Genomic DNA, 230,686 nt, shown 5'->3' with positions numbered 1-230,686 from the left:
GCGAGTACATGACGGCCATCGGCCCCGTCGACATCCTCTGCCGCGACCACACGGGCGCGTCCGTCGCCGTTGAGCTCAAGCGCCGCGGGAACATCGACGCGGTGGAGCAGCTCACCCGCTATCTGGAGCTGATGAACCGCGACCCCCTGCTCGCCCCGGTCGCCGGCATCCTCGCCGCCCAGAGCATCGCGCCCCAGGCCAAGACCCTGGCCGAGGACCGCGGCATCCGCTGTGTCACCCTCGACTACGACGAGCTGCGCGGCATCGAGCGCAACGACACCCTGTTCTGAGCTTCGACGCTCGACGCGCCGACGGCCGGCCTACCGGCGGGGATGTCCGCGACGCGATCCCGCGGCCGAGAGGGCGGCTGCTCCGTCAGTCACGCTCCCCGGCCGGCTTCCCGTCGCCGGACGCCAGGTGCGGGGTGCGCGTCCTGACCGCTTCGAGCAGCTGGGCCTTCGACGGGTTCACCATCGCCTTCCCGGCCACGGTCACGGTCGGTACGGTCTCGTTCCCGTCCGCGACCGAGCGGACGAACGCCGCCGCCCGGGGATCTCGCCAGATGTTGACCTCGCTGTAGCGCAGCCGCGTGAAACGCAGGCGCGTGCGCAACTTCATGCAGTACGTGCAACCGGGTCGCCAGTAGACGACCACGCCCCCGTGGTCCGCGTTCTCGTACGACGTCGTCCGGCCTCGGCGAGGCAGGTTCGTGACGACGAGCAACGCGATACCGAGAACAAGAAGCGCGAAGGACATCGGGGACATGGGAGAAGTGTCTCAAGCCGCTCGTGGCCTGACGGCGTGGCCCTCACCGACCTCACCACCCGGCGCTCCGCGCGAATGCGGACCTCATGACCTCACCGACCTCACCGACCCCGGCGCTCCGCGCGAACCAGGCGCGGGCTGTGCCTCCCGAGGCGCCGCCCCGAACCCCGGACGGAGAGCCTTCCGGCCCTCCCCCTCGCGCTCCCCGGCCGTTGTGCGGTTCCCCCAACGGCAGAAGGTCCTCTTGTGACGGGAGAAGAGCCGATCACGCGGTGGAAACGACGACGTGGCCCGAATGCTGCCAGGGCTCAGAGAAGACGTACGGAGGCGGGAGACCGGCCCCGAGGGCGCGTGCCGAGGAATGACGAGGCCGCGTGTCCTCCGTTCGGTGGACACGGGGTTCCATCGAACGTTGGTGCCGCGCGAGTCCCGTGAACGCGACGCTTGGGACATGGACACAGCGGTAAGAGTGAGAGGCCTGACCAAGCGCTACGGCGACGTCCAGGCCGTCGGGGGGATCGATCTCGACATCCACGCGGGCGAGGTGTTCGCGATCCTGGGCCCGAACGGGGCCGGGAAGTCCACCACCGTGGAGATCATGGAGGGGCACCGCACCAGGGACGCCGGGGAGGTCAGCGTCCTGGGCGTCGACCCCGGAAAGCCCACCCGCGCGTGGCGTTCGCGGATCGGCATCGTGCTGCAGACGGCCAACGACGTGGCCGAGGCGACCGTACGGGAGACCGTGCGGCATTTCGCGGGCTACTACCCGGGGGGCAAGGACCCGGACGAGGTGATCGAGCAGGTCGGGCTCACGGCGAAGGCGGACCAGCGCATCCGGAAACTCTCGGGTGGCCAGCGGCGCCGGGTGGACGTCGCGCTGGGGGTGATCGGCGATCCGGAGCTGCTCTTCCTGGACGAGCCGACCACCGGGTTCGACCCGGAGGCCCGCAGGCAGTTCTGGGAGCTGATCGGGGGCCTGGCCCGCGGCGGCACCACGATCGTGCTGACCACCCACTACCTGGACGAGGCCGAGGCGCTGGCCGACCGGGTCGCCGTGGTCTCCGGGGGGCGGATCGTGGCCGAGGGCGAGCCGGAGACCCTGGGCGGCAGGGCCACCGCCAAGGCCCTGGTGAGCTGGTCCGAAGCGGGTGAGCGCCGCTCCCTGGAGACGGACACGCCGACCAGGACGGTCCTGGAGCTGACCGCCCACTTCGACGGCGAGGTCCCCGAACTGGCCGTGACCCGTCCCACCCTGGAGGACGTCTACCTCCGCCTCATCGAGACCCCCGCCTGACCGTCTCCCGTACGAGCGTCGACCGATCCCCCGAGGTGACCAACCAGATGAGCCAGACCCTTGCCCGACCTTTCGCCCCGGCCGTCCGCGCCGGGCAACCTTCCGTGATGCGACTGGGGCTGTCACGGATGATGATCGAGAACAGGATGTTCTTCCGCGAGCGGGACGCGGTGATCTTCACCTTCGCCTTCCCGATCATCATGCTGGTGCTCTTCGGCTCGATCTTCTCCGGCGAGATGGAGGGGACCGGCCTCACCGTCTCCCAGCTCTACGTGGCCGGGCTGATCGGGACCGCCGCGATGACGGGGTTCCAGAACCTCGGCATCAACGTCGCGATGGACCGCGACGACGGCACCCTCAAACGGCTGGCGGGCACCCCGCTGCCCCGTACCTCCTACTTCATCGGCAAGGCCCTCAACACCCTGTTCGTCTCCTTCCTGCAGGTCGTCATCCTGCTGGCCATCGGGGTCGCGCTGTTCGGCCTGGAACTGCCGTCGGAGGCGTCCCGGTGGGTGACCTTCACCTGGGTGTTCGTGCTCGGCGTGGTCGGCTCGTCCCTGCTCGGGGTCGCGATCAGCAGCCTGCCCCGGTCGGCCAAGAGCGCCAGCGCGGTGATCGCGATGCCGTTCGTGGTGCTGCAGTTCATCTCCGGGGTGTTCATCCCCATCGGGCAGCTGCCGTCCTGGCTGGTGAACATCGCCTCGGTCTTCCCGCTCAAGTGGATGTGCCAGGGGTTCCGGTCGGTCTTCCTGGGTGACGCCGGTGCCGCGCTTGAGGTCGCGAAATCATACGAACTCGACCGGGTCGCCCTGGTTCTGGGAGCCTGGGCGATCGGAGGACTGGTGCTGTGCCTGATGACGTTCCGCTGGAAGAGCCGCCGCGACGGGTGAACCCCACCGACGACACCGAGCCTCCCGCCCGGGGGGCCGGTGCCCACGCGTGGGAGTCGCTGTGGGGCTGGGAGGTGCTCCTGGCCCTCGGGCTCCTCCTGCCCACCTGGACCGCGCTCACCGTCGACGTGCCCGTACGCGAGAAGGTGATCGTGGCGGGCTGCCTGCTCGCGATCCTGCCGCTCTACGTCCTGCTGGGCCGCCCGGCGATCGTCACCGGTGACCGGCTGCGAGGGGCGATCTACATCGCCCTGCTGATCGCGCTGTTCACTCCCCCGGGGCTCATCGCGTCGTACACGACGTTCGCCCTGTTCGGACTCTGCCCGCAGTGCTTCATCGTCTTCCCCGCCAGGCGGGCGATGATCGCCGTGGTCGCGCTGAACCTCTCCCCGATGATCCGCTACCTGTTCCTGGTCGGGCAACCGGAGACGTTCAACTTCCTGATGGTCGCCACCATCGTCATCTTCTTCTCCACCATCTTCGGCATCTGGATGGAGCGGATCACCAGGCAGAGCGAGGAGCGGGCCGCGCTCATCGAGGAGCTGGAGAGCAGCCGGGCGAAGGTGTCCAGGCTCTCGGCCGAGCGCGGGGCGCAGGCCGAGCGCGAGCGGCTCGCCGGGGAGATCCACGACACCCTGGCGCAGGGCTTCACCAGCATCATCATGCTGATCCAGGCGGCCGAGGCGCAGCCGGACCCGTCCCGCCACCTGGCGCTGGCCGTCCAGACGGCACGGGAGAACCTGACCGAGGCACGCCTGCTGGTCACCACGCTCAGCCCGGCGCCGCTGGACGGCTCGACCCTGGACGAGGCGCTGCGGCGGCTGACGAACCGGCTCGGCGAGGAGACGGGCCTGTCCGGCGGGTTCGAGGTGCGCGGGGAGTCCCGGCCGCTGAGCGCGCCGGTCGAGGTGGTGCTCGTCCGCGCCGCCCAGGAGGGTCTGGCCAACGTACGCAAGCACGCGGCCGCGGAGTCCGTCACGGTCTCGATCGCCTACCGGGACGGCTCCGTGCGGCTGGAGGTGCGCGACGACGGACGCGGTTTCGAGCCGCACGGCGGCCAGGGGTGCCAGGGGTGCCAGGGGTACGGCCTGCGGGGCATGCGCGCCCGCGTGGAGCAGGTCGGCGGGACCCTCACGGTGGCGGGGCTCCCCGGCGGGGGTGCGGCACTTGAGGTGGTCGTCCCCACCGACCGGCTCCCCCTTCCCGCCACCGACCTTCCCGCCACCGACGGCCTCACGGACCCGACCAGCGTCCCCGCCGACCGGCCCGCCCTCGCCGCCGACGACCTCCCGGACCCGACCGGCGTCGCCATCGACCGGCCCGCCCTCGCCGCCGACGATCCCTCGGACCCGCCCGACGCCCCCGACGCCCCCGGCGACAGAACCGGCCGGCCCGGTAGGACCGACCAGCCCGACCAGCCCGCTCAGAAGGTGTGACACATGCTTCGCGTGATGATCGTCGACGATCACCCGGTGGTCCGGGAGGGCCTTCGAGGCATGCTGGAGGCCGATCCCGGGATCACGGTGGTGGGCGAGGCGGCGTCCGGGGACGAGGCCGTCGTGCGGGCCGGGGAGCTCGCACCGGACGTGATCCTGATGGACCTGCGCATGCCGGACGGGGACGGCGTGAGCGCCACCTCGCGCATCCTCACCGGGCGGCCGGAGAGCCGGGTGGTCGTGCTGACCACCTACGAGACCGACGCCGACATCGTACGGGCGGTCGAGGCCGGGGCGGCGGGCTACCTGCTGAAAGACACCTCCAGGGCCGACCTGCTGGCCGCGATCCGCTCGGCGGCGCGCGGGGAGACCGTGCTGTCGCCGTCGGTGGCGACCAGGCTGGTCACCCGGATGCGGGCTCCGGTGGCCGAGTCGCTGTCGCCGCGCGAGACGGAGGTGCTCTCCCTGGTGGCCAGGGGGCTGACCAACGCGGAGATCGGCAGGACCCTGTTCATCAGCGAGACCACGGTGAAGACCCATCTGCTGCGCGTCTTCGGCAAGCTCGGCGTCTCCGACCGCACCGCCGCCGTGACCACGGCCCTGGACCGGGGCCTGCTCACCCGCTAGGCCTCAGGCCGCAGCCCTCCCACCGGCCCGGAGTCCGGCCCGGAGGCCCCCCTCACCGCCGGGCGCCGGGCGCCGGGACCTGCCCACCCACCGGGCGATCGCACGGCCCCCCTGGAACGCTCCGCGTCCGGCCCGGGGCCCTCGCCCTCCGGGCCGCCACGAGCCGGAACCGGGTTTCCCGCTCCTCCGGGAATGGACCTCACCTCATGCGCGCGAGCGGAGGACCTTGACCGGCTACTCAGACTTGTCACCTTCTTGCACGAAGGATGTAAGCAATAATACAACGGCCCTTCCGCAAAAAGGATCTTGCACCCATAATGGTTGATTCCGGGGGCCAGAACCATGAGGTGGAAGTGATAAAGCGAGTATCTGTCAACCTCGCGCTGACCTGCGGGAGCTTGACATGAATGGACGGTCCTACCGGGGAATGTCAGCGGAGGAGCGGCTGGAGGAACGCCGGGAGCGCCTGATCTCCGCGGCGTACGATCTTTACGCCGACCCCGGATTCCCGGAAACGACGATCGAGAGGTTGTGCGCCGCGGCACGCATCTCCAACCGCGCCTTCTACGAGTGTTTCTCGGGTCGCGACGAGCTGATGCAGACCGTGTACGACCGGTGCGTGCGCGAGACGCTGGAGGAGATGACGAAAGCCATCGACCAGGCCCCCGACACCCTGGCCTCCCGGGTCAAGACAGGGGTCACCAGCTACATCAGCTTCGTCACCGGCGACAGGCGCCGCGCGCGCATCATGCATCTGGAGGTGCGCCGGGCGGGCGACTGCCTCACCACCTCCAGGCAGTCGGCGGTCGAGGCCTTCATCAGGACGATCGAGTCGAACGTCGCCGACCTGCCGGAGGTCACGAAGGCCAACCAGCGCCTTCTCGCGCTGGGCATGATCGGAGCGGTCCAGGAACTGCTCATCGAGTGGGTCCTGGCCGACGACCCGCCTCCGGTCGGCAGGCTGATCGACACCGCCACGCACATCTTCCACAGGGCCTTCGTGACCTGATGCGGGCGGGAGACGAGGACGGGCCCGCCAGGCCCGTCCTCCGATGTGTTCCGGCGCCGCCGTCGCCCCGAACCCCGGCGGCCGTCCGGATCAGGCCACCGCGGCCATGGGGAGTTCCACGGTGAGGACCCGGTTGAGCCGGGTCACCGCCAGCACCCGCATCACCCTCGGCGGCACCCCCCTCAGAATGAGGCGGCGTTCCGCGCCCACAGCGCGGCGATGCGTGCCCACCAGCACCCCGAGACCGGTGGCATCGATCATTTCCAGCCTGGAAAGATCTACGATCAGGTCGCCGCGCCCGGAGTCGACCGCCTCGTGCAGCCGCGGGCGCACCCGGGCCACGGTTCCCACGTCGAGACGATTCCCGACGCCGACCACCTGAGCCCGGGGGTTACCAGGGACGCGCATGCCTCCTCCTCACGCCTGGCCGCCGAAGAGCACCGACCCGGCACAATGGCGGTGCGTCACCGCAGCCGTCCGATCACGCACCGCGTTCACACGATGTCAAAGCACACAAGAAGGTGCGAACCTCCCTCGGCCCCGAGGCCAACCTTCTGGTGAACATGTGAGTCCCTTGCCCGAATCAAAAAAGAAAACGCGGTTTAAAGCCAACCTTTTTGCTGAGCCGATCGGATCGCGGTGATCCGGTTGGTCGCGCCCAGTTTGGTGATGGCGTTCGACAGGTAGTTGCGGACGGTGCCCTGGGTGAGATGGAGCGCGGCGGCGATCTCGGCGACCGAGGCCCCCTGGGCGGCCAGTGCCAGGGCGCCGCGCTCGCGCTCGGTGAGGGGGCTCTCCCCCGCCATCATCGCCGAGGCGGCCATCTCCGGGTCGAGATAGCGCCCGCCCGCGTGGACCTTGCGGATCGCCGTCGCCAGCTCGTCGGCGGAGGCGTCCTTGGGGATGAAGCCGCGCACCCCGGCCGCGAGTGCCCGCCTCAGGTGTCCCGGCCGCCCGAAGCTGGTCAGCATCAGCACCGCGTGGCCCGGCAGCGTCTCGGCGACGCTCAGCCCGTCCATCCCGGGCATCTCGATGTCCAGCACGACCACGTCGGGCCGGTGCTCCAGCACGGCCGCCGCCACCAGGTCCCCCCTGGCCACCTCGGCCACCACCTCGACGTCCGGCTCCAGGCCGAGCAGGGTGGCGATCGCCTTCCTGACCAGGTGCTCGTCGTCGGCCAGCAGTACCCGAATCACCGTACCGCCCCCGCAGGACCGCTCGCCCCGCCCGGACCGCCCGGCACCGCGGGACCGCTCGCCCCGCCCTGACCGCTCGTTCCCGCCGGGCCGCTCGTCCCGGCCGGACGGTCCGGTGCCGCGGCCACCATCTGGATCATCGTTCTCCCCCCAGCGGAACCGTCGCCCGCAGCCTGAACTCCCCGGGGCCACCGGGCCCCGTGGTGACGGTCCCGCCGATGGCGGCGACCCGCTCCGAGAGCCCGATGAGGCCGGTACCGCCCCGGCCGTCCACCTCGCCCACCCCCTCCACCCCGTTCGCCCCGCCTGTCCCCTTCACCCCGTCGTTCGTCATCACCAGCACGGCGCACCCCTCGCGGACGGTGATCGCGATACGGCACTCGGTGGCGGAGCTGTGCCGCAGCACGTTGGTGGTGCCCTCCCTGACCACCCAGGCCAGCAGGGTGGCCGCCCCCTCGGGCACCTGGTCGCGCGGTGTCTCCAGCGTGCAGCGGACACCTCCGGCCTCCAGCACCGCGGCCATCGCGCGCAGCTCCGCGGCGAGGTCGACCGTCCGGTAGCCGCGCACCGCCGCGCGGATCTCCTTGAGCGTCTGCCGCGCCAGGGTCCGTACCTCGTCCATCTCCCCGGCCGCCCGCGCGGCGTCCACCCGCGACAGCTTGGCGGCCACCTCGCTCTTGACGGCGATCGCGGAGAGGCTGTGCCCGACCAGGTCGTGCAGGTCGCGGGAGAAGCGCAGCCGCTCCTCGGTGACGGCGAGCCTGGCCTGGGCCTCCTTGCCCTCCTCCGCGGTCCTCACCACCCGCCAGAACCACAGCTGGAACCGGTTCGCGCACGGCGCCGCCCCGGCCACCCCGAGGTAGGCGCCGAATGCGGGCCAGACCTCCTCCGCGTACGACGGCACGAACATGTCACCGAACCCCGGACCTGGACCGGCGCCCGGCGGCGCGAGGAGCACGCTGACGGCGATCGCCCCGACGGTGGCGGCGAGCGTGGCGGACCTGCCCAGCAGCAGCGCCGCACCCGACGCCCACGCCGGGCCGAGCAGTCCCCAGGTCCAGGGGTCGCCGTCCTGGGTGAGCAGGAGGATCACCGCGACCACGGCCGAGGCGGCGATCTCACCGCGCGCGGCGGTCCCGGCCACGGCCGCTTCGAGGATCCTCAGGTACAGGACGCTGAAGATCACCAGACCCGGCACCCCGACGGCCAGCAGCGGGAGCCGGGACTGCTCGTCCACGTCCGCCAGCGCGCCGAGAGGGCCGATCCAGGCCAGGACGAGGCCCAGGGTCAGGGAGAGCACGGTCATCCGGCGGAGCCGCTGGACGGGTGACCGCTGTTTCCTCCGGGGAAGCACGGAGGGGACGAGACGCGCGAGGCGCCTCATCCCTTTTACCCCTTTTGTGCTGATATCGACTGACATCTCGTGATGAACGTTAGCCGTGCCGGGGTTCCCAGCGGAACAGCCACCGGGCCAGCAGCCCGGCCACCACGAGCCAGCCCAGCAGGATCGCGAAGGAGGGCAGCGCGGCCATCCACTGCCCGCCCGTGCTCAGCGCCGCCCCGCCCCCGGAGAGGTGGTCCCCGCCCAGGAAGGCGGTGCGCGCGATCTCCACGACCGGGGTCGCGGGGAGCAGGGCGGCGACGTCGCCCAGCGGGCCGGGCAGCGTACCGGCGGGGAACGCGATCGGGGCGCCGACCAGGACGACCAGGAGCACCGGCAGCACCGTGACCTGGGCGAGTTCCGCGTTGGGCGTGAGGCCGGAGAAGGCCGCGGCGAGCAGGCAGAACAGCGCGACCCCCAGGACGGCGACGGTCACGAGCATCGGCACGTTGGCCACCGTGACCCCCTCGGACCGCCGCATCCAGACGGCCAGGAGCGCCACCTGGGCGAGATAGAGCACGAGCGCCCCGAGGGCGGCGCCGCCGAGGATCGCCGGGCCCGACGGCTGGCCCGCGCGCAGCCGCTTGAGCACCAGTTCCTCGCGCCGGGCGGTGAAGGAGTTCACCAGGTTGATGAAGACCGCGAACACCAGCAGCAACCCCGGCAACCCGGCCAGCACGAACACCCTCCCGGCCACACCGTCGATCTTCTCGGCGCCGACGGCCTCGGTGTACACCCAGGCCATCAGGAGCGGCAGCAGGAGCACGTTGAACAGGACCGTGGTGTTCCTGCCCACCAGGGTCAGGTCGATCCTCGCGAGCCTCATCGCGTGCAGTACGTCGGTTCTCACGTCACTCGCCCCTTCTCGCCGGTCCCGCCGCCACCGGCCCGTCGCCGGCCCCCTGAACCGCTCCGCCCGCCCCGGTCCCCTGGACCACTCCGCCCGCTCCGGTCCCCTCCCCGGCCGCGAGTGCCTCCCCGGCCACGCGCATGAAGGCGTCCTCCAGGGTCCCCCTGCGTACGGTCAGCCGCTCCAGGGTCTCGTCCCGTGCGTCGGCCCAGGCCAGGAGCCGCCGTACCGCCGCGTGCGCGCGGGCCTCGGCCCCGGCGCCGGTCAGGGTGTAGGCGACCTCCGTGGCCCCCGTGCCGCCGCCGTAGGTCAGCACGGGGGCCACGCCGTCCAGCGAGGGAAGCTCGCCGAAGGCCCAGGAGATACCGGGGAGGCGGAAGGAGATCCGGTCGCCGGAACCGGCCACCACCTCCTCGACGGTGCCCTGGAGGTGGATCCGGCCCTCGTGCATGATGGCCAGCCGGTTGGCGAGGCGCTCGGCCTCCTCCAGGTAGTGGGTGGTGAGCAGCACCGTCGTGCCCCCCGCCCGCAGGTCCTCGATCACCTTCCAGGTGGCGCGGCGCGCCTCGGGGTCCATGCCGGTGGTCGGCTCGTCCAGGAAGAGCACCTCCGGCCGGGAGATCACCGCGAGCGCGAGGTCGAGCCTGCGCCGCTGGCCGCCGGAGAGCTGCCGCACCCGGGTCCTGGCCTTCCTGCCCAGCCCCGCCGCCTCCAGCGCGGCCATGGTCCGCGCATCCGTGCCCCTGTGCCGGCCGAGGAGGGCGAACGCCCCTGAGGTGCCGGAGGGGGCCTGCGCGCGGCTCACGTCCCGGCTCAGCCCCTCCCACAGGCCGATGGTCTCGGCGACCGTGAGGTCGCCGAGGAAGCCCCCCTCCTGCAGCATGATCCCCACGCGGGGCCGCAACTTCCCGCGCTGCCCGACCGGGTCGAGCCCGAGCACGCGGACGCTGCCGCCGGTGGGGGCCCGGAAACCCTCCAGGACCTCCACGGTGGTGGTCTTTCCGGCGCCGTTCGTGCCGAGCAGGGCGAACAGCTCGCCCCTCGGAACGGTGAAGGAGACGCCGCGCACCGCCTCGAAGTCCCCGTACGCCTGCCGGAGGCCGCCGACCTCGATCACGTCGTCGAGGCCGGCGGCGGCGCCGGGCGGGTCCGTCACCTGTGGTGTTCTCATGGGGACAATCGTCGTCGTCCCGCGTTCGGCCAGGTAGTCGCCGATATCACCGAAGAGAGACCGATCCTTGAGCTCTTTTCGATGACAAATGTCAACTACGGGCGGGGCGGCAGCGCGGGACGCCTGCGCGACGGCCGGGTGGAGCGGTCGGGCGGGGTCGCCGCCGGGCGCTCCTCCAGCGCGGCGAGCACGAGCCGTACCGCCTCCTCGATCTGCGGGTCCCTGTCCCGCGCCCAGTCCCCGGGGGCGATGTCGACCTCGACGTCCGGATCGACGCCGTAGTTCTCCACCCCCCAGCCCAGCTCCTCGAACCAGAAGGAGTACTTGGGCACCGTGATGTGCGAGCCGTCGACCAGGCGGTGGGCGTCCTCGATGCCGATGACGCCTCCCCAGGTGCGGGTGCCCACCACGGGCCCGAGCTTGTGGATCTTGAAGGCCGCGGTGACGATGTCACCGTCGGACCCGGCGTTCTGGTCGGTGATCGCGACCAGCGGGCCGCGCGGCGCGTCCTCGGGGTAGGTGATCGGCGTCATGCCCCGGGGCAGGTCCCAGGCGATGACCCGGCGGATCAGCTTCTCGATGACCAGCTCGGAGGTGTGGCCGCCCCGGTTGCCCCGTACGTCCACCACGAGCCCCTCGAAGGTCATCTCCCTGCGCAGGTCGCGGTGGAACTGCGCCCAGCCCTCGGCCACCATGTCCGGGATGTGCAGGTAGCCGAGGCGCCCGCCGCCGAGCTCCCTGACCCTGGCCCGGTTCCCGGCCACCCAGTGCTGGTAGCGCAGGCGCCGGTCGTCGCGGAGCGGCGTGACGACCACCCGCCGGCCGCCGTCCAGGGTGAGCTCGACCGGCTTGTCGGCGGCGCCGACCAGCAGCCGCGCGGGCCCCTCGGGCGGCACCGGGCGGCCGTCGACCGCGAGCAGCGCCTCTCCCGGCTGGACGCCCGCCCCCGGCCCGGCCAGCGGCGAGCGGGCGTGCACGTCGGAGGACTCGGCGGGCAGCACCCGGTCCACCCGCCAGCGGCCGTCGTCGCCCCTGGAGAGGTCGGCGCCGAGCAGCCCGATCGGCTCGGAGGCCGGATAACCCCAGGGAGCGGCGTCGACGTAGGCGTGCGAGCTGCCCAGCTCCCCCACGACCTCCCAGAGCAGGTCGGCGAAGTCGTCGGCGGTGGCGACCCGGTCCACCAGCGGCCGGTACTCCTCCAGCACGCCCTCCCACTCGACGTCGGCCATGTCCTCGACCCAGAAGTCGGCGCGCATCCGGCGGCCCAGCTGGGCGTAGGCGTGCCGCCGCAGCGCCCTCGGGTCGGCGGTGATCCGGATCCTGGACAGGTCGACGGTCGTGTCGTCGCCGTTCTTGCCGCCCGGCTTGCCCCCGGCCGGACGGACCGTGAGCGTGCCCTTGTCGCTGACGACGAGCTGCGTGCCGTCACCGCTCACCCGGTACCAGTCGAGCTTGTCGACCACTTCCTTCCACTCACGCTTGACCAGGTCGTAACGGTCCAGCGCCGGGCGGGGCGCCTCGCCCCCCACCTCGTCCCTGTCCTCGCCGAGCTCCCCGGCCAGCGGCTCGCGCAGCCAGACGAACCCGCCCTTGACCGCCCGCAGGTCCGAGTAGCGCCCCTCGGGCACCGGCACCTGCACGACCCGGGCGGCGATGCCCTCCAGGTCCACGGTGATCGCGCCGTCCTCCTTCTTGCCGTCGTCGTCGCCGGAACCCGCCCCGGAGTCGGCGGCCCGCCCCGCGGAGCTGGGCGCGAACGGGGACGGCGTGGACGCGGACAGCGGCACCAGGTAGGGCCGGTAGCCGAAGGGGAAGGACATGTCGAAGGAGTGCGCGTCGTAGACGGGGTCGAAGCCGCGCCGCGACAGGAACGCCAGATAGTCCCCCGCGAACGCGGGCGAGATGTCCACGAACCGGCCGTCGGTGACGTCGGTCACGACCCGGTCCGCCACCCTGGCCAGCCTGATCCTGCGCAATTGCGGGCCGTCCGGGTGCGACCAGGCGAGCCAGGCCGAGTCGGGCGACCAGCTGAGGCCGTGGATCTCCCCGTCGGCCCTCGCCAGCTCCACGACCTCGCCCGAGGCCACGTCGGCCAGGAGCAGCCGCCCGTCCCTGGCGGTCACCGCGATCGTGTTCCCGTCGGGCGCGACGGCGAGGTCCCCGACCTCGCCCAGCGCGCCCGCGGCGATCCTGCGGCCCTCCCCGCCCCCCGCCGGGGCGATCTCCAGCCCCTGCGTCTCACCGTCGTCGAAGACCCACACCACGCGGTCGTCGCCCAGGAGGCGCGGCCGTCCCGCCGACAGGCCGGTGCTGAGCTGCCGCGCCGGGCCGTCCCGGTGGGTCACCCAGTGCACCGTTCCCTGCACCTCCACCGCGCTGGCCCGCCCGGTCGCGTCCACCGCCAAGTCGTGCACCCGCCTGCCCGCGTTGACCTGGTACGGCTGCCGCCCGCGCAGCGGGGAGCCCAGGGTGACGTCGAGCTTGCGGGCCTCGGCGTCGAGATCGTCCAGGAGATAGAGGTCCCCGGCGTTCTGGTAGACGATCCTGGTCCCGTCGGTGGTGGCGTGCCGGACGTAGAAGACGTCGTGGTCGGTGTGGCGGCGCAGGCCGCCACCGTCCGGCTCGCAGGAGTAGAGGTTGCCGACGCCCTCGTGGTCGGAGACGAAGACGACCCGCCCCCCGACGAGCATCGGGTTGGCGAGGTGGCCGTTCAGGCCCGCCAGGATCCGGGTGAAGTCACCCTCACCGCCGCGCACCCACAGGCGGCCCGCCGTGCCGCCCCGGTACCGCTTCCAGGTCGCCGGGTCGCGGGCGAGCCCCCCGGTGAGCAGCGCCACCGCGTCCCCCGTGACCGACAGGTCGTTGACCGGGCCGTACGGCAACCGCTCGGGGCGTCCCTCCCCGAGCACGTAGGCCCAGGTCTGCGAGACGAACGGCCGGCCGGTCGCGCTGATCGCGAGGACCTCGCCGTCCGGCGTCCAGCCGCGGGTGCGCGTCCGCGCGTCCCCCCAGTAGGTCAGCCGCTCCGCCGAGCCGGATTCGAGATCCGCCAGGTGGATCTCGGGGGCGCCGTCGCGGGCGCTGGTCCAGGCGATCTTGGTGCCGTCGGGCGAGAGGCGGGGATGGCTCGCGGGGGCCCGGTCCGAGGAGAGGCGCCACGCCCGGCCGCCGTCCGCCGGGGCCGCCCAGACGTCGTCGTCGGCGACGAAGGTCAGCGTCTCGTGGGAGATGTGGGGGAATCGCAGGTAGAAACCAGAAACCATCGACAAATCATATTGTCCACTATCGGGTTAATCAGGAGAGTTTTTCGGCCGATACGCTGAGCCATATGACACGAGCTGACAGAGACAACCCGGTGGTGCTCTCGAAGATCTACACCCGCACCGGAGACGACGGCACGACCGCGCTCGGCGACATGAGCCGCACCCGCAAGACCGATCCGCGCCTGGCCGCCTACGCGGACGTCGAGGAGGCCAACGCGGCGATCGGCGTGGCCCTCGCCACGGGAACCCTGGAGGCGGACGTCACCGCGGTCCTCGGCCGGATCCAGAACGAGTTGTTCGACGTCGGGGCCGACCTGTGCGCCCCGCTCGTGGAGAACCCCGAGTTCCCGCCGCTGCGGGTCGAGCCCTCCTACGTCGACTGGCTGGAGGCCCGGTGCGACGAGTTCAACGCGCGCCTCACGCCGCTGCGCAGCTTCATCCTGCCCGGCGGCACCCCGGCCGTGGCCGCGCTCCACGTCGCCAGGACCGTGGTCCGGCGGGCCGAGCGGACCGTCTGGTCGGCGCTGGAGGCCCACGACGACGTCAACCCGCTCACCGCGCGCTACCTCAACCGGCTGAGCGACCTGATGTTCATCCTCTGCCGGGTGGCCTCGAACGGCGACGAGATCCTCTGGAAGCCCGGCGGCACCCGCTGACCCTGAGAACGCGCCGACTTCGAGAACCCGCCGACCTCGAAAACGCGCCGACCTCGAAAACGCGCCGATAACCCGCCGATAACCCGCGGAGAAGGTCAGGCGACGTCGAGGTAGGCGCTGGGCGGGGCCGACTCCAGCCAGGCGACGAACCCGGTGAGGGCGCGGTATCCCATGGCGAGCTCGAAGGCGTCCTGCCCGTTGCGGCACTCGATCGCCGTCACGCCCTCGATGAACCCGAAGAACTCCCCGGACCCGACCCTGCGACGACCGGAAACGACAAGGCCGCGCCTCACGATGACGTGGCGCGGCCTTGGAAGCAGACCTATGAGCGGGATCCAGTTGAGGTGGCCGTCGGCGTAGCGGGCCACACCGACCCGCCAGCCTCGCTCCTTCGACAGGGAACGCAGGCAACAGAGCACCGATCCCCGGGAGCGGGTCAGTATCAGGACCCGGAGTCCCAGGAGGGCGACGAGCAGCCCCAGCACGATGAGAACATCCACCACCATGTCTGCTCGCCCCCCAAAAGCGCGTACAGCCTAAGAAGCAGAATTTATCCGACTTCTTCCCCGGCCGCGCGCAACCGGGCCCTGGCACGCTTGGCCTCGGCGACCGCGTCCGCGTCCTCCTGGTCGGCCTCGACCGAGGCCTGAGCGCGCTCCAGCGCGCTCTTCGCGCGGGCGATGTCGACCTCGGAGCCCAGCTCGGCCAGCTCCGCCAGGATCGACACCTCGTCGTCGGCCACCGAGAGGAATCCTCCGTGGACGGCGGCGACGAGGTCGGACTCAGCGCCGCCTCGCTTGATCTTCAGCAAACCGCCCTCGACGAGAACGCCGAGCACGGGCGCGTGCTTAGGCATGATACCGATCTCGCCGTCGACGGTCTTGGCAATCACCATGTCGGCCTCCCCGGACCAGATCTCACGCTCCGGGGAGACGACGCCTACTCGCAGCTTCGCCACTTTCTCTCCAGTTCCTTATCGAACCAGGCGCCGGTACGGCCGCGTGACCGTACCGGCGCCGAAGGCGACTAGCGGGCGAGTTCCTTGGCCTTGGCCACGGCCTGGTCGATGCCGCCGACCATGAAGAACGCCTGCTCGGGCAGGTGGTCGTAGTCGCCGGCGCACAGGCCCTTGAACGAGGCGATGGTCTCGTCCAGCGGCACGTTCTCACCGGGCTGGCCGGTGAACGCCTCGGCGGCGTACATCGGGTGCGACAGGAAGCGCTCGATGCGACGGGCCCGGTTGACGGTGACCTTGTCCTCTTCCGAGAGCTCGTCGATACCGAGGATCGCGATGATGTCCTGCAGCTCCTTGTACTTCTGCAGGATCCGCTTGGTCTCCTGGGCCACGCGGTAGTGCTCCTCGCCGACGATCAGCGGGTCGAGGATCCGCGAGGTGGAGTCGAGCGGGTCCACCGCGGGGTAGATGCCCTTCTCCGAGATCGGCCGCGAGAGAACGGTCTGCGCGTCGAGGTGCGCGAACGCGTTGTGCGGGGCCGGGTCGGTGATGTCGTCCGCGGGGACGTAGATCGCCTGCATGGAGGTGATCGAGTGACCGCGGGTCGAGGTGATGCGCTCCTGGAGGACACCCATCTCGTCGGCGAGGGTCGGCTGGTAACCCACCGCGGACGGCATACGGCCGAGCAGGGTGGACACCTCGGAACCGGCCTGGGTGAACCGGAAGATGTTGTCGATGAACAGCAGCACGTCCTGCTTCTGGACGTCGCGGAAGTACTCGGCCATGGTGAGGGCCGAGAGCGCGACGCGCAGACGGGTGCCCGGGGGCTCGTCCATCTGGCCGAAGACGAGGGCGGTGTCCTTGAGGACGTTCGCCTCCTCCATCTCCAGCCAGAGGTCGTTGCCCTCACGGGTGCGCTCACCGACGCCGGCGAACACCGAGGTGCCACCGAAGTTGCGGGCGACCCGGCGGATCATCTCCTGGATCAGAACGGTCTTGCCCACGCCCGCGCCGCCGAACAGGCCGATCTTGCCGCCCTGCACGTACGGGGTGAGCAGGTCGATGACCTTGATGCCGGTGGTCAGCATCTCGGTGCGCGACTCGAGGGTGTCGAAGGCGGGCGACGGGCGGTGGATGCCCCAGCGCTCGCTGATCTGGAGCGAGGAGGTCTCGACGTCCAGCGACTCGCCGAGGGTGCTCCACACGTGGCCCTTGACGACGTCGCCGACGGGGACCGAGATGGCCGCGCCGGTGTCGGTCACCGGGGCGCCACGGGTGAGGCCGTCGGTGGGCTGCATGGAGATCGCGCGGACGAGGTTGTCACCCAGGTGCTGGGCGACCTCCAGGGTGAGGACCTTGGCCTCGCCCTGCAGCTCGACGTCCACCTTGAGGGCGTTGTAGATCTCGGGCATCGCCTCGACGGGGAACTCCACGTCGACGACGGGACCGGTGACCCGCGCGACGCGGCCCACGCCGGTCTCAACAGTCTGTGCAGTCATTTCACTCTTTCCCCGCTGCGGAGTCAGCCAGCGCGTTCGCGCCGCCGACGATCTCGCTGATTTCCTGGGTGATCTCGGCCTGGCGGACCTGGTTCATCTGCTGGGTGAACACGCGGATGAGCTCGTTGGCGTTGTCGGTGGCCGACTTCATGGCCCGGCGTCGCGAGGCCTCCTCCGAGGCCGCCGACTGGAGCAGCGCGGTGAAGATGCGCGACTCCACGTAACGCGGCAGCAGCGTGTCGAGGACCTCGCCCGCGGTGGGCTCGAACTCGAAGTACGGCAGCGGCGTGGACGGGTCCTCGGCGGTCTCCTCGACCTCCAGCGGAAGGATCCGCTTGACCACGACCTCCTGCGTCAGCATCGAGACGAACTCGGTGGAGACGATGTGGATCTCGTCCACCCCGTCCTCGGCCGAGAAGGCCTCGATGAGCGCGCCCGCGACCTCCTTGGCGTCGGAGTAGGCGGGCTTACGGGAGAACCCCGTCCACTGCCCGCCCATCTCACGGCTGCGGAAGGCATGCCAGGCGACGCCCTTGCGGCCCGTCACGTAGGGCACGGGCTCGACGCCCCTGTCCCGCAGCAGGTTGCCGAGCGCCTCCGCCTCACGCAGGATGTTGGCGTTGAAGCCGCCGCAGAAACCGCTGTCGCTGGTGACGATCAGGACGGCGGCCCTGGCGGGCTGCTCCTTGGCCACCGTCAGCGGGTGGTCGGTGGTGGAGGTGTTGCTGACCACGCCCGTGACGGCGCGGGTGATCTCGCGCTCGTACGGCACGGCGGCCTGCATCCGCTGCTGCGCCTTGACGATGCGGGACGAGGCGATGAGCTCCTGGGCGCGGGTGATCTTCGCCGTGGACCTGACCGACTTGATCCGCCGCCGCAGCAGTCTTAGCTGGGCACCCATCGGCTACTTCTTCTCTGCCGTGCGGACTCGCTTCGTGATCTTCTCCTGGCCGACCTCGCCCTCGCCGAGCGCGGTGACCGGCTCGTCGTTGACCAGGTACTCGCCGGAGGAGGTCTCGAAGCTCTTCTTGAACTCGGTGATGGCGTCCTTGAGGGCGGTCACCGTGTCGTCCGACAGCTCCTTGGTCTCACGGATGCTGTCGAAGATGCCCTTGTGCTCGCGGCTCAGGTAGTCGTGGAAGTCCGCCTCGAAGCGGCGGATGTCCTCGACCGGGACGTCGTCGAGCTCACCGGTGGTGCCGGCCCAGACCGACACGACCTGCTTCTCGACCGGGAACGGGTTGTACTGGGCCTGCTTGAGCAGCTCGACCAGGCGCTGGCCACGCTCCAGCTGGGCGCGGGAGGCCGCGTCCAGGTCGGAGGCGAAGGAGGCGAAGGCCTCCAGGTCACGGAACTGCGACAGCGACAGACGCAGGGTGCCGGCGACCTTCCTCATCGCCTTGACCTGCGCCGAGCCGCCGACTCGGGAGACGGAGACACCGACGTTGATGGCCGGACGCACACCCGCGTTGAACAGGTCGGTCTCGAGGAAGCACTGGCCGTCGGTGATGGAGATGACGTTGGTGGGGATGAACGCCGAGACGTCGTTGCCCTTCGTCTCGATGATCGGCAGACCGGTCATCGAGCCGGACCCCATCTCCTTGGAGAGCTTCGCGCAGCGCTCGAGGAGGCGGGAGTGCAAGTAGAAGACGTCGCCGGGGAACGCCTCGCGGCCCGGCGGGCGGCGCAGCAGCAGGGAGACGGCGCGGTAGGCGTCGGCCTGCTTGGTCAGGTCGTCGAAGACGATGAGGACGTGCTTGCCCTGGTACATCCAGTGCTGGCCGATGGCCGAGCCGGTGTAGGGCGCGAGGTACTTGTAACCGGCCGGGTCGGACGCCGGAGCGGCGACGATGGTGGTGTACTCCATCGCGCCCGCCTCCTCGAGGCGGCCCTTGACCTGGGCGATCGTGGAGCCCTTCTGGCCGACCGCGACGTAGACGCAGAGAACCTGCTTGTCGGGGTCGCCGGAGAGCCAGTTCTCCCGCTGGTTGAGGATGGTGTCCACGGCGACGGCGGTCTTGCCCGTGCCACGGTCACCGATGATCAGCTGGCGCTGGCCGCGGCCGATCGGCGTCATGGCGTCGACCGCCTTGAGACCGGTCTGCAGCGGCTCCTTCACCGGCTGGCGCTGGACCACCGAGGGGGCCTGGAGTTCGAGGGCACGCAGGCTCTCGGACTCGATCGGGCCCTTGCCGTCGAGGGGGACGCCCAGCGGGTCGACCACTCGGCCGAGGAAGCCGTCGCCGACCGGCACGGACAGGACCTCGCCCGTCCGGCGGACCGACTGGCCCTCCTCGATCTTGCTGAAGTCGCCCAGAACAACGACACCGATCTCCCGGACGTCCAGGTTCAGTGCCAGGCCACGCGTGCCGTCCTCGAACTCAAGCAGCTCGTTCGCCATCGCCGAGGGAAGGCCGGAGACATGGGCGATACCGTCGCCGCAGTCGACGACGGTCCCGATCTCCTCGCGCGCGGCACCTTCCGGCTCGTACGCCTGGACGAAGCGCTCAAGTGCGTCCCGGATCTCGTCCGGCCGGATCGTAAGCTCCGCCATCTCTCTTCAGTCTCCCTATTCGCCTAGCCGGCCAACCGGCGGCGGACTTCTTCGATTCGTCCCGCGATGGTGGTGTCGATGAGATCGTCCCCGATGTGAACCGAGAACCCTCCCAGCACCCGCGGATCCACCTCGACGTTCAGATGAACGTCGCGGCCGTACGAGGTGCGCAGCCACGTGGCGAGACGCTGCTTCTGCTCCTCTGAAAGCACGACGGCGCTGCGCACCACCGCGACGAGGCGCTGCCGCTGGGCGGCGACCAGCTTGCCGAACTCCTCGAGCCCACCGTCCAGGCTACGTCCTCGCGGATGCAGCACGAGCTGGGTGACCAGGCGCAGGGTGGTGGGGGCGACCTTCTCGGCCAGGAGGGAGCTCAGCAGCTCCCGCTTGGCCGCCTCGGGGGCCGCCGGCGCCGTGAGGGTCCGGTGCAGTTCCAGGTTCGAGGCGGCGATGCGCCCGAACCGGAACAGCTCGTCCTCGACGTCGTCGAGCCTGCCCTGCGCCTCCGCCTCGGCCGAGGCCGCGACGACGCCGAGGCGCTCCAGGGAGTCGGCCAGGTCGCCCGATCGCGCCCACCTCGCGGACACGGCCGCGACGACCGTCTCCAGGGCGGCGTCGCTGATCTTGCCCTCCAGCAGCACCCGGACGATCTGCGCCTTCTGGGCCGCGGGACGGGCGGGGTCGGAAAGGTTGCGGCGGAGCCCGTGTTCGCGGTCGAACAGGGCGGCGACCGAGAAAAGCTCGTCGGCCAGCGTGCCGAGGTCCGCGCTTCCCGCGACCGCGTTGAAGCGCTCTTCGACCTCGGCCAGCGAGGCCCTGCTCAGGCCCCTCATCAGCCGATCACCGACACTCGCGCGTCACGCCTGGTTCGCCGTGTCATCAGCGGACCGCCACGTTGCTCGACTCGAGCTCCTCGAGGAACCTGTCGACGGTACGGCGCTGGCGCGCCTCGTCCTCCAGGGACTCGCCGACGATACGGCCGGCCAGCTCGATCGACAGGCGGCCGAGCTCCGTGCGGAGCTGGGCGAACGCCTGCTGGCGGTCGGCCTCGATCTGCAGGTGCGCGGCCTCGACCAGGCGGCGGGCCTCGGCCTGAGCCTCCTCGCGGAGCTCGGCCTTGATCTGCGCACCCTGCTCACGAGCCTCCTCACGCAGCCGCGAGGCTTCGTGACGGGCTTCGGAGAGCTGGTCCTTGTACTGCTTGAGCAGCGCCTGGGCCTCGGCCTGCGCGTCCTCGGCTCGCTTGATGCCGCCTTCGATCGCATCGGTCCGCTCGACCAGGGTCTTCTGGATGCGCGGGGTGAGGATCTTACCGACGACGAAAAGGACGACGAAGAAGGCGAAGCCGCCGACGACAAGCTCGTAGGTGTGCGGGAGGAGGGGGTTAGCCCCCTCCTCCGCCGCCAGGAGCGAAGCTGCCTGAATCATTTGTGCAGCCTTCCGTCAGAGGTTTTCTGCGTCTTACTGACCGAACATGAACGGCGCGACCAGACCGATGAGGGCCAGCGCCTCGGTGAGAACGAAGCCGAGCAGCATGTTCTGGCGGATCAGGCCGTAGGCCTCGGGCTGGCGGGCGATGGCCTGCACACCCTGACCGAAGATGATGCCGACGCCGATGCCGGGGCCGATCGCGGCGAGGCCGTAACCGATGGAACCGAGGGAGCCGGTGACCTCAGCGAGGATTCCCATTGCCATGGTGTTGTGTTTCCTTTACAGGTCGGCCGGTGAAGGCTCACCGGTCTGGATATTCGAGGGAGGTCTGTGCGTCTAGTGGTCGGCGTGGAGCGAGTTGCCGATGTACATCGCGGCGAGCATCGCGAAGAGGAACGCCTGCAGGAACTGGATGAACATCTCGAAGCCCGTCATCGCGATCGTCATGATCACGCCGACCACGCCGAGCGGGGCGCCCAGCGGGCTGAGCTGCTCGAAGAGGAACCAGAAGCCGACAAGGCTGAAGAAGGCCAGGATGATGTGGCCGGCGAACATGTTGGCGAACAGTCGCACCGCGTGCGTGAAGGGCGCGATGATCATGTTGGAGAGGAGCTCGATCGGGGCCAGCAGCACGTAGATCGGCTTGGGCAGCCCCGGGGGGAACATCATGTTCTTGAAGTAGCCGATCGCGCCCTGGTGCTTGACACCCAGGTAGATCTTCAGGATGTAGACACTGAGGGCGAGCACGATCGGGAAGGCGATGTGCGAGGCGACCGGGAACTGCAGCACCGGGATGACGCCCATCAGGTTCCAGACCCAGACCAGGAAGAACATGCTGAGCAGCAGGCCCATCCACCGGTCGGCGTCCTTGCCGAGGAACGGCCGGGCGACCTGGTCGCGGACGAACATGTAGCCCATCTCACCGACGTTCTGCACGCCCCGCGGCACCAGCTTCGGGTTGCCGAAGGCCGACCAGCAGAAGCCGATGACGATGATCGAGCTCAACAGGGCCAGCAGCACCGGCTTCGTGAACCAGGCGACGCCCGAGATGATCGGGGCGGCGTCGAAGAGTTCGAGTCCCGGAGGCTTGAACTCGTCCCCGGGAGCGAGGAGCGTCAGCGTGCTCACGCGGCGTTCCCTTCAGCGTGGTAGTTGATCGAAATTGCTTCGTCAGCGAAGCGACCGCCGCCGAAGGCTAGCGACCGTACTTCCGGTAGACCAGGTAGACGGATAGAGCGACCCCGAGGATCAATCCGATCGGGGTGAAGGCGACCACGCCAGTCCACTTGGACAGCAACCAGCCCGCACCGCCGTACAGGATCATCCCGGAGAGGAGATAGCTGGGGATCGACCAGGCGGCGTTGGCGAAGTCGCGGCCGTCGTCTTCGGGCCGGATTTTCTTTTCGCTCATCGCGGGCATGACGATAGCAGTCGCGGTGAGGACTAGTCATATCGGGCAGGGTCGTGGCCGCCAGCGAGATGATACGCCTCATCGTGGATCGCCCTGACCTGGAATCGGGGCATCGGGGTCGACGTAGAGCATTTTAAGCTTCATGAAGCCGCGCATCTCACCGATCGTCCAGGCGATCGTGCACGCGATGGCCGCCCAGCCGAAGGCCTTGGGCTCGAACGCGGTGGCGTCCTCGAAGGTCTTGAGCAGAGCCATGATCACGAGAATCTTCACCGCGTAGCTCAGCACCGCGGCGGTCATCATCATCATGGGCGACACGCGGCTCGCGTACGAGACGGCCACGATGCCGAGGGTGAAGAAGACACAGACCACCACGGTCCCGATCGCGGCGCCGAGCGCCCCCTTGGCTCCGGCCAGCAACGCCGCGACGAGGATCACGACCAGCCCCACCAGCACCGTGGGTATCGCAGCCCCCTTCAGAAGGCGCACGTCGTTGGCGAGCATCGGCACTCCAAGTGACTGTTATCAAGCGAGCGATTGCTACCTTGCAGGTCCAGGCAGGTTCACCATCTGCTAGTGAAAGCTATCACAAGCTCAAGGAAGAGCGCCTTTACCTGCCGTTTCAAGTAAACGATCAAGGGGATGACGAAAGCGCCTCAAAGCGGCGTCTCAGGGTTTGAGAAACCCTGCCGGGGAGCGCTGAGTGACAGGTCGGGCCGCACCGGCAGGGTGGCCGCGTCGTCGCCGCCGGCGACCGGACGGCGGCCGGGCGCCTCCGAGGGGTACGGGTGGGGCCTGACCCGGCCCGGCGGCTGCTCGCCCGGCGGCGCGTGCCACCCCGGTCCCTCCGCAGGGCCCGTGGGACCCACGGGGGCCGCGGGATCGAGCCCGCCGCGCCCCTCCCCGCCGCGCCCCTCGGTCCCGCCGAGGTCGCGACGGGCGCGCCAGCGGGGCAGCGCCATCATCACCAGCACGCCGATGGCGAGCAGCACGGTCAGCGGGAACAGGATGAGCGGGACGCCCTCGATGGACAGCGCCACGACCGCGAAGGCGAACAGGAAGGTCCACGCGTACATGATCATGACGCTGCGGCGGTGCGAGTGGCCGATGTCCAGCAGGCGGTGGTGCAGATGCCCCCGGTCGGGCGAGAACGGTGACAGGCCGTTGGACGTGCGCCGGATCACCGCCATGATCAGGTCCAGCAGCGGGAGCACCAGGATCGCGACCGGCACGAGGAGCGGGAGGATGACGGGGAAGCGGTTGATGCTGCTGGAGTCGAGCGGGGTGACCAGGATCATCGTGGAGGCGAGGACCAGGCCGATCAGCATCGCCCCCGTGTCGCCCATGAAGATCTTCGCCGGGTGGAAGTTGTGCGGCAGGAAGCCCAGGCAGACCCCGATCAGCACCGAGGCGATGACCGCCGTCGCGTTGATGCTGGTGTCGCCGTAGTCCTTCGACAGGGCCACCGAGTAGGTCCACGTGGCCATCGCGGCGATGCCCACGATCCCCGCGGCCAGCCCGTCGAGCCCGTCGACGAAGTTGACGGCGTTGATCATGACGACCACGATCAGGATCGTGATCAGCGGGCTCAGCGTCGAGTCGAGGATGGTCTGCCCGCCCAGCGCGGTCGGCAGCGGGAGCCACGGCAGGCTCACGCCGAAGATGACGAGCACCCCCGCGGCGCCGATCTGCCCGGCGAGCTTGACGAGGGCGTCCATCCCCAGCCAGTCGTCGAGGAAGCCGGTCAGCGTGATCAGGCCGCCCGCCGCGATCAGCGCGATCACGATCTTTCCCTGGCCCTCGGCGAGCTTGCCCCCGGCGTAGGGCAGCTCCGCGGCGATCAGCAGGCCGGCGACGAGGCCGCCGTACATCGCCAGGCCGCCGAGCCTGGGCGTCGGCGTGGTGTGCACGTCACGATCGCGGACCTCGGGCATGGCGCCGATGCGGACGGCGAAAACGCGGATCAGCGGCACCAGCAGATACGTCACCGCGGCCGCGACGAGCGCCATGAGTAGATATTCGCGCACGGAACCAGTTTCGCGGATAGTCCGGCCACCTGTGACCGGAAAACGACACAGAACAGCTCATAGTTCGCTGGGATATATCCGGTGGGCTCTCGTCAGCACCGCGACGCGCTCCCGTATCTCAGCCGTCGCGTCGGGGTTGCGGATGGCCTGCGCCACCATCGCGGCCACCTCCTTCATCTCCTCGGGCCCCATCCCCTGGGTCGTGACGCAGGGGGTGCCGACCCGGATCCCGGACGTCACCGTGGGTGGCTCCGGATCATAGGGGATCGCGTTGCGGTTCAGTGTGATCCCGGCCGCCTGGCACCGCTGCTCGGCCGTCGCGCCGGAGATCCCGACGTCGCGCAGGTCGATCAGCGCCAGATGGCTGTCGGTGCCCCCGGAGACGGGCCGCATGCCCTCCGCGGCCAGCGCGTCGGCCAGCACCCGGGCGTTGTCCACCACCCGCCGCGCGTACTCCGCGAACTCCGGCCGCAACGCCTCGCCGAACGCCACCGCCTTGGCCGCCACCGCGTGCATGAGCGGGCCGCCCTGCACGAACGGGAAGACCGCGCGGTCGATCCTGGGGCCCAGCTCCTTCGTGCACATGATCCCGCCGCCCCTCGGACCGCGCAGCGCCTTGTGCGTGGTGAAGGTCACCACGTCCGCGTACGGCACCGCGGAGGGCAGCGCCCGGCCGGCCATCAGGCCGACGGTGTGCGCGACGTCGGCGAGCAGCCAGGCGCCCACCTCGTCCGCGATCCCCCGGAAGGCGGCGAAGTCGATCTCACGGGAGTAGGCGGTGGCGCCACAAATGATCATCTTGGGCTGGTGCCGCAGCGCCAGCTCCCTGACCTCGTCGTAGTCGATCAGCTCGGTGTCCCTGCGCACGCCGTACGCCACGACGTCGAACCAGCGTCCCGAGAAGTTGACCTTGGAGCCGTGGGTGAGGTGGCCGCCGTGCGACAGCTCCATCGCCAGCATGGTGTCGCCCGGCTGGAGCAGGGCCGCGTAGGCCGCCAGGTTCGCCGAGGCGCCGGAGTGGGGCTGCACGTTGACGTGCTCGGCGCCGAACAGCCGCTTGGCGCGGTCGATCGCGAGCCGCTCGGCCCGGTCGACGACCTCGCACCCGGCGTAGTAACGCCTGCCGGGGTAGCCCTCGGCGTACTTGTTGGTGAGCGTCGAGCCGAGCGCGGCGAGCACGGCGGGGGAGGTGAAGTTCTCGCTCGCGATCAGCTGGACACCCCCGCGGAGCCGGTCGAGCTCGTCGAGCAGCACGCTCGCGATCTCCGGGTCCTCGCGCTGCAGGAGGCCGAAATCCGGCCCGTAGTACGGTTCTGCGCCCATGGCTCACACCCCGAAGACGACGACTCACCCCCACTGTAAGCCCGCTCTCCCCGGTTATCCCACGTCAGGGACGTGCCGGGCCCGGAGAGCGTGTCGCGCGGGAGCGCCGCCACCGGGGCCGCCTCACGAGAACGCGTGCGGGGCTCCGGCCTTGACCGGCACCCACCTCGGCGTGTCGGCCGCCTGGTCGCTGATCGACGTCAGGATCGCCTGCCGGTAGAGGCTCAGGCGGGTGCGCCACTCCGTCATGTCCTCGACGTAGCGGCCGGAGACGGGGGCGTCCCAGACATCCCTGCTCCTGGCGAGCTGGTAGGCCTTGTCGAGGCTGCCGGTCAGCGTGTCGAGCACGGGGAGCACCTGCCTCCACATCATGACCAGCCGCTGGTAGTCGGGGTTGAACTCCCACGACGTGACGGCGTCCGGAGACGGCAACCCGTTGTTGGCCGAGGCCGGCGGGGTCTCCCCCGGCTGCAGCGGCTGCGGTGCGGGTGGATCCACGAACATCACAGGCTCCTCACCCTCGCTGACACGCTCCCTGCCTCCCGCTCACTCACTCACCGCTGCTCACTGCCTCGTGCCGCCTCATGCCGCGCCGTGCCCGCTCGCCCACCGCGTCGCGCCCGCGGTGTCAGGGCGCTCACGGCCTCGCGCCCGCGTTCCGGTGATCATTGGCCACCGCCAGGGGGCGGGATCGGCCGCAGCGGGTCTCCCGGGTCCACGTCGCCCGCCGGGCCGTCGGGCCGGATGTCCATGGGCGCCCAGGCCCCCTCGCCCCAGGTCTCCCCGTCGGGCACGCTCACGCCCGGCATCTCCAGCGGCTCGATCTCGCGGGCGTTGTCGGCGAGCGTCTTGAGCGCGTCGAGGTCGAGCGGGCTCGCCTCGGCGGTGACGACGTCGCTGCCGTCGTTAGCCCACCGGGCGGCCGAACCCTCGCCCGGCTGCGCGGCCACCCCGCCGGGCGCCGCCCCCGCCGCCTGCCCGGACGTGCCCCCGGCACCCGGTGCCTCGCCGGAGACCGCGTCGCCGATGGACGGCACCGGCCCCCCGGCGTGCCGCGTGGCCGCCTCGCCCGAGGTCGTGCCCGCCGTCTGGATCGCGGGCTCCCCGGAGGCCGTCCCGGCGGGCCTGGGCGCGGCGTCACCGGTGGACGCCGAGTCTCCGGCGGGCCGGGGCGCGGAGGTCGTGTCCGCGGGCTGGGGAGTGGTGTCGCCCCCGGTGCCCGGCGGCTGGACGGTCTGGTCCGTGGCCGGGCCCGCGGTGTCGAGGAGCGGGTACGAGGGCTTGGCGGAGTCGAGCGGGCCGTGCGGCTCGACCTGGCCGGGCTGCCCGTCGGGGCCGGACACACCGTCGATCGCGGGCATCTCCAGCGGCGGGATGTCCTCGATGTTCTTCAGCAGCTCGTCGACCTCGGCCGCCGTGGGCGCGTCGAGCGGGATCTGGAGCACCTTCACCCCGTCGACCTCCACGACCTTCGCCCTGGAGTCGCCGCTCTGGTCGATGTCGTCGGGGTGGTCCTTCCTGGGAGTGTCGAGGATGGTGTCGCCGGAGGAGCCGCCCCCCTCCCTCGGCGAGCGCTCATCACCCTTGGAACCCATGTCGCCCTTGGCGTCGGGATCGTTCGCGGGGGCGTTGCCGGTGGAGTCCCCGCGCGGCGTCGTCTCGTCACCCTTGGAACCCATGTCGCCCTTGGCGTCGGAGTCGTTCACGGGCACGTTGCCCGTGGAGTCCCCGCGCGGCGTCGTCTCGTCACCCTTGGAACCCATGTCGCCCTTGGCGTCGGAGTCGTTCACGGGCACGTTGCCCGTGGAATCCCCGCGCGGCGTCGTGTCGTCCGCGTTGACGATCTCCGGCCGGGCGTTCTCGGCCCCGGGCGGCTCCGGCGCGGGCGTGGGCTCTCCCTGCGGCGTCCCGGGCACGAGGCCGTTGTCCGGGGTGGACGCCTCGGGCGTACGCGGGGCGTCGGGCGCCTCGCGCGGCGCGGTGTCGACCGGCTGACCGCCACCCTGCGGGTTCTCCCCCGGGCCGGGGACGGCGGGCTTCAGGTCCTCGGCCCTCGGCGTCTCCGGCCGCGTCTCGTCGGCCCTCGGGGCGTCCGGCGCGGGCGTGGAATCCTGCCGGGGCGCCTCCGGCACCTGCGCGCCCTCGGCGTTCGGCGTGCCCGGCACGGGCGCGCCCTCGGCGTTCGGCACCTCCGGGACGCGGTCCGGCGCGGGCGCCTCGCGTCGGCCGTCCTCGGCCCCCGGCGCGTCCGGCAGGGACGAGGAGTCCGGGGTGTGGGCCTCCGGCGGGGGCTCGGAACCGCCTCTCGGGGCCTCCGGCGGGGGATTCTGGGCAGGGGGCTCGGGCCGTGGCTCCTCGGCCCTCGGGGGCTCCGGCGTGGGATCGGGGCGGGGGGGCTCCGGGCGCGGCTCCTCGGCCCTTGGAGGCTCCGGCGCCGGGTCGGGCTTGGGGTCGGGCCTGGAGGGCTCGGGTCGCGAATCCTCCGCCCTCGGCGGCTCGGGCGTCGGGTCGGGCTTGGGCGCCTCGCGCGGCGCGGTGTCCGTCTGCTTGCCGGTCTCCTTGGGCGTTTCCCGCTCCCCCTCGCGCGGGGAGGTCTCGTCGGCTTTCGACCCCGTCTCTGGCTTCCGGTCGTCGGCTCCGGACGCCTCGGGTCTGGGCGTCTCGGGTTTCGGCGTCTCCTTGCGATCGTCGCGATCGTCGCGCGGGGAGGTCTCGTCACCCTTCGAACCCGCCTCGGGCTTGGCCTCGTCGGCCTTCGGGGTGTCGGCCTTCGGGGTGTCGGCCTTCGGGGCGTCGGGCTTGGTGTCGGGCTTGGAGTCCTTGGTGTCGGGCTTGGAGTCCTTGGGATCGTCGCGCTGCGTGCTCTCGGCGGACTGGTCGCCGACCCGGGGCTTGTCGTCCGCCCCGACGGCCGGCTTGAGATCCTCCGCCTTCGGGCTCTCGGGCTTCGCGCCGTTCTGGGAGTCGGTCTCCGGCTTCGCCCCCTCGCCCTGGGAGCCCGTCTCGGGCTTCGGGTCACCGGCCTTCGGCTCGGTGGGGGGCGCCGTCACATTCTGGCTGACCTTCTTCTCCAGCAGCGTCACGCGGGCGGAGACGTCGCGGACCATCACATCGCACGCGTCGGCGATCTGGACGGGCCTGTGGGTCGACTGCGCGGACAGGCCGGCCCCGCTCATCATCTGCGAGACCCTGCCCTCGACGCTCCGCATCTGCTCGGCGGCCCGCTGCACCTCGGACAACAGGTCGCGGACCAGCTTGGGGTCCATTCCTTCGAACTTGCCCATGGACGTCTCCCAGGAAGTGTCGGCCCACTTCAAGGTACCGGGGAGACAGCCCGCCGTCACGGTGATAATCAGATGGCATGGATCACGGCATATGCTGTGGACGCACCGGTCAGTTGCCGGCCTCCGGGCCCGTGTCCGTCGCGACGTAGCCGATCACACCGCGCAGCTTCTCCACGCTGATCGCCCCGCGCCGCAGCAGCCTGGGCACCGCGGTGGTCAGGTCGAGGATCGTCGAGGGGATGTCGCTCTCGCACGGCCCCGCGTCGAGATAGACCGACACCGAGTCGCCGAGCTGCTTCTCCGCGTCGGCGGCGGTGGTGGCGGGCGGGGAACCGGAGCGGTTGGCGCTGGAGACGGCGAGCGGGCCGGTCTCCTTGAGCAGGTCGAGGGCGACCGCGTGCAGCGGCATCCGGATGGCGACGGTGCCCTTGGCGTCGCCGAGGTCCCACGACAGCGACCGGTTCGCCCGGCAGATCAGCGTGAGCGGGCCCGGCCAGAAGGCGTCGACGAGATCCTGGCCGTACGGGCCGAGGTTCTCCACCAGGGCGTTGGCGGCCCGTACGGTCCCGACCAGCACGGGCACCGGCATGTCGCGGCCGCGCCCCTTGGCCGCCAGCAGGGCGGTGACCGCCGCGGGCGTGAAGGCGTCGGCGCCGACACCGTAGACGGTGTCGGTCGGGAGCACCACGAGCTCTCCCCGCTGAAAGGCGGAGGCGGCCTCGATCAGGCCGGTGGCTCGCTGCTCGGCATCCATACAGTCATAACGTCGACTCACGGCGTGCATCCTATTCCTGGCCGAATCGAGCGGTGACGAAGCGGTCCCTGCGCGTCAGATCCTGGCGGCTGCGCACGTCGCGCCAGCCGTTCTCCTCGGAGAAGATCAGATATACCGGGGTGCCCTGCTGGTCGGCGTGCTCCACGGCGACGAACCCGCCGGGGCGGAGCAGTCTCCTCGCGGTCCGCTCGACCGCCCTGACCTCGTCGAGGCCGTCGCTGCCCGATCCGTACAGCGCGCGGTGCGGGTCGTAGTCGCGGACCTCGGGATCGCGGGGGATCGCGCCCGGCGGGATGTAGGGCGGGTTGGAGATCACCAGGTCGACCTGGCCGTCCAGCTCGGAGAGGGCGTCGGCCAGATCCTCCGGGTGCAGGTGGACGCGGCCCTGGCCGTGCTCGATGATGTTGCGCTTGGCCCAGGTGTAGGCGCCCGGGTCGACCTCGACCGCGTGCACGGTGGCCAGCGCGACCTCCTGGGCGATCGACAGCGCGATGGCTGCCGAGCCGGTGCCGAGGTCCACGACCACCGGCGAGGCGACGTCCATCTCCCGCAGCCGGTCGATCGCCCAGCCCGCCACGACCTCGGTCTCCGGGCGCGGCACGAAGACGCCGGGCCCGACCTCCAGGGACAGGTAGCGGAAGTAGGCCCGCCCGGTGATGTGCTGGAGCGGCTCGCGCGACTCCCTGCGGGCGACGCCCTCCCAGAACAGGGCGTCGAAGTCGGAGTCCTTCACCATGTGCAGCTCGCTGCGGCGCACGCCGTGCACACACGCGGCGATCTCCTCGGCGTCGGTGCGCGGCGACGGCACACCTGCCTCGGCGAGCCGGGCGGTGGCGAGGGCGATCTCGTCCAGCAGAAAGGTCATGGGCGCGTTCTATGAATGGGCGGCGAGCTTCTCCGCCATCTCGGCGTCGAGCAGGGACTGGATGACGGCCGAGAGGTCTCCGTCGAGCACCTGGTCGAGGTTGTAGGCCTTGAAACCGACGCGGTGATCGGAGATGCGGTTCTCGGGGAAGTTGTAGGTGCGGATGCGCTCGGAGCGGTCGACCGTGCGGATCTGGGACTTGCGCTCGGCCATGGCGGCGGCGTTGGCCTCCTCCTCGGCGATCGCCTGCAGGCGGGCCCGCAGGATGCGCATCGCCGACTCCTTGTTCTGGAGCTGGCTCTTCTCGTTCTGGCAGGAGGCGACGACACCCGTCGGGACGTGCGTGATCCGCACCGCCGAGTCGGTGGTGTTGACGCTCTGGCCACCGGGTCCGCTGGAGCGGTAGACGTCGATGCGGAGGTCGTTCGGGTCGATCTGGACGTCGACGTCCTCGGCCTCCGGGTAGACGAGCACCCCGGCGGCGCTGGTGTGGATGCGCCCCTGCGACTCGGTGACCGGCACCCGCTGGACGCGGTGCACGCCGCCCTCGAACTTCAGCCTCGACCAGACGCCCTCGTCGCCCCTCGCCTTCAGGGCGATCGTGACGTCCTTGTAACCGCCGAGGTCGGAGTGGGTGGCGTCGATCAGCTCGGTCTTCCAGCCGATCCGCTCGGCGTACCGCAGGTACATCCGCAGGAGGTCTCCGGCGAACAGGGCGGACTCCTCGCCGCCCTCGCCCGCCTTGATCTCCATGATGATGTCCTTGTCATCGTTGGGATCACGCGGGACGAGCAGGTGCCTGAGCTTCTCCTCAAGCTCGGGAATCCGCGCCTCCAGCTCCTTGGCCTCCTCGGCGAACCCCTCGTCCTCCGAGGCCAGCTCCCGCGCCGTGCCGAGGTCGGACTGGACGCCCTCCAGCTCGCGGTAGGTGGCGACGATCGGGGTCAGCTCGGCGTAGCGCCTGCCGAAGGTACGGGCCTGCTTCTGGTCGGCGTGCACGGAGGGGTCGGCGAGCTTGAGTTCCAGCTCGGCGTACTCACTGAGCAGCTCGTCGAGATTCACCGTGCGTCCTTCCTTGAAAGCCCTGGTCAGCCTGCCTCATCACCACGAACGCCGACCCGGGCACCCCACGAGCGGGGTTCTCCGAGCCGGCGCCGGGATGAGAGCTACTGGCCCGCGGGCTTCTTGCCGAAGCGCTTCTCGAAGCGCGCCACCCGGCCGCCGGTGTCGAGGATCTTCTGCTTGCCCGTGTAGAAGGGGTGGCAGGCGGAGCACACGTCGGCGTGGATCACGCCGTTCTTGGCGGTGCTGCGGGTGGTGAAGGAGTTACCACAGGTGCAGGTCACCTGAGTGGCGTTGTACTCCGGGTGAATATCGGGCTTCATATCGCTTTTCCTCTCCAAAACGCGGTCGCCGGGTCGCCACTGTCTCTCGCCTGTGAGGCTTGCGCGCTGAGCACACCGGGGTGCGCGCGGGCGGGAACCGGAACCGCTACGGTTCGGCTACCAGTGTGCCAGATCCTCCAACCATCCCAGGCCACCAGACATTCCCCGGCCCCGGTGACCTGCGGCTCCAGAACGGACACGGCATGCTCACGGCCCCCTGCCGGGCGCGATATCCGCGAGGGGACCACCTCCACGGGGAAACACGAGGAAACCCGGGGCTCCAGGCCGTCACCTTCCCAGGTACGCCAGCACGGCGAGGACCCGGCGGTGGTCGTCGGCGGCGGGCTCCAGCCCGAGCTTGCCGAAGATGCTGGAGATGTGCTTCTCCACGGCGCCCTCGGTGACGAGCATCCGCCCGGCGACCGCGGTGTTGGAGCGCCCCTCCGCCATCAGGGCGAGGACCTCGCTCTCCCTGGCGGTGAGGGACTCCAGGGGGTCGCCCCTGCGCTGGCGGCTCAGGAGCTGCCCGATCACCTCGGGGTCGATCACCGTCCCCCCGGCCGCCACCCGGCGTACGGCGTCGAGGAACTCGGCCACGTCGGCTATCCGCTCCTTGAGCAGGTAGCCGACCGCCGCGGCGCCGCCGCCGATGAGCTCCGTGGCGTACTGCTCCTCGACGTACTGCGACAGGACGAGGATCGGCAGCCCCGGCCGCCGGGATCTGGCCTCCAGAGCGGCGCGCAGCCCCTCGTCGGTGTGGGTCGGCGGCATCCGCACGTCGACGACGGCGAGGTCCGGATCGTGCTCGTCGACCACCCTGACCAGGCCGGGACCGTCGCCCGCCACCCCGACGGTCTCGATCCCCCCGTCGGCCAGCAGCCTGGCCAGCCCCTCGCGCAACAGCACCGAGTCCTCGGCGATCACCACCCGCATGGGTCCCACGTTCTCACCATTCGCAGGGCAACTCCGCCCTGATCATCGTCGGGCCGCCCAGCGGGCTGTCGACGCTCAGGGTGCCGTCGATGGTCGCGGCCCGGTCGGCGAGCCCGGCGAGGCCACTGCCCGGACGGGGAACGGCGGCGCCGACCCCGTTGTCGTAGACCTCGACGATCACCCTTTGCCCCTGGCGGCTCACCCGGATGAACGCCTCGGTGGCCTCGGAGTGCTTGGCCAGGTTGCTCAGGCACTCGGCCACGACGAAGTACGCGATGCTCTCCACCGCGGGCGGGGGCCGGTGGGAGACCTCCACCGACAGGTCCACCCGTACGGGCGCGCGGGCGGCGAGCGACGACAGGGCCGCGCTCAGCCCCCTGTCGGTGAGGATCGCCGGGTAGATGCCCCTGGCGAGGTCGCGCAACTCGGCGATGGCGGCCTTCGTCCCCCGGTGCGCCTGGGCCAGGAGCTCCCTCGCCTCCTCGGGGTCGGAGTCGAGCTTGGCCTGGGCCCGGCCCAGGTCCATGGCCACGGACAGCAGCCGCTGCTGGGCGCCGTCGTGCAGGTCCCGCTCGATCCGGCGCCGCTCGGCCTCGGCCGCGTCCACGCCCCGGGCCCGGCTGGCCCGCAGGTGGGCGGCACGGGCGGCGAGCCGGTTCTTCTCGCTCGTTCCCAGCAGGGCGACGCCGAGCATGCCGTGCAGCCAGGCCATGCCCCGGGTCGCGTAGAGGGCGGCGAGGAGGAAGCCGAGCCCGACCAGCGCGCACAGCAGCACCCTCGGCACGCTGTCGATCGGCAATCCGCCGACGGGCGTCATCGGCTGCCCGGCCAGCAGCAGGGGCAGCGGCGCGAGCGTGAGGCCCAGCCCGAGGACCCACAGGACCGCCGTGACGGTGAACTCCGCGATCCCGATCGGCAGCAGCAGGAGGAGGTAGAGGAGATCCTTCCAGGTGGCGGGGTCGACGAACATGTCCTTCCAGCGCAGGAACAGGTTGTCGCCCTCGGAGGGCCGGTAGGGGCTGGGGATGTCGACGCCGAAGGCCAGCCGCAGGAACCGGCGCTCCAGCATCGCGGCACCCCGCCAGGCCAGCATGGTCAGGGCGAGCAGCGGCAGCCCGACCCACACGAGCACCATCACCAGGGAGGCCGGGATCACGGACGCGAGGAACGCGAAGCAGGCGAGGCCGTAGAACATGCTGACCAGCAGGTAGGGGACGGCCCGCCAGGTCATCGGGTCGACGAGCATGCCCAGGGGGCCGTTCGGGCCGAGCGGCACGCGCCGCCTGAGCGGCGTCCTGACCACGGTCGTGCTCGTCAGCGTCTCGGCCGTCATGCGCCTCCCCTGTCCCCGATGGCCCGTCGTCGCCGTCCGTGTCCCTGCCGTCCCCGGTCGCCCCGGCCGCCCCGGCGGTCCCCGCCGTCCCTCACGCGCCGTGCGCCCTCGCGTACCGCCCTCCCCCTCCTCGCGTGCCGTCCGCGCGCCGCGGTCATCGCGGCGCGGGCCCGGGAACCGCGCGGGAAAAAGCGTCCTGAAGTAGGGATATCCCGAAGTACGGGGTCGCACAAGGGACTTCGGAAACGCGAACGCCCCGGCCGGAGGGGCCGGGGCGTTCGAGGTGGGGCGAGTGATCAGTCGCGCTCCGAGCTGACCGTCGTCTTCTGCACCTGGAGCAGGAACTCCGCGTTGGACTTGGTCTCCCTCATCTTCTCCAGGAGAAGCTCGAGAGCCTGCTGCATGTCCAGGGCGTGCAGCACGCGGCGGAGCTTCCAGGTGATCTGGAGCTCGTCCTTGCCCATGAGGATCTCCTCCTTACGGGTGCCGGACGCGTCGACGTCCACCGCGGGGAAGATCCGCTTGTCGGCGAGCTGCCGGTTGAGCTTGAGCTCCAGGTTGCCCGTGCCCTTGAACTCCTCGAAGATGACCTCGTCCATCTTGGAGCCGGTCTCGACCAGCGCGGTGGCGAGGATCGTCAGCGAGCCGCCGTTCTCGATGTTGCGGGCGGCGCCGAAGAAGCGCTTCGGCGGGTAGAGCGCGGTGGAGTCGACACCACCGGACAGGATGCGGCCGGAGGCCGGGGCCGCCAGGTTGTAGGCGCGGCCCAGACGGGTGATCGAGTCGAGCAGCACGACCACGTCGTGGCCGAGCTCCACCAGGCGCTTGGCGCGCTCGATGGCGAGCTCGGCGACCGTGGTGTGGTCCTCGGCCGGACGGTCGAAGGTCGAGTGGATGACCTCGCCCTTCACCGACCGCTGCATGTCGGTGACCTCTTCCGGACGCTCGTCCACCAGGACGACCATCAGGTGGCACTCGGGGTTGTTGCGGGTGATCGCGTTGGCGATCGACTGGAGCACCATCGTCTTGCCCGCCTTGGGCGGGGAGACGATGAGACCGCGCTGGCCCTTGCCGATCGGCGCCACCATGTCGATGATCCTGGTGGTCAGGATGTTCGGCTCGGTCTCCAGGCGCAGGCGCTCCTGGGGGTACAGCGGGACGAGCTTGTTGAAGTCGGGCCGCTGCCGCGCCTGCTCCGGGTCCATGCCGTTGACCGTGTCGAGGCGGACGAGCGCGTTGAACTTCTCGCGGCGCTCACCGTCGCGGGGCTGGCGGACGGCGCCGGTGACGACGTCGCCCTTGCGCAGGCCGTTGCGGCGGATCTGGGCCAGCGAGACGTAGACGTCGTTGGAGCCCGGCAGGTAACCGCTGGTCCTGACGAACGCGTAGTTGTCGAGGATGTCCAGGATTCCGGCGATCGGGATGAGGACGTCGTCGTCGCCCACCACGGGCTCGTTGCTGTCGAAGCGCTCGCGGCCCCGGCGGTTGCGCTCGCGGAACCGGCCGCGACGGCCACGGCGGTCGTCGTCGTCGCCCACTCCGTGCTGGTCGTTGCGGTCCTGCGGGCCCCGGTTCTGCGGGCCCCTGTCGCCACGGTCGCCGCGCTCGCCCCTGTCACCGCGGTCGTTGGGACGGTCACCGCGCTCGCCGCGGTCGTTGAGACGCTCGCCGCGGTCGTTGGACCGCTCGCCGCGCTCGCCACGGTCGTTGAGCCGGTCACCGCGGTCGCCGCGGTCGTTGATCCGCTCGCCGCGGTTCTGGCCGGCGTCGGCGGCGCGCTGGTCGGCGCGGCTGTCGTTGCGGCCGTCGGTCCGGTTTTCGGGGCGGTTGTCGCCGCGCTCACGGCGGTCGTTGCCCCGCTCGCCGCGCTCGCTGTTGCGGCCACGGCGCTCGCCGCGCTCGCGACGGCTCTCGCCACGCTCGCCACGGCCCTCGGCCGGGGCGGTGTCGATGGTCGGCTGCTCCACGACGGGCTCGGGCGCGACGACGGCGGCCACGGGCTCGGGGGCGGGGGGCGCCTGCTCCACGACGGGCTCGGCGGCCACGACGGGGCGGGAACGTTCCCTGCGGGTGCGCGCCGGACGCTCGGCGACCGGCTCGGCGACGACGGCCGGGGCGGCCACGGCAGGAGTCTCCTTGACGGCGGCGGGAGCCTGGGCGCTCTCGGTGGAGACGCCCTGCTTCTCCTGGATGGCCGCGATCAGCTGGCTCTTGCGCATCCGCCCGGTCCCGCTGATGCCGAGGCCGGAGGCCATGGCCTGCAGCTCAGGCAGCACCATGGCGGAAAGGCCTGTGCCGGAGCGACGGCGCGGCTTGGCCGCGGGGCGGGTGGGGGTGTCGCCGGACGCCGGCGCCGTGCCGGTGACGTCGGAGAGGAGTTCGGTGGTGTCGCTCACTAATGGGTCCTTCCCAGGGGTCGGGCGTGGCCATGATCAGCCAATCGTCCCGGTGGTGCGATCGACCCGGTGGGACAGACCGGGTCGGGTTGCACGTCGCGATCCTCGGCGGCCCATGGAGAGCCGCCGCCACTGTCGGAGAAGGGCGGATCCAGGCCGTCACCATCGAGAATCGCCGACGGTGGGACTTGGAGGACACCCCCCCGGATTGCTACCGGCAACCAGATGTCGAGGTAGATCGAACGCGCATGTCCCCTAAAACGCCGCTTCTCGTTGCCCCAACCGAAATCTAGAGCATTCGGAGGCGACGGATTCGGGGAGGCCACTGCGGCGCTCATGTCTCACCAGGTGAGACATGATGATGCAGCGATGTGTGGCTGACAAGCACGCACCCAACGCGGGGCACCTGGTGCGGCTATCAGCCTAACATCACCAGCGCACACAGCTATTCCCTGAAGGTCGAAGAGTCGTCAGCGTGTCTCAAGAGAAACAACGCGGGCGCCCCTGGTTTCGACTTCCAGTGGCTGGATGTGCCAGTCATTACCCACTTCCGGTGCGATCAAATCCTGCGTATTCATCGTTGACAACGCAAGAACCGTGGGCCCCGCTCCCGAGACGGCCGCGGCCACGCCCGCCCTCCGCAGCCGTCGTACCAGATCGGCGGTGTGTGGCATCGCGGGCGCTCGGTAGTCCTGGTGGAGGCGGTCCTCCGTGGCGGCGAGCAGCAACCAGGGCTCTGGCCTGGCGGTCAGCGCCGCGACCAGCAGCGCGGCCCGGCCGGCGTTCGCGGCGGCGTCGGCGTGCGGGACCTCCTTGGGCAGCAGACCGCGGGCGGTCTCGGTCGACAGCCGGTGCGCGGGGACGAGGACCACGGGCCTGACGGCCTCGTGCGGGAGCAGCCGCACCAGGTGCGGGGCGCCCCCCGCGTCCGTCCAGGCGACGGTGAGCCCGCCCGCCAGGCACGGCGCCACGTTGTCGGGGTGGCCCTCGATCTCGGTGGCCAGCGCGAGGACGTCGTCGTCGGTCAGCTCGGCCCGATGATCCCGGCCAGGACGGGAGCCGTGCTCGGCCGAGGGGTCGTACAGGGTTGTGGCCAGCGCCCGGGCGGCGAGGATCCCGGCGCAGATCGCCGCGGAGGAGGACCCGAGGCCGCGGGCGTGCGGGATCCGGTTGAGGCAGCGCAGCCGGATGCCGCGCGGCTGCGGGAGGCCCATCCTGTCGAAGGTCGCGCGCATCGTGGTGACGATGAGGTGCCCCTCGCCCAGGTCGAGCTCACCGGCTCCCTCGCCCTCGACCGCGATGTCGACGCCGGGAGAGTCGAGGATCTCGGCCTCGATCTCGTCGTGCAGGCCGAGGGCGAGCCCCAGCGTGTCGAAGCCGGGACCGAGGTTGGCCGAGGTCGCGGGGACCTGGACGGTCGCCTTCGCCGTGCCGCCGGTCATCGGGGTCCCGGGGAGGCCGTGGGGGCCGTGGGGGGCACGTCGCTTCTCCTGAGATCCACTAGGCGAGTTCGAGGGCGGTGGCCGCGGCGTGCGCGTCGATCGGGATCGTCACCGGGGTGGGCGCGCCCGAGATCGCCCAGTCGGGGTCCTTGAGGCCGTTTCCGGTCACCGTGCACACGATGCGCTGCCCGGGCTCCACCAGGCCCTGCGCGTGGGCCTGCAGGAGGCCCGCCACGCTGGCGGCGGAGGCGAGCTCGACGAACACGCCCTCCTCCTGCGCGAGCAGCTTGTACGCGGCGGCGATCTGGCGGTCGGTGACGGACTGGATGACCCCGCCGGACTCGTCGCGGGCGGCCTCGGCGAGCTGCCACGAGGCCGGGTTGCCGATGCGGATCGCGGTGGCGATCGTGTGCGGGTGGGTCACCGGCGCCCCGTTGACGATCGGCGCGGCGCCGCTGGCCTGGAAGCCGAACATGCGCGGCGTCCTCGTCGCGACGCCGTCCCCGGCGTACTCGGTGTAGCCCATCCAGTACGCGGAGATGTTGCCCGCGTTGCCGACCGGGATGCAGTGGATGTCGGGGGCGTCCCCGAGCGCGTCGACGATCTCGAAGGCGGCGGTCTTCTGGCCCTGGAGCCGGAACGGGTTCACCGAGTTGACCAGCGCGATCGGGTAGTTCTCCGACAGCTTCCTGGTCATCTCCAGGCAGTCGTCGAAGGACCCCTCGACCTGGAGCAGCCTGGCCCCGTGGACCAGAGCCTGGGCCAGCTTGCCCATCGCGATCTTGCCCCGGGGCACCAGCACGGCGCAGGTCAGGCCCGCACGGACCGCGTAGGCGGCGGCGGAGGCGCTGGTGTTGCCGGTCGAGGCGCAGATGACGGCCTTCGCCCCGTCCTCGACGGCCTTGCTGATGGCCATGGTCATGCCACGGTCCTTGAAGCTTCCGGTCGGGTTGAGGCCCTCGACCTTCAGGTAGACCTCACAGCCGGTCAGCGCCGACACCCGGTTCGCCGGGACGAGGGGGGTGCCGCCCTCCAGGAGCGTGACGACGGGCGTCGCCGTGGTCACCGGAAGTCGGTCACGGTACTCCTCGATGAGGCCACGCCACGCCCTGGTCATGATTGCTCCTTCACCGCGCGCGGCCGGTCCGTGCGCGTGCTACCTGCGGTATTGGAAAACGAGTCTACGGGTAACACGCTCGGCCCCGGGATGCGTTGTCCACCAAATGGACAGGCCGGGCGTCCTGTCCCCAGGGAACTCTAAGGATCGACCGGTATGGTCTGCGAGGCTTGACAGAGCTTGACAGACGGGGAACACGACAAGGAGCGTCACATCATGACGGGCGGCACGGCGGCGGACCTGCCACCGATCCGGCACAACGACTACTCGCCCCTCGACCCGCCCGCGCTCGGCGGATGGGATCCCGAGCTCTCGGTGAGCGTGATCATTCCGGCCCACGGCGGGCAGCACAGGCTCGATCTCACCCTCGCCGCGCTGGCCGCGCAGACCTACCCGGATCACCTCATGGAGGTGATCGTGGTCGACGACGGCAGCGAGCCGCCGCTGCGGCTGCCGGAGATCGCCCCGAGCGGCGCCAGGATCGTGACCACCGGTTCCTCCGGCTGGGGCATCGCCCACGCGGTGAACACCGGGGCCGCCCTCGCCGAGGGGCGGATCATCCAGCGTCTCGACGCCGACATGGTCGTCTGCCGCGAGCACATCGAGGCTCTGGCCCGCTGGCACCACCTGGCCGGATTCCTGGTCACGATCGGCGCGAAGAAGTTCGTCGAGGAGCCGGCGCTGACGGCCGCGCGGGTGCACGAGGGCGTGCGCGCGGGGTCGCTGGAGTCCCTCTTCGACCTGTCGGCCGCCCTGCCCAGCTCCACCGAGCAGACGATCTCCCGGACCGACGGCCTGCGGGCGAGCCGCAACCCCTACCACGTGTGCACGGGGCCGACGGTGTCGATGCGGCGCGAGATCTTCCGGGCCGTGGGCGGGGTGGATCCCGGGGTGCTGCGGGGCGAGGATACCGAGTTCGCCTACCGGCTGGCCGCGCACGGGGTGGTCTTCGTCCCCGACATGGCCGCCCAGGCAGTCCATCTGGGGCTTCCCGCCCAGCGCCGCGACCCGCAGCGGGCGGTGCGCGTCGTCGCCCCCTACCTGGCCCACCGCGTGCCGCTCCGCCGTGACCTGCGCAGGGACCGGGGACGCCACTGGCTGGTGCCGTACGTGGAGGTGGTGCTCCACGTCGACGGCCCGGAGGAGCGGGTACGCGAGGCGGTGGGCGCGGCGCTCGACGGGTCGCTCGGCGACGTGGTCGTCACCCTGGTCGCCCCGTGGTCGAAGCTGTCCGGGGACCGCCGGCCGGTCCTGGACGACCCCCTGTTCGACCTGCGGCTGCTGCGCGAGCACTTCGCCCACGACGAGCGGGTGCGCTTCGCCGACGAGGTCTCCGCCACCCCCGCCCCGATCCCGTTCCGCTACACGGGCCCGGTCTCGGTCCCGCTGGGACGCGACACGCTGGAGCGGATGATCCGCGTGATGCAGGACGACCGCTCGGGCATGCTCGCCGTCGCGCTCGGCGACGACGGCGAGGCGACCCTGCAGCGGACCGAGGCGCTGGGCCGGGCGAGGCTGCTCGGCGCGGACGACGTCACCGCGTCGATCGAGGCCACCCATGGCGTACGGCACGGCGACCGGCCGGAGTTCTGGCCGGCCGGGCCCACGCCCCCGGCTCCGGCCAAGGTTCCGGCCTCGCCCAAGGCCGCGGCCCACGGGCGGGAGCCCGCGAGGCCCGCGGTGCAGCGGGCCCCCGGGCAGGAACTCGGCCAGGAGCACGGCCGGGAACAGCGCGGCCCCGGCCAGGAGCAGCGGCCCCGGCAGGAGAAACAGCGGGAGCAGAGGCGCGGGGAGGGGAAGCGCCAGGAGGGACGCGACTCCCTCCTCGGCAGGCTCCGCACCGCCCTCAGGAACTGAGCGGCGGCCCGGTGGCGGCCGGGGAGCCGGGGCGCCGAAGCGGGCCCGGCAGCCGGGAACGGGCGACGCCGTCGGTGGGCCGGAGGCCGGGCACACGGCACGGAAAAAGGGTCGAGGCACAGAAAAAGGGGACGGGGGCCCGAAAAGGGGACGGGGCGTACGGCGCGAGAGGGAGGGCCGGGCAGCGGCGCGAGGGGAGAACCGGGCGTGCGGCGCAGGCTGGAGAGGCGTACGGCGCCAGCTGGAGAGACGGGCGGCGCGGACTGGAGAGCGGGCCCGTGACGCGAGAGGGAGTCGGCCACGACGCGATCTCGTCGGGCTGATAACGACTTCTTCAATGTTATGTATGGCTATGATCTACGCAATTCTGGAAATGTCATTACCCGGGAGCGGCACATGGCCGACCAGATACCCAAGGGTGTCCAGACGCATATTCCCAACGTCGCGCGCATGTACGACTACTACCTGGGAGGCAAGGACAACTTCCCGGTGGATCGGCAGGCCGCGGAGAAGGCACTGGAGATCATCCCCGAGATCCGGCACGGTGCCCGCGCCAATCGCGCGTTCCTGGGCCGGACGGTCGGTTTCCTCGCCGAGGCGGGGATCGACCAGTTCCTCGACATCGGCACCGGGCTGCCCACCCAGAACAACGTGCACCAGGTCGCCCCCGACGCCCGGGTCGTCTACGTCGACAACGACCCGACCGTCCTGGTCCACGGCAGGGCGATCCTCGGCAAGAACGAGAACGTGACCATCATCGAGGGGGACGTCCGCCGGCCCGGGGAGATCCTGGAGCACCCGGACGTGCGCGCGGCGATCGACTTCGACCGGCCCGTCGGGGTCCTCCTGTTGGCGATCATGCATTTCATCCCCGACGCGGACGACCCCCAGGGCATCGTCGCCACCCTGCGCCGGGCGATGGCGCCCGGCAGCCACCTCGTCCTGTCCCACGTCGCGATCGACGCCCGCCCGGAGGCCGCGGACGAGATGGTCAAGGCCTACGACCAGGCCTCGGCCCCCTTCGTCACCCGTACCGGCGAGGAGATCGTCCGCCTGTTCGACGGCTTCGACGTGGTCGAGCCCGGCATCGTCAACCTGCCGGAATGGCGGCCGGTGCCCGGCACCGTCGTGCCCTACAGGGACGTCGGCTCCTACTTCCTGGGGGGCGTCGGCGTCGTCAGCGACGGCGGATGATGGCCCGTTTCACGGAGGACAGCAGCCCGTACTGGACGATCTTCCTCGCGGCGGCCAGCTCCTTGCGCAGGGTGCCGACCTCGCGCCGCAGCTCGACCGTGCTCCTGCGCCAGCGGCCCGCCTCGTCGCGCCACTTGGCCACCTGCTCGCGGAGCCGTTCCGCCTCCCTGGCGAGGCGGGCCACCTCGGCGTCCGCCTCGGCTCTGGCCCGGTAGGCGCCGCGACGGCCGGTGAGGGCAGCGGCCTCGGGCGCGAACCCGTAGGTCTCGCCGTCGACCCAGATCACGCCGAAGGTGTCGTCCACCGCGTCGTCGAGGTCCTCCCCCTCCTCCAGCACGATCGCGGCGCGCGCGAACGCGGCGGCACGTTCCAGACGTGCCCTCACGACCGCCCTCCCCGAGCCCGTGCCCGCCCCGACCGGCTCGGCGATCCGCCCACCCTCACCCATCTCCCCTGTCTCGGCGTCGCCGTCCCCCTCGGCCAGCAACACCGAGACCAGGCCGTACCCCTCGTCCCTGGCCAGGTCGAGCAGGCGGGCCAGGGTGTCCTCGCCGGGCACCCATCCGGCGGGCAGCCGCAGGCGGTACGGGACCGCCCAGGCGGGGCCGGGCGCGGCGGAGCCGCCGGGCCGGTCGGAGGAGAGGGCCGGGACGACGGCCGGAACCTCGTCGGCGAAGCGGACCCTGGGCTCGTGGGCGTAGTGGCCGCGGATCAGCACCAGGTCCAGGTCGGGGTCCTTCAGGGGAGCGCGCCCCTCGGCGCCGACGCGGTCCCACGGCCCGGTGAGGGTGACCACGACGTCGGGCAGGGTGCCCGCGAGCACGGCGTCGACGGTGGCGCGGACCCCGTCGTAGGTGTAGCCCTCCGGCCACCCCGCGGGCTCGACGACCACCTCCACGTACGGCACCTTCCACTGCCTGGACGGGTGGGAACGGAGCCAGCGGTAGGACGGGATCCGGTCGGCCACGAAGGCGTGGCTGACCCGGTCGATCGGGGCCTTGTCACGCATGCGCATGGTCGGGCCCAGGTGGAAGGCGCGCGACAGCGGCTCGGGCACGAAGACGGCGCCCGCCTGGGCGAGCCGGTAGCCCATCTCGGTGTCCTGGCCGAGGATCAGGTCGGTGTCCATCGGCCCCGCGACGGCGAGCAGGGCGGCGTTGACCGAGGTCGCGCCGCCGACGTGCAGGCTGAACGCGCGGTGCGGGTTGGCCGTGAGGCCGTCGGTGCGCTCGACGAGGTCGACCAGCCAGGCGTGCGGCTCGGCGGGCTCGAAGAGCTTGGCCAGGTCGTCGGCCGCGGCGACCACCTCGGGGGCCGGCAGCGCGGCGGGGGTGAAGCGCAGGTAGCCCGTCACCACGAGGTACGGGGCGGCGTGGTGCCAGCGCATGTGCGCCTCGACCGACCTGCGGTCCAGGACCACGTCGGAGTCGAGCCAGTGGATCACGTCGCCGGTGGCGGCCGCCAGCCCGGCGTTGCGGGCGTGGGCGCGGCCGGGGACGGGGCAGACGATCAGGCGGGTGTTCTCGGGGCACAGCGCGGGCAGCCGCAGCGGCGGGTCACTGCCGTTGTCGACCACGACGACCTCGGTCAAAGCGGCCGGGTAGGTCTGCGTGGCCAGCCCGGCAAGCGTCAGGTCGAGTTTCTCCTGGTCACCGTACGCGGGAACGACGACGCTGACCCGGAGCGAGGGGGTCCAGGAGCCCAGGGCGGGCGGCGTGAGGCTCCGGTAGTCGTTACCGGCGATCCGTGCTGTCATGACGCTTCCAGGATCGGGCTCGGGCGGAGAGCGCGCCACCGGTTCGACGCGACGCGCGGGAAACGGGCCTCGCAGAGCCGCCAGGTGCGCTCGGTGCCTGCCGGGCGCCCCGGCGCGTGGTTCGGGCGATGGGCCCTGCGGACCCCGTGGGCACCACGGCCCCCGTGACCGTTGTGACTTCCATGGCCGTCGTGACCCTGGTGAGCGGCGTGGCCTTCGTGAGCGTCGCGACCCCTGTGAGCGTCGCGAACCCCGCGAACCCCGCGAATCCCGCGGACCTCGCGGACCCGGGCTTCATGGACTTCGCGTACGTCGTGGGTCCTGTGAGCTCCGGGGAGCCCGTGGGTCCTGGGGAGCCCTGCAAGCCCGAAAAACCCGGGAAACCGGGAGACGCGCGCCTCCGGCATCGGCCGCGGGGGGCTCACCGGGGTGGCGGAGGGGGGCGGGGGGAGGGCGGTCGGCTGCGCGGGCACGAGCGAAGGATAGCGAGGTGGGAAGATCCCTTCTCACCATACTTCCCCCTTGACATCGAGGATCACCACCAAAGGCTCACAGCTGTCACACAGGTCACAGGAACCTTTGAGTTTCCTATTTATCGCCGTATTCGCACTTGAGGAGCCGATAGCCTCAAATATCACCCACAAGGACAGGTAAAGACAGAGCGGCACGGAAGGTAAGCGCGGATGCCCACGCCCCGAAAACTGACGCTTCTGGCGGCGATACTCGGCCCGGTGTTCCTGATCGCGCTGACGCTCCTCACGAGCACCGGGATCATCTCGGTCACGGCGGCCATCGTGCTCGGCGCGATCGCGACGGTACTCGTCGTCCAGGTGCTGGTGGTCGCGACCGTACGCAGGGTCGACGGCAAGGCCCAGCGGATCGACGCCCGGGTCAAGCGCTACGAGGCGGAGCTGGCCACGGTCAAGACGGCCACCCAGCGGCTGGACCGGCGGCTTGACGAGATCGTCGAGCTGCTCAAGGAGCACGAGAACAAGCGGGACGAGGACCTGCAGGCGATCCTGGTGTCCTTGGGGGAGGACCGGCTCGCCTCCGTACCCCGGCGCCAGGAGATCGAGGAGATCGTCCACGACCTGCTGCCGCGCCTGGCCGCGGTGGAGGCCGGGGCCGGACGGGCCGCGGAGGACAAGCCGGAGGGGGAAGCGTGACCGGGACCGGCTCCGCCACCTCCGCCACCTCCGCCGCCCGGCCCGCCCGCCCATGCGACGACCGGGCCGGTCAAAGCGACCAGAGCGATCGAAACAACCAGAGCGACCGGAGTGACCGGGCAGATCGAAGCGACCGGACCGATCGAGACAACCGGGCCGACCGGAGCGACCGGACCGGCAGGGCTGACCGGGTCGCCGTTCCGCGCGCCAGGGTCAGGCACAACGACTACGGGTCGCTGCTCCCGCCCGACCTGGGCGAATGGGAGCCCCGGCTCAGGGTGAGCGTGGTGATCCCGGCACACGACTGCCAGGAGGCCCTGGACCGCACGCTCGCCGGGCTGGCCGCGCAGACCTACCCCGCGCACCTCATGGAGGTGGTCGTCGCAGACGACGGCAGTGACCCGCCGTTGCGCGTCCCCGAGATCACCCCGGCCAACACCAGGCTCGTCCGGGTGCCCGAAGGCCGCTGGGGACGGGGCTGGGCCCGCCAGACCGGCGCCGCGGCGGCGGCGGGCGACGTCCTGCACTGGGTCGACTCCGACATGATCCTCGACAGGGAGCACGTCGAGGCGCACATGCGCTGGCACCATCTCGCCCCCTACGCCGTCGTGATGGGCGACGTCCGCTTCACCCCCGACGGGGCCGATCCCTCCGCCAGGGAGGTCTTCTCCGCGGTGGAGGCCGGGGACGCGGAGAAGCTGTTCGACGAGTCCGCGCCGCACGAGTGGCGGGCCGGGGTGCTGGAGGAGACCCGGTGGCTGCGGGACGCGGGCGCCGGGGCCTACCGGCTCCACTCGGGTGCCACCACCTCGGTCCCCGTGGCGCTGCTGCGCTCGGTCGGCGGGGTGAACACCACGCTGAACATGGGTGAGGACACCGATCTCGGCTTCCGCCTCGCGCAGGCGGGCGCGGTCTTCGTCCCCGACCCGCGGGCCCGTGCCTGGCACCTCGGGCCGTCCACGGTCATGATCCGGGAGAAGGAGGTGCACCGGCACAACTGGTCGGTGCTGCCCGACCTCATCCCCGACCTGCGCTGGCTGCGCACCCACCCGCGCAGGGTCTGGCTGGTGCCGTACGTGCACGTCGTCGTCGACGCCCGCGGCGCCTCCTACGAGGACGTGCGGGCGAGCGTGGACTCCGCGCTCGCGGGCACCCTCGTCGACGTCGCCGTCACCGTGGTCGGGCCCTGGTCGGAGCTTCCCGCCGGACGCCGCCCCTCCCTCGACGAGCCGCTGCTCGACCTGCGCCTGGTGCGCAACCTGTACGTCCACGAACCGCGCGTGTCCTTCACCGAGGAGGTGCCCGGGGGGTCCGCGCCCGCGCCGTTCAGGCTCACCGTCCCCGCCGGATGGGCACTCGGCGCCGACAGCCTGGCCGAGCTGGTCAAGCTCGCCGACCGTGAGGAGTACGGGCTGCTGAGCGCGGCGCTCGACGAGGGGGCCTCCGGGGTCAGGGCGGCCAGGTTCGAGCGCACCGCCGCCTTCGCCAGGGCGGCGCTGGTGAGCGAGGGGTCCGACGGGGACGACGACGGGCTCGACGACGCCGTCCACGAGATGTTCGGCTCGCTCTGGGTGAGCGCCGCCGAGGTCGGCGTGACGACCGCCGAAGAGGCGGAGTCCGTCGCCGGGGACACCGCGAAGTGGCGGGCCGACTCCGCGCGCTGGAGGCGTGAGGCGGAGAGCCTGCGGGACGAGGTCGAGAGCCTCCGCGCCGAGACGGAACGGCTGCGGGCCGAGGCCGGGCGCCTGGCGGGCGAGCGGCGGCGCGGCCCGCTGGGAAGGATCACTTCTGTGGCCAGGCGTCGGGGGAAGACCGGCTGATGTCCTTTCTGATCGAACTGGTCCGCGCCGCCCTGGAGCGGAGCGGCAAACGACGCGTCCTCGTCTACTGCGCGGGCTTCGAGACGCCCGGCGAGCTGGAGCCGTACGGGGCGATGGACCTCGACGGCGACCTCGACGGGATCCCGCGCGCCGAGGAGGGCGCCGCGGAGATCCTGGTGCTCGCCCGCACCGCGACCGACGTCCGCAGGGCCGCGAGCCTGCAGTCCCTGCTGCCCATGGCCCCCCGGGTCGTGGTCGCCGTAGGGGAGACACCGCACTGGTACACCGCGCCGGTGCTCTCCCCCACCCCCGCCCACCGCTGGCGCGCTCTCGTGGAACTCCGCGTCCACCAGCCGAAACAGCACGCCTGGGTGGTCGAGGCGAGCTTCTCCAAGCCGGTGCCCGCGGGCCGGACGCTCGCCGCGACCGCGAGGGCGTTCGGCGGGCACCGGATGGACGCCGTCGCCGGGCCCGTCGGCGGTCTGGCGGGGCCGGGAGCGGCCCACTGGCGCCCCGGCGACCCGAACGCGGCCCCGGCGCCCCTGACGGGCCCCGTCCCCGACAGGTTCGGGGCCAGGGGCGCCGACCTGGTCGTGCGGACGGTCGGCGAGGAGCCGTCACCGTGGACCGGCGCGGAGACCTCGATCGACCGCCCGGTCGCCGGGCTGATGACCTGGGAGAGACTCGGCCGTCCCGGGGGCGGCAGGATCCTGGAGAACGGCCTGGGCGACCTGTCCGAGCCCTGGACCATCCCCCCGGTCGACGACCGTTCGGTCAACCCCATGAACTTCGTCACCGTGCCGTCCCTCGGCACGGCCGACCTGTCCGCCGAGTCCGGCCGCTGGGCGATCACCTGCGAGGGCAGGACGCTCACCTCCTTCGACGCCTCCGGCCGCGTCACGGACGTGGACGTCAACCGGATCAGGCAGGTCAGAGGGGTACGGGTGGACTGGCAGCGCAGCCACACCGGCCCGGCGGCCGCGCTGCGGGTCGTCACGGGGCTGGCGGCGGCCGGGGTGCCCCTGGTCTCCGAGGCCGTGCCGCGCTGGGCGGGCGCCCTCGGCCCCGAGCTGGCCAGGCTGATCACCTCGGTCGACGTGCCCGCGCTCAAGGACGACCTGGAGCGCGAGGAGCACAGCATCCGGTTGCGCCGCGAGGCGCTGCGCGTCCACGGGGTCCGCGCCCGCTGGGAGCAGCTGGGCGCCCCCGCGGCGCCCGTGCCGACGGTCTCGGTGCTGCTCGTCACCCGCCGCCCGGACATGGTGGGCTTCGCGCTGGAACAGCTGTCCAGGCAGCGCGGCGCCGAGTTCGAGGTGATCCTCACGCTGCACGGCGTCCCCGCTACGCACCCGGGCGTGACCGGGGCCCTGGCCTCCTTCGAGCGGCCGGTCACCGTGGTCGAGGCCGACGGCGGGACCGTCTTCGGAGCCGTGCTCAACCAGGCCGCGGCCAGGGCGTCGGGGTCGTTCCTGCTGAAGATGGACGACGACGACTGGTACGGGCCCGACTTCATCTCCGACCTGCTGCTGGCCCACTCCTACTCGGGCGCCCAGGTCGTGGGCATGGTCCCCGAGTTCGTCTATCTCGCCTCGATCGGGGTGACCGTCCACCGCGAGCAGATCACCGAGCAGATCACCAACTTCATCGCCGGGGGAACCATCTTCTCCGAACGCTCCGCCTTCGAGGCGGTGGGCGGCTTCCGCCCGATGCCCGGCACGATCGACGCCCAGTTCCAGCACGCCGTACAGGCCGCGGGCGGGCAGATCTACCGTACCCAGGGCCTGGGCTACATCCTGCGGCGCGGCAACGTCGCCAACCACACCTGGCGCGAGCCGATCGGCACGTTCCTGCGGCGCAACAAGCGCCAGTGGCGCGGTTTCCGGCCCAGCGCGCTCATGGAACTCTCCGGGGAGACACCGTGAGCACGCCGCGGATCCCGGGCAACGACTACGGGGTGCTGGCCGTGCCCGCGCCCGGCACGTGGGAGCCGCGCCTGACGGTGAGCGTGGTGATCCCCGCCAGGGGAGGTCAGGACAAGCTCGACCTCACGCTGGCCGCGCTCGCCGCCCAGACCTACCCCTCCCACCTCCTTGAGGTGATCGTCGTGGACGACGGCAGCTCGCCGCCGCTCCGGCTCCCCGAGATCGCCCCGGAGCACACCCGGATCGTCGGCGACGCCTCCGGCCGCCGGGGCATCGCCCGGGCCCTGGAGGCCGGCACGGCCGTCGCGGACGGCGAGGTGATCCACCGGATGGACGCCGACATCGTCTCCTACCGGGAGCACGTCGAGGCGCACATGCGCTGGCACCACCTGGCCGGCTACCTGGTGGTGATGGGGACGCTGCGCTTCACCGCGATGGCCGGTATCCCGCCCACCCCCGCGGAGGTCCAGATCGCCGTCGCCAAGGACAGGGCGGGCCTGCTCTTCGAGGAGGACCCCGAGCACGGGCACGACTGGATCGGCGAACTCGTCGCCGCCCACCGCGACTTCCGCGACGCGCCCAGTTCCCTGCTGCACCGCGTCCACGTGGGCGCGACGGTCTCGCTGCCCGCCGCCCTGCTGAGGGAGACGGGAGGGATGGACACCTCCCTGGCCCTCGGCGAGGACACCGAGCTGGGCTACCGGCTCACCCAGACGGGCGCGGTGTTCGTCCCCGACGCCGAGGCGCTGAGCTGGCACCTGGGCACGACGACGGCCATGCGCAGGCCCGCGGACGTCAGGCGGCACAACGACCCGTTCATCGCCGACCGGATCCCGTACCGGCGCCACCTGCGCACCGACGCGGGCCGGCAGTGGCTGGTCCCCTACGTCGACGTCGTGGTGGACGCCGCGGGCGCCTCCTTCGAGGACGTGAGGGCGAGCGTCGACGGGGCGCTGGCCAGCACCCTGCCCGACGTGCGCGTCACCCTGACCGGGCCGTGGGCGTCACTGGCCGGCGAACGCCCGGCACCGCTGGACGACCCGCTGCTCGACCTGCGGCTGCTGCGCGGCCAGTACGCCCACGACGGCCGCGTCTCCTTCGCCGAGCGGGTCCCCGCCACCTCGGCGCCCGTGCCGTTCCGCCTGGTCTGCCCGGCCGGATGGGTACCGGGAGCGGACTCGCTGGCCAAGCTGATCGAGCAGGCGGAGAAGGACGACGAGGGCCTGCTGCTCGTGGCACTGGACGAGGACGAGTCGGGGGTCCTGGCCGCCCGCCTGGAGCGGACCTCGGCCGTGGCGAGGGCGGCGCGCGTGATCCGCGAGGGCGAGCGGCTCGACGACGTGATCGCCGACCTGCACGGGGCGACCTGGCTGGACGCGGAGTCCTGGAAGCTGCGGCCCGCGGCCCGCGCCTACCCCTACTGGGCCGTGAACCGCAACAGGGAGGCCGCGCGCTGGAAGGCCGCGGCCGAGTCGCGCGCGAGGGAGGCCGAGCGGGCCCAGCGGCAGGTCGCGGCCCTCAAGGCCGAGCTGAAGGAGCTGCGTGCCAAGGCCGCCAAGGGCAGCCGCGACACCGTCAGGTGGAAGGAGAAGGCCGAACAGCGCCGTCTGGAGGCCGTGGCCCTGCGCCAGGCCCAGCAGCGTTCCCTGCTCGGCCGGGCCGCCCGCCGCCTCCGCAGGCTCACCGAGGGTCCCTGACGCCCTGCCGCCACGCCCTGCCGCCACGCCCTGCCGCCACGCCCTGCCGCCACGCCCTGCCGCCACGCCCTGCCGCCACGCCCTGCCGCCACGCCCTGCCGCCGAGGACGCCCCGGACACCGGGCGTCCTCGGCGGCCAGGTCACTCCTGCCTGGGCAGGGCGCGGTAGCGGGCGCCGACGGCGCTCTGCAGGGTCCGCACGACCGTGCCGTGGGGCTTACGGCTCGCCAGCCAGTCAAGGAACTGGCCCAGACGCTTGGGAGTCGTCGAGTAGAGGCCGCAGTCGTCGCAGACGCGGTGGAACACCAGCGGGACCAGCCCGCCGCCACCCTTCTCGGCGTTGAGGACCTGCTGCCTCATGTGCCGCAGCAGGGTGTCCTCGCGGACGGAGCCCGGCGTGCGGATGTCGTAGCGGTTCTTCGGGCGGAGAGTCTCGCCGGGCGGGCAGCCGGGGCAGCCCCACTCCTTGAGCCCGCCGACCCCGCGGGCCGCGTCGTAGCCGCACCGCCGCGCCACCGCCATGGCGTCGGAGTCGACCGCGCCGAACGGGTAGGCGAGGGTGGTGGGCCGGTATCCCCACGCCACCAGCGTCCTGCGGTCGTCGCAGATCTGGCCCTCCTGCTCGCTCTGGGTCAGCTCGGTGAGACGGACGTGGGTCAGCGTGTGACCGCCGATCTCGTGGCCCTTCCTGGCGATCTCGGCGAGCCCGCGCCGGGTCAGCTTCTGCTCGCCCCCGACGGTCTCGGTGTTGACGTAGAACGTTCCACGCATGCCACGTTTCTCCAGCATGCGGGCGACGGCGGGGTGGGAGGAGTCGCCGTCGTCGAAGGTGAGCGCGACGACCGTTGCGGCCTTCTTCGCGGGTCGCCCGGTCGTCGCGTGGGCGGCCGGGCCCAGCGCCGCCACGACGGTCAGCGCCGTGGCGAACGCCGCCGCCCGGCGAAAGACCTTCACGGCGAGTTCTCCTTCGCGGAACGGCAAACAAAGCATAAAAGCACCTTATAAGCCGCTAGAGGTCACCAAATGATCCGTTATCAAATGCCCAGGAACCCGATGCCGAGCCGGCATGGCACGACGGCCTCGATCGTCGCGGCGGCCGGGACCGGGCCCCTGGCAGAGCCGTCGTCGGCCCTGACAGCGCCGACGACGGCAGAGCGCGCCCGCCACGAAGCAACACGGACCGACGCCGGACCGACACCGAGCCGACGCCGGTCGAGCAGGCCGAGGCCGAACCGACGCCGACTCCGGGCGGGCGAACACCGAACCAACGCGGGCCGAGCGGGCCGGTCGCGGCGAACTCGCCCGGACCGGCCTGGTCCGGCCCTTGGTCCGGTCCGGGCCAGGCCAGGCCTGGCCCAGGCCTGGCCCGGACCGGCAGGGCATCGGCTAGGAGGCGTCCTCGCCCTCGACACGCATGACGCTCACCACGTCGCGGACGATGTCCAGCTCGCGCAGGCCCTCGATCGTGGCGGAGAGCGCGGCGTCGCTGGCCCGGTGGGTGACGAGCACCAGCTGGGCGTCCGCGCCGTGCCCCTCCTGCCTGACGGTCTGGATGGAGACGTCCTGCTTGGCGAACATGTCGGCGACCCTGGCGAGCACGCCGGGCTTGTCGGCGACGTCCAGGGAGACGTGGTAGCGCGTGACGGTCTCGCCCATCGGGTGCACGACCAGGTCGGCGTACGTGGACTCCTCCGGCCCCCGGGCCCCCGCCAGCACGTTGCGCGCCACGGCCACGATGTCGCCCAGCACCGCGCTCGCGGTCGGGGCGCCGCCCGCGCCCGCGCCGTAGAACATGAGCTGCCCGGCGGACTGCGCCTCGACGAAGACCGCGTTGTAGGCCTCGCGGACCCCGGCCAGCGGGTGCGTCCTGGGGATCATGGCCGGATGCACCCGTACGCCGAACGACCTGCCGTCGTCGGAACGGGCGCAGATCGCGAGCAGCTTGATGACGTATCCCATGGCCTTGGCGCTGGCCACGTCCGTCGCGGTGATCTCGGTGATGCCCTCGCGGTGCACGTCGGCGGCCGTCACCCGGCTGTGGAAGGCGATCCCGGCGAGGATCGCGGCCTTGGCCGCGGCGTCGAAGCCCTCCACGTCGGCGGTGGGGTCGGCCTCGGCGTAGCCCAGCGCCTGCGCCTCCCCGAGCGCGTCGGAGAACGAGGCCCCGCTGGAGTCCATCTGGTCGAGGATGTAGTTGGTGGTGCCGTTGACGATGCCGAGCACGCGGTGCACGTGATCTCCGGCGAGCGACTCGCGCAGCGGCCGGATCAGCGGGATGGCGCCCGCGACGGCCGCCTCGAAGTAGAGGTCGGCGTTACCGGCCCTGGCCGCGGCGTGGACGGTCGCGCCGTCCTCGGCGAGCAGCGCCTTGTTGGCCGTGACGACCGACTTGCCGCTGTTGAGCGCGGCCAGGATGAGCGATCTGGCGGGCTCGATGCCGCCGATCACCTCGACGACGATGTCGATGTCGTCCCGGGTGACCAGGGCCTCGGCGTCCGTCGTGAGCAGGGCGGGGTCCACGTCGGCGTCCCGCCTGCGGCCCAGGCGCCGTACGGCGACCCCGGCGAGCTCCAGCGGCGCGCCGATGCGGGCGGCGAGGTCGTCGGCCTGCTCGTGCATGAGCCTGACCACCTGGGAGCCGACGACGCCGCATCCCAGCAGTGCGACTTTCAGTGCCATGCGGTCACGCCCCCTTTTCGCTCACACCATGGACGGGCTTCCCCCGCCGCTCCGGGTCGTTTCACAGCTGTCCTCTCAGGAGGTCGTCCTCGGTCTCCCGGCGGACGATCACGCGGGACACCCCGTCCTTGACCGCGACCACGGCGGGCTTGGGGAGGTAGTTGTAGTTGTTGGCGAGCGAGCGGCAGTAGGCGCCGGTGCCCGCGACGGCGACCAGGTCGCCGGTGGCGAGGTCGGCGGGGAACCACAGGTCGCGCACGACCATGTCGCCGCTCTCGCAGTGCTTGCCGACCATGCGGGAGAGCATCGGCCTCGCGGTGCTCTCGCGGGAGGCCAGGCGCGCGGTGTAGTCGGCGCCGTAGAGGGCGGTGCGGATGTTGTCGCTCATGCCGCCGTCGACGCTGACGTAGGTGCGCAGGCCCTCGACGTCCTTGATCGTGCCGACCTCGTAGAGCGTCACCCCGGCGAGCCCGGCGATGGCCCTGCCCGGCTCGACGGTGAGCTTGGGCACCGGCAGGCCGGCGCCCCTGGCCACCTTGCTCACGATCTCCCGCAGGTTGTCGGCGATCTCCTTGACGTCGGGCGCGGTGTCGCCCTCGACGTACGGGATGCCGTAGCCGCCGCCGAGGTCGAGCTCGGGCAGCACGACGCCGTGCTCGTCCTTGATCTTGACCAGCAGGGTGGCGAGGCGGGACGCGGCCACCTCGAACCCGGCGGTGTCGGTGATCTGGGAGCCGATGTGGGAGTGCAGGCCGACGAGCTCCAGCTGGGGCAGGGCGAGGATCCGCCGCGCCGCCTCGGCCGCCGCGCCGCTGCTCAGCGAGAAGCCGAACTTCTGGTCGTCGTGGGCGGTCGCGATGAACTCGTGGGTGTGGGCCTCGACGCCAACGGTGACGCGGATCATCACCTTGGGACGCCTGCCGTGCTTGTCGGCGAGGAAGCCCAGGCGGGCGATCTCCTCGAAGGAGTCGGCCACGATGTGCCCGACCCCGGCCTCGACGGCCTTCTCCAGCTCGGCGAGCGACTTGTTGTTGCCGTGCATGGTGATCCGCTCGGGCGGGAACCCGACGCTGAGCGCGACGGCGAGCTCACCGGCGCTGCACACGTCGAGGCCGAGGCCCTCCTGCATGATCCAGCGGGCGACCTCGCGGCACAGGAACGCCTTGCCCGCGTAGTGGACCTCTCCCCCGGAGAACGCGCTCGCGTAGTCGCGGCAGCGGGAGCGGAAGTCTTCCTCGTCCACCACGTAGAGCGGGGTGCCGTGTTCCTCGACCAGGTCCCTGACGTCCGCGCCGCCGATCGTGATCGAGCCGTCGGCGCGGCTCGACGTTCGCGGCCAGATGGTGGGGTCGAGCGTGTTCAGATCGGCGGGTGCGTGCGGAGGGCGCTCCTCGGGCAGCACTTCTGCATGCCGGTCACCGGCGGGGTGGGCGAATCGACTCACCCGATCGAGGCTATCGGACCCGGTGATCCCCCTGAGACGATTGCCCACCCATCGAGACGCGATCAACCCCGAACACGCGAAGTTTTTACGTTATGCGCCACTTTGGCAACATATTTTAACGTCGCATCGCGACACGATCTCCGAGAGAGGGCCGGAGCCGACCCGTTCCAGAGAGACCGGAGAGCCCCGGGAGACCGAAGGGGGCGGGGAAGATCCGGGGCGAGGGACCCGGAGAGACCTGTAGGGACCCGGAGAGACCTACGGGGGGGGGAACCTAGGAGACCCGCTCGGCGGGAGCGGCCCAGGTGTTGCAGGATCCCACGGTGCCGCCCTCCTGGCCGCGCCGCATCCACTCGGCGCTGCTCGCCCCCGAGCCGTGCGACTGCCGGTAGCCCGCCTCCACGCCCTCGTCGGCGCCGGAACCGCGTCCGGCCAGCAGGCGCAGGTCCTCCAGCCGGCGCGGCGCCACGCCGCGCAGCGTCGCCGCGGCGAGGCAGTCGGCCTGCAGTTCGAGCCGTCGCGACCACGCCTCGTCGAAGGTCTCCGAGCCCCTCTGGTCGGCGATCCCGCTCACCTCCTGGACGTGGTGGGCGTACTCGTGCGCGAGCGTGAACATCATCGAGAAGGCCCGCTCACCCTCGACCAGCACGTTGACGACGCGAGGCCCGGGGCAGTAGATCCCGGCCCAGTCGTAGTCGTCGATCCCGCACTCGGCCTCCTCAGGGGCGTCGACCAGCCGCACCTCCTCCGGCGGCTCGTAGTCGATGCCCGCCTGCTCCAGGGTGGCCGCCCACATCCGGTCCAGGCACCCGGCGAGGGCCTTCAGCGACGTCCTGGCGTCTGCGTCGAGGTCTTCCGGAAGGGTGCCGCAGCGACCGCCGACCGGCCCGGTCTCCTGGTAGAGGCGATGCGTCGCCGCGGCCGAACGGGGCGAGCCGGGGGCGGTCCCGAGAAGTTCCCTGAGGTCTCCGCCGAGGTAGGCGAGCCCGCCGATGATGACGGCGAAGGCGAGCAGGGTCGGCAGCACCCGCCGGACCATCCCGGGTCGGCGTGGCTCGTACGCCTCCCAGTCCCGGGGCCCGGCCATCCACCTCTCCCTGATCCTTTTTAAATCCTTTGGGAGGGTCTATCACAATCTGTCGGGTGCCGTCTCGCCAAGCGCCGCCAGCGCCTCGGCCAGCACGTCCCGCACGGCCCGCGCCAGGCGCACCCGGGCGGCGTGGAGTTCCGAGGGCTCCTCGTCCCCCGAGGGAAGCGCGGCGGCCCCCTCGAACGCGTCGTGGTAGGCCAGGGCCAGCTGCTCGGCGTAGGCGGCCCACCCGGGGTCCCGGCTCACCCGCCTGCCGGGCAGCTCGGCCAGCAGCCTGAGCACCGCCCGGTCCCTGCGGTCCTCCAGCAGCTCGGGCCTGAAGTCCCCGCCGACGCCGAGTTCCGAGGCCCAGCGCTGTACGGCGACCGCCCGCGCGTGCGCGTACCTCACGACGAACCCGGGGTTGGCCCACGTCCTGGGCAGGTCCTCCCACGGGGACCCGGCCGCGCCCGCGCCCGCTTTCGTGACCTCGCCCGCACTCGCGCCCCCGCCCGTGATCGCACTCGCGCCCCCGCCCGTGCCGGCGGGAACGGCCGCGCCGATCTCCGTGACCAGCTCGCCGGGCACCGCCACCACGATCTCCAGGAAACCGCCGGGCCGCACCCGGACGGCCGCGACCCCCGGCAGCGCGCGGAGCCGGTCGGCCAGCTCACCGGGGTCCTCGCCCCGGCGCAGCGCGGCCGGGGAGACGTAGAGCGCCTCCCCGGCCCACGTCCCCCTGGGGATCGGTGGCAGGCCGAGGACCTCGCCGAGCGCGCCGGGCGTCATCCCGGCAGCCTAACGACCCCCGGACGGCCGGCGCTCAGGCCAGGCCCTGCGGACCGGCCGAAGCGGCCGGGACGCCCGGACCGGCCGCCGTCACGGCGAGGAACGCGCCCCCGAGGACCCGTTCAGATCAGGGCGTGCGGATCCGCCGGGCCGTAGTCGACGAGCTGGGCCGAGCCGAGCAGCCAGCGGTCGCGGTCGCGGAGGCAGACGTACCCGAAGCGGTCGGCGGAGAAGACCTTGATCCCGTCCGCGCGGCACTGGCGCATCAGCACGTCGGCCCAGTTGTCCGAGACGTCGGCGAAGCCGATGCCCCGCAGGACCGCGCGGCGGGCCAGCAGGGTCGCCCCCGCCACGTCGGGCAGGTAGGAGTACTCCGCCGAGGGCTGGCGCAGCACGGTCGCCGCGACGTCGCGCAGGTGGGCGTAGTAGGCCGCCTTGCCCACGATGTCGGCGTTGGCGAACAGGAAGGCCCGGCTGAGGTCGGCCAGGTAGTGCTCGCCGTACCGGTCGCGGGCGTCCATGACCGCCACCAGGTCGCCCTGGCACAGGTCGAGGGCGCGGTTGAGCAGGCCGCCCGTGGTCAGCTCGGTGTCGGAGCGGCGCACCGCGACGTCCACCCCGTCGGGCATCGCCTCGCGGGCCCGCCCGACGGCGTCCGGGGCGTCCGACAGCAGCACCAGCTGGACGACGCCCTTCTGCGGCGCGACCTGGGCCAGCGCGTAGTCGAGGTCGCCCCGGTCGATCATGATCACCGAGATGTTCAGGGTGGCCCTGCCGCTGGGCAGGCCGATCGCGTCCAGCAGGTCGTCGACCTTGTCGGTCATCGTGCCCGAGGCGTACGCCTGGCGGAGCGCCAGGTGGGCGCGGCGCGCGTCGGGCTCGGTGCCGATGGGAGTGCCGCAGGCGGCCAGCTCGGCCATCCGCCAGGGTTCCGTGCCCGGCGGGCAGTCGACCGCGACGGGCCAGCGGTAGGAGGTGAGCACGTCCGGGTACGACAGGTGCCCGGGAAGCAGCTCCTCCAGCGAGAGCACCCGCTCGAACCGGTCCCCGGCCAGCGGCAGCGGGTTGTGCACGCGCGGCTGGACGGCGAAGGGCAGGATTCCCAGCGAGGGCGTCCGGCGCCCCTGCTCGGGCTCCTGGGCCGCCAGCGCGGCGCCCCACGCCCCCACGGACCTGGGCAGCGCGGTCACGACGTGCTCGAACAGCCTGGCCGCGGCGACGAACTCGGCGGGGGTGCCCTCGGTGTGCCAGAAGACGGTGCGGATGCCCCGCTCCGCGCACCAGGCCAGCAGGCCGCGCAGTCCCTGGTCGGGCCGGCGCAGCTCCTCCGCCCACGGCCCCTCGGTCACCGACTCGACCAGCAGCAGGTGCGGGACCTCCGCGGCCAGCACCCGGGCGAAGTCCCTCGGCGTGAAGCCGGTGGTCTGGCGCCACTCGTAGCGCAGCAGCGCCTCGCCGTGCGGCGCGGCGATCACGGCCGCGGTCAGGTGCGGGCGGGTGTTCGGGCCGGTCGGCACGCGGTACGGCTTGAGCTTCACCGACCTGCCGCCGACGGTCCTGACGGAGCTGGTGGCCTGGAAGGACGCCCCGGGGGCGGGCGCCTTGTCGCCCGCCTTGCGCGGCACCGGCTGGCGCTTGGGCGCGGTCGGGCGCTTGGCCGGCTTGGCCGCCCCGCGCAGGCCGCGCGCCAGCCGCACCGGGTTGCTCTTGCCCGTCTTGATCGCGTCACCCAGCCGCGACCAGCGGGCCACCTGCACCGAGGAGAGCTTCCACCTGGCCACCTCGGCCTGGTAGCGCTGCTCCGCCAGGTCCTTGCGGAGCTTCTCCTCGGCCGCGTTCGCGGCCTCCAGCCGCTCCTCGGTCTCGCTCAGGAGTTCCTTCACCCCGCGCAGTTCCTCGGCCGCACGCTCCGCGTCGGCGATCTTGGCCTGTGCAGCCTCAAGCAGACGGGCCAGCTCGGAAGCCCTCTCCGCGTGCGCCACCGCCTCCCGCAACGCCTGTCGTGTGCTTTCGAGTTGCTCGCCCGCCACGCCGTCCTCCGTTTCGTGAGCCGGGCGAAAGGATACCCTTTGGTCAATCGCGACACAGAGGAGTCAGCACGGTGCAGTGGCCGACGTTCAATGTGAGGCCGTACGTCTGCGGCGGCATCGGACACCTCGACGAGGCCGTCCTGGAGACGCTGCGCGGGGCCGGGCCCCGGGTGAGACCCGCCGTACAGGCCGGGAACGCGGCCCTGTTCAGCTCCTCCCCGCTGCCGCCCTACCAGCGGGACGAGCGCACCTGGGCCTTCGCCTGGGGGGAGCGCACGCCCGGCGGGGCGGCCCCGTGGATCACCGTGGCGGAGACCTACGAGACGCCCGGCCTGATCGACGACGGTGAGCGGATCACGCTGCACGCCGGAGGTCTCGGCCTCGTCGATGTCTACTACCTCTCCTTCGGCGGGGCGGTCTACTTCTCCTCGCTGCTGGAACCGCTGCTCTCCCTGGCGCGCACGCCGTACGAGATCAACTGGGACGCCTGGGCCTCGATCATCCAGCTCACCTTCCCGCTGCGCGACGACACCCCGTACACGCAGGTGAAACGGCTGTCGGGGGCGAGCGCGCTGGTCTTCGACCGGGCGGCGGGCCGGGTCGGCGTCGAGCGGCTGCTGCCCCGGTGGCTGCGCGAGGAGCCCTACGAGGCGGGCAGGACCGCCGGGGAGATCCTGGAGATCCTGCACGAGGTCTACAAGGAGTTCGACGGGCGCCCGCTGCTGGTGCCGGTGAGCGGCGGCTACGACTCGCGGCTGCTGTGCTCGGTGGCGGTGGCGCGCGGGGCCGACGTGGAGTCGTGGACGACCAGCCCCGACGACGGCACCGACACCGACATCGTCTTCGCCAAGGCGATCACCCGCGAGCTGGGCGTGCGCCACCGGGTGATCCCCCAGGACGCCGCCGCCTACCCCGACGACGCGCTGGCCGCGGCGCGGCGGCTGGAGTTCCTCACCCCGCACCACGCCTGGTACACCCCCTTCGCCCGCGAGGTGCACAAGGCGGGGCGGACCCTGGTCGACGGGCTCGCCGGCGGGCCGCTGCTGAAGAACTTCATGGTCAGCGGGGCCGCACTGGATGCCTCCACGCAGGCCGAGCGCAAGGCCGCGCTGCTCGGCTCGCTCACGCTGGGCTCCCCGTCCGTGCCGTTCCTGTCGGAGGAGGCCGAGGCCTGGATCACCGACAGCGTCGGGCACGCCTTCACCCAGTCGACCACCATGCTCAACGGCCACCGGGCGGAGCTGCCGCTGTCGGTCCTGCACACCAGGACCGCGCGGGGCATCGCCCGCTCCCCGGTCAACCTGGTCGGCCCCGAGGTCTCGTTCGCGGCGCCGTTCATCCACCCGGCCTTCTTCGACGCGGCTCTCTCGGTCGGCGTGCACCGCAAGGACCAGGGGCGCTTCTACCGCGAGATCCTGTACGCGGCCGACCCGCGCGTGGCCGCGCTGCCCTCCACCAACGTGGTCAAGCAGCCGCTCCAGCGGATCCCGCTCCGCTCGGCCGCCGCGCCCGCCAGGGAGTACGGGCACCGGATGCTCACCCGGGTCGCCGACACCGTGCCCTCGCTGCTGTCGGAGCAGCTCCACCTCGTGGTCGCCGAGGGGCCCGACGCGCTGGCGCGGTTCAACGGCTGGAACGACCGCTTCTGGGTGCGCGGCCTGGTGCTGTTCGGCGCCTGGCTCGGCGACTACCGGGACAACCTCCCCGAGCTCACCCCTCCCTGGGCCTGACCCGCCCCTCCCCGCGCCCGGACCACCCCGTCCCGGGCGTGGGACCCACCCCTCCGCGGGCCTGGAGTCCACCCCTCGCGGGCCCTCGGCCCACCCCTCCCCGGACCCGCCCCGGCCCCTGTGACCTACCCGCCGAACCCCTATGACGTGGTCCGGCGGGGTCTTTCCGCGCCTTCGGAAAGCGAACCTGGAACCCCTCGGCCGAGGGCCGGCCCGTGCCCTCTCCCGGCGGTGCGCGTACGGGCCTGAGCTGCGGACACGGTGCGGGACCGCTCTCTTGGGGCGTGTCATGTTTCGCGCAGGAAAACAGTGAGCGACGCGGCGATTACGCGGCCACGGCGCGATGCGCGCGGCGATTCCGTGGGACGGCGGCGGCGTAGCACGCCAAGGGGGGTTCCAGGGCGTCAGACGGCTGGTAGTGTTCGGCCCAGAAAGCGCCACAACGGACGGTCCCGAATCACAAATTCGGCCCGGCCGAGAGCATGGAGCTCGTGGGGATGACGGCTCCCGCCGGCGCGGTCACCAAACATCATCAGCCGGAGCATCCGGTGACTTCGTCCTGCCCTCCATCACCGTGAGCGAGAACACGATGAATCCATCCCCCCTGCCCTCCCCCTCCCAGGACTCCGTGGCCGAGGACTTCGTCTCCGCGGACCCCCAGTGGTACAAGCGCGCCGTCTTCTACGAGGTCCTGGTCCGCGGGTTCAAGGACTCCAACGGCGACGGCACCGGCGACCTGCGCGGCCTCATCGAGAAGCTGGACTACGTCCAGTGGCTCGGCGTCGACTGCCTGTGGCTGCTCCCGCTGTACGAGTCTCCCCTGCGTGACGGCGGATACGACATCTCCGACTACATGAAGATCCTGCCGGACTTCGGCGACCTCGGGGACTTCGTGGAGCTGATCGAGTCGGCGCACAAGCGTGGCCTGCGCATCATCACCGACCTGGTGATGAACCACACCAGCGACAAGCACCCCTGGTTCCAGGCCTCCCGCCACGACCCCGAGGGGCCGTACGGCGACTTCTACGTCTGGTCCGACGACCCGGCCGGGTACCCCGACGCGCCGATCATCTTCATCGGCGCCGAGGAGTCCAACTGGACCTACGACCCGGTCCGCAAGCAGTACTACTGGCACCGCTTCTTCCACCACCAGCCCGACCTGAACTACGAGAACCCGGCGGTCCAGGAGGCCATGCTGGAGGTCCTGCGGTTCTGGCTGGACCTGGGCATCGACGGCTTCAGGCTCGACGCGGTGCCGTACCTCTTCGAGCGCGAGGGCACCGACTGCTCCGGCCTGCCGGAGACCCACGCGTACCTGAAGAAGGTCCGCGCCGAGGTCGACCGCCTCTACCCGGACCGGGTGCTGCTCGCCGAGGCCAACGGCTGGCCCGAGGACGTGGTCGAGTACTTCGGCGACCCCTCGGTCGGCGGCGACGAGTGCCACATGGCCTTCCACTTCCCGCTCATGCCGCGCATCTTCATGGGGGTGCGGCAGGGCAGCCGCGAGCCGATCTCCGAGATCATGTCGCGGACGCCGAAGCTCCCCGAGAGCGGCCAGTGGGGCATCTTCCTGCGGAACCACGACGAGCTCACGCTCGAGACGGTGACCGAGGAGGAGCGCGACTACATGCACGCCGAGTACGCCAAGGACCCGCGCATGCGGGCCTACCTCGGCATCCGGCGCCGGCTCGCCCCGCTGCTGGAGAACGACCGCGACCAGATCGAGCTGTTCACCGCGCTGCTGCTGTCGCTGCCCGGCTCCCCGGTCATGTACTACGGCGACGAGATCGGCATGGGCGACAACATCTGGCTGGAGGACCGCGACGCGGTCCGCACCCCGATGCAGTGGAGCCCCGACCGCAACGCGGGCTTCTCCAAGGCCGACCCCGGGCGCCTGTACCTGCCCGTCGTCATGGACCCGATCCACGGCTACCAGGCGGTCAACGTGGAGGCGCAGCAGAAGAACCCCGCGTCGCTGCTGCACTTCACCAGGAACATGCTGGCGATCCGCCGCGACCACCAGGTCTTCGGCACCGGCGTCTACAACGAGCTGTGGTCCAGCAACCAGGCGGTGCTCAGCTTCGTCCGCGAGGACGGCGACGACCTGATGCTGTGCGTCAACAACCTGTCGAAGTACCCGCAGCCGGTCGAGCTCGACCTGCGCCGCTTCGCGGGCATGATCCCCGTCGAGGCCAGGGGCGGGGTGCGGTTCCCCCCGGTGGGCACCCTGCCGTACCTGCTGACCCTGCCCGGTCACGGCTTCTACTGGTTCTCGCTCAAGAACTCCGACACCCCCGGCATCGACGTCTGAGCCCTCTTGAGCCCTTTTTGATACGCCCCCGGGACGGTCACCGTCCCGGGGGCGTCCGCGTTCCGGGCTATCGCGCGGCGACCGGGACCTGGGCGCGGGCCGCGCGCCCGGCCGGGATCAGCGTCACCAGCAGGGCGGTCCCGACCGCGACGAGCATCGCGACGGCGAGCGTGAGGACCGAGGGCGCACGGCCGATGCCCGCCCCGACGCCGCTGGTGTGCCCCTGCAGGTCGATCAGCCCGCCGACCAGCGAGGCACCCGCCACGGCGCCCGCGACCACGCCCAGCACGATCAGCAGGCCGGTCCCGGTGACCAGGGTGGCGGCCACCTGCCGGGGCGTGAGGCCCATGGCCTTGAGCACCGCGAGGTCGAAGGCGTGGTCACGCAGGCCCAGGGCGCTCGCCGTCAGGAGGTTGGCCAGGCCGAGCAGGGCGAGCACGACGATCAGCGCCACGATCACCACGCGGATGATCGCGAGCCGTTCGGCCGGGTTGACCACCCGCTGCACCTCCAGCGCCTCACCCGAGGCGATCAGCAGCCGCGCCCTCACCTCCGCCGGATCGGCGCCCGGCCTGAGCACCAGGCTGTAGAACTGCGGCGGCACCGCGTCCTTGGCCGCGAGGCTGTCGATCCCGAAGGAGAGCACCTCGCCGTCCTGGTCGGGCTCCACCACCCGGCCCACGAGGTGCACGATGAGCGGGGTGCCGCCGACGGTGAGCCGGACCCGGTCACCGATCTTCACGTCCAGCAGGTCGAGCAGCCCCTGCCCGGCGACGGCCTCACCCCTGGCGGCGTACATCCGCCCCTCGACGACCGAGAAGGGGTACGGCTCGGCGGAGGTCCCGGCGGCGCGGGCCAGCACGCTCCTGGTCTGCTCGGGCTCCAGCGCGGGCACCTCGGTGCCGGGGTAGACGGCGAGCACCTCCGGGTCGGCCCTCGCCATCCGCAGGGCGTCGTCGGCCGGGAGCTTGTCCGGGCGCACGGTGAGCGCCGCCGCCTGGCCGACCCGCTCCGGGTGACGCAGGAAGTCGTCCAGGGTGGCCCAGCAGCCGAGCCCGATGGTGATCATCATCATCGGGACCGCGACGCCGAAGATGCTCAGGAACGCCGGGACGCGCCGGGTGAAGGCGTCGCGGGTGCCCAGGACCAGGGCCGGGGGCAGCCGCACGAGCAGCGCCAGGCGGGCCAGCCGCGACAGGTGCCCCCTGGGCGGCGCCGCGGGGGCCGCGGGGATGGGCGGGGTGCGGCCGCCCCGCCAGGCGGGCAGGGCCACCGCCACCAGGACCACGGCGGCGGTGCCGCCGGCGATGGCGAGCAGCGGGACCGGGGAGAGCGGCAGGATCGGCACCCCGTCCAGGACGAACGAGGCGGCGACCTGCCCGCAGACCAGCCCGATGACGATGCCGAGCAGCCCGAGCGCGCCGTGCTCGGCCATGAGCACGCCGAACACCTGGCCCCGGGTGTAGCCGAGGGACTTGAGGGTGGCGATGTCGCGCGTCTGGCTCAGCACCCGGCCGCCCACCGCGTTGGCGATGGCGAGCGCGGCGGCGACCAGCCCGGTGATCCCGAACAGCGCGAGCAGCAGGCCGAGCAGCCGGTTGTCCAGCTCCATCGAGGCGCGGACCTCGCGCCAGGTGGACATCCGCTGGATCTGCCCCTCCAGGAGCGTGACGGCGCCGTGGACGGCGGGCAGCGTGGCCTCGCCGTCGGCCAGGCGCAGCCCGGTGACCGACTCGCTGCGGCCCAGCGCGGGCTCGACCCTCGCCAGTACGGGGGCGAGCGTCCAGGCCAGGCCGGGCGTCCACTCGGGGTAGAAGCCCTGGTCGGCGCTGTCGGCCAGGCCGACCACGACGAGCGGGTGGGTGGCGCCGTTGAGCGCGGTCACCGGGAAGAGGCCGCCCACCCTGAGGGAGAGCGCCCTGGCGAAGGAGCGCTCGACGACCACGCCGTCGTTGTCTCCGGCGCGGAGCGCGCGGCCCTCGCGGATCAGGGGGACGGCGACCTTCGGCGGCGTCGCGGACATCTCCCGCAAGGCCACCGGCGACTTCTTCCCGTCCAGCGTGAGGGTGACCGGAGCCGACCGGTAGGGACCGGCCACCTGGACCACGCCGGGGAGTCTCGACAGCGCGGCCGGGTCGGGGGCGTCCTTGGTGTGTATCCACACGTGCGCGCCCCTGGACTCGGCGAACAGCCCGCGCCAGGGGTTGGTGCCGTCCTCCAGCAGGGTCGCGGAGGTGATCAGGGCGGTGACGATCCCGGCCACGGCCAGCACCGTCAGCAGCGCCTGCGCCCTGCGGGCCCTGAGGTCGGCCCGGATCCACCTGACGGAGGCGCGTACGGTGCTCACGGCGACGTCCTCCGCACGGCTCGCGGAGCCCGCGGAGACCGTACGGCCCGCGGAACACGAGGCCGTGCGGCCCGCGGAGACCGTACGGCCCGCAGAGCACGAGGCCGGGCGGCCCGCGGAGACCGTACGGCCCGCGGAGCCTGTGCGGCCGCGGGCCGGGGGGGCTGGGGGCGCACCGTCAGCCTCTCAGCTCGACGACGTCGCCCGCGCTGCCCTTGGGGCGGCGGCGGACCAGCCCGGCGCCGCCGTCGTCGACGATCTGGCCGTCCAGGAGGGAGACCACCCGGTCGGCCAGGCTCGCCACCCTGGCGTCGTGGGTGACCAGGATGACGGTCTGGCCCTCGCGGTGGACCTCGCCGAGCAGGCGCAGCACGTCGCGGGTGTTGCGGCTGTCGAGGTTGCCGGTGGGCTCGTCCGCGAGCAGCAGGCTCGGCTCGTTGGCCAGCGCGCGGGCCAGCGCGACCCGCTGCTGCTCGCCCCCGGCGAGCTGGGAGGGGGCGGCGTCGGCGCGGGCGGTGAGGCCGAGCTCGCCGAGGAGGTACTCGCGGCGACGCCGGGCCTCGCGCGTGGAGGCCCCGGCCAGCAGCGCGGGCAGCTCGACGTTGTCGGCCACCGTCATGTTGGCGACGAGGTTGAAGAACTGGAAGACGAAGCCGATCCTCCGGCGGCGCAGCAGCGCCCAGGCGCTCTCGTTGAGCGTGTCGGCCCGCTGCCCGTCGAGCCAGATCTCGCCGCTGGTCCTGGCCTCAAGGCCGCCGATCATGTGGACCAGGGTGGACTTGCCGGAGCCGGACGGGCCCATGACCGCCACGAACTCCCCCGGGCTCACCCGCAGGTCGACCCCCCGCACCGCGGGCACCGGCACCCCGCCGTCCTGGTAGATCTTGACGAGATTGACGGTTTCGACCACGGGAGCCGCTTCGCCCACGGGAACCACGGGAGACGTCAACTCAGGTCCTCCTGGCAGCGTTCGAGCCAGTCGAGGTCGGCCTGGACGTGCAGCATGGCCCCCTCGACCAGCAGGAGCGCGACACGGTTCTCCGGGTCGGTCCGCTCGGCGAGCTCGTTGAGGTCACGCATGAGTCCGAGGTAGTGACGGCGCTGGCGGTTGATCATCGCCATCCTGTCGGCGATGCCGGTCATCGGGGCCAGCACGAGTTTCATGAAGAACTCGTCCCGGACCCTGGGCCCCTCGGTGGGCTCGTCCACCCACGTGTCGAGGATCTCGCGGCCGGCGGCCGTCAGGTAGTAGACCTTCTTGTTCGGCCGGTTGGACTGCTCGACGTCCACGGCGCGCACCAGACCGTCCTTCTCCAGACGGCCGAGCGTGACGTAGATCTGCCCGATGTTCGGAGAAGGGTAGGCGCCGCCGAAAATCTGTTCAAGTGCCTGTTTGAGCTCATAGCCGTGGGCAGGTTCCTTCGCGAGGAGCGCCAGCAGCGTCAGCCGCACGCCCCACCTCCTCGGAGAGCTCGTTACGTGAGCGTTACGGGGTTATCCGTTGACGGTGATGTTATCGCTATGCATAACATGCATGCATCTACCTAACACGTATGTAACCAACTGGAAACCGGGAGGTCATGGTGCGCCGACCCATCCCCGCCGCGCTCGCCGTGCTTCTCGGGCTTCTCGTGACGGCGTGTTCGGCGGCCGGCGCCCAGGAGACCGAACGGTTCGGCGGGACGGGTCCCTTCACCCTCGTGATCGGTCGTCCCGCGACCGCCTATCTGCAGTCGCTGCTCGACCGGTGGAACCAGACCCACCCCGGGGAGCGGGCGACCCTGCTGGAGCTCCCCGAGGCGGCCGACGAGCAGCGGGCGCAGATGGTCGCCAACCTCCAGGCCAGAAGCGACCGCTACGACGTGCTCGGACTGGACGTGATCTGGACGGCGGAGTTCGCCGACGCGGGCTGGATCCTGCCGCTGGAGCGGGCGATGTTCCCGCTCGACCGGTTCCTGCCGCCGGTCGTCGACACGGCCGTCTACCGGGGCAAGCTCTGGGCGGTCCCGTACACCAGCAACGCCGGCCTTCTCTTCTACCGCAAGGACCTGCTGGCCAAGGAGGGCCTCAAGCCGCCGAGGACGTGGGGGGAGCTACGCGACCAGGCGCGCGCCCTGCACGAGAAGTACGGCATCGGCGGCTACGCGGGGCAGTTCCTGGCCTACGAGGGCCTCACCGTCAACTTCGCCGAGGCCGTGCAGTCGGCGGGCGGGCAGATCCTCAGCCCGGACGGCACCAAGGTGACCATGGACGTGGCCAAGGCGAAGGCCGGCCTGGACTTCCTGGTGGGCGGCTTCCGGGAGGGGTGGATCCCGCCCGAGTCGCTCTCCTTCAAGGAGGACGAGGCACAGCTCGCCTTCGAGGAGGGCAGGCTCGCCTTCGCCCGCAACTGGCCGCACACCTACGGACCGGCCACCACCTCGGCGGTCGCGGGCAAGTTCGGGGTCACCCGGCTTCCCGGGGCGAACGGGCCGGGAACGGGCTCGCTCGGCGGCTACAACCTCGCGGTGAGCGCCTTCTCCAAGCGGCAGAAGTCGGCCACCGAGTTCATCCGATACTTCACCAGCCTGGAGAACCAGCGCAGGGTGCTCGCCGACGGCTCGTTCCCGCCCGTGTGGGCCGAGTTGTACGACGACCCCGGCCTGATCAAGCGTTTTCCCTACCTGCCGGTCCTGAAGCAGAGCATCCTCTCCGCCCGGCCCAGGCCCGCCAGCGCCAACTACGACCAGGTGAGCCTGGCGATCGCGAGTGCGGTCTCCAACGCCCTCACACCGCCCTTCACGGAACACGACAGCGAGGACGTCGTCTCCTCCATGAAGGGCCAACTCGAAGAGATCATCCGGGCTCAATGACGCCGGGGTGATCCCCGGCAGAAGCCGTCATCCCCATTTCGGCTGCTTGTTCGTCCTATATATCCCTCTATTTCATGCCTCAACGTCTCAGGAGGTCTGTTCAGCATGCGCAGAACCATTGCCGCGGTGACGACGGCGGGACTCGCTCTGGCGCTCGCCGCGTGTGGCGGCGGCGAATCGGCCGCCCCGGCACCGGCCGGGAGCGACGGCGCGTCCGCGCCCGCCCCGGCCGCCGCCGCCAAGACCCTCGAAGGGGTGACCGTCGAGGTCGCCGCCAAGTGGACCGGCGCCGAGCAGGCCAACTTCGAGGCGGTGCTCAAGGCGTTCCAGGCGAAGACCGGCGCCAAGGTCACCTACGCCTCGACCGGCGAGGACACCGGCGCCTACCTCGGCCCGCGCATCGAGGGCGGCAACCCGCCGGACGTCGCGATCCTGCCCCAGCCCGGCCTGGTCCAGCAGTACGCGGACCAGAAGGCGCTCAAGCCGCTCACCGCCGAGGTCCAGAAGCAGATCGACGACAACTACACCCCGTACTGGAAGGAACTCGGCTCCGCCGACGGCCAGTCCTACGGCGTGCTGGTGAAGGCGGCCCACAAGTCGCTCATCTGGTACCGCGACCAGGCCTTCCAGGACGCGGGCGCGACGCCCCCGGCCACCTGGGACGACCTGATCAAGACCGCCCAGACCGTCGCCGACTCCGGCACCCCGCCGTTCTCCCTGTGCGGCGCCTCCGGCTGGACCCTGACCGACCTGTTCGAGAACGTCTACCTGTCCACCGCGGGCCCGGAGAACTACACCAAGCTCTCCAAGCACGAGATCCCGTGGACCGACCCCAGCGTGACCACCGCGCTGGAGAAGATCGCGCAGCTCGTCGGCAAGAAGGAGTTCCTGCTCGGCGGCTCCGCCGGCGCCCTGCAGACCGACTTCCCGACCTGCGTGACCCAGGTCTACGGCCAGGACAAGTCGGCGATGGTCATCGAGGCGGACTTCGTGGGCGTCACGGCCGAGCAGTCGGGCGCGAAGCTCGGCGAGGAGGCCAAGTACTTCCCGTTCCCGAAGGCCGGTGAGACCGAGCCGGTCGTGCTGGGCGGCGACATCGCGGTGGCGCTGAAGGACTCCAAGGGCGCGATGGCGCTGCTGGAGTTCCTCGCCTCCAAGGAGGGCGGCGAGGTCTGGGCGAAGCTCCCCGGCTACCTCTCTCCCAACCGCAACGTCTCGCCCGACAACTACCCGGACGAGCTGACCAAGAAGCTCGCCGAGACGATCATCGCCGCCGGCGACGCCGTCCGCTACGACATGTCCGACCTCGCGCCCAGCGCCTTCGGCGGCACCGACGGCAAGGCCGAGTGGAAGTTCCTGCAGGACTTCGTGCGCGACCCCTCGGACGTCAAGGGCACCCAGGCCAAGCTCGAGGCCGAGGCCAAGAAGGCCTGGAAGTAAGGGAGAGCGGCCGTGACCGATCGGTTAGACGGCCCGCGGGATTCGCGTGGCGGCGACGCCGCCCGCGACCCCTCCTCCGGACCGGACGACACCCAGCGGCCGGCGCAGGACGCCGGCCCCACCCCCACCCCGGAGACCGCCCCCGAGCCCCGTACGACCGGCACCGGAGCCACCGCGCGCCCGGCGGACACCGGAGCCCCCTCACCTCCCGCCGGCGGTGAGAACCCGGAGGCCCCCGGGTCCTCCGGGACGGCGGCCTCCGGCGACGGGGACGGCCACCCGGCCCTGGCCGACGTCAGGTCGGACGACCCGGCCGACGCCGGTCCGGGCACCCCGGGCACCCCGGCCGCGGAGCCGGTCGCCGAGCCGGAGCTCGCGACGGCCGGGGCGGCGGCTCCGGCCGCGGCACCGGCACCGGCACCGGCGCCCGCCGGGGCCTCCCGGCTGGGACCGTCGCCGACGCTGGCGCTGTGGTTCCTGCTGCCGGGCGCGCTCGTGCTCGGCGTGATGGTGATCTACCCGATCATCTACTCGATCTTCCGGAGCCTCTACGACGCCAGTGGCGGCACCTTCGTCGGGGCGGACAACTACGCGACGATCTTCAGCGACTCCTCCACCCTGACCACGATCAGGAACAACCTGATCTGGGTCGCGGTGGCTCCCGCGCTGGTCACCGTGATCGGCCTCGTCTTCGCGGTGCTGACCGAGCGGATCCGCTGGGCGACCGCGTTCAAGCTGGTCGTGTTCATGCCGATGGCCGTCTCGCTGATGGCCTCCGGCGTCATCTTCCGCCTGGTCTACGAGCAGGCCCCCGACCGGGGCGTGGCCAACGCCGTGATCACCTCGGTGACCGGCCTCTTCGGCTCGGACCAGGGCTATCCGGACGCCCGTCCCAGGGAGAACGACCAGTCCCCGGTCGCCCCCGGGCAGGGCGGCGGGGTGGTGGCCAAGCAGCCCGCGCAGCCGGGACAGGTGGTGCTCCTGCCGCTCGTGGGCGTGAAGCCCGCCACCCTCGCCTCGGCCTCGACGGCGAAGGCGGCCCAGCCGGCCCCCGGCGAGCTGGCCGGGACGGTCTGGTTCGACTTCACCCAGGGCGGCGGCGGCGCGGCCAACCAGGTGGACGGCACCGAGAAGGCCCTGGCCGGGATGACGGTCGAGGCGGTGCAGAACGGCGCCGTCAAGGCGACCGCCACCAGCGAGGCCGACGGCACCTTCCGCTTCACCGGGCTCGCTCCGGGCGACTACCAGGTGCGGCTGCCGCAGTCGAACTTCGACGCGGCCTTCGCCGGGATCCCCTGGCTGGGCCCGACACTGATCACCCCGGCGATCATCGGCGCGTTCATCTGGGTGTGGGCCGGGTTCGCCATGGTGCTGATCGCGGCCGGGCTCGCGGCCATCCCGCGTGACGCGCTGGAGGCGGCCCGCATCGACGGCGCCACCGAGTGGCAGGTGTTCCGCAAGATCACCGTCCCGCTGCTCTCCCCCGTGCTGCTCGTCGTGTTCGTCACGATGATCATCAACACCCTGAAGGTCTTCGACCTGGTCTTCGTCATCGCGCCGGGATCGGTGCAGCCGCAGGCCAACGTGATCGCGCTGGAGATGTGGCGGGTCTCGTTCGGCGGAGGCAGCAACCAGGGGCTGGGCAGCGCGCTCGCCATCTTCCTGCTGGTCCTCGTCCTGCCCTTCATGATCATCAACATCCGCCGGTTCAGGAGGGACAACCAGTGACGACCTCCACCCTTGGCGCCCCGCCCCGCGGCACCCTCGGCAGGATCGTGGACCGGCTGGGCGGCGGCCTGGTCCAGGCGGTACTGGTGGTGGTCGGCCTGTTCTGGCTGGTTCCCACCCTGGGCCTGTTCGTGGTCTCGATCCGCGACGAGACGGCCAACAACTCCACCGGCTGGTGGACGATCCTCACCAAGCCCGCCGAGCTGACCTTCAAGAACTACTCCGACCTGCTCGCCACCGGGTTCACCGCGTCGTTCTGGAACACCGTGTTCATCACGGTGCCCTCGACCGTCCTGGTGATCGGCATCGCCGCGATGGCGGCGTACGCGTTCGCCTGGATGGAGTTTCCCGGCAGGGACGCGCTGTTCCTGGTGGTGGTCGGCCTGCTGGTGGTGCCGACCCAGATCGCGCTCATCCCCATCGCGAAGCTGTACGGCTCCGCCGGGATCTTCGGCTCCATCGCGAGCGTGGTGCTCTTCCACGTCGCCTTCGGCCTTCCCTTCGCCATCTTCCTGCTCCGCAACTTCTTCGCGGGCATCTCACGCTCGCTGCTGGAGGCGGCGCGGATGGACGGCGCGGGGGAATGGAAGATCTTCTCCACCGTGGTGTTCCCGCTGGCCAAACCGGCGGTCGCCTCACTCGGGATCTTCCAGTTCCTCTGGGTCTGGAACGACCTGCTCGTCTCGCTGGTCTTCGCCAACACCGAGAACCAGCCGATGACCAAGGCCCTGCAGTCCCAGATGCGGCAGTTCGGGACCAACGTGGACATTCTCGCGCCAGGAGCTTTCCTGTCACTGATTATCCCGTTGATCCTCTTTTTCGCCTTCCAGCGTTATTTCGTGCAAGGAATGATGGCTGGCTCGGTGAAGTGAGTTACAGGGGCAGGCCCGGTGCGACGCACGCTGTTTTCCAGCACGCGCCGTACCGGGCCTAAAACCTCGATAGGGTCCTGCACATGGCCGCACGCCCCTTGAACGAAGTCGTGGAAGCCGGGTGGGCCAAGGCCCTCGAACCCGTCGCTGAAAAGATCGCCGAAATGGGCGAGTTCCTCCGGAAGGAGGTGGCGGAAGGCCGGCAGTACCTCCCCTCGGGCGCCAACGTGCTCCGGGCCTTCCAGCAGCCCTTCGACCAGGTGAAAGTGCTGATCGTGGGCCAGGACCCGTACCCCACGCCGGGTCACCCGATCGGCCTGAGCTTCTCCGTGGCCGCGGACGTGCGTCCGATCCCGGGAAGCCTGCGCAACATCTACAAGGAGCTCACCGAGGACCTCGGGCTGCCGATGCCGAGCAACGGCGACCTGACCCCCTGGACCGAGCAGGGCGTGCTCCTGCTCAACAGGGTGCTCACCGTGATGCCGGGCAAGCCCGCCTCGCACCGCGGCAAGGGCTGGGAAGAGATCACCGAGCAGGCCATCAAGGCCCTCGTCGCCCGCGACAAGCCGATGGTGGCGATCCTGTGGGGCCGCGACGCGCGCAACCTGCGCCCGATGCTCGGTTCCGTCCCGGCCATCGAGTCGGCCCACCCCAGCCCGCTGTCGGCCCGTAGCGGCTTCTTCGGTTCCCGCCCGTTCAGCAGGACGAACGAGCTTCTGGAGCAGCAGGGCGCGGCTCCGGTGGAGTGGAAGCTCCCCTAGGCAGTTCCAACCCCACCCAGGCACTAGGATTTCTACCATGAGTGATGTATCGGGCACCGAACGCTATCTACGTCTGACCGTTGAGCTGACCGTGGAGGTGCAGGACCTCGCCGCCCTGCAAACCGCCGCGTTGAAGGAGATCAACCACCCTGACGCCGACCTGGACGACGATGAGCGTAAGGAGCAGGCCGAGCTGGTCTCGGCCGACGACACCGGCGCCAGCGCGCTGCAGTGGCTGATCGAGCCGGACCACGTCCTGGGGCTGATCGAGCACATCGACCAGATCGAGCCCCGTGAGGCCGTGCTGGGCGTCGAGCCCTCCGACGGCCCCTCGGACGAGGATGAGGACGACGACCACGCGGGCCACGACCACGCGGGCCACGACCACAAGCACTGAGACCGCACGACACTGAGCACGACCACCGCCACCCCGGCGGGGGTGGGCCCTCCCGGCCAGGCGCCCCGCCGGGAGGGCCCACCACCGCCGGGGCTTTCACTTTCCGGGCACTTTCCGGACCCCTCAGCGCCGGACCCCTCAGCGCCGGGTCCTTCGGCGCCGGGTCCTTCGGCGCCGGGCCCCTCGATGCCGGGGCCTTCGTCACCGGGCCCCGCCGGGAGGGCCCGCCACCGCCAGGACTTTCACCTTTCGGGACCTTCGTCTTTCGGGACCTTCGTCTTTCGGGACCTTCGTCTTTCGGGACCTTCGTCGCCAGGTCCACCGGGGTCAGGGCCTTCGTCGCCGGGGCCCCGCCGGAAGGGCTCGTGTCTCAGCCGGTGACGATGATCTCCTCGCGGCGGGCCGCCAGGGTGTCCCGCTGCCGGGCCAGCTCCTCGAGGCGGAGGTCCAGGCCGTTGACCGTACGCCTCACCCACTCGGCGACATCCGCGACGGCCGCGCCGGTGTCCGTGATCCGGCGGTGCTTGATCGCGTCGGTGATGATGTTGTCGAAGAACATGTCGGCGAACCAGCGGGTGTCCACCTTGGGGAGCTTCGGGGTGACGGTCACGCCGATGTCGACGAGCTCCCTGGAGAAGGTGTCCAGCAGCTGCTGGGCGTGCCAGGCGGCCTCGTCCGCGTTGCGCAGGTGGCCGTGCTCCATCATGTCCGCCAAACCGCCGCCCCCGGCAAGCATGTCCCACGTGGAGGCGCCACGGGCGCTGCCGAGGCAGCGCAGGACCTCGCCGACCCCGTGCAGCGCGTCGACCCCGGCCCGGTGGGCCTCCTGGTGCTCCACGAGGTCGGCGCGGGTGTCGGCGAGGCGGTGGCCGACCTCGGCCAGCTCGCGGCCCCTGGTGTCGCCGGACGCGACCAGCCTGCGCTCCTCGCGCTCCAGCAGCGCGTCGTACTCCTCCCGCGCCGGCCCGAGCCCGGCGAGCCCCTCGTCGACGGCCGCCCGGTCCGCGTTCAGCCATTCGAGGCGGTTGCGCTGGCCGTCCAGGCGTTGCCGTACGGCCTGTGCCTCGGCGCGCTCCCTCACGAGCCGCTCCTCCCTGGACCCGGTGAGCCCGGCCAGGAAGGCCGCGAAGCCGCCGCCCTCCAGCCTGGAGACGTCCCGCTCCTCCTTGGCGAGCTGCTCCTCGAGGTCGCCCAGGAGCGTCCCGACCTCGTCGAGCTGCACGGCCACCGCCTCGCGCCGGCTGGTCAGCTGTTCGAGGCGTCGCACCCGTTCCCGGGCGATGAGCAGGGCGTCGGCGGCATCGGCGGCGTCGGCGGTGTTGTCATAGGGGGTCACACCTGTGCGACGCGCGAGGACGACGATTCGTTCCGAAATCCCGCATCCCCGCTCGGATCGCCCCGGCCGGCCCGGGGGAGCCTCCCCCGCCTCCGTCCGGCCGGACGGGGGCGGTTCCGGACGCCCGCCCGGTCGAGCGGGAAGGCGGTTCCGGCCCGAACCCCCCGTGGCGCCGCTCACGGCCCCTGACGGGCCGGGCTCAGCCCATGGGCACCAGGGGCGCCGGATAGCCCGGGACGCCCGAGGGGAGCCTCCAGGGCTCGTGGATCCTCCGTGTGGGCACGGCGTCGAGTTCGGGGACGTGGCGGCGGACGTACTCGCCGTCCGGGTCGTACCGCTTGGCCTGCCGGATGTGGTTGACGAGCCGGTTGGGCCGGGTGTCGTTGCCGGTCCCCGCGACCCACTGCCAGTTGCCGTAGTTGTTGGCGACGTCGCCGTCGAGCAGCAGGTCGAAGAAGTGGTCGGCGCCGACGCGCCAGTCGACGCCCAGCCGCCGGACGAGGAACGAGCCCACGATCAGGCGGGCCCGGTTGTGCATCCAGCCCTCGGTGAGCAGCTGCCGCATCCCGGCGTCCACGATGGGGACCCCGGTCATGCCCTCCTTCCACGCCTGGGCCGCGTGGTCGTCGTCGCGCCACTCGTGCCCGCGTGGCCGGTAGTCGTCCCGGTTGATGCGCGGGAAGGCCCGCGTCACCTGGTAGAAGAAGTCGCGCCAGCACAGCTGCCTGACGAACTCGTCGGCCCCCCTGCGGCCCTCGCCCTCCTCCTCTATCTCCCCCACGTCCCTCGCGGCCCCGGCGTCCCCCACGTCCCTGGCGAGCGCCTCCAGCTCCAGTGGCGAGACGCAACCGAAGCGCAGGTAGGGGCTGAGCCTGGAGGTGCGGTTGCCCGCCATGTCGTCGTGGCCCTCGGCGTAGTCGTCCACGCAGTGCCTCAGCCACTGTTCCATCCTCCGGCGCCCGACCGTCTCACCGCCCCTGAACAGCTCGTACGGCTCACGCCCCGGCTCGGGCAGCTTCCCGGCCCGCAGGCCGCCGGGGACGTGCACCGCGCCGGGGGCCTTGAGCACCTCCCTGCGCGGCTGCCGGACCCAGGCCCGCAGGTAGGGCGTGAAAACCCGGTAGTGGTCACCTCCGCCCGTCGGCCTCAGCGCGTCGGGGGGCACGACCGTCAGGCCGGGGAACACGAGGAAGTCCATCCTGAGGCGCTCGCACTCCTCGGCCAGGCGCCGCTGCCTGCGTCGCGCGAAAGTGCTGACGTCCAGGCCGGCGTAGACGGCCTGGGCCCTCGTCTCCTCCGCCAGGCGCATCGTCTCGGCGACGGAGTCACCGTGGCGCACGACCAGCTCACCACCCCGCTCGCGGAGCGATCCGCGCAGGTCGGCGAGGCATTCGACGAGGAACCCCCCACGGTTTCCCGAGGGTATGGCGGGGTCCGCGACGAAGAGCGGTATGACATGACGTGCGCGCTCGCACGCCGCGGCGAGCGCCGGGTGGTCGTGCACCCGGAGGTCGCGGCTGAACAAAACGATCACAGTATCGGTCACGTTTTTCCTTCGGCCGGTAACGCTCCGTCGGTTGCGTCCACAAGGGCCTGGAACTCGAAAGAACGTTCAGGGAGCAGCCGCTCCCGTTGCCTGTCACGCTGGTATCGCATCTAGCAGCTTCGAAATGGGATGAGATGGACGAGCAGCGTCAAGCGGTAGCCGATGAGGAGCCCGCGTACGGCATCGGGGCCGTCGCACGGCGCCTCGGAGTGCCCGCTCCCACGCTGCGGACCTGGAATCTACGCTACGGCGTGGGCCCGAGCCGCCGGAGCCCGGGGGGGCACCGCCGCTACGACGCCCGTGACCTGTGGCGCCTGGAGGAGATGAACCGGCTCATCAGGAGCGGGATCCCGGCCTCCGACGCGGCACGGAGGGTCCTGCGGATCGAGATCGTTCCCTCCGCGCCTCCGGCTGAACAGGAGCAGGGGCAGAGGCAGGAGCAGGGGCAGGAGCGGGGCCTGGAGCCCGGGTGGACGGCCCCGGAGGGGATCCCGTCCCTCACTGCCGATCGGTCGCCGGGCGTGCCGACGGCGGCGATGCTGGCTCGGGCGGCGATGACGCTGGACAGCGTGGCCGTGCACGAATGGATCGGCGCGGCGATGGCCAGGCACGGCGTGCCGTGGACCTGGGAGCGCCTGGTGATACCGGTCTTCGAGACGATCTGCAGGCGCCAGTCGGAGAGCGGGGCGAACGTCGAGGTCGAGCACCTGTTCTCCGACCGGCTGATGGCCGCGCTGATAGGGCTCACCGTCCGCCCCGACCGGCCGGCCGGCTCGCGTCCCGTGCTGCTCGCCTGCGCCGAGAACGAGCTCCACAGCCTGCCGATCTACGCGCTGGCCGCCGCGCTGACCGGCGAACACCGGGTGGAGACCCGGGTGCTGGGCGCCCGGACCCCGTACCCGGCGCTGGCGGACGCGATGCGGCGGCTGGGCCCTTCCGTGGTCTTCGTCTGGTCCCAGCTGCCCGAGACCGGGGACCCCGCCCCGCTCGCGTCGCTGCCCGTGCTCCGGCCGCCGAGCCTGGTCGTCGCCGGTGGCGTGGGCTGGCGGGACGGCCTGCCCGCGTCCGTCACGCGCGTCACGTCGTTCCAGGACGCCCTCGACCGGATCGTCCCCGCGGCCCTGGCCTGATCCTTTCCGGCCTCTCGCGACCGTCCCGCACCGCCCTCCCGCGCCGCCTCCCGCGCAGCCCTTCCGCGCCGCCTTTCCGCGCTGCCCTCCCGCACCGTCCTTCCGCACCGCCTTTCCGCGCTGCCTTCCGCCCCATATCTGCCCCGTACCTGCCCCGCACCTGCCGGCACCCTCCGTGCCGCCTGCTTGCGATCACGCACGTTGAGCAGGTATGAATAAGTTTTGAATAGCTTTTCTCAGTAAGAGGAGGCATCATGACAGACCCCCTGAACACCCGGTTCGCCGAGGGCGACGAGGCGGCGCTGGTCGAGTGCTTCCAGATCCACGGGCCGCTCATCCGCTCCTACCTGCGACGATTCGTTCGCCCGCAGGATGTCGAGGACCTCCAGCAGATCGTGTTCGCGGAGGTCTGGCGCTCCCGGCACCGTTTCGACCCGGCGCGCAGCCTCCCCGCCTGGATGCTCGGCATCGCCCACAAGCGCGCGGTCGACCAGTTGCGGATACGCACCCTGCAAACGGTGCCCCTGGACGTCATCGCGGATCCCGCGGGTGACGACGGCCGGACCGACGGCGACGGCCTGGCGGAGCGCGACCAGGTGCGGCGGGCGCTGGCCAAGCTGCCCGAGCCGCAGCGCCAGGCGATCGAGCTCGCCTACTACGGCGACCTGACCCAGCGGGAGATCTCCGAGAAGTTGAGCGTCCCGCTCGGCACGATCAAGGCACGTATGGCACGCGGCCTGCGCCGCCTGTCCGGCATCCTCGGCACGGCCGCGACGGGCGGCTGGGACGCCGAGCCGCGCCGGAGTGGAACGACCGCCGCGCGTGGCGCGAGCGGCAGGCGCGCGATGGGCAGGGTGAGCAAGGTGGGCACGGTACGCGGAACCGGCCGGGCAGACGAGAGCGACGAGAAGGGCGGGCAGGTCGTCAGGCCGAGAATCGCGGTGTCCAGCTGCCTGATGGGCGAGCCGGTCCGGTTCGACGGCGGGCACAGCCGCGACCGGTTCCTCAACGGCGAGCTCGACAAGCACGTCGAGTGGGTGCACATCTGCCCGGAGATGGAGATCGGCCTCGGCAGCCCGCGCGAGACCCTCCGCCTGGAGCGCTCACCGGACGGCACGCGGCTGATCTCCAGGAGGAGCCGGGTGGACCTCACCGACAGGATGACCGCCCTCGCCGAGGAGCGGGTCCCGGCCCTGCACGAGGTGGACGGCTACGTCCTCAAGTCCAGGAGCCCCAGCTGCGGGGTGCACGGCATCCCCGTCCACGCCGGGAGCGCGACCGTGGACCGCAAGGGCCGGGGGGTGTTCGCCGCCGTGGTCCTCGACGCCCATCCGCTGCTGCCCGTCGAGGACGAGGGACGACTCAAGGACGCCCTGCTCCGCGAGACCTTCGTGGAACGGGTCTTCGCCCGCGCCCGGCTCCGCGCGCTGCTGGAGAGCGACTGGCGCCCTCGTGACCTGGTGTCCTTCCATGCCCGGCACAAGATGCAGCTGCTGGCCCACAACCCCGCGGCCTTCCGGGAGGCGGGGAGGGTGGTGGCCCGGGCGGGCACGCGGCCCCGCGAGGAGCTGGCCGCCGACTACGCCCGCGTCTTCGGCACGGCGTTCGCCGCCAAGGCGAGCATCGGCCGGCACGTGAACGTCCTGCAGCACTGCGTGGGCATGGTGGGCGACGCGCTCGACCCGGTGCGCCGGGCCGACCTGGCGGAGGTCATCGCCTCCTACCAGGCCGGGCAGGTGGCACTGAGCGTCCCGGCGACCCTGATCCGCCACCACGCCCAGGGCCTGGCCGTCGAATACGTACGGGACCAGACCTACTTCTCCCCGTACCCCGAGGATCTCCGGCTGCGCAACCACGTGCCCGCCTGAGCCCGCGACCGGCCGGAGGGCCGGATCCGGCCCCTGCCGCCGCCCGGAAACGAGCCAGAAGCCGGCTCCGTCCCCCGACACCGCTCGGAAGCGAGTCGGGGGACGGCTCCGGCTCATCGCCACCCGGGAGCACGTCAGGAAACCGAGCCCGGCCCCAACACGTTCGAGAGAGCCGGACTCCGGCCCCAGCGCGTCAGAGGGCGGGGTCCAGGCGCCTCAGAGGGACGGGTCGAGCCTCACCACCGCGAGGGAGCGGGGAGGCAGGAACAGCTCCTCCCCCTCCACGGTCGCCGACGGGTCGGAGGCGAGCAGGATGTGGCCGGGCGCGAACCGGCCCGTCCCCAGCTTGACCGTGAGCGCGACCGGCCCGAGGTTGGCCGCCACCCTGAGCCCGCCCCGGTGCACGACCAGCCAGGACTCGCCGTGGTCGACCCGTACCCGGTCCAGCCTCGGGTCGGTCAGCTCGGGGTGGGCGCGGCGCAGCGCGATCAGGGCGCGGTACCAGTCGAGGTGGGCCCGGTGGGCGTCGTCGTCCAGCTCGCTCCAGTCGAGCTTGGAGCGCAGGAACGTCATCTCCTCGCCCGGATCGGGAGCCTTGTCCGCCCAGTCGTCGTAGCCGAAGCCGACGAACTCCCGCCGCCGCCGGTCGCCCTCGCCCTCGCGCAGATGCGGCTCGACGTGGTCGGTGAAGAACAGGAACGGCGCCCGTGTCCCCCACTCCTCCCCCATGAACAGCATCGGGGTGAACGGCGAGGTCAGCAGGAGGCCCGCGGCCAGCCGGAGCGCCTCGGGCGCCATCCGGTCGCCCTCGGCCCGGTTGCCGATCTGGTCGTGGTTCTGCGCGCAGCAGACGAAGCGGTAGCCGGGCACGTGGGACGCCGGGCGGCCGTGGGAGCGCCCCCGGAAGGACGAGTAGGTCCCGTCGTGGTAGTAGGCGCGGGTCAGCACCTTGGGCAGGGCGCCGTAGAAGTCGTCGTAGTAGCCGTGCCGCTCACCCGTCGCCGCCACGTGCAGGGCGTGGTGGACGTCGTCGTTCCAGGCCGCCGCGAGGCCGAACCCTCCGGCCTCGCGCGGGGTCATCAGCCGGGGGTCGTTGAGGTCGGACTCGGCGATGAGCGTGAGCGGCCTGCCCACGGCCGCCGACAGCGCCTCCGTCTCGACGGCGATCTCCTCCAGCAGGTGCACCGCCCGGTCGTCGTGCAGGGCGTGCACGGCGTCCAGCCGCAGGCCGTCGACGTGGTAGTCGCGCAGCCACTGCAGCGCGTTGCCCACGAAGTAGGCGCGCACCTCGTCGGAGCCGGGGCCGTCGAGGTTGACGGCCTGCCCCCAGAAGGAGGAGGCGCTGGAGTGGAAGTACGGGCCGAAGGGGGCGAGGAAGTTGCCCGAGGGGCCGAGGTGGTTGTAGACGACGTCGAGGATCACGCCGAGCCCGCGCCGGTGGCAGGCGTCCACGAAGCGCTTGAGCCCGTCGGGGCCGCCGTAGTTCTCGGTGACGGCCCACAGGTCCACGCCGTCGTAGCCCCAGTTGCGCCCGCCGGGCACCGGCGGCACCGGCATGACCTCCACGAAGTCGACGCCGAGCTCCGCCAGGTGCTCCAGCTTGCCGATCGCCGCGTCGAAGGTGCCCTCGGGGGTGAAGGTGCCGATGTGTAACTCGTAGATGACCGCGCCCGGCAGGTCACGGCCCTTCCACAGCGCGTCGCCCCACTCGAAGCGGCCGTGGTCGTAGACCCGGCTCGGCCCGAAGATCCCCTCGGGCTGCCAGCGGGTCCTGGGGTCGGGCAGGGCCTCGCCCCCGTCGAGCCGGAACCGGTAGTCGGTCCCGTGTCCGGCGCCGGACACCTCCGCCGTCCACCAGCCGCCCCCGGCGGACGACATCGGGTAGCGGACCTCGCCGATCTCCACGTCCACCGCCGTCGCCCGCGGCGCCCATACCTCGAACATCGGTCAGTCCCTTTCCAGAAGCGCGACGGGGTGGACGGACAGCAGGTGGGCGAGCGGTATCCGGCCGGTGTGCTCGGTGCCGGACAGCAGGTCCCGCCACGTGCCGCGCGGCAGGACGAGCGTGGCGCTCCCCCAGCCGCCGCGCCGCTCCAGGCCGACGGGCAGCCGGGTGGCCACCGTCACGGCCCGCTCCCCCCTGGCGAAGGCGATCGCGTGCTCCCCGGCCTCGATCGGGACGTACGGCGCCTCGGGGTCCAGCCTCCGCCGCAGGTCCAGGGCCTGGGCGGTGACCGCCAGCTTGGCCTCGTCCCACGACAGGCTGCCGGCGGAGGCGGGGCTCGGGTGGGGCTCGTCCGGGTGTGCCTGGCTCGCGTGGGCCTGGGCCGACGAGAGCATCCGGCGGCGCAGCGGGAAGTCGACCGGGCGCCGGTTGTCCGGGTCGACCAGGGAGAAGTCGGTGATCTCGTTGCCCCAGTACACGTCGGGCACGCCGGGCAGCATGAGCTGGACGAGCTTCTGGCCCAGCGAGTTGGACCTGGCGTACGGCTCGATCCGCGCGGCGAACTCCGCGACCGACGCCCCGCACTCCTCGACGGCCCGGCCGACGAAGTCGCGGATGCCGCGCTCGTAGGCCGGGTCGGGGGTGGCCCAGGAGATCGAGGTCTTGGCCTCGCGGGCCGCCTTGAACAGGTAGTCGAAGAACCTGTCGGGCCCGATCGGCCAGGAGGCCATCAGGTTCTGCCAGGCCAGATAGTCGAGGGCCGGGTCGAAGGAGACCTTCGAGGACCACTCGCCGACCGCCGCCGCCCACTCCTCCGGCAGCTCGGACAGCACGGCGAGCCGAGCCCGTACGTCCTCGGAGCGCTTGGTGTCGTGCGTGGAGAGCGTCGTCATCGTGCCCGGCGACATCTCCCGGCAGAACGCGTGGAACTCCTCGACCGACCCGCCGAACCGGTCGGGCTCACCGCCCACCTCGTTGAGGCAGGACAGGGGGTACCAGCGGTAGAGGGCGGTGTCCTCTACCCCCTTGGCCATCACCGGGCCGCAGGTCTGCTGGAAGCGGGTGACCGCCTCGGCGGGCCCGTTCAGGACCCGCTCGACGACCTCCGCCACCGGGGCGCCCTCGGGCAGCCGTTCCGCGGCGACCCGCCCGGCCTCCTCGACGATCCTGGCCGAGGCCTCCGGCACCGGCTCGCCCGGCACCGCGTAGGCCCGGTAGACGGGCATCGCGGCGAGCAGTTCCACCAGCGTCTGGCGGTCGGAGCCGACGACGGCGTGCAGCCGGTCGATCTCCGCGCCGAAGAACAGGTCCAGGACCTCCGCCTTGGACTCGCGGACCACGGTGGCGTAGTCGTCCCGCACCCCGGTGTGCTGGGCGAACAGCTCGACCAGCGGCTCCTTCCCCGCCGGGTCGACGAACAGCCCGGTGATCCGGTTGAGCGTCTCGTAGCCGGTGGTGCCGTCGCACTCCCAGTCGGCGGGCAGCCGCTCGGAGCCGATCAGGATCTTCTCCGCCACGGTCCACACGCCCGCCTTCTCGCGCAGCCGCGCCAGGTAGCCGCGCGGCTCGGCGAGCCCGTCGGGGTGGTCCACCCGCAGTCCCTGGATGACCCCCTCCTCGACGAGCGAGAGGATGACGGCGTGCGTGGCGTCGAACACCTCAGGGTCCTCGACCCGCAGCCCGATCAGCGAGGACACGTCGAAGAACCGGCGGTAGCCGGGCCCGCGCCGCCAGTCGACGAGCCGGTAGTGCGTGTCGGGCAGCGGGAACTCGTGGTCGTGGTAGCGCAGCACGTCGCCGTCGGCCACCGTCTCGCCCGAGTCGCCGAGCACCGGCATGTTCACCTTGCCGCCGCCGCCCTCCTCGCCCTCGACGGACCAGTCGACGTCGAACCACGACGCGTACGGCGACTCCGGCCCGTCCTTGAGGAGCGACCACAGCTGGGCGTTGCCCGACTCGGGCACCGGGATGGTCATGTGGTTGGGCACGATGTCGACGACGATGCCGATCCCGTGCTGGTTCAGCGTCGCCGACAGCTCCCGCAGGCCCTCGACGCCGCCGAACTCCTCGCGGACGCGCGAGTGGTCGGTCACGTCGTAGCCGTGCCGCGACTCCGGCACGGCCTGCAGGATCGGCGACAGGTAGACGTGGCTGATCCCCAGGTCCCGCAGGTACGGGGCGAGCTCGGCCACCTTCTCGAACCCGAAGTCGGGGGTGAGCTGGAACCGGTAGGTCGAGACCGGCACCCCGTACGAGCCCGGGGGCGGCGGGGGCGCGGGCACCTCCTCGGGAAGCTCCGAGAGGTCGGGGACGTCCTCGCCGGTCCTGGTCCCCGGGACGGACTCCGGCAGGATCTCGTCGTGGGCGACCTGCGGCGGGACGGCGGCGGGCGAGGTCTCGGGCGAGATCCCCGGCAGCGGGTCCGGCGGCATGCCGGGCCCGGGGTCCGGCGCGGGCACCGACTCCGGGGGGACGACCCCGGGCGCGGGCTCCAGCGGGACGGGCTCGGGCTGGGTCATGGGCTCAGACACGGCGCAGCACCCTCACCGAGCGGCCGACCACCGGCACGCTCTCTCCGGCCCGGCAGACCCGGGTGTCGACCGTGATCGGCATGGCGGTGTCGATCTCCGTCAGCCACATCTCGCCGTAGTCCTTGGGAAGCGTGAACTTGATGACGTCGTGGTGGGCGTTGAACAGCAGCAGGAACGAGTCGTCGACGATCTGCCGTCCCCGGCGGTCGGGCTCGGTGATGGCCTCGCCGTTCAGGAAGACGGCCAGCGATTTGGCGTATCCCACGTTCCAGTCGGCGTCGGTCATCTTCTCCCCTCTCGGAGTGAGCCAGGCGATGTCGCTGAGGTTCTCCTCCGAGCCGCGCACCGGCCGCCCGTAGAAGAACCGGCGCCGCCGGAAGACCGGGTGGTCGGCGCGGAGCTTGGCCAGCCGCCGGGTGAACTCCAGCAGCAGCCAGTTCTCCCTGATGTCGGACCAGTCGACCCAGCTCAGCTCGTTGTCCTGGCAGTACACGTTGTTGTTGCCCCGCTGGGTGCGGCCCAACTCGTCGCCGTGGGAGATCATCGGAACGCCCTGGGACAGGAACAGCGTGGTCAGGAAGTTGCGTTTCTGCTGCTCGCGCAGGGACTCGATCGCCAGCGAGGCGGGCCCCTCCTCGCCGCAGTTCCAGGAGCGGTTGTCGTCGGCGCCGTCCCGGTTGTCCTCGCCGTTGGCCTCGTTGTGCTTGTGGTTGTACGAGACGAGGTCCTGCAGGCTGAACCCGTCGTGACAGGTGACGAAGTTGATGGAAGCGGCGGGGCGGCGGCTGTCGTCCTGGTAGAGGTCGCTGGAGCCGGTGAGCCGGGACGCGAACTCGGGCAGCGCGGCGGGCTCGCCCCGCCACAGGTCGCGGATCGTGTCGCGGTACATGCCGTTCCACTCGGTCCACCTGGCGGGGAAGTTGCCCACCTGGTAGCCGCCGGGGCCGACGTCCCACGGCTCGGCGATCAGCTTGACCTGCGACAGCACCGGGTCCTGCTGGACGAGGTCGAAGAAGGCGCTCAGCCGGTCGACCTCGTGCAGCTCGCGCGCCAGCGTCGAGGCCAGGTCGAACCTGAAGCCGTCGACGTGCATCTCGATGACCCAGTAGCGGAGCGAGTCCATGATCATCTGGAGCACGTGCGGGGAGCGCATGAACAGGCTGTTGCCGGTGCCCGTGGTGTCCATGTAGTAGCGCTTGTCGCTGTCGACCAGGCGGTAGTAGTCGGCGTTGTCGATGCCGCGCATGCTCAGCGTCGGGCCCAGGTGGTTGCCCTCGGCCGTGTGGTTGTAGACCACGTCGAGGATGACCTCGATGTTCGCCTCGTGCAGGGCCTTGACCATCGCCTTGAACTCCAGCACCTGCCCGCCGCGCTGCCCCGTGCTGGAGTAGGCGTTGTGCGGCGCGAAGAACCCGATGCTGTTGTAGCCCCAGTAGTTCGTCAGCCCCCGCTCGGCGAGGACGTGGTCGGTGACGAACTGGTGCACCGGCATGAGCTCGATCGCCGTCACCCCGAGGGCGGTGAGGTGGTCGATGATCTCCGGGTGGCCGATCGCGGCGTACGTGCCGCGGATCCGCTCGGGGATCTTCGGGTGGTTGATCGTCAGGCCCTTGACGTGCGCCTCGTAGATCACCGTGTCGTGGTACGGCGTGCTCGGCGGCCGGTCGTGCCCCCACCCGAAGAACGGGTTGATCACGATGGAGCGCGGCACGAACTCGGCCGAGTCGGCGTCGTTGCGGCTGTCCGGGTGGCCGAAGCGGTAGCCGTACACCGCCTCGTCCCACTTCACGTCCCCCTCGACCGCCTTGGCGTACGGGTCGAGCAGGAGCTTGGCGGGATTGCACTGCTGCCCCCTCGGGGGGTCGTACGGGCCGTGCACGCGGTAGCCGTACCGCTGCCCCGGGCCGACGCCGGGCAGGTATCCGTGCCAGACGAAGCCCTCACACTCGGTGAAGGTGACCCTGGTCTCCTTGTTCTCCTCGTCGAACAGGCACAGCTCGACGCGTTCCGCGGCCTCGGTGAAAAGCGCGAAGTTGGTTCCCGCGCCGTCGTAAGTGGCCCCGAGTGGATAGGGGTCACCCGGCCAGATCTCGATCATCAGTCCCTCTTGAGCGTGGAGACCCCCGCCTTGAGGCGGGGGAGAGAACACGGCACGACGCCGTACCGCGGGTTCCTGTCGAAAGTCTGAGCGAACTCGGCCGATGGGAAGGGAAGGTCACCGCGCCACCTTGCGGCGGTGGGGAGACATGCCCCATGTTCGCGTGGCCATGCGCACATTCCCACTCCTGTGACGGTGATCTCAGATCCCCCGGTGATGACATGCGTCGACCGAGCGTAGATCAGACGGGGGTGGAGATGTCCACCACCAGCCCGTTGGGGTCGAGCAGCAGGCAGCTGCGCTGGCCGTAGAACTGGTCGCGCGGTGGCGCGACGACCGTGAGCCCCAGGGTGCCGGCCCGCTCGTGGACGGCGTCCACGTCGTCGACCACGACGGTCAGGATCGCGCCCGCCGGCCTCTGGCGGTACGGCTCGGGGATCAGCTCGTGGTCCCTGCGCCAGACCGCCACCTCCAGCGCCGGATTGCCGGGCGCCGAGAGGTGCACGTACCAGTCCTCCTCGAAGTTGACCTGGAAGCCGAGCAACTCCGTGAAGAAGTCCCTGGTCTCGACCAGGCGGTCGGACAGGATGTTGGTCACCACACGGTTGACGGCCACGCGCGCTCCTCGCTCCTCCTGGCCCCCGGCCATGGACACCTCAGCCCCTTCCCCCTAACCCTCCCGTCGCGGGCGAAACGTGCCGGCCGGCGCATGGGCCCCGGGGCGTCACCGTCGATCACGTCCCCGTTGAGCGGAGCGTCTCGCCCAGCGCGCGGAGCGCGGGCTCGTGGACGCGCAGTCCCGCCTTGGCGGCGAACGCCTCGGCGGCCCGCAGATGGGTCTCCGCCAGGTCCCTGTCGCCGCCGAGCAGGGCCAGCCTGGCCAGGCACAGGTCGGTCAGCGACCAGCCCAGCAGCCGGCCCGCGTGCGGGGCGAGCCCGCCGTACAGGATCCTCCCCGCCTCCTCGTCGCCGAGCGCCGCGCAGATCTCGCTGACGGCGTCCGGGACGAACCGGTAGGCCAGTTCGGGACCCATCGCCGCGAAACCGTCGCGGGCGAGGCCGGCGAAGTCGTCGCGTGCCTCGGCCGTCCTGCCCAGGTCGATCAGGGCCAGGCAGCGCAGGATCCGCCAGGGCTTCTGGCCGGGACGGCGGGCCAGCATCTCGTCGGCCAGCGCGAGCGCCTCACCCGTCTTGCCCGCCTCGCCCGGCTCGCGCCCCTGAACCCCGCCGCCCGGCTCGCGCCCCTGAACCTCACCCGAATCGCGGCCCTGAACCTCACCTGGCTCGCTACCCTGGCCCGCCGCCCGCAGGGACAGGAAACGGAACACCTCCCGCCGCAGTGACGCGTCGTCCCGGCCCAGCGCCCCCTCGGGGTGGGCCGCGCCGGACACGTCGGCCGCGGCGAGCGCGTCGGCGAAGCGCCCGGACAGGTAGGCCCGGACCGCGGTCTGCCAGGCGGCCAGGCTGACCATCGAGGGGAGCCTGAGCCGCTCCGCGGTCTCCCGCAGCCAGTCCAGCAGCTCCGCGGCCCGCCCGGCGGCTCCCCCGGCGGTCAGCTCGACGTACTCGTTCTCCCTGCCGATCCACTCGACGGCCAGGTCGCCGGCGCGGCGGCCGATCTCCACGATCTCGCCGGCGACCGCCTCGCGGCGCCCGTGGTCGTGGCCGGAGCGCAGCAGGATCTCCAGGGCGATCAGCGTCCTGGACAGGGTCCGGTCGTCACCGGCGAGGCGGGCGAGCCGCACCGCCTCCCCCGCCATCTCCACGCTCCGCTCGACGGGCCGTACGGTCGAGCCGGTCAGCGCGGCGGCGGCGAGCAGCTGGGCCCGCCACGGCGAGTCCCCGGCCAGGTCGGAGGCGAGGACCCGGTCGATGCGCTCGGCCAGCCGATCGATGCCGGTCATCTCCTCGTACATGGCCAGATAGATCGGGTCGGAGAACCCCAGCGCCGCCCTGGCCAGCCGGCTGTCGTCGCCGAGCCGTTCGGCGATCTCCGCGGTGGCCTCCAGCGAGGCGTGGGCCGCGGCGCTCATCCCCGCCGCGGTCTGCGCCTCGGCCAGGTCGAGCAGGAGGTCGCAGCGGAGCGCGTCGTCGGGCTCCGGCAGCCGGTCGATCATCGCGATCGCCCTCCCCAGGTCCTCCACCGCGTCCTCGTGGGCGAACTGCGCGGTCGCCTGGGCCGCCGCGCGCCTGGTGTAGCCGATGGCCTTGCCCGCCATCCGGGAGTTCAGCAGGCCCTCGCGACAGTGGTGGGCGATCTCGGTCAGGCGCGTCCCGCTCCGCTCCTCCAGGGCCTCCGCGATCCGCGCGTGCAGCCTCCTGCGGCGCAGCGGCGGCAGTGCCTCGCGCAGCACGTCGCGGACGATGTCGTGGACGAAGCGGCAGCTCGGCCCGTCGCCCTCGACCAGCAGCCGGGCCCCCACCGCGGCGTCGACGATGTCGAGGACCCGCTCCTCGGGCAGCCCCGCCACGCGCGTCAGGATGTCGATCGGCGCCTCCCTGCCGAGCAGCGCGGCGACGGTCAGCACCTCCTCGGTGCCGGGCGGCAGACCGGTCATCCGGCCGCGCACGACGTCCGACAGCGCCTCGGGGGTCTCCCCCAGCCGCAGCACCTCCCCCAGGAAGAACGGGTTGCCCGCGGTCAGCCTGCCCATCTCCGCGGCCAGGGCGGGGTCGGCCCCGGCCCGTCCCAGGTACTCGCGGACCTCCTCCTCCACCAGCCCGCGCAGCAGGAGCCGCCGCACGTGCGGCAGCCGCGACAGCGCGCCGAGGACGTGCTCCAGCGGCTCGCCGGGGCGCACGTCGGTGTCGCGGTACGTGGCCACGACGGTCAGCTCGGGGCAGAGCCGGGTGGAGGCGAGGAACTCCAGCAGCCGCAGCGACGAGGGGTCCGCCCACTGGAGGTCGTCGAGGACCACCAGGACCCGGCCGTGCTCGTTCAGCAGCCGGGCGAACGCCTCGTACAGCGCGAACTGCCCCGCCTGCCCGGTTCCCGGAGCACCCCCGGTTCCGGCCAGCCGCGCCAGCTCGCCGTCCCTGCCGACCAGGTCCCGCACGGCCTGCGTCCAGGGCCAGAAGGGCGGCGCGCCGACGCCGTCCCAGCAGCGGCCCCACACCACCCGGTGGCCCCGCGCCCGCGCGGCCCCGGCGGCCCGCTCGGCCAGGCTGGTCTTGCCGATGCCGGGCTCCCCCGCGAGCAGCACCACCCGGTGCCCGTCACCGGCGACCGCCCGCTCCAGCGCCTCCGCCTCGGCGTCCCTGCCCACCAGCCCGGCGCCCTCCTCCTCCGCCGCCTCCGCCGTCCGTCCCGCCTCCACCGCGAGGCGGGGCGCCAGGGCGGGATCCTGGCCGAGGATGCGCCGTTCCATCTCCCGCGACCGGGGATCGGGGTCCAGTCCCAGGTCCTCCATCAGCAGCCGGCGCCCCTCGGCGAGCACGCCGAGCGCGTCGGCCTGCCGTCCCGCCTGGTAGAGGGCGTGGGCGGCGAGCACGCGCAGCCGTTCCCTGAACGGATGGACGCCCACCAGGTGGGCCAGCCCGCCCGTCAGCGCCGCCCCCCGGCCGAGCGCGAGTTCCGACTCGGCCAGGTCCTCCTCGATCGTGAGCCGCAGCTCGGCCAGGCGCGCGCTCTCCTCCACCGCCCAGGAGGTGGCCGAGAGGTCCGCGAGCGGCTCCCCGCTCCACTCCCCCAGCGCCAGCCGCAGCTCCCTGACCGCGCCCTCGTGGTCGCCCCCGGCCGCCAGGCTCCTGCCCCCGGCCGCGTGCCCCCGCGCCCTGCCCAGGTCGATCGCGCCGCCGGGAACGTCCAGCGCGTAGCCCCCCGGCCTGCTGACCAGGACCGCCGGGGGAACGTTCCTCGTCCTGCCGGGCTCGAAGACGCGGCGGAGCTTGGAGACGTACGCCTGCACGGTGTTGAGCGCCCCCGGCGGAGGGCCGCCCTCCCAGAGCGCGTCGATCATCCGGTTCGGGCCGACCGGCCGCGGGGCGGCGAGGACGCACATGGCGAGCACCAGCCGCTGCTGGTAGGGGCCGACGTCCAGCGTCGCCCCTCCGTCGGCGAACACCTCGACGGGGCCCAGCACACGAAAGTCCATCCGGCCACCAGCCGTTTCCTCCGGGCGGACGCGAGCAGCGGGACCTGCTCGCGAACTGCGCCGATAGTAGCCCTCCGCGTCCACCGCCTTGTCTTCCGCACGCCCCACGCGGCGACGTTCCGGTACTGTCCCTCTTCGACGAAAAGCCCGGAAAATACGGGAGTTTGGCCGTCGACGGGTGGGTAGCCCGACCGTCTCACAAGTGGAGGACATGAGTGATGGGCGGATTCAAGAAGTTCCTGCTGAGAGGCAACCTCGTCGAGCTCGCGGTGGCCGTCGTGGTCGGGGCGACCTTCAGCGGGCTGGTGCAGGCACTCGTCAAGGACCTCATCACGCCGCTGATCGGAGCGATCACCGGCGGCAGGGAACCGGACTTCTCGCAGTACGTGTTCACGGTCAACGGCTCCAAGTTCATGTACGGCGACTTCATCAACCACCTGCTGAGCTTCGTGATCATCGCCGCGGTCATCTACTGGCTGGTCGTGATGCCGATGACCCGGCTGATCGGCTTCTTCGACAGGGACAAGAAGGCCACCGAGAAGGAATGCCCCGAGTGCCTGAGCGACATCCCGATCGACGCCAAGCGCTGCGCGTTCTGCACCGTGGAGCTGTCGCGGGTCGCCGCCGCCGACAGGCCGCCCGCCTGACGCCCGCCTGACGCCCGCCCGGCGCGATCCCCGTGGATTCCCGGGTTCCGTGGCCCGTTCCGGCCCCCGGGAACCCTTAACGATCATTGACGGTCGGGGGGAGGTCGGGCACACTTGGCCACTGCGAAACCTTCCAGGGGAGTGGTATGGACTTCTCCGTCCTGGGGCCGGTCGAAGTGAGGGCCGACCACCAGCCGCTACCCCTGGGCGGACGCAAGCAGCGGGCCCTGCTCGCGATGCTGCTCCACCACGCCAACCGGTCCGTGGCCGACGACCTGCTCGTGGACGCCCTCTGGAGCGAGCACCCGCCGAAGACGGCCGACAACAACCTGCGCCTGTACGCCTCCCGCCTCCGCCGGTCCCTGGGCCACGACCGGGTCCTGCGCCGGCACGGCGGCTACCTGCTGGTCGTGCACCCCGGCGAGCTGGACGTCCATCGGTTCCAGTCACTGGCGAAGAACGGCCGCGACGCGTTCCTGCACGATGACCACCGCGAGGCCGCGGACTTCCTCCACCAGGCGCTGCGGCTGTGGCGCGGCCCCGCGTACGGCGACCTGCGGTTCGTCGAGGACCTCTCGGGCGAGGCGGCGCGCCTGGAGGAGCTGCGGCTCACCACCCTGGAGAACCGCGTCGAGGCCGACCTCGCGGTGCGGTTCCAGCCGGAGCTCGTCGCCGAGCTCACCGGCCACGTGAACGCCCACCCGCTCCGCGAGCGCCTGCGGGCGCACCTCATGGTGGCGCTCAACCGCGCCGGCCGGAGTTCCGAGGCACTGGCGGTGTACGCCGACATCCGGCGCCTGCTGAACGAGGAGCTGGGCGTCGAACCCGGCGAGCGGCTGCGCGACCTGCACCGGCTGATCCTGGCCGGGGAGCGGGCCGGGCCCGGGCACGCCGCGAGCGGGAGCGGGAGCGGGAGCGCGCGGGACGGGCAGGACGGGCCGGACGACCGGGACGGGCAGCCGGGCACCGGAGGGGGACCCGCCGGGCAGCGCGAACCTCCCGCCGAGCTGCCGATGAGCATCGCCGACTTCGCGGGGCGCGAACAGCACGTCAGGGAGCTCGTCGCGCGGCTGGACGAGCGCTCCGCGACGACCGTCTCGGTCATCACCGGGATGGGCGGCATCGGCAAGACGGCCCTGGCGGTGCACGTGGCGCACCGGCTGGCCGACAGGTTTCCCGGAGGGCAGCTCTACGTCGACCTGCACGGCGCGCACGAGGAGGAGCAGGCGCATCCCGGCCACGTGCTCGGACGGTTCCTCGTCGCGCTGGGGGTGCCCGGGTCGAGCATCCCGGAGTCGGTCGAGGCCCGCGCCGCGCTGTACCGCAGCCGCCTGGCCCGCGCGAACGTCCTGATCGTCCTCGACAACGCGGCGTCGGAGCAGCAGGTGCGCCCCCTGCTCCCGGGTGTCTCCGGCTGCGCCGTGATCGTCACGAGCCGCGCGAGGCTCTCCGGCCTGGAGGGCGTGCGGCCCGTCGAACTGGACGTCCTGAGCACCCAGGAGGCCGTGGAGCTCCTCTCGCGGCTGATCGGGCACGACCGCGTCGCCGCGCAGCTCTCCGCCGCCACCGAACTCGTCTGGCTGTGCGACCGCATCCCGCTCGCCGTGCGCATCGCGGGCGCGCGGCTCGCCGCCCGTCCCCAGCAGAGCATCGCCTGGCTCGTCGGGCGGCTCGGCGACGAGCGCGGGCGCCTCGACCAGCTGATCGTCGGTGACCGCGCGGTCAGGGCGAGCCTGGCCCTGAGCTACGTCGGCCTCCCCGAGAACGCGCGGCGCGCCTTCCGGCTGCTCGGCCTCCTCGACGTCACCGGCTTCGCGAGCTGGGTCCCCGCCACGCTGCTCGACCGCCCGCACGAGGAGGGGGAGACATGCCTGGAGCTGCTGGTGGACGCCCAGCTCGCCACCATCTCCGGGGTCGACTCCACCGGGCAGGCCCGCTACCGCTTCCACGACCTCGTCCGGCTGTACGCCCGCGAGCGCGCGGAGGCCGAGGAGGACCCGGCCGAACTCCTGCTCGCGACGACCCGGGCGTTCGGCGCGTGGCTCTGGCTGGCGGAACAGGCCATGGAACACGTCCACGGCGCCTGCTACGCCGTGCTCCACGGCCCGGCGCCGCGCCGGCCGCTGCCCGGCGACATCGCCGCGTCCCTCCTGCGCGACCCCCTCGCCTGGTTCAACGCCGAACGGACCGCGCTGGCCGGTCTCATCGAGCAGGCCTGCGCCCTCGCGCTCGACGACTTCGCCTGGGACCTCGCCGGGTGCCTCGAACGCTACTTCGACTCCCACGGGTTCTTCTCCGAGTGCCGGCGTCTCAACGAGCGGGCCATGCTGGCCTGCCGCGACGCGGGGAACCTGCTCGGCGAGGCCGTCATGCTGCGCGGGCTGCTCGACGTGACCACCTGGACCGGCGTCGAGCACGAGGGCGGCGCCATGGTCGCGCTGCACACCAACGCCGTCCGGCTGGCGGAGATGTTCACCGAGGTCGGCGAGCCGCGCGGGCTGTCGGACGCCCACGTGATGTGCGCCTGGGGCCTGGCCGCGCAGGGGTTCGTCGAACCGGCCGTGGAGTCGGCGGAGACGGCGCTGCACCTCGCGGAGGAGACCGGCCACCTCGGCGGCCGGGCGCGTGCCCACCTGGCGCTCGGTATCACGCACGGCCAGCGGGACGTCCTCTCGGCGATCCCGCACCTGGTGAGCGCGCTGAGGGTGGCGGAGACGCTGGGAAACCCGCGCTTCGAGGCGACGTCCCTGCAGTTCCTCGGCCTCGCGTACGTCGAGACCGGCCAGTCCGAACCCGCCGAGCGGTGCCTCAACCGCTCGCTCGTCATGTCCCGGGTGGCGCGGGACCCGGCGTCCGAGGCGATGACCCTGGTCACGCTGGCGAAGCTCTACGCCGGCGACGGCGACGAGCGGGCGCGGCCCACGGCCGTCACCGTGGAGGAGCTCAGCCGCCGCTACAACCTCACCCACCACCTGGCCGACGCCCTCTGGATCCTGGGCGACCTCGACCGCGCCGACGGCGACCACGCGCGCTCGGTCGAGCGCCTGACGGAGTCCGTGGCGCTGTGGCGGACCCGCAGCTGGACGACGTACCTGGCGGGCGCGCTCCGCAGCCTCGGCCTCGCCCACGTGGCGGCCGGAGACAGGGAGAAGGCCGTCAGGTGCTGGCGTGAGGCCCACGAGCTCTTCACCGTCATCGGGGACGGGACGAAGGCGGCCGACCTGGCCGGACTCCTCGGATCCTCGATCACCGGCTGCCCCTGATCAGTTTGTTCGGTATATGCGGAAAATATGCAGCGACTCCGTAGCGTCCGGATGGCAGGAGATCACGTGGTCGATTGAGGCTTCACGATCCGTACGAGGATGAGCGGGCACGGCGGGCTCACCTCCAGCAGGGTCAAACAGGGGCTGACCCTTCCCGCGTATCGTGAACGCCCCGGCCACCGGCGCGTCCTCCGGGCCGATCATTCGATCGGTCCGGCCCTTTCCCACCGGGAAAGGCACCCGGAGGACAATGGAACCGTGAGTTTCGAACTGGCCGTCTGGTACGAGCCCAAACCGATCACCAGGGAACACGCGGAGAAGGTCTTCCAGTCCCTTCGCCACGGGGAGCCTCATCGCGCCGCACCTCACCCCGGGGACCAGGAGGACGCCTCCACGGAGCGGAAAGCGGCTCCCGAAGAGCGGGAGGACGCCGGGACGGCTCCCTTAAGGGAGCGGAAAGCGGGTCCCGAAGAGCAGGAAGGCGCCGGGACGGCTCCCTCCGGGGAGCGGAGGGCGGGTCCCGAAGAGCAGGAGGGTCCTGAAGCGCACCCGGGGGTGACGGCGTTCGCCGGTCGGCTGCCCGGGGCCGAATGGCTCTCCCCTGACCATCTCCTGGTCGGCATGGACCCGGAGCGGGCCGACGAGGTGTCCGCCGGGGTCTTCGCCCTCGCCGCCGAGTGCGGGCTGGTCTGCTACGACCCGCAGCGCGGCCTGGTGCACAACCTGTCTCCGCGAGGCGTCTACCCGACCATGGAGTTGCGGACGGGCGACGGGATGATCGTGGTCGGGCCTGACCTCCAGCTCATCTCCGACGCGCTCGCCACCATGTCCCCGCAGAACCCGTTCACGGCCCTGGTCGTCTTCGGCGAGCACTTCGTCCAGAGCTCCCCGGAGATCACAGGCTACGAGCTGGAGTACAAGGACAGCGTCAGGAACCGGATGTTCCGCACCCACGTCCCGGACCTGGGGGCGGTCCAGGACGCCTTCACCGAGTACGCCACCGGCGAGCGCGCCTTCCTGGAACGCCACGACTGGAAGCTCGTCTGACTTTCTCCCGATGAGGCGTCCGGGGCGTCTCCCGGCTGTGCTCGGTTAGGCGGTGCCGTGTGGTTGGTTATGCGGTGCCCGTGTGGTTGGTGTCATGGTGCGCCGTGTGGTTGTTCTTGGTGCTCGCTGCGGTGGGCGGGTGCTCCGGCCGGCCGTTTTGGTTGCGCTCTGGTGGTTCAGGCCTTCGGCCTGCTCGGGCGTGGTGGTTGCGGGCTTTTTTAAGCCGGCCGGAACACCCGCCCACCTCCGCTGTACGCGTTCTGGCCGTTGGGGGTGCGGGCCGTAGTCGCTTTCTTTCCGGCGGCCCTGTCGGCCCGCCGCCGCTGAAGCGTCGGTTGGAGCCGGTTCAGGGCGGGCCGCCGTAGCTGAAGCACCCCGTGCACGACCCAGTCCAGGGCTGGGCACCCGAAAACCCATCCGTGCCCGGGTCACCTCACCCGGACGCCCGCGCGGAAGACCGCCTGGACGTCCCGGAGCCGGTCGAGATCGTCGAGGGGGTTCCCGGTCACGGCCAGCAGGTCGGCGTCCGCGCCCACCGCGATCCGTCCCTTCCGGCCGGAGACCCCGCACGCCCGGGCGGCGAGGCCGGTCGCCGCCGTGAGTGCCTCCAACGGGGAAGGCCCCTCCGCGGTGAACTGGGCGATGGCGTACGGCAGCACGTCGTGCGGCTTGACCGGCATGATGCCGGCGTCCGTACCGAGCACGATGCGGGCGCCGAGCTTGTAGAGGGTCCTGAGGGCCTCGTGCACGGCTTCCACGCGCTTGGCGACCTCCGGCGGCAGGACGAGCGGTGAGTCGCCGGGGACGACTCCGATCGTCACGCTCACGAAGGTGTCGCTCTCGGCGATGGCGGCGAGCAGGGCGGGGTCCGCGTCGACACCGTCCGCGGTCACGAACGTCGCGTGCTCGATGCTGTCCACTCCCGCCGCCAGCGCGTCCCTGATCGCTTGCGTGCCGTGCGCGTGGGCGGCGACGGGCAGGCCGAGCCGATGTGCCTCGTCGACGACGACCCGCAGGTCGGCCGATGAGTACTGCGACTCGTGTGGCGGCGGCGAGCCCGGCGTCATGTTGCCGCCGCTCAGCATGATCTTGACCACCGCGCACCCTCGCTCGTGCCGCTCCCGTACCGCGGCACGCAGGGCGATGGCTCCCTCGGCCGCGCCGCCCATGAAATGGCAGTGACCGCCGGGCGTGGTGATCGGGGGCCCGGCGGCGAGGATCTCCGGCCCTCCTGCGGGGCGTCGCTCCGACTCCGCGCTCAGCGCCAGCGCCAGGTAGCCGCGGTCACCGAGGTCACGCACGGTCGTGATACCGGCCCGGAGCGCCCTGTCGGCCGCGGTCCGCATCCTGGCCAGCAGCTCCGCGTCGTCGGCGGCGATGAACGCGGCCACCGGGTCGAGGCCCGCGTCGAAGCCGAGGTGCACGTGGGGGTCGACGAGTCCCGGCATCAGGAAGGTGTCCGCGCCCAGGTCGATCAGGTCCACCCCGTCCAGCGGAAGAGCTCCCGTGGTGTCCACACCGGTGATCCGCCCGTTCTCCACGAACACCGTCGTGGGGCCGGACAGGTCCGTGCCGTCGAACATCAGTCCGGCGTGAATCGCGAGAGGTGTCATGGTCGGCAGGCTCCTGGAGGAAGGTGGCGTACGCGGCCCCCGTCCCGTTCCCCGGACGTCGCGGCTCTGGTGACGGCGGCGGGCACAACGACATCACGAAAGACCTGAGAGGCCCCTGAACCCCCCTGAGAGGAACCTGAGAAGGGCACCTGGAGAATCCTGAGCGGGGGCCGGCCTGTGGCGCCTCAGCCCTGGACTGGGTCCTGTCAGCGGCGCTTCAGCTACGGCGGCCCGCCCTGAACCGGCCTTCCCAGACGCTTCAGCGGCGGCGGGCCGACAGGGCCGCCGGAAAGAAAGCGACTACGGCCCGCACCCCCAACGGCCAGAACGCGTACAGCGGAGGTGGGCGGGTGTTCCGGCCGGCTTAAAAAAGCCCGCAACCACCACGCCCGAGCAGGCCGAAGGCCTGAACCACCAGAGCGCAACCAAACGGCCGGCCGGAGCACCCGCCCACCGCAGCGAGCACCAAGAACAACCCACCCGCATTTCCGGGAAACACCTCAGGCGTACGGAAAGGGAAACACCTCAGGCGTGCGGGAAGGAAAACACCTCACATGCCTAAGATTCGCCGGGAAAACGGACACCCACCTGCGAGCGGGCCTCGTCCATGATGCCCATCACGTCGAGGGTCGCCTGCCAGGGCATCAGCGGGCTCTCCAGCAGGCCCTCACGCAGGCAGCGCATGACCTCGGCCGCCTCGTGCAGCATGCCCTTCCCCTCGAAGGGGACGTGGAAGGTCTCCGGTTCGCCCTCCGTCGGGTGCACGGTGAACGTGTCGGGGCGGAAGAACGGGCCCGGCAGCTCGATCCGGCCGAGGGTGCCGGAGATGGACGCGGCGACCGGGCTGTGCGTGGTGATGCCGCAGGACAGCAGGGCGACCGCCCCGCTGTCGTAGCCGAGCAGCACACCGGTGTTCTCGTCCACCCCCTCGGGGGTCAGCCGCGCCCAGGATCGCACCCCGGTGGGGGCGCCGAGCAGCATGTGGGCGAAGGAGATCGGGTAGACGCCCACGTCGAGCAGGGCGCCACCGCCGAGTGCCGGGTTGCGGAGCCGGTGCTCGGGCGGGACGGAGACGGAGAACCCGAAGTCGGCGTGGACGGTCTGGACCGGGCCGATGGCACCGCTCTCGACCAGCTCCATGATCTTGCGGACGGCCGGGAGGCAGCGCGTCCACATGGCCTCCATCAGAAACAGGCCCCGCTCCCGCGCGAGGTCGACCAGCCTGGCGGCCTCGGCCCGGTTGAGGGTGAACGCCTTCTCGCACAGCACGGCCTTGCCCCCTTCGAGGCAGGTTCGTACGGCGTCGTGGTGGGCGTTCTGGGTGTTGGCGACGTAGACGATGTCCACGTCGGGGTCGGCGGCCAGTGCCGCCCAGCTTCCGTGGGCTCGCGGGATGCCGTGACGGTCGGCGAAGGCCCTCGCGGACTCCTCGGACCGCGATCCGACCGCGACCACCTCGGCGTCCGGCAGGAGCTTCAGATCCTCGGTGAAGGTCGCGGCGATGCCGCCGGTCGCCAGAATTCCCCACTTAATCGCGCTCATAACGACATATCTCACCACGAACGCCTGACGAGGAGGCCCCGAACACCCGGACCTCCCCGGCTCACCTCACCCGACCCGGCTCACCTCACCCGAGCCTCGCAAGGCTCGTACCCCCGTCAGCCGCGCGTATCGGCGAGCAGCGCGTTCAGCACCAGGTCGGGGTGATCGCGCATCACACCGCGCATGCGCCACTCGTCGGTGAACAGCGCCAGCAGGGCGCCGTCGAGCGAGCGGGTGAAGACCTCCACCCCGCGCTGGCGGGCCAGGAGCGGCGCCGACTCGGCGTCGGTGAGCCTGGCGATGCCGAAGTCGAGCCGGTCCATCAGGATCTCGGTGTTGAACTCGGCGGCCATCCGGTGCTTGACCACGTCGAACTGCATCGGGCCCACCGCGGCGAGCACCGGCGACTGGTCGCCGCGGACGTCGGAGCGGAGCACCTGGACCACGCCCTCGGCGTCGAGCTGCTCGATCCCCTTGCGGAACTGCTTGGAACGGCTGGAGTCGCGGACCCTGGCGGTGGAGAAGTGCTCGGGGGCGAAGCTCGGGATCCTCGGGAACTCGACGGGCGGGCCGTCGTAGAGCGTGTCGCCGGGACGCAGGGCGCTGGCGTTGACCAGGCCGACGACGTCGCCGGGGTACGCCTCGTCGATCGTGGCGCGCTCCTGGCCGAAGACCGACTGGGCGTACTTGGTCGCGAACGGGCGGGCGGTGGCCGCGTGGATGAGCACCATGCCGCGCTCGAACCTGCCCGAGCACACCCGGACGAAGGCGATGCGGTCGCGGTGCGAGGGGTCCATGTTGGCCTGCACCTTGAAGACCAGTCCGGAGAACGGCTCCTCCAGCGGGCGCGGGTCGTCGGCGACGTCCGGGCGGGGCGCGGGGGCGGGGGCGATGTCGACCATGGCGTCCAGCAGGCGGCCGACGCCGAAGTTGGACAGCGCGGCCCCGAACAGCACCGGGGTCGACTCGTGCGCCTCGAAGGTCTTCTGGTCGTGGTCGGCGCCGATCGCGGAGAGCAGGTCGATCTCGTCCTTGGCCCGCTCCCAGTCGCCGCCCAGCTCCGCCAGGGCCTGCTCGGCGCTCAGGTCGGTCTCGATGGCCTTGGTGGCGCCGCCGGGGGTGCGGGTGTAGCGGACGATCCGGTCGGCGGCGCGGTCGGCCACCCCGTGGAAGAAGCCGCCGGTGCCGATCGGCCAGGTGATCGGCGTGGGCTTCAGCCCGGTGCGCTCCTCGATCTCGTCCAGCAACTCCAGCGCCTCGCGGCCCGGCCGGTCCCACTTGTTGACGAACGTGATCACCGGGATGCGGCGGTGCCGGCAGACCTCGAACAGCTTCAGGGTCTGCGGCTCCATGCCCTTGGCCGCGTCGAGCAGCATGACCGCGCAGTCGACGGCGGCCAGCACCCGGTAGGTGTCCTCGGAGAAGTCGGCGTGGCCGGGGGTGTCGACCAGGTTGAACATGTGGCCGCGGTACTCGAACCGGAGCGCGGCGGAGGTGATGGAGATGCCCCGGGCCTTCTCCATCTCCATCCAGTCGGAGGTGACGCCGCGCCGCCCGGACTTGCCGTGCACCGCTCCCGCCTGGCTGATCGCGGAGGCGTGCAGTGCCAGCGCCTCGGTCATGGTCGACTTACCCGCGTCAGGGTGGCTGATCACCGCGAACGTGCGGCGGCGAGCCGCCTCCTGAATGATCGCGGCCATTACTGATCTCCTAGCGGTGCGTAAGGTGGGGTACTTCGGGCACAGTGCGGGGGCACTGCAGGGGCGCTCGGGTGGCACTGAAACCAGCTTACGCGCCACCACAGGTGTCAACAGATGTGGCAACACTTCCCCAGGCCGCTTGCGCCACCATGGTGTTAAGTGGATTGTGGAACATCTCGGTTCGCCCTATGCCCATCCCAACTGTCCGAAAGCGGCTCAGCTCGTGCAACTCGACGATCTAGTGATGTGCAGATGATCACGCTGCGGTATACGGCAGGTTCCGACGTCGGCCGGATCCGGCAAGGCAACGAGGACGCCGCCTACGCGGGCGCCCGGCTTCTCGCCGTCGCCGACGGGATGGGCGGCCACGTGGGCGGGGAGGTCGCCAGCTCGGCGGCGATCGCCACCGTCGCGTCCCTGGACCAGGAGTGCCCCGGCGACCTCGCCGCCGCCGCCGAGGCCGGGGTCCGCAAGGCCAACCAGCGCCTGCGCGAGCTGGTCGAGGAAGACCCGTCGCTCACCGGCATGGGCACTACCCTGACCCTGATGCTCTGGAACGGCTCCCGCGTCGCCCTCGCCCACATCGGCGACTCCCGCGCCTACCTCCTGCGCAACGGTGACCTGTACCAGATCACCTACGACCACACCCTGGTCCAGACGCTGATGGACGACGGCCGGATCACCGCCGAGGAGGCCGCCCGCCACCCGCACCGGTCGATCCTGCTGCAGGTCCTCGACGGCGGCGACAACCTGGAGCTCGACCTCTCCCTCCGGGACGCCGAGATCGGCGACCGCTACCTGCTCTGCTCCGACGGGCTGTCCGGGGTGGTCGACGCCGAGCAGCTCCGCCAGGTGCTCGCCGAGGTCGACGACCTCGACGAGGTGACACGTCAGCTGATCGCGCTCGCCTGTGACGCGGGAGGTCCCGACAACATCACCTGCGTGGTCGCCGACGTGGTCGAGGGGGAACTCTCGGACACCCCGGTGGTGGTCGGCTCGGCCAGCCCCTCGTAGCCTCTCCCCGCCCCCCACAGCCCTTCGCGGGAAGCGCCTCTCGTGGGAAGAATCCAGCCTCTCGCGGGAACCGGCCTCTCGCGGGAACCGGCTTCTCGTCGTGGGCGATCCGGTACGCGGTGGGTTCTGGTCGTCGCCGGGGACAACGGCTATCGTCGGAGATCCGCGCTCCTCGCCGAGCACAGCTCCGGAGGGATGTTCCTCATGTACAAGGAGTTCGCCATCGAGGCGATCGTGTGGCTCATTCCCGTCGTGATCCTCGTCGGGCTCGCCTACATGATCACTCGCCCCGCCTGACCCGCCGGGACGGCTCTCCGGGACGGAGCCGAGGACGTGGGGCCCGCCCCCCTTCGCTCCCGTTCCTCCGCTTCTCCATGCCCTGACTCCGCCGGGCTCCGCGCTCCCCTGTCTTCAGCCCCTCGCGCCCCGGACGGCGCCCGGGTGAGGCCCCGCGTACCGGCGGCCCCCGCCGCCGAGAAATTCATGCCGATATTTTTCCGTTTTGGGAACTATTCCCTTTAACTGAACTTTATCTGTATATAGTCACCCACACGTGCTCGGGGGAGCGCGTTCCGATATGCCAGCAGGGGGATCTCACACGCCGATGGGCCAGTTCGTCGATGCCGCGTTGTCTTTTCCGACCGTCCTGTTCACGTTCCTGCTCCTGGTGATCATCGCGTACTGGGTGCTCGTCGTGTCCGGGGTGTTCGGGTTCGACGGCGGCGGCGACGGTGACGGGTCGGAGGCGACAGGGGCCACCGGCCTCCTGAGCGGTCTGGGACTCGGCGGAGTCCCGGCCGCGGTGGCCGTCTCGCTGCTGGTCGTCGTCGCGTGGTTCGCGAGCCTCGTGGGCGGCACGCTGTTCACGAGCACCCCCGCCCTGGTCGCCGTACTGGTCGCGGCACTGGTCTGCGCCTGGGCGTGCACGCGCCTCCTCGTCCTGTCACTGCGGCGTCTCGTCCCGAAGGAGCGCGTCCCCTCCCGCGCCGACTTCGTGGGCCGCATGTGCGTCATCCGCACGCGCCGCGTCGGCCGCGACTTCGGCCAGGCCGAGGTCACGTCCGCCGACGGCTCCTCCGCTCTCGTTCAAGTACGGCAGACCGGCGATGAGGTTTTCGCCGCCGGCAGCGTCGCCCTGATATTCGCCTATGACTCCCCCGGCGAGTTCTTCTGGGTGACGCCGTACGACGCGGAACTCGACCCTGATCGTCCTATATAACCGAGGGACCACTTTTGGACGTCATCTCCACCGGGCTCGGCATCCTCCTCGCCGTCGCCCTCCTCGTCGTGATCGCCGTGCTCTTCATGATCAGCCGGCTGTTCCACAAGGTGGAACAGGGCAAGGCCCTGATCATCTCGAAGATCAACAAGGTCGACGTCACCTTCACCGGGGCCGTCGTGCTGCCCGTCTTCAACAAGGCCGAGCTGATGGACATCTCGGTGAAGACCATCGAGATCGCGCGTACCGGCCGTGAGGGCCTGATCTGCCGCGACAACATCCGCGCCGACATCCGCATCACCTTCTTCGTCCGCGTCAACAAGACCGTCGAGGACGTGGTGAAGGTCGCCCAGGCCATCGGCACCGCGCGGGCGAGCGACCAGGAGACGCTGCAGGAGCTGTTCAACGCCAAGTTCTCCGAGGCGCTCAAGACGGTCGGCAAGCAGCTCGACTTCGTGGACCTCTACACCCAGCGCGACCAGTTCCGCGACCAGATCATCCAGGTCATCGGCACCGACCTCAACGGCTACAGCCTCGAGGACGCGGCCATCGACTACCTGGAGCAGACCTCGCTGCTCTCCCTGGACAAGAACAACATCCTCGACGCGCAGGGCATCAGGAAGATCACCGAGCTGACCGCCATCGAGCACGTACGGACCAACGAGTTCCAGCGGCGCGAGGAGAAGGAGATCACCCGCCAGAACGTGGACGCGCGGGAGGCGATCCTGGAGCTGGAGCGCCGCCAGGCCGACGCGGAGACCAAGCAGAAGCGCGAGGTCGAGACCATGCGCGCCCGCGAGGAGGCGGAGACCGCCAAGGTCCAGGCCGAGGAGCGGCTCAAGGCGCACGCCGCGCACCTGCGCACCGACGAGCAGCTCGGCGTCCAGCAGGAGAACCAGGCCCGCGAGATCGCGGTGGCGGCGAAGAACCGCGAGCGGGTCCTCGCCATCGAGACCGAGCGGATCGAGAAGGACCGCCTGCTGGAGGTCATCGCCCGCGAGCGCGAGACCGAGCTGTCGCGCATCTCCAAGGACAAGGAGCTGGAGGGCGAGAAGCGCTCCATCGCCGAGGTGATCCGTGAGCGGATCGTGGTGGAGAAGACGGTCGCCGAGCAGGAGGAGAGCATCAAGCGCCTGCGCGTGGTCGAGGAGGCCGAGCGGACCCGCCAGGCCGTGATCATCCAGGCCGAGGCCGAGGCGCAGGAGAGCCTGGTCAAGGACATCAAGGCGGCCGAGGCCTCCGAGGCCGCGTCCAAGCACCGGGCGCGCGAGGCGCTGGTGCTGGCCGAGTCGCGGCAGCAGGCGGCCGAGCTCGACGCCCGCGCCAAGATCCGTCTCGCCGAGGGCGTCCAGGCCGAAGCCGCCGCCACCGGTCTGGCCGAGGTGCAGGTACGCGAGCGGGACGCCGCGGCGATCGAGAAGGTCGGCCGCGCCGAGGCCGCCGTCGAGCGGGAGAAGGCGCTCGCGGTCGCCGAGGGCGAGCAGGCCAGGGCCCACGCCGCGGCCACCGCGGTGCGCGAGAGGCTGAAGGCCGAGGCCGAGGGCGAGCAGGCGATGGCGCTGGCCGCCGCCGCGACGGTCGGCGAGAAGCTCAAGGCCGAGGCCGAGGGTCTCACCGAGAAGGCCGCGGCGATGGCCGCGCTCACCGACGCGACCCGCGCCCACGAGGAGTACCGCCTGCGGCTGGAGGCCGAGAAGGAGATCCGCCTCGCCGGGGTGAACGTCCAGCTCAAGATCGCCGAGGCGCAGGCCTCCGTGGTGTCGGCCGGACTGTCCAAGGCCAACATCGACATCGTCGGCGGCGACACCGTGTTCTTCGACCGGCTGATGAGCTCGATCACCATGGGCAAGGCCGTGGACGGCTTCGTGGAGAACTCCGACGTCGCCCGCACGCTGGCCGGCCCCTACCTGGACGGCTCGGCGAGCCTCCCCGCCGACCTGGGCAGGGTCTTCGGCTCGATCGACACCGCCGACGTGCGGAACCTCTCGCTGTCCGCGCTGCTGATGAAAATGATCAAGGAAGGCGGCCCCGACGCGGACAGGCTGCGCGGCCTGCTGGGCGAGGCCCAGGCGGCCACCACGACCGAGCTCCCCGTCGCCGCGCTCGGCACCGCCGGCGCCGGTGGCCACGCCGGCAACTCCGCCGGCAACTCCGCCGGTTCCGCCAAGCAGTGACGTCCTCCACGGCGGAGGCCGTCACCGGCGCCCCCGGCGAGGGGGCGGGGCTGGACGCGGGCACCTACGAGGTGCTCCGCGCCCGGCTGGCCGAGCAGGCCGCCGAGCTGGCCCGGCAGTCCGACGCGCTCAACGCCGAGCGCCTGGCGGTGTTCGGCGGGGCCGAGCTGCGCCTGGTCGGCACCGAGCGGATACGCACCGAGAACAACTGCGTGCCGCGCGACATCGTGTCGGTCGGCGGGCTCATGCTCTTCGGCTACAACGTGTTCATCGGGATGAAGCCGGAGACGACCGTCGAGGACGTCTTCTCCGTGCACACGTTCGTCCGGGACGGCGGGAGCGGCGGGGAGAGCGGGAACGCGTTCCGGTTCGACCCCGCGCCGATGTTCCGCGACCCGCGCTTCGAGCGGGACTTCGCCGAGCTCTACCGGTACTACCGGGAGACCCGGCTGCTCCAGCTCCGCCGCGTCGAGGGCAAGATGCTGGCCGTCTTCCAGACCGGCCCGCAGGACACCCGCGTGCTGCGCTGGCAGGTCGGGACGGACGGCACGCTCTCCTACATCGACGACCGGGGGGAACGCGACCACACGTTCCCGCCCTCGCACGACTTCGAGTGGGTCCCGGCCACCCGCGACGACCACGTGATGGGCCGCCACCCGCACATCTCGATCGAGGGCGAGGTGTTCGTCGAGACCGTCGGCGGCGACCTCACCATCAAGATCGAGAACAACACCGAGACCGGGGAGGGCGTCTACCGCGAGCCCGTCGCGGAGCCGCTGCAGAGCCTCGCCGACGCGGAGGTGCACCACGCCAGGATCGGCCCGCTGATCCTGCTGCGGGTGCGGCCGTACAAGGAGCCCGAGTGGCGGCACCTGGTGTTCAACACCAGGACCAAGGGCGTGATCCGCCTCGACGGCATCGGGCAGGCCTGCCAGCGCCTGCCCGAGGACCAGGGGATCATCTTCCCGGGCGGCTACTACCTGTCCACCGGGGTCAGCAAGACGTTCGACACCGACGTGTCCGAGCTGGAGTTCGAGCGGGTCATCCGCTCCCCCAACGGCGAGGACGTGCTGTACGTCTTCCACGCCCGCGCCGAGGGGCGGTCGCTGCTGCTGCCGTACAACGTGATCCGCAAGCAGGTGGAGACACCTCTGTCCTGTCACGGGTACTCGCTGTTCGACGACGGCACGCTGGTCGTCTTCAGGGCCACCTCCGACGAGCCCACCCGCGTGCACCCCATGCAGGTCTGGCAGACGGCCTACCAGTCGGACGTCTACGCCGCGGGGCGGCCGACCGGCACCGGGCCGCTGGAGCGGATCGGCAACGCGGAGCTGGTGCGGGGCATCTCCGACTGCCTGTCGGTGGCGCGGATGGTCGACGAGATGGCACCGTCCGTCCCGGTCTTCGAGGCGCTGATCGCCTCCTGCGCCCGGGTCTTCGACCACTACCACTGGCTGGGCGAGCACCGGCTGCGCGGCCCGCTCGCCGACCTGCGGGCCACCGCCGAACAGGTGCTGGACGAGTTCGAGAAGGTCCAGTCGCTCACCCGGCAGGCCGCCGAGGCGCTGGAGGCCGCCGCCGCCGAGGTCACCACGCTCGTACGGCACGCGCGCGGCGAGGCGCCCCGGTCCGCGCAGGGGTGGGTCGACCGGCTGGCGGAGCTGCGGCGCTCACAGGGACACCTGGTGACCCTGCGCGAGCTGCGCCACGTCGACACCGCCAGGATCGACGCGCTCGACGCGGAGCTCGCGGCCGAGCTGGACGGCACCGCGCAGCGCGCGGCCGGGTTCCTGCGGGGCGACGACGCCTTCGCCGGGTACCACGCGGAGGTCGAGCGGCTGGTCTCCGACGCGGGCGCCATCGCGACCGTGGCCGAGGCCGGGCCGATCGGCGAGCGGCTGGAGCGGCAGGCCCGGGGCCTGGAGATCGTGGTCGAGGTGGTCGGCACGCTCGACATCGCCGACGCCACCGTGCGGACCGCCATCCTGGAACGGGTCGGCGAGGTGCTCGGCGGGGTCAACCGCGCCCGCGCCACGCTGGAGGCCCGGCGCGGGGAGCTGCTGGCCGGTGAGGGCCGGGCGGCCTTCGCGGCCGAGTACGCCCTGCTGGGGCAGGCGGTCACCGGGGCGCTCGCGATGTCCGACACCCCCGAGCGCTGCGACGAACAGCTGGGCCGCCTGATGCTCCAGCTGGAGAACCTGGAGTCGCGCTTCGCCGAGTTCGACGACTTCCTGGGGCAGCTGGCCGCCAAGCGGGAGGACGTCTACGAGGCGTTCTCCTCGCGGCGCCAGGCGCTGCTCGACGAGCGGGCCCGCCGCGCCGACCGGCTGGCCGACTCCGCGACCCGCATCCTGTCGAGCGTACGGCGGCGGGTGGCCGGGCTGGCGTCGCTGGACGAGGTCAACACCTACTTCGGGTCCGACCCGATGGTGCTCAAGCTGAAGGGCGTGGCCGGGGAGCTGCGCGCGCTGGGCGACCAGGTGCGCGCGGAGGAGCTCGAAGGCCGGATCAAGTCCGCCCGCCAGGAGGCGGGCCGTGCCCTGCGCGACCGGCTCGACCTCTACACCGACGGCGGGGAGACGATCCGGCTCGGCCGCCACCTGTTCGCGGTCAACACCCAGCCGGCCGACCTCACCCTGGTCCCGCACGAGGACCGGATGGCGTTCGCCGTCACCGGGACCGACTACCGCTCCCCGGTGCGCGACGCGGCCTTCGAGGACACCCGGCCGTTCTGGAACCAGCTGACGGTCTCGGAGTCGCCGGAGGTCTACCGGGGCGAGCACCTGGCCGCCTCGATCCTCGCCGCCGCCGAGTCCGGAGCCTCTGTCTCCTTGGAGGCGCTGCACGAGGCCGCGGTGACCGACGGGGAGCTGCTGGGGATCGTCCGCCGGGTGGCGGAGACCCGGTACGACGAGGGTTACGAGCGGGGCGTCCACGACCACGACGCCACCGCGATCCTCCAGGCCGCGCTCCGCCTGCACGCGGGCGCGGGCCTGCTCCGCTACCCGCCCGCCGCGAGGGCCGCCGCCCAGCTCTTCTGGGCCTTCGGCACCGACGAGGCCACCCGGGCGGCGTGGACCACCCGGGCGGCGTCGCTCGCGCGGGCCCGGGCCCTGTTCGGCGGGGTGGAGGCGGTGGAGGAGACCCGCGCCGCCCTCGGCTCCGCGATCGCCTCCTTCGACCGGGGCCTGCACGGCGACACGGGAGACGAGAGCCTTTTCGAGCTGGCCGGGGAGTATCTCTTCGAGGAGCTGCCGGGCAAGCCGTTCGGGTTCGTGACGAGCGCGGGGGCGCGGTCGCTGCTCGACCGGTTCGACCGGGCGCTGGGGCCCGCGCGCGGGGAGTTCGAGGACGACCTGCGGGCGCTCGGCGACGACCTCGCCGCGCGCCACCGCCTGGCCGAGGCGTGGCTCTCCGCCTTCGACCTCTCGACCTCGCGATCGGCTCCGGGATCGGCTCCGGGATCGGCCTCGTGGTCTGCTCCGGGCTCCGGCCCGGGAGTGGGCATGGGAGTGGGAACGGGTTCCGGGCCGGAACCGGGAGCCTCGGGCGCGGGACGGACTCCGGAGGCCGGACGGGCTTCGGGGGCCGGACGGGCTTCGGGGGCCGGATCGGCGGAGCTGGTGGAGGCGGTGGCCGTGCTGCTGTGCGAGGTGCCGCGGCACGACTCCTCGGCGGCGCTGACCGTCACGGTCGAGGGGCTGCTCGGCGCGCACCCCCGCGTCTCCGGGCGCGCGATGGAGCTGCGCCTGGACGAGTTCCTCGCCAGGACCCGGCACTTCCGCGACCACCGCGTCCCCGCGTACCGCGCCTACCAGCGGCGGCGCAACGAGCTGGTCGCGGCCGAGCGCGAGCGGCTGAGGCTGGAGGAGTTCCGGCCGAAGGTGATGACCGCCTTCGTCCGCAACCAGCTGCTCGACGAGGTCTATCTGCCGCTGATCGGCGACAACCTGGCCAAGCAGCTCGGCGCGGCCGGAGACGCCAAGCGGACCGACCAGATGGGCATGCTGCTGCTCATCTCCCCGCCGGGCTACGGCAAGACCACCCTCATGGAGTACGTGGCCAACCGGCTCGGGCTGATCTTCGTCAAGGTCAACGGCCCGGCCCTGGGCCACCTGGTCACCTCGGTGGACCCGGCGCAGGCGCCCGACGCGACGGCGCGGCAGGAGATCGAGAAGATCTCCTTCGCGCTGGAGATGGGCAACAACGTCCTGCTCTACCTGGACGACATCCAGCACACCTCCCCCGAGCTGCTGCAGAAGTTCATCTCCCTGTGCGACGGCCAGCGCCGGATGGAGGGCGTCTGGGAGGGGAAGACCCGCACCTACGACCTGCGGGGCAAGCGCTTCGCGGTCTGCATGGCGGGCAACCCGTACACCGAGGCGGGCAAACGCTTCCGCATCCCCGACATGCTCGCCAACCGCGCCGACGTGTGGAACCTGGGCGACGTGCTGTCGGGGCGGGACGAGCTGTTCGCGCTGAGCTACATCGACAACGCGCTCACCTCCAACCCGGTCCTGTCGCCGCTCTCCACCCGCGACCGGGGCGACATCCGCCTCCTGGTACGGCTGGCGCGCGGCGACTCGGGAGTGCGGGCCGACCAGCTCTCCCACCCGTACTCCTCGGTGGAGCTGGAACAGGTCCTCGCGGTGCTGCGCAAGCTGCTGCGGATCCAGCGGGTGGTGCTGGCCAACAACCAGGCGTACATCGCCTCGGCCGCCCAGGCGGACGCGTCGCGGACCGAGCCGCCGTTCCAGCTCCAGGGCTCGTACCGGAACATGAACAAGCTCGCGGCCCGGGTCGTCCCGGTGATGAACGACGCCGAGCTGGAGGCCGTGATCGACGACCACTACCTCGGCGAGGCCCAGACCCTCACCTCGGGCGCGGAGGCCAACCTGCTCAAACTGGCCGAGCTGCGCGGCACCATGACCCCCGTACAGGCCGCGCGGTGGGCCGAGGTGAAGGCCGCCTACCTGCGGTCCCAGGCCCTCGGTGGCGCCGAGGACGACCCGATGACCCGCGCGGTCGGCGCGGTCGGCCTGCTGGCCGACCGGGTGAGCACCGCCATCGAACACGCCGCCGACCGCCTGTCCCCCGAGCCGTGACGTCTTAGTTGGAGGCCTATACGAAGTGTCGGCGTTTCCCGGCGCCGCGAGGATCGCCGGAGCAGCCTGTGCGCGACACAAGAAGATCATCTGATGGTGCGGGGTGAGCGGTGACGGGTCCTCGCGGGCCGGGGTCCGGAACGCCGGGGCGGATCGGTGACCACCGGGTCTCGTGGCTGCTCGGCGAGGGCGGGCAGGGCACGGTCTACCTGGGGGAATCGCCCGGCGGGGCACTGGTGGCGATCAAGGTGCTGCACGCCCGGCCGGCGGCCGATCCGGTGATCCGGCGCCGCTTCCTGCGTGAGGCGGAGGTCGCGGCGAGCGTGGCCGCGTTCTGCACGGCCAGGGTCATCGCGACCGGGGTGGCGGACGGGCGGCCGTACATCGTCAGCGAGTACGTGCCGGGCCCCTCACTCGACGAACCGGTCCTGCACGCGATCCTGTCGGGCGAGCCCGACGTCTCCGGCGTGCCCGGCCCGCTGCGCCGGCTGGTGTCGGTCTGCCTGGCCAAGGACCCGGCGGCCCGCCCGGCCGCCGCCGGCCCGCTCCGCGACCTCACCGGTGACAACGGCGGCAACGGTGACGTGCTCACGACCCCGAAGGCGCGGCAGGAGTACCGGTACGGCTTCGGCCTGCGCGGCTCGACCGGCACGATCGGCATCGCCGGCACGGAGGGCCGCAGCGCCGAGCAGGCGCGTCCGGGGCGGCGGCCGTCGTTCGGAACCGCCGGCCTCGACCCGTTCGACACCGACATTTGCCACCACCTGTGGCTGCCGTCACCGGTTGTCTGGGAATGGTCACCGTATGGCTGTCAAACCAGAGGTACAGGTGCGCCGGGTCTACGAGGAGCCGTCGCCCCAGGACGGCGCCCGGGTGCTGGTCGACCGGATCTGGCCGCGCGGGCTGTCCAAGGAGAAGGCGCACCTGGAGGAGTGGTGCAAGGCGGTGGCGCCCTCGACCGAGCTGCGCACGTGGTACGGCCACGATCCGGCCAGGTTCGAGGAGTTCGGCCGCCGCTACCGGGCCGAGCTGAAGGATCCCGAGCGGGCCGCCGCGCTGGAGCACCTGCGGGAGATGGCGAGGAGCCGGACGGTGACGCTCCTGACCGCGACCAGGCAGGCCGACATCAGCGAGGCCGTGGTCCTCGCCGACCTGCTGCGGAGTTGAGCGCGGCGCCCCGGTGAGCCCGGCGCGACGACGGAGGCGGGGCCGGCCGTCCGGCAGGGCGGGCGCGGGCCGCCGCCGGGTGTCGAATACGGTGAGCAGGTGTCGGTCAGCGACCGGGGGCCCGCAGACGGCCGCCGGGTCGAGCGAGAGCAAGGAACGCAGTGAAGCTTCTTCATTCCGGGAAGGTCCGCGACGTCTACGAGGATCGCGGGGACATCGTCCTCGTGGCGTCCGACCGGGTGTCGGTGTACGACGTGATCCTGCCCACCCCGATCCCCGACAAGGGGAAGATCCTCACGCGGCTGTCGCTGTGGTGGTTCGAGCAGCTCGCCGACATCGTGCCCAACCACGTGATCTCGGCGACCGACGTGCCCGCCGAGTTCGAGGGGCGTGCGGTGCGGTGCCGGAGGCTGGAGATGGTGCAGGTCGAGTGCATCGCGCGCGGCTACCTGACCGGCAGCGGGCTGAAGGAGTACCGGGCGCACGGGTCGGTCTCGGGCGTGCCGCTGCCCCCCGGACTGGTCGACGGCTCCAAGCTCCCCGAGCCGATCTTCACCCCGAGCACCAAGGCGCCGCTCGGGCAGCACGACGAGCCCATCTCCTTCGAGGAGGTCGTCGCCCTGGAGGGCGCGGAGGCCGCCGAGGAGTTCAGGCGGATCACGCTGGAGGTCTACCGACGCGGCTCCGAGCTCGCCGCGGAGCGGGGCGTCATCATCGCCGACACCAAGATCGAGCTGGGCCGGGCCGCCGACGGCACGCTCGTGCTCGGCGACGAGGTGCTGACCTCCGACTCCTCCCGCTTCTGGCCCGCCGACCGGTGGGAACCCGGCCACGCGCAGTTCTCCTTCGACAAGCAGTACGTGCGCGACTGGGCCACCGGCACGGGCTGGGACAAGAAGGAGCCCGCCCCGGAGGTGCCCGCCGAGGTCGTGGAGGTCACCCGGGCGCGCTACATCGAGGCGTACGAGCGCATCACCGGCGAGACCTGGTGAGTGCCGGAGGGGCATGACCTCCTCGCGATTCCCGCCCGTACCCGCTGACGTCCGCCGACGCCGCGTCGGCCATGTGTGGGCCACCTGTCGGCAACGGGTTCGGCCGCGTGTCGGCCACGGGTCGGCCGCGTGGGCTCCGGGCCGGCTGCGGACCGGCGCGGGATCGTGCGGGCGGGACCCGGGGACCGGGCCGTGGGGTCAGAGGGGTGGTCGGCGGGGGTCGTCAGAGGGAGAGTCTCCGCTCGACCGCGGCGCCCACGATGGTCGGGCCCGCCGGGGCCGCGTCGGTGGGCGCCCCGAAGTCGGCCACGACGCAGGTGATGTTGTCGGGGCCGCCGCCCCGGTTGGCCAGGTCGATGAGCCAGCGGGCGGCCTCGTCGGGGTCGGAGATCTCGGTCAGCGTGTTGAACAGGGTCTCGGGACCGACCACGGCGGTCAGGCCGTCGGAGCAGAGCAGGTAGCGGTCCTCCGGGTAGGCCTCGCGCAACGACAGGTCCAGCTCGCCGTCGCCGGTGCCCTCGAGGACCCGCAGCACCATCGACCGGCGCGGGTGCTCGGCGGCCTGCTCAGGGGTGATCCGCCCCTCGTCCACCAGCGACTGGACCAGGGTGTGGTCGTGGGTGATCTGGTAGAGGGCGCCGTCGCGCAGCATGTAGGCCCGGGAGTCCCCGACGTGGGCGAGGGCGAAGGTGGCGCCGTCCCAGAGCATCGCGGTCAGGGTGGTGCCCATGCCGCGGAGCGTGGGGTCCTGCTCGCTCATGTCGCGCAGCGTGTGGTTCACCTCCTTGGCGGCGTCCTTGAGCGCGGCGAGCAGGTCGACACCGCCGGAGGGCAGGGTGTCGTCCAGCTTCGCCATCGCGGTGACGGCAAGTGAGCTGGCGACCTCTCCACCCGCGTGACCACCCATGCCGTCGGCTATGGCGAGCAGGCGCGCGCTCGCGTAGCCCGAGTCCTCGTTGGCCTCACGGCGGACCCCCACGTCGGAGCGGGCCGCGTAGCGCAGTGCAAGTGGTTGGTTCAGTGCCATGAGGGCAGTAAATCATTGGTTGAAGCACTTCACAAGCAAAGTCGTTGTAGACCGTTGCGGCACAGTCAACTACTGTGGCCCACCATGGAGGAGAGCCAGGAGATCACCGTGAACGCGGGCGACATCGCCCGGCTCGCCGGGGTCGGCAGGGCAGCGGTGAGCAACTGGCGCCGCCGTCACGAGGACTTTCCCCAGCCGGTGGGCGGCACCGCCTCCAGCCCGCTGTTCGCCCTGCCCGAGATCGCCGTGTGGTTGCGCGCGAACGGCAAGTCCTTCGAGGTCTCGCTCGGCGACCTGGTCTGGCAGCGGATGCGCACCTCGGTCGACGACCTCAGGCTGGGCGAGCTGGTGGCCAGGGTCGGCGCGTTCCTGCTGTTCCTGCGCCGCGAGCCTGCCGCCTGGCGTGATCATGGTACGAAGTCTCTCACCCGCGTGGCCGGGGTGACGACGGATCTGCCCGGCTCCGCCGATCTCCGCCTGGACGACCTGGCCCTCGTCCGGCTGGTCGCCGAGCTCGCCGCCGAGCACGGCCCCCTGGAGGTCTTCGAGTTCCTGTTCGGGCGTTACGCCGAGGCCCACTCCCGCCAGCTCCCGGTCACCAGGGACGACGTGGCCGCGCTCATGGTCCGGCTCGCGGCCGGGGACGGGGGCGTCGTCCTCGACCCCGCGTGCGGCGTCGGGACGCTCCTGCTGGGCGCCGCCTCCCTGGCGGGCGCTCCGAAGGCGGGCGCTCCGAAGAACGCTCGGGAAGCCGCTTCGGAGGCCACTTCGAAGGCCGTTTTCACGAACGCCTCGAAGGACCGGGAGACGAGCGCCCCGGCGGGACGGAAGACCGTCCTGATGGGGCAGGAGATCAACGAGACGAACGCGCTGCTCACCGCCGTACGCGTGCTGCTGCGCGGCGCCGAGGCGCGGATCGTCGCCGGTGACTCCCTGCGCGAGGACGGCCTGGCCGGTGAGCTCGCCGACGCCGTGGTCTGCGACCCGCCGTTCAACGAGCGGGTCTGGGGACACGAGGAGCTCGCCGGCGACCCGCGCTGGGAGTACGGGTTGCCGCCGCGCGGGGAGTCGGAGCTGGCCTGGGTGCAGCACTGCCTGGCCCGGGTGAGGCCGGGCGGCCTGGTGGCGATCCTGATGCCCGCCGCCGCCGCGAGCCGCCGTCCCGGCAAGCGGATCCGCGGCAACCTGCTCCGGGCCGGGGCGCTGCGGGCCGTGGTGACGCTGGCGCCCGGCGGCCCCGACCTGTGGATGCTCCGCAGGCCCGACGGCGGGCGTCCGCCGTCCCAGCTGCTGGTGGTGGACGCCGCCGAGGACCTGTCGATCGTGGAGCCCGCCTGGCGCGCGTACGTGGCGGACCCGGAGGCCGAGCTGTCCGGCGAGAGCCGGACGGTGCGGATCATCGACCTGCTCGACGACGAGGTCGACCTCACCCCGTCCAGGCACCGCCCCCAGCACGGCGGCCTCGACTTCCTGCGCGACTTCACCGACGCCCTGACCAGGTTCAAGGAGACCTCGGCCCTGCTGCCGGACGCCACTCCCGCCCTCCAGCCGCTCGCCGAGCGGCAGGACCTGCCGACCACCACGGTCGGCGAGCTGGCCAAGGCGGGGCTGATCACGATCCTGCAGGCACCGGCGAGGATGTCCGCGGACGAGGGCCCGCTTCCGGTGCTGACCGCCGACGACACCGCGGCGGGCGCACCGCCCTCGGGCCGCACGACCCTCGACCCGGCCCTGGTCATGATCAGGCCGGGTGACGTGGTGACCACCGCGCTGGGCGCGGTCAGGGTGATCACCCACAGCGGCGCGGCGCTCGGCCCGCAGCTCACGCTCTACCGGGTCGACCCGCAGCGGCTCGACTCCGGGTTCCTGGCCGGGTTCCTGCGCTCGGCCGACGCGGCGAGGATCCATCCCAGCTCCAGCCGCCTCGACGTGCGACGGGCGCGGGTGCCCATGCTGCCCCTGTCCGACCAGCGGATGTACGGTACGGCCTTCCGTGAGCTGTTCGCGCTGGAGGACAGACTGCGCGAAACACGGACGCTGGGGGAAACGCTGCTCCGGCTAGGCTTTGACGGACTGGTCGACGGTCATCTCCGGCCGTGCGACCAAGGGGCGTGACGCCCGCAGGTCCATGGGAGGGTCGATGGTCATCGGCGACCGATACGTGCTCGACGACCTTCCTCTCGGACAGGGAGGCATGGGAGCCGTCTACGGCGGTCACGACAAGCATCTCGACCGCAGGGTGGCCGTCAAGTTCCTGAAGTTCCTCACCGGCCCCGACGAGGAGCTGAAGCGGCGCTTCCTGCGCGAGGCCCGCATCCTGGCCAGGCTGGAGCACCCCGGCGCCCCGGTGCTGTACGACTTCGGCACCTTCGACCAGCGGCTGTTCCAGGTGATGCAGTTCATCGAGGGCGTCACCGTGGCCGACGTGGTCAGCGAGCACGGCCCGCTCCCGGTGCCCTGGGCCGCGGCGATCGCCGCCCAGGCCTGCGCGGTGCTGACGGCCGCCCACGCGCTGTCCATCTACCACCGCGACCTGAAGCCGACCAACCTGATGCTCTGCCCCGACGGGAGCGTGAAGGTCCTCGACTTCGGCCTGGCCGTGCTCCGCGAGTCCGGCTCGACCCAGTTCACCAGGGTGGGCCAGATCCTCGGCACCCCGTCGTACATGGCGCCCGAGCAGATCCAGCGCGGCCTGTCCGGCCCCCGCAGCGACCTCTACGCCCTCGGGTGCGTGATCCACGAGATGCTGACGGGCCGCCAGCTGTTCACCGGCCCCACCGAGTACGCCGTGTTCGAGCGCCAGGTGAAGGAACGCCCGCCGGAGGTGCCCGGCGTCCCGGACGAGCTGAACCGCCTCGTGGCCGACCTGCTGGAGAAGGATCCCGACAACCGCCCCTCGGGCGCCGACGTCCTCTACGAGCGGCTGCAGCCCTTCGCGGTGGACCTGCCGATGCTTCCCGGCTTCCTGCACCCGTCGTCGGTGCCGAGCCCTGGACGGATGTACGCGCGGATGGTCGGCCGGGTCCTGGGCTGAGGGGTTCGTGGCCGCCGCGGAGGTGACAGCCCCGATCTCGCGGGCGGCCCGTCCGGCCCGTGGCCGGGCAGGCCAGGCGGGGACTAGCGGACTATCGGCCTGCGGCACACGTACGCCACCCCGGGAGGCAGGTTCCGCCAGACGGGCCCGGTGGTCAGCACCTCGTCGAAGGCCGACCGCAACCGCAGGCGCAGGGCCCTGGCCCCGGCGAGCGGCAGGGCGGACAGGTAGGTGACGGTCGTGAACGCCCCGGACGGCGCGAGCGCCCGGCCGACGCCCGCCAGGATCCGCTCCTGCCGCTCGCCGGGGAACAGCGACCAGGGCAGCGTGCTGACGACCGCGTCCACCCGGTCGACCCCGGCACCGGCCAGGAGCTCGCCGAGGTCGGCGGCGTCGCCCTCGATCGTCTCCACCCAGGGTTTCGTCCGGCGCAGGTGCGCGGCCATGCCGGGGTCGATCTCCACCGCCAGCTGGCGGGATCCCGGGGCCAGCCGCGCCCGGATGGCCTCGCTGACCGGACCGGTGCCGGCCCCCAGTTCCACGACCACCGACGGGCCCAGCGCGGGGACCACCGCGCTGAGCGCCCTGCCCAGCGCCGGGGAACTCGGGGCGATCGCGCCCACCACGCGCTGCCTGCGCACCGCCGCCGTCAGAAACGTCCGCAGGTCCGCGGGTGCCGCCGTCTTGTTCATGGCTCCCATCAGACAGCCGCGGGGATGCGGCCCGCAGGGCGCCGGACCCTAGTCTTCCGGGTATGCCTGGCCATACCTCCGGAGTAGACCAGGCCAGGTGGAGGCATGCCCGCACGGGCCGTACTGTCGGTTGATGCGATCGCGGGCGGCCTGGCAGGCACTCACCCGATGGAACCTGCTCGCCACGTGGTGGCCGTGGCGCTCGGTGGCGTACCTGCTGACGAGCGTCCTCGTCGGCGCGGTCACGCTCGTCGTGGTCCTGGTCTGCCTGGCCGTCGGCGCGGTGCTGACGCTGGTGGTGGTGGGCATACCGTTCATGGTGGCGCTGGGGTTCAGCGGGATACCGGTGGCCGCGCTGGAGCGCCGCCGCCTGGGGATCATCGACTCGGAGCCGGTGGAGTCGCCACACCGCGAGCCCGACCGGCCGGGTCTGCGCGCGTGGGCGCGGCTGCGCTTCGGTGAGCAGGCCACCTGGCGGGAGCTGGCCTACACCGGCCTGCTGGTCACCGTGCTCTGGCCGATGGAGCTGATCGCCCTGGTGTACGGGGTCGCCGGTCCGGCGCTGGCCATGTACGCCCCCGTCGCCGTGCAGGAGGACGGGGAGGTGAGACTGCTCAAGTTCTGGCTGATCAGCGGTTACCCAGAGGCGTTCCTCGCGGCACTGCTCGGGGTCGTCCTACTCGTGCTGTTCTCGTACCCGCTGACGGCGCTCGCGGTGCTGCACGGGCTGGTGGCCCGCGCGCTGCTCGGTCCCCGGCAGAGCGACGAGTCCAGGCGGGTCGTCGAGCTGACCCGGTCCAGGTCCCGGCTGGTCTCGGCCTTCGAGGCCGAACGCCGCAGGATCGAGCGGGACCTGCACGACGGCGCCCAACAGCGGCTGGTCTCGCTGACCATGACGCTCGGCCTGGCCAGGATCACCCGGGGGGACGAGACGGCCGAGCTCGTCGGCAGGGCGCACGAGCAGGCGAAGCTCGCGCTGGCCGAGATCCGCGACCTGATCAGGGGGATCCACCCGCAGATCCTCACCGACCGGGGGCTGCCCGCCGCCGTGGCCGACGTCGCCGATCGCTCCCCCGTACCCGTGGAGGTCGTCATGACGCTTCCCGCGCGGTTGCCCGAGGTGGTGGAGGCCACCGCGTACTTCGTGGTGTGCGAGGCGCTGGCGAACGTGGCCCGGCACAGCGAGGCCCGGCGGGCCACGGTCACCGGGCGGATGGACGGCGCCCGCCTCGTCGTGGAGATCGGTGACGACGGCGTGGGCGGCGCCGACGCCGTGAAGGGGAGCGGACTGGCCGGGCTGGCCGACCGCGTCTCGGTCGTCGACGGCAGACTGGTGCTTTCCAGCCCGCCCGGCGGGCCGACCCTGCTACGCGTGGAGATCCCGTGCACCCCGATCGATCCCTCAAGGTAGTCCTCGCCGAGGACGGCGTACTGCTCCGCGCCGGGCTGGCCGAGCTGCTCGCCCGCTTCGGGCACCGGGTGGTGGCCACGGCCGGTGACGCCACGGGGCTCGTGGAGGCGGTGCGCGAGCACGCCCCCGACATCGTCGTGACCGACGTGCGGATGCCGCCCGGCTTCGCCGACGAGGGCCTCAGGGCCGCGGTCGCGCTCCGCGCGGCGGACCCGCGCCTGCCCGTGCTGGTGCTGAGCCAGTACGTCGAGCAGACCTACGCGGCCGAGTTGCTGGACTCCGGTGACGGCACCGGGGTCGGCTACCTGCTCAAGGACCGGGTCGGCGACGTGGAGGAGTTCGTCGACGCGCTGTGCGAGGTGGCCCGCGGCGGGACGATCGTGGACCCCGAGGTGGTCAGGCAACTGCTGCGCCGCCGCCGTGATCCGCTGGAACGGCTCTCCCCCCGCGAGCGTGAGGTGCTCGCCCTGATGGCCGAGGGCCGGTCCAACGCGGCGATCGCCAGAGCCCTGGTGGTGTCGGAGGCCGCGGTCGGCAAGCACATCGGCAACATCCTGACCAAGCTCGACCTGCCACCGGCCGAGGACGACCATCGCCGGGTGCTGGCGGTGGTGACGTACCTGCGGGGCTGAACGGTCCCCGGGGAGGGGACGGAGAGCGGGGGCCGGGGGCGGAGACGGGAGACGGACGGACGAGAGCCTGGAGGCGAGAACCGGGAGGACGCGCGGCGGACGTTCCTCCGGTGTGCCCGGTCGCCTCGGCCGACCTCGGGGATCGGGATCGGGATCGGGATCGGGATCGGGATCGGGATCGGGATCGGGATCGGGATCGGGATCGGCGAGAATACGACCCGTGGAAGGTCGATGGGTCGAGGTGGCGGACCGGGTGCTGGTGCGGCGGTACGCCGAGCTGGACCTGTCGGTGGGGCTGGTCATGGGCGACGGCGGCTGCCTGGTGGTCGACACCCGGGGGGACGAGCGGCAGGGGGCGGAGCTGCTCGCGGAGGTCAGGCGCGTCACCCGTGACCCGTGGACGGTGGCGATCACCCACTCGCACTTCGACCACAGCTTCGGCACCCGGCCGTTCCTCGGCCGCCCCGTCTGGGCGCACGAGGACTGCCGCGCCGACCTGCTGGAGAACGGCGGCCGGGCCAGGGACGAGTGGGCACGGTACTACCGGGATCTGGGGCGCGCGGACATCGCCGACGACATCGCGAGGACCGAGATCGTGCCACCGGACCACCTCGTCACCGACCGGGCACGGCTGGTCGTCGGGGGCCGCCCGATCGTCCTGGCCCACCTCGGACGCGGCCACTCGGGCAACGATCTGGTCGTCCACGTTCCGGACGCCGGGGTGGTCTTCGCCGGGGACCTGGTGGAGAACGGCGCGCCGCCCGCCTACGAGGACGCCTATCCCCTCGAATGGCCCGACACTGTCGCCGGGCTGCTCGACCTGCCCGACCTGCCCGACGGCGGTCACGGCGGCGCGGCCGCCCCCGCCCCCGGCAGTGGTGGCACGGTCGTCGTGCCCGGTCACGGCGACCCGGTCGACCGCGCGTTCGTGGTCGCCCAGCACGCGGAGATCTCCGCCCTGGCCCGTCTCTGCGAGCGGGTGACGGCGGGATCCCTGTCCCCCGACGACGCCGTACGCCTGTCGCCGTACCCCGAGGAGACCACCAGGATCGCCCTCGGCCGCACGGGTCGCCCCTGACGGTGGCAGAGCCGCGTCAGGACCCCGAGGGGAACGCGGGCGGTACGCGGGCGGGAGGACCCGGGCCGGGCGCGGGAAGGTACCCCGGCCGGACGGGACACCGGCGGGGTGCCGGGCTCGCGTCCGATGACGGTCCTCTCAGCAGCGGGTGAGGGCCGCGTCCCCCAAAGGACACTCAAGGGCGGGTGAGGGGCGCGTCCCACAGGACGCGCTCAAGGTGGGTGAGGAACGGGCCCCGAGGACACCTCAGGGGCGGGGGAGGTCGGCCAGGTAGGTGGTCAGGGCGTCCAGGTCCTGGAGGAACCAGGTGTCACCGCCAAAGTCGATCATGATGTCCAGCTCCGCCTCGATGGCGTCGACCAGGCGGATCGTCGCGATCGAGGTGATCCCCATGGCGACGAACGAGCTGTCGGAATCGAGGATCTCCCGGGCGGAGATCTCCCCGTCACACGCCGTGGACAGGGCCTCGGCCAGCCAGAGCCTGAGGGAGTCCCCGGAAAGGGGGGCGCCCTCCCCCGTCGTCGCCTCGGCCCGCTCGGCCACCGCGGTCCGCCCGGTGGGAACAGCGGCGACGGCGGGACCGGCGGGCTCCACCGGGCCGGCCAGACCAGCCTGACCGGCCAGACCAGCCTGACCGGCCGGGCCGGCCGAACCGGCTGAACCGGCTGAACCGGCGATGTCTGGGTGAATCATGCGATACCTCCAGTGGGAGACCCCCGGGTTCCGGGCCCGGGAGGGCGTCAGGTTCTCCCCGGCCCACCGGTCGTCACGGGGGCGGGCCGGGGTGAGCGGGAGTGAGCGGGGTGAGGTGGTCAGGAACCGTCCGTGCCGAGCATCCGGGCGACCTCCTCGTCCGTCAGCGCGGACAGCTCCTCCATCAGGATCCGCTCCACCACGACCGCGAGGTCGGCCACCGTACGGTTCCTGAAGAGCTCGCGGACGGGGACGTCGATCCCGGCGGCCTTGCGCAGGCGGGAGCCGACGCGCACGGCGAGCAGCGAGTGGCCGCCCAGCGCGAAGAAGTCGTCGAACGCGCCGACCTTGCCGACCCCCAGCACCTCCTGCCAGACGCCCGCCACGAGGAACTCGGCGTCGTTCCTCGGCTCCACGAAGGGCCGGTCCTCGGCGGGGTCGAAGCCGGGCGCGGGAAGCGCGCGGCGGTCGATCTTCCCTCCGGTGGTCACCGGCAGCTCGTCCAGGGTCACCCAGACGTCGGGAACCATGTAGGGCGGGAGCGCCACCGCGAGGTCGCGCCGGAGCTCCGCCGGGTCGGCGGAACCCGCGACGTAGGCGACCAGCCTGTCCTCGCGGGCGGTCACCGCCGCCTGCCGCACGCCCGGGTGGGCGAGGAGGCGTCCCTCGATCTCGGCGGGCTCGATCCTGAACCCTCGCACCTTCATCTGGTCGTCGACGCGGCCCAGGAACTCCAGCAGGCCGTCCGCGCGCCACCGGACCAGGTCCCCGGTGCGGTAGAGCCGCCCCACCTCCGGATCGTCGAGGAAGCGCTCGGCGGTCAGGTCCGGACGGCCGAGATAGCCCCTGGCGAGCCCCGCCCCGCCGAGGAGCAGCTCCCCCGGGACACCGGGCGGCACGCGACGGAGACGCTCTACCGAGGCGCTGTACGGAAGGCCGGGCGTCGCGCGAAGGAGGTCTCCCGGGACCCCGTGCGGCTCGTGCGGCTCGTGGTGGCCGCGGGGGCCGCGAGGGTCGGCGACGACCGCCAGGGTGCCGCCGACCGGCCGTCCGATCGGCGGGCGTCCCTCGGTGTCGGCGGGGCCGAGGTCGGCCGCGGTGGCGATGATCGTGGCCTCGGTGGGCCCGTAGGTGTTGACCAGCCGGACCCGGTCGCCGAACCGCTCCCGCCAGCGGGCCACGGCCTCCGCGTGCGCCTGCTCGCCGCCGAGGATGACCAGCCGCAGCCGTTCCGGCCAGGCCACGTCGTCGATCTGGTCGACCAGCCGGTGCCAGTAGGCGGTCGGCAGGTCCAGCACGGTCACCTCGCGTCCCCGGGGCCCGGCGAGCACCTCGGGAAGGGTGACCGCGCCGCCCGACAGGAGTTCGAGGGCCGCTCCCGAGGCGAGCGCGGGATAGATCTCCTCGGCGTGCGCGTCGAAGCCGAGCGCCGCGAACTGGACCACGCGGTCTCCCGGCCCCAGCCCGTACGCCTCCCTCATCCAGGCCACCCGGTCGGCCAGGGCCCGGTGCTCCACCACCACGCCCTTGGGCTGCCCGGTGGACCCCGAGGTGTAGATCACGTACGCGGCGTCGTCCCCGCCGACGAGATGCGGGCTCTCTTCGAGCTCCCCGGGCCGCGGGTCGTCCAGGACCAGCACCGGGACGTCCACCGGTGGCGGACCCTCGGGGCGGCGGGTCGTCACCAGGAGGGCGGCCCCGCTGCCGGACAGGATCGTCCCGACCCGTTCCGCCGGGAGTTCGGGATCGACGGGCAGGTAGGCGCCACCGGCGCGCCACACGGCGAGCAGTGCCGCGACGACGTCGATCGACCGGTCCGCGAGGACCGCGACGACCGTCTCCCGTACGACACCGCGGCGCCGGAGCAGCGCGGCCAGTGAGGCGACGCGGCGCTCCAGGCCCGCGTAGGTCAGCGTCTCGTCGCCGCAGCCCACCGCGGTCGCGTCCGCGTGCGAGGCGGTCGCCTCCGCGACGAGGTCCGGCACGAGGGGGCCCGGGACGTGGGCCGTCGCCTCCTCGTGGACGCGCAGCCGGGCGTCGTCCTCGTCGGTGCGCAGCGGCAGCGCGGAGAGGGACCGGCGGGGGTCGGCGGCGATCGCGCGGCACAGTACGGCGAACCGGCCCGCGAGGCGGGCGGCGGTCTCGGCCTCGAACAGCTCGGCGTCGTAGCCGAGCACCAGGAAGAGCCCGTCGTCGTCCCGCCACATCTCCAGCATGAGGTCGAACTTGGCCTGCCGGTACCCGGCGTCGAAGAACTCCAGGTCCAGGTCGGCGAGGGAGTCCCTGGTGCCGTCGTCCTGGCTGTGCAGGATGGCCATGGTCCGGAAGAGCGGCGTGCGGCTCAGGCCGCGCTCCACCTCCAGCTCCGTCGCGAGCTTCTCGAACGGCACCTCCTGGTGGGCCATCGCCTCCAGCAGGATCTTCCGCGTACGGCCCACGAGGTCGGTGAAGGAGGGGTCTCCCGACAGGTCGCCCCGGAGGACCAGGGTGGTGGCGAGATAGCCGACGACCGGCTCCAGCTCGACGCGGTCCCGCCCCGCGTAGGAGGAGCCGACCATGATGTCGTCCTGGCCGGTGTGGCGGGCCAGCAGCACCTGGTACGCGGCGAGCAGCACCATGAAGAGGGTCGCCCCGCACTCCTGGGCCACCTCCTCCAGCCGCGCGGCGAGGTCGGCGGGCAGCCGGAAGGGGTGGAATCCCCCGGTGTGGGCGGAGACCAGCGGACGGGGGTGGTCGAGCGGCAACTCCAGCACGGGAGGGTCGGCGAGCCGCTCGCGCCAGTAGCCGAGCGCCGCCCCGTCGTCGTGGCCCCGCTGCCAGAACGCGATGTCCCCGTACGTGATCGGCGGCTCGGCGAGGCCGGGGCCGGTCCCGTCCCGGCGCGCGGTGTACAGGGCGGCCAGGTCGTCGGCGAGGACGTTGAGCGACCAGCCGTCGCCCGCGATGTGGTGGAGGGTGAGGCAGAACACGTGGTCGTGCTCTGCCAGGCGCAGCAGGCTCACCCGGAACGGGGGCGGGCCCGTGAGGTCGAAGGGGGCGTTGGTCCGCTCCGCGACCAGCCTCCGCGCCTCCCGCTCCCTCTCCGCGGGGTCCTGGTCGGTGAGGTCGGTGAGGTCGATGTGCTCGACCAGCGGACCGGTCGCGGGGTCGGTGATCGCGACCGGCCCGCCGTCCACCTCCGGGTAGCGGGTGCGCAGGGTCTCGTGCCGCGCCGCCAGGTCCCGGAGAGCGTGTTCCAGCGCGGCGGTGTCGAGATCGCCGCGCAGGCGCCAGACGGTGAACATGTTGTACGCCGCGTCGTCCGGATCGAGCCGGTGCATGAGCCAGAGCCGCTCCTGCGCGGGCGAGAGCACGAGCGGCGCACCGTCGGGGCGCGGACGCGGCGGGACGGCACGGCCGTCGCGGTCGTCCTCGGGGCCGGACGCGGCGGCGCCGACGGCCTCGGCGAACCCGGCGATCGTCGGCCGGCCGAACAGCTCCCTGACGGGCACCTCCACGCCGAGCGTCGCCGCGATCCGCGCGGTGACCTTGACCGCGAGCAGCGAGTGCCCGCCCAGGCCGAAGAAGTCGTCGTCGGCGCCGAGCAGGCCGACGTCCACGCCGAGCACCTCGGCGAAGATTCCGGCCACCCGCCGTTCCAGGTCGCTCTCCGGCGGGCGGCCGTGCCCGGCGGACGGCCTGCCGGGCGCGGGGAGCGCCTTGCGGTCGACCTTGCCGTTCGGGGTGAGGGGCAGCGCGGGCAGCGTCACCACGACCGCGGGCACCATGATCGCGGGCAGCGACCGCGCGACGTGCTCCCGGAGGTCCGCGAGATCCACGAGGTCCGCGGAGGCTGCGACGTCCGCGAGGTCCTGGAAGCCCTGGAGGTCCGGTTCACCGGCGGCGGGCGAGACCCCGACCACGTACGCCACCAGTGTGTCGTCGACGATCGCGGCGACCGCGCGGGAGACCCACGGGTGGGTCTCCAGGACGGCCTCGACCTCGCCCAGCTCGATGCGGTGGCCTCGCAGCTTCACCTGGCCGTCGGCCCGGCCGAGGAATTCCAGCCGCCCGTCCGCCAGCCATCTCACCCGGTCGCCGGTCCGGTACAGACGCGACCCCGGGGGGCCGAACGGGTCGGGCAGGAAGCGTTCGGCGGTGAGGCCCGGCCGGTTCAGGTAACCCCGGGCCAGCCCCGTCCCCGCGATGAACAGCTCGCCGAACACTCCGACGGGTACCGGGTCGAACCTCTCGTCGAGCACGTGCACACGGGTGTTGTCCAGCGGCCTGCCGATCGACACCGCCCCGGGCTCGGCGGGCACCGGCTCGTGGGTGGACCAGATCGTCGTCTCGGTGGGCCCGTACACGTTCCACATCGCCCGGACGCGCCCTCGCAGCGCGCGGGCGAGGGCGGGCGGCAGCGCCTCGCCCCCGGTCAGGGCGGTGATCCCCGGCCCGTCGAATCCCGCGTCGAGGAGCGCCCGCCAGCCCGACGGCGTGGCCTGGACGTGCGTCACGCCGTGCGCGGCGGCGAGCCTCACCAGCGCGAGCGCGTCCGGCGCCTCCGCGCTGCCCGCGACGACCACCCGGCCGCCGCTGACCAGCGGGAGGAAGAACTCCAGGACGGAGATGTCGAACGACAGGGAGGTGAGCGCGAGCCAGACGTGGCCGGGTCCGGCGCCGAGCAGGTCCTTCATCGCGAGCAGCAGGTTGACCACGGCGCGGTGCTCGATCGCGACCCCCTTGGGGCGGCCCGTCGAACCCGACGTGTAGATCACGTACGCGAGGTCGTCCGGCGTCGCGAGCGGCGCGGGAGGCGTGCCGGGCTCACCGGCGAACGCCAGTGGGTCCTCGATGAGCAGGACCCGCGGTGTGCTCCCGGTGCTCCCCACGCTTCCCGCGTCCTCGGTGCTCCCGGTGCTTCCCGTGTCTTCGGCGCTTCCGGCGGTCCCGGCGGTCCCGGTGCTCCCGGCGTCCTCGGGAAGCCGTCCGCGCACGCTCTCCTCGGTGAGGAGCAGTTCCGCGCCCGAGTCGCGCAGGACGAAGGCGAGGCGCTCGGCGGGGTAGTCCGGGTCGAGCGGCAGGTAGGCGCCGCCCGCCCTCATCACGGACAGCAGCGCGACCAGCGTCTCCAGCGAGCGGGTGGCGCACACGGCCACGACGGCCCCGGGCCGCACGCCCTCGCGCCGCAGCCGGTTGGCGAGCCGGTTGACGCTCGTCTCCAGTTCCGCGTACGTCAGGCTCCGCCCCCCGCACGTGGCCGCGACCGCCCCGGGCTCGCCCGCGACCAGGTCGTGGAGGGTGGTCTCCGGACGCGGGGCGGCGGTGTCGTTCCAGGTGGTGAGGGCCAGCTCGCGTTCGGCCTCCGGGGGGAGGCCCAGCTCCGACAGCCGCGTGCCGGGGTCCGCGACGGCCCTGCGCAGCATGGCCGCGACGTGCGCCGCCATCCGCTCGGCCGTGGCGTGGTCGAACAGGGCGGTGCTGTAGACGAGGGAGAGTTCGAGGTCGCCGTCCCGCCGCCCGAACTCCAGCGACAGGTCGAACTTCGCCGACCGCGCGTCGCCCAGGTCGACCGCTTCGGTGGTGACGCCGGGCAGGGTGAGGGCGGTGCCCTGATAGTCGTGCAGGACGAGCTGGGCCTGGAAGAGGGGCGTGCGGCTGAGGTCCCTGGGGACGTTCAGCTCGCTCACCAGCCGGTCGAAGGGCAGGGTCGCGTTGGTGTACGCCTGCAGGGCCGCGCGGCGGACCCTGACGAGCAGTTCCCCGAAGGTCGGGTCGCCCGACAGGTCCCCGCGGATCACCAGCGTGTTGAGGAAGAGCCCGATGAGCGGCTCCAGCTCGTCCCTGTCCCGCCCGGCGATCGGCGTGCCGACGCAGATGTCCTCCTGGCCGGAGCGGCGCGACAGCAGGACGAGGTACACGGCGAGCAGCACCATGAACGGCGTGGTGCGGGTGCGCCGGGCGAGCCCGTCGACCCCTTCGGCCAGTTCGGCGGGGAGCCGGAGCAGGGCGCAGCCGCCCTCGGAGGTCCTGACCGCGGGACGCGGCCGGTCCGTCGGGAGCTCCAGCGTCGGCGGGTCGGCCAGCCTCCGCCGCCAGTGGCCGAGCTGCTCGTCCGCCAGGTCGTCCGGATTCTCGCGCTGCCACAGCGCGAAGTCCGCGTACTGGATCGGCAGCGGCGCCGGCGACGGCCGGTCACCGGCGAGGAACGCCTCGTACAGCGTGGTCAGCTCGCGCGCGAACACGCCGACCGACCAGCCGTCCACGGCGATGTGGTGGAACACGACGTAGATCGCGTGTTCCCGCTCGGACAGGCGCAACAGGCCTGCCCTGAGCGGCGGCTCGCCCGCCAGGTCGAACCGCCGCTCGATCTGCTCCCGGACGAGCCGCACGATCCGCGCCTCGCGATCCGCCTCGGGAAGATCCGACAGGTCCAGCAGCTTCAGGTACGGCCGGTCGCCGGTCGGGCGCGGCTCGTCGACGATCTGGACGGGGGCGCCGTCCCTGCTCGGAAAGCGGGTCCGCAGGATCTCGTGCCTTGACACGATCTCGGCGAGCGCCCACTCCAGGGCGTCCGGGTCGAGCGGTCCCCGGAGCCGTTCGGCGATGAAGACGTTGTGGGCGCCGCCACCACCGGTCCGTTCCAGCCGGTCGAGGAACCACATGCGCTCCTGGCCGAACGAGAGCGGCAGCTCGCGGATGCCATCGGGCCGGGGAGTGATCCCGTCCCGCGCGTCCCCCCGCGCGAGCGTGTCCATGCCTAGACCTCCCGACGGAGAGGCGCGGGAGCCGTTCTCATGACGGCCTCCCCACTGGCAGATCGCGAGCCCGAAAGGAGATTCCTCATAATCACGACAAAAGACTGTCAGATAAAAACATAAATCCGCAAGGAGTAGACATTTATCCCCGGATATGGATACCGCCTTCGCGGGAGGCGCTGACTTCGTTCCGAACTGTCCGGGCCGCCGCCGGGCGCGCCGCTGACATCATGTTGCCTGACACTAGTTGCCGGTGCCCAGGCGGCGGAGGCGGGGGCGGGAGGTTGACCGCGCCGACACCGGGAGTGTCTGATTCATTGTCGGCGGGCGGCTTCACGGGCGGATCGCGCGGCCCGCGGAATCGCGCCGGACACGGTCCGGGCATTCGCCCACGACGTTCTCTCCCTCCGCCCGGCGTTCCTTCCGAACCATTGTCGGTCTCCGGACGGGAGAGATTTCCGACATTCGACGGCGGGGGCTTTTGATGACCGGACCCGGCTGGTCTCCGGACGCGAGGGTGGTGCGCGACGGGCCGCTCACCTGGGCCCAGCACGAGTGGGTCCAGTGGATTCCCACCGACACCGACACCTCCTACGAGGACAACATCTGCGCCGCCGTACCGGGGCGGGACCTGCCCACCGGCCGGGTCGTCGCGGCGGTACGCGACGTCCTCTCCCGGCACGAGGGGCTGCGGTCGCTGGTCCGCCGCGCGGGCCGCGAGGACAGCCGCCAGTACGTCTGCCCGGTCGACGACCGGCTGGACGAGGTGGTCCAGGTGATGGAGGACGAGGCGTCCTTCAGACGGCGGTTCGACACCCCGTGGCGGCGCACCTGCTTCAGGATCGGCGAGCAGTGGCCCGTCAGGGCCGTCCTGGACACGGCCGGTGGGCGCGTGCGCCGGATCGACCTCGTCGTCGACCACGTCGCGATCGACCCGTGGGGGATGCGGGTCCTCTGCGACGACCTGAACCACGCGCTCCGCGCGCGGGCCGCGGGCCACGCGCCGTTCGGCTCCGGCGGCCCCGCCGTCGAGCAGCCGATCGACGTCGCGCTCGCCGAGACCTCTCCCGCCGGGCTGGCCTACCAGCGGCGGGCCCTGGGCCACTGGGAGCGGCGGCTGGGCGAGATCGGCAAGGCGCTCGACGGCCATGTGCCCTTCGCACCCTCGCGAGCCCTCCTCGGGCGACCGGGCGGCCCAAGGCCCGGCCCCGGCGGGTTCCAGCCCAGCGGGTCACGGCCCGGCGGGTTCCAGCCTGGCGGGCCAAGCCTCGACGGGGCATGGTCCGACGGGCCACGGCTCGGTGAGTCGAAGCCCGGCGAGTCGCGAGCCGTCGAGGCACCGGCCGGCGAGTCCGGGCAGGGGGAGTTCCGCTCCTGCTGGCTGGCGTCCCGCCGCGCGGGACGGGCGGCCGGGGCCATCGCGCGGGCGACGGGCGTCTCCCCCTCCGCCGCCTTCCTCCTCGCCTTCGGCGCCGCCGTCTGCGCGGTGGAGCGGTCGTCGCGGGCCGGGATCTTCGCGATCTCGGCGAACCGCTTCTCCGCAGGGTCGGGACGGTCGGTGCGCAAGGCCACCATGACGATGCCCGTGCTCCTGCCCGCCGTGGCGGCCGTGTCCACCGTGTCCGCTGCGTCCGCCGGCTCCCCGGGGGCCGCGTACCGCGGGGCGCTGGCGGACTGCGCCGCCCAGCAGCTGTCCGGTCACCGGTTCGCCAACGCCGACCCGTACGCCACGGAACGGATGTGCGAGGAGATCCTCGGCGACCTGTACAGGACCGGGGTGGCCTACCCCCGGTTCAGCTACATGGACGAGGGGGTCGCGGACGACCTCAACACGCTGTGGCCGGCGGGCGACGACGGGTTCCCCGGCGACGAGGACGACCGGGTGGTCACCTTCTCACCGCCCCGCCCGCTGGGCGCCCGCTACATGATGACCGTCCTGCACCGCCCCGCCGGCGCCGTGTTCAGCCTCCAGTGGAGCGACGCGACCGGCTGGGGTGAGACCGCCGAGGACATGCTCCTGTACATCGAGGACCTGATGGTCTGGGCCGCGTCGGAGTGCGCGGGGAGCCCTCCGGTGCTCGGCGGCACGGGCCCGGCGACCTGACGCGGAACGGCCGCCGCGAGGACGGCGGCGGCGCGATCGCCACGCACACGGCGGTGGCACGGCCACCGTGAGAACGGCCGTCACCCCCCGCGGCGGCGCGGCCACCGCGAGAACGGCGGTGCCATGATCGCCGTGAACACCGCGACGGCACGACGAGAAAGCGGGAGGCCCGCACATGGACGCTCAACGTGACGACCGAGGTCGCGGAGGACCGGCTGTCTCCGGAGACGCCGTCGTCCCGCGAGACCGGCACCTCGACTGGGACGGCTGCCACAACGTCCGCGACCTGGGCGGCATGCGCACCGCCGACGGCCGCGAGACGCGCTGGGGCGCCCTCGTCCGCTCCGACGCCCCCGAGCGCCTCAGCCCGGCCGGGTGGCGGGCGCTCGCGAACCACGGCGTCCGCACGGTCGTCGACCTGCGCAACGACGGCGACTGGCGGGGTGGGGAGGTGCGCCGTCCCGCCGGGCTGACCACCGTGCGCGTGCCGCTGGACGACCAGGGGGACACCGAGTTCTGGTCCGGGCTCGCAGGCCTGTACGGCACCCCCCTGTACTACCGGCCCTTCCTGGAACGGAAGGCGGAGCGGTGCGCCGCCGCGATATCGGCGATCGCCCGCGCCGAGCCCGGCGGGGTCGTCGTGCACTGCATGGCGGGCCGCGACCGCACCGGGCTCGTCACCCTGCTGATGCTCGCCCTCGCGGGCGTGCCGGCCGCCGACATCGCCGCCGACTACGAGCTGAGCGCCGAGCGGCTGCGGCCCCTCTTCGTCAAGCTCGGCGAGGCCGACGAGAGTCCCGGGATCGAGGCGGCGCTCGCCCGCGCGAACACCACGGCCCGTGAGGTCGTCGTGGCCACGGTGGAGTCGCTCGACGTCGAGTCCTACCTGCGCGGCGCCGGGGTCGCCGAGGCCGACCTGACCGCCGCCCGCGCCAGACTCGTCGAACCCGCCACCTGAGCGGCGCCATCCAGCGCGCCTGCCCCCCCGGACGGCACACCCGCCGTACCCGTCACCTGGACGGCTCCGCCACCCGGGCGGCGTCGGCGTACACCTCCGTCAGCCTGTCGACCGCCTGGTCCCAGCCGAACCGGGACGCGTGGGCGAGCGCGCCCGCGCCGAGCGCCCGCAGCAGCCGGGGCGCGGCCACGAGGTCGCCGAGCACGCGGGCGTACGCGGCCGGGTCGTGCCCGTCCACGAGCACGCCGGAGATCCCGTCGCGCACCGCGGTACGGAGGCCGCCGACGGCCGCGGCGACCACGGGGATGCCGCACGCCTGGGCCTCGACGGCCACCAGGCCGAACGTCTCGGCGTGGGAGGGCACCACGACGGCGGTCGCCGCCCGGTACCAGTCGGCGAGCCTGGGCTGCGGGCAGGGCGGCTCCAGCCGTACCTGGCCGGTGATGCCGAGGGTGGCGGCGAGCTTGCCCAGATGGTCGGGGCGCCCCCAACCGGCTCCGCTGGGCCCGCCCACGACCGCCACGACGAGACGCCCGGCGAGACCGGGGTCGCGCCGGACCATCCTGGCCGCGGCGTGCAGCAGGACGTCCGGCGCCTTGAGTGGTTGCACTCTCCCGGCGAACAGCAGCACGACGGCGTCCTGGGGAAGGCCGAGCGCGCGCCGGGCCTCGTCCCGCGAGCCGGGGCGGAACAGGGACAGGTCGACGCCGGGATTGACGGTCCGCACCCTGGCCGGGTCGGCCCCGTACAGCGTGACCAGCTGGTCGGCCTCCTGCACGGTGTTGGCGACGAGCCGGTCGGCGGCGGCCACCACCTCCGTCTCCCCGGCGATGCGCCCGGCGGGCTCGGGCGCGTCCCCCGCCGCGAGCGACGCGTTCTTCACCGCGCCGAGCGAGTGCATGGACTGCACGAGGGGAACGCCCCAGCGCGCCTTGACGACCGCCCCCACCCGCCCGGCCAGCCAGTGGTGGGCGTGCACGAGGTCGTACCCGCCGTCCGTCCCCCGTCCGGCCCCCGCGCGCAGCATCTCGGCGGTGAACGGGCCGAGGGTGCCGGGAAGGTCGTTCTTGTCGAGTTCCCTGGGCGGTCCCGCGGCCAGGTGCCTGACCAGCACTCCGGGGAAGAGCTCGGCCAGCGGCGGCGCGCCGGGGGTGTCGGCGCGGGTGAAGATGTCCACCTCGACGCCCAGCGCCGCCATCCGCCGGGCGACCTCGACGATGTAGACGTTGAGTCCCCCGGCGTCGCCCCCGCCCGGCTGGGCGAACGGGGAAGTAAGGACGCTGACGGTCGCGATCCTCCGGGGAGGGGGAGGGCGTCGCGGCACAGGCATTCACCTCCGCTTGAGCATTCGCCCGGGGCGTGTCGTTCTCCGCTCCCGCGGCCGGGGATCTCCGGTGACCGCGCCCCCGGCACCGGTGCCGGGTTCTCGGGCGGCGCGGCGCGAGCCGTCCCGCCCGTCCCGCCCGTCCCGTTTCCCGGGCGACCGCGCCGTACAGGATCTCGGCGGAGGCGTGGAGAAGCCCGGCGAGGTACGGCTGCCGCACGCGGCGCCCCCGCCGTTCTCCCGGGACGGAATCCGGAAGTCGTGCCCGGCCGTCGTGGGATCACGGGGAGCCGGGTGTGGTCGTCGCGATCCGGCGGGACACCCCAGTCGCGAACTGTGAATGATCAGACACTCTCGCCGGCGGCGTCGTCAACCTGTTGACGCCGACGTCACGGCGCGGGGCATTGGCAACAATTGGCCACCCCGATGGTGTCAGCGCCCTGGTGTGCGGTTACGTTCGCGGCCCTGGGAGAGGTCCTGGGGAGAGACCCGGCCAGGGGCCGGCAGAGGCCCGGCAGTGACCCCAAGGTCCGGTGGCGGTTCTCCTGGTCTCCTGGTCCTCCTGGTCCTCCCGATTTTCCCGGCTCCGCCGGTTCTCCTGCTTCTCCCGGCCTTCCCTACTCCGCCGGTTCTCCGTGCTCGCCACCCCCTGGCGGCGACATGGAAAGCGATCCAGACAGTTCTTCACAACTATCTAGCAATGTTGTGCAATTTTCTGGCACACTCTGGCAAGAATAGCCGCAAGGGGGATAAGGCTTGTGGGTGGACTATCCGACCAACTACGTGCCCTGGACGAGGACACCGCCTCCGTCTACTTCAGGGCGCTTCACAAGGGCCGTATCGGTAAGGCCCGCGACGTCGCCGAAGAGCTCGGCCTCGACCCCCGCACCGTCGAGGACGCGATAGAACGGCTCACCCGCCTGCACCTGCTCCGGCCGGAGCCGGGACATCTGACCAACCTCGTACCGGTGAACCCGGAGATCGCCGCCGCCTCCCTGATATCGCCGATGGAGACGGAGATCCACCACCGGCGCGACCTGATCACCGGTATCCGTACGCAGATGCACTCCCTGATGCACGGATACGACGAGGTGCAGCGCGCCAGGAAACCGGCGAACCCGGTGGAGTCGCTGCCCGACGGCGCGGCCGTGCGCGGATCGCTGCACATGGCGGCGGCGGCGTGCGAGCGCGAGATGCTGAGCGTCGAGCCGAACGCGCCCTCCTGGGCCGACCTCGACGACACGCTGACGCGCAACCTCGCCATGCTGGAGCGGGGGGTACGGCTGCGGATGCTCTACCAGCACAGCGCCCGCGCCGACCTGCCCACCAGGGGACACATCAAGAAACTCATCGCTGCCGGGGCGAGCGTGCGCACCACGCCGCAACTGCCGAACCATCTCGTGATCTTCGATGGGGAGATCGCCTTCATGTCCCGGCCGGGCGAGGAGGGCGCGACGCCGGGGGCGGTCGCCGCACGCGACCTGTCCGTCGTCGGGTTCCTCACGGAGGTCTTCGAGCACCTGTGGAACTCCGCGACCCCCTACTCCGCCTCCGACCTGGGCTACCAGGGCGCGACGGACGAGATACAGCACGCCATCGTCACCTTGCTGGCCCAGGGCTTCACCGACGAGGCCGTCGCCCGCAGGCTGGGGATGTCCGTGCGCACCTGCCGCCGCCACATCGGCGCGCTGCTGCAGAACCTGAGCGCGGTGAGCCGGTTCCAGGCCGGGATCCGGGCCGCCGCGAGCGGATACGTCGACGCGCGGTGACCCCCGCCGGGAGGCCCGGTGACGGGAACCCGGCGGGAGGCGCCGCGAAACCCGGCGGGTGCGGCACCATCGCGCAACCCGGCGGGGCCATCACCACGGAAACAGAGAGGGCCGAGCGGAGCCATGCCGTACGACCGTCGCATTCTCCTCGTCCACGCCCATCCCGACGACGAGTCCATCGGGACGGGCGCCACGATGGCGAGGTACGTCGCCGAGGGCGCGCGGGTCTGCCTGGTGACGTGCACCCTGGGCGAGGAGGGCGACGTGGTCCCTCCCGAGCTGGGCCACCTCGCCGCCGGGCGGGAGAACCGGCTGGGCCCGTACCGCGAGGGCGAGCTGGCGGTGGCGTGCGCGGCCCTCGGCGTGGACGACCACCGCTTCCTCGGCGGGGCCGGACGCTGGCGCGACTCCGGCATGATGGGCGCGCCGTCCAACGACCACCCGGACTGCTTCTTCCGCGCCGACCTCGACGAGGCCGCCGCGGAGCTGGTCCGCGTCGTCAGGGAGGTGAGGCCCCAGGTCATCGTCACCTACGACGACAACGGCTACTACGGCCATCCCGACCACATCCAGGCCCACCGGGTGGCCTGGCGGGCGTTCGAGAAGGCCTCCGACCCGTCCTTCGGCGAGGGCGAGCCGTGGCTGCCCTCCCGGTTCTACGTCACCGCCATGCCGCTGGACGAGCTGGAGCGCGCGGTGGGCACCGGGCCGTTCAAGCGGGTCGGCTCCGTCGAGGAGTTCGGTTTCGGCGTCCCCGGCGAGCGGGTGACGACACGGATCGACGCGCGGGCGCACCTGGGCGCCAAGATCACCGCGCTGCGCGCGCACCGCACGCAGCTGAGCGTGGACGGCTCGTTCTTCGCACTCTCCGACAACGTGGGACAGCCCGCGCTGGGCATGGAGTACTACACACTGCTGGCGGGAGAGCCGGGCCCGCCCGGCGAGGACGGCCGCGAGACCGGCCTCTTCGGCTGACCCGCCCGGCCGGATCTCCTCGGGGAAGGGTCGGCTCGGGAAAGGGTCGGTTCGGGGAAGGGTCGGTTCGGGGAAGGGGCAGCTCGGGGAAAGCCGCACCCGGGGTGGCGGTCCGCCACGAAGATCCGGTCGTCAGATCTCCCCGGGTAAGGCCGCGCCCGGGGTGGCGGCCCGCCACGAGGGTCCGGTCGTCAGATCTCCTCACTGAGCCCGGCCGCCGGGTCGAGCTGGCGCGGCTGTATCGCCACCCTCGGGTGGTGCAGGTCGAAGGCCGGACGCTCCGAGCGGATGTTCGGGATCGAGGTGAAGTTGTGCCGGGGCGGCGGGCAGGAGGTGGCCCACTCCAGCGAGTTGCCGAACCCCCACGGGTCGTCCACCGTCACGCGCGGCGCGCGGCGCGCGGTGTGCCAGAGGTTGTAGATGAACGGCAGCGTGGAGGCGCCCAGCAGGAAGGCCCCGATCGAGGAGATCAGGTTGAGTCCGGTGAACCCGTCGTACGCGCTGTAGTCGGCGTAGCGGCGCGGCATGCCGTGCGCGCCCAGCAGGTGCTGGACGAAGAAGGTGGTGTGGAAGCCGATGAACAGCGTCCAGAAGTGCAGCTTGCCCAGCCCCTCGTTCAGCATCTTGCCGGTCATCTTCGGCCACCAGAAGTAGAAGCCCGCGAACATCGCGAACACGACGGTGCCGAAGACCACGTAGTGGAAGTGCGCGACCACGAAGTAGGAGTCGTGCACGTGGAAGTCCAGCGGCGGGGAGGCCATGATCACCCCGGTCAGCCCGCCGAACAGGAACGTCACCAGGAACCCGATCGCGAACAGCATCGGCGTGTGGAACGACAGGTGCCCGCGCCACATGGTGCCGACCCAGTTGAAGAACTTCACCCCGGTCGGGATCGCGATCAAGAACGACATGAAGGAGAAGAACGGCAGCAGCACCCGGCCGGTGGCGAACATGTGGTGCGCCCACACCGTCATCGACAGGCCCGCGATGGCGATCGTCGCGCCGACCAGGCCGATGTAGCCGAAGATGGGCTTGCGGCTGAAGACGGGGATCACCTCGGTGATGATGCCGAAGAACGGCAGCGCGATGATGTAGACCTCCGGATGGCCGAAGAACCAGAACAGGTGCTGCCAGAGCAGCGCTCCCCCGGTCTGCGCGTCGAAGATGCGGGCGTCGAACCGGCGGTCGGCCAGCAGGGCGAGCAGCGCGGCGGCCAGCACCGGGAAGGCCATCAGCACCAGGACGCCGGTGAGCAGCGTGTTCCAGGTGAAGATCGGCATGCGGAACATCGTCATCCCGGGGGCCCGCATGCAGATGATCGTGGTGATGAAGTTCACCGACCCCAGGATCGTGCCGAGCCCGGACATCGTCAGGCCCACGATCCACAGGTCACCTCCGGCCTGCGGGGAGTAGGTCGCGGTGGAGAGCGGCGGGTACCCCGTCCAGCCGAAGTCGGCGGCGCCCCCGTTGGTGATGAAGCCGAAGCTCGCGATGATGCCGCCGAACAGGAAGAGCCAGAAGCTCACCATGTTGAGCCGGGGGAAGGCCACGTCGGGCGCCCCGATCTGCAGTGGCATGACCACGTTGGCGAACCCGGCGAACAGCGGCGTCGCGAACAACAGCAGCATGAGGGTGCCGTGCATGGTGAACAGCTGGTTGTACTGCTCCTGGGTCACCACCTGCAGCTGGGGGTGGGCGAGCTCCGCCCGGATGACCATGGCCATGAGGCCGCCGAACAGGAAGAAGACGAACGAGGTGATCAGGTACATGTAGCCGATGACCTTGTGGTCCGTGCTCGTGAGCCAGCGGACGACGACCGAGCCCGGCGCCTTCCCGCGTGGTGCCAGCGGTGAGGTCAGCGGCTCCTCGCGCGACTGTTCGAAGGTCGTCACGACCCACCCCCTTCGAAGCGGCTCGCCCCCGGACCGGCTCGCCCCCGGACCGGCCCGTCCACGAACCGGGCCGTTCTCGAACCGGGCCGTCCACGAACCGTTCTCGAACCGGCGCGGCATCCGATTCCCACCGCCTTCCCCCGGCCATCCCCACGGAAAGCGGCTCCCACTCGCCCGCGCCGTCATCTTGCCCACGCGATGACCTGGCGATTAATTCCTCTTATCCACCTGCTGGCGCCCGCCTCCCCACCGGCCGGCATCACGTGTCCGGCTCGGGCCGTACGCGCCATACGGGCAACCTCGGACGGCCCGTCGTGCTTGACCCGGGGGCAGACAGGGCACGCCGCTGGAAACGGAGTACGGAAAGGAGCGACGTCATGGTCCAGCGACAACGAGTCGTCGTGATCGGCGGAGGATTCGCGGGTTTCACCGCGGTCCGCACCCTCTCCCGGATCGCGAAGGGCGCCGTCGAGATCGTCCTGATCAATCCGACCGACTACTTCCTCTACCTGCCGCTGCTGCCGGAGGTCGCCTCGGGCATCCTCGACCCGCGCAAGGTGGCGGTCCCGCTGGCGGGCAACCAGCCCGGGGTGCGGCACCTGCTCGCCACGGTGGACACCGTCGACGTCGAGGCGCGCCGCGTGAAGTGCACCGACGCCGAGGGCAACCACCGCGAGCTGAGCTACGACCGCCTGGTGGTCGCGGTCGGCAGCGTCAACAAGCTGCTCCCCGTACCGGGCGTCGCCGAGTACGCCCACGGTTTCCGCAGCATCGCCGAGGCCCTCTACCTGCGCGACCACCTGATCCGCCAGGTCGAGCTCGCCGACGCGTCCGACGACCCCCAGGAGCGCAGGGCCAGGTGCACGTTCGTGGTCGTGGGCGCCGGGTACACCGGGACCGAGGTGGCGGCGCAGGGCCAGCTGTTCACCCGCGACATCCGCAAACGGCGGCCGGGGCTGCGCAACCAGCAGGTGCGCTGGATCCTCGCCGACGTCGCCCCGCGCATCCTCCCCGAGCTGGACGAACGCCTGTCCCAGATCGCGCACCGGACGCTGTCCGAGCGAGGCGTGGAGATCCGCACCGGTACGAGCGTGGCCGAGGCGACGGCGGAGGGGGTCGAGCTCTCCGACGGGGAGTTCGTGGCGACCAGATCGCTGATCTGGTGCGTCGGGGTACGCCCCGACCCGATGGTGGAGTCGCTGGGACTGCCGACCGAGAAGGGGCGCCTGCTCGTCGACGAGTGTCTGAGGGTGCCCGGCCATCCCGAGATCTTCGCCTGCGGCGACGCGGCCGCCGTTCCCGACCTCACCCGGCCGGGCGAGTACACGGCGATGACCGCCCAGCACGCCAGCCGCCAGGGCAAGCGCGCCGCCCGCAACATCGCCGCCTCCTACGGTCACGGGGAGCTCCAGCCGTACAAGCACCACGACCTGGGGTTCGTCGTCGACCTGGGCGGGACCGGCGGCGCCGCGAACCCGCTGGGCGTGCCGCTGTCGGGCATGCTGGCCAAGGCGGTCACCAGGGGCTACCACCTGCTGGCCATCCCGCGCAACCGGGCGCGTATCGCGGGAAGCTGGTTCCTGGACCTCATGGTGCCCCGCCAGACCGTCCAGCTGAACCTGATCCGCGGCCAGGCGGTCCCGCTCCCCCACGCCACCCCCGAGCATCCCCACGGCCCGGCCGGGGATTCGCAGAAGACGAACGCCCCGCGGAAGGCGGGCGTGGCGTCGAAGGCGGGGGCCTCGTCGAAGGCGGGCAACTCGTCGAAGGCGGACGACTCGTAGACGGCTCACGAAGGACGGCGATCCGTAAAGGACCGTGAGATTTTCGGCTCTTCCGGCGATGCTTCCGGGAAGCCGGGTAAGGGGCGGGGTATGGCAGCAAAGATCGGTTACACGATGATGTGCGAGCAGACGCCCGCCAGGCAGCTGGTCAAGGACGTCGCCACCGCCGAACAGGTCGGTTTCGACTACGCGGTCATCTCCGACCACTACTTCCCCTGGCTGGAGGAGATGGGCCACTCCCCGTACGCCTGGTCGGTGCTCGGCGCGGCGGCGCAGGTCACCCGGCGGCTCCCGCTGATGACCTACGTGACCTGCCCGATCATGCGGTACCACCCCGCCGTGGTGGCGCAGAAGGCGGCGACCATGGGCGTGCTGAGCGAGGGCCGCTTCACGCTGGGGCTGGGCGCCGGGGAGAACCTCAACGAGCACGTGACAGGCCAGGGCTGGCCCTCGGCCGACACCCGGCACGGGATGTTCCGCGAGGCCGTGCAGATCATCAGGGAACTGTTCGAAGGCGAGTACGTCACCTACCGCGGCGAGTTCTTCGACGTCGACTCGGCCAAGCTGTTCGACCTGCCCGACCAGCCCGTCCCGCTGGCGATCGCCGCCTCGGGCGGCCAGTCGGGGAGGATCGCCGCCGAGCACGGCGACGCGCTGGTCGCGACCGACCCCGACTCGGACCTGGTACGCCTGTTCTCCGGCGAGGGCGGCAGGGGCAAGCCCGTCTACGGCCAGCTCGCCATCTGCTACGACCCCGACGCGGAGGCCGCCAAGGAGCGGGCGCACCGGCTGTGGCGCTGGTCGCTCGCCGGGTGGAAGGTCATGGCCGAGCTTCCCGCACCCGTCAACTTCGCCGCCTCCGCCCAGACCGTGCGGCCCGAGGACGTCGCGGCGAAGGTGCCGTGCGGCTCCGACGTGGACGCCGTGGTGGAGGCGGTACGCGCCTACGCCGACGCCGGTTTCACCCACGTCGCCCTGGTCCAGATCGGCCACGAGCACCAGGACTCCTTCTTCGAATGGTCGGAGAAGGAGCTGCTCCCCGCCCTGAGCAACCTCTGACCACCGGCTCCCCCTCGCTCCAGGGGGCCGGTCACAGGAGGACCAGGAATACGACGAGCGCTCGCGGGCAACAGACCCCAATGATCGATGAAGGGCTCGTGCTGCTCCTGGCATGGGCGCAACTGTTCGGCCTGCTGGGTGCGCTGGCCTACTTCCTGCTGAGGCCGGGCCGATGAGACCTGCTGAGGCCGGGCCGATGAGACGGCTCGCCGCTCTCGGGACTCTCGGAACGCTCACGGTGCTGCTGGCGGGATGTGTCAGCCCGGCCTGGGACGACCACGACTACTCCCTGAAGGCCGCGGCGACCGCCGAGGCGGCCGCCTCCAGCCTGGAGATCGTCCGCCTGGCCGTCGCGAACGAGACCAGGCTGACCACCCCGTACCTGAAGACGGTGCTGACCGAGGCCGCCGAGGAGACCGGCGGCCTCGGCACGCAGTTCGGCGGGGTGCAGCCGCCGACCGACGCCGCCGACCGGGTCCGGGCCGAGGTGCTGGACCTGACCTCGCGTGCCGAGGAGCAGGTGAGCGACCTGCTCGTCCAGGTGAGACGGGACGGCGTCGAGAACCCCGCGCGGGCCGTGGGCGAGCTGGAGAAGCTGGCGGCGGAGCTGCGGAGGTTCGGGGAGGCGCACCGGTGAAGAAGCTGTTCGCGGTGACGCTGGGCATCCTCACCGCCTTCGGCGGGTTCGTGGACATCGGCGACCTGGTGGCCAACGCCCTGGTCGGGGCGAGGTTCGGGATGTCGCTGGCGTGGGTGGTGATCGTCGGGGTGGTGGGCATCTGCCTGTTCGCCGAGATGTCCGGGCGGATCGCCGCGGTCTCGGGACGACCCGTCTTCGACCTGGTCAGGGAGCGGCTGGGGCCGCGGGCCGGTCTGGCCAACCTGGGTGCGTCGTTCTTCGTCAACGTCCTCACCCTGGCCGCCGAGATCGGCGGCGCCGCGCTGGCCCTGGAACTCGCGACGGGGATCAACTACCTGCTGTGGGTGCCGGGCGTCGCGCTCGTCGCGTGGCTGGTGATGTGGCGGGTGAGGTTCGAGACGATGGAGCGGGTCTTCGGGCTGGCCGGGCTGGCGCTGGTGGCGTTCGCGGTGGCGCTGTGGCAGCTCGGGCCCGACTGGGGTGAGCTGGGCGCCCAGCTCGTCCACCCGCCGCCCGACGAGGGCGTGCCCACCTACTGGTACTACGCGATCGCCCTGCTCGGCGGCGCGATGACGCCTTACGAGGTGTTCTTCTTCTCCTCGGGCGGGGTCGAGGAACGCTGGACACGCCGGGACCTGGTGACCGAGCGGGCCAACGTCTTCGTCGGCTTCCCGCTCGGCGGGTTCCTGTCGCTGGCCATCGCCGCCTGCGCGGCGACCGTCTTCTTCCCGGTACAAGCCCAGGTGAACACGCTCGGGCAGATGCTGCTCCCGGCGGGTCTCGGCCTGGGGCAGGTGGGACTGGCAGCGGTGATCTTCGGGGTGTTCGCGGCCACGTTCGGGGCGACTCTGGAGACCGCGTTGTCGTCGGGTTACACCATCAGCCAGTACTTCGGCTGGCAGTGGGGCAAGCTCGTCCGTCCCCGGGACGCCGCCCGGTTCCACGCGGTCGTCCTGGCCGTGATGATCGTCGCCACCGCGCTGATCCTGACGACCATCGACCCGATCAAGGTGACGGAGTACTCACTGGTCTTCGCCGCCGCCGCGCTCCCGCTCACCTACCTGCCCGTCCTGATGATCTCCAACGATCCCGACTACATGGGCGACCGGGTCAACGGCCGCTTCTCCAACGCCCTGGGGACGGCGTACATGGTGCTGCTCGTCGTGGTCGCGGTGGCCGCGATCCCGCTGATGATCGCGACGAAGGCGGGCCAGTGACCGGGGTGACGGGGAGAGCGACGGGCGGCGGTCCGACGGCCGGGCCGACGGGCATGACAGGAGCGGGCCGATGACCGGTGCCAGGCGAATCCACGCCCAGCTGCACCTGCTGGACCGGCAGGTGGTACGGGAGGGTGACGGCCGTCCGCTGTGCAAGGTCGACGACCTGGAGCTCGGCCACGACTCCGAGGGCCGTCCTCACCTGACCGCGATCCTGTACGGGCCCCTCGCCCTGGGTCCACGGGTCGGAGGAGTTCCCGGGCGCCTGATGGTCGCCGCGACCAGCCTGCTGAAGCCGGGGGAACACCCCGCGCCCCAGCGCGTCCCGATGGTCCTGGTGACCGAGATCGGCAGCGCCGTCACGGTCGCGGGCCGACGGGCCGAGCCCGCCCTGGAACGCTGGACCAGGGAGAACATCATCGCCAGGATCCCCGGCAGCGGGGATGGGCAAGGAGACGGGGACGAAGGCGGGGCCGAGCACGACGACAGGCACGGTGACGACGGACGCGACCGTGACGGCGGCCGGAACGGTGACGGGCATGGCGGTGACCAGGATGGCGACGGCTGGAGTGGCGACCGCCGGAGTGGCGACGACCAGGGGGGCGACGACGGCCAGGAGGGCGAGGGCTGTCCGCCCAGGATCAGCGAGCTCATCGGCCGCCCGGTCGTCGACTCCGGCGGACGCCGGGTGGGCCAGGTCTCCGACGTGCGATTCAGCCAGGACGGTCCGCTGCTCCAGGAGGTGCGGAACGCCTTCCGGCTCGACGGGCTGATCGTGGTGCCCCGCCACACCGGCCGGCTGTTCGGCTACGAGCGCGGGCCGGGTGGCCGAGCCCCATGGCTGGTCAGAAAGGTGATCCGCAGGCTGCACCGGCACAGCCGGTTCGCCACCTGGTACCAGATCGCCACCCTCGACGGTGAGGCCGTGCGCCTGTCCGTACCGGCCGAAGACCTCTCCCCGCTCACGGAACTGTACGAACCCGACCCGAGCTGACGCTTCCCGGCGGTCTCCCCGTCCGGCCCGGCACGCGCACCACCCGTGAGATCCACCGCGGCGGAGGTTCCCCCGGACCTACGGGGGAAGGCTCACCGGGGTGGATGACGTGTGGGATCTGGTGGTCGTCGGCGGCGGGCCCGCGGGGGCGGCCGCGGCCCTGCGGGCGAGGCAGCTCAGGCCCGAGGCGCGGGTCCTCCTGCTCGACAGGGCCGACTTCCCGCGCGACAAGGCCTGCGGTGACGGCATCGCCGCCCACGGGCGCGACGAGCTCGCCCTGCTGGGCGTCCCCGACCTCATCGCCGACTACCGGCCGACGCGGCGCCTGGCGGTGGTCTCCCCCGGGGGCGCCCGCGTCTCGGCCACCTCCGCCCGGCCCAACCACGTCGTCCCCCGCAGGGTCTTCGACGCCCGCCTCGTCGACGCCGCCCGCGCCCGGGGCGTCGAGGTCCGCCGCCACCAGGTCCGCGCGCTCGCCGTCCTCGGCGATCGCGTGGTCCTCGACGGCACCGTCACCGCCCGCGCCGTCGTCGCCGCGGACGGGGCCAACTCGACCGTACGGCGCCTCATCGGCGTCTCCCCCTCCCCCGAGAGGCACACCGCGATCGCCGTGCGCGGCTACGCCGACGTGCCCGCCGGCGACGACGTCCAGTCCATCTTCATGCAGCGGGACGGGTGGCCCGCGTACGCGTGGTCGTTCCCGATCGGCGACGGCACCGCCAACGTCGGCTACGGCATGCTCCTGCCCCGGCTGCACGCCACCGGCCTGCCGGGCAAGGAGGTGCTGCACGGACGGCTCGCCGAGCTGCTGCCCCACGTGAGCGCCCGTGACCTGCGCGCCCACCACCTGCCGCTGTCCCCCGGCCGTCCGGGGCCGGGTTCCGGGCGGGTGATGCTCGCCGGCGACGCCGCGAGCCTCATCAACCCGCTCACGGGCGAGGGCATCTTCTACGCGCTGGTCTCCGGCCGGCTCGCCGGGGAGGCCGCCGTCCAGGCGGCGGACGACCCGCTGCCCGCGTACCGGCGCGGGCTGGAAAAGGCCCTCGGGCGGCACCTGCGCACCACCGACGTGCTCGCCCTCGCCTCCCAGTCACCGGGCTTCATCGACGCCGCGATCGACACCGCCGCCCGCCGCAAGGAGGTGTTCGACCTGCTGGTCGACGTGGGACTCGGCGCGGGCACGGTGCCGGTGCCGCTGGCGCTGGCCGTGGTCCGCCGCTGGTTCCTGAACACCGTCCGGCGACGCTGACCACGGCTCCGGCGAACCGGCCCCGCTCCCGGCCCGCTCCCGGTCCCGGCCCCGGCAGGCGGACCGACCGGCCACGACGCCCGGCCCGCCCTCAGCGAGCACCGAGCAGGGCGCCGAGCAGGGCGCCGGGCGGAGCTCCGGGCGGGGCGACCGGACAGGGCGACCGGACAGGGCGACCGGACAGGGCGACCGGACAGGGCGACCGGACGTCCGCTTCCGGCGGTGCCGGGAGGCTAGTCCCGGCCGGAGACGACGCGGAGCAGGTGGGCGGTCTCGGTGGCCATGGCCTCCCGCGCGGCCTCCAGGCGGGCCCTGGGGTCGGCGCCGGAGGACTCGGCGGCGAAGGAGTCGCGGAGCGTCCCGGTGAACGCGACGTTCAGCGCGGTCCCGATGTTGATCTTCTTGATCCCGGCGGCGACGGCCCGGCGAAGCTCGTCGTCGGGCACGCCGGAGGAGCCGTGCAGGACCAGCGGGACGGAGGCGGGCAGCGCGGCGCGCAGCGCGGCGATCAGGTCGTGGTCGAGCCTGGCGCTGCGCGAGGTCATGGCGTGGGAGCTGCCCACCGCCACCGCGAGGGCGTCGACGCCGGTCGCGGCGACGAACGCGGCGGCCTCGGCGGGATCGGTGCGCGCGCCGGGCGCGTGCGCCCCGTCCTTCCCGCCCACCTCGCCCAGCTCGGCCTCCAGCCACAGCCCGTTCTCGTGCGCCCAGCGCGCGGCGGCCTCCGTCCGGGTGAGGTTGGTCTCGTACGGATCCCGGGACGCGTCGTACATGACCGAGCCGAACCCCGCCTCGGCGGCCTCGTACAGGAGCGCGTCGCCGGTGACGTGGTCGAGGTGGAGGGCGACCGGCACCGGGGCGGCCTCCGCGAGGGCGCGGGCGGCGGCGGCGAGCGGGTGCGGGCGGCCGAGGCGGAACCGCACGGCGTTCTCGCTGATCTGGAGGATCACCGGGATCCCCTCCCGCCCGGCGGCGACCACCACGGCCTCGGCGTGCTCCAGGGTGATGATGTTGAAGGCGCACGCCCCGCCGTGGGCGGAGGCGACGATCGAGGCTGTCGTGGCGAGCGGCATTACGTCTCCTGGGACAGGGCGTGGTAGGCGGCGAGGTCGACGGTTCCGGCGACGGGGGACAGCACTGCGGCGGCCGACAGCGCGACCGCGTCGGCGAGGACGGCGGGCCAGTCGGCCGGGCCGGGGCGGAGCAGCGCCCTGGCTAGCGCGGCCGCGGCGGCGTCCCTGGACCCGGTGGGGTTGCGCGGCAGCCGCCGGGACGGGCGGGCCGACCAGCTGCCGCCGGGGGTGACGGCGAGCAGGCCGTCCGCTCCCCGGGAGACGACCACCGCGGCGGCGCCCGCGCCGAGCAGCCGCGACGCGGCCTCCTCCGCGGGGCCGGGGCCCGCGGCCCGTTCGAGTTCGGCGGCGTTCGGCTTGACGATGTCGGGCCCCGCGGCCACCCCGAGCCCGAGGGCCTCGCCGTCGGCGTCCAGCAGCACGCGTACGCCGAGCGCGCGGGCGTCCGCCACCAGCTCGGCGTACGCGCCGGGCGCGACGCCGGGCGGCAGGCTCCCCGACAGCACGACGACCCGGGCGTCCCGGCACAGCTCCAGGAACAGGGCGCGGAACTCGTGCCACTCCCCCGGGGCGACGGCCGGTCCCGGCTCGTTGAAGATCGTGGCGTCGCCGTCCGCGACCACGGTCACGGTCCGGCGGGAGTCGCCCGCCACCGGCGCGAAGCGGGCCGGGACGCCCGCGGTCGCGAGGTCCGTGGTGATCTCCGCGCCGGTGCTCCCGCCCGCGAGCCCGGTGGCGACGACCTCGGCGCCGAGGGTGGCGAGGACACGGGCGACGTTGACGCCCTTGCCCCCGGCGCGGCGGTGGACGGCGGCGACGCGGTGCGTGGCGTTCGGCACCAGCGCCTCCACCTCGTAGGTGACGTCCAGCGCGGCGTTGAGGGTGACGGTGACGATCTCGCCCATGACTACTGGAGGATCACCGAGCGGGTCAGGTTGCGCGGGCTGTCCGGGTCGAGGCCGCGCGAGCGGGCCAGCTCCACCGCGAGCCGCTGGGCCCGGACCAGGTCGGCCAGCGGGTCGAGGGCGGTGGCCGTGGTGAGGGCCCCGGTGCGGGCGACGTCGTCGAGCAGGTCCTCCTCGCCGCCGAAGAACCACACCAGGCTGTTCTCGTCGGCGATGCTGATCGGCCCGTGCCGGTACTCCATCGCGGGGTACGCCTCCGACCAGGCCAGCGCGGCCTCCCTGAGCTTCAGGGCCGCCTCCTGGGCCAGGCCGTTGGTCCAGCCGCTGCCCAGGAAGGTGAACTGCTGCCGCGAGAGCGCCCCCTCGGGGAGCGGTGCGGTGAGCGCGGCCTCGGCCTGGGCCGCGAGGTCGGCGGGGGCCTCCCCGAGGTGCGCGCGGAGCAGGGCGAGCCCGCTGGTGGCGAACCTGGTCTGCACCACGGAGCGCTCGTCGGCGAACTCCAGCGCGATCACCGTCCCGGCCAGGCCGGTCACCGGGGTCGCGGGGTCGGCGGTGACGGCGACCGTCGGGACGTCGCCGGCCGCTTCGAGGGCGTGCAGCACCTCCGTCGTGGTCCCGGACCTGGTGATCGCCACCAGCCGGTCGTAGCGGCGCGCGGGCAGCTCGGAGGCGGGGAACGCGTCGGTCTCCCCCTGTCCCGACCGCTCGCGCAGGACCGCGTAGGCCTGCGCCATGTAGAGCGAGGTGCCGCAGCCGATCACCGCGACGCGCTCACCCGCCTGCGGCAGGCCCGCCGGGTTCGCCGCGCCGAGATCCAGCGCCTGCCGCCAGCACGCGGGCTGGCTGGCGATCTCCCGCAGGACGTACGTCACGTGCGCCTCCTCATGGATGCTTATTTATGCTTGCAACATGCCATATTTGAGCATGTATGAGCAATAGCAATTGTTTCAATGCTCGATACGCTTCGCGGAGCGGCACAGGCGGGAACGGACGGGAACGGCGGCAGCGGGCCAGGTACGGACGGGAACGGCCGGAGACGGCCCGGCCCCCGCCGGAGACGGTCGGCCCCGCCCGAACGGCCGACTCGGCCGGACGGCCAGGGACGGCCGAGGACTGCCCGGGACGTACAGGGACGTGCAGGGGCGTGCGGGGACGCACGGGGACGGCGAGGAGGAAGCTCTCATGACGAGCCACGACCGGTGGAACGCGCTGCTCGCGATCCTGGCGAGAGACGGCAAGGTCGAGGTGGACGCCGTGGCCGGTGAGCTGGGAGTGTCGGCGGCCACCATCCGCCGCGACCTCGACCACCTCGACCGCCAGCAGATGCTGACCAGGACCCGCGGCGGCGCGGTCGTCAACGCGATCTCCTACGACCTGCCGCTGCAGTACAAGGCGGCGCGGCACGCGCCGGAGAAGCACCGGATCGCCACGGCCGCGGCGGCGCTGGTGTCGGCCGGCGCGGTCGTCGGGCTGAACGGCGGCACCACGACCACCGAGGTCGCCCGCTCCCTGGCGACGAGCGCCGACCTGCACCGGCAGGGCGGCGAGCCGAGCCTCACCCTGGTCACCAACGCGCTCAACATCGCCAACGAGCTCGTCGTGCGCAGGCACGTCAAGCTGGTGGTCGTCGGAGGCGTCGCCATGCCCGCGTCGTACGAGCTGATCGGGCCACTCGCGGACGGCGTACTGCGGGAGGTCTCGCTCGACATCGCGATCCTCGGCGTGGACGCGCTCGACCCCGAGCGGGGCGCCTTCGCCCACCACGAGGGCGAGGCCGGGATCAACAGGTTGATGGCCTCCCGCGCCCACCGGGTGGTCGTCGTGGCCGACTCCTCCAAGCTCGGCATGCGGGCGTTCGCCAGGATCTGCCCCTGCGACGACATCGACGTCCTCGTCACCGACGCCGACGCCCCCGCCGTGACGGTCCGGCGCTTCACGGACGCCGGGATCGAGGTCATACAGGCCTGAGGGCCCCGGGGCGATCAGCCCTCGCCGGGTGTCGAGGTCGTCCGGACCGAGGGGCCCCGGGCGAGGGACTTCGGGGTGCTCCGAGGGCTCACCCCTTCAGGCCGCTGAACGACATGGTGGCGATGAAGTGCCGCTGGGCGAGGACGAAGGCGGCGACGAGCGGGAAGACCGCGACGACGTTGCCCGCCATCAGGGCCGACCACTCGGTGTGCCGGGCGCCCGCGAACGTGGACAGGCCCATCTGCAGCGTGTAGGTCTCCTCCGAGCTGATCGAGATGAGCGGCCAGATCAGGTCGTTCCACGCGCCGAGCAGGGTGAAGACGACCAGCGCGGCCAGGGCGGGCCTGGCCAGCGGGAGCACGATCCTGAAGAACACCCCCAGCTGTGAGCAGCCGTCGATCCTGGCCGCCTCCTCCAGCTCGCGCGGCAGCGACAGGAAGAACTGGCGCATCAGGAAGACGCCGAACGCCGAGGCGAGCCAGGGCACGAAGGCCGCGCCCAGGGTGTCGATCAGGCCGAGACCGCGGAACATCATGAACGTCGGGATCATCAGCACCTGCGCCGGGATCATGATCGTCGCCATGATCGCGGTGAAGCCGACCGTGCGCCCGGGGAACTTGAGCCGGGCGAAACCGTACCCGGCCAGGGAGCACAGGACCACGTGCCCGGCGACCGCGACCGCCGAGACGATGACGGTGTTGAGCAGCCAGCGCGGATAGTCGTCCTCGGTGAAGATCCGGGCGAACCCGTCGAGGCTGAACTCCGAGGGCCACAGCGTGGGGGGATACCTGTTGATCTCGGCGTCCGGCATGAACGCGGTCAGCGTCATCCACAGCAGGGGCGCCACGAAGACGAGCGCGGTGGGTGCCAGGATCAGGTGGGCGAGCCAGGGGCGTTTCATCAGGCCTCCGCGCGGCGGGTGTACCAGAGGGCCACGGCGGACGCGGCCAGCGTGGCCACGAACAGGCCGTAGGCGACGGCCGCCCCGTACCCGGAGTGGAAGAGCTGGAAGGCCTGCCGGTAGAGGTAGAACACGATCACCGTCGTCGAGTCGAGGGGCTGGCCCTTGGTCGTGGTGTAGACGAGGTCGAAGAGCTGGAGCGCCGTGATGGTCTGCCAGATCGCGAGGAACACGGTGGCCGGGCGCAGCTGGGGCAGGGTGACGTGCCGGAAGACGTGCCTGCGTTCGGCCCCGTCCACCCGCGCCGCCTCGACCAGCTGCTTCGGGATGTCCTGCAGCGCGGCCAGGTAGACCACGGCGGGCATGCCGACCCCGCCCCAGAGCGAGACCACGACGAGCGTGATCATCGCCTGGTCGGGATCCTGCAGGAAGCCCATCCCCGGCAGGCCGAGCGCCCTGAACGCGGCGTTGACGATCCCGAAGTCCGGGTCGAAGACGAAGTTGGCGAGGATGCCGGTGGCGGCGGCCGAGACGACGTACGGGACGAAGATGCAGGTGCGGTAGAGCCCGATGAACCGGATCGGCAGGTTCAGCGCCGTCGCCAGCACCAGCCCCAGGGCGATCGAGCCCGGCACGAACAGCACGGCGTAGAGCAGGGTGTGCCCGGCCGCCGCGCGCAGGGCGGTGTCGTCGAGCATGTCGCGGTAGTTCTGCAGGCCCACGTACGACCCGCCGGTGATGAGGTCGCCGTCCCTGAGCGAGAGCAGCAGCGCCCAGACCGCGGGGAAGATCGACAGACCGACGATCACCAGGGTGGCGGGGAGCACGAAGCCCCAGCCGGTCAGGTCGGGCAGGCGCCATCCTCTCCGCGCCCGCGTGCCCGCGCGGGTCATCGCCACCGTCCCGGCGCGGGCGTCACCCATCGGCCCGCCCCATCGCGGCGGAGGACCGGCACGAACCCCACGCCCCCGCACCCGCGAGCGCCATCTCCGCCGAAGACCGGCGTGAATCCCGCAGCCTCGCGCCCACGAGCACCGCCGCGGCCGGAGACCGGCGTGAACCCCGAACCCCCGCACCCGCGAGCACCACCCCGGCCGAAGACCGGCGTGAACACCTCGCCCCCCGCACCCTCACGCCCGCGAACGCCGTCCCGGCCGGGCTCATCGGGACTTCTCCAGGATCCGGTCGCTCTCCCGGGCCGCCGTCGCCAGCGCCTCGGCCGCCGGGGTCCCGCCGACGAGCACGCTCGCGACCGCGTCGCCGACCTTCTCCGACAGCTCCGGATAGGCCTGTACGGCGGGACGGGCCTGCTTGGCGTTGTCCAGGTTCTCGGTGAAGACGTCCACGTCGGGGAAGTCCTCGGTGAACTTCTTGTAGGCGGGCAGCGCCATGGTGGCCTTGCGGAGCGGCAGGTTGCCGAGTCCGAGGCTCCAGCGGGCGTCCTGCTCGGGCCGGGTGAGCCAGGTCAGGAAGGCGGCCGCGGCCTTGGCCCGCCGGTCGCCGTTGTCGAAGACGACCCAGTTGTCGGGACCGGCGACGGTCTCGTGGTTGCCCGCGTGGCCGGGCATGACCTGCACGCCGTACGAGACCTTGTGCCCGATGACGTCGAACAGCGCCCACGGCCCCGCGATGATCATCCCCACCTTGCCGCTCTGGAAGAGAGGCAGGAACTTCTCCCCGTTCTGGTCGAGATAGACGGATTTATCCTGACGAGCCATCGCGCCCCACAGGTCGAGCGCCTGGACGGCCTGCGGGGTGTTGAAGGCCGACTTCCTCCCGTCCTGCGACAGGATGCTCCCGCCCTGCTGCCAGAGCTGCGGCCAGAACCGCCACACGGTGTCCTCGCCTCCGGCGACCGGGTAGGCGGTGCCGTACACCCCGTCGCGGGTCAGCTTGGCCGCGGTGGCGCGGAAGTCGTCCCAGGTCCAGTCGGCCGAGGGGTAGGGCACCCCGGCGGCGTCGAAGAGCTTCTTGTTGTAGATCACCGCGAGGTTGTCGACGACCGCCGGGATCCCGACGACCTTGCCGTCCACCTCGGACACGGCCCGCTCGGGCGGCCAGAAGTCGTCCCAGCCGAACGCCGGGTCCTTCACCGTCGAGGTCAGGTCGTACACCTGCGGGCTCTTGGCCAGGTGCGCCATCCACGACCCGTACATGTAGGCGATGTCTGGCGCCTTGCCCCCGGCCAGCGCGGCCTGGACCTTCTGCAGCATGTCGTCGACGTTGGTGGTGCCGACGGCGGCAACGATCTTGACGTCGGGATGGGCGGCGTTGTACTCCGCGGTCAGCTTCTTCAGCACCTCGGCCTGGCTCTCGACCTGGCCGTGCCACCACACCACCTCGACCGGCCCCGAGGCGTCGTCCTTCGCTCCGGAACCGCAGCCCGCCAGCAACGCGGCCAGCAGGAGCAGCACCACGCTTCGTTTCATCACACACTCCTGAGGGGTTCGGGGAGCAGGTCGCCGTGGGCGCGGACCAGGTCGTCGCAGAGCTCCCAGATCTGCTCGACGGTGAGGGAGGCGGCCGCGTTGGGGTCGGCCATCACCGCGTGCCGCACGTGCTCGGGGCGGCCCTCCACGGCGGCCCGCACGGTGAGATCGTTGACGTTGACGTACGAGCGGTTGAGCGCGGCGCACTGCGCGGGGAGGTCGCCCACCGCGGTGGGCCGCACGCCGAGCGCGTCGACCAGGCACGGCACCTCGACGACACAGCCGTCAGGCAGGTTGGAGATCAGCCCCTTGTTCACCACGTTGCCGTGGATCACCCGGGGCGTCCCCGTCGCGATGCTGTGCACGATCTGCGGGGCGTACTCCATGGTGGCCTCGACCTCCAGGGACCGGCCCGCCCGCAGGGCGTCCCTGGTGGCCTCGTAGCGGCGCACGTTCTCCTCGCTGATGCCGAGGTAGGCGTTCACCGGGATGCGCAGCCGCTCCACCTCGGCCGGGTCGCGCAGGTACCACGGCACGTACTCGGAGGAGTGCTCGCTGGTCTCGGTCGGGTAGTAGCCGAGCCGCCGGTACATGTCCACGCGCACCCGGCGCCGCAGCTCCGGGTCACGGGCGATGGCCTCGTCGAGCCGCGGGTAGAGGTCCTCGCCCCCGGACTCGAAGCGCAGCATCCACGCCTGGTGGTTGACCCCGGCCGCGAGGTAGTTCACCTTCTCGAACGGCACGCCGACCAGCCCGGCCAGGTCGTGCGCGGTCCAGAAGACCGAGTGGCACAGCCCCACGACGTTGCGGACCGGCGTGGCCGCGGCCAGGTACCAGACGTTCATGGCCATCGGGTTGGTGTAGTTGAGCAGCCAGGCGTTCGGGCAGACCTCGGCGATGTCCCGGCCGATCCCCTCCAGCACCGGGAACGTGCGCAGCGCCCGGAAGATCCCGCCGACGCCGATCGTGTCGGCGATCGTCTGGCGCAGGCCGTAGCGGGCGGGGATCTCGAAGTCGATCCGGGTCGCGTCGATCATGCCGACCTGGATGATGTTGACGACGAAGTCGGCGCCCTCGAGGGCGCGTCGCCGCTCCAGGTGCGCGGAGATCTTCGCCGTCCTCCCGCCCGGTCTCGTACCCGTCGCCGCTCCCGCTCCCGCGATGACCCGGGCGGCCGCCTCGGCGGTGTCAAGGCGCTCGGGGTGGATGTCGTGCAGCGCGATCTCCAGGCCGTCCAGGTCGGGGAAGGCGAACAGGTCGGCCAGCAGGCCCTGGGTGAACTCGACGCTGCCCGCGCCGAGGAATGCGATCTTCATAGGGAGTGAACCTCGTCCCAGCCGGGCTGGGCGGCCGTGCCGCCCGCCGCGCGAGTGGATAGGGAGCCGCAGGCCGCGGCCACGCGCATGCTCTCCCGCAACGTCAGGCCACGCAGCCTGGCGGCGAGGAAGCCCGCGTTGAAACTGTCACCGGCACCCACCGTGTCGACCGGGTCGGCGGGCGGCGCGGCGACCCGCACCAATCCGCCATCGGCCCAGCTCAGAGTACCCGCGGCCCCGTTCTTGACAACCGGCAGCGGCCCACGCCCGGCGAGCGCCTCCACCGCCCTCTCCAGGCGATCCGCCTCCGGACCCGCCCTCTCCAGACGACCCGCCTCCGGATCGCCCGGCGCCCGGACCCCCGGCACCGGGACCCCCGATGCCAGGTCACCCGGCCCCCGTGCTCCCGCGGCGGCGAGGGCCAGTGCCTCGGCGGCGTTGGGCAGCAGGACGTCGGTGACGGCGAGGACCCCGTCCAGGCCGAGCCACCTTCCCTCGGGGTCGTCGTTCGTGTCGAGCGACGTGGTGGCCCCCGCCCGCCTCACCCGCTCGAAGAACGCGGGCAGGCCCTCGGCCAGCGCGGGCTGCAGGAAGTACGAGGACGCGTGGACGTGCCTGGCGAGGTCCGCGGGGAGCCCGTCCACGGTCATGTGGGGCAGCGAACCGGGCGCGGTGAGGATGGCCCGGTCCTCGCCGTTCACCAGGACGACCGTGAGCGCGGTCGGCCACTCGCCGACCGCGCAGAGCGACACGTCCACGCCACGCTCGGACAGGCTCCGGAGGACGAACCCGCCTGCCTCGTCGTCGCCGACGAGCCCGGCGAAGGCCGTACGCAGCCCGAGGCGGGCCGCGCCGCACGCGGTGATCGCGCCCGACCCGCCGAGCACGAGAGCGCCGCCCGCCACCAGCTCCTCCCGCTGCCCGTACGCGAGCCCGCGCGGCGCCCCGGAGAGCACCACGTCCGGGTTGGCGTCCCCGACGACCAGCAGATCGAACTCAGACGCCGCGGCAGGGGACACGACAGGCCTCCGGATCGAGCCTCTGCCCCAGGGCGTCGGACGCGCGTGAGTGACCTTGGACCCGGCCGCGAGCGGGGACGGGGGTGGCCGCCGGAGCGGAGACCGGCGTGGGGGTGGGGATGGGGGAGGTCAGGAGACCCGGGATGGTGGGAAAGGGCGGGGAGACGGTTGCTCGGAGACGCATGTGACTCCTCTGGACGGAGTTCGGACACGTGATGGCCTGCGCACTGTTCCGCACTCTCCGCCAGCGCCCTCGCCACAGACGCCGGAGTGACAAGGCCCATAACCGTAGGACTCATGTCAGCACGCGAGGTTCGTCTCCTCCTCTCGTTTCGTCACAGAATTGCGCGCTTGTGCGTGAAAAGCAACCGTTTCAATCATTAAAAATCGGTCACATGGCCATCACCCCCCGAAACGGCTCCCAATCCCCCCGACAGGCCGCGATCGGCCCGGACCACGCAGGACACGACCGGCAGGACGCGAAGGCCCGGCCCGCGAAGGGCACGAAAGACCGCTGGACGCGAGCGGCTCGGACCCCGAAGGGCACGAAAAGCCGCTGGACGGCGCTCCCCGCCGTCCAGTGCTGATCTACATTCGGTGCCGGCCTACATAGCCGGCAAAGACTCACGACGGCCCGCGGATGGGCCGCGGCGGATCACGGCCGGACGGCCAGGATCCTGAAGCTGACACCGCGCGTCATCCGGGACACCGACTCGATCCGGAAACCGGCCTGCTCCAGGAACGGCCGGGGGTCGCGGGTGAGGTGGTCGGCCTCGAACCGCACGAACGCCGGTTCCACCAACCGCATCCCGGCCCGGATGATCGGATTGCTCGACGGCCCGTGCTCGGCCAGCACGAACCGCCCGCCCGGCTTGAGCACCCGGTAGGCCTCGCGCGCCGCGGCCACCGGGTCCGGGATGGTGCACATCGTGAACGTGGAAAGCACGGTGTCCGCGCTGCCGTCGGGCAAGTCCAGGTGCTGCACATCGCCCTGCCGCAACTCCACCCGCTCCCCCAGGCCGTCCCGCGCCACCCGCCTCCGCGCCAGTTCCAGCATGCGCTCTGACAGCTCGATCCCGATCACCGTGACGTCGGCGTCGTACAGCGGCAGGTTGAGCCCGGTGCCGACCGCGATCTCCACGGTACGGCCGCGCGCCTGCCCGACGGCCCACTCCCGGCTCCCCGGAAACAGGCGCCGCTCCCAGACCCGCATCTGGTCGTCGTAGCGATCCGCCATCCGGTCGAACACCCGCCGTACGTCGGCGTCCGTGGTAGTACGCATCGAGCAACCTCTCCGGAACGAGAACCCCACACGATCATCTCGCCGCCGTGAGACGGCGAAAGGTCATCTCTGCCGAGGCGATCACCGCACCCGGGGCGATGACCACGCCCTCCACCGTCATCCCGCCGAGACGCCGCCCGCCTGTCGCCACGCCCCGCCCATCGGCCGGATGCCCGGTCTCCTCGTAACGAACCGGCCCCCGGTACCGTTCCGGCGACCCCGCTGTTCCGCGGCACCCGAAAGATCCCACCGACCCCCCGAAAGCAGGCCGGCGATGGTGGACGACTCCCCTTCGACGCCTCTCACAAGGCCCGCACTCAGACCACCGACCCCCGGGCGCCCCACACCCTGCCTCGAAGCCAGGGGTGATCACCCGTCCCCATCCTGCCGGGTGCACGATATTCAGAAGTCCGACGCGATCGCCCATCCCCAAACGAACACGAACAACGTGAACAGGACCTCCAGCCCGTACATGATGTTCTGACCGGTGGAACCGAAGATCACGAAAGCGACGGCGGCCAGGACGCAGCCCAGCACCAGGCAGACGTCGACCACGAAAAGGATCAGAGCCAGCAGGAGCCGGACCAGGAACCAGACGAAACCGATGCCGAACCACTTCGACATCGTCGAGTCGTCGTACGCCCAGCGAGACAGTGCGAAGGGGACGTAGAAAGAGGACGCCCAGTACTCCTCCCACCGCGTCACGATGCCCGCAGGACGCTCCTGGAGAACGGCCTCCGCGCCGGTGAACTCGATCGTCTGGACTGTTCCCTGGGTGATGTCGATGAGCACTTCACGGTTGACGACCTGGATGGAGGTCGTCCCGTTCACGACGGCCTTGAACTCACCCGCCCCGCTCTTGATCTCATAAATATGATCGAATCCGGCTATCGACTTGTCATGGGATGCGTTCCCATCCCTGATGATCACGTAGATGGCGTCGCCGTCCCGAGATGACAGATCATATTTTGCGCCAATCGAGAAGACCCCTATCGGGGTCACGAGAGAACTTTCGCCGCTGATCTGCAAACTTCCCGAACGATCCACCGTGAACTTCACAGGGATGAACGCCGGCCGATACGACCCTTCGACCCCGGAGGTCGAGCAGCCGGTCGACACCAGGATCACCAGCAGGAGACCCAGCACCACGAGAGGCGCACTCTCCCTTGTGTATCGAATCGCGCCCCGCCGCATCGCCGAAGCGGCGACAACCTCCGCCATGGAACCCCTTTCCGCTTCCCTTGGTCCGGCCCCACCATCCGCACCCGGGATACCGTCCTGATTGACCCGAGTTTGATCTGGTGTGACTACAAAGGGCAACGAATTGACGGAGCGTCGAGTTTCAAGCGGGAAATTCGGATATTCTGTTTGCAGCTATACATAAAATTGGTTACCCGAAACATTCACCCTACGCCCCCCTGGAACAGGGAAACAGACACATAGCTTTAGAAAAGGGGCATTAAGCAACCCGGAATATAGTTCAGCTGGGGCCCCAGGCGCTGGACTCGCGAAGGCGAACCGCCCTCCAGTCCTAATACTCCAGCCGTAGATCGTGATGGTCCGGATGGCTATCGTCTCCGTATGCCTGAACTGATCGTGCCCACCGCGCACCTGCACTCTGCCTGGCTTGAGGCGCATCACGAGTGGGGTCCCGGCCTCCACGAGGACGGATTCGGGCTGGGGACATCCGACGAGGTCGACTCTCCCGACGGATTCGCGGTCTGGGCGGCGCGACTGGCTGAGGAGTCGGAGCCGGCGAAGCCGACGGAGGGCGGCCGGATGAGCTGCATGTATCGATGGATCGTTGAGGGTGACCGGGTGCACGGCGGGATCGCGCTGCGGTACGGGCTTGACGATTACGTGCGGCAGTTCGGCCACATCGGCTACGGCATCCGGCCGTCTTCACGTCGGCGCGGGCTGGCCACCTGGGCGCTGGGCCGGATGCTTGACGAGGCGCGGGCGCTCGGGCTGGACCGGATACTGATCGTCTGCGAGGTCGACAACCTCGCCTCGGCGAAGATGATCGAGCACAACGGCGGCGCCCTTGAAGGCATACGGGACACCGAGCACGGTCCCGCACGGCGCTACTGGATTGAGCTCTAATATTCCGGCCTCAGGTCACGACGCTGGACGAGATCGCGTACGTGTGAACCTGCAGAGATAACACCCCGGCGCCACAAGTACGCGAGACGGCGAACGCTGTGATCATTCAGGTGTGATCGACCTGGCCGACGAGTCATGCGGCTCGGCTACGGATGCGTCAGGGGCACCCCGGGCAGACGGCGCAGAGTCGGCCAGGCCACCAATCGTGATCTCCGCCAACGAGATCCGCCGTCTGCTCACGCTGCTGAACCGACCGGCCCTCGACGAGCAGCGTGTCCGGCACTGGTCGGCATGGCGGTTACGCCACCAGGCGCGAGCACAGCGAGCTCATTACCAGTGGCAACGCATCAGAGATCACTAAGTGCGACTGGAGTACTAAGCGTCTGGGAACGGTGAGGTCCACGTGCGTCCGACGGGAACAGGTGATGCGAAAGATCTCACAACGATTGCACGATCAGTGCCTCAATCCGCCCTTCCTTACCGAGAGCGAGTGACTAATAACCCTTGGGTTCCTTCGGGCTTCTTCGGTCCCTCTAGCCGCAGGACCTGGACTTACCTGCTGGTGCTCCGGCTTCTTCAGGTGTTGATGAGACTTCGGGAATTCTGAAAGTCTATCGTCCTGGTCGTTCGTCTTGCTGTGAAAGTGAAGGCGAGGTGGCCGGAGACGGAACAAGCCATGCTCGCCCAAGCCGCGAACAGCTCTGCGGCGCCGGTCATCGGTTGTGTGAGCCCCACGGGAGGTGGCATGCCGATTCGGATCCGGTCGCCACTGGGCGACCTTCTCGCCGCTGCCGCGCCGCCACGCTCCATCGCCCGATTTGCCTTGACACCGGCGTCAAGGTTCTAACCTCACGGGAGGTGGACCGGTCTGTTCCGGACGGGGCCAGGTCGCGGAGACAGCCGCCCCGCAAGGAGCGAGGCCCGCCGCTCGTATGGTCTCCTCTGAGGTAAGGGATTCGGGTGAAAGTCTTCATCGTCGGCGCCAGCGGATACATCGGCGGCGCGATCGCCGACAGGCTCGTCGGGCAGGGGCACGAGGTCGTCGGACTCGCCAGGTCGGCCAAGGCGGCGGAGGCCCTGGGCGGGAAGGGCGTGCGGGCTTATCTGGGTGAGGTCGGGGACATCGAGCGGTGGATCGACCGGGCCGTGGAAGCCGACGCGGTGGTCTTCGCCTGGCGGGCGTTCGACCTTGACACGTTCCGCGAAACGGACACCACCGCCGTCCGGGCGGTGCTCGCCCGTCTGGCTGGCAGTGAGAAGGCGTTCCTCTACGTGACGGGGTCGCTGGGCACCGGTGACACCGGCTCGGCCACCGAGGTCGACGTCGACACGCCTGATGACCCGCCGGTCTTCCTCGCTTGGCGCTCCGCCCTCGAAGCCGAGATCCGCCGCTCCTCCCAGGCAGGTGTCCGGTCGGTGGTCGTGCGCGCCCCCATGGTGTACGGACGCGCCAGCGGTTTCATCGCGGAATCGCTTCTCGCCGACGTCAGCACCTCCGGACGGGTGCACCACGTCGGCGACGGTGACAACCTGCTGGCCTTCGTCCACGTCGACGACCTGGCGGAGCTGTGCGTCCGGGCGGTGCGGACGGCACCAGCCGGCGCACTGTACCTCGCGACGAACGGGGAGTCCCTGTCCTACCGCGACTTCGCTGTGCGGGCGAGCCATGCCCTCGGCGCCGGTGGGGCCGTCGCCTCCCTCCCCCTCCAGGCCGCCCTGGCCGCCATGGGGCCGTTCGCCGAGGCCCTCACCTACTCCCAGCGCCTGTCCGGCGCCGCCGCGGGCAGGGAACTCGGCTGGAGCCCTGCCATGCACGGCATCGACACGGAACTCCGCCTTATTAAGGGATAGCCCCACAGTTCCCTGAGCCCTCCATCGTGGCCATAGCTCCAGGGCCTGGGCGTTCTCCGTGCAGAGCACGTCGCTTTGACGGTTGGAGGGGTCTCGGGATCGGTGAAGCCTCTTCCTCTTCGTTGAGGTTTTTGTCGTGGTGCTGAAGCCGAGAAGTCGTATGCCGACCCCGGTCGGGGATGACTCGGTCCGGTGCTGGGCGCCGCCCTGGCAAAGGACGCCTGCTCACGCGGGGGTTGGCGCCGTACACCAGCTCAGGCGCCTTGACTGCTCGCCGGGCCGGGGTGGCCTCGCGTCGCCGGGCCTTAGGGCGCCGCCCGGTGCCGCTCCGGGAACGGCTGACCGCAGACGGCCTTGGGTTCCGGCGAACCCAAGGGTGCACAACCTCCCAGACCACCCCAACAGCCTGGACTCGACCTTTGGGTTCGCGGGAACTCTGGGATTTCACGGGGGTCGAAGTGCAACCGAACGGAAAACGGCGTTAGCGGGGTCTTCACCTGCCGGCCACAGGCTCCACAGTCCTTTGCCCAGTGCGGTGAATCCCGGAGGCGGCCTGCAGCCTGACCACTAACCGACACAGCCGACGTCTCGCCCCCGAGCGGGCCAACCCGCACTACTGTGCCCGGCTGGCAGCTGCCGGATGGGCCTGACCTCCGCGGACCGATACCGAGAACTGACCTGATGGCTCGTACCTCCAGGTCGCCGTGCGGTGATCTACTGACGGCACACTCCAAGAAAGGGGACGCCGTGAACCGTGGTGTCGACGTCGATGTGACCGTTGATGTCGGAGTCATCGTTCGGGGATAAGGCGAATGGCTGACCGGCATCACCAATAACGAACGTGAGCGGCTGCGTCGTCGGCTCGGCGACGAGGAGTTCTGAGCAGCCGCGCCCGCTGCTGGCACCCTCACCCCGCGTCGAGGCGGGTCAGCAGCGCGACCGCGGGCCAGGTTGATCTGGATGCCCGCTTCCTTCAGCCACGCCTAGGGAACTCCGGAAAGCAGAACGACCCGCGTCTCCGCGGGTCGTCTCCGGGTTTTTCCCTGGTGGATCGCTGGTGCCCCCTGCAAGATTCGAACTTGCGCTCCCGGCTCCGGAGGCCGGTGCTCTATCCCCTGAGCTAAGGGGGCCAACGCGTGATTACATTACCAGCATCCTGAGGGAAACCGACACTCGGTTAGGGAAGCGAGTGATCTCCGGAACAGGTCGGGGAGCGTCGGGAGAGCCGAGGGTGAGAGGTCATCGAGACGGCCAGGCCTTGGCGGGGCGGCCCGGGACCGCGCCGCGCGGGACGGGGCGCCGCCGGACGGGGTCGAGACGGCGCCCGATGAGGCTGTCAGCGGCGGGGACAGGGCAGGTCACCAGGGGCAGCGCAGGTCACGAGGGGCAGGGCAGCTCAGCGAGGGGCGGGTCACCAGGGGCGGGACGGGGCAGCGAGGACAGGGTGAGTCAGCGCGGGATGGGGCGGACGGCGCCTCGGTAGCGAGAGAGGTAGTAGGGCGAGGCGGCGAAGTCGGCCGTCCTGACGACGTCGCCGCTCTTGGGGGCGTGGACCATGACACCGTCTTTGACGTAGACGCCCACGTGAGTGGGGTCTCCGGTGCCTCCGCCGAAGAAGACCAGGTCTCCCGGGCGGAGCCGGGAGAAGGGCACCCGCCGCCCCTGCCTGAACTGGGTGCCGGTGTAGTGGGCGAGTCTGGCCCCGGCCTTGGCCCAGGCGTGCAGGGCGAGCCCCGAGCAGTCGAAGCCCCCACCGGTCGGGCCCGCGCTCGAACCGCCGCCCCACACGTATGGCCTGCCGACCTGGCGGAGTGCCGCGTCGGCCGCGATCCGGCCCCGCAGGGCCAGGGCGCTCTCGCGCGAAGGCAACGCCCTCCCTCGTGAAGGTGCCGCCCGCCCACCGGAGATCTTCCCCCGGGAGGACGCCGCCCCCCGGTTGGAGGGAGCTTTCCGCCCCTTGGAGGGGCGCTGGGACCACTTGGCGCCCGCCCGCGAGGACTCCTGCCCGGAGAAGGCCCGAGAATCTCTCCGCTCCGCCGAGGAGGACGAGCCGGCCCACACATCCGAGGTGTCCGGGGGATCCATCGGCTCTCCCGTCTTCTCCATGGGCTCCACCGGCCTTCCCGTCTCCGGATTGGGAGAATTGACCGCCCACCTGGTGCCCGCCCCCGAGAGCCCCGGCGACCATTCGCCGACCGGCCCCAGCCCCGGCCCCGATTCCGGCGCCGGAATCGGGGCCGGGGCTGAGATCGGGAAGGAGCCCTGCGAGGACGGCGACCGGCTGCCGCCCGCCTCCGACGAGAACGGGGACCGTGGCTCGCAGGCGGCGGAGAGGGTGGCGCGGATCTCCTCCGGCAGCCAGTGAGGGGTGCCGTCCGGCGGAGCCGTCGAAGAAAGGGAGAGGAGGAGGCGCCAGGCGTCGCAGGCTTCCGGGGAGAGGCGGGGTGCGGGGAACGGGGAGCTTCCCGCGACGGCCGCCGAGAGGATGGTGACAGTGACGAGTGTCGTGATCACGCAAGCCCTCCTTGGGCTCGATGAAGGATCGAGGCCCCAGGATCGGCGGGATCAGGTGATCGCCAACGAGCCGAAAGTGATTCTGTGGATAACGCGTGAGCCATCACCTCTCCGGAGGTGGCCCACGGACAGGCCGTCTGGATCAGACGGGGCATGCCGTGTCGAGCTTCCAGGCATTCTCGAAACACGACTCATGCATCAAATCCTCCCCCTCACCCAGGTCGATGGAGAGGATTTGACACATGAGGAAGCGGGAGAATCGGGTGTCCGAAGCGCGATCGGCGGCCTTGCCGGCCAGTTCACCGCTGCTCAAGCGCGTCGCCGACCTTCGGAACATGGCCGAGGCGATCGTCGGAGGTCGGCCTCCACTGAAGAGAATGGTGAAGCAGTCCACCCATGCGGCGACACGGGCCGAGGACTTGCGGGTGCTTACACCCAGTGTGCACCTATTTAAAAGCGACACAATTATTGGTTATGCCTATTTCAACGAAATATCTTTACGGGATAGACAGATTGAAATTAACATATCCGCTGGAGCTGTCACCTTCACGGACCAAGCTGGAGTCCAGCGTCCTCATGACCCATCCGTATCCCGCACCCTCGCCCTCGCCCCAGCCTGCCCCTGACCCGCGTCCCCCCGCCCCACCGACCGGCACCGCTCAGCCGGCCCCTACCGCACCCTCCCCCGCGCCGCAGAACTCCCCGGCGGCTCCGGCGCGGAGCGTGAACGGCGAGTATTCGGGGATCGACCCCGAGCGGATGAACGACTTCGAGCGAGGGCTCGGCCGGGCACAGGACGCGTTGGGCCGCAACGAACCGCAGATCCGCCGCACCCTGCAACGGTTCGACCTGGACGCCTCGGGATTGGGCGCGCTGCGCGAGATGCAAAGCTGGATCGAGACCAGCCGCCCCGACCTGCGACGTCGCAACGAGACGATCAGCACCAAGCTCACCGAGTGGGGCGCCACCACCAAGGTGCCCAGCGGGCTGGCCGCCTTCGACGAGGCGCTGTACGGCAAGGCCGGCCACGACCCCGACACTTACGCGGCGACTCTCAGCCTCGGCAGGACCGCCGAAGACGGCGAGATCGACGAGAAGCTTCTGAAGGGACTGGAGAAGCGGACGGGGGACGCGACGTTCGCCGCCACGTTGATGAACACGCTGGGCACGGCGAGATTTCGCGAACTGATGGTCAAGACCGCGAACCGCGAGGACGACAAGAAGGCACAGCGCCTGCAGGCCGCCCTTGGGAAAACCCTCGGCACGGCGACCCCTCGGCTGGGCGACGCCTGGCACAAGGAACTCCTGTCCGACCTCGAAGTCGGCCGGACGACCGGCTACATCGGCTGGGAGAAGGGCTATGCCACGGCGGCGGCCCTCAAGCACGGAACCTTCAGCACCGCCTTCCTCCTCGCCACCGCCAGGAAGATCGAGGCCGCCGACCGCGGAAGGGTGATGTTGGATCCGCGTGTCATGGTGGCCCTGCTGGAAGGACTCAGCCGTGATCCGGTGGCCGCCCAGGACTTCTTCGCGGGCGACCCGACCATGCTGAAACGCTTCCTGACCCAACGACGCCTGGGCGACGACGGCGTGGCCCTGGGCAAGGCACTGGAGGCGGCGACGCTCACCTTCCGCGACCACGACGGCTCACCGCAGAACCCCTCGCGCGGCTTCCTCTCGGCCAAACTCGCCTCGGAGACCGTCCACCTGGAGGCCGTACGGATCAAGGACGGCAAGCTCTCTGACTCCTCCGTGAGCGCCGCATCAATGGGGCGCATCCTGGCCGGCTACATCAGCGACATCAACCGCACCGCTCAGAAGGGAGACAACAGCAGCACCCTCGGGCCCGGAGTGCGAGGGTCCGACAATCCCTTCACTGCTGGACTGGACCCTTGGGGAGCCGAGTTCGACAAAGGGGCGCTCCGTCAGGTGATGAAGGAGGCGCTCGCGGACCCGAAGGCATTTGCCCCTGTTCTGGCTGCTCAGACGGCATTCACAGGCTTGCTTCTTGATTACGGTGCCGCTGAGATGGCCGCTGGGCGGGGCAACGAAAGATTCATGACCGGCGCCAAACGGGCCGGATCGGGATTCGGAATGATCACTGACGCGGCGGGCCTGGCAAAGATCGAGGAAGGCAAGGATCTGGACGAAGCTCAGCAGCGCAACATGAAAATGCTTTTGGCGGCGGTCAATACCGGCCTCGCCATCCCGCAAAGCGGAACCTGGCCGATCACCGCCGGTGTCATCGGTGCCTGGAGCGGAGTGGCGGAAGAAATAGCCAAGGGCAAGGCGGAGGACAACGCCCGCGTTGAGGCCAATGCCGTCGTCGACAAGACCCGAGGGCTTGTGCACGATCTCGCAGCTCAGGCCATGCTCAAAAACGGCCTCTTCGGCTCCGCCGAGCCTGCTGCCCGAAACCATCCCTGGGCCACCCTAGAAGGACTGGAGAAGGGGGATGACCCCCGCGACAACCCCAACAACTTCCTCAAGGACGACGGTCGGACCCTCATGACCAAGGAAGAGATGATCGACAAAACTGCTGCCAACAGCACCGACAAGTATCGGCGGGTCGAGGCCTATGATCGCTGGCTCTATGAAGGGTTGTCAGGAAAACCATGGCTGGAGACTGAGAACCGCCTAGATCAAGGCTTCTCCATCGGCTTCGCTCAGTACGGCTCGTGATGCGAAAAGCATTCGCCTTAACCAGTGCACTGGCCTGCGTCCTGGCTATGTTGACGGCCTGTCAGGGGAAGGAATCAACGATCGACCGTACTCCGCTGCCCACCGTTGCCACCCCCCCGTACCTCTGTGAACACATCCCGTTGAGGGCGGTGGAGTTGATGACCGGGGTACGCAACCCCCTGGTTCGCGGTTCATTCGACTTCACACTTTCCAGAGGTCTCGGTATTGGAGGTTGTGCAATTTACCAACGCGAGGGTGATCAACTGAAAGTGCTGCAGATTGACCTCACTCCGGCAAGTGACCCGGAAGATGTTAAGGAGGTACTCGGAGATGGCGCCTCACCGCTTCCGGAGATTCTCCCCGGGGTCATCGGCTACTACTTCAAGCGGGCCAGTGGCGAGGACAACGCCGCGTTCTCCACACTGGTGCGGGGCAAGGCGGAGATCAACATTCAGCTGGAGATCGGTGCCGAGGGCCGGGACAACGCCGCCGATGTGCTGGCGCTCATGAAGCTGATCGCGCCGAAGTTGCTCACCGACGCCAGCGCGCCGTCCGCGACACCGAAGTCCCCTTCCCCCACCCCGAAGAAGGACTGACTCCATGGCCGAGCTGGTGCCCAACCCGCTCCACGCGGCGTTGGGAGAGGCCCTCCGAACGGTCGAGCCGCTGGTCCAGGAGATCGAGAGCGGCATCGAGCCCCCGTATCGGGACTTCCACGAAGGCAGGGTGTGGACGGGACCGGCCGCCAAGAAGTTCGACGCCCAGCTCGTCCAGCACCGCACCCGGGTCCGGGGAGCGGGCGAGAAGATCATCTCCGACCTGCAAAGGGCCTTGGCCGTCACCCCCCGCCAGGTGAGCGAGGAGGAGGCCAAAGCAATCAAGCAGCGGTACGGCCTTCCCTGACGAGGCCCAGCGAGCTCCGGGAGCGGTTCCGCGGCCGAGGCGCAACCCGCTGATTCACCACCACGGAACCAGATCGGGTGAACAAGCTCGTGATACGCCCCAACCGTGCCTGATGAGAGGGCGAGTTCCGAGACGGAGATGCCACGGGGTGCCAGTTCCTCGCGGACCGCGTGGGCACAGACCAACGCGGCGGCCTTGGCCGCCGAATAGGACTCGGAACCGGCCGGGTGCAGCCAGGACAGCACGGACAGGACGTTGAGCACGGCGCCGCCATTGCCCTCGACGACCGGGGCGAAGGATCTAGCCGCCTGCCGTGGGCAATGCGTACACGTTGCCGTTCGCGCTGCCGACGTATACGAAGCCACCTGTCACCACAGGTCTGGTTTCGATGGTGCCGCCGGTTTGGAAGCTCCACCGCACCGTGCCGGTTGCGGCGTCGAGCGCGTGAAGCGTTCCCCCGTTGTGTCCGACGTAAATGGTCCCTCCTTCCGCCACGGGGCCGGAGGTGAGGCCCTTGCCCAACGGGAAGCTCCATCGCGCCGCGCCGGTGGCGGCGTCGAGCGCGTACAGCCTGCTGTCGTCGCAGGCGTATACGAGTCCCTGAGCCACCGCGATGTCCCACTGGAAGCCGGGCCTATCGCCCTCGGTCTGGAAGCTCCACAGCCGCGTGCCGGAGCCGGCGTCCAGTGCGTATATCGTGCCGTCCTTGTTGTCGAGGTACACGACCCCGCCGGCCACCACCGGACGGAAATCGACAAGACCGTCGATCCTTGAGCTCCATCGGACTTTCCCAGAGGAGCCTTCCAGCGCATGCACCTCGCCATCGGGACTCGCGACATAGACGACCCTTCCGGCCCGCACCAGATGAGTGTGACCTCGCCCTCCGCCGACCCGGAAGCGCCACTTCTGGGCTCCGGAGTCGGCGTCCAGCGCGTACACCATGCCATGGTCGCTGCCGACATGGACGACGTCGCCGACCAGCACGGGGCCGGGGTTGACGACATAGCCCTCCGGCTGGAAGCTCCACAGCCTCTCGCCGGAGGCGCCGTTCAGTGCGACGACCTCGGCGTTCATCGAAAGGGGTGACTTCCTGGTCCAGACGTAGAGGCGGCCGGCTGCGGCCACGAGGTCGCTGATCACATCGAGCTTGCGGCTCCACCTCATGCGGCCGGTGGCGGTGTCCAGCGCGACCAGCCTGCCGGAAGTGTTCGCCGCGAACACGGTGCCATCCATCACCACGTGATCGAGCAGCAGGGGGCCGCCCGTCTGGAAACGCCATCGCATCGCGCCGGTGACGGCGTCCAGCGCGGACACCGTGCCATCGCGACTTGTGGCGTAGACGACACCGTCGACCACCACCGGCTCGGCGTAGACGACCGCGTCGGTCGGATGGTTCCAGCCGCTCTCTCGAGCGGGGCCGGGAGCGCGAACGCCTGGCTGATACCGTGCGAGCAGATTGCCCTGCAGCGATGGGGAGATGCGCCGCACCGCCTGTCGGGAGAGCGAGCTCAGCCGGACGATGACAGGGCCCACGTTGATGATCGTCGCACCGTAGAACCCGTTCGTCTCGGCCACGGTATAGGAGAGGAAGCCCGGGCTCTCAGTGGTGGGATCGAAGGCGTTGGCCTCTTTGATGGCGCCGACCTCGGCGGTGAAGAGCTTTCGCGCGCCCGCGTTCGACGAGGACACCCACTCGACGGAGAGCGAGATGACGGCGCCGTCGTCCGTGGGCGGTATCCAGTCGCATTTCGCCGGCTTCGGCGGCGCCGTTCCCGCCACATCACCCGATCCGGGAACCGCGCGGTAACCGTCCGCGAGAACGGACAGATCATGGCCGGTAAGCAAGGCGCAGGCATCCGGCCAGGCGCTCGCCGGGACACCACCGAATCGGGCAGGCTCGCGCGAAAGTCCGTAGATCAGCTTGTACGCGATGATCCGGCCGTCACCGGGGACATCACTGTGCACGAAGGCCATACCCCGGATCGCCCCGACAAGGGACACATGATGGTAGGGCACGTCGAGCGGCAATCCGCCGAGCTGTCCGGTGCCGGAGTCAACGGAGAACAGGTAGGCGGGCAACGGCCATTCGTTTCCCGGGAGGCCCCCGCCAGGGTCGGCTGCCACGGAGTACGAGCCGGCGAACAAGGGCGGACTCCAACTGCTCGGGTTCATGCCCCCCACAGCTTCCGGGCCGGTGGACAGCAGGCGGCCGTCCGCCCCGTAGAAGAAATCATCGTTCCCCACCGAGGCGTGAACGTATCCCTCCGCATTGGCCGTGACGCGAATCGCAGCGTCTCCGCCCGGTGGCGAGGAGAACGACGACAGCGGACGCGTCCAACCGTGCCACAGTGTGCGCGGGTCCATCGAGGTGAGCCGCCGCTCATCTCCCGCGCAAGAGCTGAGCAGGGCCACCGATCGGGCGGTTGCCGCGCCTCGCAGGTGGCAGCCCCGCGGATACGTCATCCGTGCCGTGGTTGCCCCGGTCCGGAGATCAAGGGCACGGATGTCGAAAGGCTCGGCCGACCGCTCCAACACCACGATGCCACGCTCGGTCACCATGATCCGCGGGCCCCGGTACACACCGATACCTTCCGTCCGGGGATGAGCGATGGAGACGGCGATCGTGCGCCGCCACAGCACGGCGCCCGTGGTCAGATCATGACCGCTCAGGGCGTGGTCGACGATGTCCGGCGTTCCTCTCGACACGACTAGCGTGTCCGCCGCGATCCACACGCCGGTGATGGGCACGGTGAGAGCCGGGTCGGCGGGGATGGTGCGCCGGAGCTCACCTGTGCGCGGATCGTGGATCCGCACGGTGTCCTGGCGCGTCGCCACGGCGACCGCGTGGTCGGACACGGCGTAGCGCGGAGTCTCGAAGAGCGACTCGCCGGTGCCGGCGTCCGCAGGCACCGACCACGCCGCACGCCACTCGACGGGCACGAGCGGGAGCCGCGGAATGTCCGTTACCACGGTCGAGCAGGCCACCAGCACCACCGCGAACAGGACCGCGACCGAGCGGCGCCCGTGCACGATCAGTACCCTTTGCTCTTTTGGATCTTCCGCTCGATCACGCATGCCTGGCCACGAGAGATCGGCTGCCAGCCACGGAGCGGGGAGACGGTGTAGCAGGTGCGGTAGGCGTCAGCGGCGCCGGTTACCCGGAACGGGTTCTTGTCCGGTCCCTTGATCGTGATTTGCTCGGTTCGGTCCTCCGCGAGCACGGTGACCAGGAGATCGAACTCGTAGTAGGCCGCCGTGCCCTTGACCGACATGGAGAGCGTGACCCGCTCGCCCCGTTTCAGGTCTATCTGCTTCTTCCTGAAATACGAGGTGTCCGGGTCCTTGGCGGTAGCGAAGTGGGGAACCGGCTCATCGAGATCGGCGGAGAGTTCGATGGTGTCGGCCTCTCCGGCGGAGGTGTAGACCAGCAGTGCGCCGTCCGAGCTCGGCTTGCGGTCGAGGACACGCGGCTTGATGTCGACAATGCGCAGGCTGCTGCGGTTCCCGATGAGGACGACGGTGACGTCCGTCTTTTCGAGGGAGGCCCAGTAATGTCGCGCCATGACGGCGTCATGGCGCGAGCCGGACGCGCTGCTCAGCAGAACCGCTCGTTCTCCAGGGTCGGTCACCGGCTCCCTCAGGGCAGCGTCCTGCGTGGAGTGGTCGACGGCCACGTGGCCGACCTTGATCGGAGGCTCCCCGCTGATCCGGTCGACCGCGTCGGGTCCGCGTGCGTTGAACCAAGCGGTGAACACGACACCGATTACTGCGATGATCACAGCGCTGAGGATTCCCGCCAGCCACGTCCACACGGCTTTCCATCGTCCGGATTCGGCCGGCTCGGCCTCCTCGGCCCGAGGGGCGGGAGCCGCATTGGCTCGACCGGATTTGGCACGCCTGTTCTGGCGTGCTTTGGCCATGAGACGCCCCCTATGAACAGCGAACGGCAGCTGACTCCTCCTTCGCTACATAGCTATATAGTGCTGGGCGGCCGCAGCGTCGAGTTATCGAGGAATTTCCTCTGCGACGGGCAGGTTCGTAAGTGCCTCGCGGCGGCTCAGGCCCGAAATCCCCTTCGCCTTCACATGCCGAATGACCTCGCCGAAATTAGTCTTGGCGTGTTCGCGGGACGCCCACCTGGTCGCTTTGCGCTCGGAGAGGTCGTTGTTCGACAGGCTCGGCTCGATGCACGCGTACAGCGGAGGGCGAGTTCACTCTCAGCGCTCTTGAGTTCCTGCCGCGCCTGTTCCGTATGGCGATGTACGGCGATGTTTCGCCTTCGCGCGGTACGTCTTGGACGGCACGGCGGCCCCGGGCCGGGGAAGGGACGGGGCCGCCGTGCCCGCTCATCAGAAGCTCGTCAGAAGTGGCCGATGCCGGCCGAGCCGGAGGTGAGCGCCCAGCGGTGCAGGAGCGCGGTCATCTCGGCCTCGCGCATCCGGGTCTTCAGTCCTTCGACGGTCCGGTCGCAGATGATCAGGGGTTCGGAGGTGGGCCAGGTGGCGATGGCGCGGAAGAGGCGGCTGCCGGTGCCGTACAGCACCGGCCAGCCCGGCCAGGTGATCTCCAGCATCGCGGCCTCGGCTCGCGCCTCGTGGTCCCAGGTGTAGCGCGGGACCGGGGCGACGGCCTGGCCGTCGCGGTGACGGCCCCGGGCGGCGGCCAGACAGCGGCGGATCACGAGATCAGTCGTAGAGTGTCGTATGACACTTGACGCCAGAGGACGCCAAGGCTGATCGTCAAGGAAATGGCCTACGACACTTTGGGCATGGTGATGTGCGTGCACATGGATTCGGATTCGCCCGCACGACGTATAGCGGCCGATCTGCGGGCTGACATCGCGTCAGGGCACCTGCCACCGGGCGAAAAGCTGCCCTCCGTCCGAGATCTCGCCGAGCGCTACGAGGTATCCCGCACCACTGCGGGCAAAGCTTTGATCCTGCTCAAGACGGAGGGACTGGTGACCACCCGGCACGGCTCCGGCGCCTACGTGCGCGAGTCGCACCCGATCCGGCGGCTTGGCCCGGAACGGTACGCGCGCCATCGCTGGGAACAGACCACTGTCCAGGCATTCGCCACCGAGGTCCAGGAGAGCGACACCGCTCAGCAACAAGGGCACCAGACGCAGGAGGTGTCCTTGGTCGCCGCTGACGAGTCCGTCGCCGCCGCGCTCGGCGTCGAGGCCGGGGCGCCGGTGTACGAGCGGGCTCGCGTCGTGACCCGCGAGGGCAACCCCACCCACACGATGACCTCGTACTATCGCCCGGCCGATGTCGAGGGAACGCCCCTGGTCGACTCCTCACCGGGAATTGCCGGACAGGGCGGCGGCTTTCGGGTGCTGGCCGACAAAGGGCTCTCCCCGTGTGAGATCACCGAAGATCTCCGTGCTCGGATGCCGACCGCCGACGAGGCCCTGCTCCTCGACCTTCCACCCGGCGAACCCGTCGTCGAGCTGTGTCGCGTCACCCGTACGGCCGACGGCCACGTGGTCGAATACGCCCGAGATGTACACGCGGCGAGCCGGTTCGTCTGGTCCTACACCTTCGCCATCCCCAACTGAGCCGGGACGGCTTCGACTAGATTTTCACCGGAACAATCGGAGCCGTCCTTCGAGGAATCCTCGGCCTTCCTCGTCGCGGTGAGGAGTGAACATGATCTCCCCTGACCTGTCCGACGCCGAGTTCCGCAAGAGCAGCCATTCAGGCACTGGCAACGACTGCGTCGAGGTGGCCACAACCGGCCCGGTCTCATCGCCGTCCGTGACAGCAAGGACCCAGCCGGCCCCGCACTGATCTTCTCCCCCACAGCCTGGAACAACTTCCTGACGGGCATCCGCAGCGGAGAAATCTGACTCGACCACGAGTGCCGCACGACCAGAACCGCCCGGAAGGCCGTCTGGCCGATCCTTCACCATGCCAAACACACCAAGCCGTTTCAGTCGGCCGATGACGCCAAGAAGATGCTGAAGAAGCTCAGCCCCTTCTGGAGCGAGGGCAACACCAGATTTTCCGACTTCGCGGACAAGGTTGATTCCGCGTGTGCCAGAGCACAGCAGATCAGCCCTGACGGGAACAATCCCTTGCTGAATCCTCCGAATGGTATCTGGCGATTGGTCGCGAGCATCCAAGGTCGCCCCGAAGTAACCGGGCGGCCCACCGGCGCCGTTACTGAGGTTGAAGCTCGGAAGTCAGATCATCGATGGTGGCTTATGGCCGCTAGATGACCGCATGTTCGACATGCCGGAGTTATGAGGTATCCGGAAGGTGGTGGATTGACCGCCAAAGATCGAGCGCGACGTGAGGCGGTGCGGCTGCAGGCGACGGAGATGTTCGCGCAGGGGACGTCGCAGGCCGAGGTGGCGCGGTTGCTGCGGGTCTCGCCGATGTCGGCCAGCCGCTGGTATCGCAGCCGGCAGGCCGGGGGAACCGCGGCTCTGGCCTCCAAAGGACCGGCCGGGTGGCCGTGTCGGCTGAACGAGGAACAGCGCGAGCGGCTGGAGGCCGAACTTCGGGCCGGACCGGCCGCGCACGGCTGGTGTGAGGATCAGCGCTGGACACTGGCTCGGGTCGCCGAGCTGATCGCCCGGCTGTTTCACCTCCGCTCCAGCCTGCGCGGGGTGTCGCTGTTGCTGCACCGGATGGGCGGGTCGCCGCGGATGAGCGTGCACCGGGCCGCCGAGCGTGACGAGGTGGCGATCACCTGGTGGAGGACCGAGCGGTGGCAGCGGATAAAAAGACGGCGGCGGCTCAGGGCGCATGGATCTGCTTCCACGACGAAGCCGGCCAGATCCTCCAGACCACCCCGGGCACGCACGTGGTCGCGGCGGGGACACCCGCCGGTGGTGACCGTGTCGGGCAAGGGCTCGGACCGGGTGTCGATCGCCGGCCTGGTCTGCTGCAAACCTCACCGGCGCAGCCGGTTGATCTACCGGATCCGGCTGCATCGGGGCCACAAGGATGAGCGCCGCAGCTTCGCCGAACGCGACTACGCCGACCTGCTGGATGCCGCCCACCAGCAGCTCGGCGCGCCGATCGTGCTGGTGGGGGACAACGTGAACACCCACATCAGCCGGGCGATGCAGTCCTACATCGCCGCCCGCGATTGGCTGACGGTCTATCGGCTACCTGCTTACGCTCTTGAGCTCAACCCAGCCGAGGGCATCTGGGCCAACCTCCGCAACGGGCTGGGCAACCTGGCGGTCACCGGCCTGGACGCCCTCAACGCGATCATCAAGACCCGACTGAAACGCATGCAATACCGGCCCGACCTCATCACCGGCTTCTTCAACGAGACCGGTCTGTCCTTCGAACTGGCCTAACCCTGAAAATTTGGTCTCAGCAACCTCAGCCTTAAAGCTCCCTAAGGGCACAGCGCAGAGGTCAGCAGGGTCATGGCCGCCTGATGAGGGTCGCCGGAGAACGGGGTAATCGACAATGTGACCTGTCGCGAACCATCGGCTGAGTTGAACGCCACCGTGAGGTAGCCCGGGGCACCGCCGCCGTGGCCGAACGCAGTGCCGCAGGGAAGAGGCGCCAGCTCCAGCCCCAGCCCGTACCCCTCGGTCGTGCCGGGATCCTTCATCTCCTTCAGCAGACCAGGGCGGAGCAGCTTGCCCTGGAACAGAGCGCGGTAGAACCGGTTGATGTCCCCGGTGGTGGAGATGATCTCGCCCGCCGCACCGGCCATCGTGGGATTGAACCGTGTGACGTCAACGGGGACGACCTTGCCACCCCTGGTGACCGGCACATATGCGTGGGCGTGCGGGCCGTACACCTCCGGCGAGGCTCCCGGCACGCGGGTGTGCCGCAGGCCGAGCGGCCGCAGGATCCGCTCCCTGATCTCTGTCGCGTACGGCCTGCCGGTGACCCTCTCGATCAGCATGCCGAGCACGATGTAGTTGGTGTTGGAGTACCTGTACTCAGACCCGGGTGGGAAGTCGCGCGGGAGCTTTTCCGCTCTTTCCACCAGTTCGCGTGCCGACCAGGTGCGGTAGCGCTCCTTGGGGATGCCCGCCTCGTCCATCATGCCCGTCGAGTACTCGGGAAGGCCGCTGGTGTTCTGGAGGAGGTGCCTGATCGTGATGTCGGCGCCCCTGTCCACGAGCCCCGGCAGCCACTGCTCCACACTGTCGGACAGGTGCAGCTTTCCCTCTCCCGCCAGTTGAAGCACCGCGGTCGCCGTGAACGACTTGGTCACGCTCCCGGCCCGGAAGCGCCCGTCCACCGGGGCCGGCTGGGCATTGTTCATCTTCGCCTTGCCGCTGGCGGCTCGCCAGGTCTTGTCCCCGTCGCGAACCTCGGCGATCGCGGCGACCGCACCGCCTGCGACGACCTTGTCCAGCATCGCCTGCAAACTCGGCCGACCGCTCGGGCTCGCGTCGGCCGCTGCGGCGGCGGTCACGGCAGGCGTTGCCAGCAACGGCACGGTCAAGCACGCCACGACGGCCGCGCTGGTGCGTCTTCTCTTCACGTTGCTCCTCCGATTCACGGAGTCCGGCTCTCGGCCACCGCCGTATCAAGATCCGACACGAGAGGGCGGTACGCCATCGGAGTTGTCCCCTACAGAAACCCTGATTTCACGCCGACGATCTCCGACTTGGGAAGGACGCCTGTGTTGGCCTTTAGCCTCGATCTTTCTCGATCTTGGTGTGGTCGGTTAGAGGTTTCGGCTGAGGGTTGATTTCCCGCTCTGGTCAGCGTGGGTGCCCAGCTGTCGCGCCAGGTGAGCGGGGTTCCACGGGCCCGGGTGAGTTTGTCCTTTCTGGTTGCCGAGACAGTGGGCTGTAGATCAGGGGCCTGGAAGGGGTTGCAGGTGGGTGATCGCGGTGGCGATCAGGTCCGCCCACCGCCATCGCCGGGCCAGGCGCAGGCGTCGACCGCCTTTGACCAGGCATCCAGCGGCCGAGAAGAGGCGCAAGCGCAGGCGTTTGGGCTCCCAGCGCCGGGCGGGGTGATCTGCCAGGGCAAGCATCTGGGTCCATGCGGTCAGCTCTCCGGCCAGTGCGACCGGTTCCAGCCAGATCTGGTTCCGATTGAAGCCGTGCAAGGGTAGATTCCGCAACCCGCTGTCTTTGGCAGTGCGGATGCGGTCCTCGCAGCGGGCCCGGCGGCGGTGTCGTAGTTCCAGGTCGGCGAGTTGGCCACGGCCGCCACCGGGACGGGCGCCGGTGACGAAACAGGTGAAGCGGTTGCCGTCGAGGTCGGTGAAGCGCAGCTGAGCTCCGGGGGGCGTTCCCTGCGGACGATGACCCGCATGCCCTTGGGCCAGGACGACAGGTCGAGCATGCCGGTGAGTTCGGTTACCCATGCGCCGTCGCGGGGTTGCCGATCGGCGTTATAGGCGACCTCCCACATCTCCTCGGGCAGGGCGAGGATCGCGGCGCAGATGCCGTCGGTGAGGGTGAAGCCGATGGAGTACTTCAGGTGGCGGGCACTCACCCAGGACAGGAAGGCGTGGGTCCCGCCTCCGGAGTCGGTCCGGATCAGGACTTGTTCGTGCGGGTGGGCTGGTATCTGGTTGAGGGCACGTCGTCCAGCGGTGATGTGATCGTCAGCGGTGTTGGATCCGGCGTTCCCTCGGCGCGGTGGCAGCGCCGCGGCCTCACCCGTTCCGCCCTCACCGCGGTCGATGGACGCGGTCATCGGGTGAAAGCCATAGGTGTGCTTCCAGGTCGGGGCCACGTGCTCTTTCTCGGAATGCGCGATCACGATCGTCGCGTCCAGGTCCACCGGGATCAGCGTGCCGCCTGCGCCGGGAGCGCGTTCACCCGCGAGCGCCCATGCCCTGGCCCGTGCCGCCGCGCGAGCGGCGCGGATCGTCCGCAACGCTTTCGGTCCCGCGTCGGCGAGGGTCTTGACCAGCCGTGACACCGTCGGGTCGGAGGCTACCGGCCCGGACACCTCCGGAGAGGAGCGCAGCAGCGCGATATCGGCCAGGCAGTCTCCGCCCAGCGCGAGTGTCACGGCCAGGCCCGTCACGATCTTCCCGGGATCGTGTACCGCTCGTGGCGCACGCCACCGTGCAAGCGTCTGCGACAGGCCTTTGTCCAGGCCGGTTGCTCTCAGTGTTTCCACCGGGAGCAGGCCGCCGGCCTGACAGACCATTCCCTCGTGGCTCAGGATCGACCGCGCGGCGGGGACCGGCGTGGCCGTCATGTCCGCGACCTCGGTCTCGGTGGGCCGCCAAGGTTCGACCTACCGGCCCGGCTCACCGGAGAGGAGAGCTGATGATCACCGGGCGCCAGCTGGCCCCTCCGGCCCCTCACCCGCCCCTCCAACGACAGGTCCGGCGAGCCCGGAGTTCTCGGGGAAAGGCGGGAAACGCCTGTCGCCCCCGAATAGCTGTGCGTACACATCTTCGGAAACCCGCGCGGAAGCGGGAGAGAGGAGTTAGCCTCACGCCGTGGGAGAGGTTCTGGGCAAGGTGTTGGTAGTGGATGACGACGACGTCATCCGGCAGCTCATCGCGGTCAACCTGACCCTGGAGGGGTTTCAGGTGGACACGGCCTCCGACGGGCAGGACTGCCTGGACCGGGTGCTGGACGTGATGCCTGACGTCATCACTCTGGACGTCATGATGCCCAGACTGGACGGCTGGATGACCGCCACCAGGCTGCGGAACGATGAGGGGACCAGCCATATCAAGGTGGTCCTGATCACCGCTCGGGCGCAGGAGGACGACAAGCGGCGGGGCCTCGGAATCGGGGTCGACGCCTACCTCACGAAACCCTTCGACCCGGCGGAGCTGATCCAGGTCGTCCGCGAGCTGGCCCTGACCGCGCGCAGCGGCCACGGCAAGGCGTGACTCGCGGAGCCGGTCAGGACCGCCCTCAACTGCCCTCAGCCGGCTTCAGGGGCCGATCGGGGCGACGCCTGACCCGCGAAGCCGATCACGACCGGTCGGTGCGGGGCAGGACGTCGACGACACCTCCTGCGGGCGGAATTCGTTTGCGTGACGACCGATCGGTTCAAGTAGTGTTCGGGGCATGTCGAGCCCCGAGGCATCCAAGGTGGGGGCTTTCGGTCACGCCGTCAGCTCCCTGAACCACTGAGTTCGCAGTCCACTCCCCGCCGGCTTCGCTGAGCGGGGCGGATGCGCGCGCCCCTGGGTGCTGGCCGCGGTGACGAGACGTCTTCCTCTCGTTCTCTCACCTCGGAGCTCTCGATGCCTCTTCCGCTCTATTTGCTCGCCGTGGCGGTCTTCGCCATGGGCACCTCGGAGTTCATGCTCTCCGGCCTGGTGCCGGACATCGCCACCGGCCTGAAGGTGCCGGTCGGCGATGCCGGGCTTCTGACCTCGGCCTTCGCGGTCGGAATGGTCCTCGGAGCGCCGCTGATGGCGGTGCTCGCCCGCCGGTGGCCCGCCCGTGCCGGTCTGCTGGGCTTCGTGCTGGTGTTCGCCGCCGCCCATGTCGCGGGTGCCCTCACACCGAGTTTCCCGGTTCTCCTGTCCACCCGCGTGATCGCCGCCCTGGCCAACGCGGGCTTTCTGGCGGTCGCGCTGAGTACGGCGACCACGCTCGTCACAGCCGCCCGGAAGGGACGTGCGCTCGCGGTGCTGCTCTCCGGCACGACGGTGGCCACTATCGCCGGGGTTCCGGGCGGCGCGGTGCTCGGAACGCTGCTCGGCTGGCGGGCGACCTTCTGGGCGATCGCACTGCTCTGCCTTCCCGCCGCCTTCGGCATCGTGAGAGGCATCCCGGACCACGCCGAAGGCTCCACGCGGGACGACGCTCCGGCCGGCCCCTCTCTACGGACCGAGATCGCCCAGCTCGCGATGCCCAGGCTGGTCCTGGTCATGTCGCTGGGCGCCCTGGTCAACGCCGCCACATTCGCCACGTTCACCTTCCTGGCGCCGATCGTGACCGGCACCGCGGGCCTGGACGAGCTCTGGGTCCCGGTGGCGCTGGTGCTCTTCGGTACGGGGTCCTTCGCCGGCGTCACTCTCGCGGGCCGGCTATCGGATCGGCGCCCCGGCATCGTGATCGGAATCGGCGGCCCGGCGTTGTTGCTCGGCTGGACCACGTCGGCGATCGTCGCCGCCCAGCCGGTGGCGCTTCTCATTCTCGTGTTCGTACAGGGTGCGCTGTCCTTCGCCGTGGGCAGCACCCTGATCGCCAGGGTGCTCCACGAGTCGGCGGGCGCCCCCACCATGGGCGGGGCCTACGCGACCGCGGCACTCAACGTCGGCGCGGCGGGTGGCCCCGCCGTCGCGGCGGCGACCCTCGGAGCCGGTGCCGGCGATCTTGGCCCGATATGGGTGAGCGCCCTCCTTGTCGCGCTCGCGGTGCTCACCGCACTACCTCTGCTCCGAGTGATCGCACCCCAGGCCGGCCCTGGGCGAGAGGTCCCTGACGACCTCGACGTTCGCCAGGCGTATTGACCACGAGCGTTGCCGACGCGGCTGATGGGGGGTTGCCCGTCGAGTGCGGTGTGGCATCGGTGGTGGTCGCAGGTATGGAGGAAGCCCGCCGGGGCCTCGGTGCGTTCGGCGTCGCCGACGTACGGGACCCCGGCGTCCTCCGCGGCCGTCATCCTCTCCCGCCGGAACTCCGGCCGCCCGCCGTGTCGACCACGGCCTCGATCTCCTCGGCCAGCAGGAGACCGGCGTCCATGCCCATACTGTCGAAGGCGCCGGCGATCTCGAGCGAGACGAGTCCGTGGACGCGTGACCAGCAGAGCACGCCGAGCCGCAGCGCCGCCGGGGTGATGTCCGCGGGCGCGCCGATCGCCTGCCCCCACCGCAGCAGCGACTCGTCGAGCGGGGTGCCGTCGGCGGAGGACGGCGACGCGATCTCCTGCAGGGCGATGACCAGCGGGAGCATGCCCTCGTTGACCGCGGCGACCCCCTCGGGGGCATCCTGCCCGGCGGGTGAGCGGTCGGAGAAGAGCATCGCGTACCGGCGCGGGAGGGCCAGTGCCCAGCGCCGCCAGGCCTGGACCATGAGGGCGACCCTGGACCGGGCGTCCTGTCCCGCCCCGTCCCGCGCGGCCGCCGCGACGGTGGCCCCGAGGTCGGTGTAGGCGTCGACGACGAGCGCTTCCAGCAGCGCTTCGCGTGAGGGGAAGTAGCGGTAGAGCGCGGGCGGGCTCATGCCCATGGCCTTGCCCACCGATGCGATCGACACGTCGTTCGTCCCGCCGGTGTCGAGGAGCTCGAAGGCGCGCTGCTTGATCTCGTCGATGGTCTGCCGGCGGAGCCGCTCGCGGCGGGTCGGACCTTCGGTACCGGTGCTCGTGGACATACCCAAAGTGTAACCCCGTTGCTTTAAATACTGACCGACGCTACAGTTAAGGTGCGTAACAAAAATTAATAACCATCGCAGATGGGTCCGCCACCGGCGGTGGATCCCAGTCCACGACGGCGACACGGCCGGGCGGCACTCACAACCGATCAGCGCTCACAGCCAGTCGGCGCTCGTGGAACGCGGTAGCCGTCCGACGGCTTCGACGCGACCGGACGCGCCTCCCCCGGCAGCCGGCCGGACCCGGATGTCGTGCGCTCACGGTGTGCCCATGGCACCCGCCCCAGAGCGCCCCCTCGATACAAGGAGTTCTCATGAACGTTGGAACCGATGTCTCCGCCGCCGTCAGACGCCCGGCCCCCTGGGCGGATCGGATCGGGCGCACACTGATGGCCCTCGACGCCGTCGCGACCCTCGTCGCGTTCGCGGGCGGAGTCATGATCATGATCAGCGTGTCCGACGACCGCGTCATCACCGAGGCGTGGCGGACGTTCGCCTACATCGTCTTCGCGGGACTGTGGGCCATCCTCGCCATCGCACCGCGCCGCCAGTGGGGCCTGTGGGAGCTCCTGCTCCTCCAGAAAGGCGCGATCACCGTTTACTCCTTCACGATGTGGGACATGCCCGACGCGTCGAGTACCGCCCTCATCGACCTCGCCGTGACGGTGACGACCGCGGCGGCCTATGTGCTGTGCCGCGGCTGGTACGCATGGCGGACCGATGCCTCAGACCGGTGAGCGACGGACGACCCGCCCGCCACGGCCACGCGGACGTCCCGCCCGGCCATGGCGGGACAGGGCGGGGCAGGACACGGCCGGGCGGGACGCAGCCGGGCAGGACACGGCGGTCAGAGCAGGCCGTCTCGATGGGCCACGGCGGCCGCCTGGGTCCGGGAGGAGACGCCCAGCTTGCCCAGGATGTTGGAGACGTGCACGCTCACCGTCTTCTGTGCGATGAACAGCCGCTCGCCGATCTCGCGGTTGGGCAGGCCCTCGGCCACCAGGGCGAGCACCTCCTGCTCGCGGGAGGTGAGCACGGTCGGCGGCGCGGAGGTGAAGCGCGCCCTGCGCCCCAGTTCCACCAAGGCCGCGCCGAGCGGCCGGGCGCCCAGCGACTCGGCCGCCTCGACGGCGAGCTTCCATTCCTTCAGCGCGGCGGCACGGTCGCCCTCGGCGAGCAGCGCCTCGGCGAGCCGCCACCGCGAGCGCGCGACCTCGTAGACGAATCCGAAGTCGAAGGCCTCGACCACCCCGCGCCACGCCGCGACGGCGGGACGGCCGTGCGCGCGGTGCCATTCGGCCTCGGCCCTGGCCAGCCAGGCCAGGCCCTCGGGACCGAGCGGGCCGCGCCGCACGGAGCCGGGGCCGACGGCGGCGGGCACCCTGGCCCGCTCCAGGAAGGCGTCGGCCTCCTCCGCGCGTCCCAGGTCCGTCAGCGCCCACAGGGCGGTGCTGCTGAGCCGGATCACGGCGGGGTCGTTGGGAAGCATGGCGTCGAGCCCCGCGCGGGCGTGTTCGAGGGCGGCCTCGGGGTCGCCGTGCCACAGGGCGTGCTCGGCGGCCAGGCCGCGGCCCATGGCGATGATCGTGATGTCGTCGGTCCAGAAGGGCCGCAGCCACGACAGGCGGTCCTCGACGACGGGAAGGCCCCTCGCCACCTCGACGAAGAGCGCGAAGGACGACAGCAACGCCTCCGGCGGGGTGCCGACGCGGACGGCGAACCCGGAGGCGACCTTCTCCGCCAGGTCCCACTCCCCCGCGACGTAGTGGATCAGGAGGCGCAGGAAGCGCAGGTCGGTGCCGTAGGTGCTCCAGTTGAGGCCGCTCTCGCGTGCGAGCCGCAGCCCCCGGTCGGCGGTGGTCGCCGCCTCGGCGAGGTCGCCGCTCTCGTACTGGACCCGGGCGTAGGTGAACATGGCCCGCAGGTCGATGGCGAGGTTGCCCGAGCTCTCCGCGCTCGCGCAGGCGAGCAGCTCCTTGGCCCGGGGGATGTCGTCGGCGAGCGCGGCGAGAGCGGCGAGGGTGATCAACGCGCTGGTCTCCGCGTCGGCGGCACCGCTCGCGCGGGCCGTCTCCAGGGCGCGGCGGGCCAGGGCCTCGACCTCGTCGTGCCGCTCGGTCCAGTAGAGCGAGCGGGCGTAGGTCGCGAGCGCGCGGGCGAGCACCGGCCCCTCCGGCGCCGCCTCGACGGCAGCGTACGCGGCGGCGATCGAGCCCTCGACGTCCTCGGTGTCGATGAGGTAGTACGACAGCCGCTCGTTGATCTCGGCGGAGGGCGGGAGGCGCCGGAGCTGGGAGATCGCCCGGTGGTTGTCGCCGCTGTCGGCCGCCGCGGCGGCGCTGCGCGCGGCGAGGGCGACGTGGTCGATCCCGGCCAGCCGCTCGGCGTCGGGAACCCGGTCCCAGAGCCCGAGCGCCCGGTCGAAGTGGTGGTGCGCCTCGGCGGGCGCCCCGAGCCGCTCGGCCCTCCGCCCGGCCTCCACGGACGCGGCCAGCGCCCCCGGCAGGTCGTGACCCGCCAGGTAGTGGTGGGCGAGCTCGGCCGCCGCCCCCTCCCGGGCGGTGAGCAGGCGGGCGAACTCGGCGTGCATCCTGGTCCGCTCGCCCGGCAGCAGGTCGTTGTAGACGACCTCCTGGAGAAGCGCGTGCCGGAAGGCGTAGCCGTACTCCCCGTCGGGGCGGAGCAGGCCGCGGGAGACGATCTCCCGCATGCTCTCCTCGAAGGCCAGGTCGTCGAGGCCCGAGGCCTGCTGGAGCAGGTCGTGGTCGGCCCGGCGGCCCGCGACGGCCGCGCCGCCGAGCACCCGCTGCGCGGGGTCGGAGAGCAGCTCCGCCCGGGAGAGCAACAGGCCGGCCAGGCCGTCGGGCATCGAGGAGCCCTCGGAGGCGGCGTCCAGCAGCTCCTGGGCGTAGAAGGGATTGCCCTCGGCCCGGTCGACGACCTTCCGCATCACCCCGGCGTCGGTGCCGCCGAGGGCGGCCAGGTAGTCGGTCATCTCGTGGCGGTCGAGGGGGGCCAGCTCCAGCGATGTCACCGAGGGGAGGCGCTTGAGCTCGGCGAGGACCCGCCGCAGCGGGTGGCGGCGGTGGAGGTCGTCGGTGCGGTAGGTGCCGACGAGGCAGACGCGCTCGGTCTGCAGCATCCGGCTGAGGAAGACCAGCAGGTCGCGGGTGGACTGGTCGGCCCAGTGCAGGTCCTCCAGGACGAGCAGCACGGGCTGCGTGGACAGGAAGCCGAGCACCGAGCCGAAGAGCTGCTGCTGCGTCAGGCCCGACGTGCTCTCCCTGCCCGGGTCGGTGCCGCCCGGCAGCAGCCTGCCGAGGACCGGCCGCGCGTCGAGCGCCGCGCGCAGCTCCCCGCGTGCCGAGCGCAGGGCGTCGGCGAGCGGGAGGTAGGGAAGGGCGTCGCCGAGTTCGGCGCACTGGCCGACGAGCACGGCGAACCCGGCGGCCTCGGCGCGCTCGGCCAGCTCGGTGATCAGGCGGGTCTTGCCGATGCCCGCGTCGCCTCCCACGAGGGCCACCCCCGCCTGCCCCGTGGCCGCGGTGTCGAGCACGGCGGTGAGGCGATCGAACTCCACCGATCGCCCGATCAGAACGCTCCGCGTGCTTTGCCACCCCACGTCGGCGAGTATCGCACGGGGTACCGACGTAATCGACATTCCGGTGACGGGGCCCATTGGTACCCCAGCAGGGGACGAACATGGACTGATTGGTACACCAAAGGGCCCGCGTATTGGCCCTGACGGCGGCGACCGGGACGACCTTAGGGTCGGGGCATGATCTCCCCGTCCACATTGCTGATCTTCTCGCTCGCCTCGCTCGCACTGGTCCTGGTACCGGGCCCGAACCACATCTACATCATCACCCGCGCCGTCTCGCAGGGCCGGGCCGCCGGTGTGGCGAGCGCGTTCGGCGTCGAGGTGGGCACGCTGGTGCACATCGCCGCGGCGGCGGCCGGACTCTCGTACGTGATCGCGCGGTCGGCGACCCTGTTCAACGTGATCAAGTGGGCCGGTGTGGCCTACCTGGTCTACCTGGGCATCCGCGCGCTGACGAGCAGACAGGAGCTCGCGAGCCGGGAGGCCCCGCCGCAGCCGCTTCGGGCGATCTTCCTTGAGGGCATGGTCGTCAACGTGCTCAACCCCAAGGTGATCCTCTTCTTCCTCGCGTTCCTGCCCCAGTTCGTGGAGCCCGAGGCGGGCGCGGTGCCGCTGCAGATCGCCGTCCTGGGCGGAACCCTGCTGCTCCTGGGCCTGCTCTCCGACCTGATCTACGCCATGGCGGCGGGCGCCGTCGGCGGGCGGCTGAGGAGCAGGGCACCTCTGATCGGCCGGTTCAGCGGGGTCGTCTACCTGGGTCTCGGCGTCGCGACCGCGCTCTCCGGCCGCTCCGCCTGACGGCACGAGACCGTCTCGGCCGCCCGAAGCCGCCCGGACGCAACGACGCAACGACGACACCTGATCCCACAGGGCTTTCCGAACGCACAAGACCACTCGGACCTCCGAGACCACCCGGACCTCCGACGAAGCCCCCCCGGACGCGCGGTCCGGCGGCCGGCCGCTCCCCGGGGCGAGCCGGTCTCAGGTGGAGAGCGCGCCCGGGATGCGGTCCAGGATCGGGTAGGGCATGAGCCCGTACGCGTAGAAGTCGACCGCGTCCGCCCCCGAGGCCCGCACGGCGCGGACCTTGGCCGCGAGGCGGTCGGCCGAGTCGGTGTCGGGCAGGCCGGGCCGCAGGACGACCCGCAGCTCCTTGTCCTTGCCCGTCGAGCGCCGGTAGGCGACCACGTCGTCGGCGACCCTGGCCGCGTCACGGGCGTAGGCGAGCACGCCGAGCGAGGGCACCAGGTCGCCGAGGGCGACCAGGTCGACGCCGAGCTGCCAGGAGTCGTGCGCGGCGAGCCCCGGTGAGGGCAGGCCGTCGGTGTAGCCCTTGACGGCGCCGGTGGCGTCGAGGAAGACGAGGCGCGAGCCCTCGTCGGTGACGGCGGTGGAGACCTCGGAGACCAGCGAGGTCACCACCTCGGAGCGGGCCCGCGCGTAGGCGACCACCTCGGGGCCCGCGTACGCGGTGAGAGCCGCGCGGGTCACCTCGCCCTGGGCGGGAGGGTCGCCGTCGAACACGGCGCCCACGATCCTGGAGCACTCCTCGCGCGCCACCTCCGCGTTCACGCCCAGGTCGGCGGCGCGGCGCATGCAGAAGCCGCAGAAGCACAGGCCCAGCAGGAACGCGTCCATCGGCCCGAGCGGGACGAAGCTGCGCTCGTGGTGGTAGCCGTGGCCGAAGGTCCCGTAGTGCAGCGCCTCGGCCACCACGCTGTCGACGCCCTGCCTGGCCACCGCCCGGCCCAGCGCGACCGCGTACAGGCGTACGTCCGGGTGGGCGGGGCACAGGTCGGCGGGCGAGCCGCGGTCGCCGAAGCAGTTGCGCACGGTCACGTCCGGGTCGGCCAGCCCGAGCGTGGTGTTCTGCAGGAAGACGGTCCAGCCGTTCAGCGCGAGCCCGCGCTCGGCGGTGGCCCTGCGCAGGGCGGCCAGCGGCTCGTCCTCGGCGCCGGCCTGGACGGGCGGGACGAGCCGCAGCCCGCCGAACAGGTCGGCGGGCGGCGTGAAGTGCGCGCCGTCGGTGCGGAGCGTCACCCGGGAGCGGCCGTGCGGGGTGACGTCGCGGGCACGGTGGTAGGCCGCGGCCACGGTCACGCCCGTCACGCCGTATCCGGTGATCCGGTCGAGGACCGCTTCGAGGCCCTCCCCGCGCACGTCCTCGACGTAGACGTATAGCGAGCTGTCCAAGCCGCCGCCCTCCCACGAAGTCGGTCAGACTCTAACGCGGCTTGTGGGCCACGAAGTCGATCTCGACGAGGATGTCCATCAGGTCCGAGCCGACGGTCGTGCGGACCGGGTACGGGCGGGTGAAATACGACTTGTAGACCTCGTTGTAGGCGGCGAAGTCACGCTTGAGGTGCTGCAGGTGCACGGTCGACTTCACCACGTCGTCGAAGCCGAGACCGTGCGCCGCGAGGATCGCGCCGAGGTTGCGCATCACCTGGTGGGTCTGCTCGGCCACGTCGGTCCCGACGACCTCGCCGGTCTCGGGACTGAGCGGCCCCATGCCCGAGGTGTAGACGAAGTCGCCGACCACGAGGCCCTGCGAGTACGCCCCGACGGGCGCCGCGCCCTCGTCGGTCCTCAGCTCCTGCTTGTCGCTCATCTCACCAATCCTCAACAACGAAGAACAAGAAATCAGAAAAAGGTGTTTATCAGATCGACGACGACATACTCCTCGTCGACCACCGGGATGACCCGCCACTTGTCGAAGGCGGTGCACGGGTGGGAGATGCCGAACGACACCAGGTCCCCGGGCTTCACCGGCGAGCCCGGCGCCAGCCTCAGGACCGCGTGCTGGTCCTGGACCTTGAGCACCGTCGCGTCCGCGACGGCTCCGCGCGGGATCGGCAGCCCCTCGTCGAAGGGGGCGTCGCGCTTGCCGAACCCGACCACGGCCAGACCGGGCTCGGGGACGCTCAGCACGTGCGCCCAGATCTCCAGCGCCGCGCGCAGCTCCCCGTCGATCCGGGTGTACGGGGTGCGCTCGCGGTAGTAGCCGTCGTCGTGGGAGACGTAGGCGCCGCTGCGCAGCATCACCCTGGCCTGGCAGGCGGCGAGCTCGCGGCCGATCACGTCGAACCACTGGCTGCCGCCCACCGACAGGATCGGGTCGCGCACCCGCAGGTGCTCCAGCGCCTCCAGCAGCCGGCGCAGGTAGGCCCGCACCTCCTCCGCCGAGCCCAGCGACCCCTCGTACCCGGCGACGCCCGCCAGCTCCACCCCCTCGGCCGCCTGCGCCGCCGAGGCGACCTCCAGCAGCTGGGCGAGCGTACGGCTGCCGCCCCGCCCGCCCTCGTGGCCGAGCTCGGCCAGCACGCGGAACGGCCTCGCCCCCGCGTGCCGGGAGAGCGCCTCGACCCCGGCGACCGAGTCGACGAAGCAGAGGAACTCGAACGCGGGGTCTCCGGCCAGCTCGGCGGCGAGGGCGGTCAGCCCGGCCGGGTCGAAGACCTGGTTGGCGAGGACGATCCTGGGGACGCCGAACTCGCGCAGGGTGAGCGCCTGGCTGGGGGTGGCGACCGTGAGCCCCCACGCGCCCGCGGCGAGCTGCGCGCCGGTCAGCTCGGGCGACATGGTGGTCTTGGCGTGCGGGGCGAAGGTGAGCCCGTACTCCCGGGTGAAGGCCGCGAGGGTCGCGATGTTGTGCTCCAGCGCGTCGCGGTGGGCCACCATCACGGGGAAGGTGAACACCCCGCCGAACAGCGAGGCCCCCAGCGCGGCCCCGGGATCCACGATCCCCTTCACGTCCCGTCCCCCTCTGCTCGCCTCGGCGGATGTGGCGGCTCGCGGGCCGCCGGATCCGGGCGTGGGAGATCGCGTCCCCGCTCGGCCGCCCTGAGGACCCTATCCTCACGGCGGCCTCTCCAGGGCCGCGCTCTCGGAGACGTGCTTTCGGAGACGTGCCCTCAGGGCCTCGCCCTTAGAGGTGGGCCTTTATGACTTTCGTGGCTTTCATGGTCTTTTGGGACTTTCAGGGTCTTCGAGGCTTTCACGGTCTCCAGCGCTTTCAGGGGCGCAGCGCCCTGCCTGGGGTGGCGCCGGTGAGCTCTCTTCCGGCGAGGACCGGGACCCCGGAGACGAGGACGTCGCCGATCCCGGTGGCCGGGACGCGCGGGACGGCGTACGTGGCCAGGTCGGCGACCGCGCCGGCGTCGAGGACGACCAGGTCGGCGACCTGCCCGGGGCGGACGAGGCCCCGCCCTTCGAGGCCGAAGCGGCGGGCCGGGTGCGAGGCGAGGTGGACGACGGCCTGCTCCAGGGTCCAGTCGCCGGTCTCGCGGACGTGGTGGCCGAGCATCCTGGCGAACGCGCCGTAGCCCCGGGGGTGGGGGTGGCCGCCCACGTAGATGCCGTCGGAGCCGCCGGTGTGGGCCGGGTGGCGCAGGATCGCCCGGACCGACGCCTCACCCTCGGGGCCCTCGTCCGGGCGGGCCGACACGCACCCGGCCTCCAGCCGGGTGTCGATCAGGATCCTGCGGCAGAACTCGCCCGGCTCCAGCCCGGCCTCGGCGGCGGCGTCGGGCAGCGTCATCCCCTCGGCCCACTCGGCGCCGGGCACGTGGGAGAAGGTGATCCTCGGCCAGAGCGTCTCGTCCCACTCGATCGCCTCGGACTCCAGCAGCTCCAGCGCGCGGGCGGTGTCGGCGGCCGGGACCCACGAGGGCAGCGCGACCATCGCGAGGATCGTGCTGCCCCGCAGGTAGGGATAGGTGTCGAAGGTGATGTCGATCCCCATGAGCCGGGCCTCGTCGACCAGCGGCAGGAGCGTGGCGGCCGGGCCGTGGTAGTGCGAGACGTGAACGGCGGCGCCCGAGCGCCGGGCGATGTCCGTCACCTCGGCCATCCCGGCGGGGGCCGCGGCCCCGTACCCGCGCATGTGCGTCACGTACGGCAGATGGGCCAGCGGCGCGCAGAGCGCGGCGATCTCGGCGGCGTCGGCGTAGCGGCCCGGGGCGTACTCCAGGCCGGTGGAGAGGCCGCAGGCCCCCTCCGACAGGCCGCGCTCGACGCGGGCCAGCATCGCGGCCAGCTCGTCGGCGGTCGCGGCCCGCTCGGCGGCGCCCATCACGTCGTGGCGGATCGTGCCGTGCGGCAACAGGTACGCGGTGTTCAGCGCGGTCGCCCGGTCGTAGCCCGCGAGCAGTTCCCCGACGCCGATCGGCCCGTCGGCCGAAGGGTGGACACCGTTGACGGCCGCGAAGTAGCGGGTGGCGTAGGCGAAGGTCTCCGGGGTGGTGGAGGGGGCGAAGGAGAGCCCGTCCTGGCCGAGGACGAACGTGGTCACGCCCTGCCGGAGCGCGGCGAGCTGCACCTCCTTGTCGAGGACGAGGGCGTCGCCGTGGGCGTGGCAGTCGACGAGGCCGGGCATGACGTGGCGCCCGCCCGCCTCGACGACGGTCGTGGCGTCCGCGCCCTCCAGACGGCCCACGGCGGTGATCCGGTCACCGTTGACACCGACGTCGGCACGGCAGGCCGGAGCTCCGGTGCCGTCGAGCACCCAGCCATCCCTGATCAATACATCGAACGACATGCCGGGATTCAATCACCCGGAAGGTCTTCGTCACATCCAGCGATCGCCTTCGTTCTCCCTGCCCATGTCCTGGATTTCCCCTCGATCACGAAGTGGGGGAATTTGGGCCCCCCACCCCCTTGACCGTGACGTGTCAGGGATGGTGCCATCTTTCACTAGTTAGGAACCTTTCCTAACTAGTTGATCGCAGAGAGGGCACCCCCTGTGCATGCGAGACCGCGTCTCCAACGCCCCTCGACCGTCCTCGTCCTGGCACTGACGTCGGCACTGATCGCATCGGTGTTCGTGCTGGCGGCGCCGCCCGGATTCGCCGCCGACTCCCTGCTCTCCCAGGGCCGCCCGGCCACCTCGTCCTCCAGCGAGGACTCCACGCTGCTCCCCGCCGCCGCCTTCGACGGCAACACCGCGACCCGCTGGGCCTCCGCCGAGGGCCACGACCCCGAGTGGATCCGCGTCGACCTCGGCGCCTCCGCCACCATCTCCCGGGTCAAGCTGACCTGGGAGGCCGCGTACGGGAAGTCGTACCGCGTCGAGGTCTCGCCCGACGGTTCCACCTGGACCTCCGCCTACTCGACGACCACCGGCGACGGCGGCGTCGACGACCTCACCCTGTCCGGCACCGGCCGCTACGTGCGGATGTACGGCACCGCGCGGGGCACCTCCTACGGCTACTCGCTGTACGAGATGGAGGTCTACGGCAGCACGGGGGGCACGACCCCGACTCCCACCCCGACGGTCACCCCGACCCCCGGCGGCCCCGGCGTGCCGTTCGGCTCGCACACGATCCCCTACGCCTCCGGGATACTGCGCCCGACCGGCGCCCAGGCGACGCTCGACCAGAAGGTCGTCGACTACTACAAGGCGTGGAAGGCCGCGTTCGTCAAGCAGAACTGCGGCAACGGCTGGTACCAGATCATCTCCCCCGACGCCGACCACCCGTACGTGGCCGAGGCGCAGGGCTACGGCATGGTCATCACCGCCACGATGGCCGGGGCCGACCCCGACGCGAAGAAGATCTTCGACGGCCTGGTGAAGTACGTCCTGGCCCACCCGTCGTCGATCACCCCCGGCCTGCTCGCCGCCGAGCAGAACACCGCCTGCCAGAGCGTCAACGGCGGCGACTCCGCCACCGACGGCGACCTGGACGTGGCCTACGGGCTGCTGCTCGCCGACCGGCAGTGGGGCAGCTCGGGCACCTACAACTACAAGCAGCTCGCGATCAACCACATCAACGCCATCAAGGCCGGCGAGGTCAACGCGACCACCAAGCTCATGAAGCTCGGCGACTGGAGCAGCTCGGGCGACGCGTACTACTGGATCAGCCGCTCCTCGGACTGGATGATCGACCACTTCAGGGCGTTCCGTAAGGCCACCGGCGACACGACCTGGGACACCGTCCGCACCAACCACCAGAACCTGATCGCCTCCCAGCAGGCGACCTACGCCCCGGGCACCGGCCTGCTCGCCGACTTCGTGGTCAACACCAACACCACCCCGAAGCCCGCGCCGGGTCAGGTGCTGGAGGACGCCAACGACGGCAAGTTCTGGTGGAACGCCTGCCGCGACCCGTGGCGGATCGGCAACGACGCGGTGACCAGCGGCGACGCCAAGTCCCTCGCCGCCGCGCGCAAGCTCAACACCTGGATCAAGGGCAAGACCGGCGGCAACCCGAACAACATCGCGGTCGGCTACTCCCTCAACGGCACCCAGATCTCCAGCGGCAGCGAACCGGCCTACTTCGCCCCGTTCGCGGTCGCGGCGATGACCGACTCCGGCAGCCAGGCCTGGCTGGACGCCCTGTGGACCAAGATGATCAACACCCCGTTCACCGCCGGTGACTACTACTCGACCAGCATCCAGCTCCAGGTCATGATCACCGTAACCGGCAACCACTGGGTGCCCTGACCCTCACACTTACCGTTGCGGCCCTCGCCTCCGGGCGGGGGCCGCACTTGCACGCCCGTACCCGTCACACGTCATTCAGGCGATTTTCACGGAGCGGTCCCCGAAGTCGGCTGATCGACGACAGCGGACGCCCCCGTGAGTGAGCCGACCAGCCTGTGGTCGACGGTTGTGGCCGCTGATCCGCGCCCCGCCCCCGCTCCCATGGCTCCGGTCCCGATCAGATGAGGTCTCCGACGAGGTCGGCGAACTCCTCCGGGCCGACGATCCGCACGCCCAGGGTCTCGGCCTTCGCGCGCTTGGAGCCCGCGCTCTCCCCGGCCACCAACAGGCTGGTCCTCTTCGAGACGCTGGAGGAGGACTTGCCTCCGGCGCGCTCGATCAGCTCGTTCATCTGGTTGCGGGTCAGCGCCTCCAGCGCTCCGCTCATCGAGCCGGTGACCACGACGGACATCCCGGCCAGCGGCAGCTCGGACGCTTCGCCCGGCTCCGCGTCCGTCTGCGCGTCGGAGTCGGGGGCGACGGGTGGTGTCCAGCCGGGTTCGGTCATGGTCACCCCGGCCTTGACCAGCTTGTCGATGAGATCGGTGAGCTCGACCAGCTCCGCCACCACCCCCGGGGCCTTCTTCGGGCCGAGGCCCTCGACCGCCTCGATCGCCTCGGCGTCGGCCGCGCGGATGGCGTCCATGCTGCCGAAGTGCCGGGCGATGCGGCGGCTCATGGAGCGGCCGGTGCCGCGCACGCCCAGCGCGCAGAACACCCTGCTGAGCGGCTGGGCCTTGGCCCGCTCGATGGCGGCGAGCAGGTTGTCGGTGCTGGTCTCACCCATCCGCTCCAGGCCCAGCACCTGCTCGCGGGTCAGGAAGAACAGGTCGGCGAAGTCGGCGATCAGCCCGGCGTCGAGCATCTGCTGGATGCGGCTCTCGGCCAGGCCCTCGATGTCGAGCTGGTCGCGGCCGGCGGCGTAGCCGATGGAGGCGATCGTCCGGCAGGCGCGACCGCGCACGCACCGCCACCGCTCCTGGGAGGCGTCGATCTCGTCGCCGCACAACGGGCAGACCTGCGGGATCGGGATCGGCCGCTCGTCTCCGGTGCGCAGGTGCACAACCGGAGCCTCGACCCGGGGAATCACGTCGCCGGCCTTGTAGACGGTGACGCTGTCGCCGAGCATCAGGCCCCGGCGGGTGATGTCGGCGACGTTGTGCAGGGTGGCGTAGGTGACGGTGCTGCCGTCGAGCACGACCGGCTCCAGCACGGCGCGCGGGGCGATGATGCCGCTGCGGCCGACGTTCCACTCCACGTCGAGCAGTTTGGTGATCTTCTCGGTGGCGGGCAGCTTGTAGGCGATCGCCCACCGGGGCGCGCGCGTGCCGAAGCCCGCCTGCGCCTGGTCGGCGGCGAGATCACACTTGATCACGATACCGTCGATGCCGAAGACCAGCTCGGCCCGCTTGGCCGCGATGTGCTCGACCCGCTCCTGGACCTGCTCCAGCGTCTCGGCGACGATCCCGGCGATCGGGGTGGCAGTGGTGGTCTGCACGCCCTGGCCGGTGACCCATGCCATGACCTCGCTGTGCGGCAGTTCACGCAGCCGCGCGGCCGGCTCGGAGGTGTCGTCGGGGTGGGGCAGCGCGCCGTAGCCAAAGAACGTCAGCTCGCACACATACGGCCGGTCCTGGGCGCGCAGCGTGCCGGCGGCGGCGCTGCGCGGGTTGGCGAACGTGGTGCCGTCGTGCGCCTGGCGCTTGGCGCACGCGTCCTCGAACTGCGAGGTGGTCATCATCACCTCGCCGCGCAACTCCACCGTGACCGGCTCGGCCAGCCTGGCGGGCAATCCCACGATGGTGCCGATCGCGTGGCTCACATCCTCACCCTTGGTGCCGTCACCTCGGGTGACCAACTGCACCAGCCGCCCGCTGCGATAGCGTGCGGCGATCGCCAGCCCGTCAAGCTTCGGTTCCACGCTCCATGCCGTAACCGGACGACCCAGCCTGCGCTCCAGCGATGCGGCCCAGTCGACCAGTTTCTCCGCACTGAAGACGTTGTCCAGGCTCAGCATCGGCACCGTGTGCGGCACATCGCCGACCACCGCACCGCCGGCCACCTTGCCCGTCGGAGAGGTCGGCAGCACCTCATCGGGGTGCTCGGCCTCATACGCCTGAATGCCCCGGACCAGCCGGTCGTAGGCGTCGTCGTCCAGCGTGGAGGTGCCGTCGCCGTAGTAGGCCGCGGCGGCGTCCAGGGCGAGCTGGACGGCTTCGGCGTAGGCGGTCTGATCAGCGAGAAGAGTGCTCGGGGGCGCGTCGGTCATGATCCCATTCTCTCGCCCGGCACCGACAATTCCGGGCCGCGGAACGCGACCCGGCGCAGAGTGCTCCTCCTGGGCGTGGACGTCAGCTGGGGGCTGTTCAAGACGCGGCGGGTCCGCGAGGAACTCACCGCCCAAGCTCAGGCTCCGCAGCAGAGCCAGACATGTCGGTCCGGTGGCGTCGGAGCCCTTCCGTGAACCCGCCGAAGGTCAGGTACGCCGTGAGGGGATGACGGCGTCTAATTGAGAGGTTGACAGCCGGACCTCTACCGACAGGTTGTGCGAGGACGTCCGTCCTGCGGTCGAGCACACGTCTGCGCCACCCCCACCTGCTGAAGGCCCTCGCCACCCTGGATCCGGTGGCGTGCCACTTCCCGCTCGGTGACCTCACCGACGCGAAGGCGATCGAGACGGGGCCTCCTCGCGCCCCCGGAGACGTCGGGCGACCAGGTCAGAGGTCCAGGCCGGAGCCGCCGAACCGGTCCCGCAGGAACCTGCCCTGGTCGCGCAGGGCCTGCTCGTCGCCCCGGTAGACGGACTCGGCCACCCTACGCAGCCGGGTGTCCAGCAGGTCGAGCTGGGCGAGCAGTTCCTCGTGCGCGCTGCGCTCCCGCTCACCGCGCCGCGTGAGCGCGCGGGAGCGGGGCAGGTTCGCGTACGCCTCCAGGCTGGAGGGCAGGTAGTCCCTGATCGTCTGCGACACGATGTGCAGGTGGTCGGGTGAGGAGGTGAGGGTGTCCGCCCGCCGGAGAATGTCGCGCAGCACCTCGGCGAGCGCGCCGACCCTCGTCGTCACGTCGTCGGGGAAGCGGTTCTGGCCGACCTTGACCAGCAGGGTGTCCAGGTCGGCACGCAGCCGCCGCGACTCCACCTCGGCGTGCGAGATCGTGAGCCTCACCCGGTCCGCCGGGGCGAGCAGCGCCCCGACGCCGTACAGCCCGGCGACCACGACGGGCCAGAACGTCCCGGCGACGCCGAGGAAGACCAGGAGCACCCCGGCGAGGGCCAGGGCGCACCCGGCGATGTTCCTGGTCGACCCGGCGTAGGCGAGGATCCGCCCTCCCGGGCTACTGGTAGCCACGGATCTCCTTGAAGGCCGTGGCCAGCGACCCCTGCCGGGCGTCGAAGGTCGCCCCTCCGGTGAGTTCGGCGATCCGCCGCATCTCGTCGACGTCGCTGTCGCCGAAGAGCACGACGAACGTCCTGACCTTCACGGGGAGAGAGGCGTAGTGGGCGGCGAAGTCGTCGTAGGAGCCGCCGTCGGTGTTCTCGCCGTCCGTCATCAGCACGATCGAGGTGAAGTCCTCCGACGGCGAGGACCGCACCTGCTCGTAGGCGGCCCGCAGGCTGTCGAAGATCGCGGTACCGCCGCCGGCCCGCAGTCCCTCGCCGTAGGAGCGGATCCGCTGGAGCACCGGTTCGGCGTCGCGGTCGGGCAGGGTGAAGGTCCGCGGGGTGCCGGGGCCGGTGTTGAACGGGATCATCGTGACCGTCTCGCGGTCGCGGAAGCGCGAGAACGACCCGCTGGCGGAGGTGTCGGCGCCGGACAGGGCGGTCAGCGCCTGCTTGAGCGCGGCGATCCGCTCCCCGCGCATCGAACCGGAGGTGTCCAGCACGAACAGGGTCCGCGACGGCCTGCGTACCTGGTTGAGGTAGACGCCGATCAGCTTGTCGGCCGCGCCACGCCGGTTGGGGAAGGGCAGCTCCACCAGCGACGCGGTCCCGAAACGCGGCTCCGGCCTGACCTCGGGGACGATGGGCCTGCGGTGGGTGGTGGTCATGATCTCCCGCTGGATCTCCGGCGTGCGCAGCCAGGCGGCGAGCTTGCCGTACAGCTCCTTCTTCTCCGGGGGCGCGGAGCTCAGGAGCGTGAGGGGGTAGTCGGCCGTCACCACCCCGTCGCCCGGGTAGACCAGCGTGAGCGGTTCGGAGAGTTTTCCGGAGGCGTTGAGGCCGAGCAGCACGGACTCGTAGTTCACGAGCCCGTCCACCGTGCCCTCCTTGGTGTACGCGTCCGCGAGCCAGCCGGAGGAACCGGAGGTGAGCGTCTGCGCCGAGAAGAACTCCTTCAGCCGGGGGGTCGCCGCGGTTATCTGGGCCTCCTCCAGGGCCTCACCGGCGTCGGAGAGCGCCGCCGTCACGCCGACCAGCGCCGAGAATCCGGAGTTGGACGCGGCGGGGCTGGTCATGCCGAAGGTGAACTTCCCGGCGCGCGCGGCCGAGGCGATGTCGCTCCAGGTCACTGGCTTGGCGTCCCACCCGAGCTCGCGGGCCTTGGACGCCTTGAGCCCGAGCAGCACGGGCGAGACCATGACCTTGGTCTGGGTCGAGAGCCGCGCGGCCGCCCCGTCGATCAGCGACAGGTAGCGGTTGGAGGAGAACCAGGTCGCGTCGTACCGCCCGTTCGCGCCGCCGCTCGCCACCTGGTCGGCCCCGTCGAGCGTTCCGGCGTACGACAGCGTGACCCGAACGCCGACGGCGTCCTCGGCCCGCCCGAGCAGCGGTTCCAGGTCGCCGACCTCACTTCCCGCGAGGACGCGGAGCACGTCGGGGCCGTCGGCGGGAGTGTCGGACGTGTCGGCTCCGCCGCACGCGGCCGACGCCACCAGCAGGACCAGTGGGACCAGCACGGCGAGCGCCCACCTCACCCGGCGGCCACCCGCCCGCACGCCGGGCGCCGGCCCAGTCCAGCGTGAACCGAGTGGCACGCCGGATACCGACCAGGCCGGGCGGGAGTCCGGTGACGCACCGGGTGCCGGGCCGCTCATCGCGGGAGTTCCTGCTCGTCGCCGCGCCGGGAGCGCTCCAGGTACGTGCGCGCGTGGTCCAGCTCGACGGTCAGGCTGTCCACGGTGATCGCCATGTTCTCCACGGCCTTGGCCTTGAACGTGTCGATCATGTCCATGGTGGCGTAGATGTTGTCGAACGCCTTGCGCAGCGCGTCCATATCAACCGTGGTCGAGGCCGCCTGGGTCTGGATGCCGGCGGCCTGGGTGCGCAGCATCTCGCTGGTCGCCACGATCAGGTCGGAGGTGGTGGCGTTCAGCGCGGTGATCTGGTCGAGCACGAGTTTCTGGTTGGCGAGGGCCTGGGCCACGGTCACGGCCGTGCGCAGCGCCGCGACCGTCGTCGTGGTGGCCCGGTCCACGCCTTTGATCAGTTCGAGGTTGTTCCTGCGGATCAGGTCCAGTGCGAGGTATCCCTGGGCGGAGACGGCGAGCTGGGTCAGCAGGTCCTGGTGCTTCTGCCGGATGCCGAACAGCGCGTCCGAGCGCAGCGCGGTGGCCTTCTCCGGCTCGGCCGCCTCGACGTACATGATCTTCTCTTCCACCGCGGCGTCGAGGGCGGCGGCGAGCAGCGCGTACTCCTGCAGGCGCTTCATCGACTCCCACAGGTTGGTCTTCTCGCCCTCGATGGCCGCGTTGTCCTTTCGCAGCTCGTCCTGCCCGGACTTCAGGGCGCGGATGATGTCGTCGAGGTGTTTCTGCGCCGATTGGTACTTCGCGAAGTAGTCGCGCAGCCGGTCGCCGAACGGGATCAGTCCCAGCAGCTTCCTGGCCGGGCCGGATGTCTGCTTGGGATCGAGGTCGACGATCGTGCGGCGCAGCGCGACCAACTGCCCCGCCACCGCCGCCTGTGCGTCCCGGCCCTCGCCCTTGACGGACGCCAGCGCGGCCACCGGGCGCCTCAGCATGCGGTTCGCCACCTGGGAGGAGGCCCGGATCTCGGAGTCGCCCATGGAGGTGATGTCGTGCACCTTCCTGGTGAACTCCGGCGACCTGGGGTCCAGGCCGCTCAGTTCCTCGGCGAAACCACGGGCCTTCTCCGCCAGTTCCGCCTCCCGCCCCTCCGGGACCGGCAGCATGGTGGCCGCCTTCTCCGTGGGCACCTTGGCCACGGGTTCGGGCGGGCTGAGCACGAGATCGCTCACGGTGGTCTCTCCTCGAAGCGCGGGGAAGGTGAGGTCAGGGAGTGGGTGAGGGGACCGCTCCGGAGCGGTAGAGCGTCTCGACCGCGGAGATCATGCCCTCCAGCCGCTCGTGGTCGGGGGGCTCCACCACGTCGACCAGGCCGGGTGGCAGCGGAGCCCCCACCTTCGCCACGAGGTCGTCGAACGCCCGGGGGGCGGCGGTGCGGAAGCCGTACAGGGCCGCGAGGCGCCCGAGTTCCGGGTCCTCCTGCAGGAGGCGGCCGACCTCGGCGCCCCGCTCGCCCAGCGGTACGAGCGTGTGCTTGCTCAAGACCGTGGGAGAGGGGTAGAGCAGCCGCATGTCGGGGCGGATCGAGCCGTCCCCGGCGAACAGGCGCGAGGCGTACTGCGCCTCGTAGATCACGACCATGGGCGTCTTTCCCATCCCCAGGGACAGGTAGTCCTCGAACGGCGCCTCGGTGGAGGTCTCGGAGTAGCCCTGGTCGAGGAAGAGCGGGGCGACGGCCTGGGCGACCCTGGCCCCCCGCTCGTCGGAGGTGACCACGTCGTCGCCGTTGGCCACGTAACCGGCGATCGCCAGGTACATCGCCGCGGAGTTGGAGGTGCGGATGTCGGTGGTGGTGAGCAGCACGCGCTTGCGCGCCGGGTAAGCGGTATTACCCGGCAATTTATCCCACCGAGTGCCTTTCGCTACCAAAACCAGATATTTCTGGATATCGAGCACCTGGTACCCCTGACCGGAGTCCCGTACGACGCCCGCCCTGGTGAGCACGTCCACGATCGGGGTGAAAGTGGCGATCGCCATGGGCGAGGAGAACGGCGCGAACGTGCGGGCGACACCCCGGTCGCGCCTGATCTTCTCGGCCGCCGGAGCGCTGGAGGGGAACGCGAAGCCGTATTTTCCCAGGTCCACCGAGGTCGCGATCTGGCGCGACCCGGCGGTGTCGACCTCCACCCGGAGGCCGTGCGCGGCGAAGGCCGCCCGCACTCTCGGATCGTCGAAGAACGGCTTCTTCTCCGATCCGATCACCCCCCGGACCAGGGCGAGCTCACGCGCCTTCGCGCCGCCGTCACGGTTGCCCACCACGATCGCCGCCACCACGGCGGCGCCGAGGAGCAGTGCCAGCCCGACACCGATCCAACGCCTCATGTGATTCCTCGAAAGCTTGCCCCGTATCGCTATGAAATAGCGGTTGTCATTGAATTATGTGATTAATGACGACAGTGCGGAGCGAGGCACTCACAACGTATTGACAATTCACTTTCCGTTCACCGACACGCCGCTCGGAGGGCGGTCGCCGTCGTCACGCCGGAACTCGCATGAATCCCCCGGCGCCGGCCTCGACCCGCTGGAAAGCGTCGGGGGCGCCCCTCGGATCGCCCGTCACCACCGCCCGTACGCCGTCCGCGCCCACCTTCGGGAACTGCCGGATTCCGCGAGTTTGGCGAGCTCGGCGAGTCTTACCCGGAGCCGGCATCGGTTTTCCGTGCCCCTCTCCCACGCCGGGCCATAGCGACACGCGCGGCACAGCGGTGCCGAGGCGATTGCTCATCTGCCCGGCATCGGCCAACCACTCGCATGTCAACTCAATGTCATGAGCGCGAGTCAGATTCAGGGTCGTAGGACGTTCCCCGGATGTCGAGGAGACCCATGTTCCGACGACTCGTCCTCACTGTCATGACCACGCTGGTGGTACTGGCGGCGGTCGTTCCCCCGGCCGCCGCGCAGCCACCGGCCCCCACCACGGTCGCCCATCGCGGGGCGTCGGCGTACGCGCCGGAGAACACCGTCGCGGCCTTCGAGCTGGCGAACGAGCAGGGCGCCGACATGTTCGAGCTCGACGTCCAGGAGACCAAGGACCACGAGCTGGTCCTGATGCACGACACGACACTGGCCCGTACCACCAACGTCGAGAGACTGTTCCCCGGCCTGGCGCCCTGGAGGGTCGGCGACCTCACCCTCGCGCAGATCCGCAGGCTGGACGCGGGCTCGTGGTTCGACGCGAAGTACAAGGGCGAGCCGGTGCCCACGCTCGGAGAGACCCTGCGCGCGATGAGCGCGAGCCGGCTCGGCCTGCTGCTGGAGATCAAGGCGCCGGGGCTCTACCCGGGCATCGAGACCCGCGTCGCCGACGAGCTGCGACGTCACCCCTCGTGGCTGGGGCCCGGACGGCTCATCGTGCAGTCGTTCGACTGGAACTCGATGCGCACGTTCCGCCGGGTCATGCCCCGGGTCCCGATCGGCCTGATCGGCACGCCCGCGATCGCCGACCTCCCGGGACTCGCGAGGTTCGCCGATCAGATCAACCCGCCCTACAACGAGCTCACCCCCGAGTACGTCAGGCGTGTCCACCGCCACCGCATGGAGGTCTTCACCTGGACCGTGGACGATCCGGCGATGATGCGGCGCGTGACCTCCTACCGGGTGGACGGCATCATCACCAACAAACCCGACCTGACGCCCTGAGGGGGCGGACCACCCACCCGGCTCCTCGTGACGACGGTCCCTCCGGCCGGGACTCCCCGGATCCCCGGCCACGGGACGCCGACCGGCGGAAGGGCCGGAGAGATGTCTCCCGGTGTTCACCCCGGCCAGGTGACGGCGGTGGTCGCCCTGTTGGAAGCATGAGCCCGCGAGACAGGAAACCACGACACTGGAGCACGCACGGTGACACCGACCGGCCCCGCCACCGACGCCTCCGGCGGCACCTCCCTGCTGCGCGAGTTCCTCCGGTCCCCGCTGCTGACCGCCACGGTCGCCCCGAGCTCGCGACGGCTCGCCGCGCAGATGGTCGTGCCGATCCCCGAACGCGGGGAGCCGACGGTCGTCGAGCTGGGACCGGGAACCGGCGCCTTCACCCGGGTCATCCAGGATCGTCTGGGGGGCAGGGGCCACCATCTGGCCGTCGAGCTCAACCCGCGCCTGGCCGTGCTCCTCGGCCGTCGCTTCCCCGGCGTGGAGGTCGTGCACGCCCACGCGGCGGAGCTGCCCGGGTTGATGGCCGAGCGCGGCCTGTCCGCCGACGTCGTGGTCAGCGGCCTGCCCTGGGTCGCGTTCCGGCCGGTGGCGGGCGCCCGGCTGCTGCCGCTGGTGGCCGGCTCCCTGTCCCGAGACGGGGTGTTCACCCAGTTCGCCTACCGCTGGACACGATGGGCGCCACCCGCGCGAGAACACCTCCATGATCTTCGTACGACCTTCGAGGAGGTCGTGCTCGGCCGGACGGTGTGGCGCAACCTGCCCCCCGCCCTGGTGTACCTCGCCCGCCGCCCCCGGCAACGACGCGGAGAGGATGCCGACGAGCCGGTAACCGTTTCGACCTCCGTCTCCCGCCCAGGCTCTTCGCACCGCTGGAGAGACGCGAGGCGGTCACAGGCCCAAGACTGAAACCGCCGAATTGGGCCTGGAGAAACTCGCCCCTGGTCACACTGGTCCTGCTCGCCGCCTGGTAGAGCGGCTTGGCCACCTCGTACGACCGGGTGCCCAGCGGATCAAGCTGAGCGAGCGGTTCCTCGCGGGCGCGGCGCTCCCGATCGCCTACACCGCGTGAGTGCGCAGGAACGAAGCAGGCCCGCGCACGCCTCCAGGCTGACGGCAAGCAGGCCCAATCGCCTGCAAGGACATGTCTGCGCTGCGATCCACCGCCCCTGGAGCCGCCGAGCACCTCAGGCGGAGCCGCCGAGTTCCTTACGGGCGATCCGCTCAACGAAAACGGGAACGAAATCACGGATCGGACGGTCATCGAAGCGCTGGTGGATTGCCGTCACAGTGGAGTGCACCCGCTCGGCCTCATGAGTACCGGCGAAGACTTTCGTCAAACGGTCGGTAAGCTCACCGAGGGCCAGGTGCTCTCGTTCGGCAACATCTATGCTCATGAAGCCTCCCAAGTTGGCATCAGGCGCGTACCCATCTACAGCACCTTCGGCCTCTTTGCCCCGAATCGATATTGAATATCCCTAAATATCTAGTTCAGTGGGGGACGTCCCTGGCGTGACCACCGCGAGGTCATCAACGGGATCCTGTGGAGGTTGTGAACCGGATCGCCCTCCAAAGGTGGCGCGGGCGAGACGGGTGGGGAAGACTGCACCGATGGCTGCTGAGTACGCCCAGAGTGACCGGTTCCGTGGTGCCCGCATCCACCTGTGCGACCTCGCCGGTCTCGAGATCCGCGATTGCGAGGTCAGCGGCCTGAAGATCGTCGACTGTTATGGGAGCGACGTCTACCTCGGTGGCGACTTCGAGCGTCTCGTCGTCAACGACGTCGACGTGACCGCCTACGTCGAGGCCGAGCTCGACCGGCGCCACCCCACGCGGGTGCTGGCGCGTGAGGCCGCATCCCCCGACGACTACCGGGCTGCCTGGGATGCCATCGAGACGCTGTGGGCGGCGACACTCGACCGCGCCGGGCTGTTGCCCGAGGCCAAGCTGTACGAGCGGGTCAACGGCGAGTGGTCGTTGGTCGAGACCCAACGGCACCTGCTGTTCGCCGGCGATGCCTGGCTCGGCAATGCCGTGCTGGAGGAGGAGGCGCCGTACCACCCGTTGGGCTTCCCTTACGGCGGGATGCCGCCCGAGGCGGCGGCGAAGCTCGGTCTCACCCTCGAAGCCACCCCGACACTCGACGAGGTGCTCGCGCCGCGGCTCGCCCGCATGGCCACGATGCGGCGTGTCGTCGACGGGCTCACCGAGGCCGAGCTAGATCGGGTATGCGGTCGCAGGCCGGCGGACCCGTATCCCGACCAGGAGTACGTCGTGCGCCGCTGTCTCAAGGTGGTGCTGGAGGAAGAGGCCGAGCATCACCGTTATGCGGTGCGCGACCTCGCCGCGCTCGAGGCCGGTGCCTGAACTGGCGCCGCCCCGGCTGGAAATGACCTCCAGTCGCATTGCGTGCCGCTGGGACGGTCATCTGACGGTCACGTCGACCACAAGACCACACTAAAGCGCTCAATTCAGCACCTACCACCCAAACGGCTCTACTGTCCCTCGTGAGCACCCCACTTCGAGCGGCTCGATTACCCGAGCACGGGCTGGCCCAATTGGCTGACGTCCGACGCCAAGGGCAATTGGATGACGCGTTCGCCCACGTCGCAGGCCGGTTCAGACGGCGGGAAGTGCGCTTGCGCGCCCGTTCCCGCATCGAAGGGCTGCTGTCCGGTATCGAGCGCAAAACCGGTTGGTCGCTGGCCGAATACGCCGGCGAGGCCACCCCAGGCGGGATGCAGCGACTGTTGACCACGGCGAAGTGGGACGTCGACGGCGTGCATGACGATATCCGTACCCACGTGATCGACCACCTGGGTGCCACCGACGGAGTCCTGATCGGTGACGACACCTGTTTCGAGAAGAAGGGAGCGTACTCGGCCGGGGTGCAACGGCAGTACGTCGGCACGCGGGGAAGATCACCAACTGTCAGATCGGGGTATTCCTCGGTTAAGCCACACCCCGCGGACACGCTCTGGTGGACCGGCGACTCTACCTGGGGGCGGCCGGAGTACGCCAGAAACACACCGCGCCACTCCATCCCCGCAGGCTGTCGCCATCATGTCCGGCCGTGCTGCTCTGGGCATGTACCGGATAACGTGCCCGGGTCGCGCGGCGGCCGTTTTCACGCCGCTGCTGGTCAACGTCAGCATGACGTCGGCGATGTACGTGGTAACGGCCTTTTATCCGGTACATCGCCCCGGTCCACGGCGCCCTTCAGGCGTACTCCGGCCGCTCCCCGGGGTGAGCGAAGGACCTCAGCGGGATGGGCGCCGTCGTAGCCGACCGTTAGCCGACCGTGTGTCGGCCCACAGCCGCCCTTCGTCAACGGTCGGGGGCCCCTCCGCACAGACAATCGCGACCTCCGACCGTGCGTTACGGCCGACAGTCGCAGGGCCTTGCCGGAACGGTCTCCGGCAAAGCCCGTGATGCGAGTTTCGGTTTCGCTCTAATCGATCAGGGCACCCCGGATCACCAACACCGGTTGGCCACGCAGAGCGGCAGGCCTCCCGGCGGCGGCGGTCGAGGGTCGTTCGGCACCGACAGTTTTCGGCCCGCGGAACGCGATCCCAAGCGTCTCCGGCGCAGGCTGGACCCGCCCGCCGTCTCGGTCTGGCCGGATAGGGCGGCAGCCTTGGTCGTGGCATCCGGGCACGATTCTCAGCGGGAGAACCACGACGGTGTCCAGCGAACCGCGCCAAGATTGCCGGAGGCTCTGATGTACCCCGGCTTTCGTGGAACGGGACCCTGCAACCGGGCAATTCCTGGCAGAGGAGTCCACACCCGTCATCTTCGACCGTGTCGTATCGGTACCTGCCACCCCCACCAGGAGCCGGTGAATTCGAGACCGCTCAGTCCTGGTCGGGGATCTCCAGGCGGGAGAGCGTCTGCGGGCAGGAGGCGCCCCTGTCGACCGGACGCCGGGCCAGCAGTTCCCTCGCCTCGCGACGGGCCAGGTTCCAGCCGTTCCACGGGTCGGGCCCGGAGAGCTCGTTGGCCGCGACCACGTCCCGCAGGACGCAGCTGCGGGCCGGTTCCGGCAGCCTGTCCAGGGCGGGCACGGCCTCCGCGCCGAGGTCGCCCAGGTACGCGAGGTCGACCCGCTCCACACCCCGTACGGCGATCTGGGTCTCCGCGACCCGCAGGTCGGGGTTCCAGACCGCGAACGCCAGCAGGGAGGCGCTCGTCATGATGACGACGGTCCTGGGCAGCCAGCGCGCGTGCCCGCGCCCGGTGAGCCGGGCCGCGCCCGCGGCGAGGACGAGCGCGAAGATCCCGCCCAGCCACAGCACCGTCGCCGACACCGAGGCCCGCAGCCGGGAGAGACCGTAGGCGTCGGCGTACAGGTCCAGGCGGTGCAGCGCGGAGAACAGGATCACCAGGGTCAGCACGCAGAGCACGCCGAGCAGCCCGGCCATCAGCCAGCGGTCGGCTCCCCTGAGCTCCAGCGTCCCCGAGGCGACCGCCACGATGGCCAGCACGAACACGCTGACGACGACGAGCTGGAAGAACCCGGAGCGCGCGTACTCGGCGTAGGTCAGCCCGGTGGCCTCCAGCACCCAACGGGTACTGCCGAACAGCACGGTCAGCTGCATGCCCACGAACGTGGCGAACAGCAGGTTGAGCGCCGTCAGCGGGGTCACCCAGAGACCACGGCCGACCGCGACCTTCAGGTCGGGGGCCTTCGGCTCGGCCACGGGTCGCAGCCCGACCAGTACCGAGGAGGCGACGACGAGCGCGAAGACGACGAAGAGGAGGATGCGCAGCGGCATCGACTCCGCCCACGCCTGCGCGCTGAACACCCGCTCGACGGCCTCGGCGAAGACCGCGTCCGCCGAGGCGAACAGCGCGCCGAACACCGCGAGCAGCACGACGGTGAGCCCGCCCCCCAGCAGCAGGGGCATCACCCGGCGACGGGACGCGAGGCCCTTCAGCCTCGCCCCGAGGAACCACGGCACCGGCAGCAGGCCCAGGACCACCGACGCGCCGCCCCTGAGCACCCCGAGCCAGCCGCGGCCGGCCCCCGACAGGGCGAGCGCGGCCGTCAGGAACCCGGCCAGGAGGAGGATGCCGACCAGCCAGTCCGCGTCCCTGAACATCACCGTCGCGACCAGCCCGTAGGCGATCGCCCCCATCCCGGCCGACCACGGGTTGATCCGCCTGCGCGCCGCGGGGATCGTCGCCACCCCCATCGCCGCGGCCACCAGCACGAGCCCCAGCCCGGCCCTGCCGTACGGCACCGCGACCGCGGCGAGCACCCCGACGGCGGCCGACACCGGAAGCACCCATTTGGGCGTGTCCGGCAGCTCGGGCCGGGGGAAGATCGGCGGCGCCTCGTATCCGCCGGGAACCCCCGGGCCCTTCCCTCCGCCCGGTGCCTCGTACCCTCCGGGAACCCCCGGGCCCTTCCCCTCACCCGATGCCCCGTATCCGCCGGGGCCTCCGGGCCCCCGCCCTCCTCCCGGTTCCGCCGCTCCTCCGGGCCGGCCTGCCTGTTCCACCGGCCCTCCCGGCCGGGAGACCGCCGGTGAGCTCGTCGCCCCTTCCCGGTGCGGGACCTCCGGACCCGGTACGGTGACGCGCTGCGCGACGGGTTCCCGTGCCGGTCCCACTCCCTGTGCCGGTCCCTGTGCCGGTCCCTGTGCCGGTCCCTGTGCCGGAGGCCGGTGTGGGAGCCGCTCCACGGGGGCCGCCAGGATGTCGTCGGTGGGTGTGGTGGCGCCGATGACCGTGCCGACGAACGCGCCGCCGGTGAGGATGACGGCTCCGGCGAAGGCGGCCAGCAGGGAGTCGACGTTCGAGAGAACGATGCCCACGATCACGGCGCACACCAGCCCCCCGACGCCACCGAGGAACACCCCGATGAACGCTCCCGGCCAGTTCCGCATCACGACGACCGGCTTCTGACGCGCACTCCCCCGCTGGTCGAGAACGGGCCGCGGGGGGTACGGCCGCGCGGAGGGCCGTACGGGAGCGGAGGGTGTGGCGGCGCCCCCGGGGACGGCGGCTCCGGGGACGGCGGCTCCGGGGACGGCGGCTCCGGGGTCGAGAGAGGGGGGCACCGGCCCGGACGTCACATCACCCCCGGGGTCGGGACCGGGGCCGGGGCCGCTCGTGGCCGTGGCCGTGGTCGGGTCGGATGGACCGGACCCCTCGCCGCTCTCACGAGGTCCGGACACCTGAACAGGTCCGGCTGCCTGAACGGCTCCGACCGGTTCCTCGGACGCGGAACTCCCGGCGCCCCCGACGCCCCCAGCGTCTCCGGCGGCTTCGCGATGTCCGGACGGCGTACCGGCCGCGGACGTGACGGAAAGCGCGGAAGGTGCGGAGGGCGCGGAAACCAAGGGAGCCGTGGAAGCCGCGGAAGGCGCAGGGGCCGCGGAAGCCGCAGGATCCGCGGGGGCCTCGCCCGGAGGGACCTTGTCCGGCGTGACGGCGTCCGCCTCGGCGGGGGGAGCCCCCTTGGCGGGGAGGGACGGGGGGTTCATCTCGATCCTTTCCGGAAGGTCGGCCACGATGTGGCAGCCGAGCCCGTCGTCGACGTGGATGGAGCCGCCGTGGAGTTCGACGATCTCCTTGGTGATGGCCAGGCCCAGCCCGGCGCCGCCGTCGTCGGCGGCCCGGCCCGCGTCCAGGCGCGAGAAGCGCTCGAACGCCCGTGCCCGGTCCTCGGCCGCGATCCCCGGCCCCTGGTCGCTCACCCTCAACCGGACGCCCTCTCCCCTGGCCGTCGCCGCGAGCACCACCACCCCGCCGTCGGGGCTGTGCCGTACCGCGTTGTCCAGCAGGTTGGCGAGGACCTGCGCGAGCAGGTCGGGGTCGGCGCGCAGGCTCAGCCCCTCCGGGACCTCGCAGCGCGCCACCACCCCCTCCCTGGCCAGTACGGCCTCCCGCAGGGCCTGCTCGCACAGCTGGCGCAGCTCGACGTCCTCGCGCTCGATCAACCGGGCCCCGGACTCCAGGCGCGACAGGTCGAGCAGCTGCGCGACCAGGCGGCCCAGCCGCTCGGTCTGGGCGAGCGCGGTGCCGAGGGTGACGGGATCGGGCTCCGAGACCCCGTCGACCACGTTCTCCAGCACCGCCCGGAGCGCGGTGATCGGCGTGCGGAGCTCGTGGCTGACGTTGGCCACCAGTTCCCGTCGCTGCCGGTCCACCTCGCCCAGGTCGGCGGCCATCGCGTTGAAGGCGCGAGCGAGCTCGCCGACCTCGTCACGGGAGGACGCGGTGACCCTCAGGCCGTACCGGCCCTTGGCGATGGTCTGCGCGGCGGCGGCCATCTCGCGCAGCGGCTTGGTCATCCCCCGCGCGAGCAGCTGCACCAGGATCAGCGCGAACACCGCGGCCACCGCGACGCGCACGTTGCGCGAGTACCCGGCGTTGATGCCGACCTCGTTGACGACGAACGCCGCCACCACGGCCAGCAGGATCACCAAGCCGAGCTTTATCTTGATCCGGCCCAGGAAGTCGAGAGGTCTCAATGGTCGGCGCGTCCCGGTGTTGGAGTTGAAAGGCACATGAGTGTCTGAGTGACGAAGAGGACGATCGGTTCTCGTCCGGACATGAGTGCCGCCGTTTCGGGGGCGTACGGGAACCCGTGTTCGCGGCGTCCCCACGGCACGCGTCCACGGCGGTACGTGACGGTCATGCGTGAACGTGTGTCCGTGGACCGCCAAGACGCGCGTTCACGGTCGTACGCGAGCCCACGCCCATCGGCGAACCGGAACACCCTCGCGGTCATGCGCGGGCGCACGCTCACGGCCGTGCCAGGACACCCGTTCACGGCTTGACGAGGGCGTAGCCGACGCCGTGGACGGTACGGACGACACCTGGCCCGAGTTTGCGGCGCAGGGCCCGCACGTGGCTGTCGACCGTTCGGGTGGCCGCGGCCTCGGAGAAGCCCCAGATGTCGGCCAGCAGCCGCTCCCGCTCGAAGACCTGGCCGGGGCGTTCGGCGAGGCGGCAGAGCAGGTCGAACTCGGTCCTGGTCAGCTGGGCCTCGGCGCCCCGCACGTAGACGCGGCGCTCCGCGGTGTCGATCTCGACCTCGGCGAGACGGATGACCGTGTCGTTCACGGCCAGCTGGGAGGCCCGCTCGACCCTGCGCAGCAGGGCGTGCACCCGGGCGACCAGCTCGCGCATGCTGAACGGCTTCGCCATGTAGTCGTCGGCCCCGACCCCGAGCCCCACGAGCAGGTCGGTCTCCTCGCCCAGCGCGGTGAGCATGAGAACGGGCACCGGCCTGGCCGCCTGCATCCTCCGGCACACCTCCAGCCCGTCGAGGCCGGGCAGCAGCCGGTCGAGCACCACCACGTCGGGTCCCGTCCTCGCGTAGGCGGCCAAAGCCGCCTGGCCGTCCCCGACGACCTGCACGTCGAAACCCTCGGCGGCCAGCCTGTGGCGTACGGCCCGCGCGATCGTCTCGTCGTCCTCGACCACGAGGACACGTCGTTGTTGAGGGGTTGCCATGCCCGGCAGCGTAGACCGGGGCCGTGCAGAAGACCTGTGGTGAATTGTGAAGGTTCTGCGCACCCGGCGGCGAGGTCGGCCTACCGGCCGGGGCCCTCGCACGTGCGAGGGCCCCGGCCGGAGAGTCCGGGATCAACCGGGAACCGGGTCGAGGTCAGCCGGGAACCAGACCGAAGTCAGGCAGGACCCGGGCCGAGGTCAGCCGGGCCCCGGGTCGAGGTCAGGCGAGGATCAGGCGGCGGCCGGTGATCCGGTAGCCGATCCGGGCGAACGAGGCCGCCATGGGCGCGTTGCCCACGTCGGTGTTGTCCTTCACCTCGGGCTCGCCCTCGGCGACGAAGTTGTGCAGCGCCTCGGCGACCAGGTCGTCGGCGTAACCGTGTCCCCGGTGGGCCGGGTCCACCCCGAGGTAGCCGATCGTGGCGTTCCTGGAGTTACGCGTCGCCATCACGATGCCGACGAGCTCTCCCGACGCGTCGCGGGCGAGCCGCCACCGCCCGCGACCACCGGGCATGTCCGCGACCTCGGACACGGTCTTCTCCGCCGTCGCCCTCGCGCCGCTCTCCGCGAGGTTGCGCCGGTCCCAGTCGTCGAGGCTGCCCTCGGCGACGCGGGCCAGCAGGTTCACCGCCACCTCGTCGTCGTCGACCGGCGCGAAGGTGAGCCGGGCCGACCTGGGCGGCAGGCCGTACTCGGGGAGCCAGTGCAGGTTGAGCCGCTCGACGGACTGCCTCAGCCCGGCCTTCTCGGCGGCGGCGATGCGGTCGGAGGCGTCCGCGAACGCGTCGGGACGCTCTCGCCAGTCGGCGGGCAGGAACAGGTGGTAGTCGGGCCGCGCCCCGGACGGTGTGGCGTACCCGGGCGTGACCAGGGCAGCGTACGCGGCCCGCAGCAGGGCGGCCCCCACCTCGGTCCGGTCGGGGCCGGACCCGGGGTCGAACCAGTCGAGGCTGAAGGGGTGCTCGGAGCCCGGCGGACCCCAGAAGGCGGCCCTGGCGACGACCTCGTCACCGCGCAGCGCGACCCAGACCCACCCGGGCCGGTAGCCGAGCTCGTCGAAGGGCAGGTGGCGGGCGCCGACGCCGGAGGCGGGGAGCGGGCCATAGCGGTGGAACAGGTCGAACTCGCCCGCTTCGAGCGGACGGAACCGTACGTCGGACACGGACGGGTTGGACAGGTCGGACAGGGAAAACTCGGACAAGCGAAACTCCAGAAAGCAGGTGCGCTTCCCGGGCTCAGGCGGCCTGTCGCCCGAGGCGGGAGCGCGTGACCAGGGTGGCGAACATGTGCTCCTCACCTCCTCACACTCGAAGGGACGGTCAGGCTACCGGAGCGCCCACCGCGACCTCAACCGGATAAACGGTCACGGACGCGAAAAGAGGCCCGGACACAGAGACAAACCAGGACACGAACACGGACACAGACATAAACCTGGGCACGAACACGGGCACGAACACGGGCACAGATACGGACACGGACGCGATCGCCCGTGTCACGCGGCGGACCGCCCGTGGTGCCCTGCTCAGGACGCCGCGGTTCCCGCGTTCCCGCCCTCCGCGCCGCCACTGCCCGCGCGGGCGAACCGTTCGCCGGTCGCGCGCACGTAGTCCCGGAACTCCGCCGGCTGGACCACCTCGAAGTCGGCGCCCAGCGCGGCGAGGACCAGGACAGGCCACTCCATCCCGTCGGCGTTCATCAGCAGCCGGCACGACCAATCGTCGACGGCCTCGACCACCCCTCCCAGGGGCGACACGACCCGCTCGACGTCGGCGACCGCGGCCCGTACGACGACCACGACCTGATACTGCGTCGGCATCGACGTGATGCTGTCGCGGACGAACGCCCCGGCGTCGCCGCCGGGCAGCTCGCGCGGGCGGAACCGGGCACCGGTCGACTCCGCGCCGACGAGCCGGTCGACGCGGAAGGTCCGCCACCCGTGGCGCTCGACGTCCCAGGCGACGAGATACCAGCGGCGTCCCAGCGACACGAGCCGGTGCGGCTCGACCAGCCGGGTCGTCCGGTCGCCGTCGCGCGCCGTGTACTCGAACCGCAGCCGCTCGTCGTCCCGGCACGCCTGGGCGATCACCGTCAGGGCGAGCGAGTCGACCGTGGGCCCCCCGCCCATGACGGCGGGGACGGTGTAGGCCCGCAACGCGTCGACCCTTCGTCGCAACCGGGGCGGCATCACCTGAATGACCTTGGTCAGCGCCCGCACCGACGTCTCCTCGATACCGGCCACGGCACCCCCGGCCGCCGTGCGCAGCCCGACGGCGATGGCCACCGCCTCCTCGTCGTCGAGCAGCAGGGGTGGCATGGTCGCACCGGTCTGGAGCTGGTAGCCGCCCGCGACACCCCGGTTGGCGTCGACCGGGTAACCCAGCTCGCGCAGCCTGTCGACGTCGCGCCGCAGCGTCCGCTCGCTCACGTTCAGCCGGTCGGCGAGCTCACCGCCCGGCCAGTAACGATGGGTCTGCAACAGGGAGAGCAACCGCAGCATCCGCGCACTCGTGTTCGCCATGGATCCAGATTCTCGTGAATTCCGGTCAAAAAGTGGCCTGAATGGATTTTAGCGTGGTCCACATGAACAGCACGATGATCCGCACGAGCGGGCTGACCAGGCACTTCACCGTCAGGAAAGAGACGGTCGAGGCGGTACGCGGCCTCGACCTGCACGTCGCCTCCGGCGAGATGGTGGCACTGCTGGGACCGAACGGGGCAGGAAAATCGACCACCCTGCGGATGCTCACCACGCTGCTCCCCCCGACCTCGGGCAGCGCGGAGGTCGCCGGACACGACGTGACGACCGGGCAGCGCGGCGTGCGCTCCCGGATCGGCTACATCGGCCAGGGCAACGGGGCCGCGCACAGCCAGCGGGGCCGTGACGAGCTGATCAGCCAGGGCCGCGCGTACGGGCTCGGCGCCCGCGCGTCACGCGACCGGGCGGCCGAGCTGATCGCCTCCCTGGACCTGGAGGGCGTCGCCGACCGGACGGTGTCGTCGCTGTCCGGTGGCCAGCGACGACGGCTGGACATCGCGATGGGCCTGATCCACGCCCCCGACCTGCTGTTCCTGGACGAGCCCTCCACCGGCCTCGACCCCCAGAACCGGGCGAACCTCCAGGGGCACATCCGCGCGCTGCGCGCCGAGCACGGCACCACGATCGTCCTGACCACCCACTACCTCGACGAGGCCGACCAGATGGCCGAACGGGTCATCGTGATCGACCACGGGCGGGTCATCGCCGACGACACCCCCGCGCGGCTCAAGGCCGACCACGCGGGCGACCGCGTCACCCTGACGTTCGGCGGCGAGCGGGACGCCCGGCGAGCCGTCACCGAGTCGCTGGGCGTCGTGGCGGGCGCGCGGGTCGAGCGGACCGGCGCGCGGGTCGTGATCGAGGTGGCCGGTGGCGTCCAGCTCGCGCCGAAGCTGCTGCGCGGCCTGGACGACGCGGGCATCGAGGTGACCGGTGTCGAGGTCACCCGCCCCACCCTCGACGACGTCTTCCTCAGCCTGACCGGCCGCAGCCTCCGCGAGGACGGCACCGCCGGACCCGGGACCACGCAACCCGGCACGACGAAGGCCGGGCCCACGAAGACCGGGACCACGGGCCCCTCGACCACGAACCACACCGCCGAGTCCGGCGTCACCACCACCGAGGGGAACGCGGCATGAGCGGCACCGGCATGGTCACCGACACCGTCACCGTCTTCAACCGCGAGCTGCGCCCCGTGCTGCGCAACCCGTTCTCCGTGATCTTCACGATGGTGCAGCCGCTGTTCTTCCTGGCGCTGTTCGCGCCCCTGCTCCCGGCCGTGGAGGGCGGGTCCGCGCTGCAGTGGTTCGTCCCCGGCATCGTGGTGATGTCCTGCCTGTTCGGCACCTCCTCCACCGGGGCGAACCTGCTGTTCGAGATCCAGACCGGATCGCACGAGCGGATGCTCGTCTCCCCGCTGCGCAGGCCCGCCCTGATCGTCGGGCGGGCCCTGAAGGAGATCGTGCCGGTGCTCGCCCAGACGGTGGTCGTCGTCGCCGTCACCGTCCCGTTCGGGTTCCGTCCGCACCTCCTGGGGGCCCTGCTCGGCCTGCTGGTCCTCGCGGTCTTCTGCGTGGGCCTCGGCGCGCTGTCCTACACGCTGGCACTGGCGTCCAAGGACAGCGAGTGGATGTTCTGGGGGGTCCAGCAGACCCTGCTCTTCCCGCTGATGCTGCTCGCCGGGATGCTGCTGCCCGTCAGCGACGGCCCCGACTGGTTGCGGGCGCTCTCGCGGCTCAACCCGCTGACGTACGTCGTGGAGGCCGAGCGCGCCCTGTTCAACGGCGAGATCGTCTCGGCGGCGACGGGTGGCGGCCTGGTCGCGGCGGTGGCCGTGGCCGCGCTGGGCCTGCTCGTCGGCACCCGGGCCATGCGCCGCGCCTGACCTCCCCCGGTCTCCCCCGGTCTCATCTGGCCTCACCTCACCCCTGCCCCCCACCTGAAGCGCCGCACCCCGGCACCGCCGCCGGGGCGCGGCGCCGAGGCGACACGGGGCGGGGCCGTCCGGACGTCGCGGGCGGAGCGGCGCCTCCGGTGTCGCGAGCGAGGCGACATCTCGGTGTCGCGGGGAGGGCGCGGCGGAGGTTCACGGCCGTCCGCAGCCGTTCGCGACCGTTCACAGCGTCCGCGACCGTTCACAGCAGCTCACCGCAGTCGACCGCCGTCCCCCCGTTCGCGACCGTTCCCGAGAAAGCGCATGTCCAACGCTAGGTCCGCCCCCATCTCGGCGTTACCGTGACGGGGTGATCGATGTCACCGCGTATCTCCGCAGAATCGGCGCGAAGGTCGACGGACCTCCGAGCGCGGAGTCACTGCACCTGCTGCACCGGGCACACGTGGAGCGTGTGCCGTACGAGTGCCTGGAGATCTGGCTGGGCCGCCCGACGACCGTGGACCCGAGGGAGTCGGTCGCGCGGATCATGCGGGGCCGAGGTGGCTACTGCTACCACCTGAACGGGGCCTTCTCCCTGCTGCTGAAGGCGCTCGGCTACCGGGTGACCCGGCACCTCGGCGGGATACAGGGCCGTGCCGGAGGTCCGGCGAACGTGGACGGCGGCCACCTGGTGCTCACGGTCTCGGGACTTCCCGGTCCGGGCAATCCCGGCGGGGAGTGGCTGGTCGACCAGGGACTGGGTGACGCGATCCACGACCCGCTCCCGCTCGTCGAGGGCACGTACCGGCAGGGCCCCTTCACCTACGGCCTGCGTCCCTCCGAGGTGGAACCCGGCGGGTGGCGGTTCGACCACGACCCGCGCGGCGACTTCCTCGGCATGGACTTCCGCGCCGGGCCCGCCGCGATGACGGAGTTCGCCGCGATGCACGACTTCCTCTCCACCTCACCCGAGTCGGGTTTCGTCCGCGTGGCCACGGTCCAGCGGCGCGACGCGAGCGGTGTCGACGTCATGCGGGGCCTGGTCCTGGCCCGTCTAGGCGACCGCGAGCACACCCAGACCGCGTGGACCGAACGCGACTACTTCGAGATGCTGGCCGACGTCTTCGGCCTGTCCCTGCCGGACGTCACCCCCGTCGAGCGGGCCAAACTCTGGCAGCGCCTGTGGACCGCCCACGAGAAGTGGTCCGACTCGTACTGACCCTCGGGCACGGCACTCCGTGCGGGCGCTCCCTGCGGCCCGGTCGCGGAGGGCCACGGCCGCCGGGGAGCGAAGGTGGCGGGACTCAGCCGTTCGTCGCCAGTGACTCCTTCAGCTCCCGCTTGAGGATCTTGCCCAGCGGGTTGCGGGGCAGCGCCTCGACGACCTCCAGGCGTTCGGGGAGCTTGTACGAGGCGATGCCCCTGCCCCGCAGGTGGTCCACGACCGAGGCGAGGTCCACGGTCTGGCCGGGTTTGGGGACGAGCACGACGCAGACCCGTTCGCCGAGGACCTCGTCGGCGTAGCCGACCACCGCCACCTCGGCCACCGCCGGGTGCCCGGAGACCAGCGCCTCCAGCTCGGCGGGCGCGATGTTCATGCCGCCTCGGATGACCAGGTCCTTGGCCCGGTCGACGTAGCGCAGGTACTGCCCCTGGTCTCCGGCGATCTCGAACACGTCGCCGGTCCTCAGGTAGCCGTCCTCGTCGAACGGGTCGGCGGTGGCCGTGCCCGGCAGGTAGCCGGAGAAGACGGTCGGTCCCGACAGGAGGAGCTCTCCGGGGACCCCGGCCTCGGCGATCTCCTCGCCGAGGGGGTCGACCAGCTTGGTCCTGGTCGCGCCGAGGGTGCCGGGCCAGGTGGTGCCCGGGGCGTCGGGCCGGGGGAAGAAACGGGCCCTGTCCTCGGGGTCGGGCATGTGCACCGGGTCGGAGAGGAGCGCGACGCCCTCGTTGGACCCGAAGAAGTTGATGATCGCGATGCCGTACCTGTCCTGCCAGCCCTTGACCATCGGCGGCGGCAGCGGCGCCGAGCCCGAACCGATCCGGGTCAGCGTGGTGAGGTCGGTCCTGGCGAGGATCGCCTCCTGCTGGAGCAGCATCGTCAGCAGCGCGGGCGGGGCCAGGGTGTAGGTGACGCCTTCCGACGCGATCTGCCCGAGATAGGTCGGCAGGTCGAACGGGTGGTGCTGGACGAGCACGGCACCGGTCTTCAGCCAGGGCAGGAAGACCCCGCCGATCCCCGCCATGTTGACCATGGGGAAGGGGTTGAGGATGACGTCGTCCTCGGTGAGGCCGGGAGCGTCGGCACAGGTGGACGCGACCGCGAGCCAGTCGTAGTGGCACCTCGGCACGCCCTTGGGAGTGGCCTCGGTACCGGAGGTCCAGCAGATCGTGACGGGGTCGGCGGGGTGGGCCTCGTACGGGACGCCCGGTGCCCCGTCCGGGGAGGCGGTCGCGGTGTCGAGGTCGCCGCCCCAGGTGAGGGCCGGGAGGATCGTAGGCACGCGGGCGGCGGCGGTCGTCGAGGTGACGAAGAGCACGGCCCCGGCGAGAGCGCAGAGCTGGTTCAGCTCGTACTCGCGGTACTGCACGGGGAACGGGGTGACCACCGCGCCCACCCTGATCGCGGCCAGGAAGGTGACCGCGAGCTCCACACTGTTGGGCAGCTGGACGGCGACCACGTCCCCGGGGCCGGCGCCTCGGCCGCGCAGCACCCCCGCCACCCGGTCTACCTCGGCGTCCAGCTCGGACCAGGTGAGCCTCTTGATCTCACCGGGCAGCAGGTCGGCCTTGTTGAGCGGGTCGGCGATCGCGAGAGCACCGGGGCGGGCGCTCACCTGGGCACGGAGCAGCTGGTCGATCGTGTCTCCGGTCCACCAGCCGCCGGCGGTGTAACGGTCGATCCGCTCTTGCGTGTGCAGGCGCTTCATCGCGGCTCCAAGGGCGTCGTGAGGGTGCTCGTGACACTACGAAAACAGAAGCCAGGGGTCAATGGATGAGGCGGAATCACTGTTCATTGGTTCATGTGCCGCTAAGTGACTATGTTGCTGTCCGCGATGGGATAAGCGAACGGGGTGAGCGGGATCGACACTCGAGTGCTGGCAGGCCGTTACCGGCTGCTCAACCCTCTCGCCGAGGGCGGGGCGGGCACGGTCTGGCTCGCCACCGACGAGACGCTCGGCCGCGACGTGGCGGTGAAAGAGGTGCGGCTCCCACCCGACCTCGACCCCGTCAGGCGGCAGGAGGTCTTCGCCTCGGCGATCCGCGAGGCCAACCTCGCCGCCCGGCTCAAGCACCCCTCGATCGTGACCGTCCACGACGTGGTCGTCGATCAGGAACGCCCCTGGCTCGTCATGGAGCTGCTGTCGGGCTCGTCCCTGGAGCGGACCGTCCGCGACCGGAGCCCGCTTCCCGCGCACCAGACGGCCAGGATCGGGGTGGGCATCCTCAGCGCGCTCGGCGCCGCCCACGCCGCCGGGGTGGTCCACCGCGACGTCGAACCGGGCAACGTCTTCCTCACCAGGACCGGCAAGGCCGTCCTCACCGACTTCGGCTTCGCGGTCGCCGACGGCGAGGCCACCTCCGGCCGGACCGGCCACCTGGTCGGCTCGCCCAACTACATCGCGCCCGAACGGCTGCGCGGCGAGCGCGGCGGCCCCGCCTCCGACCTGTGGTCCCTCGGCGCCACGCTCTACTTCGCCGTCGAGGGGGTGCCGCCGCACCCGGCGGAGACCCCCATCGCGGCGATCGGCCGGGTGCTCACCGAGCCGCCGAGGCCGCCGGAGCGCGCGGGAGAGCTGGGCCCGCTGCTGATCCGCATGCTCGACCCGGTCCCCGAGGCCCGGCCGTCCTTCGAGGTCGTCGCCCGCTCGCTGGGAGAGCTGGCCGCCGGTCGTACGGTCACCGGGATCCCGGGCGCGCCGTCCGTCCCTCCGCCGTCACCCTCCCCCGTCCCCGTACGGCCGCCCGCGCCGCGCCCGAGCCGCACGGCGCTGTGGGCCGCCGTCGAGACGGCCGGGATCGGGGTGGTCATCGCGGTCACCTTCGGGGTGACGTTCCTGCTGACCTCGGACCCCACGTCCGCCGAGAAGCGGGTCAGGCTCAGCGAGAGTCCCGGCGCCTTCGCCACGCCGGTGGACGTGTGCGAGCTCATCCCCGGCGCCATGGCCAGGCAGCTGCTGCCCGCGCTGGCGGGCGAGGGCAAGCCGACCAACGACGGCGGCTGCCAGTGGGCGGCCAAGGGCATGGGGCTGGAGGTGCGTCTCTCCGGCGCCGACCAGTGGGGCAAGAGCCCGCAGCAGGCGCACGAGCTGTTCGTGAACCGGCGCCAGAGCGTCATACCGAGCGGGGAGAACGCCTGGAGCTGGCCGGAGATCCAGGCCGGTATCCGCTCCTCCCGCTCCACGGCGCCCACGACGGTGAAACCCGCCGGGGACGAGGCGTTCGGCTACGACGTCTACGAGAATCGCAAGACAGGCAGGCTGGAGCAGAGCTACGTGGTCATGCGCGTGGACAACCTCGTCCTCGACGTCGGTTACACCGTGGTGGACGGCAGCAAGGACGGCCCGGCGATCCAGGCCGGAGCCCACACCACCGCGACGTGGATCGCGAACGCGTTGAACAAGCAGAAGGCGAGCGGATGAACCATCCAGACGTCCCTCGATCGCAGGGCAGGCACGCGGGCGGGCACGCCGCCCCCGTCGCGCCGGGACCCGGGATCGCCGGAGCCGACGGCCCGCCGATGCTTGAGCAGAGCTCCCTGGAACAGGTGGTCGCCCGGTTCGGGCCGATGTCGCCGCAGCAGGCCGCGGTGGTCGGGGTGGCCGTGCTGGACCAGCTCGTCGCGATGCACCGGCAGGGCATGCTGCACGGCGACGTGCGGCCGAGTTCGGTGCTGCTCGGCCCGTACGAGCAGATCGTCCTCGCCGGGCCGTCCCTGCCCTCCTCGCTCTTCACCTCTCCCGAGGGGGTGACCAGCCCGGCCGCGGACCTGTGGTCGCTCGGCGCGACCCTCTACACCGCCGTCGAGGGCCGTCCGCCGTCGCCCGGCGGCTCCCTGGACAACGCGGGCCCGATCGCGCCCGTCCTGTTCCACCTGCTCGCGGGCGACCCCGCCCAGCGGCCCGACCCGACCACCCTGCGCGGCGCCCTGATCGAGGTCTCTCAGTACCGTCCCGAACCTCCGGTCGCGCCACCTCCGGGTACGCCACCCCCGGGGACGCTCCCGCCGGGTATGTTCCCGCCGGGTATGCTCCCGCAGCCCCAGGCGGGCTCGCTCCCCCAGGTTCCGGGAACCTCCGATGCGGGAGCGTCCGCCCCCTCCGTCTCCTTCCCTCCCTCCGTCCCCTCGCCTCCCCTCGTCCCGGGGACCCCGGCGGCCTTCGGGCAGACCCCCCTCCAGGGGCCCGGAGCCCCCGGAATGCCGGGACCGCACACCGCGACCGGACCGGGCACGACCGGACCCACCGTGACCGGGCCGGGGACGCCGGGGCCGGGCGCGGCCGGGACTCAGGGGTGGGGCACGACCGCGGCGCCCGGGAGTCCCGGAGCCCTTGGAGTTCCGGGCGCCGCCGGTACTCCCGGCGTCCCCGGTATCCCCGGCACCCCCGGCGTCCCCGGAGGACAGGAGGACGGCGGGATCGCTCCGGCCACCCCCGGAGAGGTGACCGCGCCCTTCAGGAAGAACCTGACCGAGCAGATGTCCGCCATCACGGCGAGGCTCCCCCTTCAGGACCTCCCCGTCCCTCCGCAGGCCGCGCTCTCCTCCTCCCCGGGCACACCGATCGTCTGGCAGACCCAACCCTCGGTCCCGCTCTCGACTCCACCCTCGGTCCCGCCGCAGCAGGACACCCTCCACCAGGGCCCGCCCCACCCCGGCCTCCCCCAGCAAGGGGCGCCCCAGCAGGGACCGGCTCAACAGGGACCGGCTCAACAGGGACCGGCTCAGCAGGAGTCGTCTCCGCAGGGACCGCCCCGGCAGGTGACTTCCCCGGGGGGACGGCCCCATCCCGGCGCGCCCGGCCCCAATCCACCACATCCGAACCCGCCGGACGCCCCCACCTCGCGCGAACCGGCCCTCCTCCCCGTCCCCGCGCCGGGAGAGACACCCAGCGAGCGGTCGACGTGGACGACGGGGGTGCTCGTACCCCGGCCGGTCGTGGCGCTCACCGGCGTGCTGCTCTTCGGCATGGCGGTCACCATCGGCGTCCTTCTCACCTCGGTGGTCGCGAACTCGGACGACGACCTCTCCGCCGCCGAACCCTCCGGCGCGAAGGGCCGCTTCGCCACGGCTCCCCGGGCCTGCGGCCTGCTCGACGACAAACAGGCGAACGAGGTCGTGCCGGGTTTCAAGAGCTCGGAGGTCGAGCGCTCCGTCTGCAACTGGCTCAACCAGCACGACTGGCGCAAGCCCAACGTCGAGAAGTACGACCTGCGGGTCCGGCTGATCGCCCAGAAGCAGGACGGGTCGGAGGTCGCGAGGGCCAGGGAGTACCTGGCGGGCAAGAAGAAGGACATCGTCGACAAGGGCCAGTTCGCCACTCCCAAGCCCCTGCCGCCCAAGGACCTGCGGGGCGTCGGCGAGGAGGCGTTCACCTCCGGCGCGTACAACTCCATCAACCTGTACGGAGGCTCCTACAAGGCGACCGTGGTCTTCCGGATCAGCAACCTGATCGCCGAGGTCGAATACGAGCGGGGCGGCGTCAAGGAGGACCCCGACGGCAAGATCGCCGAAGGCGCGTTGAAGGTGGCCCGCTGGCTCACCGAGTCCCTGAAGACCGATGACTGATCGGGTCGCGGGCCCGCTTCCCGTGCTGGCGGGTCGCTACCGGGCGCTCGCAAAGCTCGGCGCGGGCGGGATGGGCGTGGTGTGGCGGGCCCGCGACGAGCTGCTCCACCGCGAAGTCGCGATCAAGGAGGTCAGGCTCGACCCGAACCTGCCCGAGGCGCAGCGCGCCGAGGCGCGGGAGCGCACCATGCGCGAGGCGCGCGCCGCGGCCAGGCTGGGACACCCGTCCATCGTGGCCGTGCACGACGTCGTGGCGCAGGACGGACGGCCGTGGATCGTGATGGACCTGGTCGACGGCCGTTCGCTGGAACAGGCGGTCCAGGCCGAGGGGCCGCTGCCGCCGCGGCGGGTGGCCATGATCGGCCTGGCCGTGCTGGACGCGCTCGCCCTCGCGCACAGCCGGGGCATCGTGCACCGCGACGTGAAACCGGCCAACATCATGCTCGCCAGGAACGGCGGGGTGCTGCTGACCGACTTCGGCATCGCCACCCTGGAGGGGGACGTCCAGCTCACCTCCCCGGACGCGCTGGTCGGCTCCCCCGCCTACATGGCCCCCGAACGGCTGCGCGGCACCGACGACGGCCCGGCCACCGACCTGTGGTCCCTGGGGGCGACCCTGTACACGGCCGTCGAGGGCCACAGCCCCTTCCGCCGCGACACCTCGGCCGCGACCATCGGCGCGATCCTCACCCAGGAGGCGCCCCGGCCCCGCCGGGCGGGTGACCTGGCTCCGGTGCTCGTCGCGGCGCTCGTCAAGGATCCCCGGCAGCGCCCGGGAGAGGCCGGGCTGCGCGCCGCCCTGCGGCAGATCTCCCAGGGGCTGCCCGTGGAGCCGCTCTCCCGGCTCTCGCCCGCCCTGCCCTTCCCACCCGGCTCGCCCGTCTCCTCGCAGGAGACCGTGCCCGGGAGACGGACGGCCCCGCGCCGCCGTACCGGTCTGATCGCGGGGGCGGCGCTGGCCGCGGTGGCGGTGCTGGCGACCGGGACGGTGCTGCTGATGACTGCCGCGGACGACCCCGAGGCGTCCCGGCCCTCGCCACCGGCGGCCGGCGCCGGGCGGTTCGCCACCGTGCCCGACGCCTGCTTACTGCTGGCCGGCGCCCAGAGCCGGGCCGTGGTGCCCGGTTCGACTCCCGCACCCGCGGCGACCGCACTGAAGGAAGGGGAGTCGTACTGCGGCTGGGGCGACCCGAGCGAGGTGCGCTGGCTACGGCTCTCGCTGACCCACAAGGCACCCGTGCGGTCGAAGACCGCCCCGGACGTGGCCCACGAGTTCTTCGTCGCCGAACGCAAAAAGATCGTCGCCGACAGGGGATCCGGCCTCTTGGGCGCGACCGGTGCCGTCCGGAACACCGGCAGGCTGGGCGCGGAGGCCTTCGCCTACGACGTGACCGCGCTGGACCGGATCAACTCCACGGTCCGTTTCCGGATCAGCAACCTGCTGGTCGAGGTCGACGTGTCACAGAAGGGCGAGCGTCCGGACGCCGAGCTGCGCGGGCATGCCCTCCGCGTCGCCCGCCAGGTCGCCGAGAAGCTGAACAGCAGTGACTGAACACCCCCGGCCCGCGTACGGCCCTATCGCGGCCGGACGACCGACAGGACCCGGCCCCGCCGCACCCGGACGACCGTCACGGTTCCGTCCCACCGCACCCGGGCGATCCGCACGACCCAGCGCCGCCGCACCCGGACGACCGTCACGGTTCCGTCCCACCGCACCCGAGCGGCCCGCACGACCCGGCCCCACGCCATCCGAACGGCCCGCACGACCCAGCGCCACCACACCCGGACGGCCCACATGACCGATCCGAACCTGCTGGCCGGTCGCTACCGGCTGCTGGAGCGTCGCGACCGGACCGGGGCCACCTGGCGCTCCCGCGACGAGCTGCTCCAACGCGACGTCACGATCACCGGGATATCGCTCCCGCCGCCCGGCCCGCACCGCGACCGGCTTCTCGGCCGGATCCGTGCCGCGGCCGACTTCAGGCATCCGAACGTCATCACCCTGCACGACGTCGTCTCCTTCCCCGACCAGGTGTGGCTGATCCTGGAGTCGGTCGAAGGCCGCTCGGTGCTGCGGACCGTCCGGGCGGAAGGACCGCTCACCTCCGAGCGGGCGGCCGAGGTCGGCCTGCGCGTGCTGGACGCGCAGACCGCCGCCCACGAGCGAGGCGTTCATCTCCTGGCCGACCCGGAGAGCGTCCTTCTCACCCCGGACGACAGGGTCGTGGTCACCGGCCTGACCGTCTTCGACGCCACCGACGAGTTACGCGACCTGGGCGCCGTGCTGTTCACCGCCGTCGAGGGACAGGCCCCGGGCGCCGGCCCGCACACCGGGTCCCACACCGGGTCCCACACCGACCCGTACGCCGGCCCACACACCGGCCCGCGCCCGGCGGACGGCGGTGCCCCGGCCCGGGGGGACACCGGGCGCTCCGGTCCCGCCACCGGAGGCGCCGGGAACACCTGGGGCACCGGAAGTACCGGCCCGGCGAGCTCCGGCCCGCTGGCTCCGCTGCTGGAGGGCCTGCTGGCGGCCGACCCCGCCCACCGCCCGGACGCCACCACGGCCCGCACGGTCCTGCTGGGACTCACCTCTCGCCCCGCGAGGCCCCGCCCCGCCCCCCTGCTCCTCGTGGCCGCCGCGCTCGTCCTCCTGGCCGTCGCCGGTACGGCGTTCTGGTTCTGGCCCCGTCCGGTGGCCCGGCCGCCGAGCCCGGCTCCGCTGCCCACCTTCTTCGCGAAGGCTCCGGACCCGTGTTCCCTGATCTCGGGAGAGCAGGCCGGGCGCCTCTACCTCGCGGCTTCCCCGTCGAGGGAGAAGACGACCTGCGACTGGTCGGCGGAGGACCCGAAGGCACCCGACAGTCTCAGGAACACGCTGGAGATCACTCTTGTCCGCGAACCGAAAGCGGAGCTCGCGCACGCGAGGTACCTCCGCATCCGCTCGAACGACGCGAAGGACACCCGGGTCGTGAGCGCTCCGGCCGATGTCCCCGGTCTCGGTGACGAGGCTTACGCCTTCCAGCTCAGCAACGGCCATTCGAGCGTCAACTCGGTGGTCGTTCTCCGGGTGGGGAACATCGTGACGGCCCTGCAGTATCACCGGTTCACCGTCCCGGACACCGACGGCAAGGGGCGCGCCGGAGCACTCCAGGCGGCCCGCTGGACGGTCGACTCACTGCGGGGCCGGAAATGAGCCCGACCGGAGACGAACCTGACCGGAGATGAGCACGACCGGAGACGAACCTGACCCGAGGTGAGCCCGACCGGAGACGAACCTGACCCGACGTGAGCCTGACCGGAGAGGCGAGCGTTGGAACGCCGTCACTCCGGGAGGACGAAACGGACCTCGCGCCGCTGGAGCGGCCGGCCGCACGCCCGGCACAGCAGGACCGGCTGGAAGGTGGCGCCGCAGAGCGCGTGGGTGATCGACAGGGCCGAGCCCTGGGGGGCGGGGAGCTCGCGCTGGGCCCAGTCGACCAGGAAGGCGAACACCTCGAAGAAGGCGAGCCCCTTGTCGGTGAGCCGGTACGAGCCGTCGGGCCGGGCGTCGAAGACACGCAGCTCGACGAAGCGGCGCAGCCGGTCGGTGAGCACCGAGGGCGCGATGCCGAGCGCGGCCTGGAAGTCGACGAAGCGGCGGGTGCCCAGGAACGCCCCGGCCAGGACGCTGGTGCTCCACCGGTCGCCGAGGATCTCCATCGACGCCGGGCAGTAGCCGATCAGGTCGGCCGGGGCGTCGGAGCGGACCGTGCGGCGGTGCCGCCGCGGCGGGCCGATCCTGGAGAACGTGGCGAGCGGGCCGGGCTCGGTCCGGGTGTCGCGGGCGCTCATCGGCTCCAGGCAGGAACCGCACCCGAGGTACGGCTTGGCGTCCTGGCCGCACTGCTCGTGCAGCAGCGGCGGGAGCCGCCCCGGGGCGACCCAGTCGCGCTCCCACGCCTGGATGGCCACCAGCAGGGCCCACAGCTGGAGCCCGCGCTCCGTCAGCCGGTACTCGTAGCGGGTGCGGCCGTTGCGGTACGCCGACAGCTCGAAGATGCCGTGGTCGACCAGCTCCCTGAGCCTGGCGGCGAGAACCGACTCGGAGATGCCCAGCGCGTCGCGCCAGCCCGCGAAAGTCCTGATCCGCAGCAGGAACGCCCGCTGCAGGATCAGCAGCACCCACCGGTCTCCCAGGATCACCAGCGCCTGCCCGATCGCACTGAGCTCGGTTCGCGCCGGCTCCCGCTCAGTGCCGTTCACAGGCTGTCCTCCCGATGGATGGTCGCGTGGTCGTGCTCGTCGCCGGCGGGCGAATCCGTACCCGTTCGCGACGAACACGGTGATGTTCGTCGCCCTCAAGCATGATCGTGCCCGTTTTCGGCGAGCACGGCCATCCCCACCACCGACGAAACCACCGGCGAAACCGCCAAACTACCAACCCGGCGCCGCGCGGACAGCCGGGTGCCCCTCCCGGCCATGCCATCGGCGGAGAAGGGTCATTGACGAGCTGACTTCTTTTATCGTAGCGTCGGGACATGGCGGAACCTGTGATGGTCATGGACGAGTCGGGCGAGCCGAATCCGTACCTGCTGGGCGTCTACGCGCCGGTCCAGGACGAGATCACGGCCGAGGACCTCAAGGTCGTCGGCGAGATCCCGAAGGACCTCAACGGCGTCTACCTGCGCAACGGGCCCAACGCGCGGTTCCCGATGAAGGGGCGCTACCACTGGTTCGACGGCGACGGCATGGTGCACGCGATGCACTTCGAGAACGGCAGGGCCCGTTACCGCAACCGCTACGTCAGGACCAGGGCGTTCGAGGCCGAGTCGGCCGCCGGGCGGTCACTGTGGACCGGCGTGATGGAGAACCCGAAGGGCAACCCGTTCGGCAACACCCGCGGGCTCGGCCTCAAGGACTCCGCCAACACCGACGTGATCTTCCACCGCGGCCAGGTCCTCACCACCTGGTACCTGTGCGGCTCCCCGTACGGCATGGATCCCCTCAGCCTGGAGACGCTCGGTGCCGAGACCTTCCTCGACACGCTGACCGGCGACTTCATGGCCCACCCCAAGGTCGACGAGCGGACCGGGGAGCTGTTCTGGTTCGACTACGGGCCCCGCAGGCCGTACCTGCGCTACGGGGTGGTCGGCGCGGGCGGACAGGTCGAGCACTGCGTGGAGCTGGAGCTGCCGGGGGCGCGGCTGCCGCACGACATGGCGATCACCGAGAACCACGCGATCCTCATGGACCTGCCGCTCTACCAGGACATGGACGCCGCCCGGCAGGGCCGCTACAAGCTGACGTTCAACCGGGAGCTGCCCTCGCGCTTCGGCGTCATCCCCCGGCGCGGGCAGGCGCACGAGATCCGCTGGTTCGACGCGAAACCCTGCTACATCTACCACGTCGTCAACTCCTGGGAGGAGGACGGGGAGATCGTCCTGGACGTCTGCAGGGTGGGCCGGCCCGCGCCCGCCGGGAGCGGCAGCCCGCTGGCCCGCATGATCTCCTACCTCAAGCTCGACGCGCGGATGTACCGCTACCGCTTCGACCTGCGCACCGGCCGTACGTCGGAGGGGTTCGTGGATGAGGACCACAACACCGAGTTCCCCTCGATGGACGCCCGGCTGACGGGCCTGCGGTCGCGCTACGCCTACAACGTGTCGGTGAAGGACGCCTCGACCAACCTCTTCGACGGCCTGGTCCGCTACGACAACGTGACGGGCGGCAAGGAGACGTACTACTACGGCGAGCACCGCTACGGCAGCGAGGCCCCGTTCGCGCCGCGCGACGGCGCGACGGACGAGGAGGACGGCTACCTCGTCAGCTTCGTCACCGACGAGCGCGAGGGCACCTCCGAGGTGCAGGTCCTGCACGCGGCGAACCTGGGCGCCGGGCCGGTCGCCCGGATCATCCTGCCCCAGCGGGTGCCGCTCGGCTTCCACGCCACCTGGGTACGCGCGGACCAGCTGAGGGGCTCGGCCACGTGAGCCTCGACCACGTGAGCCTCGGCCCCGTGAGGACCGGCCACTTGAGGCTCGGCCCCGTGAGGACCGGCCACTTGAGGCTCGGCCCCGTGAGGACCGGCCACTTGAGGCTCGGCCCCGTGAGGACCGACCAGGCGAGCCTCGACCGTGTGAGCCCCGCGCACGACATCCGGCAGGAGCGGAACAGATGACGACATATATCTACGAGACAGTAAGGACCCCCCGGGGCAAGGCGAGGCCCGGCGGGGGGCTGGCGGACGTGACGCCGCTGACCATGCTGGAGAGGCTCCTGGACGCCCTGCGCGAACGGACCGGCGTCGAGCGGGCGGACGACATGATCGTCGGCTGCGCCTCGCAGAACGCCGAGCAGGGCGGCAACCTCGCCAGGACCGCGGCGCTCACCGCGGGCTTCGACGCGCCAGGCATGACCGTGAACCGCTACTGCACCTCGGGCATCGACGCGGTCCGCACGGCCTTCGCGCTCGTGGAGTCCGGGCAGAGCCGCGTCGTGGTCGCCGGAGGGGTCGAGTCGGTCTCCCGGGTGCCGATGTTCTCCGACGGCGGGCCGCTGTGGGCCGACCCCGCGGTGGTGGACAGGGTCGGATCGATCCACATGGGCATCGCGGCGGACCTGGTCGCGACGGTCGAGGGCTTCGAACGCGAGGAGCTCGACGCGTACGGCCTGCGCACGCAGACCCTGGCCGCCGAGGCGTGGGCCGCCGGGCGCTACGACCGCTCGCTGGTGCCGGTCAGCGACCTGCGGCACGACGAGCACGTGCGGCCGGGCGTGACCCTGGAGGCACTCGCCGCGATGGGACCCGCCTTCGCCGGTCAGGACGACCAGGACGCCATCGTCCGCAGGCACCGTCCCGAGGTCGGCGAGCTGCGCCACCTGCACACCCGGGGCACCTCCCCCAGCCTGTGCGACGCGGCGGGCCTGCTCCTGGTCGGCTCCGGACCGGCCGGAGCGGAGCTCGGCCTGCGGCCCAGGGCCAGGATCGTGGGCACCGCGACCGCCTCAGTCGACCCGGTCACCATGCTCACCGCGGGCCAGCTCGCGGTCGAACGGGTCATCGCCGGGGCCGGGCTCACCCCCGACGACGTCGAGGTCTACGAGTTCGCCGAGGCGTTCGCCGCGCTGTGCCTGAAGTTCCAGCGGGACCTGAAGGTCGGCGAGGACCGCTTCAACGTCAACGGCGGCACCATCGCGATGGGCCACGCCTTCGGCGCCACCGGGGCCATCCTCGTCGCCGCCTGCGCGGACGAGCTCGAACGCCGCGGGGCCCGGTACGGCGTCGCCGCGGTGAGCGGGGCCGCGGGCAGCGGTTCCGCCGTGCTGCTGGAGCGTGTCGCGTGAGGCTGGGCGTCTCCCTGGGGCTCTGGCAGGACCGGCCCGCCGAGGAGGCCCTGCTGACCGCGAGGGCCGCCGACGAGCTGGGCTACGACGAGCTGTGGGTGGGCGAGATGGCCACCTACGACGCCTTCGCGCTGGCCACCGCGATCGGGCTGTCCACCGGCCGGATCGGGCTCACCGTGGGACCGCTGGCGGTGGCCGTACGGGACCCCATGATGATCGCGATGGGGGTGGCGTCGGTGGCCGGTCTCGTCGGGAGGCCGGTGAACGTGGCGGTCGGCACGTCGAGCCCGCTCGTCGTCGAGGAGTGGCACGGCAGGTCGCGGGCGCGGTCGGCCACGGTGCTGCGGGAGGCGGTACGGGCGCTCAGGCCGCTGCTCGATGGCGACAAATCCGATTTTTCAGGTGAATGTGTGAAGAGTCGCGGCTACCGGCTCCGGCTCCCCGCACCCCGCGCCGAGCTGACCGTGGCCGCCTTCGGCGCCTCCGCCGTACGGACCGCCGCGACGGCCGACCGGATGGTGCTCAACCTGATCACCCCCGCCTCCGCCGCCCGCCTCACCGCCGACTTCCGCGCGGCGGTTCGGACAACACCGGCACAGGGACAGGGGCAGGGGCAGGGGCAGGGGCAGGGGCAGGGGCAGGGGCAGGGAGAGGGACAGGAGCAGGATGCGGCCCCGGCGCCGAGGGTGGCGGCCTGGGTGACGGCCGCGATCGACCCGGGGCGCGAGGCGGTCGACCGGATACGGCGCGCCGTCGTGGGGTATCTCGCCGCGCCCGGATACGGCGAGATGTTCATCGAGGCCGGATTCGGGGACGTGGTCGCGTTCGCGAGGACCCGCCCGCACCCCCGCGAGCTGCTCGCCGCCATCCCCGACGGCCTGCTGGAGTCGGTCGCCCTGCTCGGTGACGTGGACGCGGCCCGCGAGCGCCTGCGCGCGTACGCCGAGGCGGGCGTGGACGAGGTGGCCCTGGTCCCGGTCAGCACGGACGCCGACCCCGGCGGAGTGGCGACGCTCAAGGCGCTGACCGTATAGCGATCCGACGGCAAAATCACGATATATCTCGGTTGGAACCACCGCGGTGGGTCCACACGTTGGACTGGCGACGCACAATGAACTACAGACGGGGCGTCCGCCCCGCGTTCGGAGGATGTTGAGGATGTCGCCCGTCCAGAAGTACGCGATCGGCGCCGGAGCAGTGGTGTTCCTGTCGTGGCTGTTCCTGCCAGGTTTCCTGACGCTGCTGATCCTCCTGGGCGTCGTCGCCGCCCCGGTCGTCGGCTACCTGATGCTCGACCCGTCACAGCGTGAGCGCCTCAAGCGCTCGCGCCGCCGGGGGCTCGGCCGCTGACGCGGCACGTGACCGCCACCACGCCACGGCCCGCCCGGCCCGGCCACGCGGACCCGCGTCTCCGGGCCGGGCCGAACCGGAGCGGGCCTGACCGGAGCGGGCCTGACCGGAGCGGGCCTGACCGGAGCGGGCCTGACCGAACAGGTCAGGCGGCAGCGGCGGCGGTCGCGAGCTCCGACTCCACCCGCCGCGTGACCTTGCGCTCGAACACGAACGAGAGCAGCGGCACGGTGCCCGCGAGCATCACCCCGACGATGTACGGCCAGGTCCAGCGCGCCTTCATGCCCAGGTTCATCGTGGCCACGAGATAGAGCATGTAGAGGAAGCCGTGGATCGGGGAGACGATCTTCGAGGGTTCCTCGATGCCGAAGCCGTACCTGAGCACGATGCAGGTGACCAGGACGAGCAGCATCACGCCGACGATGTAGGCCAGGACGCGAAAGGGTTTGAGAGCGGATTCCACGGTCGGTTACCTCGGTCTTGGGGTTCGGTTCACGGGGCGGTGCGGGCTGGTAGGGCGGAGGTCTCCGGCTCGGCCCCCGGCCCCGCCCCGGGAGCGGCGTCCCCGGAGGTGGGACCGTCAGGACCGGCGGAGGAAGGCGCGTCGGGATCCCCTAGGGTGGAACCGGCGGGGGAAGGGGCGTCGGGGTCGCGCCGGGTGCGGCCGCGCAGCGCGTCGCGGACGAAGTGCCACCACATGAAGACCGCGAACAACCCGAAGATCCACCACTGGGCGGCGTAGGCGAGGTTGCGCCAGGTGAGCCCGCCCGGCTCGGTCGGCGGGGAGACGCTCACCGGCCTGGCCGCGACCGCGGGGGCCGGTGACTGGGCGGTGGCGACCAGGAACCCGTCACGCAGCCTCGTGCCCCGCCAGACGTTGATCAGTTCGGCCGACGAGACGGTCAGTACCTGCCCCGGCGGCAGCTGCCGGACCCGGCGCTGGACGCTGTCGGTGGCCTCCGAGGGCCGCAGGCGCCCGCTCACGGTCACCCTGCCCTCGGCCGGAGCCGTGACGGCGGGGTCCCCGGCCGTGGCCACCCAGCCGCGTACGACCGGGATGGAGGTGCCGTCGCCGAGGTCGAGCGGCGCGAGCAGCCACAGTCCTCCGTCACGCTCGGCCACCAGGAGCTGCTTCGAGACGTCGAAGGTGCCCTCGGCGGTCACCCGGCGGCTGACCTTGTCGGCCGTCAGGTGCTCTCCGGGCGCGGTGAGCGTGGCGACAGCCACGGGGGGCGGGTCGAGCAGCGACTGGGGCTTGCCGGACTCCTCGAAGACACCGAGCTGCCACCTGCCCAGCAGGCCGCACACGACGAGGGCTCCGACCGCGAGCAGGTGGAGCACCACCACGCGGGCGGAGAACAGGGTCCGGAGCATGACACCACGCTATCCGCCCCTGTCGGCGGTCCGGTCCCCAGCACCCGCCCTTGGCCGGGCGCCGGGACATCCTTCCCGTGAAAGTGGACAAATCAGTGTTGGAGGGTATCCCCGTATCGCTAAAGTCATCCCCATGTCTGATCCTCAGCCGATTGACCCCGCGGGCAACACCCAGGCGTTCCGTGCGTTCGCCCAGCGCAAGGACCCGGAGGCCGCTCCCGAGAAGCGGTCGCTCGTCCTGCCGATCACGGCGGCGGTGGTGGTAGCGGTGCTGGTCGTCGTCGCCGTGGCCGCGTACCTGCTGCTCTAGCGACCTGCTCTAACGACCGGAGAGTCCGCAGCGCCGACGGCATCGCCCTCGGCGCTTTTCGCGTTCCCGAACACCCAAGCCCTTCCGGGTGCTTGCCGGACGGCTGAGCCCTTCCAGGGCTTCCCGGACGACCGGGCTTTTCCGGGGACTTCACCGGACGACTGAGCCCTACCGGGACCGGAAGGATACCGACCGGTCGGCCCGGAACGCTCCGTCACACCCCGAGGGTGGACGACGCGCTCCCCGCTCATTACATTGGACGAATAATCCAATAGAAACGAGCATCAGGAACGCTCGCATCGCCACAGCCGGAAGCACTGGAAAACCCACTGGAAAACCCACTGGGAAGCCCGCCGGAAAGCCCGCGCCGCCACGAGGCCCATCACCTGCTCGAAACGGCGAGGACCAACGGGAAACCGGCGAGGGACCGGCGAGGAACCGGCTGGGACCGGCGGGAGAGCGTACGGAGGGCGACGGGGAGCGAGGAGGCCCGATGAGCACTCACCCCGGGATCACGATCATCGGCTCCGGCTTCGCCGGGCTGGGCATGGCGATCAAGCTCAAGGAAGCCGGGTACCACGACTTCGTCATCCTGGAGAAGGCCGGCGACCTGGGCGGGACCTGGCGTGACAACACCTACCCCGGCTGCGCCTGCGACGTCCCCTCGCACCTGTACTCCTTCTCGTACGAGCTCAACCCCGGCTGGTCGCGGATGTTCTCCCCCCGGGCCGAGATCCGTGACTACCTGCGGGCCTGCGTCGAGAAGTACGGTCTCGCCCCCCACCTGCGGTTCGGTGAGGAGGTCACCGGGCTGGAGTACGACGACGCGGCGCGTCACTGGCGGGTGGACGTCGCCGGGGGCGGGACCTTCACCACCAACGCCGTGGTCTCGGCCACCGGCGCGCTGCACGTGCCGTCGCTGCCCGCGATCCCCGGCCGCGAGACCTTCGGGGGCCCGTCCTTCCACTCGGCCGAGTGGGACCACTCGGTGGACCTGACCGGGAAGCGGGTCGCGGTCATCGGCACCGGCGCGTCGGCTGTCCAGTTCGTCCCGCGGATCGCCGAGCGCGTCTCCCGTCTGCACGTCTTCCAGCGCACGCCCCCCTGGATCCACCCCAAGCCCGACTTCCCCTTCTCCCCACGGGCCAGGCGGATCCTCCGCCTGCCCGGCGCCACCCGTGCGCTGCGCAACGCGATCTACTGGGCACTGGAGAGCAGGGCGCTGGGCTTCGCGGTCGACCCGCGCCTGATGGGGGCCCACCGGGAGGTGGCCCTGCGCCATCTGGCCGCCCAGGTCCCCGACCCGGCGCTGCGCGCCAGGCTCACCCCCGGCTACACGATCGGCTGCAAGCGCGTCCTGATCTCCAGCGACTACTACCCGGCCCTGGGCAGGGACAACGTCGAGCTGATCACCGACGAGGTGCGGGAGATCAGGGAGGGCTCGATCGTCGACTCCAGCGGCAGGGAGACCGAGGTCGACGTGCTCGTCCACGGCACCGGCTTCAAGGTCACCTCCGCGCTGGACGAGCGGCGGATCGTCGGCAGGAACGGCAGGAAGATCCAGGACGCCTGGCAGGACGGCGCGCAGGCCTACTACGGCGTCACCGTCGCCGGGTTCCCCAACCTGTTCCTGCTGCTCGGCCCCAACACCGGCCTGGGCCACAACTCGGTCGTCTTCATGATCGAATCGCAGGTCCGGTACGTCCTGGGCTGCCTGCGCCTGCTGTCCAGGACGAGGGCCAGGGCCCTCGACGTCCGCCCCGAGGCGCAGCGCGCCCACAACGACCGACTCCAGGACCGCCTGAACCGCCGCGTCTGGAACACGGGCGGCTGCGGCAGCTGGTACCTCGACGAGCACGGTGTCAACAGGACCCTGTGGCCGGGCTTCACCTTCGAGTACTGGGCACGCACCCGGACCCCGAGACGCGGGGCCTACGAGCTGATCCCCTGACCACTTCTCCCCTGGTCCCCACCGGTTCCCCACCGGCGAGATATCCACCACGCCAGCCACGCCAGCCACGCCAGCCGCGCCAGCCGCGCCACCGACGTTCCCCGGTGCTCCCAGCGCCCCGCCACCGGCGGCCCCGCCTCCCGCCCCCCGACGTCCGCACCGCCCCTGCCCCCGGCGTTCCCGGGTCCCGCCACCGACGCCACCGCGTTCCCGGCGACGCCGCTGACGCCGCCGACCCCGGCGGCGGGGTCGGGACCGCGCCGCCGGGGTCGGCGTCCGTTCGTACCGTCATCGTGCCTGTCGCCGCGCGGACGGGAAGCCGCGCGGACCGCCGCGCGGGCGGGAACCTACCTGCGCCCGCTCACCACCAGTGCGCTTCCGCCGCCGCGGCGGGTCGGCTCCGCGACCGCCTGGAGCTTCCCGTGCCGCAGGAACTCGACCGCCGTGGCCGCGCCGATCTCGGGGTTCAGCACGAGACTGTGGCCCCGGGCGGTGAGCTCGGCGCCGTAGCGGTCGATGAAGCCCTGCTCGGCCTGGGTCTGGGCGGTGTTTCGCTGGGTGGCCCGGGGCGCGGCGAGCGCCTCGGGGAGCGACATGCCGAGGTCCCAGCGGTTGACCAGGATCTGCAGCACGGTGGTGATGATCGTCGAGCCGCCGGGGGAACCCAGCGCGAGCAGCGGCCTGCCGTCCTTCAGGACGATCGTCGGCGCCATCGAGGAACGGGGCCGCTTGCCCGGCGCGGGCAGGTTCGGGTCGCCCGGGGCCGGCCCGAAGGTGAAGTCGGTCAGCTCGTTGTTGAGCAGGAAACCCCGGCCGGGAACGACGATGCCGTTGCCGCCGGTCGACTCGATGGTGATGTTGTAGGCGACCGCGTTGCCCCACCGGTCCGTGACCACCAGGTGCGTGGTCTCCGGTCCCTCGAGCGCCGACGGGGTGGCCTCCGCCGGGGGCGCGGGCGCGCACGGCCCGTACGTCCCGTCGGGGTTGCCCGGCGCGGCCGGGCTCGTCAGCGCCCGCTCCCCGATCAGGCAGGCGCGCTCCTTGGCGAACCCGTCGGACAGCAGCTCCTTGAGCGGGACACCCGGGATGTCGCCCACGTACTTGCCCCGGTCGGCGAAGGAGAGCCTGGACGCCTCCAGGTACTCGTGCTCGCCGACCTTCGGCAGGGCCTCAAGGATGTTGAGCGCCTCGCCGACCGTCGATCCCCCCGAGGACGGCGGCGCCATGCCGTACACGTCCATGCCCTTGTACGTCATCTTCGTGGGCGGCCGTTCGAGCGCCCGGTAGGCCTTCAGGTCGGACAGCTCCATCAGCCCCGGCCGCACGTTGCGGGTGGAGCCCGGGGTGACCGGCGGCTTCTTGACGGTGGCCACGACCTCGGCGCCCAGGGAGCCGCCGTACAGCCACTCGCCGCCCTGCCTGCCGAGCCTGCGGTAGGTGTCGGCCAGCTCGGGGTTGCGGAAGGTGGAGCCGACCGGCGGCGGGGCGCCGCCGGGCAGGTAGAGCTTGGCCGTGGAGGTGAAGTCCTTGAAACGGGCGGCGTTGGCCGCGGTCTGGTCGTAGAAGGTCTGGTCGACCTTGAATCCCTTGGCCGCGACCTCGATCGCGGGCTTCAGCGCCTGGCGCAGCGAGAGCGTGCCGAACCTGCGCAGCGCCAGCTCCCACTGGGCCACGCTGCCGGGCACCCCCGCGGACAGCCCGCTGGTCACGGCCTCCTCGAACGGGATGCCCTCCAGGGAGGCCGGCCCCATCGCCTTCGGCGCGGTCTCCCTGCCGTCGATCGTGTGGACCTTCTCGCGGCGCGCGTCGTAGTAGACGATGAACCCGCCCCCGGCCAGCCCGGCCGAGTAGGGCTCGGTCACACCCAGGGTGGCCGCCGCTGCGACCGCCGCGTCCATGGCGTTGCCGCCCTCGCGCAGCACGCCCAGCGCGGCCTCGCTGGCGTCGAGGTCGACGGTCGAGACCGCGCCCCCGTACCCCTCCGCGACGGGTTTCTTCTCCGCCCGCAGCCCGGCCTGCGACGCCGGTGGAGAGGCGGCGGCGGGTTGGACGAGCAGTAAGGAACTTCCCACCAGGATCCCCGCCAGGGGGATGGCGAATCGACGATCGATCATGAGACCTCCCGCAGACAGCTTGACTCAGCCCGTGAGCCTTGTCAGCCCCTTCCCTACCGCAGGGGATGTAGTACCTCATGCCTCACGAGACGGACGCGCTCTTCCGGCGGGCGCACGTACAGTGCTGAGCGTGCACGCCAAACCCCGCTGGGCCGAGTTGCTGCTCCCGCTGTCCGCGGGGGTCTTCCAGGGCATGGGCACCCACGGCGTGCAGTGGTGGC

175 protein-coding genes, 1 tRNA gene and 6 pseudogenes (2 of these 182 only partly in view) are annotated in these 230,686 nt (G+C 71.4%); 82 read left to right on the top strand and 100 right to left on the bottom strand.

Annotated features, from left to right (window positions below):
• Nucleotides 1-290: the 3' portion of an endonuclease NucS gene (gene nucS, locus ACFFRH_RS08945; RefSeq protein ID WP_329091017.1), read on the top strand. It extends 370 nt beyond the left edge of the window; only the last 290 of its 660 coding nucleotides appear in the window; its start codon lies beyond the left edge, outside the window; the stop codon is at nt 288-290.
• Between the two features lie 85 nt (nt 291-375).
• Here the strand turns inward: nucS and ACFFRH_RS08940 are convergent, their stop codons facing one another.
• Nucleotides 376-765 (bottom strand): glutaredoxin domain-containing protein, encoded by a 390-nt coding sequence (locus tag ACFFRH_RS08940; protein WP_386155507.1) that lies wholly within the window; start codon nt 763-765, stop codon nt 376-378.
• A 451-nt stretch (nt 766-1,216) separates the two neighbouring features.
• Here ACFFRH_RS08940 and ACFFRH_RS08935 point away from each other — a divergent pair, with 451 nt between their 5' ends.
• The 5 genes from ACFFRH_RS08935 to ACFFRH_RS08915 all read left to right on the top strand — a co-directional run bounded on the left by ACFFRH_RS08935 (nt 1,217) and on the right by ACFFRH_RS08915 (nt 6,021).
• On the top strand, nt 1,217-2,059 hold the full coding sequence (locus tag ACFFRH_RS08935; RefSeq protein ID WP_386155505.1) for an ABC transporter ATP-binding protein: 843 nt from the start codon (nt 1,217-1,219) through the stop codon (nt 2,057-2,059).
• Nucleotides 2,060-2,166: 107 nt separating this feature from the next.
• Nucleotides 2,167-2,949, top strand: a complete 783-nt coding sequence (locus ACFFRH_RS08930; RefSeq protein ID WP_386155503.1) for an ABC transporter permease — start codon at nt 2,167-2,169, stop codon at nt 2,947-2,949.
• Nucleotides 2,907-4,385: a sensor histidine kinase gene (locus tag ACFFRH_RS08925; protein ID WP_386155501.1), complete on the top strand. Its 1,479-nt coding sequence runs from the start codon at nt 2,907-2,909 to the stop codon at nt 4,383-4,385. Before ACFFRH_RS08930 ends, ACFFRH_RS08925 begins: the two co-directional genes overlap by 43 nt.
• Nucleotides 4,386-4,388: 3 nt before the next feature.
• A complete protein-coding gene (locus ACFFRH_RS08920; protein ID WP_344744693.1) occupies nt 4,389-5,012 on the top strand; it encodes a response regulator in 624 nt (207 codons plus the stop codon).
• A 403-nt stretch (nt 5,013-5,415) separates the two neighbouring features.
• A complete protein-coding gene (locus ACFFRH_RS08915; protein WP_344744691.1) occupies nt 5,416-6,021 on the top strand; it encodes a TetR/AcrR family transcriptional regulator in 606 nt (201 codons plus the stop codon).
• Nucleotides 6,022-6,111: 90 nt separating this feature from the next.
• Here ACFFRH_RS08915 and ACFFRH_RS08910 read toward each other — a convergent pair whose 3' ends face one another.
• The 6 genes from ACFFRH_RS08910 to ACFFRH_RS08885 form a co-directional block, all read right to left on the bottom strand.
• The gene (locus ACFFRH_RS08910) at nt 6,112-6,429 is read right to left on the bottom strand and encodes an STAS domain-containing protein (RefSeq protein ID WP_344744689.1); all 318 of its coding nucleotides are present in this window, start codon (nt 6,427-6,429) and stop codon (nt 6,112-6,114) included.
• Between the two features lie 194 nt (nt 6,430-6,623).
• Entirely contained in the window at nt 6,624-7,217 is a 594-nt protein-coding gene (locus ACFFRH_RS08905; protein WP_344744688.1) for a response regulator, read from the bottom strand.
• 136 nt (nt 7,218-7,353) lie between these two features.
• A complete protein-coding gene (locus tag ACFFRH_RS08900) occupies nt 7,354-8,601 on the bottom strand; it encodes a sensor histidine kinase (protein ID WP_344744687.1) in 1,248 nt (415 codons plus the stop codon).
• 49 nt (nt 8,602-8,650) lie between these two features.
• Complete coding sequence (locus ACFFRH_RS08895; protein WP_344744686.1) at nt 8,651-9,448, bottom strand: ABC transporter permease; 798 nt, start codon at nt 9,446-9,448, stop codon at nt 8,651-8,653.
• Between the two features lies 1 nt (nt 9,449).
• Entirely contained in the window at nt 9,450-10,619 is a 1,170-nt protein-coding gene (locus tag ACFFRH_RS08890; RefSeq protein WP_344744685.1) for an ABC transporter ATP-binding protein, read from the bottom strand.
• Nucleotides 10,620-10,714: 95 nt separating this feature from the next.
• A complete protein-coding gene (locus ACFFRH_RS08885) occupies nt 10,715-13,882 on the bottom strand; it encodes a S41 family peptidase (protein WP_344744684.1) in 3,168 nt (1,055 codons plus the stop codon).
• Nucleotides 13,883-13,947: 65 nt separating this feature from the next.
• Here ACFFRH_RS08885 and ACFFRH_RS08880 point away from each other — a divergent pair, with 65 nt between their 5' ends.
• Complete coding sequence (locus ACFFRH_RS08880) at nt 13,948-14,538, top strand: cob(I)yrinic acid a,c-diamide adenosyltransferase (protein ID WP_344744683.1); 591 nt, start codon at nt 13,948-13,950, stop codon at nt 14,536-14,538.
• A 95-nt stretch (nt 14,539-14,633) separates the two neighbouring features.
• Here ACFFRH_RS08880 and ACFFRH_RS08875 read toward each other — a convergent pair whose 3' ends face one another.
• The 24 genes from ACFFRH_RS08875 to thrC all read right to left on the bottom strand — a co-directional run bounded on the left by ACFFRH_RS08875 (nt 14,634) and on the right by thrC (nt 39,268).
• Nucleotides 14,634-15,044 (bottom strand): DUF2550 domain-containing protein, encoded by a 411-nt coding sequence (locus tag ACFFRH_RS08875; protein ID WP_344744681.1) that lies wholly within the window; start codon nt 15,042-15,044, stop codon nt 14,634-14,636.
• 44 nt (nt 15,045-15,088) lie between these two features.
• Nucleotides 15,089-15,496: a F0F1 ATP synthase subunit epsilon gene (locus ACFFRH_RS08870; protein WP_344744680.1), complete on the bottom strand. Its 408-nt coding sequence runs from the start codon at nt 15,494-15,496 to the stop codon at nt 15,089-15,091.
• Nucleotides 15,497-15,564: 68 nt separating this feature from the next.
• The gene (atpD, locus tag ACFFRH_RS08865) at nt 15,565-16,992 is read right to left on the bottom strand and encodes a F0F1 ATP synthase subunit beta (RefSeq protein ID WP_386155494.1); all 1,428 of its coding nucleotides are present in this window, start codon (nt 16,990-16,992) and stop codon (nt 15,565-15,567) included.
• 1 nt (nt 16,993) lies between these two features.
• The gene (locus tag ACFFRH_RS08860; RefSeq protein ID WP_344744678.1) at nt 16,994-17,893 is read right to left on the bottom strand and encodes a F0F1 ATP synthase subunit gamma; all 900 of its coding nucleotides are present in this window, start codon (nt 17,891-17,893) and stop codon (nt 16,994-16,996) included.
• 3 nt (nt 17,894-17,896) lie between these two features.
• Entirely contained in the window at nt 17,897-19,546 is a 1,650-nt protein-coding gene (gene atpA / locus ACFFRH_RS08855; protein ID WP_344744677.1) for a F0F1 ATP synthase subunit alpha, read from the bottom strand.
• A gap of 23 nt (nt 19,547-19,569) precedes the next feature.
• Nucleotides 19,570-20,379 carry a F0F1 ATP synthase subunit delta gene (locus ACFFRH_RS08850; protein ID WP_344744675.1) on the bottom strand — a complete coding sequence of 270 codons (810 nt, stop codon included), beginning with the start codon at nt 20,377-20,379 and terminating at the stop codon, nt 19,570-19,572.
• A gap of 46 nt (nt 20,380-20,425) precedes the next feature.
• Nucleotides 20,426-20,974 carry a F0F1 ATP synthase subunit B gene (locus tag ACFFRH_RS08845; RefSeq protein ID WP_344744674.1) on the bottom strand — a complete coding sequence of 183 codons (549 nt, stop codon included), beginning with the start codon at nt 20,972-20,974 and terminating at the stop codon, nt 20,426-20,428.
• Nucleotides 20,975-21,007: 33 nt separating this feature from the next.
• Nucleotides 21,008-21,235 (bottom strand): ATP synthase F0 subunit C, encoded by a 228-nt coding sequence (atpE, locus tag ACFFRH_RS08840; RefSeq protein ID WP_030906562.1) that lies wholly within the window; start codon nt 21,233-21,235, stop codon nt 21,008-21,010.
• Between the two features lie 78 nt (nt 21,236-21,313).
• Nucleotides 21,314-22,105, bottom strand: coding sequence for a F0F1 ATP synthase subunit A (gene atpB / locus ACFFRH_RS08835; protein WP_344744673.1), 792 nt, complete (start codon nt 22,103-22,105; stop codon nt 21,314-21,316).
• 67 nt (nt 22,106-22,172) lie between these two features.
• Nucleotides 22,173-22,388: an AtpZ/AtpI family protein gene (locus ACFFRH_RS08830; RefSeq protein WP_344744671.1), complete on the bottom strand. Its 216-nt coding sequence runs from the start codon at nt 22,386-22,388 to the stop codon at nt 22,173-22,175.
• A gap of 78 nt (nt 22,389-22,466) precedes the next feature.
• Nucleotides 22,467-22,892, bottom strand: coding sequence for a Cg1360 family ATP-synthase-associated protein (locus tag ACFFRH_RS08825; protein WP_344744670.1), 426 nt, complete (start codon nt 22,890-22,892; stop codon nt 22,467-22,469).
• A 152-nt stretch (nt 22,893-23,044) separates the two neighbouring features.
• Nucleotides 23,045-24,415: a glycosyltransferase family 4 protein gene (locus ACFFRH_RS08820; protein ID WP_386155489.1), complete on the bottom strand. Its 1,371-nt coding sequence runs from the start codon at nt 24,413-24,415 to the stop codon at nt 23,045-23,047.
• A gap of 57 nt (nt 24,416-24,472) precedes the next feature.
• Nucleotides 24,473-25,738 (bottom strand): serine hydroxymethyltransferase, encoded by a 1,266-nt coding sequence (gene glyA, locus ACFFRH_RS08815; RefSeq protein WP_344744668.1) that lies wholly within the window; start codon nt 25,736-25,738, stop codon nt 24,473-24,475.
• A 123-nt stretch (nt 25,739-25,861) separates the two neighbouring features.
• Nucleotides 25,862-26,242 carry a hypothetical protein gene (locus ACFFRH_RS08810; RefSeq protein WP_344744667.1) on the bottom strand — a complete coding sequence of 127 codons (381 nt, stop codon included), beginning with the start codon at nt 26,240-26,242 and terminating at the stop codon, nt 25,862-25,864.
• Nucleotides 26,243-26,403: 161 nt separating this feature from the next.
• Entirely contained in the window at nt 26,404-29,022 is a 2,619-nt protein-coding gene (locus ACFFRH_RS08805; RefSeq protein ID WP_386155487.1) for a hypothetical protein, read from the bottom strand.
• 109 nt (nt 29,023-29,131) lie between these two features.
• The gene (locus ACFFRH_RS08800) at nt 29,132-29,797 is read right to left on the bottom strand and encodes an L-threonylcarbamoyladenylate synthase (protein WP_344744665.1); all 666 of its coding nucleotides are present in this window, start codon (nt 29,795-29,797) and stop codon (nt 29,132-29,134) included.
• Nucleotides 29,798-29,807: 10 nt separating this feature from the next.
• Nucleotides 29,808-30,662, bottom strand: coding sequence for a peptide chain release factor N(5)-glutamine methyltransferase (gene prmC, locus ACFFRH_RS08795; RefSeq protein WP_344744664.1), 855 nt, complete (start codon nt 30,660-30,662; stop codon nt 29,808-29,810).
• A 9-nt stretch (nt 30,663-30,671) separates the two neighbouring features.
• Entirely contained in the window at nt 30,672-31,724 is a 1,053-nt protein-coding gene (gene prfA, locus ACFFRH_RS08790) for a peptide chain release factor 1 (RefSeq protein WP_344744662.1), read from the bottom strand.
• Between the two features lie 104 nt (nt 31,725-31,828).
• Nucleotides 31,829-32,047, bottom strand: coding sequence for a 50S ribosomal protein L31 (rpmE, locus tag ACFFRH_RS08785; RefSeq protein ID WP_344744661.1), 219 nt, complete (start codon nt 32,045-32,047; stop codon nt 31,829-31,831).
• A 288-nt stretch (nt 32,048-32,335) separates the two neighbouring features.
• Nucleotides 32,336-32,980, bottom strand: coding sequence for a response regulator transcription factor (locus ACFFRH_RS08780; protein ID WP_344744701.1), 645 nt, complete (start codon nt 32,978-32,980; stop codon nt 32,336-32,338).
• Nucleotides 32,981-32,993: 13 nt separating this feature from the next.
• Nucleotides 32,994-34,313, bottom strand: a complete 1,320-nt coding sequence (locus ACFFRH_RS08775; RefSeq protein ID WP_386155483.1) for a sensor histidine kinase — start codon at nt 34,311-34,313, stop codon at nt 32,994-32,996.
• Nucleotides 34,314-34,609: 296 nt separating this feature from the next.
• Nucleotides 34,610-36,709, bottom strand: coding sequence for a transcription termination factor Rho (gene rho, locus ACFFRH_RS08770; RefSeq protein WP_386155481.1), 2,100 nt, complete (start codon nt 36,707-36,709; stop codon nt 34,610-34,612).
• A gap of 470 nt (nt 36,710-37,179) precedes the next feature.
• Nucleotides 37,180-38,151 (bottom strand): homoserine kinase, encoded by a 972-nt coding sequence (locus ACFFRH_RS08765; protein WP_344744660.1) that lies wholly within the window; start codon nt 38,149-38,151, stop codon nt 37,180-37,182.
• 58 nt (nt 38,152-38,209) lie between these two features.
• A complete protein-coding gene (gene thrC, locus ACFFRH_RS08760) occupies nt 38,210-39,268 on the bottom strand; it encodes a threonine synthase (protein WP_344744659.1) in 1,059 nt (352 codons plus the stop codon).
• Between the two features lie 216 nt (nt 39,269-39,484).
• Here thrC and ACFFRH_RS08755 point away from each other — a divergent pair, with 216 nt between their 5' ends.
• A complete protein-coding gene (locus tag ACFFRH_RS08755) occupies nt 39,485-41,125 on the top strand; it encodes a glycosyltransferase (RefSeq protein WP_386155478.1) in 1,641 nt (546 codons plus the stop codon).
• Nucleotides 41,126-41,521: 396 nt separating this feature from the next.
• The gene (locus tag ACFFRH_RS08750; RefSeq protein ID WP_386155476.1) at nt 41,522-42,319 is read left to right on the top strand and encodes an SAM-dependent methyltransferase; all 798 of its coding nucleotides are present in this window, start codon (nt 41,522-41,524) and stop codon (nt 42,317-42,319) included.
• Here ACFFRH_RS08750 and ACFFRH_RS08745 read toward each other — a convergent pair.
• Nucleotides 42,303-44,075 carry a glycosyltransferase gene (locus ACFFRH_RS08745; RefSeq protein WP_386155474.1) on the bottom strand — a complete coding sequence of 591 codons (1,773 nt, stop codon included), beginning with the start codon at nt 44,073-44,075 and terminating at the stop codon, nt 42,303-42,305. The genes ACFFRH_RS08750 and ACFFRH_RS08745 overlap by 17 nt on opposite strands.
• A gap of 683 nt (nt 44,076-44,758) precedes the next feature.
• Between ACFFRH_RS08745 and ACFFRH_RS08740 the strand changes: the two genes are divergently transcribed.
• Genes ACFFRH_RS08740 through ACFFRH_RS08725 form a run of 4 tightly spaced genes read left to right on the top strand, consistent with a single transcriptional unit; the run spans nt 44,759 to nt 50,680 of the window.
• The gene (locus tag ACFFRH_RS08740; RefSeq protein WP_344744657.1) at nt 44,759-45,241 is read left to right on the top strand and encodes a hypothetical protein; all 483 of its coding nucleotides are present in this window, start codon (nt 44,759-44,761) and stop codon (nt 45,239-45,241) included.
• Nucleotides 45,238-47,061: a glycosyltransferase gene (locus tag ACFFRH_RS08735; protein ID WP_344744655.1), complete on the top strand. Its 1,824-nt coding sequence runs from the start codon at nt 45,238-45,240 to the stop codon at nt 47,059-47,061. The genes ACFFRH_RS08740 and ACFFRH_RS08735 overlap by 4 nt, the downstream gene beginning before the upstream one ends.
• Complete coding sequence (locus ACFFRH_RS08730; protein WP_344744654.1) at nt 47,061-48,983, top strand: glycosyltransferase family 2 protein; 1,923 nt, start codon at nt 47,061-47,063, stop codon at nt 48,981-48,983. Before ACFFRH_RS08735 ends, ACFFRH_RS08730 begins: the two co-directional genes overlap by 1 nt.
• Complete coding sequence (locus tag ACFFRH_RS08725; protein ID WP_344744653.1) at nt 48,980-50,680, top strand: glycosyltransferase family 2 protein; 1,701 nt, start codon at nt 48,980-48,982, stop codon at nt 50,678-50,680. The genes ACFFRH_RS08730 and ACFFRH_RS08725 overlap by 4 nt, the downstream gene beginning before the upstream one ends.
• Nucleotides 50,681-50,821: 141 nt before the next feature.
• Here ACFFRH_RS08725 and ACFFRH_RS08720 read toward each other — a convergent pair whose 3' ends face one another.
• The 6 genes from ACFFRH_RS08720 to ACFFRH_RS08695 form a co-directional block, all read right to left on the bottom strand.
• Entirely contained in the window at nt 50,822-51,634 is an 813-nt protein-coding gene (locus ACFFRH_RS08720) for a polysaccharide deacetylase family protein (RefSeq protein ID WP_344744651.1), read from the bottom strand.
• A gap of 432 nt (nt 51,635-52,066) precedes the next feature.
• Nucleotides 52,067-53,359, bottom strand: a complete 1,293-nt coding sequence (locus tag ACFFRH_RS08715) for a homoserine dehydrogenase (protein WP_344744650.1) — start codon at nt 53,357-53,359, stop codon at nt 52,067-52,069.
• Between the two features lie 61 nt (nt 53,360-53,420).
• Entirely contained in the window at nt 53,421-54,803 is a 1,383-nt protein-coding gene (gene lysA / locus ACFFRH_RS08710; RefSeq protein ID WP_344744648.1) for a diaminopimelate decarboxylase, read from the bottom strand.
• A 274-nt stretch (nt 54,804-55,077) separates the two neighbouring features.
• Nucleotides 55,078-55,890, bottom strand: a complete 813-nt coding sequence (locus tag ACFFRH_RS08705; RefSeq protein WP_386155469.1) for a neutral zinc metallopeptidase — start codon at nt 55,888-55,890, stop codon at nt 55,078-55,080.
• 42 nt (nt 55,891-55,932) lie between these two features.
• Nucleotides 55,933-56,661 carry a DALR anticodon-binding domain-containing protein gene (locus ACFFRH_RS08700; protein WP_344744645.1) on the bottom strand — a complete coding sequence of 243 codons (729 nt, stop codon included), beginning with the start codon at nt 56,659-56,661 and terminating at the stop codon, nt 55,933-55,935.
• A 122-nt stretch (nt 56,662-56,783) separates the two neighbouring features.
• A complete protein-coding gene (locus ACFFRH_RS08695; RefSeq protein ID WP_344744644.1) occupies nt 56,784-58,691 on the bottom strand; it encodes a hypothetical protein in 1,908 nt (635 codons plus the stop codon).
• A gap of 71 nt (nt 58,692-58,762) precedes the next feature.
• Between ACFFRH_RS08695 and ACFFRH_RS08690 the strand changes: the two genes are divergently transcribed.
• Together ACFFRH_RS08690 and treS are read left to right on the top strand one after the other, a co-directional pair.
• The gene (locus ACFFRH_RS08690; protein WP_344744643.1) at nt 58,763-60,421 is read left to right on the top strand and encodes an asparagine synthetase B family protein; all 1,659 of its coding nucleotides are present in this window, start codon (nt 58,763-58,765) and stop codon (nt 60,419-60,421) included.
• 589 nt (nt 60,422-61,010) lie between these two features.
• The gene (gene treS / locus ACFFRH_RS08685; protein WP_386155466.1) at nt 61,011-62,732 is read left to right on the top strand and encodes a maltose alpha-D-glucosyltransferase; all 1,722 of its coding nucleotides are present in this window, start codon (nt 61,011-61,013) and stop codon (nt 62,730-62,732) included.
• Between the two features lie 67 nt (nt 62,733-62,799).
• Here the strand turns inward: treS and ACFFRH_RS08680 are convergent, their stop codons facing one another.
• The 3 genes from ACFFRH_RS08680 to ACFFRH_RS08670 all read right to left on the bottom strand — a co-directional run bounded on the left by ACFFRH_RS08680 (nt 62,800) and on the right by ACFFRH_RS08670 (nt 66,531).
• Nucleotides 62,800-65,079, bottom strand: a complete 2,280-nt coding sequence (locus ACFFRH_RS08680; RefSeq protein WP_386155464.1) for an FtsX-like permease family protein — start codon at nt 65,077-65,079, stop codon at nt 62,800-62,802.
• Between the two features lie 178 nt (nt 65,080-65,257).
• Nucleotides 65,258-66,007, bottom strand: a complete 750-nt coding sequence (locus ACFFRH_RS08675) for an ABC transporter ATP-binding protein (RefSeq protein ID WP_386155462.1) — start codon at nt 66,005-66,007, stop codon at nt 65,258-65,260.
• A gap of 17 nt (nt 66,008-66,024) precedes the next feature.
• Complete coding sequence (locus ACFFRH_RS08670) at nt 66,025-66,531, bottom strand: PadR family transcriptional regulator (RefSeq protein ID WP_344746443.1); 507 nt, start codon at nt 66,529-66,531, stop codon at nt 66,025-66,027.
• A gap of 128 nt (nt 66,532-66,659) precedes the next feature.
• Between ACFFRH_RS08670 and ACFFRH_RS08665 the strand changes: the two genes are divergently transcribed.
• The 6 genes from ACFFRH_RS08665 to ACFFRH_RS08640 all read left to right on the top strand — a co-directional run bounded on the left by ACFFRH_RS08665 (nt 66,660) and on the right by ACFFRH_RS08640 (nt 73,129).
• Nucleotides 66,660-67,931: an ABC transporter substrate-binding protein gene (locus ACFFRH_RS08665; RefSeq protein WP_344746442.1), complete on the top strand. Its 1,272-nt coding sequence runs from the start codon at nt 66,660-66,662 to the stop codon at nt 67,929-67,931.
• Between the two features lie 105 nt (nt 67,932-68,036).
• Nucleotides 68,037-69,371, top strand: a complete 1,335-nt coding sequence (locus ACFFRH_RS08660) for an ABC transporter substrate-binding protein (protein ID WP_386155459.1) — start codon at nt 68,037-68,039, stop codon at nt 69,369-69,371.
• Nucleotides 69,372-69,383: 12 nt separating this feature from the next.
• On the top strand, nt 69,384-71,099 hold the full coding sequence (locus ACFFRH_RS08655) for an ABC transporter permease (RefSeq protein ID WP_344746440.1): 1,716 nt from the start codon (nt 69,384-69,386) through the stop codon (nt 71,097-71,099).
• Nucleotides 71,096-71,971, top strand: coding sequence for a carbohydrate ABC transporter permease (locus ACFFRH_RS08650; protein ID WP_344746439.1), 876 nt, complete (start codon nt 71,096-71,098; stop codon nt 71,969-71,971). The genes ACFFRH_RS08655 and ACFFRH_RS08650 overlap by 4 nt, the downstream gene beginning before the upstream one ends.
• A gap of 83 nt (nt 71,972-72,054) precedes the next feature.
• Nucleotides 72,055-72,732 (top strand): uracil-DNA glycosylase, encoded by a 678-nt coding sequence (locus ACFFRH_RS08645; RefSeq protein ID WP_344746438.1) that lies wholly within the window; start codon nt 72,055-72,057, stop codon nt 72,730-72,732.
• A gap of 37 nt (nt 72,733-72,769) precedes the next feature.
• Nucleotides 72,770-73,129 (top strand): hypothetical protein, encoded by a 360-nt coding sequence (locus ACFFRH_RS08640; protein WP_344746437.1) that lies wholly within the window; start codon nt 72,770-72,772, stop codon nt 73,127-73,129.
• Between the two features lie 370 nt (nt 73,130-73,499).
• Here the strand turns inward: ACFFRH_RS08640 and ACFFRH_RS08635 are convergent, their stop codons facing one another.
• Both ACFFRH_RS08635 and ACFFRH_RS08630 read right to left on the bottom strand, forming a co-directional pair.
• Nucleotides 73,500-74,465, bottom strand: a complete 966-nt coding sequence (locus ACFFRH_RS08635) for a hypothetical protein (RefSeq protein ID WP_344746436.1) — start codon at nt 74,463-74,465, stop codon at nt 73,500-73,502.
• A 199-nt stretch (nt 74,466-74,664) separates the two neighbouring features.
• Entirely contained in the window at nt 74,665-76,011 is a 1,347-nt protein-coding gene (locus ACFFRH_RS08630; protein WP_386155456.1) for a cryptochrome/photolyase family protein, read from the bottom strand.
• A gap of 134 nt (nt 76,012-76,145) precedes the next feature.
• Here ACFFRH_RS08630 and ACFFRH_RS08625 point away from each other — a divergent pair, with 134 nt between their 5' ends.
• The 3 genes and pseudogenes from ACFFRH_RS08625 to ACFFRH_RS44740 all read left to right on the top strand — a co-directional run bounded on the left by ACFFRH_RS08625 (nt 76,146) and on the right by ACFFRH_RS44740 (nt 79,009).
• Nucleotides 76,146-77,141, top strand: coding sequence for a MerR family transcriptional regulator (locus tag ACFFRH_RS08625; protein ID WP_386155454.1), 996 nt, complete (start codon nt 76,146-76,148; stop codon nt 77,139-77,141).
• Between the two features lie 254 nt (nt 77,142-77,395).
• Nucleotides 77,396-77,881, top strand: a pseudogene (locus tag ACFFRH_RS44745) (RNA polymerase sigma factor); the annotation flags it as partial.
• A 195-nt stretch (nt 77,882-78,076) separates the two neighbouring features.
• On the top strand, nt 78,077-79,009 hold the full coding sequence (locus ACFFRH_RS44740) for a YbgA family protein (RefSeq protein WP_486389145.1): 933 nt from the start codon (nt 78,077-78,079) through the stop codon (nt 79,007-79,009).
• 216 nt (nt 79,010-79,225) lie between these two features.
• Here the strand turns inward: ACFFRH_RS44740 and treZ are convergent, their stop codons facing one another.
• From treZ to ACFFRH_RS08595, 5 genes are all read right to left on the bottom strand, one after another.
• A complete protein-coding gene (gene treZ / locus ACFFRH_RS08615) occupies nt 79,226-80,953 on the bottom strand; it encodes a malto-oligosyltrehalose trehalohydrolase (RefSeq protein WP_344746431.1) in 1,728 nt (575 codons plus the stop codon).
• A 3-nt stretch (nt 80,954-80,956) separates the two neighbouring features.
• A complete protein-coding gene (treY, locus tag ACFFRH_RS08610) occupies nt 80,957-83,485 on the bottom strand; it encodes a malto-oligosyltrehalose synthase (protein ID WP_386155451.1) in 2,529 nt (842 codons plus the stop codon).
• Complete coding sequence (gene glgX / locus ACFFRH_RS08605) at nt 83,478-85,583, bottom strand: glycogen debranching protein GlgX (protein WP_344746428.1); 2,106 nt, start codon at nt 85,581-85,583, stop codon at nt 83,478-83,480. Before glgX ends, treY begins: the two co-directional genes overlap by 8 nt.
• Before the next feature lie 241 nt (nt 85,584-85,824).
• Nucleotides 85,825-86,199: a VOC family protein gene (locus ACFFRH_RS08600; RefSeq protein WP_344746427.1), complete on the bottom strand. Its 375-nt coding sequence runs from the start codon at nt 86,197-86,199 to the stop codon at nt 85,825-85,827.
• 118 nt (nt 86,200-86,317) lie between these two features.
• A complete protein-coding gene (locus ACFFRH_RS08595; RefSeq protein WP_386155448.1) occupies nt 86,318-89,677 on the bottom strand; it encodes an ATP-binding protein in 3,360 nt (1,119 codons plus the stop codon).
• Between the two features lie 218 nt (nt 89,678-89,895).
• On the opposite strand from ACFFRH_RS08595, the gene mscL reads away from it, so the two are divergent.
• The 3 genes from mscL to ACFFRH_RS08580 all read left to right on the top strand — a co-directional run bounded on the left by mscL (nt 89,896) and on the right by ACFFRH_RS08580 (nt 94,634).
• Nucleotides 89,896-90,324, top strand: coding sequence for a large conductance mechanosensitive channel protein MscL (mscL, locus tag ACFFRH_RS08590; RefSeq protein ID WP_386155445.1), 429 nt, complete (start codon nt 89,896-89,898; stop codon nt 90,322-90,324).
• A 146-nt stretch (nt 90,325-90,470) separates the two neighbouring features.
• Nucleotides 90,471-93,587, top strand: a complete 3,117-nt coding sequence (locus tag ACFFRH_RS08585; RefSeq protein WP_386155443.1) for an AfsR/SARP family transcriptional regulator — start codon at nt 90,471-90,473, stop codon at nt 93,585-93,587.
• 258 nt (nt 93,588-93,845) lie between these two features.
• On the top strand, nt 93,846-94,634 hold the full coding sequence (locus ACFFRH_RS08580; RefSeq protein ID WP_344746607.1) for a hypothetical protein: 789 nt from the start codon (nt 93,846-93,848) through the stop codon (nt 94,632-94,634).
• A 428-nt stretch (nt 94,635-95,062) separates the two neighbouring features.
• On the opposite strand, the gene ACFFRH_RS08575 is transcribed toward ACFFRH_RS08580, so the two are convergent.
• The 3 genes from ACFFRH_RS08575 to ACFFRH_RS08565 form a co-directional block, all read right to left on the bottom strand.
• Complete coding sequence (locus tag ACFFRH_RS08575; protein ID WP_344746606.1) at nt 95,063-96,247, bottom strand: amidohydrolase family protein; 1,185 nt, start codon at nt 96,245-96,247, stop codon at nt 95,063-95,065.
• Between the two features lie 558 nt (nt 96,248-96,805).
• A complete protein-coding gene (locus ACFFRH_RS08570; protein ID WP_344746605.1) occupies nt 96,806-97,789 on the bottom strand; it encodes a Gfo/Idh/MocA family protein in 984 nt (327 codons plus the stop codon).
• Nucleotides 97,790-97,905: 116 nt separating this feature from the next.
• Entirely contained in the window at nt 97,906-99,489 is a 1,584-nt protein-coding gene (locus ACFFRH_RS08565) for a peptide chain release factor 3 (protein ID WP_344746604.1), read from the bottom strand.
• A gap of 252 nt (nt 99,490-99,741) precedes the next feature.
• Between ACFFRH_RS08565 and ACFFRH_RS08560 the strand changes: the two genes are divergently transcribed.
• From ACFFRH_RS08560 to ACFFRH_RS08545, 4 genes are all read left to right on the top strand, one after another.
• Entirely contained in the window at nt 99,742-100,503 is a 762-nt protein-coding gene (locus ACFFRH_RS08560) for a PP2C family protein-serine/threonine phosphatase (protein ID WP_344746603.1), read from the top strand.
• Between the two features lie 604 nt (nt 100,504-101,107).
• Nucleotides 101,108-101,722: a hypothetical protein gene (locus ACFFRH_RS08555; protein ID WP_386155439.1), complete on the top strand. Its 615-nt coding sequence runs from the start codon at nt 101,108-101,110 to the stop codon at nt 101,720-101,722.
• Between the two features lie 14 nt (nt 101,723-101,736).
• Nucleotides 101,737-103,896 carry an SPFH domain-containing protein gene (locus tag ACFFRH_RS08550; protein ID WP_344746600.1) on the top strand — a complete coding sequence of 720 codons (2,160 nt, stop codon included), beginning with the start codon at nt 101,737-101,739 and terminating at the stop codon, nt 103,894-103,896.
• Nucleotides 103,893-109,001, top strand: a complete 5,109-nt coding sequence (locus ACFFRH_RS08545; protein WP_344746599.1) for a DNA repair ATPase — start codon at nt 103,893-103,895, stop codon at nt 108,999-109,001. Before ACFFRH_RS08550 ends, ACFFRH_RS08545 begins: the two co-directional genes overlap by 4 nt.
• A 205-nt stretch (nt 109,002-109,206) precedes the next feature.
• Here ACFFRH_RS08545 and ACFFRH_RS08540 read toward each other — a convergent pair whose 3' ends face one another.
• The gene (locus tag ACFFRH_RS08540) at nt 109,207-109,755 is read right to left on the bottom strand and encodes a hypothetical protein (protein WP_344746598.1); all 549 of its coding nucleotides are present in this window, start codon (nt 109,753-109,755) and stop codon (nt 109,207-109,209) included.
• A 50-nt stretch (nt 109,756-109,805) separates the two neighbouring features.
• On the opposite strand from ACFFRH_RS08540, the gene ACFFRH_RS08535 reads away from it, so the two are divergent.
• The gene (locus ACFFRH_RS08535) at nt 109,806-110,168 is read left to right on the top strand and encodes a DUF488 domain-containing protein (RefSeq protein WP_344746597.1); all 363 of its coding nucleotides are present in this window, start codon (nt 109,806-109,808) and stop codon (nt 110,166-110,168) included.
• A gap of 161 nt (nt 110,169-110,329) precedes the next feature.
• Nucleotides 110,330-111,160, top strand: coding sequence for a phosphoribosylaminoimidazolesuccinocarboxamide synthase (locus tag ACFFRH_RS08530; protein WP_344746596.1), 831 nt, complete (start codon nt 110,330-110,332; stop codon nt 111,158-111,160).
• Between the two features lie 223 nt (nt 111,161-111,383).
• Here ACFFRH_RS08530 and ACFFRH_RS08525 read toward each other — a convergent pair whose 3' ends face one another.
• On the bottom strand, nt 111,384-112,187 hold the full coding sequence (locus ACFFRH_RS08525; protein ID WP_344746595.1) for a PP2C family protein-serine/threonine phosphatase: 804 nt from the start codon (nt 112,185-112,187) through the stop codon (nt 111,384-111,386).
• An 84-nt stretch (nt 112,188-112,271) separates the two neighbouring features.
• Here ACFFRH_RS08525 and ACFFRH_RS08520 point away from each other — a divergent pair, with 84 nt between their 5' ends.
• Both ACFFRH_RS08520 and ACFFRH_RS08515 read left to right on the top strand, forming a co-directional pair.
• The gene (locus ACFFRH_RS08520; RefSeq protein ID WP_386155435.1) at nt 112,272-114,302 is read left to right on the top strand and encodes an N-6 DNA methylase; all 2,031 of its coding nucleotides are present in this window, start codon (nt 112,272-112,274) and stop codon (nt 114,300-114,302) included.
• Nucleotides 114,253-115,221: a serine/threonine-protein kinase gene (locus ACFFRH_RS08515; protein ID WP_344746593.1), complete on the top strand. Its 969-nt coding sequence runs from the start codon at nt 114,253-114,255 to the stop codon at nt 115,219-115,221. The genes ACFFRH_RS08520 and ACFFRH_RS08515 overlap by 50 nt, the downstream gene beginning before the upstream one ends.
• 83 nt (nt 115,222-115,304) lie before the next feature.
• Here ACFFRH_RS08515 and ACFFRH_RS08510 read toward each other — a convergent pair whose 3' ends face one another.
• Complete coding sequence (locus ACFFRH_RS08510; protein ID WP_344746592.1) at nt 115,305-115,913, bottom strand: class I SAM-dependent methyltransferase; 609 nt, start codon at nt 115,911-115,913, stop codon at nt 115,305-115,307.
• A gap of 133 nt (nt 115,914-116,046) precedes the next feature.
• Here ACFFRH_RS08510 and ACFFRH_RS08505 point away from each other — a divergent pair, with 133 nt between their 5' ends.
• The 3 genes from ACFFRH_RS08505 (at nt 116,047) to ACFFRH_RS08495 (ending at nt 119,034) form a co-directional block, all read left to right on the top strand.
• Nucleotides 116,047-117,324: a sensor histidine kinase gene (locus ACFFRH_RS08505; protein WP_386155432.1), complete on the top strand. Its 1,278-nt coding sequence runs from the start codon at nt 116,047-116,049 to the stop codon at nt 117,322-117,324.
• Entirely contained in the window at nt 117,297-117,956 is a 660-nt protein-coding gene (locus ACFFRH_RS08500) for a response regulator transcription factor (RefSeq protein ID WP_344746590.1), read from the top strand. The genes ACFFRH_RS08505 and ACFFRH_RS08500 overlap by 28 nt, the downstream gene beginning before the upstream one ends.
• A gap of 220 nt (nt 117,957-118,176) precedes the next feature.
• Entirely contained in the window at nt 118,177-119,034 is an 858-nt protein-coding gene (locus ACFFRH_RS08495; protein ID WP_344746589.1) for an MBL fold metallo-hydrolase, read from the top strand.
• Nucleotides 119,035-119,280: 246 nt separating this feature from the next.
• On the opposite strand, the gene ACFFRH_RS08490 is transcribed toward ACFFRH_RS08495, so the two are convergent.
• Both ACFFRH_RS08490 and ACFFRH_RS08485 read right to left on the bottom strand, forming a co-directional pair.
• A complete protein-coding gene (locus tag ACFFRH_RS08490; RefSeq protein WP_344746588.1) occupies nt 119,281-119,727 on the bottom strand; it encodes an acyl carrier protein in 447 nt (148 codons plus the stop codon).
• A gap of 119 nt (nt 119,728-119,846) precedes the next feature.
• Nucleotides 119,847-126,464: a non-ribosomal peptide synthetase gene (locus ACFFRH_RS08485; RefSeq protein WP_386155429.1), complete on the bottom strand. Its 6,618-nt coding sequence runs from the start codon at nt 126,462-126,464 to the stop codon at nt 119,847-119,849.
• Nucleotides 126,465-126,948: 484 nt separating this feature from the next.
• Here ACFFRH_RS08485 and ACFFRH_RS08480 point away from each other — a divergent pair, with 484 nt between their 5' ends.
• Entirely contained in the window at nt 126,949-128,568 is a 1,620-nt protein-coding gene (locus tag ACFFRH_RS08480; RefSeq protein ID WP_344746586.1) for a condensation domain-containing protein, read from the top strand.
• Nucleotides 128,569-128,743: 175 nt separating this feature from the next.
• Complete coding sequence (locus ACFFRH_RS08475; RefSeq protein WP_386155427.1) at nt 128,744-129,526, top strand: tyrosine-protein phosphatase; 783 nt, start codon at nt 128,744-128,746, stop codon at nt 129,524-129,526.
• Between the two features lie 52 nt (nt 129,527-129,578).
• On the opposite strand, the gene mshA is transcribed toward ACFFRH_RS08475, so the two are convergent.
• A complete protein-coding gene (gene mshA, locus ACFFRH_RS08470) occupies nt 129,579-130,856 on the bottom strand; it encodes a D-inositol-3-phosphate glycosyltransferase (RefSeq protein ID WP_386155425.1) in 1,278 nt (425 codons plus the stop codon).
• A 752-nt stretch (nt 130,857-131,608) separates the two neighbouring features.
• Here mshA and ACFFRH_RS08465 point away from each other — a divergent pair.
• Nucleotides 131,609-132,619 (top strand): hypothetical protein, encoded by a 1,011-nt coding sequence (locus ACFFRH_RS08465; protein WP_386155423.1) that lies wholly within the window; start codon nt 131,609-131,611, stop codon nt 132,617-132,619.
• A gap of 123 nt (nt 132,620-132,742) precedes the next feature.
• Nucleotides 132,743-133,594, top strand: a complete 852-nt coding sequence (gene mshB / locus ACFFRH_RS08460; protein ID WP_386155421.1) for an N-acetyl-1-D-myo-inositol-2-amino-2-deoxy-alpha-D-glucopyranoside deacetylase — start codon at nt 132,743-132,745, stop codon at nt 133,592-133,594.
• Nucleotides 133,595-133,785: 191 nt separating this feature from the next.
• Here mshB and ctaD read toward each other — a convergent pair whose 3' ends face one another.
• Nucleotides 133,786-135,453 carry an aa3-type cytochrome oxidase subunit I gene (ctaD, locus tag ACFFRH_RS08455; protein ID WP_386155716.1) on the bottom strand — a complete coding sequence of 556 codons (1,668 nt, stop codon included), beginning with the start codon at nt 135,451-135,453 and terminating at the stop codon, nt 133,786-133,788.
• A gap of 410 nt (nt 135,454-135,863) precedes the next feature.
• Here ctaD and ACFFRH_RS08450 point away from each other — a divergent pair, with 410 nt between their 5' ends.
• The 6 genes from ACFFRH_RS08450 (at nt 135,864) to ACFFRH_RS08425 (ending at nt 142,429) form a co-directional block, all read left to right on the top strand.
• Nucleotides 135,864-137,270, top strand: coding sequence for an NAD(P)/FAD-dependent oxidoreductase (locus ACFFRH_RS08450; protein ID WP_386155419.1), 1,407 nt, complete (start codon nt 135,864-135,866; stop codon nt 137,268-137,270).
• Nucleotides 137,271-137,360: 90 nt separating this feature from the next.
• Nucleotides 137,361-138,329 carry a TIGR03557 family F420-dependent LLM class oxidoreductase gene (locus ACFFRH_RS08445; protein WP_386155417.1) on the top strand — a complete coding sequence of 323 codons (969 nt, stop codon included), beginning with the start codon at nt 137,361-137,363 and terminating at the stop codon, nt 138,327-138,329.
• Between the two features lie 172 nt (nt 138,330-138,501).
• On the top strand, nt 138,502-138,966 hold the full coding sequence (locus ACFFRH_RS08440; protein WP_386155415.1) for a hypothetical protein: 465 nt from the start codon (nt 138,502-138,504) through the stop codon (nt 138,964-138,966).
• Complete coding sequence (locus ACFFRH_RS08435) at nt 138,963-140,186, top strand: NRAMP family divalent metal transporter (RefSeq protein WP_386155413.1); 1,224 nt, start codon at nt 138,963-138,965, stop codon at nt 140,184-140,186. The genes ACFFRH_RS08440 and ACFFRH_RS08435 overlap by 4 nt, the downstream gene beginning before the upstream one ends.
• 70 nt (nt 140,187-140,256) lie before the next feature.
• Complete coding sequence (locus tag ACFFRH_RS08430; protein ID WP_386155411.1) at nt 140,257-141,180, top strand: PRC-barrel domain-containing protein; 924 nt, start codon at nt 140,257-140,259, stop codon at nt 141,178-141,180.
• 100 nt (nt 141,181-141,280) lie between these two features.
• Nucleotides 141,281-142,429, top strand: coding sequence for an NAD(P)/FAD-dependent oxidoreductase (locus ACFFRH_RS08425; protein ID WP_386155409.1), 1,149 nt, complete (start codon nt 141,281-141,283; stop codon nt 142,427-142,429).
• 233 nt (nt 142,430-142,662) lie between these two features.
• On the opposite strand, the gene ACFFRH_RS08420 is transcribed toward ACFFRH_RS08425, so the two are convergent.
• Genes ACFFRH_RS08420 through ACFFRH_RS08410 form a run of 3 tightly spaced genes read right to left on the bottom strand, consistent with a single transcriptional unit; the run spans nt 142,663 to nt 145,279 of the window.
• Nucleotides 142,663-143,502 carry a class II fructose-bisphosphate aldolase gene (locus tag ACFFRH_RS08420; RefSeq protein ID WP_386155407.1) on the bottom strand — a complete coding sequence of 280 codons (840 nt, stop codon included), beginning with the start codon at nt 143,500-143,502 and terminating at the stop codon, nt 142,663-142,665.
• Complete coding sequence (locus ACFFRH_RS08415) at nt 143,502-144,407, bottom strand: 1-phosphofructokinase family hexose kinase (protein ID WP_386155405.1); 906 nt, start codon at nt 144,405-144,407, stop codon at nt 143,502-143,504. Before ACFFRH_RS08415 ends, ACFFRH_RS08420 begins: the two co-directional genes overlap by 1 nt.
• A 2-nt stretch (nt 144,408-144,409) precedes the next feature.
• Nucleotides 144,410-145,279 carry an SIS domain-containing protein gene (locus tag ACFFRH_RS08410; RefSeq protein ID WP_386155403.1) on the bottom strand — a complete coding sequence of 290 codons (870 nt, stop codon included), beginning with the start codon at nt 145,277-145,279 and terminating at the stop codon, nt 144,410-144,412.
• Between the two features lie 310 nt (nt 145,280-145,589).
• Here ACFFRH_RS08410 and ACFFRH_RS08405 point away from each other — a divergent pair, with 310 nt between their 5' ends.
• Nucleotides 145,590-146,375 (top strand): DeoR/GlpR family DNA-binding transcription regulator, encoded by a 786-nt coding sequence (locus tag ACFFRH_RS08405; protein WP_386155401.1) that lies wholly within the window; start codon nt 145,590-145,592, stop codon nt 146,373-146,375.
• A gap of 88 nt (nt 146,376-146,463) precedes the next feature.
• Here ACFFRH_RS08405 and ACFFRH_RS08400 read toward each other — a convergent pair whose 3' ends face one another.
• The 7 genes from ACFFRH_RS08400 to ACFFRH_RS08370 all read right to left on the bottom strand — a co-directional run bounded on the left by ACFFRH_RS08400 (nt 146,464) and on the right by ACFFRH_RS08370 (nt 154,543).
• On the bottom strand, nt 146,464-147,276 hold the full coding sequence (locus ACFFRH_RS08400; RefSeq protein WP_386155399.1) for a carbohydrate ABC transporter permease: 813 nt from the start codon (nt 147,274-147,276) through the stop codon (nt 146,464-146,466).
• Nucleotides 147,276-148,199, bottom strand: a complete 924-nt coding sequence (locus tag ACFFRH_RS08395; RefSeq protein WP_386155397.1) for a carbohydrate ABC transporter permease — start codon at nt 148,197-148,199, stop codon at nt 147,276-147,278. The genes ACFFRH_RS08400 and ACFFRH_RS08395 overlap by 1 nt, the downstream gene beginning before the upstream one ends.
• A 237-nt stretch (nt 148,200-148,436) precedes the next feature.
• Nucleotides 148,437-149,705, bottom strand: a complete 1,269-nt coding sequence (locus ACFFRH_RS08390) for an ABC transporter substrate-binding protein (protein ID WP_386155395.1) — start codon at nt 149,703-149,705, stop codon at nt 148,437-148,439.
• Nucleotides 149,705-151,021 (bottom strand): alpha-glucosidase/alpha-galactosidase, encoded by a 1,317-nt coding sequence (locus ACFFRH_RS08385; protein ID WP_386155393.1) that lies wholly within the window; start codon nt 151,019-151,021, stop codon nt 149,705-149,707. The genes ACFFRH_RS08390 and ACFFRH_RS08385 overlap by 1 nt, the downstream gene beginning before the upstream one ends.
• Nucleotides 151,018-152,040 carry a carbohydrate kinase family protein gene (locus ACFFRH_RS08380; protein ID WP_386155391.1) on the bottom strand — a complete coding sequence of 341 codons (1,023 nt, stop codon included), beginning with the start codon at nt 152,038-152,040 and terminating at the stop codon, nt 151,018-151,020. The genes ACFFRH_RS08385 and ACFFRH_RS08380 overlap by 4 nt, the downstream gene beginning before the upstream one ends.
• 655 nt (nt 152,041-152,695) lie before the next feature.
• Entirely contained in the window at nt 152,696-153,322 is a 627-nt protein-coding gene (locus ACFFRH_RS08375) for a class I SAM-dependent methyltransferase (RefSeq protein ID WP_386155389.1), read from the bottom strand.
• 402 nt (nt 153,323-153,724) lie between these two features.
• Nucleotides 153,725-154,543 (bottom strand): hypothetical protein, encoded by an 819-nt coding sequence (locus tag ACFFRH_RS08370; RefSeq protein ID WP_386155387.1) that lies wholly within the window; start codon nt 154,541-154,543, stop codon nt 153,725-153,727.
• Nucleotides 154,544-154,903: 360 nt separating this feature from the next.
• On the opposite strand from ACFFRH_RS08370, the gene ACFFRH_RS08365 reads away from it, so the two are divergent.
• Nucleotides 154,904-155,425, top strand: coding sequence for a GNAT family N-acetyltransferase (locus tag ACFFRH_RS08365; protein ID WP_386155385.1), 522 nt, complete (start codon nt 154,904-154,906; stop codon nt 155,423-155,425).
• A gap of 960 nt (nt 155,426-156,385) precedes the next feature.
• Complete coding sequence (locus ACFFRH_RS08360; RefSeq protein WP_386155383.1) at nt 156,386-157,276, top strand: NAD-dependent epimerase/dehydratase family protein; 891 nt, start codon at nt 156,386-156,388, stop codon at nt 157,274-157,276.
• Nucleotides 157,277-158,331: 1,055 nt separating this feature from the next.
• On the opposite strand, the gene ACFFRH_RS08355 is transcribed toward ACFFRH_RS08360, so the two are convergent.
• Both ACFFRH_RS08355 and ACFFRH_RS08350 read right to left on the bottom strand, forming a co-directional pair.
• A tRNA-Arg gene (locus tag ACFFRH_RS08355) sits at nt 158,332-158,406 on the bottom strand.
• A gap of 319 nt (nt 158,407-158,725) precedes the next feature.
• Entirely contained in the window at nt 158,726-159,145 is a 420-nt protein-coding gene (locus ACFFRH_RS08350; protein ID WP_386155381.1) for a C40 family peptidase, read from the bottom strand.
• Nucleotides 159,146-159,344: 199 nt separating this feature from the next.
• On the opposite strand from ACFFRH_RS08350, the gene ACFFRH_RS08345 reads away from it, so the two are divergent.
• Nucleotides 159,345-159,641, top strand: a complete 297-nt coding sequence (locus tag ACFFRH_RS08345) for a hypothetical protein (protein WP_386155379.1) — start codon at nt 159,345-159,347, stop codon at nt 159,639-159,641.
• Nucleotides 159,642-159,932: 291 nt separating this feature from the next.
• Here the strand turns inward: ACFFRH_RS08345 and ACFFRH_RS08340 are convergent, their stop codons facing one another.
• Nucleotides 159,933-160,103 carry a hypothetical protein gene (locus tag ACFFRH_RS08340; RefSeq protein WP_344744349.1) on the bottom strand — a complete coding sequence of 57 codons (171 nt, stop codon included), beginning with the start codon at nt 160,101-160,103 and terminating at the stop codon, nt 159,933-159,935.
• Nucleotides 160,104-160,513: 410 nt separating this feature from the next.
• Here ACFFRH_RS08340 and ACFFRH_RS08335 point away from each other — a divergent pair, with 410 nt between their 5' ends.
• From ACFFRH_RS08335 to ACFFRH_RS08325, 3 genes are all read left to right on the top strand, one after another.
• A complete protein-coding gene (locus tag ACFFRH_RS08335; RefSeq protein ID WP_344744350.1) occupies nt 160,514-162,472 on the top strand; it encodes a hypothetical protein in 1,959 nt (652 codons plus the stop codon).
• Nucleotides 162,473-162,621: 149 nt separating this feature from the next.
• The gene (locus ACFFRH_RS08330) at nt 162,622-163,068 is read left to right on the top strand and encodes a hypothetical protein (protein WP_344744352.1); all 447 of its coding nucleotides are present in this window, start codon (nt 162,622-162,624) and stop codon (nt 163,066-163,068) included.
• 4 nt (nt 163,069-163,072) lie between these two features.
• On the top strand, nt 163,073-163,375 hold the full coding sequence (locus ACFFRH_RS08325) for a hypothetical protein (protein WP_386155725.1): 303 nt from the start codon (nt 163,073-163,075) through the stop codon (nt 163,373-163,375).
• A gap of 179 nt (nt 163,376-163,554) precedes the next feature.
• Here ACFFRH_RS08325 and ACFFRH_RS08320 read toward each other — a convergent pair.
• From ACFFRH_RS08320 to ACFFRH_RS08305, 4 genes and pseudogenes are all read right to left on the bottom strand, one after another.
• Nucleotides 163,555-163,620 (bottom strand): annotated as a pseudogene (locus ACFFRH_RS08320) (hypothetical protein); the annotation flags it as partial.
• Nucleotides 163,621-163,675: 55 nt separating this feature from the next.
• Nucleotides 163,676-166,450 carry an outer membrane protein assembly factor BamB family protein gene (locus ACFFRH_RS08315; protein ID WP_344744354.1) on the bottom strand — a complete coding sequence of 925 codons (2,775 nt, stop codon included), beginning with the start codon at nt 166,448-166,450 and terminating at the stop codon, nt 163,676-163,678.
• A complete protein-coding gene (locus ACFFRH_RS08310; protein ID WP_344744356.1) occupies nt 166,408-167,295 on the bottom strand; it encodes a hypothetical protein in 888 nt (295 codons plus the stop codon). The genes ACFFRH_RS08315 and ACFFRH_RS08310 overlap by 43 nt, the downstream gene beginning before the upstream one ends.
• Before the next feature lie 440 nt (nt 167,296-167,735).
• Nucleotides 167,736-168,056, bottom strand: a complete 321-nt coding sequence (locus ACFFRH_RS08305) for a hypothetical protein (protein ID WP_344744357.1) — start codon at nt 168,054-168,056, stop codon at nt 167,736-167,738.
• A 66-nt stretch (nt 168,057-168,122) separates the two neighbouring features.
• Between ACFFRH_RS08305 and ACFFRH_RS08300 the strand changes: the two genes are divergently transcribed.
• The 3 genes and pseudogenes from ACFFRH_RS08300 (at nt 168,123) to ACFFRH_RS08290 (ending at nt 170,693) form a co-directional block, all read left to right on the top strand.
• Nucleotides 168,123-168,935 carry a GntR family transcriptional regulator gene (locus tag ACFFRH_RS08300; protein WP_386155375.1) on the top strand — a complete coding sequence of 271 codons (813 nt, stop codon included), beginning with the start codon at nt 168,123-168,125 and terminating at the stop codon, nt 168,933-168,935.
• Nucleotides 168,936-169,026: 91 nt separating this feature from the next.
• Nucleotides 169,027-169,226: pseudogene (locus ACFFRH_RS08295) on the top strand (DUF397 domain-containing protein).
• A 420-nt stretch (nt 169,227-169,646) separates the two neighbouring features.
• Nucleotides 169,647-170,693, top strand: a complete 1,047-nt coding sequence (locus tag ACFFRH_RS08290; RefSeq protein WP_344744359.1) for an IS630 family transposase — start codon at nt 169,647-169,649, stop codon at nt 170,691-170,693.
• 41 nt (nt 170,694-170,734) lie between these two features.
• On the opposite strand, the gene ACFFRH_RS08285 is transcribed toward ACFFRH_RS08290, so the two are convergent.
• A complete protein-coding gene (locus ACFFRH_RS08285; RefSeq protein WP_344744361.1) occupies nt 170,735-171,844 on the bottom strand; it encodes a serine hydrolase domain-containing protein in 1,110 nt (369 codons plus the stop codon).
• Between the two features lie 318 nt (nt 171,845-172,162).
• Nucleotides 172,163-173,529, bottom strand: a pseudogene (locus ACFFRH_RS08280) (IS1380 family transposase).
• A 268-nt stretch (nt 173,530-173,797) separates the two neighbouring features.
• Here ACFFRH_RS08280 and ACFFRH_RS08275 point away from each other — a divergent pair.
• Complete coding sequence (locus ACFFRH_RS08275; RefSeq protein WP_386155714.1) at nt 173,798-174,178, top strand: response regulator transcription factor; 381 nt, start codon at nt 173,798-173,800, stop codon at nt 174,176-174,178.
• Nucleotides 174,179-174,538: 360 nt separating this feature from the next.
• The gene (locus ACFFRH_RS08270; protein WP_344744363.1) at nt 174,539-175,756 is read left to right on the top strand and encodes a Cmx/CmrA family chloramphenicol efflux MFS transporter; all 1,218 of its coding nucleotides are present in this window, start codon (nt 174,539-174,541) and stop codon (nt 175,754-175,756) included.
• Here the strand turns inward: ACFFRH_RS08270 and ACFFRH_RS08265 are convergent.
• A pseudogene (locus tag ACFFRH_RS08265) lies at nt 175,750-175,881 on the bottom strand (IS481 family transposase); the annotation flags it as partial. The gene ACFFRH_RS08270 and the pseudogene ACFFRH_RS08265 sit on opposite strands and share 7 nt — an antisense overlap.
• Before the next feature lie 23 nt (nt 175,882-175,904).
• Complete coding sequence (locus tag ACFFRH_RS08260; RefSeq protein WP_344744365.1) at nt 175,905-176,618, bottom strand: TetR/AcrR family transcriptional regulator; 714 nt, start codon at nt 176,616-176,618, stop codon at nt 175,905-175,907.
• Nucleotides 176,619-176,932: 314 nt separating this feature from the next.
• Here ACFFRH_RS08260 and ACFFRH_RS08255 point away from each other — a divergent pair, with 314 nt between their 5' ends.
• A complete protein-coding gene (locus ACFFRH_RS08255) occupies nt 176,933-177,355 on the top strand; it encodes a hypothetical protein (RefSeq protein WP_344744366.1) in 423 nt (140 codons plus the stop codon).
• A gap of 110 nt (nt 177,356-177,465) precedes the next feature.
• Here the strand turns inward: ACFFRH_RS08255 and ACFFRH_RS08250 are convergent, their stop codons facing one another.
• A complete protein-coding gene (locus tag ACFFRH_RS08250) occupies nt 177,466-180,279 on the bottom strand; it encodes a helix-turn-helix transcriptional regulator (protein ID WP_386155371.1) in 2,814 nt (937 codons plus the stop codon).
• 117 nt (nt 180,280-180,396) lie between these two features.
• Between ACFFRH_RS08250 and ACFFRH_RS08245 the strand changes: the two genes are divergently transcribed.
• Nucleotides 180,397-181,017, top strand: a complete 621-nt coding sequence (locus ACFFRH_RS08245) for a LysE family translocator (RefSeq protein ID WP_344744368.1) — start codon at nt 180,397-180,399, stop codon at nt 181,015-181,017.
• 183 nt (nt 181,018-181,200) lie between these two features.
• On the opposite strand, the gene ACFFRH_RS08240 is transcribed toward ACFFRH_RS08245, so the two are convergent.
• From ACFFRH_RS08240 to ACFFRH_RS08225, 4 genes are all read right to left on the bottom strand, one after another.
• Entirely contained in the window at nt 181,201-182,412 is a 1,212-nt protein-coding gene (locus ACFFRH_RS08240; RefSeq protein ID WP_344744370.1) for a hypothetical protein, read from the bottom strand.
• A gap of 31 nt (nt 182,413-182,443) precedes the next feature.
• Nucleotides 182,444-182,830 carry a Rid family detoxifying hydrolase gene (locus ACFFRH_RS08235; protein WP_344744371.1) on the bottom strand — a complete coding sequence of 129 codons (387 nt, stop codon included), beginning with the start codon at nt 182,828-182,830 and terminating at the stop codon, nt 182,444-182,446.
• 32 nt (nt 182,831-182,862) lie between these two features.
• Nucleotides 182,863-183,972, bottom strand: coding sequence for an alanine racemase (locus ACFFRH_RS08230; protein WP_344744372.1), 1,110 nt, complete (start codon nt 183,970-183,972; stop codon nt 182,863-182,865).
• A 262-nt stretch (nt 183,973-184,234) separates the two neighbouring features.
• Entirely contained in the window at nt 184,235-185,758 is a 1,524-nt protein-coding gene (locus ACFFRH_RS08225; protein WP_344744373.1) for an N-acyl-D-amino-acid deacylase family protein, read from the bottom strand.
• 204 nt (nt 185,759-185,962) lie between these two features.
• Here ACFFRH_RS08225 and ACFFRH_RS08220 point away from each other — a divergent pair, with 204 nt between their 5' ends.
• The gene (locus ACFFRH_RS08220) at nt 185,963-187,663 is read left to right on the top strand and encodes a glycosyl hydrolase family 8 (protein ID WP_386155367.1); all 1,701 of its coding nucleotides are present in this window, start codon (nt 185,963-185,965) and stop codon (nt 187,661-187,663) included.
• Between the two features lie 217 nt (nt 187,664-187,880).
• Here the strand turns inward: ACFFRH_RS08220 and ligA are convergent, their stop codons facing one another.
• The 5 genes from ligA to ACFFRH_RS08195 form a co-directional block, all read right to left on the bottom strand.
• Nucleotides 187,881-189,971 (bottom strand): NAD-dependent DNA ligase LigA, encoded by a 2,091-nt coding sequence (ligA, locus tag ACFFRH_RS08215; RefSeq protein WP_344744376.1) that lies wholly within the window; start codon nt 189,969-189,971, stop codon nt 187,881-187,883.
• A gap of 448 nt (nt 189,972-190,419) precedes the next feature.
• Complete coding sequence (locus ACFFRH_RS08210) at nt 190,420-191,049, bottom strand: hypothetical protein (RefSeq protein WP_344744377.1); 630 nt, start codon at nt 191,047-191,049, stop codon at nt 190,420-190,422.
• Nucleotides 191,036-192,598: an extracellular solute-binding protein gene (locus ACFFRH_RS08205; RefSeq protein WP_344744379.1), complete on the bottom strand. Its 1,563-nt coding sequence runs from the start codon at nt 192,596-192,598 to the stop codon at nt 191,036-191,038. The genes ACFFRH_RS08210 and ACFFRH_RS08205 overlap by 14 nt, the downstream gene beginning before the upstream one ends.
• 134 nt (nt 192,599-192,732) lie before the next feature.
• Nucleotides 192,733-193,899, bottom strand: coding sequence for a toxic anion resistance protein (locus ACFFRH_RS08200; RefSeq protein ID WP_344744380.1), 1,167 nt, complete (start codon nt 193,897-193,899; stop codon nt 192,733-192,735).
• 34 nt (nt 193,900-193,933) lie between these two features.
• Entirely contained in the window at nt 193,934-195,049 is a 1,116-nt protein-coding gene (locus tag ACFFRH_RS08195) for a hypothetical protein (RefSeq protein ID WP_344744381.1), read from the bottom strand.
• A 501-nt stretch (nt 195,050-195,550) separates the two neighbouring features.
• Between ACFFRH_RS08195 and ACFFRH_RS08190 the strand changes: the two genes are divergently transcribed.
• From ACFFRH_RS08190 to ACFFRH_RS08180, 3 genes are all read left to right on the top strand, one after another.
• On the top strand, nt 195,551-196,366 hold the full coding sequence (locus tag ACFFRH_RS08190) for a glycerophosphodiester phosphodiesterase (protein WP_344744382.1): 816 nt from the start codon (nt 195,551-195,553) through the stop codon (nt 196,364-196,366).
• A 201-nt stretch (nt 196,367-196,567) separates the two neighbouring features.
• Nucleotides 196,568-197,284 (top strand): class I SAM-dependent methyltransferase, encoded by a 717-nt coding sequence (locus ACFFRH_RS08185; RefSeq protein ID WP_344744383.1) that lies wholly within the window; start codon nt 196,568-196,570, stop codon nt 197,282-197,284.
• Between the two features lie 10 nt (nt 197,285-197,294).
• Nucleotides 197,295-197,447, top strand: a complete 153-nt coding sequence (locus tag ACFFRH_RS08180; RefSeq protein WP_344744384.1) for a hypothetical protein — start codon at nt 197,295-197,297, stop codon at nt 197,445-197,447.
• A gap of 115 nt (nt 197,448-197,562) precedes the next feature.
• On the opposite strand, the gene ACFFRH_RS08175 is transcribed toward ACFFRH_RS08180, so the two are convergent.
• Complete coding sequence (locus ACFFRH_RS08175) at nt 197,563-197,772, bottom strand: three-helix bundle dimerization domain-containing protein (protein ID WP_344744386.1); 210 nt, start codon at nt 197,770-197,772, stop codon at nt 197,563-197,565.
• A gap of 214 nt (nt 197,773-197,986) precedes the next feature.
• Between ACFFRH_RS08175 and ACFFRH_RS08170 the strand changes: the two genes are divergently transcribed.
• Nucleotides 197,987-198,742, top strand: a complete 756-nt coding sequence (locus ACFFRH_RS08170) for a DinB family protein (RefSeq protein WP_344744387.1) — start codon at nt 197,987-197,989, stop codon at nt 198,740-198,742.
• Nucleotides 198,743-198,933: 191 nt separating this feature from the next.
• Nucleotides 198,934-199,328: pseudogene (locus ACFFRH_RS44735) on the top strand (transposase); the annotation flags it as partial.
• A gap of 901 nt (nt 199,329-200,229) precedes the next feature.
• Here the strand turns inward: ACFFRH_RS44735 and ACFFRH_RS08155 are convergent.
• The 4 genes from ACFFRH_RS08155 to ACFFRH_RS08140 form a co-directional block, all read right to left on the bottom strand.
• Nucleotides 200,230-203,856 (bottom strand): DUF4153 domain-containing protein, encoded by a 3,627-nt coding sequence (locus tag ACFFRH_RS08155; RefSeq protein ID WP_344744388.1) that lies wholly within the window; start codon nt 203,854-203,856, stop codon nt 200,230-200,232.
• A gap of 298 nt (nt 203,857-204,154) precedes the next feature.
• Nucleotides 204,155-204,844: a response regulator transcription factor gene (locus tag ACFFRH_RS08150; protein ID WP_344744389.1), complete on the bottom strand. Its 690-nt coding sequence runs from the start codon at nt 204,842-204,844 to the stop codon at nt 204,155-204,157.
• Nucleotides 204,845-205,064: 220 nt separating this feature from the next.
• The gene (locus tag ACFFRH_RS08145; RefSeq protein ID WP_344744390.1) at nt 205,065-206,045 is read right to left on the bottom strand and encodes a GNAT family N-acetyltransferase; all 981 of its coding nucleotides are present in this window, start codon (nt 206,043-206,045) and stop codon (nt 205,065-205,067) included.
• A gap of 321 nt (nt 206,046-206,366) precedes the next feature.
• Complete coding sequence (locus tag ACFFRH_RS08140; RefSeq protein WP_344744391.1) at nt 206,367-207,362, bottom strand: helix-turn-helix transcriptional regulator; 996 nt, start codon at nt 207,360-207,362, stop codon at nt 206,367-206,369.
• 74 nt (nt 207,363-207,436) lie between these two features.
• On the opposite strand from ACFFRH_RS08140, the gene ACFFRH_RS08135 reads away from it, so the two are divergent.
• The 3 genes from ACFFRH_RS08135 to ACFFRH_RS08125 all read left to right on the top strand — a co-directional run bounded on the left by ACFFRH_RS08135 (nt 207,437) and on the right by ACFFRH_RS08125 (nt 210,472).
• Nucleotides 207,437-208,519, top strand: coding sequence for an ATP-binding cassette domain-containing protein (locus tag ACFFRH_RS08135; protein WP_344744397.1), 1,083 nt, complete (start codon nt 207,437-207,439; stop codon nt 208,517-208,519).
• Entirely contained in the window at nt 208,516-209,265 is a 750-nt protein-coding gene (locus ACFFRH_RS08130) for an ABC transporter permease (protein ID WP_386155359.1), read from the top strand. Before ACFFRH_RS08135 ends, ACFFRH_RS08130 begins: the two co-directional genes overlap by 4 nt.
• Before the next feature lie 358 nt (nt 209,266-209,623).
• Nucleotides 209,624-210,472, top strand: a complete 849-nt coding sequence (locus ACFFRH_RS08125; RefSeq protein WP_344744393.1) for an arylamine N-acetyltransferase family protein — start codon at nt 209,624-209,626, stop codon at nt 210,470-210,472.
• A gap of 85 nt (nt 210,473-210,557) precedes the next feature.
• Here the strand turns inward: ACFFRH_RS08125 and ACFFRH_RS08120 are convergent, their stop codons facing one another.
• Nucleotides 210,558-212,183, bottom strand: coding sequence for a class I adenylate-forming enzyme family protein (locus ACFFRH_RS08120; protein WP_344744394.1), 1,626 nt, complete (start codon nt 212,181-212,183; stop codon nt 210,558-210,560).
• A gap of 144 nt (nt 212,184-212,327) precedes the next feature.
• Here ACFFRH_RS08120 and ACFFRH_RS08115 point away from each other — a divergent pair, with 144 nt between their 5' ends.
• From ACFFRH_RS08115 to ACFFRH_RS08105, 3 genes are read left to right on the top strand one after another with little or no spacing between them, the layout of a single operon-like run.
• A complete protein-coding gene (locus ACFFRH_RS08115; RefSeq protein ID WP_386155356.1) occupies nt 212,328-213,896 on the top strand; it encodes a serine/threonine-protein kinase in 1,569 nt (522 codons plus the stop codon).
• Nucleotides 213,893-216,040 carry a protein kinase family protein gene (locus ACFFRH_RS08110; protein ID WP_386155354.1) on the top strand — a complete coding sequence of 716 codons (2,148 nt, stop codon included), beginning with the start codon at nt 213,893-213,895 and terminating at the stop codon, nt 216,038-216,040. Before ACFFRH_RS08115 ends, ACFFRH_RS08110 begins: the two co-directional genes overlap by 4 nt.
• Nucleotides 216,033-217,592 carry a serine/threonine-protein kinase gene (locus ACFFRH_RS08105; protein WP_386155352.1) on the top strand — a complete coding sequence of 520 codons (1,560 nt, stop codon included), beginning with the start codon at nt 216,033-216,035 and terminating at the stop codon, nt 217,590-217,592. The genes ACFFRH_RS08110 and ACFFRH_RS08105 overlap by 8 nt, the downstream gene beginning before the upstream one ends.
• A 23-nt stretch (nt 217,593-217,615) precedes the next feature.
• Here the strand turns inward: ACFFRH_RS08105 and ACFFRH_RS08100 are convergent, their stop codons facing one another.
• Entirely contained in the window at nt 217,616-217,837 is a 222-nt protein-coding gene (locus ACFFRH_RS08100) for a hypothetical protein (RefSeq protein WP_386155350.1), read from the bottom strand.
• Here ACFFRH_RS08100 and ACFFRH_RS08095 point away from each other — a divergent pair.
• Nucleotides 217,836-219,236, top strand: coding sequence for a protein kinase family protein (locus ACFFRH_RS08095; protein ID WP_386155348.1), 1,401 nt, complete (start codon nt 217,836-217,838; stop codon nt 219,234-219,236). The two genes, ACFFRH_RS08100 and ACFFRH_RS08095, sit on opposite strands and share 2 nt — an antisense overlap.
• A gap of 128 nt (nt 219,237-219,364) precedes the next feature.
• On the opposite strand, the gene ACFFRH_RS08090 is transcribed toward ACFFRH_RS08095, so the two are convergent.
• Nucleotides 219,365-220,285, bottom strand: a complete 921-nt coding sequence (locus ACFFRH_RS08090) for a winged helix-turn-helix transcriptional regulator (RefSeq protein WP_386155346.1) — start codon at nt 220,283-220,285, stop codon at nt 219,365-219,367.
• A 275-nt stretch (nt 220,286-220,560) separates the two neighbouring features.
• Between ACFFRH_RS08090 and ACFFRH_RS08085 the strand changes: the two genes are divergently transcribed.
• From ACFFRH_RS08085 to ACFFRH_RS08070, 4 genes are all read left to right on the top strand, one after another.
• Complete coding sequence (locus ACFFRH_RS08085) at nt 220,561-222,012, top strand: carotenoid oxygenase family protein (protein WP_386155344.1); 1,452 nt, start codon at nt 220,561-220,563, stop codon at nt 222,010-222,012.
• Nucleotides 222,013-222,196: 184 nt separating this feature from the next.
• The gene (locus ACFFRH_RS08080) at nt 222,197-223,366 is read left to right on the top strand and encodes an acetyl-CoA C-acyltransferase (RefSeq protein ID WP_386155342.1); all 1,170 of its coding nucleotides are present in this window, start codon (nt 222,197-222,199) and stop codon (nt 223,364-223,366) included.
• Nucleotides 223,363-224,400 (top strand): LLM class F420-dependent oxidoreductase, encoded by a 1,038-nt coding sequence (locus ACFFRH_RS08075; RefSeq protein WP_386155340.1) that lies wholly within the window; start codon nt 223,363-223,365, stop codon nt 224,398-224,400. The genes ACFFRH_RS08080 and ACFFRH_RS08075 overlap by 4 nt, the downstream gene beginning before the upstream one ends.
• 124 nt (nt 224,401-224,524) lie before the next feature.
• Nucleotides 224,525-224,716: a tail-anchor membrane protein gene (locus ACFFRH_RS08070; protein ID WP_350946588.1), complete on the top strand. Its 192-nt coding sequence runs from the start codon at nt 224,525-224,527 to the stop codon at nt 224,714-224,716.
• A gap of 145 nt (nt 224,717-224,861) precedes the next feature.
• Here ACFFRH_RS08070 and ACFFRH_RS08065 read toward each other — a convergent pair whose 3' ends face one another.
• Together ACFFRH_RS08065 and ACFFRH_RS08060 are read right to left on the bottom strand one after the other, a co-directional pair.
• Nucleotides 224,862-225,179 carry a DUF3817 domain-containing protein gene (locus ACFFRH_RS08065; protein WP_386155338.1) on the bottom strand — a complete coding sequence of 106 codons (318 nt, stop codon included), beginning with the start codon at nt 225,177-225,179 and terminating at the stop codon, nt 224,862-224,864.
• A gap of 29 nt (nt 225,180-225,208) precedes the next feature.
• Nucleotides 225,209-226,090: an SURF1 family protein gene (locus tag ACFFRH_RS08060; protein ID WP_386155336.1), complete on the bottom strand. Its 882-nt coding sequence runs from the start codon at nt 226,088-226,090 to the stop codon at nt 225,209-225,211.
• 133 nt (nt 226,091-226,223) lie between these two features.
• Between ACFFRH_RS08060 and ACFFRH_RS08055 the strand changes: the two genes are divergently transcribed.
• Together ACFFRH_RS08055 and ACFFRH_RS08050 are read left to right on the top strand one after the other, a co-directional pair.
• A complete protein-coding gene (locus ACFFRH_RS08055) occupies nt 226,224-226,400 on the top strand; it encodes a hypothetical protein (RefSeq protein WP_344749290.1) in 177 nt (58 codons plus the stop codon).
• A 493-nt stretch (nt 226,401-226,893) separates the two neighbouring features.
• Entirely contained in the window at nt 226,894-228,351 is a 1,458-nt protein-coding gene (locus ACFFRH_RS08050; protein WP_386155333.1) for a flavin-containing monooxygenase, read from the top strand.
• A gap of 347 nt (nt 228,352-228,698) precedes the next feature.
• Here the strand turns inward: ACFFRH_RS08050 and ACFFRH_RS08045 are convergent, their stop codons facing one another.
• Nucleotides 228,699-230,465, bottom strand: a complete 1,767-nt coding sequence (locus tag ACFFRH_RS08045) for a gamma-glutamyltransferase family protein (RefSeq protein WP_344749289.1) — start codon at nt 230,463-230,465, stop codon at nt 228,699-228,701.
• A 130-nt stretch (nt 230,466-230,595) separates the two neighbouring features.
• Between ACFFRH_RS08045 and ACFFRH_RS08040 the strand changes: the two genes are divergently transcribed.
• Nucleotides 230,596-230,686, top strand: partial view of a sensor histidine kinase gene (locus ACFFRH_RS08040; RefSeq protein WP_344749288.1) — the start only. Its footprint extends 1,037 nt past the window's final position; the window shows 91 of its 1,128 coding nt (coding positions 1-91); the start codon lies at nt 230,596-230,598; its stop codon lies off the right edge, out of view.

The sequence above is a fragment of the Streptosporangium vulgare genome, from assembly GCF_042428775.1.
GTDB lineage: Bacteria > Actinomycetota > Actinomycetes > Streptosporangiales > Streptosporangiaceae > Streptosporangium > Streptosporangium vulgare.
Note: the sequence above shows the minus strand (reverse complement) of the source record. Positions and strands in the feature narration are given on the sequence as shown.

Excerpts from the sequence above, each read along its gene's own strand:
- mshA (WP_386155425.1), bottom strand. The coding sequence starts at position 130,856 with ATGCCTGTGCCGCGACGCCCTCCCCCTCCCCGGAGGATCGCGACCGTC.
- rpmE (WP_344744661.1), bottom strand. The coding sequence starts at position 32,047 with ATGAAGCCCGATATTCACCCGGAGTACAACGCCACTCAGGTGACCTGC.
- ligA (WP_344744376.1), bottom strand. The coding sequence starts at position 189,971 with ATGACCGACGCGCCCCCGAGCACTCTTCTCGCTGATCAGACCGCCTAC.
- ACFFRH_RS08825 (WP_344744670.1), bottom strand. The coding sequence starts at position 22,892 with ATGCTCGCCAACGACGTGCGCCTTCTGAAGGGGGCTGCGATACCCACG.
- ACFFRH_RS08250 (WP_386155371.1), bottom strand. The coding sequence starts at position 180,279 with ATGTCGATTACGTCGGTACCCCGTGCGATACTCGCCGACGTGGGGTGG.
- ACFFRH_RS08745 (WP_386155474.1), bottom strand. The coding sequence starts at position 44,075 with ATGACAGCACGGATCGCCGGTAACGACTACCGGAGCCTCACGCCGCCC.
- ACFFRH_RS08755 (WP_386155478.1), top strand. The coding sequence starts at position 39,485 with ATGACGGGCGGCACGGCGGCGGACCTGCCACCGATCCGGCACAACGAC.
- ACFFRH_RS08140 (WP_344744391.1), bottom strand. The coding sequence starts at position 207,362 with ATGGCGAACACGAGTGCGCGGATGCTGCGGTTGCTCTCCCTGTTGCAG.
- ACFFRH_RS08190 (WP_344744382.1), top strand. The coding sequence starts at position 195,551 with ATGTTCCGACGACTCGTCCTCACTGTCATGACCACGCTGGTGGTACTG.
- ACFFRH_RS08070 (WP_350946588.1), top strand. The coding sequence starts at position 224,525 with ATGTCGCCCGTCCAGAAGTACGCGATCGGCGCCGGAGCAGTGGTGTTC.
- ACFFRH_RS08915 (WP_344744691.1), top strand. The coding sequence starts at position 5,416 with ATGAATGGACGGTCCTACCGGGGAATGTCAGCGGAGGAGCGGCTGGAG.
- ACFFRH_RS08375 (WP_386155389.1), bottom strand. The coding sequence starts at position 153,322 with ATGCGTACTACCACGGACGCCGACGTACGGCGGGTGTTCGACCGGATG.
- ACFFRH_RS08910 (WP_344744689.1), bottom strand. The coding sequence starts at position 6,429 with ATGCGCGTCCCTGGTAACCCCCGGGCTCAGGTGGTCGGCGTCGGGAAT.
- ACFFRH_RS08535 (WP_344746597.1), top strand. The coding sequence starts at position 109,806 with ATGGCTGTCAAACCAGAGGTACAGGTGCGCCGGGTCTACGAGGAGCCG.
- ACFFRH_RS08560 (WP_344746603.1), top strand. The coding sequence starts at position 99,742 with ATGATCACGCTGCGGTATACGGCAGGTTCCGACGTCGGCCGGATCCGG.
- ACFFRH_RS08890 (WP_344744685.1), bottom strand. The coding sequence starts at position 10,619 with ATGAGAACACCACAGGTGACGGACCCGCCCGGCGCCGCCGCCGGCCTC.
- ACFFRH_RS08260 (WP_344744365.1), bottom strand. The coding sequence starts at position 176,618 with ATGTCCACGAGCACCGGTACCGAAGGTCCGACCCGCCGCGAGCGGCTC.
- ACFFRH_RS08885 (WP_344744684.1), bottom strand. The coding sequence starts at position 13,882 with ATGGTTTCTGGTTTCTACCTGCGATTCCCCCACATCTCCCACGAGACG.
- ACFFRH_RS08510 (WP_344746592.1), bottom strand. The coding sequence starts at position 115,913 with ATGAACAAGACGGCGGCACCCGCGGACCTGCGGACGTTTCTGACGGCG.
- ACFFRH_RS08705 (WP_386155469.1), bottom strand. The coding sequence starts at position 55,890 with ATGGCCGGGCCCCGGGACTGGGAGGCGTACGAGCCACGCCGACCCGGG.
- ACFFRH_RS08370 (WP_386155387.1), bottom strand. The coding sequence starts at position 154,543 with ATGGCGGAGGTTGTCGCCGCTTCGGCGATGCGGCGGGGCGCGATTCGA.
- ACFFRH_RS08740 (WP_344744657.1), top strand. The coding sequence starts at position 44,759 with ATGCCCACGCCCCGAAAACTGACGCTTCTGGCGGCGATACTCGGCCCG.
- ACFFRH_RS08120 (WP_344744394.1), bottom strand. The coding sequence starts at position 212,183 with ATGAAGCGCCTGCACACGCAAGAGCGGATCGACCGTTACACCGCCGGC.
- treS (WP_386155466.1), top strand. The coding sequence starts at position 61,011 with ATGAATCCATCCCCCCTGCCCTCCCCCTCCCAGGACTCCGTGGCCGAG.
- ACFFRH_RS08170 (WP_344744387.1), top strand. The coding sequence starts at position 197,987 with ATGGCTGCTGAGTACGCCCAGAGTGACCGGTTCCGTGGTGCCCGCATC.
- ACFFRH_RS08505 (WP_386155432.1), top strand. The coding sequence starts at position 116,047 with ATGCGATCGCGGGCGGCCTGGCAGGCACTCACCCGATGGAACCTGCTC.
- ACFFRH_RS08310 (WP_344744356.1), bottom strand. The coding sequence starts at position 167,295 with ATGGCCAAAGCACGCCAGAACAGGCGTGCCAAATCCGGTCGAGCCAAT.
- ACFFRH_RS08640 (WP_344746437.1), top strand. The coding sequence starts at position 72,770 with ATGAGTGATGTATCGGGCACCGAACGCTATCTACGTCTGACCGTTGAG.
- ACFFRH_RS08110 (WP_386155354.1), top strand. The coding sequence starts at position 213,893 with ATGAACCATCCAGACGTCCCTCGATCGCAGGGCAGGCACGCGGGCGGG.
- ACFFRH_RS08565 (WP_344746604.1), bottom strand. The coding sequence starts at position 99,489 with ATGGCCGCGATCATTCAGGAGGCGGCTCGCCGCCGCACGTTCGCGGTG.
- ACFFRH_RS08050 (WP_386155333.1), top strand. The coding sequence starts at position 226,894 with ATGAGCACTCACCCCGGGATCACGATCATCGGCTCCGGCTTCGCCGGG.
- ACFFRH_RS08365 (WP_386155385.1), top strand. The coding sequence starts at position 154,904 with ATGCCTGAACTGATCGTGCCCACCGCGCACCTGCACTCTGCCTGGCTT.
- ACFFRH_RS08325 (WP_386155725.1), top strand. The coding sequence starts at position 163,073 with ATGGCCGAGCTGGTGCCCAACCCGCTCCACGCGGCGTTGGGAGAGGCC.
- mshB (WP_386155421.1), top strand. The coding sequence starts at position 132,743 with ATGCCGTACGACCGTCGCATTCTCCTCGTCCACGCCCATCCCGACGAC.
- ACFFRH_RS08880 (WP_344744683.1), top strand. The coding sequence starts at position 13,948 with ATGACACGAGCTGACAGAGACAACCCGGTGGTGCTCTCGAAGATCTAC.
- glgX (WP_344746428.1), bottom strand. The coding sequence starts at position 85,583 with ATGATCGAGATCTGGCCGGGTGACCCCTATCCACTCGGGGCCACTTAC.
- ACFFRH_RS08930 (WP_386155503.1), top strand. The coding sequence starts at position 2,167 with ATGCGACTGGGGCTGTCACGGATGATGATCGAGAACAGGATGTTCTTC.
- ACFFRH_RS08095 (WP_386155348.1), top strand. The coding sequence starts at position 217,836 with ATGACCGATCCGAACCTGCTGGCCGGTCGCTACCGGCTGCTGGAGCGT.
- ACFFRH_RS08845 (WP_344744674.1), bottom strand. The coding sequence starts at position 20,974 with ATGATTCAGGCAGCTTCGCTCCTGGCGGCGGAGGAGGGGGCTAACCCC.
- ACFFRH_RS08780 (WP_344744701.1), bottom strand. The coding sequence starts at position 32,980 with ATGCGGGTGGTGATCGCCGAGGACTCGGTGCTGTTGCGCGAGGGGCTG.
- ACFFRH_RS08430 (WP_386155411.1), top strand. The coding sequence starts at position 140,257 with ATGACCGGTGCCAGGCGAATCCACGCCCAGCTGCACCTGCTGGACCGG.
- ACFFRH_RS08665 (WP_344746442.1), top strand. The coding sequence starts at position 66,660 with ATGGTGCGCCGACCCATCCCCGCCGCGCTCGCCGTGCTTCTCGGGCTT.
- ACFFRH_RS08875 (WP_344744681.1), bottom strand. The coding sequence starts at position 15,044 with ATGGTGGTGGATGTTCTCATCGTGCTGGGGCTGCTCGTCGCCCTCCTG.
- ACFFRH_RS08775 (WP_386155483.1), bottom strand. The coding sequence starts at position 34,313 with ATGACGGCCGAGACGCTGACGAGCACGACCGTGGTCAGGACGCCGCTC.
- ACFFRH_RS08585 (WP_386155443.1), top strand. The coding sequence starts at position 90,471 with ATGGACTTCTCCGTCCTGGGGCCGGTCGAAGTGAGGGCCGACCACCAG.
- ACFFRH_RS08555 (WP_386155439.1), top strand. The coding sequence starts at position 101,108 with ATGGGCCAGTTCGTCGATGCCGCGTTGTCTTTTCCGACCGTCCTGTTC.
- ACFFRH_RS08420 (WP_386155407.1), bottom strand. The coding sequence starts at position 143,502 with ATGCCGCTCGCCACGACAGCCTCGATCGTCGCCTCCGCCCACGGCGGG.
- atpE (WP_030906562.1), bottom strand. The coding sequence starts at position 21,235 with ATGGGAATCCTCGCTGAGGTCACCGGCTCCCTCGGTTCCATCGGTTAC.
- ACFFRH_RS08130 (WP_386155359.1), top strand. The coding sequence starts at position 208,516 with ATGAGCGGCACCGGCATGGTCACCGACACCGTCACCGTCTTCAACCGC.
- ACFFRH_RS08715 (WP_344744650.1), bottom strand. The coding sequence starts at position 53,359 with ATGGCACTGAAAGTCGCACTGCTGGGATGCGGCGTCGTCGGCTCCCAG.
- prmC (WP_344744664.1), bottom strand. The coding sequence starts at position 30,662 with ATGACCTTTCTGCTGGACGAGATCGCCCTCGCCACCGCCCGGCTCGCC.
- ACFFRH_RS08150 (WP_344744389.1), bottom strand. The coding sequence starts at position 204,844 with ATGGCAACCCCTCAACAACGACGTGTCCTCGTGGTCGAGGACGACGAG.
- ACFFRH_RS08765 (WP_344744660.1), bottom strand. The coding sequence starts at position 38,151 with ATGACCGGCGGCACGGCGAAGGCGACCGTCCAGGTCCCCGCGACCTCG.
- ACFFRH_RS08830 (WP_344744671.1), bottom strand. The coding sequence starts at position 22,388 with ATGAGCGAAAAGAAAATCCGGCCCGAAGACGACGGCCGCGACTTCGCC.
- ACFFRH_RS08255 (WP_344744366.1), top strand. The coding sequence starts at position 176,933 with ATGAACGTTGGAACCGATGTCTCCGCCGCCGTCAGACGCCCGGCCCCC.
- ACFFRH_RS08195 (WP_344744381.1), bottom strand. The coding sequence starts at position 195,049 with ATGAGGCGTTGGATCGGTGTCGGGCTGGCACTGCTCCTCGGCGCCGCC.
- ACFFRH_RS08490 (WP_344746588.1), bottom strand. The coding sequence starts at position 119,727 with ATGATTCACCCAGACATCGCCGGTTCAGCCGGTTCAGCCGGTTCGGCC.
- ACFFRH_RS08660 (WP_386155459.1), top strand. The coding sequence starts at position 68,037 with ATGCGCAGAACCATTGCCGCGGTGACGACGGCGGGACTCGCTCTGGCG.
- atpA (WP_344744677.1), bottom strand. The coding sequence starts at position 19,546 with ATGGCGGAGCTTACGATCCGGCCGGACGAGATCCGGGACGCACTTGAG.
- ACFFRH_RS08405 (WP_386155401.1), top strand. The coding sequence starts at position 145,590 with ATGACGAGCCACGACCGGTGGAACGCGCTGCTCGCGATCCTGGCGAGA.
- ACFFRH_RS08900 (WP_344744687.1), bottom strand. The coding sequence starts at position 8,601 with ATGAGGCGCCTCGCGCGTCTCGTCCCCTCCGTGCTTCCCCGGAGGAAA.
- ACFFRH_RS08315 (WP_344744354.1), bottom strand. The coding sequence starts at position 166,450 with ATGCGTGATCGAGCGGAAGATCCAAAAGAGCAAAGGGTACTGATCGTG.
- ACFFRH_RS08750 (WP_386155476.1), top strand. The coding sequence starts at position 41,522 with ATGGCCGACCAGATACCCAAGGGTGTCCAGACGCATATTCCCAACGTC.
- ACFFRH_RS08860 (WP_344744678.1), bottom strand. The coding sequence starts at position 17,893 with ATGGGTGCCCAGCTAAGACTGCTGCGGCGGCGGATCAAGTCGGTCAGG.
- ACFFRH_RS08105 (WP_386155352.1), top strand. The coding sequence starts at position 216,033 with ATGACTGATCGGGTCGCGGGCCCGCTTCCCGTGCTGGCGGGTCGCTAC.
- ACFFRH_RS08045 (WP_344749289.1), bottom strand. The coding sequence starts at position 230,465 with ATGATCGATCGTCGATTCGCCATCCCCCTGGCGGGGATCCTGGTGGGA.
- treZ (WP_344746431.1), bottom strand. The coding sequence starts at position 80,953 with ATGTTCGAGGTATGGGCGCCGCGGGCGACGGCGGTGGACGTGGAGATC.
- ACFFRH_RS08270 (WP_344744363.1), top strand. The coding sequence starts at position 174,539 with ATGCCTCTTCCGCTCTATTTGCTCGCCGTGGCGGTCTTCGCCATGGGC.
- ACFFRH_RS08450 (WP_386155419.1), top strand. The coding sequence starts at position 135,864 with ATGGTCCAGCGACAACGAGTCGTCGTGATCGGCGGAGGATTCGCGGGT.
- ACFFRH_RS08085 (WP_386155344.1), top strand. The coding sequence starts at position 220,561 with ATGGCGGAACCTGTGATGGTCATGGACGAGTCGGGCGAGCCGAATCCG.
- ACFFRH_RS08135 (WP_344744397.1), top strand. The coding sequence starts at position 207,437 with ATGATCCGCACGAGCGGGCTGACCAGGCACTTCACCGTCAGGAAAGAG.
- ACFFRH_RS08235 (WP_344744371.1), bottom strand. The coding sequence starts at position 182,830 with ATGAGCGACAAGCAGGAGCTGAGGACCGACGAGGGCGCGGCGCCCGTC.
- ACFFRH_RS08700 (WP_344744645.1), bottom strand. The coding sequence starts at position 56,661 with ATGACGCCCGGCGCGCTCGGCGAGGTCCTCGGCCTGCCACCGATCCCC.
- glyA (WP_344744668.1), bottom strand. The coding sequence starts at position 25,738 with ATGGGCGCAGAACCGTACTACGGGCCGGATTTCGGCCTCCTGCAGCGC.
- ACFFRH_RS08415 (WP_386155405.1), bottom strand. The coding sequence starts at position 144,407 with ATGGGCGAGATCGTCACCGTCACCCTCAACGCCGCGCTGGACGTCACC.
- mscL (WP_386155445.1), top strand. The coding sequence starts at position 89,896 with ATGGGCGGATTCAAGAAGTTCCTGCTGAGAGGCAACCTCGTCGAGCTC.
- ACFFRH_RS08645 (WP_344746438.1), top strand. The coding sequence starts at position 72,055 with ATGGCCGCACGCCCCTTGAACGAAGTCGTGGAAGCCGGGTGGGCCAAG.
- ACFFRH_RS08575 (WP_344746606.1), bottom strand. The coding sequence starts at position 96,247 with ATGACACCTCTCGCGATTCACGCCGGACTGATGTTCGACGGCACGGAC.
- ACFFRH_RS08080 (WP_386155342.1), top strand. The coding sequence starts at position 222,197 with ATGACGACATATATCTACGAGACAGTAAGGACCCCCCGGGGCAAGGCG.
- ACFFRH_RS08395 (WP_386155397.1), bottom strand. The coding sequence starts at position 148,199 with ATGGGTGACGCCCGCGCCGGGACGGTGGCGATGACCCGCGCGGGCACG.
- ACFFRH_RS08540 (WP_344746598.1), bottom strand. The coding sequence starts at position 109,755 with ATGTCGGTGTCGAACGGGTCGAGGCCGGCGGTTCCGAACGACGGCCGC.
- atpD (WP_386155494.1), bottom strand. The coding sequence starts at position 16,992 with ATGACTGCACAGACTGTTGAGACCGGCGTGGGCCGCGTCGCGCGGGTC.
- ACFFRH_RS08520 (WP_386155435.1), top strand. The coding sequence starts at position 112,272 with ATGGAGGAGAGCCAGGAGATCACCGTGAACGCGGGCGACATCGCCCGG.
- ACFFRH_RS08940 (WP_386155507.1), bottom strand. The coding sequence starts at position 765 with ATGTCCCCGATGTCCTTCGCGCTTCTTGTTCTCGGTATCGCGTTGCTC.
- ACFFRH_RS08100 (WP_386155350.1), bottom strand. The coding sequence starts at position 217,837 with ATGTGGGCCGTCCGGGTGTGGTGGCGCTGGGTCGTGCGGGCCGTTCGG.
- ACFFRH_RS08225 (WP_344744373.1), bottom strand. The coding sequence starts at position 185,758 with ATGTCGTTCGATGTATTGATCAGGGATGGCTGGGTGCTCGACGGCACC.
- ACFFRH_RS08400 (WP_386155399.1), bottom strand. The coding sequence starts at position 147,276 with ATGAAACGCCCCTGGCTCGCCCACCTGATCCTGGCACCCACCGCGCTC.
- ACFFRH_RS08390 (WP_386155395.1), bottom strand. The coding sequence starts at position 149,705 with ATGAAACGAAGCGTGGTGCTGCTCCTGCTGGCCGCGTTGCTGGCGGGC.
- ACFFRH_RS08245 (WP_344744368.1), top strand. The coding sequence starts at position 180,397 with ATGATCTCCCCGTCCACATTGCTGATCTTCTCGCTCGCCTCGCTCGCA.
- ACFFRH_RS08440 (WP_386155415.1), top strand. The coding sequence starts at position 138,502 with ATGAGACCTGCTGAGGCCGGGCCGATGAGACGGCTCGCCGCTCTCGGG.
- ACFFRH_RS08445 (WP_386155417.1), top strand. The coding sequence starts at position 137,361 with ATGGCAGCAAAGATCGGTTACACGATGATGTGCGAGCAGACGCCCGCC.
- ACFFRH_RS08175 (WP_344744386.1), bottom strand. The coding sequence starts at position 197,772 with ATGAGCATAGATGTTGCCGAACGAGAGCACCTGGCCCTCGGTGAGCTT.
- ACFFRH_RS08625 (WP_386155454.1), top strand. The coding sequence starts at position 76,146 with ATGGACGAGCAGCGTCAAGCGGTAGCCGATGAGGAGCCCGCGTACGGC.
- ACFFRH_RS08485 (WP_386155429.1), bottom strand. The coding sequence starts at position 126,464 with ATGGACACGCTCGCGCGGGGGGACGCGCGGGACGGGATCACTCCCCGG.
- ACFFRH_RS08920 (WP_344744693.1), top strand. The coding sequence starts at position 4,389 with ATGCTTCGCGTGATGATCGTCGACGATCACCCGGTGGTCCGGGAGGGC.
- ACFFRH_RS08805 (WP_386155487.1), bottom strand. The coding sequence starts at position 29,022 with ATGGGCAAGTTCGAAGGAATGGACCCCAAGCTGGTCCGCGACCTGTTG.
- ACFFRH_RS08475 (WP_386155427.1), top strand. The coding sequence starts at position 128,744 with ATGGACGCTCAACGTGACGACCGAGGTCGCGGAGGACCGGCTGTCTCC.
- ACFFRH_RS08595 (WP_386155448.1), bottom strand. The coding sequence starts at position 89,677 with ATGGACTTTCGTGTGCTGGGCCCCGTCGAGGTGTTCGCCGACGGAGGG.
- ACFFRH_RS08300 (WP_386155375.1), top strand. The coding sequence starts at position 168,123 with ATGGCCTACGACACTTTGGGCATGGTGATGTGCGTGCACATGGATTCG.
- ACFFRH_RS08730 (WP_344744654.1), top strand. The coding sequence starts at position 47,061 with ATGTCCTTTCTGATCGAACTGGTCCGCGCCGCCCTGGAGCGGAGCGGC.
- ACFFRH_RS08385 (WP_386155393.1), bottom strand. The coding sequence starts at position 151,021 with ATGAAGATCGCATTCCTCGGCGCGGGCAGCGTCGAGTTCACCCAGGGC.
- ACFFRH_RS08060 (WP_386155336.1), bottom strand. The coding sequence starts at position 226,090 with ATGCTCCGGACCCTGTTCTCCGCCCGCGTGGTGGTGCTCCACCTGCTC.
- ACFFRH_RS08055 (WP_344749290.1), top strand. The coding sequence starts at position 226,224 with ATGTCTGATCCTCAGCCGATTGACCCCGCGGGCAACACCCAGGCGTTC.
- ACFFRH_RS08810 (WP_344744667.1), bottom strand. The coding sequence starts at position 26,242 with ATGTTCGTGGATCCACCCGCACCGCAGCCGCTGCAGCCGGGGGAGACC.
- ACFFRH_RS08525 (WP_344746595.1), bottom strand. The coding sequence starts at position 112,187 with ATGGCACTGAACCAACCACTTGCACTGCGCTACGCGGCCCGCTCCGAC.
- ACFFRH_RS08570 (WP_344746605.1), bottom strand. The coding sequence starts at position 97,789 with ATGAGCGCGATTAAGTGGGGAATTCTGGCGACCGGCGGCATCGCCGCG.
- ACFFRH_RS08935 (WP_386155505.1), top strand. The coding sequence starts at position 1,217 with ATGGACACAGCGGTAAGAGTGAGAGGCCTGACCAAGCGCTACGGCGAC.
- thrC (WP_344744659.1), bottom strand. The coding sequence starts at position 39,268 with ATGACCAGGGCGTGGCGTGGCCTCATCGAGGAGTACCGTGACCGACTT.
- ACFFRH_RS08850 (WP_344744675.1), bottom strand. The coding sequence starts at position 20,379 with ATGAGGGGCCTGAGCAGGGCCTCGCTGGCCGAGGTCGAAGAGCGCTTC.
- ACFFRH_RS08480 (WP_344746586.1), top strand. The coding sequence starts at position 126,949 with ATGACCGGACCCGGCTGGTCTCCGGACGCGAGGGTGGTGCGCGACGGG.